The sequence below is a fragment of the Enterococcus sp. DIV0574 genome (genome assembly GCF_051711125.1).
GTDB classification, from domain to species: domain Bacteria; phylum Bacillota; class Bacilli; order Lactobacillales; family Enterococcaceae; genus Enterococcus_D; species Enterococcus_D gallinarum.
Genome location: NZ_JBIOMA010000001.1, coordinates 1,125,001 through 1,355,686, shown reverse-complemented (window position 1 = coordinate 1,355,686; position 230,686 = coordinate 1,125,001). Strand labels below are relative to the sequence as shown.

Below are 230,686 nucleotides of genomic sequence, written 5' to 3'. Positions count from 1 at the left end.
AGGCAATGGTGCAGAAAATTTTTCTGGATGAATCAAATCTGTCGTCATTTGTTTGAATCCTTGACTAAAAGTTGCTTGGTCAGCTAGTTCTTCTTGCAAATACAATCCTTGATTCAACGGAACTTGTAACGTACCTGACTGAGATACAAAGGCTGTCCGTAATTTTTTCAGCGCGGCGCTTGCTTCTTGAAAGGCTTCTGTTTCCAGTGAAAGAACTTGCCCATTTTCTGTCGTGTAAAAACGATCAGCCTGCAACAAACTCCGCAAGACAGCATCGATCTCCGATTCAGCGATCCCGCTGACATCAAAGTGAATATCCAGCCAGGAACCATTTTCTTCAATTTCGATCGTTGGACGGTGCTGCTGTGCATCTAAGTAAAGTTCCCGCAATTTTTTGCCGATACGTACTTCTCCTAGTTGGCGCAGTAAAGGAATTTCACGAGTGAAAAAGGCAAACAATTCTTCCCCTTCCGGTAGCGCTTTGAACCAATTTTTGGTACTTTTTTGATACTTCATTCTTTCAACTACTTGTTCGATCCGCTTTTCCTGAGGGTAATCCCTTAAAATCTCTGGATGGGCCTCAGGAATCACTTGATGCTTTTCGTCAGTCGAAAAAGTCACTTCGCCATAATTGAAATCAATTTGCAAATCGATCTGACCTTTGATTTTACGCAGTGAAAAAACAACGGCTAACGGACTCTCTTGGATCTCCGCTCCGACCTCTTTTGTGATCTCTACCGTGCCGATCTTGCGTAAATGAGGCAAAACTTGCATAAACAAGTTGGACAGTTCCGCTTTTGGATAAATGATCGTTGGTTCTTCAAAGCGTTTGAATAATTGCTGCATCGTCAAATAGACTTCTTTTTGGTCCATCGTCAATTCAACGATCGTATCGCCTTGAAGGCCCCAATTGTAATAGCTCAGCAAGTGATCAAAATCCCTCGTCAAAGATAACGGAAATTGACCGTGTTCTTTTTGAACACGAAAATGCAGCGGCTTGCCTTCAGAAAAAGTCACTTGACGAAGTTTAGCGTTGCCAATCGTTAACTGCATATAAGCAGCGTTCATTTTCTCTAATAGTTCTTTCCCGTATTCAACTGGCAATAGCAAATACTTTTTGTCTAGTTTGCCTTTCACTTGGATGCCAGCTTGTCCAATCAGCTGCTGTGTCTGAGCAATGCCTAGTAAGCGGATCAGAATATCATTGTTGGTTTGGTCAAATGCTTCACTCGTTAAAAGAAACTCTGTTTGTTTGTTCGCCAGATAGCTCTTTTTTTCTTGATAGACTTGCAAAAATTTATAGATATTTTTGACGACATATGTCTTTGAAGTTCCCCGTTGACCGACTTTTAGTGAAATCCCTAGAACATCCATCTCCTGGTGGTAAGGGTTCGTGGTCAGATTTTCGACACGATATTCAATTTGCAAAGGAGTGATCGTCCGCTGTCCAGACTGCAATCGATTGAATCCCTGAGAAAACATCTCCGAAGCCGAAAATGCGGCTTTTGCTGGCTTTTTTTCTTCTGTGATTTGTCTTGTTTTACCTTGCTTTCGTAAATAAAGTTCAACAGCTATAGTGTGTTTACAATAGTGATGTTCTTCCCAATAGGGGCATTGGCAATAATCGATCTCTTTAGCCGTCGCATCAAGATCGACTAAATATAGCTCACTTCCCAAGACTTCCGCATGCCATACCTTTCTCTCTGGATCTGGAATAACCGATAGGACGCGACCTTCATTTAGATAGGTCCGACCTCTTTCAATGACTTTTTCTGGAATACTCCATTTCATATGCTTCTGATTCCTCCTTTCTCTAAAGTTTTGTACGAATTTTGCTTTGTCCGCTGCCATCTGTTTGAACAACGACTTGCTGCAAGATTCGCTCTCTTAATTCTCTTACATGACTAATGATCCCAATCATCCGCCCTTCATTTTCAATCATTTCTAATGCTTCCATCGCCATTTCCAACGATTCTTCATCTAATGAGCCAAATCCTTCGTCAATAAACAACGCCTCGATCTCGATGCCTCCCGAACGATTTTGGATCACATCAGCTAATGAGATAGCCAATGCCAGTGCGGCAATAAAACTTTCACCACCCGATAAGGTATGTGCTCGCCGCAGACTGCCAGCATTATCATCATAGATATCGATCTCCAACCCTGTCGAGCTTCGATAGCTCCCCACTTTGTCTGCCAACTCGAATTGATAACGTCCTCTTGTCAACCGAGCTAGGCGAACATTCGCCACTTCTAAGATCTCTGTTAAAAATCGTTGCAGAACATAGCGTTCCAAACTGGTCTTCTTTTCATTTTCTCCATTGATGACTTCTGATAGTTGCTGTAAATGGCTGATTTTTTCTAATTGCTTGGTGTTTTGTTGATAGATTATCTGCAATTCTTCAAGTAATCGCTGATTTTGCTTGATTTGTTCTTTTCCTCGGATTACTTGTTCTTGTAATTGTTCTACCGCTGTTTCAGACTGGTCTACTTGTTCTTGCAAGACTTCCAAGTCAGGCACAGCTTTGTTTTGCAAAAATTGTGCCAGTTCAAGCTGTCGCTGTTGAACAAAACGTTGTTGTTGTTCATAGGTTTTTATCGTACTGCGTAGCTCCTGGCGTTCCTCAAGATCATTGAGCAGACTGCGCATCTGTTGTTCGGTACATGCCGCAGGCAAGACTTCTTCCAAGCGTTCTTGGGCTAGCTGAGCAGCTTGTTGCTTGTCGGCTAGAAACTGTTGCAGATTTCGTTGCTGCTCTGTCAGGATCGTATACTGTTCCTTCAAACGTTGCTCTTCCAACTGATCCGCTTCAATCAGAGCTGCTAAACGAGACGATTGTGCTGCTAGTTGCTCCTGTTCCTCGTTCAACTGCTCCAGAGATACTCCCTCCGTTTGCTCTTTTAGTGAGGACAGTTTTCCTTCTTCCAAACGTAAAGCGTCACTAGCAGTCTTGAGACTTGCTTCAAGTGCTGTCAATTCTTCTGTAAGATGTTGGCTGTTTGCTTGGACCTCTGTCAATTTCTGTCTGTCTAGAGCAAATTGCTCTTTCAACTGCTGATTGATTTGTTGGCATTTGAAATAGGTAGTGGCAATTTCCTTTTCAGTCAATCCTTCTACCAGCAATGGGTCAGCTGGTTCCTTGCCAGCTCCTTCTTTCAGGACTGTTTGACCTAGCATATTTTCCATCAACGGCTGGAGGATTTCTCGCAGTGTCTGATACGTTGTCTGTTGTTTTTCCTTCAACGCGCTCATTTTTTGTTTAATTGTTTGAAACTGGTCATTGACTTGTTCTAGCAGCAGCAAGTTCGTCGAACGGTCTTCACCAACTTGTTGCAGCTGATTCTCCAAAGATTCAAGTTGCTGCTCGCTATCAATGATTTCTTCATTACTATACTCTGTATGTTTTTGAGCAGCGGGGTGTTCAAAAGAGCCACAGACCGGACAAGGTTCCCCCTCCACCAATAAGAGACTCAAACGAGCAATCTGCATCTTGGCATTTCGACTTTTTTCTTGCACCAATTCTTCAGTTAACTCATCATATTTACTTACTAACTGCTGCTGCTCCTCTTGCAATTTTCGCTGCTGGTCTGTTAGTTGCTGTTGGGTATCAGTCAGCTGCTGCTCCTCTTTTTTCAACATCTGCCATTGGTACAATAGATTTTCTCCACGAACCAGTTGGACTTCCTGTACTTGGTAGATCGAATGCTTTTGGATTTCTTCTTTTAATCCTTGCTCCTGGTTCATAGCAAGATTTTGCTGTTCTTTCAGATGCTGCGCTTGTTTTTCCTGTTGAGTCACCGTTTCCTGCAAAGAAGCGACCTGTTTTTCTTGTTGCTGAACTTGCTCGGCTAATGGTTTTAACTGTGCCAGTATTTGTAAACGTTGCTTAGCTGCCGTATGTTCGTCCTTTCGATCTACCTGAACTTCTCGGCTTTTGTCCCATATCTCTTGAGACTCTTGCCATTGTTCTAATGATTGCTGATTGAATGTAAGTTGTTGAATAGCCTGTGCTACTTCAGCTGTCCGCTCATCTTTTTGGCGTAAGATTTCTTGATGCTCACTCGCCCAGTCTAGCTGCTGCAGCCGCAGTTTATCGTCTAAAATTTGACTTTCTTTCGCAGCTAGATTCGCTGCCTGTTGGCTGAGTTCCTGTTGCTCGGCAAGTGCTTTATGGATTTCTTTTGCCAAATAAAAAGCTTCCTGTGCGGTCTTTTTCTCTTGCTCCGCTTGGGATTTTTTTGCTTCAATTGTTTGCTGATGACTTCGTTGTTTCTCAAGATCTGTCTGCCAGTACGCTAATGTCTCAACCAACGAAACCGGAGTTGCCGGTTCGGTCCACTCAAAGCGTGTGACCAAATGATCCGCTGCCGTTTGTTGTTTTTCAATTTGTTTGGTTTGCTTTTTGACCTGTTCTTTCAGCCATTCATTGAAGCGCTGATACATTTCCGTTCCAAAAATATTCCGCAAAACTTTTTCTTTCTCATTACTGCTGGCAATCAAAAAATTGCGAAATTCTCCTTGAGGCAGCAAAATGATTTGGAAGAATTGTTTGGCATCCAATTGCAGCAGATCTTTGATGAAGATATCTACTTCATTTTTTTTGCTGATTTGTTTGCGCTCTTTTCCTTGCTGATCATAGATCGTCAACCGTACCTTAGCTGCTTGATTCGTGACTCCATCGCCGCGTTTTTTGGCTAAGACTTGTTCGGGACGTCGTTCGATCTCATAGTGCAAATGTTGATGGTCAAAGGAAAAACGGACACTCGTCTCTTCTGTGGGGGAAGCGAATGTCGAACGCATTTCTTTACCGGACCGCAAATTTCCGGAAGTTTCTCCAAATAATGCAAATGTCATTCCATCAAAGATCGTCGTCTTGCCAGCCCCGGTTTTCCCGCTGACTAGAAACAAACCACCTTCTTGAAAGTCGCCAAAATCCAGTTCCTCATGAATGTAGGGACCAAAGTTTTTCATGATTAATTTTCTTGGCTGCATGACTGCTCTCGCTCCTTCTCTCCACCCGCTGTCAAACCTGTGAGCCATTTTTGCTGCTGCTCATTTAACGGTTCTCCAGTCATTTCTTTATAAAAATGGGCGATCACCCGTTGCGGATCCTCCTCATCGGCTAATGTCAAATTTTTCTTGCTGACGGTTCGCCCACTTTGCCGCTCCACAGATAAAATTCGAGGATAGACCCGCCGTAATTGATTCATCATATTAGGAATTACGGCTCGATCCGTTAACGTGAAGTGTAAGAAGGCCTCTCGATCCACTTGCCGATAAAAGGCAGGATCAAGCAATGTTTCAAAAGAAGCAGTGTATTGCTGAAGATCTCTTTTCGGCCGCAACGGATAAAAATGCCGCTGGTCCTTTTGAGTATCTACGATATAAACACCTTTCTCATTGGTTATTTCAGACAATGAAAATTTCAACGGAGACCCGCTATAACGGATTCGTTCATGATTTAGCGCAGTATTTGCATGCAGATGTCCTAAGGCGACATAGTCAAACCCTTCAAAAGCCGTTGTCGGTACACTATCCAATCCGCCTACTTGAATTTTGGTTTCCGAATCCGTCTGGCTTGAACCAGCTACAAAAAAGTGAGTCACCAGGACTTGTTTTTTCGTAGAATCAAAATACTGCTTCATCTCTTGAAGGACCCGAGTCACCCCTTCTGCGATCGTTGTGATTTTTTCATCAAAAAACAAACGCGCTTCGATCGGTTCAAAATAAGGTAACAAGAAAAACTGGGTGTCAGAAAATTCAATCGGCTCAATACTTTCTTCAATGGAGGTCGTTAGGTAAAATTGCGTATTTTTGAACCATGGACTGCCAGTTTCAAGTCGTGTCGGACTATCATGATTACCAGAAATCGCTAGTAAAGGAAACTTTTTTTCTAAATTGATTTTCGCTATTTTCTCATTTAAACATTTCACTGCGTCAACGGCTGGCACCGTGCGATCATAAAGATCCCCAGCAATGATAATTGCATCTACTGATTGTTCTTCCGCCAGATCAATTATCTGGTCAATAATGTAACTTTGATCTTCGAGAAGATCATAGCCGTGTAATTTTTTACCTATGTGCCAATCTGCTGTATGTAAAAAACGCATATACCCACCCTCTTAAAAATATCCTTCCCATCATTATACCACTTTACGATTATGAATTGAATGTATCAACGTGATCTTCTCGTTCCCAGACAGTTGAGTCCTTCTTTTTCCAAACGGGTTCTCACACTGATTTGTCAAATTAATGAAATTAAATTTCCTTTTACAAAAAAATCATTGAAATGCAATTACACATACACTACAATAAAGACGAGGTTGAAACCGAATACATTTCTGCCCAAGTTCATCTAATTTGGTTTCGACAAACACAAAAGAAAGGAGGAGAAACAATGCTTGGAATTGGACTCATGTCTGGAACTAGTTTAGATGGTGTTGATGCCGCATTAGTAGAAATCGATAATCATTCACAGCCATCTATTCGTCTGTTGCATCTGACGACTACTGCTTTTTCCCCCGAGCTGCGCCAAAGAATAAAACAAGCCTGTGACCCGGAGGACTCTTCTGTTTCCTTGATCTGTCAGTTAAATGTTGAGCTAGGCTATGCCTTTCTCGCTGCTTGTCGTCAGGTCTGCCAAGAAACAGCAGTAACCGAAACTAGCATTGACTTTGTTGCTAGCCACGGACAAACTATTTGGCATGCACCCTCGGAAAACCCGCTTGTTTCCAGTACGTTTCAAATTGGAGAGCCGTCAATCATTGCCTACGGACTCGGAACAACTGTGGTTGCCGATTTCCGCGCGATGGATATGGCTGCTGGTGGACAAGGAGCACCGCTTGTACCTTATACTGATTATCTCTTGTATCGTTCCCCTGATAAAACCCGCTTATTGCAAAATATCGGTGGGATTGGAAATGTGACGGTCCTGCCGAAAAATGGCACATTAAGTGATCTTGTCGCCTTCGATACTGGTCCTGGAAATATGATCATCGATGAACTGATGCATCAATTATTCCAACTTCCTTACGATGCTGAAGGAAGGATTGCTCAACAGGGAACCATTATTCCTAAATTGCAAACACAATTAAGAAATCATTCCTATTTCGATCAAGCACCCCCTAAGAGCACTGGACGGGAACTATTTGGTCAAGCATTCAGTGATCAACTATTAGCAGATTTTTCTGCAGAAAAACCAGCAGACTTAATAGCAACAGTGACCGATTTTACTGCCTACTCGATTGCCGAGAGCTATCGGCGCTTCGTTTTCCCACTTGTTGAAAGCGGACCCATTGAAGTGATTTTAGCAGGCGGCGGCGCGCATAATTCAACACTAAAAAAAATGCTGGTCAACTACTTACCCGTTGAGATTACAGTGATTACCCAAAATGATTTAGGTTGGTCCAATGATGCGAAAGAAGCTATGGCATTTGCCCTTTTAGGATACGAGACCTTACAGGGACATAAAAATAATGCTCCTGCCGCGACTGGTGCCAAACAATCCGTGATTCTGGGAAAGATCATCCCAAATCCATTTGGTCCCATAGGAGAGCGGAATCACTCAACATAACTTTATCAATTCAACCATACGAACGTTTTCACAGGAGGTTAAAAAATGTTAGATAAATTTACACAGTTCATTGAACGTCATCTGGCTGGACCAATGGAAAAACTGGGGAGTCAACGGCATTTACGGGCGGTCCGCGATGGGATTGTCTCTACTTTGCCACTGATTATCGTCAGCTCATTTTTTATGATTTTGGCTTTTCCTCCCCTGCCACAAGACTGGGGAATCTATCAATTTCTTTCGAGCCATGCGACCACGATCTTGCTTCCTTACCGCATGACGATGTACATTATGAGTTTATATGCCGCATTCGGGATCGGCTTTAGCTTAGCCCGTTCCTATAAACTCGATGGTCTCTCTGGTGGTATCTTAGCCACCACAGCTTTTTTATTGACTTTCACGCCAATAAATATCCCCCCCGAAGCTTTGGAGGCTGCTGGAACAGCCGGATTTGTTTTACCAATGGCAAACTTGGGCAGTGCCGGGATGTTCGTAGCGATCATTACATCGATTTTAGCTGTCGAGATTTATCGTTTGACGGATAAATCTAAATTTAAAATCACGATGCCGGAACAAGTCCCTCCTGCTGTTGCTCGATCTTTTGAAGCATTAACGCCAACATTGATCATTATTTTAGGTATGGGGGCAATCACCTATTACATTGGCTTTGACTGGCATACCATCGTAGCAAAAGTTGTTGATCCTCTAGTTAGCGCAGCCGATAGCTTGCCAAGTGTCTTATTGATCACTTTCTTAACGACATTCTTTTGGTCCTTTGGGATCCATGGTGCCTCGATCGTTGGTTCACTGGCACGGCCGTTATGGCTGCAATTATTGGAAGGCAACACCACTGCGTTAGCTTCTGGCGATGTGATTCCCAACATTGCTGCTGAGCCATTCTACCAATGGTTCATTTGGATCGGCGGCGCAGGATCAACCATCGGTCTGGCGATCTTGCTTGCTTTTCGTACAAAATCCGAATTCGGATCAAAACTAGGAAAAACCGCATTGATCCCTGCTATTTTCAATATCAATGAGCCGCTGATTTTTGGGACGCCTATCGTCTTAAATCCAATTTTGATTCCGCCATTTATCATTGCACCATTAGTCAATGGTGTAATTGCCTGGGTAGCCACCTCGGCTGGTTTAGTCAACAAAGTGACCGTCAATGCCCCTTGGACATTGCCAGGACCAATTGGTGCCTTTCTTGCAACAGGCGGTGACTGGCGAGCAATCGTCTTAAACATTCTTTTGATTGTACTTTCCATCCTCATTTATTATCCATTTGTAAAAATCTATGACAAAAATGAATTGGAAAAGGAAAATCAACCAGTCACTGAATAACTCTTGATGAGCAAAAAAAGGAGCCTCTGTCTAACAGAGACTCCTTTTTAAAATTTTTTTGAGCATACCAATAAGGAGCTGCTTTTCCTAAGTAAGAAGCACGAAGCAACCTTACTTTAGAAATTAGAAATAAGACTATGTTTTAACGCAGTGTTACTATTCTAACAATCATTAAGGGAAATTATTATCCTTCCCTTAATGCACCTTTTAAGAAATTCACAAACTATTTATATAAGATATCTATTCATTTTATTCAATAGGCAAATTGTGCTGTTTCAAGAAAGATAGCTTATCCCAGTAGCCTCTTTGAAATAAAATTTTATTATTTACTATTTGAAAAAAACCGCAACCTCTCAAACCTAATGGGTCACGCCACTCTAAAATTGCCCATTGTCCATCTTCGAAAATGTTTTCAACGATACAAACCATTTCTGCGTTAGAGAAGTCTTGTTCAAACATTTTCTTTATAGCCTCTTTTCCAATAACTGGCTCATTGGCAACCTGATGGTTTATTGCATTGTCATCATATAATTCTGAAATAATTTCTACATCCGCATGATTAAATGCGTCAACCCATTGGCAAAGTATTTCTTTTGGCTTCATATCATTTTACCTCCTCGATGTGTAAAAATCTTCATTTTAATTTGCACTATAAAACAAGTATCTAATTGTATTTATATATTCTACTTTCACAAATAATTTTTGAACATCTGAAATCAAAAAATTACTATTTGCCCTAATAGGCCCTCTAAACCTGTAACTAAACCCTTGTTATTGATTATCTCATAGCATATCCTTAAAAAATTATCAAGTTCAATATTTATTTAAAACACAGTCAAAAATAAAAGAAGAAACGCATCAACGTTTCTTCTCTTCTACTTCATAAACAAAATTCGGATCTATTTCTTGGTCGAGCTTTGTAAAAGCACCTTGAATGCGGCGTTCCACTTCTGCTAACCCTTCTTTATCCATTTTCTTGATATCACTGATATCGATCGCCTCCCCAAAACGAACGGTTACTCGTCGACGTTTAAATAAATCTTTTAGCGTTAAGGGACCTTGATAAACAGAAGGAACGATTTTTACCTTCGCCATTTTGGCAATCAGTGCCATGCCACCCTTCAGCGCGGTCGAATGTCTTGTTCCGCTAGGAAACATAATGAGACTCAGATCTGTATCTTTTAAGATTTTCACCGGTGTTTTGACAGCACTCGGCCCTGGTTTGTCACGCTTTACCGGAAAAGCATTCGCATGAATCAAAATAAAGCGCAAGATTGGATTCTTAAACAATTCTTCTTTTGCCATAAAGCTGAACTTTTTGGGACGAGCAGCCACCGCCAGATACAACGGATCCCACCAGGTACGGTGAGGTGCAACCAATATGTAATTTTCATTTTGCGGCAAAGCCTCTTTGTTTTGATATCGGGCGTTCCCGTTGATCAAAAACAAAATGACCCGAACCACGCCTCGCATAAAGCTAAAAAACATACTCACTTTCCTTTCCAGTTTCTTTTATAAGTATGCAAAAAAACGCTTCAAATGACAAGCCTTTTTTGTCGTTTCCGATTATTCTTAATCGTAGTATAATACAAAGGAAATGAATTAGAACAGGAGTATGCTTTCATGTTGCAATCAAACGAACGCATAGATCAATTATATGCGGAAGATATCAAAATCATCCAAAGCAGCGAGGTCTTTTCTTTCTCCCTCGATGCCGTTTTGCTAGCTAACTTCCCAACGATTCCCAAACGGGGACGAATCGTTGATCTGTGTGCTGGAAATGGTGCAGTCGGCTTGTTTATTAGCCGTAAAACTTCGGCTCATATTTACCAGATCGAGCTGCAGGACCGGCTGGCTGATATGGCTCAACGCAGTGTAAGCTTGAATGGGCTTGAGGAACAAATAACGGTTTACCCAATGGATTTAAAAAACATCTTTACCAAAATCAAACCGGATTCGGTGGATCTTTTGGTCTGTAATCCGCCCTATTTCAAAAATGTTCCCACTGCTGTTAAAAATCCCAATCCTTATCTGGCGATTGCTCGCCATGAAATCGAGACCACATTAGACGAGGTGGTCCACACAGCCAGTAAAGCGCTGAAAATGACTGGGCGCTTTGCTATGGTTCACCGACCTGATCGTTTTTTGGATATTTTAGACTGCATGAGAAAATATCGGATCGCCCCCAAACGTGTCCGTTTCGTCTATCCCAAAGCAGGGAAAGACGCGAATATCCTATTGATCGAGGGCATCAAGGATGGTAAAGCTGATGGTTTCAAGATTGCCTCACCGCTGATCACTTATCATGCGGATGGGAGCTACAGTGAGGAAGTGAGTCGGATGCTTTATGGCAGCTGATACGCATTACTTCTATGTATTGCTCTGTAAAGACAATACCTTTTACGGTGGTTATACCACAGATTTGATACGCCGCCTGCATCAACACAATCAAGGCATTGGAGCAAAGTACACTCATCCAGCTAGTCGTCGCCCCTTACAAATGATCCATGCGGAAAGTTTTGCTACCCGTAGTGAAGCCACAAAAGCGGAAGCTGCCTTTAAAAAACTGGTGCGCAAACACAAAGAACGTTATTTGACTGAACAGAAAGAAAAAAATGTTTTGAATGCTCAATCTTCAAAGGGAAGTAAAGACATCACAAAAGGATAGATGAATCGGATGATTCACCTATCCTTTTGTCTCATGTAATGACATTTTTTATTGGTTTCCAGGGACTGCCCAAGCTGTTTGACTTTTACCAAACTCTTTTGGCAAGATCCCATCAATGGATTCATAGACTAACTCTTTTTTGCTCTCAGGCAAAACGATGGCTGTTAAATAATTGTTTGTTTCTGTAAAAAAACCGATGTCTGCAAAAGCGGACTCAATCAGATGGTATTGGACACCTTGCAGCTCAGCTTGTTCTTGTTTCGCAAAGATTGGCTCTTGGCGCAAATAGTAATACTGTTCTCCTAGTTTGAAATACACAGAGTTGTGCGCAATACCCAGAAATTGGATTTCTCGGCTAACCGGTTCTGCTTGATAGATCCCCAGAGAAGGAATGGCTTCACTTTGGATTCGCTGATAAGCCGCCAACGTGCTCTGATCATAATATTTATATCCGATAAAGCGTTTTTCCCGATCGCGGATATTTGGCGTAATTTGTGCATTGTCATTTTTAAAGTCGTGAAAAAAATGATCTCCTAACAAGAAACCGCCGCCGCAAAGCAACAAAACTACGACAGGCAGCCAGATCAAACCCTGCCGCCGGTTCTCCCGATACAACAAAAGGATCAGCAAAAGTAAAAGCGCCACTAATCCAACGACTAATAAAACCGGAACGATTGAATAATAAAAAAACTCACTTTTAAGCCACATTTCTGCTGACATGAATGCAATCATCGTCTACTCCTTTTCAGTTCAAATAAGCACCTATCATCAACCCAATAAAACTAGCCGTCAATCCTACAATGTACGTACTGAAAAAATAAAGATAAAAGTACTGGCGATTGGTCTTTAGCAATGTAAATAATTCAATCGTCATTGTTGAAAAAGTAGTATAACCGCCCATGATCCCTGTTCCAAGCAAAAGATACAAGTGTTGATCAATCTGAAGACCGGCAAGAATCCCTAGTATCAACGCACCAGATAAATTAATCAGCAAAGTGGCTTTGGGAAAAGGATGTGGTCTTCGTTCAAAATAACGATTGATACCATAACGCAGGACAGCGCCCATGGCTGCACCAATTCCTACAACGATATATGCCATACTTACACCTGCTTTCTAACGAGGGCTTCGCCTAACCAGACAAAAAATAACCCGCCGCAAATCGACAGGATCAAATACCCCGTCGCTAATCCATAGGCTTGCTTTTGCAGCAACTGCACCGTGTCAAGTGCAAAGGATGAAAAAGTCGTCAAAGCACCGCAAAATCCGGTCCCCATGCCCAAGATCAAACGTCCATTCAAGTGTCTTTTCGTCATGATCTGCTTGACTAAAAAGCTAAAAATAAAACAGCCAATAAAATTAGCCAGTAATGTGCCTAAAGGGAAGATGCCCCAAGACGGCAATTCCGAAGCAAGAAAATAACGTGCCATGCCGCCAAAAAATGCAAAAAATGCCACAACAAGTACATTCATGTTGATCCTTCTTTCTAAAAGAAAAAGAACCAAGTTCATAAAACCTTGGCTCTTCTAGAAAATGATTATTTCGCGCGTTTGATGTACGTACCTTCAGAAGTATTGATTTCTAGAGATTCGCCTTCTTCGATAAAGTCAGGTACGTTGACGACCAAACCTGTTTCCATCGTTGCTGGTTTACCTGAGCCAGTCACAGTCGCACCTTTGATCGACGGTTGTGTTTCAACAACTTTCAAGATGACTGATGATGGTAATTGAACCCCAATCACTTCACTGCCGAAGAATTGGATCTTCACTTCCATGTTTTCCAGAATGTATTTCATTTCTTCTTCTACAACTTCAACCGGAATTTCATATTGTTCATAGGTTTCCAAGTCCATGAAGAACGCTGTATCGTCCATTGTATACAAATATTGAACAGCTTTCGTATCAATATGAGCTTTTTCAAATTTTTCTTCTGGACGGAATGTTGTATCATAGGTTGAACCTGAACGAACATCGCGCAATTTCATACGCATGACTGTATTCCCTTTACCAGGTTTGTGATGGCTGGCTTCTAATACCTTGATTAGTTTGCCGTCTTGCACGAATGTCATTCCTGCTCTTAAATCACTTGCATTGATCATAATGGTTTATTCTCCTTCGTCTTAGATAATCCTTGTCTATTGTATCAAAAAAACTGGCTTTGTTCTACAAAAATCAGTCTTGTGATCGGACAAGTTTTCGCCGTTTCTCCATATAATGAGGATCATACTCATCCGTTTCAATATAAATATACATTTTTTTATCCGGCATGAAGCTGCGGATCTTTGCTTCGATCTCGTTAATGATTTGATAACCGATCTCCTCTTGTTTTGCTGTGATATCAATTTTGGCAGCGACTAAGATTTCCGCAGGACCTAAATGAACGGTTTTGATATCCAATAATCGATCGACATCTGGACGATCAAAGGCTTCTTTGATCAGTACAAGATCTCTTTTCGTCACGCTTTCGCCAATCAATAAACTGTAAAATTCTCGTGCCAAAAAGATAGCAGCAATCATCAACAAAATACCGATCAGCAAACCACTGAAAGCATCAAAAAACGCATTGCCAGTGACCATTGTCAAGATCGTTCCACCCATTGCCAAAATCAAGCCAATCACTGCACAAAAGTCTTCGGTAAAGATAATCAAGATCTCACTATGGCGACTTTCTTTCAAAAACCGATAAATAGGCTGCTTTTCTACGTTCAAGGTCCGAATTTCTTTGATCGCGATCCACAAAGAACTACCTTCTACAACTAAACCGAAAAGCAAAATACCAATCACTAGCCAAGTATTACCAACTTCATGAGCAGGATGCAGCAGCTTTTCAAAAGCTTCCATTACACCTAGAGCGCCCCCACCAAAAAACAGCATCATCGCTACGATCGTACTAAAGAAGTATTTCGCGCGTCCTTCGCCAAATTGGTGAAGTTCACTTTGCCCTTTCGTTGCTCGTTTATCACCGATCAACAGAAAGATTTGATTGCTGCAATCGACCACGCTGTGAATACTTTCATTCAACATCGCCGCACTGCCGCTCAATGCGTAGCCGACAAACTTGCTGATGGCAACTAAAATATTCGAGATGAGTGCTGCTATCACCGCCATCATGCCGTTTGCTTGTTTTTCCATTCAAATTCGCTTCCTTCCAAACCAAATTCTTGCCTATTATATCTCAAAAAAGGACCCTCGCACAGGAGAGAAAAAGAGCTATTCCTTTTTTTGTTCTTTTTTGACCCGAGCTTCTCTCCGACTGATTTTCTTCGTCCAAAAGCCGCCAGAAATATATTTGGGCTCATAGCTAATGATAAAGGCCCGTTCTTCGATTTGTTTGATTTTTTGAAACAGTTTCTTCTCGCTTTTGCGTTGTGAGAGAATTTCAAGGATCAATCGCGGACCTTCTAATCCTTCTCCGTAACTTTGAGTAACACCATATCCTTCTTGGCGTAAAATTTTTGGCAAATTCTTTTCTTCATCTGTATTCGTCGGTAAAATCACCGTGACCATCGTATAGCCTAAAGCTAGCTGATCTTCGATTTTGATTCCAACACTAACTCCTGCGGCGTAACCTAATGCATAAAACAGTAGGTTCAATGGATTGTCTAAGCGATCCAATACCATCGACAATCCTAATATATAAATCGTGATCTCGACCATACTGACCAGCGGTGCAATCAGCCGATACCCTTTCATCGTCAATAAAAAACGAATTGTATTCAATGTGACATAAGCCATATTGATAAAGAAGATCATCGCTAACATTTGCAAATCAATTTCCATCCCGTATCCCTCCTCTTTTAAGAATAGCAAATGCTTCTCAAAAGTGAAAATAATTGAGAAGTTGCCATCTGTTAGTCACCGTTTTCTTTCAACAAATAAAAACAAGGAGGACAGCTGCCGCTTCTTTAACGGAAATTGTCGCTTCAGCTTTCTTGATATTTTTTGAAAAGACTAGCGGTATTCTGAAGCACAAAACAACTATCCAAATCACAGATGATAGCGACTGGTTTTGTCAGCTTACTTCATCCAGCAAGCTAGCGCCACAGCTTCATCTACAATTCAGATAGTTGCTTTCTTTGTTGTTTAAATCATTATCCTTGTTTTATTAACGAATAACTCCCAACTGCTTGTTGAGCGAGAGATTCTCACGAGTGCCTTTGCTTATTTCAGTTGTCCTACTCATCAAGAGCGAAAGTAGCCATTTTTATTGCTTTCTGACTGCCCCTCTTCGATCATTCCTTCTAAGGAACGATCCAGAACAGCTCGCTTATCGCCGTTTTTTTTGTTCATGCCGCGAAATTCCCGCCGTGTCATGCCTACAGATTGCGGTCGATTGAACTTTCTGACCGTGGGATCATCGCCTTCTTTTACTTGGTAGGCTGCTGGCTCAGTATCAAAGAGCAAATAGGATTCGCGGGGTTTCTCCATTGAATCCATCAGTTCTTGTGAAGTGATCTCTTCTTTTTCTTGCTCAGGGATGATCGATGCAGGAATGTATTTGGGAACAAAATAAGATCGCCCAGAATACTCTTTCTTGGTCGGTGTTGGCGTTTCAGCCCGTTCTGCTTTACTCGTCACTTTATAAGAAGCACGTCGTTGATCATTGCCAAAAAGATTTGTTTTGCCGGTAGGTGTACTTTCCTGCAAAGGTCGTTTTCCATAGCTTGGTAAATTTGCCCGATGTTGCGCTAATTCTTCTTTTTGCCGCACACTATGACCGTAATTGGGGTGACTGGAAGGAACTTTCCGACGCAATGAGTGAGCAGAATCCTTTTCTTTGCTGCTCGTGCTAGGTTGATCCTTGATTTCTGTCAAAATCCAATCATCAGACTGACTGAAAACTTCCTTGTGTTCGGACTGCAGCTTTACACCTTCTTGATCATCATATGCTGGAAAACGGAAATGTTTGCGTTTCACATCTAAATAATTTGCCAATTCACTCATCCTCTGGTTGCGATTTTTTATAATCATATCATATTTCAGTGAATAATTCACGAAAGCTGTGGTGCCTTTTGGGAATATTCAATGACCAAATGCAATAGATTATTACGTCAGACTAGCTGAATTTGGCTCTTTGACATGTGCATACAATGGTTCGATCTGCCAAATGTCATCAGCATAATTTTGAACCGTATAATCTGCGGAAAATTTGCCGGCATTCGCAATATTCATCAAGCTGATCGCTTGCCAGCGCTGTTGGTCTTTATAAGCTAAATCCACGCGATATTGGGCATCGCAATAAGATTTGAAGTCTTTCAACAAGAAGTATTCATCATTATATTTTAATAGTGAATCAAACACTTCCCGACCTTCTCTTTCTATATTTGGGATCGTTCCGTCAATAAATGCATTCACAACTCGTTGCAGCACAGGATCTTCTTCATAAAACGCATACGCAGAATAGTTTTGTTGGGCATAATAAGCATAGACCTCTTCTTCTGTTAATCCAAAAATGGCAATGTTCTCATCTCCGATTGCATCTCGAATCTCAATGTTCGCGCCATCCAATGTCGCGATCGTGACTGCCCCATTCAACATCAGCTTCATGTTGCTAGTACCGGAAGCTTCTTTTGATGCTAAGGAAATTTGCTCACTGACATCTGCTGCGGGAATGATCCGCTCAGCCAATGTGACATTGTAGTTTTCCAAAAAGACGACTTTCAGCTTATCATTGATTGTCGGATCATGATTGATCAGGTTAGCTACTTCATTGATCACTTTAATAATGGCTTTCGCATAATGATAACTAGGTGCGGCCTTCGCTCCAAAAATAAATACCCGCGGATGAATCGGTGCCTGAGGGTCATCTTTCAAGTCAAAGTAAAGTTTCAAAATATGCATCACATTCAGCAATTGTCGTTTATACGCATGGAGCCGCTTGATTTGGACATCAAATATCGCGGTTGGATCAACTTCGATCCCGGTTGTCTGCTGAATATATTCAGCTAACGCTTGTTTGTTGGTCAGTTTTGCATCTGCTAGACGTTGCAATACTGTTGGATCTTCTTGGTAATTTTTCAATAATTGCAAGTCTTGCGGGTTATGGCGCCAACTTTTGCCGATAGTCATATCAAGCACCTTTGATAAAGGTTGGTTGGCTAACTGCATCCAACGACGTTGTGCGATCCCATTGGTTTTATTATTGAACCGTTCTGGGAATATCAAATAAAAATCATGTAGGACAACGGATTTCAACAGATCAGAATGGAGCTTTGCGACACCATTGACACTATGGCTGCCAATAATCGCTAAATGCGCCATATGGACTTGGCCATCAATAATAATACGCGTCCGATTAAGAAGGGCAGCTTCGTGAACCTCTGCATACTCTTCAAGATAACGACGATCGATTTCTTCAATGATTTGGTAATTCCGAGGAATAACTTCTTTGAATAGATCAATCGGCCATTTTTCTAAAGCTTCAGCCATAATCGTATGGTTGGTATAGCTCATGACTTTCACTGTGATTGACCATGCTTGTTCCCATGGCAAATCATGATCATCTAACAATAACCGCATCAATTCGGATACACATAATGCAGGGTGGGTATCATTGATATGGATAGCAATTTTTTCACTCATCATCGTTAGCGGATGATTCAATTTTAAATAGTAGCGAACAATACTTTGAATGCCTGCTGAGACAAAGAAATATTCTTGCATAAGTCGAGTCTTCTTGCCTCGTTCATTAGAATCATCTGGATACAAGACAGCGGTCAGATCTTCTAGAGAACGACGAGATTCAATGGTTGCATAGTTGGCTTCTTCCGCTGCAGGAACCTCAACGCTCCACAAACGTAATGTATTGATCATATCATTTTGATAGCCAACCATTCCGGTATCATAAGGAACCGCACGCCAGACATACCCACCATGCCGTTCAGGACGCAGCCTCCCATTCTCGTCTTCAATCAAGTACACTTCGCCGCCATATTGGATATCCACGGCTTTACTCTCCTTTCGAACCTCCCAGACATTTCCGGCACGTAACCAGTCGTCAGGCAGCTCTACTTGATGCCCATCTACAAACTTTTGTTTAAAAAGGCCATAATTATAACGGATGCCGTTCCCATTTCCTGGCAACCCTAATGAAGCCAAAGAATCCATGAAACAAGAAGCTAATCGTCCCAGTCCACCATTTCCTAATGCCATATCTTTTTCAACTTCAGCAACTTCATCTAATGAAAAGGATAACTCTTCGAAGAGCTCTTCCGCAGTATCCAGCAACCCTAAATTCAGTAGATTACTTTTCAACAGTTTTCCAGGTAAAAATTCGATTGAGAAATAATACGCCTGTTTCTGCTGTTCAACGAGCAGATTTTTTCGTGTCTGGCTCCAATCATTCGCGTAGCAGCTCTTGACCACGTTAGCTAAAGCTAAAAACAATTCTTGCGGTGAAGCTTCTGCGATCTCGATCGAAAAAATATCTTTCAACCGGGTTTCTAATAATTCTTGCAAGGTAGCTTTCTCCATTACAATTCACTCCTTTATGACTATCAATTTGTATGAAAAAGGACAGAAGCACCAATCGCCCTTGTCGCTAGGTCGTTCTGTCAAACCCGCTCTACTTTCAGACTAATGAATACTTCTGTCTTATACTTGATTATACTTTGATCGCTTGGTAGAGATCAATATATTGATTGGAACTAATGTCCCAGCTAAAATCTTTATTCATGGCTTGTGCTTGCAAAGATTTCCACGTCTGCTGGTCGTCTTGATAAAGCAGGATTCCTTGTTTCACTGCATTCATCAAATAAAATGACGTGAACTCTTGGAAACCAAATCCGGTGCCTTGATGAGTGATTGGATTGTATGAATCTACCGTATCTTTTAGTCCGCCAATCTCATGCACGACTGGCAATGTCCCGTAACGCATGGCGATCATTTGTGAAAGCCCGCAAGGTTCAAAAGCAGAAGGCATCAAGAACAGATCCGCTCCGGCATACATTTTTTGCGCCAGTCCAATATCAAAAGAAATCACCGCAGCACATTTTTCTGGATATTTTGCAGCAAAGTAACGGAATCCTTCTTCAAATTCCGGTTCTCCCGTTCCTAACAGCGCAAATTGAACATCAAATTGCAATAAGTTTTCCATTTCTGGCATTACAAGATGAAAACCTTTTTGTGTAGTCAAGCGGCTGACCACTGTGATAAGAGGAACATCACGCGCTGGCAGCCCCAGCATCTTTTGCAATTCTTGCTTGTTTGCAGCTTTACCGGACATTTCATCGGAAGTAAAATGATAGGGCAGCAATGGATCTGTTGCGGGATCGTTGGTTTCATAATCGATTCCGTTCAATATTCCTTGCAGTTTCCCAGATTCCATTCTTAGAATGACTTCAAGTCCGCAACCAAATTCTGGTGTTTTGATTTCCTCACTATAAGAAGGACTGACTGTTGTGATACGATCTGCGTATAAAATACCTGCTTTCATGAAATTCAAACAGTCATTTAATCGTAATGTCCCGTCATCGTAACGCTCTGTCCCCATGCCAAACAAGTCCGGTAAAATATCTTTGCTATACCATCCTTGAAAGCCAATGTTATGAATCGTCAAAACGGTGCGGATATTCTGATAAGCATTGATCCAATGATATTTTTCTTTCAGAAGAAAAGGAATCATTGCTGTATGGTAATCATTCACATGAATCACGTCAGGAATAAAATCGATTCTCTCCATCATTTCGATAGTTGCTAGTTGAAAGAAGGCAAAACGTTCGCCATCATCATAATAATCGTATAAATTATCACGACCAAAATAGTACAGATTATCGATAAAATAGTAGGTAACACGATTGAGAACTAGTTTCTTCAACCCACAATATTGCTTACGCCAACCCACATTGACTTCAAATGAAAAACAATCTTCCAGCTGTTCTTGATAGTCGGCTGACATTTTAGTAAAGAATGGCAGAACCACGACTGTTTCTACCCCTTTTTTGACAAGTTCTTTGGGCAATGCACCCACGACATCCCCTAGTCCACCTGTCTTGAAAAATGGCGCGCATTCTGCTGCGGCAAATAGTACCTTCATGCCGTTGCTCCTCCAATTAGATCTTCAGTGACATGGGTATTTTTTTTGACGACGATCGGTGCGTCACTGGTTCCTCTAACTTTGACACCTTCTGCGATCACAACATTTTTATCGAGAATAGCATAGGAAACTTCAGCACCTTCCTTGATTTCATTATTCCCAAAAATGATCGTGTCTTTGACATGGGCATTCGGATGAATCGTTGTTCTGCGGGCAACAAGTGACCGTTCGACAGATCCTTCTACGATACAACCAGAAGCAAAGTGACTATTTTTGACATCCGAAGTCTCAGCGTAATAGGTTGGCACTTCATTCTTCAGCTTGGTGTAGATCTTTTGATTTGAGTAAAGCAATGAGGTAAATTTGTGGACATCTAACATATCCATGTTGGTTTGGTAATAGGATTGAATATCATAAATATTGCTTAAATAACCAGTATATTCATACAAGCTAGTATTTTCGATAGAGATTCGTTCCCGCAAGAAACGACCTAGGTCTGGAGTAGCACCTACAGCTTGTCCTTCTTTTAAAGCTTGGATCAGGCGGTCTGTTTTGATGATGAAGATATCAGTGCAAAGATTGACCATACTTTCTGTCTCGCATTTCTTCGCTTGGACAGCTTCATTCAAATGGCCTTCTTCGTCAACTGAAAAGATTAAGTCGTTGTCACTTACGTTATCGCTGCTGATTCGTTTATAAACGACCGTCATTTCTTTATTCTGTAACTGGTGGATTTTCAGCAACGCCCGCAAATCGATGTTGCACAAAATATTGCTGCCCATATAAACCGTATGCTCTGATTTAGATTTTTCCAAATAATCGATCACGTTATAGTAATACTCTTGACCAGCAGCTTGCTGTTTTAATGAGTCTTGGAACAAATGAATGAAGAAACGGTTTTGAACACCATCTAGATTCCATTCTTTCCCGCCACCGATATGGTCAAATACGGATTGTGTTTCTCCTTCATTAAAAATCATATACACTTGTTTGATATTTGCATTTTCAATACTTGACAAGTTGAAATCAAGCAAACGATATTTACAATCAAACAATAGCGTCGACAACGGACGACTTTCCGTTAAGGGCATCAGTTCTTTGTAGCGGTGCAGATTGCCTAAAATGGCACACATTTTATTAGTTCTCATCAATCGTCACTCCTATCACTTCAGAATAACCAACAACAGCAATTTCATCTGTTCCGTCTATGACTGCATCATCACCGATCACTGCATTTTCTCCAATGATCGCGCGTTTTAGTGTTACATTTTTCCCAATGACTGCTCCAGGCATGACCACACTATCTGTGATCTTGGTTCCTTCTTTGACTTGAACATTTTCTGATAAAATACTATGTTCAATATCTCCAGCAACATAGCAACCATCCATGATCAACGAATTTTTTGCAGAACCTGTTTCTGTAATGAAATGAGGAGGAGCAATCGGATTTTTTGAGAAGACTTGCCAATTTTTATCACGGATTCCCAGTTCCATCTGTGGATCGATAAATTCCATATTAGCTTCCCAAAGAGAATCAATGGTACCCACGTCTTTCCAATAGCCTGAAAAACGATAAGCAAATACATTGTCGCCACTTTCCAAGTAAGATGGAATCACGTGTTTCCCAAAGTCGACCATTTCGCCGTCTTTTGTATAATTGCTTAACAGTACGCTGCGTAAGCGAGCCCAGTCAAAGATATAGATTCCCATTGAAGCTAAGTTACTTTTTGGCTCTGCTGGTTTTTCATCAAATTCAATGATCCGGTCATTTTTATCTGTGTTCATGATACCAAAGCGGGAAGCGTCTTTCATTGGCACTTCTAGCACTGCAACAGTAAGAGACGCATCGTTTTCTTTGTGTTTTTCCAGCATTTCTTCGTAATCCATCTTGTAGATATGGTCACCGGATAATACTAATACATATTGAGGGTCCATTTCATCAATGTAGGCAATGTTTTGATAGATCGCATGAGCTGTTCCTTCAAACCATTTTCCACCTTCAGAATTTGAGTAGGGTTGTAAAATCGTCACTCCGGTATTGATACCATCTAACCCCCAACTTGATCCGTTTCCAATGTGACTGTTCAATGCCAAAGGTTGATACTGTGTCACCACACCAACATTCTTAATCCCTGAATTGACACAATTACTTAATGTAAAATCGATAATACGATACCGACCACCAAAAGGTACTGCAGGTTTCGCAATATTTTTGGTCAACTTCCCTAAACGTGTGCCTTGTCCTCCTGCGAGGATCATCGCTAACATCTCTGTTTTCATTTTCTTGAGCCGCTAAAAAGCCAATCTCTTTCACGATGCCGGTGTTATTTTCGATATGAATGTTTTTCTTTCAAAAAGCCTTCTTTTCGATATCACCTTTCACGTTGTCACTTCGATTGGACTTTCGAGCCAGCTCCTCCCCCCTTTCATTTTTTCCTGCGTTTGATTTGAATCTTTTCTGGTTTTATAATCAATGCCCCAAGTGCTGGCAAAATTGTTTTGATTTGATAAGGATATTCTTTGAATGGAATCGCTTCTGTTTGTTGGTCTTGATTATTCTGAGTCCAAGTCCCGCCAAAACTATCGCGTTCGGTATTCAATACTTCACGGTAGGTCCCTTCATACGGAACGCCAATGGCGAAATCGTGGCGTTCAACAGGTGTCAAATTCAATACAACGATCACGAAATCTTTTTTGGTTTTACCTTGTCGCAAATAGGTCAATGTTGTTTCCGCTAAGTTATCAGCATCAATGACTACCAGCGATTCTTCTTTATCTTCGATTTCCCACAATGAGCGCTCCTGTTTATACAGTTCATTTAGTGTCTTTGTAAATTGCTGCATACGCTGATTTAGTTCATCTGATAAATCGACCCATTCAAGCCCGTGATCATATTTCCATTCCAAAAATTGTCCCCACTCACTGCCCATAAACAGCAGTTTCTTCCCTGGATGGGTCATCATGTAGGTATACAAATTTCTTAATTGTGAAAATTGCTTGTAACGATCTCCCCACATTTTGTGCATTAAGCTACGTTTGCCATGGACGACTTCGTCATGGGAAAGGGGTAATATATAGTTTTCATTCATGCGGTACATGAATGAAAACGACAACAAACTCAAATGGTCCTTACGGAAGATTGGATCCATTTGGTAAAAACGCAGGACATCGTTCATCCAGCCCAGATTCCATTTGTAATCAAATCCAAGAGCCCCTTCTTCAATCAGGCCTGTAACTTTCGTTTCTGAGGTACTTTCCTCAGCGATCATCATCACTTCTGGATGCGCCAGTTTCACGACTGCATTTAGTTTCTGCAAGAAGTAATAACCTTCATAATTTCGATTGCCCCCCTCATGATTTGGTTGCCAAACACCCTGGTCGTAGTCTCGGTAGATCATGTTCGAAACCGCATCCACGCGAATCCCATCGATGTGATAAAATTCGATCCAAAAAAGGGCACTGGATAGCAAGAAACTTTGTACTTGTGGTTTGCCTAAATCAAAATTGATTGCTCCCCAACGAACATTTTTTGCACGATCGGCATCTTGATATTCAAATGTCGGCGTTCCATCATAGTAAGCCAAACAATCATCATTGACACAAAAATGGCCCGGCACCCAGTCAACTAGGACACCGATATTTTCCAAGTGACAGGCTTCAACAAAATCTTGAAATTCTTCTGGTGTGCCGTAATAAGCGCTGAGCGCAAAATAGCCAATCAATTGATAACCCCACGATGTGCCTAATGGATGTTCCATCAATGGCATAAATTCAATATGGGTGTAGCCCATTTGTTTGAGGTAAGGAATGAGTTCATCTTTTAATTCAGAAAAACGATAAGGGGTTCCATCTGCGTGGTGTTTCCAAGAACTTGCATGGACTTCATAAATATTAAGTGGTCGTTTAAATTGATTTTGACGCTTTTTGCGGCCTTGCCACAAACCATCACGCCATTTTTTTGCCGGCACGGTGTACAAGACAGCAGCCGTTCCAGGACGTTCTTCGAAATAAATTGCATATGGATCAATTTTCATGATTTCACGGCCGTCGGCTTGCTTGATCTTGAATTTATAATGCTGTCCTTCTTGAGGCTGATTGGTGGTAATTTCCCAAATCCCCGATTCGGAGCGTTTCGTCATCGGCAAAGAGTCATCCCATTGATTGAAGTCACCTACTAGCCAGACATTTTGCGCATTTGGCGCCCAGACACGAAAAACATAGCCTGCTTTCATACGATGTGCACCTAAAAGATGCTGTGAATAAAAATTTTCACCGGTCGTAAACTGCTTCTCTGCTGTAATCATTTGCTCATTTTCCACTCGTATGTCAAACCTCCTCTTAGATCAACCCTATTTTTTCAGCCAATCAATCTTCCATCTAAAAACAGAATATTAGGAAGATCACTGGGAAAATAGTTCAGGGTAGATGGCTATAATTTAGCATTGCTGCTCCTATATGTAGAATAGCATAAATTAAAGATCTCGTAACGTAAAAGCCTTGGCGATTGCCGGAATAGAACAATTCCTATTCCTGATTCGTTGTATTTCGATCCTCTGCTTATAATCAAAAGATTTAAGGCAGAAAAAAAACAGCTTGAACACGATTGGTTCAACCTGTTTCAGTGCTGCTTCTTTTTTTGGAAACAAAAGCGACATAAGAAGCGACACTTACTTGAAACAAACCGACGATCAAAAATAAAGCAAACAAAAATGGATGGAATTGAACTTTCATCTGGAAAGCCGTTATGACCGCAGCGATCCCAATTCCGGCTGAAAGATAAGGCCAAGAACGAAAAGACCAGAAGCTGGCAACTGTTGTATATAAACTACAGATGCCCAATAAAAAAAGCCTTGTGACCACATCAAAGACTGTGTCTGAAAAATGTATATTCTCTGAAAAAATTTGATTTGCATTAAATGTGTTAGGAACTTTTAAAATAAATAAAAGTGCCGACACCATACTAAGAATAAAAATAAACACATGGCTACTTGCAAAGACGATTCTTTGATTTGATTTCACCTGAGACTCACAACCTTTGATTAATCCATTCAGAGACAGGCATGACCTTTCTCTCGATCCTAAAAAGGATCATGCCCGCCAAAGTTCTTTCACTTGTCCATCTGTATATACTTTATACACTTTTTCATATTGCTTATTCATTGATTGACAGGCAATCAAAAAGTATTTTCCATCCCCGTCAAACTCAAGATCTCCTAATGCTTTCAAAGATACTGATTCTGTCTGTCCTAATTTATTCGTCAAAAAACGAACAGCTTGGGCCGGAGTCAATAAATAGTTTTTCATTAACAACCAGTCGATCACGATTGGTACGATTGTATTTGCTTGACATTCATTTTTTTGTTTAAGTGCAAAAATTAATTCTCCATCAGAAAAGCGGCTTTCTTCAATACCGGCTTCGCAAAGTTCTTTTCGTGCATGCTCAATTTCCGCCATCGAAACAAAAGTGATCATCTCTGCTTTGCTTCTTGTTTCTTCAATCACTTCTGTATGAAATGTTTTGATTCCTTCCAATTTTTACGCCCCCTTTCAAAATTCTAAAGTTATCATACCACCTCAAATGAGAACAATCAATTAATACGCTCGTTATTTTCTAATCATTTTCAAATAATAAAAAATGCAAAAAAAGAAAGAAAACGTTATCCCAAAGAGGGTTTTAACGAATTCTTTCTTTTTTATCTTTTGTGTTTCTGAACGTTTATTAAAATTTTATCATTTCCGTGATGAGAATTGTTTGCGGATTAGATGTTTTTCCAAGATAATCTGCTAAAAATGTACGCCGATCAAATTCGGACAATCCTTCCATCGATGACCCATTCTGCTCAGTGAGAAACGCAGGATCAACAACAGGAAGATCAAAACCCTGTTCTGACTGAAGAATATTTCCTTCTATGAGTGATGTCAGAAAAATACTTGGCCGGATTTTTCGCTGTTTTGCCACCCGTTCAAAGATGACACTGATTTGATCCAAGTAATAGGTCTCATCAACATCCCCTAGCAAATACAAAAGCTTCTGATAGATTGGCAATGACAGTAGTTGTCGATTTGCTGCAAAAAAAGCGGGAATCGTTGCCGGCCATTTTTCTTGGGAAAGAGAAATAAGCTGGAAAGACTCATGGATTAGCCGATAAATGAATCCTTGTACCACCCCTTCCTCACAAGCATAGAAAAAGCGTTGGTCACTCATGAGTTCCGCTTGTAAAATGAACGCCAACTGTTCTGAAATTATCGTATTAGGTAGTTGCCAACGTTCACGACTCTTCTGCTGATCTTGTGTGGAATAGATAGAAAATGCCATTTGATAGCGACGATCCTTTCGGTTAATGATCCCAGCATCGATCAACTGATCAAGTATTTTTTCAAAATTTTTCTCTGGAAAATTTTGTTTTAATTCTCTTAAGATTGGTGGTTTTTGTTGTTTTTTCAAGAAAAGAATCAGTTTTAAGAACAACTCTGAATCAATAATTTTCTGAATTCCTTGATAATGACTACTATAAAAAAATTCCATGTCTTTCGCTCTCTTTCCATTCCCACTAGAAGGGCCGTCTTCCCATTCAAAAATAGCCGGACAATCTTAAGCTTCCCTGCTAGCCAAAAACCTTTCATTATTACAGTGAAAGGACTGCAGTTGCTGATTGTCCGACAAATTCAAATGTTCATCTTTTTTGCCCGTATTATCCTGTCAGCTATTAGTTATTAAAGCTTTCAGTTAATTGCGGCACAACTTGTTTTTTACGAGAAACAACCCCAGGTAAGAATGCACGATTTGCTGTCAAGACAACGTTAAACGCCGCTTCAACCGGTGCAGTTGGCTCTCCAATCACTAGCAATTCAGAATTGCTGTTCAAAATATCAGTAACGACTAATAAGTACAAGTCATAGCCTTTTGCCTGATTTTCGGCCTTCATTGCTGTTTCTAGCTCTTCTTGGCGGCTAAACACTTCATTCAAATCCACTGTATTTACTTGACCGATACGAATGTTTTTTCCACCCATCGGAAAACTTTTTGCATCTAGATCCAACAACTCAGCAGCCGTTTTGGTTGTTAAATTTGTTCCAGCTTTCAACATATCCAGACCGTACGCATCTAAATCCACATTAGCAATTGCTGCTAACTCTTTTGCAGCGGCGATATCTTCCTCAGTACATGTAGGTGATTTGAACAACAATGTATCTGAAACGATCGCTGACAACATGATTCCGGCAATAGCTGCGGGAATCTCTACATTTGCCTCACGGTATAATTTCAACACGATCGTACTCGTACAGCCAACAGGTTCTGCACGGTAGTAGAGAGGGTTTGCAGTTTCAAAATTGGCGATACGATGATGGTCAACTACAGCTAAAATGGCAGCTTCTGCTATCCCTTCTGCACTTTGTTGAAACTCATTATGATCCACAAGCATCACTTCTGAACCAGCCTCAATCTGCTCAATCACACGCGGGGCTTCAAGTTCAAAATGAGACAAAGCAAATTGCGTTTCTTCGTTTGGTGTTCCCAGAGCAACTGCTTCAGTATCTTTTCCTAATTCCTTTTGCAAGTGCGCAAAAGCAATCGCTGCTCCAATAGCATCTGTATCAGGATTTTGGTGTCCAAATACTAATATTTTCGACATAATGATCGCTCCTAATTCATTCATTTTCCACTTTCTAATGATAGCAAAAAATAGGAAAGAATCAATAGTTATCTTCTCTACGCTTGTAAACGGGTAAGATAACCTTTATAGTCATCGACATGAAGCAACTCTTTTGCATTTTTCACGCGATCTTGTGTTGGCGGCTCAATTCCTTCCAGTGGATACTTCAGTCCTAATTCATCCCATTTATATTTACCCATTGTGTGATAAGGTAAAATCTCTACTTTATCTACATTATTCAACGTCTTGATAAACGCATCTAAACGGATCAAAAACTCATCATAATCACTTCTGAATGGCACCAGCACGTGGCGGATCCAGACTGGCTTATTGATTTCTGAAAGGTATTTTGCCATTTCTAAGATGTTGTCGTTGGATTGTGTGGTCAGCTTCTTATGAGCATCATTATCAATATGCTTGATATCAAATAATAGCAAATCAGTGACAGTCATCAACTCTTGAAATTTGCTAAAAAAAGGTTCTTCCCGAGTAAAAGGTTTTCCGCACGTATCTAAGGTGGTGTTCACCCCTGCAGCTTTGGCTTTCCGGAAAAGATCGATCAAGAAGTCCAACTGAAGCAATGGTTCTCCGCCACTCACAGTCAGCCCACCTTTTTCTCCCCAAAATTCTCGATATTTGAGTGCTTCTTCCAGTACGTCATCTGTCGTCCGTTCGATACCGGCACCGATTTTCCAAGTATCTGGATTATGACAAAACTCACAACGCATCCGGCATCCTTGCATAAAGACAATAAAGCGAATACCTGGTCCGTCCACTGATCCGAAACTTTCTGTTGAATGAATATGTCCTGTTACTGACATGTTGCTCTTCCTTTCTTGAAGAAACTAAAAATAAAGTTGCATCGTTTTATTCCATTGATTCCTCGCCCATACTCGCAGTGAGGCAATAGTTTGATGAACAAACTACGCTTGTCATCATCTGCTCTGCTTCGCAGTCGCAGTGATTCCCTTCGGCTTTGTTACTACGGTCTCTTCGTTCTCCGTATTCATCATCTGCTCTGCTTCGCAATCGCAGTGATTCCCTTCGGACTTCGGTTACTACGGTCTCTTCGTTCCCCGTATTCATCATCTGCTCTGCTTCGCAGTCGCAGTGATTCCCTTCGGACTTCGGTTACTACGGTCTCTTCGTTCCCCGTATTCATCATCTGCTCTGCTTCGCAGTCGCAGTGATTCCCTTCGGACTTTGGTTACTACGGTCTCTTCGTTCCCCTAGTATTATTCATCATCTGCTCTGCTTCGCAGTCGCAGTGATTCATAACAATAGCGGCGGAATGTTCCATCCGCCGCCTTTTTTTTGCTATTACATTGCTTCGTGCATAGTACGAGCGATAACGTCATCTTGTTGTTCTTTTGTCAACTTGATGAAGTTAACTGCATAACCTGATACACGAATTGTTAATTGTGGGTATTTTTCTGGATGCGCTTGTGCATCAAGCAATGTGTCGCGGTTGAATACGTTGATATTCAAGTGGTGACCACCTTTTGCTGCATAACCATCCAACATAGTTGCTAGGTTTTCTTGCTGTGTTTCGTCGTCACGTCCTAATGCTTTAGGTACGATTGAGAATGTATTTGAAATACCATCTAATGAATAGTCATATGGCAATTTCGCAACAGATGAAAGACTAGCCAACGCACCGTGTGTATCGCGGCCGTGCATTGGGTTCGCACCTGGGGCAAATGGCGCACCAGCGCGGCGTCCGTCAGGAGTGTTCCCTGTTTTCTTACCATAAACGACGTTTGAAGTGATCGTTAAGATCGATGTTGTATGTTTTGAGTTACGGTAAGTTTTTGTGCGTTTTACTTTCTTCATGAAAGTTTTCAATAGGTTAACAGCAATATCGTCTACGCGATCATCGTTGTTTCCATATTTAGGATAGTCGCCTTCGATTTCGTAATCTTCAACGATGCCGTTTTCGTCACGAATTGTGCGGACTTTCGCATATTTGATAGCAGATAATGAGTCAACTGCTACAGAGAATCCAGCGATACCAGTAGCCATCGTACGCAAGATATCTGTATCTTGTAAGGCCATTTCAATTCGTTCATAAGAATATTTATCATGCATGTAGTGGATAATGTTCAATGTATTGACATACAAATCACAAATCCAGTCCATCATTGTGTCATATTTTTCCATTACTTCATTGTAATCAAGATATTCTGAAGTGATTGGTTGGAATTTAGGTCCCACTTGCGCTTTTGATTTTTCGTCGACCCCGCCATTGATTGCATACAACAACGTTTTCGCCAAGTTCGCACGAGCCCCGAAGAATTGCATTTGTTTACCAATGCGCATAGCAGATACACAACATGCGATTCCATAGTCATCGCCCCAATGTCCACGCATTACATCATCGTTTTCATATTGGATTGCTGATGTTTGGATAGACATTTTCGCACAGAATGTTTTGAAGTTGTGTGGCAAGCGTGTTGACCACAAAACAGTCAAGTTTGGTTCTGGAGCTGGTCCCAAGTTTGCTAGTGTGTGCAAGAAACGGAAGCTGTTTTTAGTTACCATGTGGCGTCCGTCTTCACCCATCCCGGCGATTGATTCTGTAACCCATGTTGGGTCACCAGAGAATAATGCATTGTATTCAGGTGTACGAGCAAATTTCACTAGACGAAGTTTCATTACGAAATGGTCAACGATTTCTTGTGCTTCTTCTTCTGTGATCACGCCATTTTTAAGGTCGCGTTCTACATAGATATCCAAGAAAGTTGACGTACGTCCTAGAGACATTGCTGCTCCGTTTTGTTCTTTGATGGCTGCTAGATAGCCTAAATATAACCATTGGAATGCTTCTCTTGCAGTTTGTGCAGGTTGAGAAATATCAAACCCGTAGATTGTACCAAGTTCTTTCAATTCGCTTAATGCACGAATTTGTTCACTTAATTCTTCACGTTGGCGAATGATATCGTCTGACATCGTGCCATTGCCGCAATACAACAAGTCTTGTTGTTTTTCTTTGATCAAGTAATCCACACCATACAATGCTACGCGACGGTAGTCACCGATGATACGACCACGACCATAAGCATCAGGAAGTCCAGTGATAACACCAGAACGGCGTGCAGCTCTGATTTCAGGAGTGTACGCATCAAATACACCTTGGTTGTGTGTTTTACGGTAGTCACGGAAGATGTGAGAAACTTCAGAATCAATTTCATACCCATAAGATTCTGCTGATTGTTCTGACATTCTGATACCGCCGAACGGTTGCAAGCTGCGTTTGAAAGGTTTGTCTGTTTGGAACCCGACAACTGTTTCTAACTCTTTGTTTAAATAGCCCGGGCCGTGAGAAGTAATCGTTGAAACGATTTTAGTATCCATGTCTAAAACGCCGCCAGCGTCACGTTCTTGCTTGTTCAAGTCCATAACTTGATCCCAAAGCTTTGTAGTTGCTTCAGTTGGGCCAGCTAAAAATTCGTCTGTTCCGTCATAAGGTGTGTAGTTTTCTTGGATGAAGTCGCGTACGTTAACTTCTTCTTTCCAAGTTTTTCCTTTAAATCCATTCCATTGTTCCATTTGATGGACCTCCTTAAATTTTCTGTTCACTAAGTGTAACAGCTTTACGTGAATAGTATAACACAAAGCGTTTGCATTGCAAGCATTTACAAGAATTATTTTTAACAAAATTAGCTATTAAAACATAAAATGCAACGAAACAGCTTTTAAATCAACGTTTTTTAAATGTGAATTTTTTATTAAAGTCCATTTTTTGAAAATGTGAAAAATTAATTATATAGAAAAAAACACGCGTCTGTATTGGTACAGATACGTGTTTTACATTTAACTTATAGTACAGAATCTTCTTGAATCGCAGGATCAATCACTCGAGCAACTTCATGGATCAAGCCGCCGGATTTTTCATCGGTAACAAAGGACCCATTCGATGTCCGGTCATTGATTGGGATTTGATTCGTCTCGATCTCGATCATTTGCCCCTTTTGAGTAGTCAAAATCAGGGATTGGTTTTCACCGCTTCCCATATAAACAATCCGATGAGGATTTTTCTTTAACTCTCTGAGAACCATCAGTCCTCGTTTCGCTCGTCCTAACTGACTGATTTCTTGAGCCAGCATTCGTTTGACCGCCCCTCGCTGAGTGACCATGATTACAGGCGTATCTCCTTCCGAGTAAACCAATAATCCATTGACGATCTGATCATCTTCTTTAAGATTCATCGCTTTGACTCCAGCAGCTTTTGGTCCTACAACAGGCACTTCGGCTAATGGATAGCGTAGGCCAAAAGCACGATAACTAACTAGAAAGACATCCAACGGCTCATTTTGATCCGCTAAATACACGTTGACAAGTTCATCGGCCTCATCTTTTAGTTTCATCATAGTCAATGGCCGACTCTTGTACGTACGCCAAGGTTCAAATTCTGTCATTCTTGTTTGTTTAATCATACCGTTTTTGCTAATCAGCACGAAATTCTTTTGCGGATCAAGTTCTTGATAGGTGAATACAGCTAAAATGGTTTCTTCAGTCGCTAGATTCATTACCGTTTGCGAAATATGTTCCCCTAGATCTTTCCATTTGAGATCCGGCAACTCATGAATGGGGCGATAAATGACGTTCCCTTTATTGGTCACCAGCAACAAATGATCCAATGTGCTTGCTTGCCCGCTATAAAGCAGTGCATCGCCTTCTTTCATGCCTAACTCTTCTGGCTTAGAAGCGCCATAAGACCGCAAGCTGCTGCGTTTGACATAGCCATCTGTCGTAACAGTTACCACAACATCTTCTTGGGCGACAAGTACTTGGGTCTCGATTTTGATTTCTTGGATCTCTGCTTCAATCTCGGTCATCCGATCAGAGTGATATTTCTTCTTGATTTCTCTTAGCTCTTTTTTGATGACTTTTAATAATTCCGTTTCTTCATTCAAAATTTTCGTCAATTCGCGAATCGTTTCAGCTAATTCTTGGGCTTCTGCCTGTAATTGCGTGATATCTGTATTAGTCAAGCGATACAATTGCAATGTTACAATGGCTTCTGCCTGTTCTTCTGTAAACCCATGCTGAACGACCAGATTATTTTTTGCATCTTTTTTGTCTTTACTGCTGCGGATTGTCGCGATCACTTCATCGAGGATCGAAAGAGCCTTCATCAACCCATCAACGATGTGCTGACGTTTCTGCGCTTTCTTCAGCTCATAGCGGCTCCGCTTAGCAATGACTTCCCGACGGTGTTTCACATAACTTTCTAAGATATGTTTCAACCCGACTTGCTGCGGCCGCATTTCATCGATGGCTACCATGTTGAAATTGTAGTTGATTTGCAGTTCCGTATTTTTAAATAGATAGTTCAAAATTCCTTGAGCATTGGCATCTTTTTTCAGCTCAACCACAATTTGCAAACCGGTACGGTCCGTTTCGTCCCGGACCTCGGCAATCCCATCGATTTTTTTGTTTAAACGAATCTCATCCATTTTTTTGACCAGATTCGCTTTATTGACTTCGTAAGGAATCTCATTGATGACAATTTGCTGTTTGCCGCCTTTGATATCTTCGATTCTAGTCTTTGAACGTAAGATCACTTTCCCACGACCTGTTTCATATGCCTTCTTGATTTCTTCTTTTCCTTGTAAGATGCCGCCAGTTGGGAAATCTGGACCTGGAATGAATTCCATCAATTTATCCAATGAGGCGTTCGGGTGATCAATCAAATAAATCGTTCCGTCAATGACTTCACTTAAATTGTGTGTGGGAATTTCAGTTGCATAACCGGCAGAGATCCCTGTCGACCCGTTGACCAGCAGATTGGGATATTTTGCTGGCAAAACAGTTGGTTCCTTTTCGGTATCGTCAAAATTCCAAACTAACTCAACGGTATCTTTTTCAATATCCTTCAATAATTCTCCGCTTAATTCAGACAAACGGGCTTCTGTATAACGCATAGCTGCTGGCGGATCACCATCCATACTCCCGTTATTCCCGTGCATTTCGATCAGGATTTGTCTTAATTTCCAGTCTTGACTCATACGGACCATGGCTTCATAAATACTGGAATCTCCATGGGGATGAAAATTCCCCATGATATTCCCTACAGATTTTGCGGACTTACGAAATCCTTTGTCATAAGTATTTCCATCTTGATTCATGGCAAACAAAATTCGTCGCTGAACGGGCTTTAGGCCATCTCGAATATCCGGTAATGCCCGTTCTTGGATAATATATTTAGAGTATCTGCCGAAACGGTCCCCCATCACTTCTTCTAATGTTAATTCTTGTATATTGTTTTTATGTTCCAAGAGATCCCCTCCTAATCCTCAGACAAGCTGATTGCTGAAATTTGCTCAGCTTCTTGTAATTTTTCTTCGACCAATCCAGGGATCGTCTCTTCTTTTTTCTCTAAAATACTGCCGTCTTCTTCCAAGCTGAATTGGACATGGCTTTCGATCCACTTCCGCCGCGGTTCTACTTTATCACCCATCAATGTAGTAACCCGTCGTTCCGCTTGTGCCGCATCATCGATTCGAACACGGATCAATGTTCTTGTTTCTGGGTCCATCGTAGTCTCCCAAAGTTGATCTGCATTCATCTCACCTAACCCTTTGTACCGTTGCAGCATATAGCCTTTACCAATTTTTTTGGTCACCGCGTTTAATTCGTCATCTGTCCAGGCATATTCAACTACGGCTTTTTTGCCTAGGCCTTTTGAAACTTTGTACAAAGGCGGCAATGCAATATAAACTTTGCCAGCTTCGATCAATGGTTTCATATAGCGATAAAAGAAGGTCAGCAACAAGACTTGGATATGAGCACCATCTGTATCTGCATCGGTCATGATGATCACTTTGTCATAATTGCAGTCTTCGATCGAAAATTCTGGACCAACACCTGCGCCGATCGTGTAGATCATAGTATTGATTTCTTCATTTTTCAAAATGTCTTGCATTTTGGCTTTCTCGGTATTGATGACTTTTCCACGTAACGGAAGAATTGCTTGAAACTTACGGTCTCGGCCTTGTTTGGCTGATCCACCAGCCGAGTCTCCTTCGACTAAGTACAACTCATTTTTTTTCGGATTACGAGACTGGGCTGGTGTCAATTTTCCAGATAACAACGATTCGCCCTTTTTGCGTTTTTTCCCACTGCGGCTTTCTTCTCGTGCTTTCCGAGCAGCTTCCCGCGCTTCCCGAGCCTTGATGGCTTTACGGACAAGCATTTGGCTCATCTCGCTATTTTCTTGCAAGTAATAACCCAGTTGTTCACCAATCACATTGTCTACCGCATTTCGTGCGATCGGCGTTCCTAGTTTTTCTTTTGTTTGACCTTCAAATTGAAGCAGATTCTCTGGTACCCGAATCGACAGAACTGCCGCTAAACCTTCCCGAAAATCACTGCCTTCCAGATTTTTGTCCTTTTCTTTCAGCAGGCCGACCTTTCGAGCATATTCATTGAAAGCTTTAGTCATAGAGATCTTCATTCCCACTTCATGGGTACCGCCGTCTTTCGTACGCACGTTATTTACAAATGATAGGACATTTTCGGAATACCCATCATTATATTGGAAAGCAACTTCCACTTCGATTGCTTCTTTTGTGCCAGAAAAATACACAACAGGCGTCAATGTATCTTTTTCTTCGTTTAAATAATCAACAAACTCTTTGATTCCTTCTTCAAATAAAAAGACCTCTTGCTGCAATTCAGCCCGCTCATCTGTTAGGGTGATTTTCACTCCTCTTAATAAGAAAGCTGATTCTCGCAATCGTTCTGCTAACGTGTCATAAGAAAATTTCGTTGTTGTAAAAATCGTGTCATCCGGCTTGAAACGTACGGTTGTTCCAGTTGCTTTCCGCGTCTTTCCGATTTTTTTCAATGTACCGTCAGGTTTGCCACCATCTTTGAATTTCTCTTGGTATTCGATACCATCTCGTACGATAGAAACTTCTAGCCAGCTTGATAGCGCATTTACGACACTGGCACCCACTCCGTGGAGTCCGCCTGATGTCTTATAGCCCCCTTGGCCGAATTTGCCGCCAGCATGCAGTACAGTAAAGATGACTTCGACTGTTGGGATTCCTGAAGCATGCATTCCCACCGGCATTCCACGACCATTGTCTCGCACACTGATACTATTGTCTTTGTGGATAGTGACATCAATTTCATTCCCGAATCCTGATAGTGCTTCGTCGACCGCATTATCAACGATTTCGTAGACCAAATGGTGCAAGCCTCGGCCGTCAGTCGATCCGATATACATACCAGGTCGCTTTCTCACTGCCTCCAAGCCTTCTAGGACTTGTATCGAGGCATCATTATACTCTGTGGTTTTCTTTGCCAAAGCCACCGCTCCTTTAACTAAATTAAGTGGGTTTCCGCGGAAACCCAACATGAATGATTCGCAAAAAAAATCTTAACATAAAATCGGCTTTTTTCAAGCGAACATTTTTCTAAACTATCTTATCCTTTTTCCTACCGTTCGACAAGGCAAAGTCACTTTTAGCTTTTGGATGATCCATCTATCATTGCTCGTTTATCCATAGCTTCAGTATTTTCTTATTGTTGCTGCGACGGTTTCATGCTAAAATTGCTCTAGACTTTCAAGGAAAGTGGGTTATCATGAAGACGATTCTGTTACTATTTATTGCTTATTTGCTCGGTTCGATTCCCTCTGGTGTCTGGATCGGTCAGCTATTCTTCAAAAAAGACATTCGCCAATTTGGCAGCGGGAATACAGGAACTACGAATACCTTTCGTGTTCTTGGCAAATCAGCTGGCGTCATTGTTTTATTGATGGATATTCTGAAAGGTACCTTGGCTACTTGTTTGCCGGCGATCTTTTCAGTCACAACAATCAATCCTCTTTGGTTTGGTGTTTGTGCTATTCTAGGTCACACGTTTCCAATTTTTGCCAAGTTCAAAGGCGGGAAAGCGGTGGCGACCAGCGCAGGCATGCTTTTAGGCTACAATCCAATTTTCTTCATTTATTCAGCGCTTATTTTTGTGATTTGTTTGTTCATAACCAGCATGGTCAGCCTGACAAGTATGATTGCAGCCTGCTTGATCACTTTGTCGACAATCCTATTGCCTTATGTCGCACCAATGATTTTACCAAAACAAAATTGGTTATTGACGTGTATCGCAATTGGTGTCACCTGTTTTATTTTTATCCGTCATCGTGAAAATATCAAGCGGATCAAAGACGGCACAGAGAGCCGTATCTCTTTTGGTCTTAATAAAAAAGAATAGGAGAAGCTGGGAAAAGTCATTCATGACTTTCGTCCCAGCTTCTTTTTTTCTTATTCACATAGGCTTACTTAACTGTGATCGAATATTTCGTTTCAAATTGCTCGTTGGCTGCCAAGCGTTGGATTCCTGTTTTTTCATGTAGTTCGCCACTAGTCTCTAAGGTATCTGCAATACCTACCCATGGCTCAATACATAAAAAAGGAGATTCTACTGGATAAGTCGTCCAAAAGCCAACGTAAGGCATATTATTATAGCTCAATGTCACACTGTGAGGAGATTTTTCACTGCGGATCGAAAATGAATTCAACCCTTTCGTTTCATAAATCAAGGCATCGTTCTTAAACATCTCATGAGTCAACCGTAGATCAGTGTTCGTTTGTCCCAATGTCCGCTGCTCCAGATCGATATAATTGCCTACCAACGGCAATTTTACACGAGATTTCTTAGGTGAGAATGTGAGATAAAAATCTTCAAATACATTATCCTCTCCTAACGGTACATTGAATGCAGGATGACCACCGATAGAGAAGAACATGTCTTCCTGACTATCATTTACGACTTGATACTTGACTACAAGACCGTCTCCACCTAATTCGTAACTAACAAACAACTGAAAATCAAAGGGATAGTTGCTCTTTGTCTCCTCACTGCTAGCTAGTAGTAAACGAACATAATCTACTTTGTGCTCCACGACTTCAAACATCATGTCTCGAGCAAAACCATGCCGTGGCAGATGATACGTTTCACCTTTGTAGCGGTATTGATTGTCCTTCAACGCACCCACTATCGGAAATAAGATTGGTGCATGCTTTCCCCAATGTGCAGGATCAGCTTGCCAAATATATTCTAAGTTGGTATTCACATCAATCAAACTTTGCAGTTCGGCTCCTTTTTCGGCAATTGTTGCCTGCAAATGCCCTGCGCTGATCGTAACTGTCATATCGCCATCTCCTAATATTGATGTTTGTTCAATTCCTCTTTGAAACGACTATTCAACACTTTTAAATAAGTTCCTTTCATTCCCAAGGAACGTGACTCAATAATACCTGCTGATTCCAGTTTGCGCAATGCATTTACAATAACAGAACGTGTAATACCGATTCGATCCGCAATACTAGAAGCGGTCAAACGTCCTTCATCCCCTTCTAATGCTTCAAAAATCGCTTGGACAGCTTTCAATTCGCTGTATGACAGTGTATTGATCGCCATTTGTACGGCAGTCGCACTACGAACGTCTTCTTCGATATTGCGGGATTTTTGATAAAGAAACTGCATGCCAACTACAGTTGCACTGTATTCTGCTAAGACAAGATCATCGTCATCGAACGTTTTTTCAATCCGAGACAAAATGATCGTGCCCAACCGTTCGCCTGCACCATAAATGGGCACGATTGTTGTTAAACCATTCGGATATAACTCCCGCATCTCAATAGGAAAAGCAGTCATATCGTTGCTGATGGGAACATTTGCTTCTGTCGAAGATAAATTATCTACTAAACTTGTATAATTTTTAGGAAACTGTTTTTCTACAAACATCTTTTTGATACGTTCATTGTTGACATCATGCGTCTCAACGAATCCCAACACACTACCGTCACTACTGATAATATAAGCATTGCTATCGAGTATGTCACCTAAAATAACCGCCATTTTATCATAAGGCAAATCAGATGCCAGATTGAAGGTATTTTTTTGTTGCAGTAATTCATTGATTTGTCGTGTCTTTTCTAAAAGTGTTTTCATTGGTTCTCTCCCTTTATAAAATATACCGGCTTAGGTCTTCATCTTTGGCAATAGAAGCAAGTTTGTCTTCAACGTACGCTTCTGTAATAGTGATTTCTCCCATTTGCATGTCGGATGCTTCAAACAATAAGTCTTCAAGTAACTTTTCTAGAATTGTGTGTAAGCGACGGGCGCCAATGTTATCTGTATCGCGATTCACTTGAAAGGCAATTTCCGCAATTTTTTGGATTGCTTCCAGCGTAAAAGTGACTGTCACATTCTCTGTCCCCAACAAGGCAATATACTGCTTGATCAAAGCATTGTTTGGCTCCGTCAGGATCTTGACAAAGTCTTCTTTCGTTAAATCATCAAGTTCTACACGAATCGGGAAGCGTCCTTGTAATTCAGGGATCAAATCACTTGGTTTTGACAAATGAAAGGCACCTGAAGCAATGAATAGGATATGGTCAGTTTGTAAAGGGCCGTATTTCGTGTTGACTTGTGATCCTTCTACGATCGGTAAAATATCCCGTTGCACACCTTCACGAGAAACTTCGCCTGATTGTTGCGATTTTGATGTGATCTTATCGATTTCATCAAGGAAGATGATCCCGCTAGATTCGGCTAAACGCAATGCCGCACTATGGATATCCGCATCATTCACTAATTTTGAAGATTCCTCTTGGATCAATAATTCTCGAGCTTCTTTTACCGTTACTGTCCGTTCGATTTTCTTTTGCGGTTTCAATGCACCTAATGTTTCATTCAAATCGATCCCCATTTGTTCCAATCCATTGTTCATCATTGGTGACTGTGTTTTTGGTTCATCCACCTGGATCGTTACTTCACGATTGTCCAATAAGCCTTTTTCTAATTGCTCATAAATGGCTTGACGGTTGCTGCGGATTTCGTCCGTCAGTTCTTCTTTTGGTTCTTCTGCCTGCTGACCAGGATTGAACATATTCATCATTTGTTCATATGGATTCGTGGATTTCTTTTGCTCTTTTTTGATTCCAGGTACCAGTACTTTAACCAGTCGACGATTGGCTTTCTTTTCTGCCTGCAGCCGAACGTTTTTGTATTGCTCTTTTTTTACGATCTGGATGGCATTTTCCACAAGATCCCGAATCATTGATTCCACGTCACGTCCGACATAACCGACTTCGGTGAACTTAGTTGCTTCTAATTTAACGAAAGGCGCATCAACGATCTTCGCTAATCGGCGAGCAATTTCTGTTTTTCCGACACCAGTCGGTCCGATCATTAAAATATTCTTCGGCGTCACATCTTGCTGCATTTTCTCATCCAACTGGAGACGACGGTAGCGATTACGTAAAGCTACTGCAACAGATTTCTTGGCACTAGTTTGGCCAACAATGTATTGATCTAATTCTTTGACGATTTCTTTTGGTGATATATTTTGATTTGTCATAGCTTCATCCCTCTTTAAAACTCTTCAACAATAATGTTGTGATTGGTAAAGACACAAATATCAGCGGCGATATTCAATGCTCCTTCAGCAATTTCTTTTGCAGAAAGATCACCGCCGTAACGTTTCATCGCTCTAGCTGCAGCGAGTGCATAATTGCCGCCAGAACCGATAGCCAAAATCCCTTCATCTGGTGAAATGACTTCTCCTGTCCCAGAAACCAAGAGCATTTCTTCCTGATTCATCACGATCAGCATTGCTTCTAGTTTCTGCATCGATTGCTGTGTCCGCCATTCTTGCGCTAACTCAACAGCAGCACGTTGTAAGTTGCCGTTGTATTCATTGAGTTTTCCTTCAAATTTTTCTTCCAGTGTGAAAGCATCTGCCACACTTCCAGCAAATCCAACTACGACTTCACCGTTATAGATTCGGCGTACTTTGCGTGCCGTCCCCTTCATGACGACTTGTTCTCCCATTGTTACTTGACCATCTCCGGCCATTGCGAATTTGCCATCTTTTTCAACAGCACAAATCGTTGTTGAATGAAAAGGTGATTTCATAATTCTTTCCTCCTGTCGCCAATTTTTAAGCTCTTGGATGAAATTGGCGGTAATTTTTTTGCAAGCTGTCTTTTGTGACATGGGCATAGATCTGCGTCGTAGATAAGTTGGCATGGCCTAACAATTCTTGAACGGTCCGCATATCAGCCCCGTGATTTAATAAGTGAGTGGCAAATGTGTGCCTCAACATGTGGGGGTGGATCTTGCTGTCCAAACTACTTTTGCGAATGATTTGATTCAACACATACTCAATCCCCGTCGCTGTGATTCCGTCACCTAAATGATTGACGAAAACAATCTCATGCCGTTTGTGGTGTTTCTCCATCAACTGTTGGCGTCCAGCTGAGACATAGTCTCGCAACGCTTCTTGCGCATAGCTGCCAAAAGGAACATAACGATCCTTGTTTCCTTTCCCATGGATCAACAATACACCATTCTCCCAATCAACGTCTGACAAGGTTAGGTTGCTGCATTCGCTGACCCGCAGTCCGGATCCATACAGGATCTCCAACAAAGCTCGATTTCGTTGCTGCAAAGGTTCGTGCCCTTTTACACTTTCAAAAAGTGCCTCCATTTCTTTTTCATAAAAAAAACGCGGTAATTTTGCGTTCTTTTTCTTTAAGTGAATATAAGCGAATGGATTTTCTTTAATGACTTCGTGTTTCGTTAAAAAGTGATAGAACGACCGCAAACTGGCCATTTTACGGCTGATCGAATTGCGACTGTAATTGCGCTCATTCAAAAAACTAAGGTATACTCTGACGTCACGGTGATCAATGGCAAGAAAGTCTTCATTGCCAGACTCTTTTAAAAAACGAAAGAAATCCTCCATGTCTTCTTGGTAAGCAGACTTGGTCTTATCAGAATAGCCTCGTTCAACAATTAGATAACGAAAAAAATCATTTTGAAGTTCGTTCTCCGGCAAACTAATCCCCCATTTCATGACTCGAAATAACTGTATCATAGAGTTTTAAAAAAAACAAACGAATTGTCAGAATTTAACCAATATTTCAAAGTTTAGACATAATTATGAAAATTCTTTAAGGGAGAATTTAGAAAAGATCCGCAGGTTTCTCGAAGCTTTTTTTGATTGTTATGATTTACACGAAAACTTGCGAAGGACTTGCCCCAAATTCAACTTGGCATATGCTTTGCCTACAGTAGCTTCTCACTGTGAACTAAGTAGAACTTGCGTTCCACTCTTTCCAGAGTCAGCCGTAGAAAATTCTTTCAAGGTTGCTACCCTCGCTTTGCTCCCCGCTGCTCATCATCTGCTCTGCCGCTCTTTCGAGTGTCAGTCGCAGTGATTCATACGAAGGTTACTACGCTCGCTTTGCTCGCCGCTGCTCATCATCAACTCTGCCTTGCTTCGCAAGCCACTCGTTGTGATTCGCAGCAAAAACGCACTCGTTTGAGTGCGTTGTTTGGGTTATTCGATTGGTTGGGTGTCATTGTCTGTGTTTGGTTGATTTTCTACTGGCTTTTGGCTTTCGATGGCTGCTACTAACTCTTTGTTTCCTTGTTTAGTAGACATGGTTTGATTAATGAGATTGACTAAATCGAGGCCAGTTGTTTCTTTGATAGTATCAAATGTCCGTGCCAAGCCGGCTTCTCCCATGTCGTGGAGTCCGTCGTTGCCTCCAAAGCTGACCACTTTATCGATGTTGCTAAGTGGCGCATTAACTTCTTTGGCAATTTCAGGCAATACTTTGATGAATTCCATCAAAATACCTGCTTCATTCAGTTTAGTTAAAGCAATCGCCATTTTTTCGCGACTTTCGGCTTCTGCTTGACCGACTTTAGCGATTCTTTCAGCATCTGCCGAACCGAGTTTTTCGATTCTCTCTGCTTCTGCTTGGGCAGCTAGTTTCACTTTTTCAGCCTCTGCTTGGGCACGAGCAATTTCTCTTGCTTTATCTGCCAAGGCATTTTGTTCTACAACATATTTATCGGCTTCTGCTTTTTTACGGACTGTAGCATTCAATTCTTTTTCCGTCAGTTCAGCTTGCTTTTCTTGGATCTCGATGTTCTTTTCTTGTTCGATCAATTGGACTTTCATTTTTTCGCCCACAGCAATCTGTTCTGCTTTAGCATCTGCTACTTCCCGTTCTTGTTTGTATTGTGCTTGTTTCAATGCCATATCTTTCGTTGCTTCTGCGATTTCCGTTTGGCGACGAATTTCCTCGTGCTGTGCCAACTGTTCATTTTCGGCTTGCTTGATTCGTGTTTCTCTTAATGCATTTGATTCTGCAACTTCTGCATTCTTCTTCACTTCAGCAATCTGCGGTCGTCCTAAGGCATCTAAGTAGCCGTTACTGTCACTAACATCTTTGATCGTAAATGAAACGATCTCTAATCCCATTTTTTTCAAGTCAGTAGATGCGACTTCTTGTACTTGTTCCGCAAAATCATCTCGATTTTTGTAAATTGCTTCAACGGTCATTGTCCCTAGAATCGCCCGCAAGTGGCCTTCCAGTACTTCTTGTGCTTCATCTTCCAACTCGCCGGTTGATTTGCCTAAGTATTGTTCTGCAGCTGTTTTGATCGATTCCGTACTGTTACCAACTTTAACTAAAACCGTCGCACTTGCTTTGATCGGTACCCCTTGTTCGGTATAAACTTCTGGTGTGCCAATTTCAAGTTTATGCGTCAGTAAACTCAATTTATGTGCTTTTTGAACAATTGGGATCACGAATGTTCCGCTATTTTTTAAAATCTTGATGCCTTCTTTACCTAAAAATGACCCCGTTACGATCAACGCTTCATCTGGCTTGCCGATTCGGTAACGAATCATTAAAAATGCGATCAATAACACGACTAAAACGATGATCCATAAAATTGGATTACTTAAAAAATCTAATGCATTCCCTGTATCTAACATTTTCCAACACTCCCTATTCAATAAAATTGTGGTTTTCTACCACTAAAGCAATACCTTTTTTGTCAAAATCAACAATAATCACTTTGGTTCCGACTGGTAATTCTCGCTTTTCCCGAATATCCTCTTCTTTATAGAACTTTGCCGGATAAACAGAACGCGCTGTCTTACTGCCAATCTCCATCACTTCACCGAGGGTATTTCCGACGATCTTTTCTGTCAATTCACCAATCAAAAAATCTTCATGACCAAGAACATTGCTACGATTTTTATCTGTCAAGCGATTGAAAAGCCACATAAACGGGCCTAGCAACAAACTGAAAAGCAGAAAAACGGCAAATATCAAAACAAATAGTACAATCAGCCAGCCCACTATTTGAATATAAGATGGAAACTGCTGCAGATACTCTTGAAGCAATGTGACCCATTCCCCAATCACGATCGTCACCACCTTCGCTATTGTTACTGTTAATCATATGATAACCGCTACCAAGTTTCAAGACAATTCAAAAAAAAACTTTCTCAACAATTTCTCGTGAGAAAGTTTTCGACAATTAATTTGCAACTGTTTCTTTGGCAGCCTCTAAAGCTGTAAGCGCACGATTAGCCAATGCCTCATAACGGGATTTTTTATCTTTGATTCGTTCGGGCAGTTCAGGAAGCAAGCCAAAATTGGCATTCATTGGTTGAAAATGTTTGCCTTCTGCATGCGTAATGTAATACGCCATGCTGCCGATTGTTGTTTCCTGCGGAAAGATGATTGGTTCTTCCCCTTTTGCAAGTTTTGCTGCATTGATTCCAGCTACTAGACCGCTAGCCGCACTTTCAACATACCCTTCTACTCCTGTCATTTGACCAGCAAAAAACAAGTCATCACGTTTGCGAGATTGATAGGTTTGTTGCAGAAGTTCTGGCGAGTTCATGAAACTATTCCGATGCATTACACCATAGCGGACAAATTCAGCTTGCTCTAATCCAGGGATCATCCGAAAGACCCGTTTTTGTTCTCCCCATTTTAGATGCGTTTGGAAACCTACAATGTTGTACAACGAGGCAGCAGCGTTATCTTGACGCAATTGGATCACTGCATAAGGCCGTTTGCCTGTCTTAGGATCTTCCAAACCAACAGGTTTCATTGGTCCAAACAACATCGTCTTTGGACCACGAGAGGCCATCACTTCAATTGGCATACAGCCTTCAAAGAATTTCTCTTTTTCAAACTCTTTCAAAGGAGCGACTTCGGCATTTACCAAGGCTTCACGAAAGGCATAAAATTCTTCTTCGTTCATCGGACAATTCAGGTATGCTGCTTCTCCTTTGTCGTATCGTGATTTCAAGTAAACTTTATCCATATCAATAGTTGATTTATCAATGATTGGCGCTGCGGCATCATAGAAATAGAAGCCTTCCGACCCATTGAATGCTTGAATCGCCTTGGATAACGGTTCTGAAGTCAATGGTCCAGTAGCGATTACCGTAATTCCTTCTGGGATTTCGGTGATCTCTTCTTCGATCACTGTTACCAACGGATGTTCTTTCACCCGCTTTGTAACTAATTCAGAAAAATCGTCCCGATCAACGGCTAGTGCACCACCAGCCGGAACCGCTGTCTGATCGGCCGAAGAGATAATAACCGAATTCAAGCGGCGCATTTCTTCTTTCAAAACACCTACTGCATTGGTTAAATTGTTTCCTCTAAGAGAATTTGTACAAACAAGTTCCGCAAAATTATTCGTATGATGGGCTTCTGTCGTTTTCTTAGGACGCATTTCATACAAATTGACAGCCACTCCTGCCTCAGCAGCTTGCCAAGCAGCTTCGCTTCCTGCTAATCCAGCACCAATTACATTGATTTTTTTCATACTTCGTCTCCTTTATAGTAAAAGAGTCTGTGCCAAAAGTCATCAAAACAAAAAATAACCCTTACATTGGCAGATGCTGATCTTCAGATCACCGTTTGTCTCTGCTTATTTTTTATTCTATTCCTTGTGTCACAGCTCTGTTTTTTGAAAAGGAACGCAGAAGTCTGCTGTCTCTCAGCAGATACTTCTTGCGCTCACTTCATTTTTTTTATTGAGAGGTCAAAAACGATCGATAGCTTACTTTTGAACATCTTCCTCATAATCACCTTTGATACAAACGACTTGCTTGCCGCCTTTGACTTTCTTTTCAACCAAATAGTTGTCACATTTTGGACAGTTTCTGCCTACTGGTTTATCCCATGACGTAAAGTCACATTCTGGATAGCGTGTGCAGCCAAAGAAAATTCGGTTCTTCTTGGATTTTCTTTCAACAACTTGTCCTTGGTGACAAACTGGACATTCCACTCCGATTTCTTTGACGATCGGTTTTGTATTTCGACAATCTGGAAAATTGCTACAAGCATAAAATTTTCCATAACGACCTAGCTTGATGACCATTGGATGACCGCAAATATCGCAATCGAAGCCAGCGGGTTCATCTTTTATCTGGATTTTCTCAATATTTTCTTCCGCATTGGATAATTCTTTTTCAAATGGTCGATAGAATTGGTCCACGACTTTGATCCATTCTTGTTTGCCCGCTTCAATACTATCTAAGCTGCTTTCCATCTCGGCTGTGAAATGGGTATCGACGATTTGAGGGAAGAATTCCTCGATCAACGAATTAACAATTTCTCCCAATTCAGTTGGTTCAAAACGTTTTTGAGTTAATTTAACGTAATAGCGCCGTTGGATCGTTTCTAAAGTTGGTGCATAAGTCGATGGACGCCCTACACCATTTTCTTCTAAAGTTTTGATCAACGTTGCTTCGCTAAAACGAGCAGGTGGTTGTGTGAAGTGTTGTTTTGGTTCGATAGAGATCGACTGAACAACGTCCCCTTCGTTTAATTCCGGCAAAATATTCTCTTTGTCTTCTTTGCCGTCATCTCGTCCCTCAACATACACTTGCATGAATCCTTTAAATTTGATTTTGGATCCGTTAGCTATGAATATGACGCCATTCTGCTGTAGCGTCACTTTCATTGTATCCAAAATCGCAGGGGTCATTTGGCTGGCTACAAAACGAGACCAAATCAAGCGATAGAGTTTCAACTGATCTTTGTCCAAGTACTTTTCCATTTCTTCTGGTGTACGCATGACGCTTGTAGGACGTACAGCCTCGTGGGCATCTTGCGCCCCTTGCGCATTCTTGATTTTCTTGCCACCATGAGCTGAAAAAGCTGAGCCATAGGTTGTTTCGATGAATTCCGCCGCTTCTCCTTTAGCTGTATCCGCGATCCGTGTAGAATCGGTACGCATATAGGTGATCAACCCCACCGTTCCTTGCTTGCCTAATGGGATTCCTTCATAAAGCTGTTGGGCTACCATCATTGTTTTACGTGTACGGAAATTCAGTTTGCGGGCTGCCTCTTGTTGAAGACTGCTGGTTGTAAAAGGAGCCGAAGGATTGCGTTTTCGTTCTTTCTTTTCTACCTTGGTCACTTGGTAATCTTTGCCATCTAAACGATCGGTCACTTCTTTGATGCTTTCAGCGTTTGGTAGTTTTTTCTTTTTACCATCTAGCCCCCAGAAAGCCGCCTTGAACTTTTTCGTTGCTTTTTTAAAGTTGCCATCGATACTCCAGTATTCTTCAGGTATAAACTCGCGGATTTCTTTTTCGCGATCAATGATGATTTTCAATGCTACTGACTGAACACGGCCCGCACTCAACCCTTTTTTGACTTTGCGCCATAAAATTGGACTAATCGAATAACCTACCAGACGGTCCAACACCCGACGAGCTTGCTGCGCATCTACTAAATCGACATCAATCGTACGAGGTTCTTTGAACGCAGCTTTAACTGCATCTTTTGTGATTTCATTAAAAACGACCCGGTTCTTTTCTTTTAAATCTAGTCCTAGCAAGAAAGCTAAATGCCAAGCAATAGCTTCCCCTTCTCTATCCGGGTCACTTGCGAGATAAACTTTTTCTGCTTTTTTAGCTGCAGAACGAAGGCTCTTGATGACATCGCCTTTGCCGCGAATCGAGATGTAATGAGGTTCATAGTCATTTTCGACGTCAATGCCCATTTTGCTTTTCGGCAAATCACGAATATGTCCAACACTCGCAACAACTTTATAGTTGCGCCCGAGGTATTTTTCAATGGTTTTCGCCTTTGCTGGCGACTCCACGATCACTAGATATTTATATGCCATATAAAAAATGGCTCCTTCCTTCATTTTTTCCTACTATAATATATTCGGCAAACAATCCACTTGCTTTCCAAACATCCAAATCGTAGCTTATCATAGCTTTCAGAAAAAGTTTTGTCAAGAAAGGATCATCATAAGTTCAAAAGCCTAAGGCAATTCTTCTAAGATATCTTCTGCTGTCAGCGTGCATTTTGCTCCATCTTGAATCAACTGATGACACCCCTTTGATCGATCGGTCAAAGCTTCTCCAGGCACGGCAAATACATCCTTCCCATTTTCTAAAGCCAACTGTGCAGTAATCAAAGAGCCACTCTTTTCTTTGGCTTCAATCACACAAACTGCCTGTGCGATTCCCGCAATCAGTCGATTCCGCATGGGAAAATGATGTTTATGCGGCAATGTTCCTCGCGAATATTCACTAACCAGCAAATGTTCCTGCTTGATCTGAGAATAAAGACGTTGCGAACTCTTAGGATAACACTGATCCAGTCCCGTTCCTATAACTGCAATGGTTTGTCCACCACTTTCAATCGCTGCTTCATGGGCGAAACTATCTAATCCCTGGGCAAGGCCGCTAACGATCAAGTACTTCTTTTTCACTAGTTCCGGAATGATTTTTCTACAAATCTGCTGACCGTAGCTTGTCGCTTGTCTAGCACCGACAACAGCCAGTGAAGGCTTTTGGAGTAATGCCAGATTCCCTTCGTAAAAGAGGATCAATGGTGGATCAGCGATTTTTCTCAGTGCAGGTGGGTAGTCTTTTGAAAAAAAGGTGATAAATGACTGGTCGGCCATTTTTTCCGCTAAGTCACTCTCTGTCAACTGATGCCACGACTGTTGAAAACGACGAATATTGCGTGTGATCCCTGTCATTTGAATAACTTCTTCAGCCGTTATAGTCCAATTTTCTTGTGCGAGGCAGCCTTTGACCACCTGCCACTGACTTTGAATACCGACTCCTTGTACAAATGACAAGCGAAGGAGGATTTTATCGAAGGGCGTACATTCCTGAAAGTACATAAAACAACCTCATTTCTAAAGAATCTCACTAATAAGATTCGTAAAAATGAGGCTGTTTGATGAATTATTTTACGTACTGTTTTACTGGTGCAAACGTTTTGCGATGGATAGGACAAATCCCATGGGCAGCTAATCCTTCTAAATGGGTTTTCGTACCGTAACCAGCATTTTGATCAAATCCATAATGAGGAAAAACACCATGATAATCTTTCATTAAATTATCCCGAAATACCTTAGCCATGATACTTGCAGCAGCGATAGAGATCGACCGCGCATCCCCTTTGATCAGACTGGTCTGAGGAATATCGGTATCAAGCGTCATAGCGTCCACCAATAAATGCTCTGGTGTAATCGATAAGTCAGCTAGCGCTCGTTTCATCGCATTCTTACTGGCTTGATAAATGTTCACACGATCAATTTCCTCATGATCTGCAATACCGATGCCAATCGCTACCGCTTTATTTTGGATCTCAATAAATAATTCTTCTCTTTTTTTCGCAGAAAGTTGTTTCGAATCATTCAAGCCAATGATCCCGCAATTCTTCGGTAAAACCACTGCCGCGGCAACTACGGGCCCAGCTAACGGTCCCCGGCCGACTTCATCTAAACCGGCAACAAACCGAAGCCCTTTCTGATAGAGTTCTTGTTCAAATACAGACATTTCTGCATATTTTTCTTGCATTTGTCGCTGTTTACACTGCTGATTTTGATACTTGGTAATCAGCTTTTGGACACCAGAGCGTTCGTCTGCCATCAGTTGAGCCACATAAGCCGGGTCAACCTCCTCGGCAAATAGTCGCTCTTTGATAGTTTTAATCGGCTCTTTCATCTTTTTCACCTAACTCCTCGTAACGATCTAATGTGTACCTTCCCAGCTTCCCTTGTCGAATATCAAAAACGACTAATTCACTACCGCGATCATAATTGTCTTTGTAGCCACGTTTTTCAGTGATCTTCATCAATAGTTCTGGTGCTAGACATTGTTCTTCTTCCGCAGAAAGTGAATAACGCTGAGCAATTCTTCCTTCATAGTAGCGAGCAAAAAAGTCTAACCCAAACAAAGCAATATCATCTAAATGGATGAGTTGATCTTTGATAGCGCCAGTCAAAGCTAATTTTTTGCCAATCTCAGGATCTTCAAATTTAGGCCAGAGAATTCCTGGTGTATCCAGCAATTCCAATTCTGTACCAAAACGCAACCATTGTTGCCCTTTGGTAACACCTGGTTTATTGCCAGTCTGAGCAATTTTTTTGCCGACTAAGCGATTCATCAATGTTGATTTTCCTACATTAGGAATCCCAATGACCATTGCTCTTATCGGACGTGGTTTGAGCCCACGAGCTTTGTCACGAGCAATTTTTTCTTGCAGAACTTCCTTTGCTTTAGGAACGATCATTTTAATTCCTTGACTATCCTGAGCATTGATCGCCATGGCTAAGAAACCTTGTTTTCTAAAATAGCCTTCCCAGAGTTTTGTTTGCTGAGGGTCAGCCAAGTCTGCTTTATTGATCAAGATCAAGCGTGGCTTTTGTTGTAAAATTTGATCCAGCATGGGGTTTCTTGAAGAAATGGGGAGACGAGCATCTACAAGTTCAAACACGATGTCGACAAATTTTAGTTTTTCGCTTACTTCACGTTTTGCTTTGGCCATGTGGCCTGGAAACCATTGAATGGTACTCATAATTAATTTCCTTTCATACCAGTCTTTTTCAGACATTGTTTTGGCTTTCTCTTAAAAGTATCGGACGAATCGAGAAAATTTCCTGATTGCCGAGTATCCTACGCATTTTAACACGAATTGGTTTAATTGGAAATACTACCTGCCAATCACCTGCAACTATACCTATGAGACGCGTATTGTAGTGGTGATTTGCTCATTCAACCTGCTCTTACAGTCCAGCAAATATCCAAAGAATGACCAAAAACTGCCCAACTACGCTGACTATTCTGTTATATGCCATTATTTGGCTGATTCCGCAGCCTTTCCTTGTTAATTCATTCACTAGAATCACTTGGCAGACTAATTTAAAAATGCCATAAGGGGATTTGGTCCACGGCTCAATTCATTCTGTCACTCAGTGTCAGTCCAAGAGAACTTGCTGGCTTGTGAAAGTAGCTAAAATTAGGAAAAAGTAGCCAAAAGTAGCTAAAAGTAGCTAAAAGTAGCTAGCTGAGTGTCAGGATGTAGGAAGCCAACTTTTTTTGAGAAAAAGACCAATTTTCAGCCTAGTTAAAATTATACTTCATTTTACGTCTTTTACTCAAATCATCTTATCAATTTTGAAGAAAAAATGCCAAAAGTCTGACAGAATTACAACACTGTAAAAAATTTTATCGTTATTTCTAGAACATTTTTTTCACATTTGCTCAAGCAAGCGGCTACCTCGTTTGAATATATAAGTAATAGAAATAAAACGAAATGCAGCTATGTATCGTAGCTAAGTACTAAGATCAACAAAATCGAAAAGATCAAACTTTTTTGAAACCAAGAGGTTCCCATCGCTCATACTGATTTATGAAAACAAAAAAATCTAGAAAGAATTTACTTCTTTCTAGATCGCCATCATTTCTTATTAAAGTGCGTATCGATACAAGTTTTGATGAAAAAAAATACAAATGAAATGAATAGAAAACTAATTTTTACTCATGATTCTCCCTTTTGATACTCTCACCGTTGGAGTTAATGACTTGCCGATACCACTCAAAGGAATCTTTTTTCTTACGCATATAGGACCCTGTTCCATCATCTTGTTTGTCGACATAGATAAATCCATAGCGTTTTTTCATCTCACCTGTCGTAGCACTGACTAAATCGATCGGCGCCCACGTTAGATAACCGATACAGTCTACCTGATCCTCTTCAACTGACAGCAACAATTGCTCGACATGTCTGTGCAAGTAATCAATGCGATACGCATCGTGAACATGCCCATCTTCTGCGATTTCATCCACTGCACCTAGTCCGTTTTCAGTAATCATGATTGGTAATCCGTATTTTCGATAAGTGTAATTTAACAAATACCGCATGCCAATCGGATCAATCGTCCATCCCCACTTACTGCTTTCCAAATAAGGATTTTGCAGACCGCCAAATAAAGCACTTTTTCCTTCCGATGCACCTTCATATTCTGCGACAGAAGACGCATAGTAATTCATGCCAATAAAATCAATTTTGCCCTCAGCAAACACTTTTTTATCTGACTCAGAGATCACGATTTTTATGCCTTGATCTGCATATTCTTCCAGTTTGTATTGGGGAAACAGACCATTGCACATTGCATCGATCTGATAGAAGTCACGATCCATTTGTTTATAGGCATTTAGAACATTGACGGGATCACAATTTGCTGGATAGACTGGCTCGATACCAAAAACACAGCCAATTTGGAAGTTTTCATCAATTTCATGTCCCATTTTGACAGCAGCACAACTTGCAAGCGTCATATTGTAGCCAATCATGGCTAATGTCTGGGCCTTAGCATCGATTTCAGAGTACTTTAATCCGGCAATGATATAGGTAAAGATATCACTAGCCTCACTTTGAGGATCGATATGGTTCATCTCATTAAATGTGGCCCAGTATCTGACTTTTCCTTTGAATGCTTCAAACATCGTGCGACAAAAGCGCAAATAGAAATCAACGACTTTGCGATTTGTCCATGAACCATATTCTGTCACTAGATGAATCGGCATTTCGAAGTGATAGAGCGTAATGATCGGTTCGATACCATGTTTTAATAGCGTGTCAACGACTCGATGATAAAAATCGATACCGGCTTGATTTGGTTCTGCTTCGTCCCCTTTAGGATAAATTCTTGACCAATCGATAGAAATCCGTAATGCCTTGAATCCCATTTCTGCAAACAAAGCAATATCTTCTTGATAACGATGATAAAAATCGATGCCTGTATGAGAAGGATAGACCTTGTTAGCAAGAAGTTCTTTATCGATCTCACGAGGCTGTTCATAGCTGCCTACTGTGACATAGTCCATAATAGCTGGGCCTTTGCCATCTTCCTGCCAAGCACCTTCACATTGATGAGCGGCAATGCTGCCGCCCCATAAAAAATCATTTCTTAACTTCATCTGCTCACCTTTTCTATCTTCTTTATTACGGTTTCTATTGCAAGACAATATTTAGTAAATCATCCGACTTTACCAACTGGTTATTGGATGTTGGGATCACATCAAGAAAATCATTCGTATTCGTAATGACCACAATAGTCGTTGGATCATACCCGGCTTCACGAACTTTTTCAAAATCTACTTCACCGATTGGTTGTCCTGTCCTCACACGATCACCTTGCTTCACATTCATCGTAAAATACTTGCCTTCTAACGAAACAGTGTCGATACCAATATGGATCAAGACCTCAACGCCTTGGTCACTGCGAAGACCAATCGCGTGTTTGGTAGGAAAGACTGTTAGCACTTCCCCATCGATTGGCGAATGAATCACATGACTTATAGGTTTGATACCGATTCCTTTCCCTAAAGCACCAGTTGAAAAAGCTTGGTCATTGATTTCATTGAGGGGAACCACTTCTCCTTCCACTACACTTTTTAAAGCAGTAGAACGAATCATTTCAGAAGATACAGGTTGTTCTTTCTCTTTAACCGCCGGTACTTCATCACTTTCTACTGGAATCCCTAACATATAGGCTGCGATAGTCGCACCAATAAAACTGATCGCAACCGCTGCCACCATTAACCAAAGATTCATGAAGTCGCCTTCGCCAATATAGGCAGGTAATCCAAATAATCCCCAAGCAATTGAATAAGCTTTGACACCTGTTAAACCGGCGAACAGTCCCCCTAAACCTCCACCGATCATCACAGCAATAAACGGACGACGGAATTTAACGAATACACCATAGATGGCTGGTTCGGTAACTCCTAAAATGGCGGATAAAGTCACGGTCCCAAATAGTTGTTTTTGTTTCAAGTTGCGAGCACGCAAGAAGTATCCAAGCATTGCTCCGCCGACAGCGATGTCAGAGATTGTACATGATGAGATAAACGCTGGATCATATCCATTCGCTGCAATCAATGAAGCCACAACAGGCATAATGAAATTGCCGGCGCCTAACATAATGATGAATGGCTGTAATGCAGAATAGAGCATCATCACAAACCAGCTACCTATCGTGTCCATCAATAGATTGAAGAAGCCAATGATGCCTTCCCCAATATAAAACCCTAATGGACCAAAAACCAGGAGTGTGGCTGGCAAAGTAATCAGCATGATCACTAAAGGAGACATAAAGTACTGCAAACTTTTAGGAATGACTTTTTTGGCAAACTTTGTTACATAGCCCATGAACCATACTGCTAATAAAATCGGGATAAAGCTATTTGAATAAGTGATCTGTGGTAACCCAATACCAAATAAACTCAATCCCGAAACATTGTTGATCGGTTCAGATAAAATGGTTGCTGCTAAAGCCACTGCTAGATAAGGGCTGGCGCCTAATCGTTTGGCACAGCTCATCGCCATTAAAATAGGTAAGAAATAAAAAACAGCCGACCGTAATGCATCAAAAATTTGATACGTTGAGCTATCTGTCGAAATCAAACCGGTTAATGAAATAATTGAAAGAAATGCGGCTAATAAACCTGCACAGATGATTGGTTCTAAAATGGGATTCATTGATTCCGAAATCACATCTAGCATCGCCTTGATCGGATTTTTCTTCGTTTTTGGCTGGTCTGCTTCGTCTCCTGACATTCCCAGTTGGTCAATTAAATCTTTGTAAACATCGTTTACATGGGTTCCTACGATAATTTGATAAGCAACATTATTGCTTACCACATCAATAACCCCTTCCAGCTCTTGCAATTTTTTTGTATCTGCTTTTGAGCGATCTTTTAAAGTAAAACGAAGACGAGTCATGCAGTGCACAACAGCTTGAATATTGGCTTTTCCGCCAACTAATTTGATGATTTGCTCGTTGAAATCATGGTATTGATTCATGTCATTCTCCTCTTTCTGTTACACGATTGATGTGGATCATTAAGTAGGTGTACTCTTCTTGTGTCAGGTAACTGTTGAACTTTCCTTTGACATAGATCTCAATTTTTTCAACCGCGGCAAATGCTTCCGGATACATTGCTTTCACTTGTTTATAAAGTTGAGACTCATTGTCGGAATAGGTCTGGTTGTTCCGCAATCGTTCGATGAAATACTGGAGATGGGTCACAAGACGCATATAATTCATGCTGTTTTCATCTAAAGTAATCGTAAAATGATATTTGATAATATTCAGCATATCCCGCAACGTTTCCATATCAGCTAATTGTTCATCAAACTTTGCTTTCGTTTCCTGCAAGTTAACAAAATGTAAGGCAATGGCAACGGCTTCATCTTCAGGAAAATCGACTTGAAAGGTTTGATTGATCCTTTCCAAGGCTTCTAACCCAATTTTGTAATAACTGGGATAGAATTTTTTTACCTCCCAAGTCAATGGACTCCTCAAATATTGATCTTTTTTTGCCCGTTTCAATGCAAAGGATAAATGATCTAACAAAGCTAAATAAAGATAATCATTGGCACTTTTGCCGATTTCTTTTTCTCCATATTGTACGAGCTCGTTTACAAGCAGGATCAATTGATCATCGGCGCGAGATAAGAGGTAGCTAAAATGCTCTAATCGATCTTGGCTATCTAAGACAAAGGTCTTCTCTACTTCAGAGTCAGAAATATGTTGGCCAACTTTTTTCTTGAATGCGACTCCTGTTAAGTAGATGATCGACTCATGCCCTCCTCTATCCACTAAGGCAACATTATTATTGATAATCTTTTTAACTTTCATTCGTTTCTCCTTTCCAGAAAAAAGAACTCAGAATAAATATCAAATAAACTTTACAAAAGAAAGTGTACTTGATATATATTCTGAGTTCTGCCTGATCGTCTCAGTAACATAACTCAAGAAACAGCTGCGGCGCTATTTCTCGTTCCTTTTTCTAACTTACAGCCAAAGTATATCAGCTTAAAATGGCACTGTCAACGCTTACTTATAAAATTATTTCTTGCTTGTTCGTTTCAATAGAATAACGAAAAACAACAAAGTAAGTGTTAAATAATTATGTAAAGGACATGACACAACAACAGCATTTTATTATCAAGCAAAGGATCCAACAATATTGATTTCTGCAGAAAAATACTAGCTGCTATTAAAAACATCATCTACTCATATATTTTGAAAGTAGCGATACCTACGCAAAAATATGAATAAATGATGTTTTTGTTTTTCATTATATAAAGCGCATATGGGTTAGTGGGTAATAAACAAAACGGGCATTTCCTAAAATCGCATCTCCAGAAATGGCACCAAATGATCGGCTGTCTTTAGAGGCACGACGATTGTCACCTATCACGAAATAGCTGTCTTTCCCCAGCTTTTCAACGCCCAACAATGACTGTAGATCAAAGTCATTCGTATAAGAGACATTTTCGTGATCATTCTTTCGATTTTTCACTAGGAAATTCTCATCTACCGGCTGATCATTAACATATAGTTGATCATTTTCGTAACGAATGGATTCACCAGGCAATCCAATCACTCGCTTAATATAGGTGGAACCATCCGGCATTTGAAAAACGACGACATCAAATCGCTTGATGGGTGAGATTTTTTCGATCAAAACCATATCCCCCTGTCTTAAGGTACCTTCCATTGAATTTCCGCCTACCGGTACAGGGATCAGCAAGAATGCACGAATCAGGAATGCAGAGGCCAATGCAATAATCGCGTATTTAATGATGAACCAAAAGCGATCGATCCAGATTTTTCTTCGCTGCATGATGTCCCTCCTCTTTTACTTTGTTACTACTTTGATAATAACTCGACAGCTTTCAAATAAGCATGATCTTCTTGTTTTAATTGATCCGTCACAGCTTTCTCAATTGCTTGTGCTGTTTCTGCATTCACTTTCCCTGTCACTTCCAGCTCAGCTTTTTGCTGAACGGCTTGAACGGCTGATACGGTGGTTTGGTCAAATGTATCTCCGGTGGTCCGATAACCTAGTGCAGAAAGAAACTGATTCAACTGATCAACTGCTTCTGAGCTTTGCCCTTCTTTCAATTCTTTGTCTCTTGGTAATGGAGCTAAATAGGCATACTCAGGAAAATCTGCTTGATGATCTGGCATTACACCTTGCTCATTGACCCATTCTTCATTTGGCGTCAGCCACTTCATGACCGTCATCTTTAACTCACTATTGTCTCCTAATTCTTTTACATTTTGTACAGTTCCTTTACCAAAGGTTTCTGTACCAACAACTGGTATATCTGCGGATTCTTGCAACGCAGCTGCAAAAATTTCTGCGGCCGATGCACTGCCGCCATCAACCAAAACGACAACCGGTTCTGTGACTTTGAATCCTTCATCAAGAGCAGCACTTGCCTTCGTTTCACTTATGACACCACTATCATCTGCAAACTTAACGATCGTTTTTCCATCTTCTAAAAACATGCTAGCCATGATCTGTACTTGATCTAAAAGTCCACCAGGATTTTGCCGGACATCCAGAATAAATGATTTTGCTCCTTTCTTTCTCAGTGACTCAATTCCTTCTTTTAATTCGGAGGCAGTACTTTCACCAAAAGTCGTAATTTCGATTTTCCCGATTTTTTTCTCACTATCAAGGTCTGTATGAACAGTATCCACTGGAATCGTATCTCGTGTAATCGATACGTCAAAGGTCTCTTTTTCCCGTTGGATCGTCAACTTGACTGTGGTCCCTTTTTTGCCACGAATGTTGTTTACGACCTCTGTTAATGACAGGCCTTTCGTTTCTTTCCCATCCACTTTCAAAATACGATCGTTTAGACGCAAACCGTTTTTCTCAGCTGGGGAGTTCTTGATAGGGGCTTGTGCCACTTCTGGATAGTCGTTGACAAGGGTAAGGGTGGCGCCAATTCCTTCAAAACTGCTTGATAAAGACTGATCCAATTCATTGGCTGCTGATTCACTAAGATACGTTGTATAAGGATCACCTAATGCATCGGTCATTCCTTTTAATGCCCCTTCGACCAAGACATCCTCATCTACTTCTTGGTAATAATTGGCACGAATTTGGTCAAAAAGCGTTTGAACTTTTTCCAGTTCATTTGATGTCGCCACTGTGGGCTGATTCTGTGGGGATTGTGTTGCAGCCGTACTTTTTTGCCAAATGTAGACACCGCCTCCCGAGAGGATCGCGACACAAATCAGTGAGATCACATAACGGTGAAAAGAAACATTTTTCATAGAAAGACACCTTTCTGTCCATTAATTTTTTAGCCTCTAGTGTAAAAAGAGAGGAAGTTTCCACTCCACTCTCTCTTATTTATTATCCTCCACATACTGTTCCCAAATACGATCAAAAATATCCATAGAAGGCAAATAATCGACGTTCAATTCTAAATAAGAAGAAACTTCATCATAATCGTCGGTATGTTTTGGGAATTGAATATCATGACTTGCATGTGTCGCAAAGATCTGTGCCTCATCAGTATGACTAGGCCCTTTGATGGCCATTAAATAAGTATAAAAACTTTTACGCATGCGTATTCTCCCAGTGATCCTCAAGAAAAGCTGCTCGTCTCGCATGATTGCGAGCAAAATTTTCAGGATGCTTTTTGTAGTATTCTTGATGCTCTTCTTCTGCCAAATAAAAAGGTTGTGCAGGTTCGATACTCGTTGCGATTGGGGCATTAAAGCGACCCGATGCTTGCAAAGCGGCTTTGCTTGCTTCTGCTTTTTGTTTTTGTTCCTCATTGAAATAGAAGATGACTGGTCGGTAATTGTCTCCTCGATCTTCAAACTGCCCAAAAGCATCCGTGGGATCCGTCTGTTGCCAATAAATAGTCAATAATTCCTCAAAACTGATTTTTTCTGGATCAAAAATGATCTCAACAGCCTCTGTATGACCGGTTTTATGACTTTTTACTTCCTCGTAGGTCGGGTCAACCGTGTGTCCAGCCGTATACCCGGAAAAGATGGACTGTACTCCTTCTAACTCATCAAAAGGCTGAATCATACACCAGAAACACCCTCCTGCAAAAATTGCTCGTTCCATTATTTGTCCTCCGTTTCTGCTGGCAGATAGAGACTCATTTGGATCTCATCATCTACTAGATTGATTTTATTCGCTTTGATAAACAAGCCGTTTTGCATGCGGAATTGATCCAAGCGAATCAAAATAATTTGTTCATCCGCATTGACCTCGATCCACTCTGGAAACTTGAAGCTGCGCTTGATCATTTTTAACACTTCACTGGTCGGCAGATCTAAAGTACCAATTGATAAACTTTTGGCTTTTAACTGAACATTGCCTTCTTCGGTGACATAAGGATCAAAGTATAAGTAAAATGTGATTGGAAAGTTCAGCACTTTAAATTGACCTGTCAGTAGTGCCTCATTTCTCAACTCGAAATTGTATTTTACTTCTTGATCTTTCTGAAAATCAGTTAAATAGAAATCGATCAATTGATTGACTTGACTCTTATTACTGTTGATGGTCAAAACAGGATTACCGTCTCGTTTGACTAGTTCTGCACTTTCTGAGATCCCAGATTCACGTTGTTGAAACACCCGTGAAGCAAAAAAGACAGTTGTTCCCAGCAGAATGCCTACTAAAACTAGAAAAGCAATTTTCCAGTAATTCATTTTTTTGATTGGACTTTTTTTATCCACATCATTAGTTTCTTGTTTCATTATTTTTCCTCCTTCATCAGCCAAACATTTTGGGTTTTGATTAATTCATCACGAACAGCATTCGCCATTAGCTGATACCCTAGATTGTTTGGATGGAAACGATCCCCATCATACAGTACATTGTTGGTCACTTTTGTTCCCCCAGTTTCTGAAGTACCGGTCATACCATTGGTGGTGGAAGTTGTGGTATCCGAAGTTTCTGCTGATCCTGAAGCGCCTGCTTCAGAAGAATCCGTATCTGCGATCCCAACTTCGTCACTTAGTCCTTGGTATAGCAAGTCATTGATTGGGATAAAATAAGCATTGTGCTGTTGTTTGACAAATGTTTCTGTTGCTTTGTTCCAATTATCAATAATCGTTTGCATATCAGTAATTTCTGGAAAATTTAAATAAAAAGGATTATATATCCCTAACACATAAATGGGTGCTGTTTCATTCAGTTGACGAATCTGCTCAAACATCTCTACTAATCGTTCTTGATAGTCGGCCATGGGTTTGGTAAAAGAATCGACACTCAAACCAAAAAAATTAGTTTGAATCACTTTTAATACATCATTCCCGCCGACGGTCAATGTAATCAAGTCAGCCTTCTTTAGATCACTGCGCAATTCTTTGTCTTTGTTCACTCGTTTCAAGATTTGATCGCTGCGCTCTCCAGCAATTCCATAGTTCGTCGTCACAACATTTGCTAAATGATACCGATCTTGCAAATCGGCTGCAACGATGGGCACAAATCCTCCTTGTTGCGTCTCATCACCGACTCCTTCAGTCAGCGAATCGCCTAAGGCCATGTAATTGATCACATTTTTGGTCTTTCCCTCTTCTGCCGTTCTCGCAACTGGTGTGAGCAATGGTTGCGCTTTTGGAATCAAAAAATGACCGAGCATTCCAGTACCTAAAGCTACGATCAATACAACTGAAAGATAAATTGCTACTTTTTTCCACTTCACGGATCTTCAATCTCCTAACCTATAATCTAAGCTATTTTATCAAAATTCTCATTAAATTCATAGTCGAAATGTTTTGATTGACGAGAAACTCAATCAACGAAGAGCAGCGAAGCATGAAGCAATTTCTACCCATCTGCTTGATTCGGGTCCCGCTTCATCAACTGCTCGGCTACTCATTGTACTCATTGTTTCGTCTGCAGTTGCTTCTAAACTTACATTAAAAAGAATGTAAAAGTCATTTTTCGAGTGACAACCATAATGATTCTTTTCAAGGTCGCGCTCGCTTGGCTCGCCGTTGCTCATCATCTGCTCTGTCACTCTTCGTGTGCCAGTCTTTGTGATTCTTTTCAAGGTCACGCTCGTTTGGCTCGCCGTTGCTCACCATCAATTCTGTCTTACTTCGCAAGCCAATCATTGTGATTCTTTTCAAGGTTACTACGCTCGCTCAGCTCGCCGTTGCTCACCATCAATTCTGTCTTGCTTCGCAAGCCAATCATTGTGATTCTTTTCAAGGTTACTACGCTCGCTCAGCTCGCCTAGTACTGCTCATCATCAATTCTGTCTTGCTTCGCAAGCCAATCATTGTGATTCGCAGCAAAAAGCGATTCGTGTTTACGAATCGCTTGGATACTGTCATTAAAATTATTCGGTGTAATACGTAATGGCGAATGCGCCTTTGCCGGTATGGGTAGCGATGATTGGGGTGGTATGAAGTAGTGGAATATTCATTTCTGGGAAGAGTTGTTGCAATTCTTTTTTGAATTGTTCTGTGATCTCTAACCCCTCTGCATGAGAGATCCCTATTTGTTTCACATTCGGCATGCGTTTCAATTCGTCTTTCAATTCTTCAAACCACTTATTAAATGTTTTTACACCGCGTCCTTTTACGATTGGAATCAATTCTGAATGGTCGAAATCCATAATCACTTTCATATTTAATAAACTGGATAATAACCCTTTGGCACGACTGATTCGACCGCCTTTTACCAGATTTTCTAATGTAGAGACACCAATAAATAATTTGGTATTTTCTCGAACTTTGTCAACTTCCGGCAAAACTTCAGCTAATGTCTTACCTTCTTGTGCTAATTGAGCTGCCCGAATCACTTGGAACGACAATGCTTGATCTGTCGTATCACTATCGATCACTGTCACATTTGCTTTCGACAAATTACTTGCTTGTCTGGCAGCTTCGACAGTTCCACTCAGACCCTTCGTCATATGTATCGATAAAACGTCACTACCATCTTTTCCTAATTCATCGAACAGTTCCACAAAATGGCCAATCGGTGGTTGGCTCGTTTTTGGAAGTTCTTTTGCTTGTGCCATCATTTGCATGAATCGTTCTCCGGGCAATGAATCATCATCCGGATAAACCATCCCATCGATCATTACAGATAACGGAACTACATGGATATTCAATTGGTCTCGAACGGTTGGCTCCATCGTACAGGAGGAATCCGTTACAACTTTAAGCTTTGCCATCATACATTCACTCTCTCTTTAAATCAAGTCTCTTTTCGTGGTAAAATAACCATAGACCATTTATAATCAGTATAACAGAGAGAAAAAATTTTTTCATCTTATTTAAATTCGAAGGGAAGGTGCTTGATGGATCATATGAAATTTACACGACGCTACTTGATTCTGAATGAGGTACTCAATGCGGTGACCCATGGTATCGGATTTGGATTAAGTATAGCTGGACTCGTTATTCTTTTGATTAAAGGGGCTCGATTAGATTCCCCTATTCACATCATTTCCTATGCGATTTATGGCTCTATGATGATTTTGTTATTCTTATTCTCTACGCTCTTCCATAGTTTGATGTTCACACGAGCAAAAAAAGTTTTCCAAGTCTTTGATCACGCCTCGATTTTTTTATTGATCGCAGGCAGTTATACGCCGTTTTGCTTGCTGAGTATTCAAGGTTGGTTGGGTTGGACACTTTTCATTTTGATTTGGTTGTTAGCCATCAGCGGGATCGTTTATAAGTCACTCACACTGCATAAAAAAGAGACGGTTTCAAAAATATCCACACTAATTTATATTATTATGGGCTGGCTCTGCGTGATTGCATTTAAACCATTGATTGCTTCGCTGGGTTTTTGGGGTACCTTTCTGTTAGCAAGCGGTGGTGTCTCTTATACCGTCGGCGCATTATTCTACAGTATCAAATCCGTACGCTTCATGCATGTGGTTTGGCATTTGTTTGTTATGCTCGGAGCTGGACTTATGTATTTTTCCGTTCTTTGGTTTACATGATCTAACCCACTTTTACTTAAATAAGGCAGCTGCTACAACCATATGTTGTAACAGCTGCCTTATTTATTTTTTCTGCTTACTATAAAACTCAAACCGGTGCGGATAGATGTTCTTTTCATCCACTACGCCTTCTATGACTTTATCCAAATGCCAGTTTGACCAATCGATCTCAGGAAAGTAGACATCTCCGGTAAATGTCTCGTCGATCACTGTTCGATACAACTGATCGCAATCTTCGATCATCGATTCGAAAACTCCAGAACCCCCAGTTAGAAACACAGGATGATCTTGCTGTGCAGTATAATCCAAGACTTCTTGTCGATCATGCATAACTAATACGCCTTCTGCTTCATATGCTGTGTCACTGGTCAAAACGATTGTTGTTCGATTTGGCAATGCTTTTTTCTTCATGCCCTCAAACGTTTTTCGCCCCATAATGAGCGAATTTCCAGTAGTTTGTTCTTTGAAGAATTTCAGATCGTTTGGCAAATGCCATGGCAATGTGCCGTTTTCTCCAATCAAACCATTTTTGTCTTGTGCCCAAAGTGCAATCAACATGTTTCAAAACTCCCTTTCTAGATAAAGTGAATCTGCAATAGCCGCTGCAATCTGCAGCCTTCTCATTAATTGATAAGCAGGCTGTGCTTGCAGATGATCGGTATTTCTTTCTTTATAACACAAGCCTTCGCACGCTTGATAAAAAATATGCCCTCCATGATGCTTCACTTTGGTTGGCCATTCGCCATCCGTCCATCTTGAAGAATCTGCGGATACTAGTAAAGGAATCAATTCCGCAGAAAACAAGACACTGCCGGCGGTAATATCAAGACCCTTGATATGAAAAACTTCCGCTGCAATTTCATTGACCAGCTTTTCTGTCCGCTGCCAAGCAGTTGGATGGCTTAGGAAGGCTTTCTTTGTACGTCCTAATATACAGAAAGTGTTCGTAGGAAATGGCTGACAGCTCAAAGCTGACAGTTCATCTGGGTATTCCTCACACCAAGTGATCAAACGATCAAAATCACATAATTGAAAGGAAGCGAGTTGCGGAAATGCCTTTCCAGCGCGTGCCACAGCTTGTCGACGTGCTGGACCAGCACCGACTGCTGGCAATTCAAAGAGATAGATCTGGGGCGGCAGCTGCCATAAATACCGCTTGATTTCAGGTTTCGTTACTTCAGAAACTGCTAAAATGACTTGCGAAAAATAAGAACGAAGGATCGTAATTGTTTTTTCTACATCTGATAATGAAATGGTATCTTTTGACGTAATATGCAGCGTTGCGACGATTCCCCGCTGTAAATCGTTTGTCATCTATCTTCTCACTCCCAACTGTAATAAGTTAGACAGCGATCGGTGCCTTGATCGTGGGATGCGGATCGTAGCCTTCAATCGTGATATCTCCCATCTCAAAGTCAAAAATCGATTGTTTCTCAGGATTTAAGTGCAACGTAGGTGCAGAACGAATTGTTCGGGAAAGCTGCTCTTTCATTTGTTCCATATGATTGCTATACAGATGGGCATCCCCTAAAGTATGGATAAATTCGCCGACTTGGAGTCCTGTCTCGTGAGCGATCAAGTGAGTCAATAACGCATAGCTAGCAATGTTGAAAGGCACCCCCAAAAAAACATCGGCACTTCGTTGATAAAGCTGACAACTTAGTCGACCTTCATGAACATAAAACTGAAACATGGTATGGCAAGGAGGCAGCGCCATCGACGGCACGTCTTCTGGATTCCATGCGGAAACAATCAAGCGCCGAGAATCTGGCGTTGTTTTGATCATTTCAATCACTTCTTTGATCTGATCAATAAATTCCCCTTTAGTAGTTTCCCAATGACGCCATTGATACCCGTAAACATGACCTAGATCACCAAATTTTTCTGCAAATGCTTCGTCATTTAAAATACGTTCGCAAAATTTTTGCAATTCCTCTTGATAGCTGGCATTGAATTCTTCATCAATTAATGAGCGACGGCCAAAATCAGTCATATCAGGACCTGTATAGTCCTCACTTTTAATATACCGCTCAAAAGCCCATTCATCCCAAATGTGATTCTTGTGTTGCAGTAAGAATCGAATATTGGTATCTCCTTTAAGAAACCAGAGTAACTCGCTTTTGATCAGACCAAAAGGTACGCGCTTGGTTGTCAATAATGGAAATCCTTGAGAGAGGTCAAATCGCATTTGATGACCAAAAATACTTTTGGTTCCAGTCCCTGTGCGATCCCCTTTGACATTTCCCGTTTCTAAAATTTTTTTCCCTAAATCAAGATATGCTTGTTCCATAATGGGCCTCCTTATTAGTCGTCTGAAAACTCGCTTAAATATTCCCAGCGTGTCATTTTTTCTTCTAACAATTGTTCTGTTTCTGTAACTTCTGCTTGGAGCTGCTGTAATTTCGTAAAGTCATCCCCCTGCTGATTCATCGCTTCAGTTAGTGCGTCGACTCGTTCTTCTAACAGAGCAATCTCATCTTCGATCGTTGCCCATTCTTTTTGTTCCATGTAGCTTAGTTTCTTTTTGACTGGCTTTTCGGAAACAAATTTGCTGTGTAGCCCTTTGTCAGGTTGTGAGGCTGCAGTTTTCTTTGTGCCCTGTTTCGTTGCTGTCTTTTGTAAATATTCGTTTATCGAACCATAAAAGCGAAGAATTTGCGCATTGCCTTCAAAAATAAGTAATTTTTCAGCAACTTTATCTAAAAAGTAACGGTCATGAGAAACTGTAATTACGGCACCAGGAAATGATTCAAGATAGTTCTCCAAAACAGTTAATGTATCAATATCCAAATCATTCGTTGGCTCATCCAACAATAGAACATTTGGTTGACCAATCAATAATTTCAATAAGAATAGGCGGCGTTTTTCACCACCAGATAATTTACCGATCTTTGTTCCGTGCATGAAACGGGGGAACAAAAATTGTTCCAGCATTTCCGCTACACTGACATGGGCACCATCTGTTTTTTCTACTTCTTCTGCTGCCTCTTGTAAATAAGCAATCATCCGCTGTTCCGGATCCATCGTCTCATTGGTTTGCGTATAATAAGCTAATTTGACGGTTGAGCCAATAATCCGTCTTCCTGAATCTAATGAGAGACGTCCCGCCAACACATTCAGCAAGGTTGATTTACCTGCACCATTCTCACCAGTAATGCCTAAACGTTCTCGCGACTGAATCAATAAATCAAATTGAGATAGAATTGGTTTGCCTTCAATTGCATAACTACCTTCTTTGATTTCCAACACTTGCTTACCTAAACGTGAGGTCGCAACATCAATCTGCACTTCTCCATTCCGTTTGACTTGGTTCATATTCTCTTTCAAATCGTCGAAACGATCGATTCGCGCTTGTTGCTTAGTCGTTCTCGCTTTGGCGCCTGTCCGAATCCATGCCAGCTCGTGCTTATATAACTGTTGCCGTTTTTCTTCTTGGGTTTCTTCAATACGTTCTCTTTCCGCTCTGGCTAATAAATAGTCCTCATAATTTCCTTGATATTCATAAAGTTTACCAAAAGAGAGTTCAAACACGCGATTGGCTACCCGGTCAAGAAAATAGCGATCATGAGTGACCATCATCAGTGCGCCGCGATAGTTTTTCAAATAGCCTTCTAGCCATTGGATAGCTTCATAGTCAAGATGGTTCGTCGGCTCATCCAACAATAGTAAATCCGGTTCATCGATCAACACTTGCGCTAACCCCACTCGTTTTTTTTGCCCACCTGAAAGTTCATTGACTGGTTGTTTTAAATCTGAAATCCCTAATTTCTGCAAAATGATTTTTGCCGTTGTATCCGTATTCCAAGCATCTGTTTTATTCATAGCTTCTTCTGCTCTGCTGTAGGCAGCTTGCACTGTAGGATCTGAGCCATTTTGTTCCAGCTGAATCAAAGCTTTCTCATAGTCACGAACGGTTTTGATTAATGGACTTGTTCCTTGGAAGACCGCATCAACAACCGATAATTCTTCTTTTAATTGACTTTCTTGCGCCAAAAAGCCGATTCGATAATCTTGTGGTTTAAAAACAGAGGGACGGTCGCCATCTCCGGCTTCAATTCCAGCCAAGATCGTCAGTAAACTTGATTTGCCTGTCCCATTGACACCAATCAAGCCAATCCGGTCTTTCTCATGTATCAGAAAAGAAAGCTGATCAAATAATGTTTTATCGCCGTAAGTTTTTGTAAGCTCACTTACTTTTAATTCTTTCACAGAATCCCTCCTGAGATCTATTTTTCTTCGCCCATTGTACCACATAAGCATGACAGGGTCTTTAAGAAAAAAGAAAAAAACAACCGCTCCATCTCAACCCTGAGACGAAGAAGTTGTTGTTTTATCTACGAAACATTCGCTGTTTCGGCTGTTCATCTGAGCGAGCCATCGCATAAGATTCCAAGAGATTTACGTTGCGTCGATATTCGTTTGCAGAGATCGTTGGAATTTTTTCGGCTACCTCATATTCATCGATCGTTTTTCGTTCTAAATAATAGCCTCGTAAAACTTTTTTGACAAAAATCGGTTCTTGTTCAATCATGATAGTCTCAATGAAGTTATTATGCTCAAAACGCTTTAAGCTCATTTCCCTTTGACGTATAAAGAAGTTGATCAAAGATGAATCGTAGACATCTTCTAAGTTGCTTAAACTATGAAAAATATAATCACTGTTTTTGATATAGATTTTTTGTACTTCTGATATATCTCTTTGTTTCAATGCATCCTTCAGCTGCTGCTGGCGCTGCCAAAACAGCTTGGGATGAAAAATGATCCGTACAAAACGTTGAATGATCAAAAGCCAAAAACTGAAAAAAGACAAGAACTGTTTTGCTAACGAATGCTGCTGCTGCGAAATGAACCGGGAATAAAAGCGATACCCATTGGAGCTAACCTCACCTTTTCGGTAGGCTTCATCCAAACCATCCTGTTCAATGGATAGAATCAATCCTTGAATTTCCTGTATCTCTTGCTTTTCAGAATCAGTTAAACTATTGCGATACAATTCCCAGCGTCGATTTTCATAAGTATTGATTACTGCATCTGTCGCTAAGCGCTCTTTGGCATCCGTAGTTTCTTTCTCTTCTTCTTCCAAGATCTGGATGACTTCTTCTAAAATCAGCAACTGATTGAAATCAACAGATTCGGCAGCTTCACCATCTGCCAAATAAGGCAAGACAAGTACACTGATCACTAAAGTCGCTAAGATGACACAAGCCGTCAAAAATAAGAGCAAACTGCGGGCTTCAAATTGGTCACCGTTGATCGTTACAGGCAAGATAAAAATTGCCGCTAAGCTGACCGTTCCTTTGACCCCTCCAAAGGTCAACAAAGCTACTTGCTTCAAGTCCACGATTTTTTTTGATTGTAAAAACTGATAATAAAAAAGAAGGAATAAGAAACGAATGAAGAAGATAACGAGTGTTACTACTACGATGGTCAAGACTAAATGACCATTTGCATAAGAATTGCTTTCCCAAATGGGTGAAAATACTTGCGAAAGTTCAATCCCTAAAAATAAAAAAACAAGGGCGTTCAACGTAAATACAATTGTTGACCACGTACTTTCAGAGATATTGGCTAGTTCCGCATCGAACAAAGAGACTCGTCGTCTTCTTTGTGCTTGCGCTACACCGGCAACAACTGCCGCAATGATACCAGATACTCCAACCATTTCTGCAATCAAGTAGGCTGCAAAAGGCAATAGTAGTTCGATCAACAGATAAACAGTGACATCTTGGGCAGATATTTTTTCAATAAAGCGAATGATCCGCCGTTTTAACCAAACGATCAAGTAACCAATCAAGCCGCCGCCAATACTCGAAAAAAGCAATTGAAAGCCAGCCCCCATAACAGAAAAGCTACCAGTGACTAAAGCAACGATAGCAAATTGGAGCGCTGTTACCCCGGAAGCATCATTCAAAAGACCTTCGCCTTCTAAAATATGCATGATGTTCTTGGAAATTTTTAAGCGTTTCGCTAAAGATGAGACGGCTACCGCATCTGTTGGTCCTAAGGCAGCGCCAAAAGCATAACAAGCAGCCAAAGGAATCGATGGCATCAGCCAATGCAGTGTCGTTCCCACTGCAAATAAGGTCAGCAAAACACCGCCAAAGGCCAGAAACAAAACGATCTTACTGTTCTTCAAGATTTCCGGAACATCGGCTCGTTCTCCTTCTCGAAACAATAGCGGTCCAATGATCATCACTAGAAACATCTCTGGTTCAAATGCGATTTCTTGTCCCATTTCAGTCAATCCTAGCAGAATGCCTAAGATAATCTGAATGAAGAAAATCGGTACTGATGGCAGTATTTTGCTGACAATATTTGAAAAGGTCACGAGGATCGCGATGATGATGATAAGTTCAATAAATTCCATCCATTATCCTCTTTTCTTTCGAATTGCGATTAATAACTCAAGAAAATGTTCTTTTTTCATGAGAATCTTATGATCGAGCTGATTCAACTCCTTTTCATTTTTTTCGATTTCACATTGAATCCGTCTTGATTCTAGACGAAATAATTCATGTTTCATGCGTTCAAATTTGCGAAACAGCAATGGATTCTTCCGTTGCAAATATTCGCGGATTTCTTTTTTTTCTGCTGGTGAGAACTCCCCTAGGCGTTCCATCAATTCTTGTTTCGTTAAACATTGCTTCGTCATGATAGCCCCCTGCAATTCTAGTCAATTATAATAGAAGTCAGTTAAAATGAAAAATGATTGAAACCAATCCTGCTTTTTCATTTCTTGTTGACCGAGAGTATTCTATGCCATTCAACCAAAAATAGCAAGACCCTCTTACTAAAAAAGAGGTTTCTCTCCGAATTATTGATAATCTCTTAATAATTCCGATAGAAAGTATTTTGCTATAAAAAAAGTTGATGAACCGTCCTTCACTGATTTGGAAAATCATCAGCGAACGAACCGTTCATCAACTCCCTCTTACTCATTCAACGATTATGCCTTGCTTATTTCATATATAAATCATAGTAAGCATCCATGATTTCTTTCACGATTTTTACGTTTGGATGCGAAGTAGTTGAAGATTTAACCTGTGGTAAAACCACTGCAACTGCTATATCTGCATCATCACTTGGTCCATAAGCAACAATATTTAGGTTGACCAGATTGATGGTTTTGCCATTTTCATCGACAATCGGTGTCTCCGCAGTACCCGTTTTCGCAGAAAGTTCCATTTTAGCAGAAGCTAGTCCTGTTGCTGTAGCCCAAGCATCTGTTCCATGAACGGCATCATAAAATCCATTTTGAATGATTTTCATCTGATCAGTAGTTAAACCAACTTCGTTCAAAACGGTAGGTTCTACCGCTGATTTCAAGCTTCCTAAACCACCGGTTTCATCATTCCCATAGATACCCGAAACGATATGTGGCTGCAATCGTTGGCCGCCATTGGCCACAGTTGCTGCATATTGAGCCAATTGTAATGTCGTATAGGTATCAAACTGTCCGAAGGCTAAGTCCAGGATCTTACCGCCATCACTGACCGTATCTAATTTGTCGACAGGTGTGCTGATCCCTGTTGCTTCGCCAGGAAGATCGATCCCTGTTTTCGTCCCCATCCCAAAAGAGGCAAAGGCTGTACGCAGCTTACTGTAGGCTTCTGTTTGACGATCAACTGTTGGAATTGAAATTCCAGGCTGATACTCAATGCCCATCAAGCGTAAAGCAACCTGCATCATGTAGGAGTTGGAAGAAACTTCTAAGGCTTGTTCAGCTGACAAATTGCGATTGTTTGCTCCTGTCGGGTTAAAGATCGAAGCTTTGACATCAGAGCCGATGCGGATTGGTTGGTCATATAAGACTTCATTCCCATTCAAGACACCATTTTCCCAACCAGCTGCTAACGTACCACCTTTGACTACAGACCCTGGAACAAAAGCATTGATGAAGGTTCCGATTGCATTCTCTTGCAATTTGCTTGATTCTGCCTCATGTTGATAACCTGACATTGCCAAAATCCCGCCAGTTTTAGGATTGATCGCAACAGCATAGACTCCAGGCGAGTATTCTGCAGCTCCTGAATCCATCAAAGACTTAAAGTTATCTTGTAAGATTTCATCAACTTCTTTTTGGAACTTGGCATCTAGCGTCAGTACAAGATTATCTCCCTTAGAGCCCGCATAGATTTCTTTTTGGCTTTCAATATTATTGCTATTGTCTAATGTGATTTGAGACTTTGATTTTGATCCTTGAAGGACTTCTTCATATTGCTTCTCTAAATAGCTTCGTCCTACACGATCATTACGAGCATACCCTTTCGCTAGATATTCATCCAAGTTTTCTTCAGGGATCCCTTGTTCTTCTGTTGTCACAGTTCCGATCAAACTTGCCAATGAACTGCCTTCAACAATTTTTCTAGTCCAGTCTGTGCCGGTCGAAACTCCGGGAAGTTCGGTCATATTCTCAGCCACAATTGCTAGTTCTTCATCAGATACATCAGAATTTTTTAAATAAACAGTGCTTAAAGATTGTGCACTATTCATTCGTTTAAAAATGGAAGCTACTTTTAACTGATCATCATTAAAGGCAATATCCTCATCCGTTACTTTATCGACAGTTGCCGCATACTGTTCAGAAGCCCCGAGCGCTTTTTGCTTGGAACTTAATTGATCTTGCGCTTTCTTCAAATTTTCAGGATCTGCTAACCAAAAATCTTTCAGGTCCCGCTCTGTCAGATTCTTATCGATTGGAATATCGATCAATGTAGCTAGTTTTTGTGCAGTCTTCAATAAATCTTCAGCTGTCATCTTATTTCCTCTTGTAAAGGTAATGGCTGCATTGGCTTGATTTTTGACAAGCGGTTTGCCAGATGCATCATAAATCATTCCTCGTGGAGAGCTGCCATTGACTTCTACCACGGATGAAGCTTTCAATTGCTTCTCAATATTATCACCATTCACGATTTGTAAATAACCTAATTGCACGATCAACGCAACAAAAAGACCAAAAATCACAAAAAAGAGAAAATTCAATCGAAAGGGAACATGGGATTTGCGATAAGATTTTGTCTTAGGCTCCTCAGGCCCTTTTCGTATATTCTTAATGACTTTATCTTTTAGATTCTTCATCTCTTCTATCCTCTCATTACAAACTGCTTACCATCTTATTTTACCAAAAATTTTCAATATAAACAGAAGAAATCAAAATTATCCAAGTATCCTTAGAGAAAATTATAAGAATTCGTTCTCATCCACTGTAATGTTTCACAGTTACGCAAAAAGATTTTTTTGTTGAGAAAAAATCTGCTACACTTTAAGCTTTCTTAATCTTTTCCAATTTTAATCCCGTGAAACACATTTTTCTAACTTCCATCTGTGGAAAAGTAAAAAGCAAACGATCAATGACCGTTTGCTTGGGTTTTCATTATTAATATCCAGAGTAATCGCCAGTATCTTCCTGATACCCGGCTCCATCATCATAAATGTCTGACGGTTCACCTGGATTCTCATTTGAGTTTTCTTCACTATTGTAATTCGTATCGTCGTACAATTGATAGTTTGTATAACCATCAGTATGTTCATCTCCTTGAGACAAAGTCTCGCTGGTAGGAAGATTCAGTTGTTCTTTCAATTTATTTTGCATTTCCAGCAATTGATTGATACCTAATAATTGGTAATAGACCCCATTCATCATTTGGCCTTCACCTTGCAATTGTTCTTGATCGATTGTCGTGAACGCAGGCAAATAATTGGTAGCGATATCCATCATGTCATCCCAAGTCAAATCTGTTTTTGAATTCTTTTCAACAGCTTTTAATATTTTTTGATAATTGCTGACGCCATCCAAGCTCATTACTTTTTTAACGATCTTAGTGACAACTTCTCTTTGCCGTTTTTGACGTCCAATGTCTCCTTCCGGATCTTGTTTTCGCATGCGTGCATAGGCAAGACCGGTTTTCCCATCTAAAGTAATGGTTCCTTTAGGCACATGCACCCCTTCCAGAGTAAAATCGATTTTATTAGTGACTTCGATACCTCCAACTGCATCGATCAAATCTCGCATACCTTGCATGTTAATCGTAACATAATGGTCAATAGGAATGTCTAACAGATTTTCAACGGAATCCATCGACATTGCTTCGCCACCAAAGGCATATGCATGGTTCAGCTTATCCAACGTGCCATACCCAACAATTTGAGTGTAGATATCACGGTCAAGACTAACGATCGTTGATTGTTTCTTGGCAGGATTAACCGTAACGACCATCATACTATCTGAACGCCCTTGTTCGGTTCTCCCCAACGCTCCAGTATCAATCCCAAGCAAAAGAATCGAAAAGGGTTCTCTATCTTCAATACTTACTGCCGTTTCACGTTTTTTCGTCTTACGATCCGCACTTTGCGTAATATTATTGAACGTTTTATTCGTATCATCGTATACTTTCATTCCATAGACAGTGACACCGACAATACTTACTGCCACCAAGCCCAACAATCCTAAAATTACTTTTTGATATAAACGCATCCTACACCTCTATCACAACATTATTAGGTAATCGTTTAAATTTTGCCACAATTTTACAAATTCAGCAATCTTGCTTCTGTTTTATTACAGAATCTTAACACGATTGCAACAAAAATGAAACGATAAAGAATTTGTTATTTTAACTTTTAACGGCGTACATCCCTATTCATTAACACATCTAAAAAAACTATCCTAAGGAAAGTAAGAGACTCGCTTTAACAGACCCCTTCATTCCTTCGGATAGTTTTTTGTATTAATTGAAAAATAGTTTTTTTATACTTAAATATAATCCACAAATCGCGCTCTAAACTTCATGTGTAGATGACTACCTATTATCAATAGTGTTAAAGTCATTCCCCAAAAAATTAAGGTGTAGGTCGTTTTTTCCCAAACCCAACCACGTGATAAAAAGGCATCTCTAAAGCCTTCAATCAAATAATAAAAGGGATTTAAACGTAATAGCTTAATTAACCATTCCGGCATATTTCGATTATTGATATCCCAAATTGGTCCTGAAACATAAAACAACAAACGTAATACTGATTGTAAGAAAATATGATAGTCACGTATCAATACTGTAATGGTCGCATTTAATAATCCGAAAGCAAATAAGAAAATAACCATCGCAATAAAGTAATAAATAAATTGCAACCAATAAACGGACGGTGTTACTCCCGCCCATAAGAGCGAGCCAATCACAATAGCTACCATAGGGATATAAGATGACAAGTTACTGATAATATTGATTGACGGCAAGATACTTACTGGAAATTTCATTTTGGCTACCATACCAACTTGTCGGTGAATACTATTGGACGCTCCAAGTACCGAAGAATTGATATAAAACCAAGCTGTGATCCCAATCAACATCCAAATAATAAATGGTACGCCATCTACTTTCCGATTACCATTGACTCCTAGCCCAAAGACTAAATAATAGATACCAATTTGAATCGCAGGGTTCAAGATTTGCCATGCAAGACCAAGATAGTGGCTTTGATAGGTTGCTTTGTCCTCGTATCGAGACATACGGAAAATAATTCCCGCATGATTAAATTGTTCTTTTATTACTGCAGCAATTTCTTTCACTAAACTCTTCCTTTTCTATCTAAACTAAATAAAGAAATAGTTATCTTTACTTGAAAACTTGTACAATTGCATCAACTGGATGCTTTAGCGCATAGCTAATGGATCTGCCACTGAAAGAAACAAGAGAGCAAAACAGTGTTCCTACTATCGCAAGAGTCAAAAGTCCTTTAGTTGGAATCGTCATCTTCTCACCTAAAGGAGTTCGTTTAAGGTTCTTCTGAATCATTTGTTCAGATAGATGCTGCTCTTTCAGCAAGCTATCATCTTGGCTTTTTTCAGCTAATTTTTCTAGATTAAATGCCTTTTGATTTTCTTTGTATTTATCTTGGTAAGCTTTTTGTTCTTTTTTCGGTTGCTTCTTGAACCAGTCGATAAACTTGCGATATTCCGCCATTACTTCCTCAGTCGGACCAAACATGCGCAAATCGCCGTAATGCATCCAGATTGTACGGTCACATAATTTTTCAACTTGTCCTAAAGCATGGCTGACAAAGAAAATAGTCTTGCCGGACTCTTTGAATTCCATGATTTTATCCACACATTTTTGATAAAAAGTTTCGTCTCCAACAGATAAAGCTTCATCAATGATCAAAATATCTGGATCATTATGAACAGCAATGGCAAACCCTAAACGTGACTTCATCCCACTGGAATAGCTTTTTACAGGTTGATTAATAAAATCACCTAAATCGGCAAATGCTACGATTTCATCCATTTTTTTATCGATTTCTTTATTGGTCATTCCAGACATCAATGCTTTTAGACGAATATTTTCTAAACCTGTCAATTGATATTTTAATCCGGCTCCAATTGCGATAATCGACGTATCGCCATTGACTTCCATTGTGCCTGATGTTGGAGGAATAATGCCACTGATCACATTTGAAAGCGTTGATTTTCCAGAACCATTTATCCCAATGATCCCTACAGACTCTCCTGCACGCACTTCAAAACTAACGCCTTTTAATGCCCAAAAACGCGGAACATTTCGATGATAAAATTTGAATAATGCTTTCACTTTGTCTGATTTCTTTTTGTATAGGTCATATTCCTTTGTAACCAAAGTACTACGAACTTTTATTTCTTTTTCCACTTTCTTCATCCATTCTCAAAGAAATTCTATTCATTTGCTACAACTCAAGCTACATCATATCATATTTTCCTCTAAGACAAAATAAACAACGAAAAACATCTAATAAATTTTAAGAAAAAAACGGAAATAGTGTACAAAAAAAGGCACCATTTAAAGATACCTTTTATGCTTTAAGTATTAATTATTTAATTTTAAGTCTTTTTTGATCTGTGTCGTTGATATTTCAGGCGTTCTAGCTAAATAAACAACTTCGGCATCTGTTTCTTCTTGAATGAAATCAAATTTACCAGCCCAATCATCACCCATGACAAAAGTATCCACGTGGTACTCTTTGACGTCAGAAACTTTTTGTTCCCAGTTTTTTTCAGGAATAACTAAATCAACATAGCGAATAGCCTCTAATAACTGTTTACGTTTTTCATAAGAAAAGTAGCATTTCTTCTGTTTTTCATCCCAATTGAACTTGTCCGTAGACAATGCCACGATCAAATAGTCTCCTTGTTCTTTTGCTCGGCGCAATAAATTGATATGACCATAATGGAGCAAATCAAATGTCCCATACGTAATTACTCGTTTCATCAAATATCCCTCATTTTTAATCTATTTATAATACACTGAAGATAACAAATTTGGCCGAAAATAGCAAATTAAAAAAAGCTGAGGTCCCCCTCAGCTTGTTCTAGTTTAGATTTTCGTGACTTCTGCCGCTTGCGGTCCTCGGGCGCCTTCGACAATCGAAAACTCGACTTCTTGACCTTCTTCTAAAGACTTAAAGCCATCTCCTTGGATCGCAGAAAAATGAACAAAGACATCATCTCCGCCATCAACTGTAATAAACCCAAAACCTTTTTCATTATTGAACCATTTTACTTTTCCATGTTCCATGCGTGTAAATCCTCCAGTAATTAAAATAAGACGCTTCCGTCTTCAATATTATAGCTGAAAATGAAAGCGTTAGCAATATGTTTCAAAAAATAAAACTACCCCCAACGAATCAAAGGTAGCAGTGAGAACTTATGGTTAACACGAAGCTGATGCTAAGATGCAACGTGCTTTCTTTTATCGTTGGGATAGTTTTATTCTGATTAAAAATAATTCCCTTACTTAATGATTATTTTGCTTTCGCATAAAAATCATTTACTTTATCCCAATTAACAACACTCCAGAAAGCATTGATATAATCAGGGCGTACATTTTTGTATTTCAAGTAGTAGGCATGTTCCCAAACATCTAAGCCTAAAACTGGCGTTTGACCGTCCATTAATGGTGAATCTTGGTTCGCAGTTGAAGTGATCGCTAATTTACCATCTTTGATGACTAACCAAGCCCAGCCAGAACCAAAGCGGCCAGTTGCTGCTGTTTTGAATTCTTCTTTGAAATCAGCAAAGCTGCCAAATGTTTCTTCGATGGCTTCTTTGATGGCTCCTGTTGGTTCACCACCAGCATTTGGTGCCAAGATTTCCCAGAAAAAGCTGTGATTTGCATGACCACCACCGTTATTACGGACAGCTGTTTTGATGTCTTCAGGCACCGAATCAAAATCAGCAAGTAATTCTTCAACTGATTTTTCACCTAATTCAGGATGTTTTTCAATTGCTGCATTCAAATTTGTGACGTAAGTATTGTGATGCTTGTCATGATGCAAATGCATCGTTTCTTCATCAATGTAAGGTTCTAATGCATCATAAGCATAAGGTAAATCTGGTAATGTGTAAGACATAAAAAATTCCTCCTCAGTGATAGTGATTACATAAGTAACATTATCAGATAAAAAGTGGTTCATCAAAACATATGCTTACTTTTTATCAACTTTTTTTGGTGCAAAAATCAGAAACTTGCTGAAAACATAGTTTGCTAGGACGACAACGATTTGTGTAACAAGCTTAGCGATAAAATCGCCGGTTCCTAGTACGCTGATCAATAGATACATACAAGCCATATCCAATCCCAGCGAAAGGACCCTAAAGAAAAGAAACTTCCAAAAGGCAAGCCATGATTCTTTTTTTGTTTCACTTTTTGCTTCAAAGACCCAAATCTTATTCGTGAAGAATGCGAACAACACAGAAGCTGCCCAAGAAATCACATTGGCAATCATATAATGAAAATCAAAGATTTCTCTAAAGAGAAAATAAACAACTAAATTGACCAAAGTAGTTAATCCACCAAAAATTAAATACGTTAACGGCTCCCATAATTTTTTTTCTTGTAGTTTATTTTTCACATTTTTTAAACTTTCCATACTCGATCTCCAATTCTACTCATTAATCAGCAAAGAACACTTTAGAGATAATCGGACTTTTCTGTCATAAGTCCTTGTGTTCTGTTGCTGCCTTCGTTACAATTATTTTTAGTTACATAAAAGGAGTTAAACAAATGACAATCATACAAATGCTAAAAAGTGCATTTATTCGAATCCCAAATCTCAAATATGTAAAAGACGCTGCTTTTTCAAAAGTGATTCTTTTTCTACTTGGAGCTACCGTTATTTTAGCCGTACCAATCACTTTGCAAGTCAATGATATCTTTCAGGATTTCCAGCGAGATAGTCAAAAAATTGCGCAAAAAATCCCCAATTTTTCGATTGAAAATGGGCAATTAACAACGAAAGGACAAGGAGAAGGGTTTATCTATCAAACCGACTCTATCATTTTTACTTTCGACCCTGAAGGAAAGCGCAACGCTACCGATATTGCTTCAGATGCCACTGCAAATGTGTTGAGTGTGGGACTATTAAAAAAAGAAATTGTTGTCAGTTTCCCTGGAACAGGACTTTCCACATCATTCTTAGATACAAATCAATTAAAATTTTCTTATAATGAACCAGCATTTAAAAATTTAGATGGCAAAAAGATTCGGGAAACTCTGAGCAGCAATCAAATTCCTTGGTGGCTACAACTTATTGTTTTCTTAGTAGCGCTCTACCCTACATTTTTAAATTTATTAATCACATTGATCGTGGGTACATTTATTGCAACTATCTATACAAAACTAAAACTTTTTTCTTACAGCTTTTTTGAAAACCTTAAGATACTAATCGTTAGTGCTGCTTTACCAACAATTTTGAGTGTGCTGATCCAACTATTCGTACCAAATTTTGATGGGACAACATTTATCTTATTCGCAGCACTGTTTCTATTCACTCAAGGCGTCAAAGGTTCGCCTAAAATCCAATTAAAAAGCTAGTAACTATCCAACCATGCATAGATCTTTGCGCATGGTTTTTTCTTCGTTCTTTGATACACTAAAATAAAGGAGGAACAAATATGACTAAATATATTTTATCTAGCAGAGAATTTCGTGATGAATTTATCACACAAATTCATGAAATCAGTGATGAATATCAGTTTATCCACTATGATGAAGCAACTTCCATCGACTGGTCAAATGTTGCAATCACGATTGGTTGGAAAGAAGAATGGGCCGGAAAGTTACTGGCTAATGCTTCTCTTGAATGGGTCCAAGCCATTTCAGCCGGTGTGGATACGCTACCTCTAGCACAGTTTGCCCAAAAGAACATCTTACTTTCTAATGGTAGCGGCATTCATGCACAATCGATCACTGATCATTTAATTGCTTTATTATTCATGGAATCCAGAGGAATTTTTACCGCCATCAAAAAACAGGCTGAAAGACAATGGCAGCCCAATGGTATTCCTTATTCATTATTATCTGATAAAGAAATACTGATCGCAGGTACAGGTAAAATTGGGCAGGCTTTAGCAAAGGCCTTAAATTTTTTTGGCACCCAACCTGTCGGCATAAATACAACGGGGCATGCCGTTGATGGTTTCAAGGAAACTTATCCACTTGAAGAGTTGATTGAACAAAGTCAGAAAGCTGATTGTGTGATTAATATCTTACCATTGACACCTGAAACTACAAGAATCTATAATAGCCATTTTTTTAATAGTATGAAATCATCCGCTTCTTTTTATAATGTTGGGCGTGGACCTAGTGTAGATACTGTAGCGTTGACAGAAGCCCTCCGCCAAAAAGAAATCGCATTTGCGGCTCTTGATGTTTTTGAAGAAGAACCTTTACCCGCAAATGATCCGCTATGGACACTGGAAAATGTGTTGATCACCCCGCATATTTCCGGGTTGACCCCACATTTTCAAAAAGCATTCATGGCCATCTTTATGGATAACTTCCGCAATTTTATCCACGAGAAAAAATTGGTTCGAAATCAAGTCAATGTAACAAAAGGGTATTGATCATCAACCAGCGCTGCTTTTTTATTCCCAAAAATTATTTTTGATCTTTTTCTGTCTCCTTTAAAATGTAAAGGGGACGTTTTTTTGTTTCCAGAAAAATTTTTCCAATATATTTTCCAATAATACCTAGACAAAGCAATTGCAAACCACCAACAAACAATACGATACAAACTAAAGAAGGCCAGCCTGAGGTAGGATCACCAAAAATAAAAGTACGAATAATTATGAATAGCAGTGCAATTCCAGAAGCTAGACAAGACAACGCGCCAACAAAAGAAGCAATATTTAATGGCGTATCAGAAAAATTGACGATGCCATCAATCGAGTACTTGAATAAGCTCCAGAATGACCAAGAAGTTTCTCCAGCTACTCTTTCACGATTTTCGTAGGCAATGTATTCTGTATCAAAACCTACCCAACTAAAGATTCCTTTGGAGAACCGATTGTATTCAGAAAGTTCTAAAACTGCATCCACCATATTCCGACGCATTAAACGGAAATCTCGTGCGCCATTGACCATATGTGCCTCACCAATTTTGTTGATCAATGCATAAAAGGCTTCTGAAAAGAAACTACGAACTTTAGGCTCTCCTTTGCGATCGGCTCTGCGCGTTCCAACACAGTCTAATTGTTTTGTGTTGAGCAAGTCAAACATCTGAGGCAAAAGGCTTGGAGGATCTTGTAAATCTGCATCCATTACGGTAACAAAATCCCCTTTTGCTGCTTTTAAGCCAGCATACAAGGCTGCTTCTTTTCCAAAATTACGTGAAAACGAAAGGTACCGCACACTTTCTGGATGCTCTTGATGCAGCTTGCGCATCACTGCGAGTGTTTGATCGGATGACCCATCATTGATAAACAAATATTCAAAAGGCATGCCTACCTGATCTTTTACTTTTTCAGTCTCTTCAAAAAAAAGTGGTAAGCTACTCTCTTCATTAAAGCAAGGTACGATAATTGATAACATGGTTTCATCTCCTAACGAACAGGTCTATGATCAAAGCTAGCGATATGGAATCCACTAAACTTCAGTCATAGACTCATACTGTTGCATTGTATCTTTATTTTAGTTAATTGTTTTCAGTAAAACTATATTTAGGTTCATCTAGCTTTTCATCGTAGTCGACTTGCAGATCATACCCTTTGAAGAACCACTCGTCGGCCTCCTCAATAAAAAAAAGCATGTCTGAAACTGTCTTTTGAACGATAGGATTTTCAGGTTTATCTACTGACATTCCTACTGAAAAACCATCATGGATCTGAGTTTTCCCATAGATTTTACCAAAAAAGCGAACGCCGCTTCCTTGGTCGACTGTCAGTTCTTTTTTGAACCAATCAATTGCGGCTTCTGTAATAGTTATATTCATCATTTTTCACTCCTAATCATTCATATGTTCATCAAGAATATCCACATCATCCGTGTTCCCAATCACGAGTAGATTATCATTCTCACGCACAATCGAATCAGCTGCGGGAGACACGATCACTTGTCCAGGTCCTCGACGAATAGCAACAACGGTCAATCCATATTTTTGACGAAAATTCAAATCAAGTAAGGACCTATTAAAGAAACGCGGATTTGAGACACGAATCTCCGCCAGAGAAAATTCATCTGAAAGCTCAATATAATCCAAGATATTTTTTGATACTAGATTGTGAGCGATACGAATCCCCATATCCCGTTCTGGGTGGACAACTCGATCAGCACCAAGCTTCTCAAGAACCCGAGCATGATATTCATTTTGCGCCTTTGCTAAAACGTTCGGTACCCCCATCTCTTTGACCATCAAAGTCACAAGAATACTTGCTTGGATATCTTCACCGATTGCTACGATCACATGGTCGAAATTACGAATTCCTAATGAGCGCAACGTCATTTCATCCTGTGCATTGCCCACCACCGCATGGGTAGCAATATTCATATACTCATTGACCCGATCCTCATTGCTATCAATGGCTAATACTTCTTGTCCGGATTCTATCAATGTTCGACAAATACTGCCGCCGAACCTTCCAAGACCAATAATCGCGTAATTCTGCTTCACATTAAACGCTCCTTTACCTTACAAATCCTACTCTAGTATATCAAAAACCTCCTCAACTGACTATGAGGAGGTACCCTTATGATGAGATTCTTATTTTGTCAAGCCATGCTTAAAGGCATAAATGGTTGCTTGTGTTCGATCTTCCACTTCTAGTTTCGACAATATATTTGATACATGAGTTTTAACTGTTTTGAGTGTAATAAACAACTCATCCGCAATCTCCTGATTACTTTTCCCTTCAGCAATCAAAAGCAGCACTTCTTTTTCTCGATTTGTCAGATCATCATGTAAAATCGGCGTGCGATTTGTTAAACGATCCATCATTTTCGTTGTTACTTCCGGTTCCAACACCCGCTCGCCTCTTTGAGTCGCACGAATGGCATCCGCAATTTCATGTGCAGTGGATGTTTTTAACAAATAACCGGCAGCACCAGCTTCAATTGCAGGATATACTTTCTCGTCATCAATAAAACTAGTAACTATGATGATTTTTGCTTCCGGCCAATCTGCTAGAATGGCTTTGGTTGCCTCAATGCCATCCATTTCATCCATCACTAAATCCATCAAGATGACATCGGGACATAAAGACAATGCCTTTTCGTAGCCGATTTTGCCGTTTTCAGCTTCTCCAATCACCTCTATATCTTCTTGAATGGATAAGTAGGAAGAAACCCCCAAACGTACCATTTCGTGGTCATCTACTAACAAAACGTTGATCATTTTTATGCCTCCTTAAGCAGCGGGATTTTTATTTCAATACTTGTTCCTTGATTTTTAAAACTGATAATCTTTAATGTGCCGCCAACGGCACTGATTCGCTCACGGATATTCATCAGTCCATAACTGCCAGCTTTTTGATTGTCGACATCGAATCCTACACCATCGTCGATCACGCGCAACAGCACGTTGTGTTCAATATGATTCAAGTAGACTTCAAGTTCATCCGCTTTGGCATGACGCAGTGTATTCGATAGTAATTCTTGAATCACTCGAAATAATTGATCTTCTATAGAGCTTGGCATAGTAAACTCTTCGATATCCCATTTCAAGGATATCTTGATTTTTGTTTCCAATTCTTTTAATAATTGCTCGATTCCTTGTTTGAGGCTTTTCCCTTCCAATGTGACCGGACGCAGATGTAACAATAACGCTCGCATCTCAGACTGCGAAGCATTGATGATGTCCGTTACCATAGCCAACTGCTTCTTTTGCATTTCCGGGGCATCGTCCCGGATGGCTTGTTCGTTCAATGCGGACATCATCATCATTGCGGCAAATAATTGTTGTGAAACTGAATCATGCAATTCTCGGGCCAAACGATGTCGTTCGGCTTCAAGGATTTCTTCTTTTGTACTGCCATCCACTAGCTGCGGCCGAGCATTTAATTGTTGAAGCTCACTTGACATATCTTTCATTTTGACCTGTAATTTCCTGATGTCTCGATCGACATCTTCAATCAACCGATTTTCTTGCGCATGAGGGATAGGTGTGTCAAGTAGTGGACTATCAATATCTCCATTTGAAAGCAATCGCAGCTTCTCTTCGATTGGCCCATATTGGCGGTTTCTGAAAAGAGAAATCAATAGAAAGACAGCCAGGCCCACCATCAGCGAAACAACTAATAAATGAAAAATGATCGGTATAAAGAATAGTTTGATCTGAAAGACTTCTAGCAGCCAATTCTTCTTTCCACTAGCATAAAGATACGAAAAAAGAATCAAGATCATCATCAAAAAACTAGTGACCGCACTATAAAAAGCGATCATTCCTCGAGAAAATTTAGCAATCATACCCGAATCACCTCGATATCCCCAATCAAAGTGTTCGTTAAAATTTTTAGTCGGCGGGTGTTTTCCTCATAATCCGGACTGTAGATCGTAACTTTCTCATTCTTCAGACCTGTTGCCTCGCCTTCGAAAATCACTGTCCCGATAAAGGTGCTATGTTCCATTTTGATAGCAACTCCAGCAGGAACTAAAATTCTCGTACGGCCGAATCCCTTACGAACAATCACGACATTCTCTTTTTTCGGCAATAATGTATTTCCCAAATCAATGATCGTATCTCCAGAAAAGATATCGATATTGATATCATCCCATTCATACACTTGATTCCCGATCCGCTCATTGCCGATCCATTGTTGTTTCGTTTTATGAGGATGAAACTGCTTTGGTTCTTCTGTTTCTAAAATGATCATTTGTTTTTTGCGCCAAAACGTGTTTTTTGTAAAATCTACACCAGTGATTTCCACACCTTTCAATCCAATAAAAAGGATCGCAAAAATCAACATCAGCCACAAAGCCGGACTATTTAAAAGACTGATAAAGATGGCGATACCACCGGTAACCATCAAAAAATTATTAAAATTTGTTTTACGTTCTCTGCGAGAAACAAAGTAGATCGTCACAACACCTAAAATCAATAAAATCAATAACGGTGGATTCGATAAAATTTGCCAGACCGCAAATAGAAATAATAATGCTTCTACGACAAAGAAAAAACGCCAAGGGCTTTTCATGTAAGCTCCTCCTCCCAATGATTCTATTTTATCATAACGGATTCTTCGATGGCATACATCCGTCGCGAGTCCGAAAAAAGATCCTGATTGGTCCTTTTCTCTTTGAGAAAGTGATCATCAGGATCTTCTGCTTATACTTTTACGAAAAAATCAGCTTTTTTTCACTTCTGTGATTTTCACCAGCATATCTCCGCCTGGTGTTGAAATTGTTACTTCATCATTGATTTTTTTACCAATCAATGCACGAGCGATCGGTGAATCGTTTGAGATTTTACCAGAAAATGGATCCGCTTCTGCACTCCCAACTATTGTATATTCTTCTTCATCTCCATCAGGTAATTCAATGAACGTGACGGTTTTTCCGATCGATACTTCATCATTGTCTACGCCTTCATTATCAATGATCTCAGCAAAACGGATCATATTTTCTAATGTGGTGATACGACCTTCTACAAAGGCTTGTTCATCTTTTGCGGATTCGTATTCAGAGTTCTCAGAAAGATCTCCAAAGCTGCGGGCAACTTTGATTCTTTCAATGATTTCTCCACGTTTGACTGTCTTTAATTCTTCTAATTCCTGCTCTAATTTTTCTTTTCCTTCTAATGTCATTGGGTATACTTTTTCTACCATTTTAATTTCTCCTTTTAACTTCGTATCAACTGCAAAAGGTAATCTTTTGCGAATAGTCCACAAAAGATTACCATGGTTTTTTTTAAATGTAAACTAATATCCTAATAAAAATTAATTCGAAGTATTGTTTACATATTTTTCAACTAAACGCATATGTTCATCATAGGTTTCTGCAAAATAGACTTCTTGCGTATTGATGTCTGCCACAAAATAATAGTAATTATTTGGTGTTGGTTCCAACACTGCTTTGATAGATTGCTCACTTGGATTATTGAATGGTCCTGGACCATATCCTGTGTTGACATACAAATTGTATGGTGAGTCTACTTGAGTATCTTCGTAAGTTACCAACTCTTTATGCTCGCCTAACGCATAGAGAATAGAAATATCTGACTGCAATGGCATATCCACTGCCAGACGGTTAAAGAAGACTTGGGCAATGTTCTTACGGTCATCTTCTTTACTACCTTCTTTTTCGACAAGAGAAGCCAAGGTCAACACTTCTTGCACTGTCATTTCTTTTTCTGCGATCTGATCGTAATATTTAGACATAACAGTATTTGTTTTATCAATCATTTGGGTCACAACTTCTTCTAAAGTGTTTCCTTTATAATAGTCATAAGTTGCCGGGAAGAGATATCCTTCTAACTTGTATCGAACGCCTTCTGCTTTTGCTGCGCTATCCAACAACTCTGGATATGCTTCATGCATTTTATTAAAGAAGGTGTCATCTTTCATTAAAGCTAAGAAATCATCTTTCGAGATACTTGTTGCTTTGGCAAGCGCATCTCCGATTTGGTCTATATCATACCCTTCAGGAATCGTCACTTTCGCATCTGATGTCACTGACCCTTCTCCTTGCTGTAACTGGGCACTAATTTCATCCAGAGTCATACTTGGAGAAAACTGATAATTACCAGCTTGGAAACCAGTCAGATTATTAAATTTCGTATAATAATTAAAGATCATACCACTTTTGATGATCTTATCTTTTTCTAAAATCTCGCCAATCATTTTATTTGATGATCCGCTTGGAATCTCAACAGCAACTTTTTCTGTTTTTTCTGGATCTAACGGCTGCAATCCTGAAGTGACATATCGATAGACTGAAAAACCAAGGACGCCGCCAATAACGATTAATGCGATTACAACAATTGTGACGATGCGATTGACGATACGGTCTTCTCTTTTCCGCTGTAACTTACGAACGGTATCTGACTTTTCATCTAAACCAGCTTCTTCCCTTTTAGGAGCTGAGCGCTTCGCTTTTTGAGCGTTTTTTTGAACAGTTTTATTTTTGGCTTGGCCCTTTTGGGTACTGCTCTGCTTTTTTGTACTGCGGGTCGCAGAGCGACTTTCTATAGGTTCCTCAACAGATGATCGTTTTTGTTCAGACGATTCGTTGGTTTGAGGTTTTTTCAAAGCACCTAAAACTTCGTCTTTGAAGGACTTCTCTTCTGGATGTTGTTTACTCAAAACAACTCCTCCTAACTTTCGTAATACTGACTTGTACCATTATACACGAAAGTTAGGAGGAGTGGAATAAAATAAATATTTTTCGTACTCTAGTTTAACATTATTGTAAGCTGTATTGATGAAAATCTCACCGATTTTAAGCTACTGTTTTTCAAAAACATAGTAGCTCTTATCGAATGCGTCTACTTTGTGATAATCTTGTTTGATTTTTTCAATTAAAATCTTATTTAGTTTTCTATCGTTTGGATGCTCCTCTAAGAATGAATTTTTTGAAATAACAATAAACTTTGGAGGATTTTTTTGTAAAGAATTTGTAAATTGATTTTTTAACTTTGGAAATTCTTCATAATTCAGCGAAGGAAGCACAAAAAATTTGGAATTAGAGAATCTATTAGAATGTAAGTATATATTTGCATCAATTGCATGAACATAAATTTGTTCATCCTCGTTCGAATGATTTTTTATATATCTGGCAATATCTAATTGTTCCGATTGATATGAAGGCGTTTCTTTTCTATTAACATTATTAATACGTTCACCTACGGTTGGCAAGAATATAGGTAGCATGGAAAAAAGAAATACAAACATAACTATAAGATTTTTCTTCCTACTAAATTTTTTTGAGTAAAATCCCATTGCGATGCACTGTAAAACAATCAGAAAAGGAATTTCCGTGATTCCGTAATGACGATAATTTCTACCAGAGACAACAATCGTAAATAGATTTAAAATCAGTGCTATTAGGATTAAAACAATAACAGACCGCTTCTCCACCTCTATTTCTCTATATTTAATAACAATTTTTGAAAACAAAACTGTAAACCAAATAGGCAGACCATATACTGAAAATAAACCGAAGAAGAATATAAACGCTGCCACTCGTTCTTTTAGAGATGTTGAAGAGTACTGCATGTTCAATGTGAATGTTTGAAAAATCATTTCCTCAACTGAATTTGTCATTATAGAGAATACAATAATGAGCAAAACAATAGACATTCCACCAAGAAAAATGTAAAAAGCTTTTCTAAAAAGAGAAACAAAACTTTTTTTTATAATTTCTCTTACGGCTATTCCTATGCAAAAGACTACCCAAAGAGAAATCATGTTTAGACGTATAAAAAATACTAAACCACCCATTAGACCTAAAAGAAAGTAATGGTAACTTTTTAATGAATCACCGATTATCTCTTTCAGAAAGTAGTACATTGAGATAGAGATAAAAGTTAATGCATATTCTTCAGAAAGATTTCCACCTTCGTATAATTCAGAAAATAATCCAGAAGAAATCAATATTACAACTCCACATATCAAATGATTTCTTGAAACAAGATAACTTGTTTTGTAAAGAAAAATTAAAGCAATTAATAAAAAAACTGCCTCCACTAAAAATATTCCCAAAAATATATTGCCCAATCCAACAATATTAGCTATATATTGAATAAAAAATAATACTATCCCTTTATGATCAAACATATCTTTATAAGGTATTAATCCTTCCGATATTCCTTTTCCGAAATAAAGAAACATGGAAGAATCATGAGCGTCTATCCTATTTGAAAAAACATTTGAATTCAAAGTTAGTAAAATTAAAACAAATGAAAGAAGTACTAGCATAAAGGAGAATATCTTTTCCGTATTGAGAGATTTCGAACTATTGGACCTTGTCACTTTCATTGAGATTTACTCCATTCCACAACTATTTAACATTTATCAATATTGTATTTCTTCTTTTAAATACTCAGCTATTCCTTCATCTAAACTATAATTAGGTGAAAACCCAATTTTCTTAAGTTTTGATATATCTGCAACCGAATCCTTAATATCACCTTTTCTAGACTCTTCAAACTGAATTATAGGCTTGATGTTCATTTCGGATTCATATATACCAAGTACATCGTTAATCGAACTAGGAGCGCCAGTCCCTACATTAAACACTTCTCCTAGTGCTTCTTCTTTTTCTGATACCAATTTTAGAGCTTGCAAAACATCCTCAACATAGACAAAGTCTCTAGTTTGACTCCCATCTCCAAAAATTGTAAACACATCTTTTTCATTATTTCTTATTTTTTTGAAATGATTCGTTATAATAGACAACACTCCTGAGTATGGAGAAGAAGGATTTTGATTTGGACCATAAACATTAAAAAATCGTACAGCACTTGTCGGTAACCCATATAGAGTATTATAAAGTAATACATATTGTTCCGACGAGTATTTGTCAATTGCATACGGAGACAACGGCTTTATTCTCGAAATCTCTGATTTAGGTAAGACTTGATCGTCTCCATAAACAGCCGCAGAAGAAGCAAAAACAAACCTTTTTAGATTTTTCTGGGTCTCTTTTGCTAATTCCAGTAAGTCAAGTGTAGCCTCCATATTAACTTGGTGTGTTTCAAATGGTCTCTCTATCGAATCGGCAACACTTGCAACTGCAGCTAGATGGAAAATATAATCAAACTGATATTCAGCAAATAATTTATTTACAAAATCTCGGTTTCTTACATCTTTTTCAAAGAACGTGATTTTAGGACTGCTATTAAGATTTTCTCTTTTTCCCATCGATAAGTTATCAACGACCACTATTTCATTGTTATTTTTTTCTAAATTATTTACTAATGTTGAGCCTATAAAGCCGGCACCGCCTGTAACAAGATATCTCATTGCTTATACCTCCTCAATTTGTTTATAAAACATCTTGATCGCATTTTTATTATATTCTTGTGCATTGAAAGTAGCTGGTTGGACTTTTTCATTATATGCCTTTATAAGCATATTTTCTATGCCTTCAACGTTATTACTTTGGGCCAAAATTCCTAATCTACCATTTTGTAATACAAATTGTGTAGCCGGTATATTTGTAGCTCCTACTGGAACTCCCAAGGCCATTGCTTCTAGCAAAACCATAGGTTGTCCTTCATATTCCGAAGTTAGAATAAAAAATTGAGCTTCAGATAGTAACTGAAAAGGATTTTTCTCATGCCCCATTAAAAAAACTTTGTCAGCTATATTTAAAGATTTTATTTGATCAATTAGCTCTTGTCTTAAAGGTCCATCACCTAAAATATAAAGTCGAGCATTGTCAACGGAAGTGACAAATCGATTAAAGGCTTCAATTAACTCAGCTTGTCTTTTTTCTGGAGATAGCCGCCCCATGGTAACGATATTAAAATTTTCTTGTTGAGGATACAGCACAAAATTTCCTAATAAATCAACTTTTCCGAAGCTTTTAATCACTTTAATCTTAGACTCTTCCACAAAAATATCTGTATTCGTTTTGAAATATATGCCTAGTGTTGTAATGCACTTCTCTGTTAATAAAACTTCTTTTGTCGTTACTTCAATAGTTTTTTGTTCCTCTAATGAAGAAAACGCATAGTCTGATATTATTTGTGCTTTCAATAATATATTTTCAGTTGAAACAATGTGAAATCCATCAATTATTAATAAATTTTTCTCATTTACCCAACCGATAAACTTATTTCGATCCCAAAGACGATAGTACCAACCGTTCTGATTTTGAATTTTCATAGTATACTTCAAAATTTTTCCGTTGATTATATTGATGTCTTCTTTTTCATAATCCTTTGTTAAGGCGCTTTTCCATGGATCATTACTTGGAAGTGCAATGATTCTAGCAAACCCTTCTTCATAGACAGTTTCAAGAGTTCTGTTATTTAAAGTTCTTATACGGTTTCTATTCGATAAATGATTCTTCATTTTTCTAAGCATTAAGTTACTGTTGATAGGATTTAGAACAGATTTCTCAATCCAGCCCAAATCCTTAGAATCTATTTGTATGTGAACATATACTTGATCTGTACTCAAATAAGCTTCTTTAGTAACTTTAACAATCAAGTAGCGATAATCCCATATTTTCCCGACTACTCTTGCTTCCTCAATCGTGGGAAGGTCTTTCCATAGGATTCTACGTTTATTTCGTTTTACGTAGCAAAAATAATCGACGTTCTCTATACTCACTATTTCTGGCAACCGTATATTGACATCTTTTGAAGAAGTCCATCCAACAAAAATATTATTAATCAAAATCTTATATCTGATTTCATCTGCGAACTTAACCTGAGCTACTGATCTTAACAAATCAGTCGACTTAATTATCTGACTTTTACTTTCTAAATCAAAAGGAGATTTAAATATTTCTATTGATTCTCTTATATTAACTAAATCTGTATTACTTTCAAGAATATTAATTTCTTCATTCAGCTCTTTGCTTGTTGAAAAAAGTTTTTCCGTATCTAGAGTATTTAATGCGTAAGTAAACTTATCTTTGTCTACAAATTTTGATAATTTAGCCTGATTTACTTCTTGCATAATAGGTGACACAGTGATTAACTTATCAAAATTTTTGTATTGATAAAACAACCTTAATAGGTTCATCTCATGAATGCGTACTCCATTAACTGTACGATTTTTATCTTCTAGCATATCACTATGGAGATAACAAAGTTTTTTATCTGAATCAGCCGCCAAAATGTACTTTGACCAAAAGAAACTATACCCGCTGAAATCGATTGCTACATCAAATTTTTGATTAGAGAAAATTCGAGAAGCCTCTCTCTTGAGCCCATCCCACGGAAGTAAGCTTGAGTTTTTTTCAGATGGCTTTTCATTATACCTTGCTACTAATTTCTGTTCTTTGTTACTTAGCATAGCATATCCTGGCTTGAACAAAAATCTTGCCTCATCAGGAATAGCGTGGATATTAGAAATACTTTCTGAAGAATGAGGATAGCCTGAGAAACAAGTAACATCATATTCTGAATAATCGATATTTTTTAGTAAATTGATTAAACTTGATGTTATTCCATTATTTTTCATTCCTCCCACATAAAACAACAATTTCTTTTTATTATTTCTTGAAACTATGCTTTCACCCAAATTTAGCTCATGTTTATCAAAAATATATGAAATAATTCTGTGTGTTACATTTCCATCCTCGTATTTTAGAAATTCGCTTTTGAGAGCTTCATAATTTTGTCTATATTCTTTCTGCACTCTATCAATACTTTTTATATAATTAATAATTTCGAAAATTGTCGTAGCAACCGGACCAGGTAATTTATCTTCACTAATATATAGCCCTCTATCATTTTCATAAAGATCCTTATCCCAACAATAAAATAGAATTGGTTTATCAGTCAGCATAAAGTCAAAAAATATACTAGAATAGTCTGTCACCAATAGATCAATAGCCACCATTAATTCATTTGGATCATAAGAATCTGGTACTAAAAACCCACGAAACTCATCAATTTCTTTCGCTGCATCATAAATAAACGGATGTACCTTAACAAGTAAGTTATATTCACTTCCAATGTGACTTTGTAAAAACTTAGATTCACTAATTATTTGATTCAACTCAGAAGTAGGGTTATTTACGTCTTTTCCCTTCCAAGTAGGACAATATAGAACTGTTTTTTTGTCAAGGTTAACATTCAATGATAGCTCTTTTAATTTCTTTACTTCTGATTCGAGTGTAGTTTTATGCATTAAGTCAATTCTTGGATAGCCTGCTTCTAAAATCTCACCTTGATACAATCCGTCCAATTTAAAGCTGTTCAAATACATATTAGTTGTATGTCTATTTGGACTAATTAAGTAATTTGAAAAAAGAAAATTTCTGATAACATTTTGCGGACCGGCTGGATTAGAATCTTTGATATCAAATCCCATTTTTTTTAGTGGAGTACCATGCCAAGTATTAATTACTACCTGATCTTTCCTAGGTATAAAAAAAGATTGAAAAGTAGCGTTTGTAATTAAAAATTTACTCTCATAAAGATATTTTACGTATTCTTGTGTGTTTCTCTCCACAAAAAGCACATTTGTTTGTTCTTGATAGAAATCGATTATATTCTCCCAATTATCTACTGCTGGATCAAAGCTCCAAACATGAGTATATTCTTTATATCTTTCATGATTCATCATATATTCAAAGATTGCTTTTGGGGAGTCAACCATATTTTTTCCATCTCTGGATTCATAAAAAATCATTTTTGAGTATTGTTCACAAAATTCATAATACTCCGCTGCCCAGGTGGCTAGCTGAAAAGATAAATTATTTTTTTTTCTAACCTTAGCTAATATATTCAATCCAAACACCTTTCTCTTTAAAAACAATTTCTCTCTACAAGTGCAATATTCGGCTACTAAAAGGATTTTTTTTCTTCATGTAAATGTTGCAAATTTTGAAAAACTCTTTGACAAGCTCTTCTATCACGAAATTGGTAAATATCATTTTTAACAATTTTTTTGAATTCTTTTTCCATTTTATAATGTTCAATCTTTTTGAATAATTCATTCAATAGCTCTTCTTCTTTATTGACTATCTTTCCAGGTAAAAAATCTGGCTCTAATGGATCAAAATTTCTCTGTTCAACAAGTTGATTATCAAACTGATAATACAATACTGGTTTATATAAAATTGAGAAATCAAGCCCTACACTTGAATAATCAGTTATTAATATTCCATGATTTTTTAACATGTTTTGGACGGTATGTTCTCCAGCTTCAACAACTTGAACAAATCTAGATTCAAACAAATGATTATACTTCTGAAAATTATTATGCAAGTATAAATTAACAGTCAAATCCCGTTTATTAACTTCATTTTCAAAAAACAAATTATTTATTAACGAATTAAAGGCTTTGAAGAAAGATGTCTTTTTAAATTCTTCATCCGATAAATTCTCCTGCCCCTTTCTCCAAGAAGGCATGATTAAGATCTTTTTTTTATTAATAATAGTTTTGACCTGATTAAAAGGTTCAAGTAAATAATCAAACCTTGGAAGACCAGTTAAGATAATATCTCCCTCAGGATAATACAATTCATCCCTAACTATATTAAATTCTCTTTTTGATGAAACAACAAATTTATTAATTAGTTCGGGATTTGTTTTTTTCCCATACATATATTCTAAATTTCGCACACCTATAATACCATGTTGTAGAAATATATTATAAAAACTCTTTATCTTTCTCTCAATAGTACTTGTCAATACTGGGGCTGCATTATTTGGGGTATGCGTATGAGCGAGATAACTGGCTTGAAAGAGTTTTTCGATATGTTCCTTACTTTTATAAAACAAGACATTGGACATATATTTATTTAATTCCAGTAAATCTTTCGAGTCTTTAGTAATGATATAGTACGGAATAAACTCTTTCTGTTTATCCATCAGATATTTAAAAAACGCCAAACCATTTTCCTGTGCTTTATGTGGATACTCCATAATTAAAATAATATTGTTTTTATCGGATGATTTAGATAACATATGATCGTTTTCAAGGCTCTTCAAGAAAGTGAATTCTTCTTTTTTTAATATACCAAATCTAGCAGAAACTTTATTTTTTGCATTTTCAAAAAATCTTATCATTATCTTTTTGCTCTCTGAAAAGTTTAGCCATATCTCATTATTCTTTATTGAAGGAATACTTATTTGTGCCATATATGACGTTAAAGGAATAATTTTTGATTGAATAGTAAATCCAAAATCAATAATATCATAATTGTACTGGTCATAATGAATAGTTCCAGTAACTTTTTTTATTGCTTCTACAATATCATAAGTCACAGAGAAACTATTAATAAAGGTACTGTTTTCTCCTTTTCTACTATTTATATACTTGGTTTCTATCGTATGAGTAGCTTGCTTCTGTCTATTGATAGTTACAATATTTAATTTATCGATTGGTATACACTTTGTAACAACTTGAAAATTTAATATCAAGTTCTGTTTTTTTTGCATCCTGATATCAGTTATTTGAGCATTCTGGATGTAACTCTTAGCTGAAGGAAATTGATTCCATATAAATCTTATTTTGTTGTCTAAAGTGAGGTATATATAAATTTCAGTATTATAAATTTTCATTTTTGGAGAATTTATAAATGAAATATCAAAATCATCTACTGAAATTTGCTCCTTTTTTATTCCGTAATAAATAAAAACCCTATCCTCTTGTTTTTCTTTCATCAAACTAGCAATATCTTTACCTGTGATTTTCCAAGTAAAATCGTCTACTTTTATGAATCTAATCTCATTTTTTCCTTTTGCAATAACTAGTTTAACAAAATTAAACGTTCTAGAGATAAAATAGCATTCGTCTTTTTCTGTTCTTATTTCAATTTTATGCATAATAGTACTCACCTAACTTTATCCATCAATTTCCATATAAAAATTTGTAATTGCCTTCGTATTGTAATCATTAGGATCAAATTTTATTATCTGTTCTATCATTGGTATTTCTCTTTGTATAGCTTGTGCAATATCCTCTGCAGAAAATCCTTCAATGTAGGTCGTAGAATACTCTCCCAAAACTGAAACATTTGCAGGGATATTTGTAGCTAGAACAGGAAGTTTTAACGTTAAAGCCTCTAATAAGACCATAGGTTGCCCTTCATAGATTGAAGGAAAAACAAACAAATCACATTGTTTCATAATCGAAAAAGGATCTTCTTGATGTCCTAACAGAAAGACATGTTCTTCAAGCTCAAGTTTTTTGATTAGCTGCTTCATCTCAAGTTTTAAAGGACCTTCTCCTAAAATATACAAACGTACATTTTTTTGATCTTCAATAATTTGCTTGATAGCCTTGATTAAATTGATTTGATTTTTTTCTGGTGATAATCTGCCCATATTAACTAAATTGATAGAGTCAGATGAGATGGTAGGACCGCTTATCCACTTCTGATTCTTGGCTCTTTCATCAATTAAGTTACTTTGAATTTCCATTGAGTTGACTCTTGCTTCCTCAATGTTTTTTGCTTCAATCCATATTTTATTTCCTTCTGCTGAATTAGTACAATAGTAATCCTTCTGATTAATTGTTGCTTTTTTTGTAAATAAAGCTACATCGTCTTTTTCAAACATAATGGCTACTTGTTCGCTTCCAGCAATTGGCTCTGGTTCAGTCCATCCAATTGTTGTTTTATTTTTGAATTGACCTTGAATAAATATAGACTGAAACTTATCTAACACAATTGTTTTTTCTTTGACATTTTTATTCAAAAAATAATTTATTAAAGCCCTTAGATGAAACGTTTGATGAAAATTTGAAAGACAATTTTTGTTAATCCAGCCGATTTCTCCATTGCTGTTTTCAATGTAGCAGTAGCTGGTGTCATTAATTTTCTGCTCTTTACTAATATAAGCATACGTATTATTTAAATATTTAAGTGGTGAGCGAATACTATTCAAATCACTCATTGAATAATAAATCATTTCATCATTGCTGCAGTTAATTGTAGCAATCATTGAGCGGTTTTCTATTATTGTTTCTTCCTTTTGGATACCTTTGTTAGAAGCCTGAATAAATCTTTTTTCAATCCAACCTGTATAAATGCCATTAACTGTAATTTTTGCATACTCTTTCATATTATAAAAAGTTGATGCAAGTACATAAATTTCGTCATCTTCTGTAATTGTTTTGGAAAAATATACTCCTTTTTCCAGCAGTGATAGGCTTGTATATACTTGATAGGTTTTAGCGGCAATGATGTTTCCTGTAAATCTAAAATTAGATATTTCTTGATTATTGGCGTTTGGATTACTACTATCTACAGATCCACTTGTCATGATCTTAGATATATCAATTGTATTTGTCGTGTAACCAATTTGTCCATCCGTGATAAATTCTTTTAAATTCTTTCTGTTAATTTCCATGGTCTCTTTTGAAACACTAAGAATACGATCGAACAAGTAATAAATGGAAAAGACTGCAGGTAGATTTTTTTTATGCGGAGCCTTTCCATTAATGATTTTTTTTGAATCACTTAATAAATCATTATGTTGAAAAATAATTCTCTTATTACTGTTCATGAATGCAATCAATTTTGCCCAGAAAAAGCTATACCCACTAAAATCAATTGCAACATCAAACGCAATATTTCCTACAATCCTCGCAGCCTCTCTTTTATAAGCTTTCTCTGGTAGCAAGAAGCGCCACCCTTTCTTCAATGAAAAGAGCTGAATAAAATAATCTCTGATTAATTCATTTCTAGTAAAAAGTGAATTTCCTGGACGAAATAGCATTCGAACATTTTTATTGATCTTATTTAAGTTTTTTATTTCTTCACTGGAAACAGGTTTATTCAGAATAATAGAAATATCATACTTGCTATAATCTATATTGTTACTTAGATTAATAAAACTTGTTGTGATTCCATTATTTTTCATGCCACCAGGATAAATAATAAGTTTTTTCAGATCATTTCTAAGAAGTATCTCCTTAATTTTTTTTGATTTCCTTTTTTTGAAAATCCTTTCAACATAACGCTTAGTTACATTACCATCTTGGTAATTGCAAATTTTCTCTTTCATTAAACGATAATTTTGTCTATATTGATCCACAAAAATATCTTTTTTTTCTATCAGGTCAATAAGCTCATCGACTGTCTCAGCAACAGGTCCGGGTAATACACTTTCTGGGAGATACATTCCTCTATCCGCTTCATACAAATCTCTGTCCCAAACATAAAAAATAATAGGTTTGTCTGTAACCAAAAAATCAAAAAAGATGCTAGAGTAGTCAGTGATCAATAAATCAACAATTGATAATACCTCATTTGGATCCAAACTATCTGGAATCAAAATATGTTTGATTCGCTCATTTCTGCTTAATGTCTTGTAAATATAAGGATGTACCTTGACCAATACATTATATTTTCCCTTAAAATAGTCTTTTAAAAGATAGGTTTCTCTTATAATTTGTTCTTCATCATTTGAGGGATTTAATATAGAAGATCCTTTCCATGTTGGCGTATATAAAATAGTTGGCAAATTATCATCAAAAACGAGGTTTAACTCATCTAATTCTTCTTTGATGACTTCTCGTTGAATAGAATTAGTGCAATCTATTCGAGGGTAGCCTCCTTCTAAAATCACTCCAGGAAAAATTCCGTCTAATCGATAGCTTTTTGAAAAAATTTCAGTTGTGTGAGCATTCGGCGATAGAATATAATCAGCCATTAAAAAATTTCTTACAACATTTTGCGAATGAGCAGGATTTCCTGGGATATCAAATCCCATATATTTTAAAGGTGTCCCATGCCAAGTATTTATGTAAATTTGCTCTTTTTTCTTAACAAAGAAAGATTGAAAAGTAGCATTGTTCACTAAATATTCTGCAGACGCAAGCCATTTCAAATATTCTTTTGAGTTTCTCACTACAAAATCAACATTCTTATAAGAAGCTTTTATTTTATTAACAGTAGGATAATCTAAATCATTGATTACCCACACATGGTGATAATGAGCGAAGTCGGGATCATTCACTAAATACTTAAAAATTGCAAAAGGAGAGTCTACAATTGATTGACCATCCCTGACTTCATATAGTATCGTATTTTTCTTTATATCGATTGTACTTAATTTTGCATAAAACGACGCTATACTACCATTTTTTGAAACAAAACTGTTTAATACTTTGTTAATCAGCAACTTAATATTCCCTACTGCACTCATATAGTATCCCCTTAATTACTTGCCTTGATCAATTCTGCCACTTTTAGAGAAGCTTCTCCATTTTCCCAAGAGCAAAATTTATTATAAAATTCTAGATATTTTTTATCATTGAGATTTTTTTTACTGGTTTCTGTATAAAAGTTTTTTATCGCATTATAGAATGATGTTTCATCTTTACAAATTGGTCCAGGTAAACTATCATAATCAAAATAAAATCCACGAACCTCATTCTCATAATGAACCAAATCATAAGCATAAAATATCATTGGTTTCTTTAATATCGCAAAGTCAAACATAACTGATGAATAATCTGTTATTAAGCAATCAGCAATCAGAAACAAATCATTTATATCCTCATCAACACAGACCCTAACTTGATTTTCATACCCATCTATATCTATTGAATCTTTTACTAAATAATGCGGTCTGATAATTAGCAAATCTTCTTTATCAAGAAGTTGTATCATTTTTTCTAATTTGAAAGGCATGTTAAACTTGTAATTCCCCTGGGAAATAAAATAATCATCTCGCCAAGTTGGTGCATATAGAAAAACGTTGCCTCGTTTTTCTCCTAGGAGTTCTTTTTTCAGTTGGTTGACTATAAACTCATTATTTGCTTGCACTAAACGATCGTTCCTAGGATATCCGATATCTAAAAAATTATTTTCGAAAGCAAATGCATGTTTAAATATCTCTTTTGAGTATTCATTAGGTGCGACTAAATAATCCCAACGCTTACTTTCTTTGATAAAGCTATCTTGATAGGATTTAGTATTTGTACCAGGCATGACAACATTTTTGATATCTAATCCTAATTTTTTCAAAGGGGTCCCATGCCATGTTTGAAAATAGACTGTTTGCTTATTTTTTTTAAACCAGTTTGACATTCGTGCATTAAAAATCCAAAAACCCGCCCTTGAAGCTACCCATAACCATTTCATTGAATAGCGAGAAAGAAAATTCATTTCTGGATACATAGCTTTTGCTTCTAATAGATTTGCTTTTTTTATTCCCCAATAAAGATTCCAGTTTGCAAACTCTTCGTCTTGAACCATAGCATTATAAATCGCTAAAGGATTATCTGAAGGGATATTCCCGTTAAAACTTTCAAATAAAACTATTTTTTTATTTACTGGAAAGATTGCTGTGACTATATTGAATAACGTTCGATAAATAAAACTAATAATTTGTTTTATCATTTCTATGCACCATCTTCCAATAAATACTTTTCGCCATAAATACTGGCAACTGTAGAATTCTTCCAATCCTCTTTGGATTGCTCAAAGAACGGTACAACCATTCTAAATGACAATTAATAAAAAAAGCAGGAGCTCTTTTTACGTGACCGCTTAAAACATCAAAACTCCCTCCAACATCTTGAAAAACTGATGCTTCAAGCGCATTTGTATTTTTAGCCAACCATTTCTCTTGCCGAGGAAACCCCAACGCTACAAAAAGAAAATCAGGTTGAGCAGCATTTATTTGATCAACTAAGATTCCATCGTCCATCTTAGTATATCCGTCCACTGCGCCTGCAACAATCAAATCTGGGTATTGCTGATTGATGTTCTTAACTGCATCAGAAAGGACTTCTGGCTTTGCTCCATAAAAAAAAGCACTTTTCTTATGAGTATTTGCGTAATCCAATAATTTCAACATTAAATCGTAACCAGTGACTCTTTCCTTGATTTTTCCACCAGTTAATTTCGAAACTAAGACTACGCCAATCCCGTCAGGTATGCGATGTGTACTATGATTGATAAATCGCACGATTTCAGGAAATTTATTGCTTTCAGTGATGATTTGCGGGTTTACACTTACAATAGTCATTTTACGATTACTATTGATATAATTTGGTAAATCATTGATTACATCCTCATAGGTAATTTGATCCACAAAAATTCCCATTATCTCTTCAGTTTTCATATTGTTCATCAATCCATTCAAATAAATAGTTCATTGCATTTCCAGAAACAAACGTATTCCACTTCGCATTAAAATCCACTAAGTCCTGTTTTTCGGAGGACATTATTTCTTCAAATAATCCAGCTGGCGTTTTCACGATTGAAGAATCCAGAGTATCTTTGAAGGCCTCTTGTATCCCCACAAGATCATCATATAATTCATAGTCATAACAAAAATAAATTATTTTTCCATTTGGATTCGCTAATGAAAATTCAAATGGAACTGAGGAATAATCCGTGATCAGACAATCTGCAACAATAAGTAAATTTTTTAGATCATGTTGCATTTCATCAATAAAATAAGATGGATATTTCTTAGCCAAGCTTTTTAATTTTTTATCATGGGGATGGGCATGGATATAGAATACCCATTCATCACCAATTTGTTCTTCAATTTGCTCGAGGTCCAACGGAAGCTCATAGTCGTTTTCTCTATAGGTTGGAACATAGAGAGCAATTTTTTTATTAGTCCCTTTTGATAAAATATTCTTTTCTTTAAGAATGTTTTTTTCGTTCCGATTGAAATAATAATCCGTCATGGGATAACCGAATTTTAAAAAGATAGGATCGATATTGTAACTTTCAGCAAAAATTTCAGCCATTGTCGGAGAACTTACTACAAAATGCGTAAACGTATCATATACTTTTTGATAACGTTGTTGATCCTTAGCAGTTGCTTTCTTAGCATATTGGGCTTGCAAACCAAATTTTTTGATTGCCCCATTTGCATGCCATATTTGAACAACTTTTGTTTGTTCATCAAAAGACATCCCACCCAGAAAGGCGAAATAATTATCACATATAATCATTTGCGACGCTTTAATAATCGGGATGATTCTAGTACACAAGATATAAAATGACTGCAGAGGATAGCAGTCTATTCTTTCTTGATTAAATCGTTTAATCGTTTCTTGCGCATTGCTGGTATAACAAATAACCAAACGATTACCATATCTTTCAACTAAAGCATCCAAAACATAGGTACTTGTGGATGGAAAACTTAACAAAAAGACGATTTTATTGTTTTTAGGACGTCTCCTTAGTGAAAAAAGTTTAACTAAGGACAAGTAAACGATTTTTGAAAACGAAATTGCAATTTGTTTAATCATAAATAACCTCTATTTATTTACATTAGTTCTTATTTTACCTGATAATAAGCAAAAAGAAAATAAATGTAACAAAACCGTTATATTTCAATAAAAGTTACACCTTCCGGCATATGGTGATCTTTTGATAAATCCAAAAACTCGCACCTTCATTCCCCTAAGATTCCTTGCTTCCTTTTACCAAAAAAAGCCAGCTTCCTACCCAGAAGCTGGCTTTTAATATCCTCTATGGATAAATACGATTCAATAAGCGTGGGAATGGAATGGCTTCACGCACGTGTTCGATACCTGATAGCCATGTAACGGTCCGTTCAAGACCTAGACCAAAACCGGTATGTGGAACTGAGCCATACTTGCGAAGATCTAAATACCAAGAGTATTCATTTTCATCTAATCCGTGGTTACGGATTTGTTCTAGCAAGAATTCATAATCTGTAGCCCGTTCTGAGCCACCGATGATCTCCCCATAGCCTTCTGGTGCAATCATATCTGCACAGATCACGACATCATCTCTTGTTGGATGTGGTTTCATATAGAAAGGTTTGATGGCTTTTGGATAGTTAAGAATAAAGACTGGTTGATCAAATGAGTTTGCAATAAATGTTTCGTGTGGCGAACCAAAATCGTCACCCCATTGAATGTCCTCAAAGCCATTTTTTTGCAATAGTTCTACGGCATCATCATAAGAAATACGAGGGAATGGTAATTTCGTATACTTTTCAAGAATGGCACGATCTCTGCCTAAAACATCTAATGCATAATCACAGTTGTCCAAAACGCTTTGTACAAGGAAAGCAACGTATTGTTCTTGTACTTCCAAGCTTTCTTCTTGATGCATGAAAGCCATTTCTGGCTCGATCATCCAGAATTCGATTAGATGACGACGCGTTTTAGACTTTTCTGCACGGAAAGTCGGTCCGAATGAAAAGACTTTACCAAATGCCATCGCTGCAGCTTCCATATATAATTGACCAGATTGAGATAGATATGCTTTTTGATCAAAATAGTTGGTTTCAAAAAGATCCGTTGTTCCTTCCGGTGCAGACCCTGTCAAAATTGGTGGATCAATTTTGATAAAGCCATTATTATTGAAAAATTCATAGGTAGCACGAATCACTTCGTTACGGATCTGCATGATGGCATGTTGTTTTGAAGAACGTAGCCATAAATGGCGATGATCCATCAAGAAGTCGGTGCCGTGCTCTTTCGGTGTGATTGGGTATTCATGGCTTTCGCCCACTACTTCAATGCCGCTGATGCCGATTTCGTAGCCAAATTTCGAACGGCTATCTTCACGAATCTCACCAGTTACTAGAACTGCCGTTTCTTGATTTAAATTTTTGGCAAGCTGAAAGACTTCTTCGCCCACTTCAGTTTTTACCACGATACCTTGAAAATATGCGGTGCCGTCACGTAATTGCAGAAAGGCAATTTTTCCACTTGATCGTTTGTTTGCGACCCAAGCACCAATCTGTACTGTTTCGCCAACATGTTTTTTTGCATCTAAAATTTGAATAGATTCCACACGTTTCTCTCCAATCTGATAATAAGGGTTCCATAAAGCATTTTAAGCTTTTCGGCTTTTCTTTTCAACAAAATCCTGCAAACGTTTTGCGGCTTCTTCCAAGGTTGCCCAATCGGTTGCATAGCTGATCCGTAAATTGTCTGGTGCACCAAACCCAGCACCAGTAACGACTGCTACTCCGGTCTCTTCCAGAATTGCTTCCACAAAAGCATTGATGTCTTCATATCCGCACATATTCATTGCTTCCCTGACGTTTGGGAAAAGGTAAAAAGCGCCTTGCGGTTTTACTAATTGAAAACCTGGAATGGCTGCAACAATCGGATAGATTTTATTTAATCGGTCTTCGAATTGCTGACGCATGATTTCAATGGAGTCTTGATTCCCTGACAGTGCTTCAACAGCAGCATATTGACTGACAGCTGTAGGATTGCTAGTTGCTTGAGAAGCAATATCCGTCATCGCTTGAATGATTGTCTGATCGCCAACGGCAAATCCAATCCGCCAACCAGTCATGGCATATGTTTTTGAGACACCATTAATGATGATCGTTTGCTTACGAATAGCCTCAGACAAACTAGCAATCGGCGTAAAGGAGTGCCCATTGTAAATCAGACGACCATAGATATCATCAGAAACAATCAAGATATGATGTTCAACTGCCCACTCTCCGATAGCCTGTAGTTCTTCTTTCGAATAAATTGCCCCCGTTGGATTGGAGGGCGAATTCAAAATAATGGCTTTAGTCTTGGCTGTTCTAACAGCTTCTAGTTGAGAAACCGTTACTTTAAATTGCTCGGTTTCCGCAGCATAGACGAAGACTGGTTGCCCTCCTGCTAGTTTCACTTGCTCTGCATAGCTGACCCAATATGGCACAGGAATAATCACCTCATCTGCTGGATCGATCACTGCTTGAAACAACGCATAAAGCGCAAATTTAGCGCCATCTGTTACGATCACTTGGTTGGTGTCATACGTTACGCCATAAAACTCCTGCAGATAGCGTAGGATGGCTTCTTTTAGCTCAGGGATCCCAGCTGTCGGGGTATAAAAACTTGCCTTCCCATTTTCAATGGCTTGGATAGCGGCTTGACGAATATTCTCAGGAGTAATAAAGTCGGGTTCTCCTACCGTCAAACTCAATACGTCAACGCCTTGCGCTTTTAACGCCTTAGCCTTGGCAGCTGCAGCTAATGTAACTGAGGGCTCTACTTGATACGCTCGTTTGGAGAGTGTCATGTCAACCATCCTTTCTCTAAATCAAATATTATTGATGGCATTGATTTCCTTGCCGTCTTTAAAACCTAGCAAATAATAATGAAGTTCACCAGAAGCATCTTTCGTCATGATTTCCCAAGCAGCTTGCTCTTTAAACAATCCTAAAGTAGCTTTCTGGATCGTTTCTTCTGGATGTTTTTCGGCAACCAATTGACGAGCGGCTTCTTCCGTTAGACCATCTGATTGTTTAAAAACTGACACTTTTTCACCGCTTTTAGGAATAATGACGACGATTTTATTTTCTTTATCATCTGTACCAACTAAACTAAAAGAAGAGGCTTGACGATTAAACCAATAAAATTGATCGACCTCTTTCAAATCCGTATACTTTTGGGCAATTTCGATTGCTTCATTGCGTGCCTGTCGCATCGGACGAGTCGAACGGATGTAGAAAATCGATGAGAATATGATAACGATCAATAAAAAAACGATCGCACCCAGTAAAATCATCACACGGCGTTGTTCTTTGTCTTTCGTTTTCACTCGTTATCCTCCATAAAAATAATATGCTCTATTATAGCAGATTTCAGCTATCTTTTAAGAAAAATGTTTTTTTGGTGTTTCTTCTGCTCCAGAATCAAAAAACGCCCGTATGTCCTCGGTCATTTCTTGTGGTGTAGCTTCTTTGACCGGCAGATTTTTTGGCAAACCTTTAAGTATTCGCTTGCCATACTTCGTAGAAAGAATCCGACGATCAAGAACCACCATTACTCCTTGATCATTTTCCGACCGAATCAGACGTCCCAACGCCTGACGCATTCGGATAATTGCTTTTGGCAATGCATCCTCCTTGAAAGGATCAATACCTTCCGATGCTAAAAAAGCATGACGTGCTTGAACAAGCGGTCGTTTGGGGTTCTCAAATGGTAAGCGCGTCACAACCGCGATTTTGAGCGCTTGACCGGGTAAATCGATGCCTTCCCAAAAACTATCTGTTCCAAAAAGAATCCCATTTTCTGCCAGTAAAAAGCGCTTGATGATTTTCTCGCGACTACCGCCAGTCCCTTGTGCTACAAGTTCTCGTCCTTGTTCCAAGGCTTTTTTATGCAGTTTTTCATAGACCCGTTTCAATGTTTCATGAGCAGTGAATAATACAAGTGTTGGCTGCAAATTTTCAAATAGCAACGGTGTTAATGCATCGGCCAAATATTGCGCGTATTCTTCATTCGTTGCTTGCTGAATCGAGATTCCTTGTTTGACAATAAACAGGTGTGCTTGCTTTTCATAATCATAAAATGCCGGAATCGTTTTGACCGTCACTTCAGGAATGCCTAATCGGTGAGCAAAGTAAGATTTGTTACCAGGAATTTTCAATGTACCGCCTAAATAAAGAATATGTTTGTACCTTGAATACCATTTGCTTTCGATAATTTGATTTCCCTGCAGGTCTGCCACTTCAATGATCGCTGCAGCAGTCCCTGCTTTTTTCTTGATCCAATGGACATACCGAGGTTGCCAATTCATCAGCCACGATTGAACCGTCGCTGCCTGTACCTCCATATCATGGAAATAATCGAACAAGCGGGCAATCAGGATGCGCTCCCGAGCCAATCGCCGTTCTTCTGTCGCCATGAATGTTGTCTGCAATCGCTGTTGGATTTCTAAAATTTCTTTATAATACAAATGAATTTTTTGATGGAGACGATCTTGCTGCAAGCTGCCATCGTAAAGATCCTTGCGTTGGACAAGTGTCAGTTCTTCCCCATCGATCACGAGTGTTTCAAAATAGGCTTCTAGCGTATCGATAATCAATTTGATGGCATCGATATACAATGAAAATAAATGGGAAAGATCGAATTCTTCAGCGACGAGTTGCTTGATCTCTTCAAACAAACCTTCTTCATTCATTTGCAAAAATTGTCGTTTGAACTGTTGGGAATCAAAGGAATTTTGCGAATATCTTTCGGCAATCTCCGGCAAATGCTGGACTTCATCGATCAGCAGAAAGTCACTCGTTGGCAGTAGTGGATACTGACGCCGATTTTCCTGCATCAAAAATGCATGGTTGACAATCAGCACATTGCTTTGTGTCATCTTATTATAGAGATGGCGCACAAAATCCTGCTCATAAAAAGCTTGATTCTTTGCCAAAAAATCCACCCCTCGATGACGGATTTCCAAAAACAGCGGATGATCAAGACGCACAAGATTCAATTCATCAAAATCTCCGGTCTCAGTTTTGGTCAGCCAAACTAAAAGTCCCATCTGGTACTGGGCATACTGTTTTTGTTCAAGCGGTTGTTCTAATGTTGCTTTGAACCGCTGGAGATCAATGTAGTGTTGATGGCTTTTCACAACAGTTGCCTGCAACGGTTGTTCCAGTACTTGATTGACTAATGGGATGTCTTTAGCCAATATCTGATTCTGTAGCAAAATCGACGTGGTACTGACGATTAATGGATTTTTTGGAGTAGCTAAGTAGCTTGCAGGAAATAAGTACCCGATGGTTTTTCCCATGCCGGTTTCTGCCTCAATGATCAGATTTTTTTCTTCATGAGAAAAGTGATCATAAACAGCATTCATCAACCGCGCTTGTTGTTTTCGATAACTGAGGCGACCATCAAAACATTTGATCTTATCCGCTTTAACTTTAGGATACTCTCCTTGAAAATAGCTTGATTCAAACAATGGCACACTCTTTTTTCGCAGAACCAATCCATCGATTTCTTCCAAATGTTCAGGAAGCGGCTCTTCGGTACGTTCACTGACGATCCGCTGAATATATTGACTGGTCTGCATCCCCATTTGACCGCTCAACTGGGCGATTTGCTTTAAAGTCACCCATGGCAGTTCACGCATGATCGATTCGATGTACAGCAATAATGCCGCGGTCACTTCCGCATCGCTATCCGCCTGATGTGGATTCTCATGAACAAATCCGATACTTTCAGCCAGATCTCCCAAACGAAAGCTGCTTTCTGTCGGCAAAAAAACTTGCGCCAATTCCACGGTATCGATTCCTGGAATCTCAAGGGGCGGCATCCCGCATCGGATTAATTCTTGACTTAAGAAATGATAGTCAAAATAAATATTATGAGCCACAAAGACTGTTTGTGTTAACAAATTATAAATCGTATGAGCAACATCTTCGAAATACGGTGCTCGTTTCACTTGTTGATTGGTGATATGAGTCAAATTCTGGATCTGCTTTGATATTCTTCGATCCGGATTGATATCTGTTGCAAATCGATTAATGACCTGACCATCTTGGATCAAAACACAGCCAAATTGGATGATTCGATCAATGGCAGGATCAGTCCCCGTTGTTTCAAGGTCGACCACAGCGTATATGGGTTTCATTTCGCTTCCTCCTTACGCACTTCTTGCATTATACTACAAAATCTTTGCCTCTTACATCTGTTTTAGCCAATAACGAGGAAATCAAATTTTGAGATCAATCAGACGAGAAGCTTGATTTTAGGACTAAAGTCCTCATACGTTCATCCTATCAAAAATCAATGGACCATCCGTATCTTTCGACAAAGGTCAGGAACTTTTTTATAATTTAATTAAGAAGGAGGCGTTTAAATGAAACGGTTTGAAAATAAAAGGGTTATCGTGACGGGTGCAGCATCCGGCATTGGCAAAGCAGTTGCCCAGCAATTTCTGGATCAAGGAGCAGTCGTTGGTCTATTAGACATTGATGAAACAGAATTGAAGGCATTTGTAGAAGCTACTGAAGGTCAATCGATTTATCGTGTGGTTGATGTATCAAAAGGAGAAGAGCTCTTACAGGCAGTCACAGCGTTGGCACAAGAGTTGGGTGGTGTCGATATTCTCCACGTTAATGCAGGGATCAATGGAACCTGGACCCCTATCGAAGAGCTTTCACTAGATGATTGGGATACGACCATTACAACGAATCTTCGCAGTACTTTTGTCACAGTTAAAGCAGCAATTCCTTTTTTAAAAATCAACGGCGGCAGTATCGTGATCACAAGTTCGGTTAACGGCAACCGAATTTTCAAAAATTTCGGCGCTAGTGCCTACAGCACATCTAAGGCTGGTCAAGTTGCTTTCATGAAAATGGCGGCACTCGAGCTTTCCGGCTACAACATCCGAGTCAATGCGATTTGTCCAGGAGCGATTTCAACAAATATTGATGAGAATACGGCTATCGAAGAGGCTGTTGAAAAAATCAAAATCCCAATCGTCTTTCCGGAACGGGAACGTCCTTTGCGTCAGGAGACTGGTATTCCGGAACAAGTAGCTAACCTCGTGCTGTTTCTTTCCTCTGAAGATGCAGGAAACATTTCGGGTACAGAAGTCTATGTTGATGGAGCAGAATCATTGTTATAATAAAAATAGCCTGTGAAACAAGTCTTCAAAAACATACAAGATACTAAGAGCAGAGGAGGAACTAATCGACGGATGAGTTTCTCCTCTGCTCTTAGTATGTTTTTTTCATAGGTAAACTTGTTTCACAGACCATTTCAATTTTTGATTAGGTTTGCGATTTCTTCTAGAAAATTTTCTTTTCCATAGAAATCTGCATTCAATAGTTCTGGAAAGACCGCTTCAAAGAAGTAAGACACACTAGGACGGTGATTAAAATTTTTGACCGTCATTACTGCTTCGCGAAACATTTCTTTGTAGACTTTATCTGGATTGCTTTTTGAAATTTCTTCAAAAGATTCATAAAGCAAATCAATTTTATCTGCGATCGCCAACAATTGGCCTTCCAGGGAATCATCTTTACCATCCGCTAATCTACGACGATAAATCGGCTGAAATGATTCTGGAATCTCTTCTTCGATGAATGTATCTGTCATCTTTTCTTCTACTGTCGAAAGCATTTGCCGCAATTCTTTATTTGCATATTTGACAGGCGTTTTGATGTCTCCAATGAATCGTTCAGTATAATCATGATTTAATGCTTTTTCATAGAGAATCTGCCAATCGATCGTATTTCCCGCCTGCTCTTCAATATCAGCCAATGTCTGAGCAATCATTGCGACTCGAAAAGAATGCGCCGCGACGCTATGTTCTGTAAACTTAAAGAACCCCGGCGCCCGTTGAATCTTTTCCAAATTCGCCAGTCCCAAAATAAATTCATTCAGTCCCATCCTGAGTCCCCCTTTTTTCAAGTATAACAAATACAGAAAATGCAAACAAATTTAGACTCTACCTTCTTTTGAATGAAAGCACAAAAAAAAGAGCAGCTAGGCTGCTCTGATAGGCAATAATTAAGCTTTGTTTACGTTAGTAGCTTGTGGTCCACGTTGTCCGTCTTCGATATCGAAAGTAACAGCTTGACCTTCTTCTAAAGTTTTGAAGCCTTCACCTTGGATAGCTGAAAAGTGAACGAATACGTCGTTTCCGTTTTCTGCAGTGATGAAACCAAAACCTTTGTCTGAGTTAAACCATTTTACTGTACCTGTTTCCATAATAAAAATCCTCCTTGTGTTAAAACACATATTTTGCAATTACTTGTATATGGTGAAAATGTGGGAGATGTTTTAAAATGAAACAAGCTACCATAAATTACCGTAACAAAAACTACACTTCGTATTATAGCACAGTTTTTGCTTCTTGACTATCGCAAACTTAAAAAAAATGAAAACGCAATTATTTCTTAACTTTCTCCACAAAGAAGGCACTTTTTTAGAGAAAAAGCCTGTGACATATGTTCTACAACAAAGGGACTAATCCGAAAAATTCTACGATTGCTCCTACAGTTTGTAAGTTCTAGAAGCAACTATACAAGGGATACGCAATCCTGGTAAATCGTTCAGATTATTCTTCTTGTTGTTTATGTCACAGGCTAATTTATTCAACTGGTGCTTTACGGATATCTAGGAAACTAGTACCGCAAGATCGCAGTTAAACTTTTCTCATCCGGCGCATCTTTTTGCTCCAATATAGAGACTTCTCCACTGTTTTCCAACACATTTTTGGCCAATGTATTCAGCACTTGCCGACGATCATACTCAGTATCCGGGTCTTCTCCGAAGCCATCCACTAAATTTGAAGTGGCGATAAAGAGCTGCGCGATCCGTCCTTCTTTCGCTGCTGGTACGATGTCCACTAATTGATCCATAAATTTGCGGTCAAGCAGTTTGTTGTAAGAAGCTACTTCATTCTGCATCAGATCGTCCATCAATTTTTGCGCACACTCGGCAATTTGTTGTGGGGATAATGAAGCAGGCGATGACGCAATACAAGCATCTTTTTTGAAGTAACTTGTTTTTGCAATCTTCTTAAATAATGTTTGATTTTCAGGGAGTGCAAAAAGATAAAGCGGTAAATTTTCCTCATTTGGAAATTCATTTTTAAAATAATTGTCTACAGCTTGGTAGTAATTGACATGATCGATCTCAACCTCTTCGTCTTTAGCACTGAAGCCGTGGTAGGCAACGCCTTCACCAGAACTGTTTGGTGCACCTTGTGCACTGTAATTGAAATCTCCACCACCGCTGATTTCTTCACCAAGAGCAGTCTCAATGTCAACAGGAGCGTCTTCAGGCAATGCCACTTCAGTGACTTGCTTGTTTTCAACATGGTATACTTTCATGGAATCCCGATTCAATGCAAGTAAATAAAAGGCATAATTGAATTGGGCATTTTTGATGATCGCCAACAGGTAAGGTGTATCTCCGACATAGTATTGATCATCCACGGGAATACTCAAGCGATGGATCAATGTTTCTTCTGCTGTTAAGATCACTGCCACACTTTTGGTGCTGCTGCGCCAAAATGCCTGATCAGCAAGCAGAGTCTCAATTTTTTCCTGGAATTTGTTCCATGAGTGGTCGGGATATCTCTTCTCAAATCGGCGTTTTGCTTCTTTAGCAAAATTTTTGAATTTGATTTGATCTTTCTCAACATTTTGGTGACCTACGTGAGTATTTAGCATGATCGTGACAAATGGTCCATTGATTCCGTCAGTTGTTAATTGCGACAAAAAAGCTTTCCCAAATTTTACCATTCAACATTACCTCCTACTTGATCGGTTACACCTAAAGTGTACCATGCCTATTTTTATCCATAAAGCAAAACGATTGCATAAATCGGGTTTCTATTCCTCATCTTCCCTTATCCCGCAACAAAAATAACTATGACTTAGGGTTGCAGGAAGATGAATTTACAGGTAAAATGGGATTGTTGTGTTCCCTTAGTTAAATGGATATAACAAGTCCCTCCTAAGGATTAGTTGCTGGTTCGATTCCGGCAGGGAACGTTGAAAGAACCTGTTAAACTCTTGCTGGACAAGAGTTTTTTTGCTTATCAGATAAAAAAATCTTAGCTGCAACAGAACACTTGACTAAGAAGCAAGTTAAAACCAAAGATGATAAAACAGATCTGGTCCATCAGCTGTCCGTATCACTGCTCTCATTTCTTAAAGGATTCCTACTTAAACCGCGAGGGGACCATCAGGTATTTTGCTGGTTGGACGACTCGATAAATCAGAAATAGTCTTCTAATATTGGTTTTCCTATTGGAAGATTAGACTTGATGCAGTTTATTGCTGCATCATCTGCCACTAATTGTTCCAAGAAAACCATTGTATCAACTGTTTGGTATCCCATAAATAACTGGACAAAACGCTGCACGGTTGTTTTTACTATTGGTTGTTGCGTCTGCGTTACTTTTTCGATTGAATGCTGACCGTCCTTGATAGAGATTTCATAAATCCCATTGTTCCAAGGCGCATATTTATCTTCTTGGATCTCAATAGCAAAAGCTCCATTTAGCTGATAAGTAAAGGGATATTGCGTCAAAAAGCGATGAACATCGACTACTCGCGCCATCATATCCGGTCTCACCTGATAGTGTGCTATTGGTTTGGCAGCAATTGCCTGGCGAATATCATTGTCATAACCTGGTTGATAAATGATTCGGGCAACAGAATCGGCATGAGAGACAATCAATCGATTCAATCCGTGATAAGCCTCAATATTTAAGTAACCCCACTCTTCAATGATGAATTTGCCTTCTTGAATCGTATAAACTAGATAACCGGTATTATTCCCAGCTTCATCGCGGTAAATGGCAAATGTATACGGCTTACGATACGTGAATTTGATCGTTTCCCACCAATCTGCTCGCAGCAATCCGCCTTTTTTATGTCTTGGCATAGCATGATAAATATCGTGGATCACACTTTTAGCCTCTGACCATGGCAGACGCTGAATCGAACCTGTTACTTTGGGACTATCGGCCCATTCATGAGCAGCAACGTCATAGACCATACGTTCAAAGACGTATTCATACCCATAGCGACGATAAAAGGGAAAAGAAAAAGGTGCTAAATAGGAAAGGACAATTCCCTGCTCATAACAATCTTCCAAGATGCGGCGCATGATGCGGTCGATTCTTCCCTGACTTCGATATTCTGGATATGACGCAACAAAACCGATTCCTGCCATCGGATAGCTTGTTCCATGAAAATCAATGGCAAAAGGTGTGGCCATGATTTGACTAGCCAACTTTCCTTGATCATCATACGAACCATAGTTCCATGAATTCTCTGCTAGTAAGCGATAACGCTCCTTATTTTTCTCACTTAATTCCCATTGGAAAGCATAAGCCACTAAATCCAAAACTTCTTGTGGGCCTGCTTCATCCATTCTACGTACATCACTCATCCGATTTCCTCCTATTACCTACCTGGAAAACACAAAAAAGGCGTCACAGGACCCCTTTAATATGATTCTTCCATCATAACCAGCATTTTTTTGAATTGTTTTCGTTTAAAATAACCTAGAATCGTTCCAAGCAGCATATCATTCATTTGTTGCAAAATACCGAATGACTTCATCGTTTCCGTATAAATTACCTTTGTCTGCTTTTCATTTATCGTTTCCAGCTCATAGCGAACGACAAACTCATTTTTGGTTGTCTCTGTCCGAAACTGATAGACTTGATTCTCAATGACTTCTTCAATTTTGATTTTTGCACGGCTGGAAGCTGAAAATTCCTTGACGTACTCATATCCGGCTAACTGTTTGCGGGAAACCGTTTTGCCTGTTGCCTTGCGGATATCAAATATCACTGAGTCGATTATTTTATCGAAAAAGACTGGACTTGGAACGTTCAATGTTTTTTCAATTTTCATTTAGACTGTCCTCCATTTGATTGATCAGCTTTTTTCTTGCCTTTCATAAACAACAAACCGCCGCCTATCAGCAAAGCAATTCCAGTAGTAAAACTGAAAATGTCTAAACGCATATTGCTTGGGTTCATGCTATACAAAATCACAAGCAACCCGATACTGCACAAAAATAAGCCGTTTTTTATCATTTTGATTCATCCCTATCTATTTAATCGTCCCTGACATCAGTTGTATTACGACATCAAACAGCGGTTGCTTGAAAGTATAGCACAGATCCCCATGGTTGGGCCTTAATCAATTCTTTCGCTTTTTTAGCTGCTGCTTCTGCATCGTCAGCTGTGGTAGTAAAAATCAATTTGATCCCTTGTTTTTCTTTAAATGTGTAAGACACACCGTCTTCATTGTATCCTTCTAATAATTCTTTGATTGCATCTTGCTGCATAGCACTTGCGATTGAGATCATTTTTTATTCCTCCTTGAGCAGTTTTCTTGCTGCTGTTTTCTAACTGTATTCTTAATGAATGAAAAGAAGAACTGCTACCTCAACTATGAAGCGATAGCAGTTCCTCTCGATTAAAGGGCTATTCGCCTAATTTTGGATCAATTTTATTTGCTGAGATAACAAATGGCGCCCAGATGAAGAAGGTGACCACCATACATACTAAAGTGACGATTGGCGCACGCCAGTCTGCACCGGTTGCTAAGAATGATAATAACATTGGCGGCACAACCCAAGTTACTTGTTGAGAAACTGGTGAGACTAATCCCCAGTAAGTAGCTAACCAACCAATTGTTGTAGCAACAAGTGGTGCAATAATGAATGGAATGAACATGATCGCATTCAATACGATTGGCAAACCAAACATGACTGGTTCGTTGATATTGAAGATACCAGGTCCAATTGATAATTTGGCAACTGTCAGATAGTCTGCACGTTTAGAGAAAACTAAGATGGCGATCAAAAGAACGATCGTTCCACCTGAACCACCAAACCATGCAAATGCATCGAATGATCCACGAACCCACATATACGCTTTTCCATCTTCAATGGCTGCTAATACCGCGCTTGTTCCAGTTTTTCCATCATATCCTTTTTGGAAAATATCAATATTGATCAACTGTGCTTGTCCCCAGATACCTTCCAAAACTGGTGCCAATACGTTTGGACCATGGATACCAAAGAACCAGAAGATTTGCACAAAAACAGTAACGATCAAGACTGCACCTATTCCTTGAGAAAGACCCAAGAATGGTTCAGCAATATATTTCTGAACAAGGTCGATAATCAATTGTCCATCCGTCAATTGTCCAACAATAAAGTTAATAATAGCAATAACATACAAAGCGATCGTTGCCGGTAAGATTGCGGCAAAAGCTTTCGAAACTGCTGGTGGAACGGAATCCGGCATTTTGATTGTAATATTGGCTAACATTAATTTACAGAAAATGATGACTGAGATTGCTCCCATGATCATTACAGTAAAGTATGCATTCCCATTTAGATGGTTCAAATTCAACCAGCCCCAGCCGCCAGCTGTAATTCCTTCAGCTGTTGCTGACCAACCAGTTGTTGCTGTACCAGCATTGATTTCATCCATCAAATTTGCAGGAACTGTCGTCGCAACAGATGTGCTATATGAAAAAGCGATTCCTTGGATCAGTGTCGCCATTCCGACGATCCCACCGGCAAGGTCATTGACGCGGTATGCTCGGGCTAAGTTATACCCCCAAGAAAAAGCAAAAACCAATCCAGCTACAGCTAGTGTACCATTCCAAACAAACCCATTAATACTAATAATTTCACGTATAACTGGAATTGTACTTGCATCATAACTAGGCCAAAACTGTGGCGGCAGATCGCGAATGATCGCATTGATCATTACAGCGATCGAACCAGCCATTGTCGCGGGCATTGTTCCAATAAACGCATCACGCAACGCTACTAAGTGCTTTTGAGCACCGATCTTCGCTGCTACGGGGAGAATGTATTTCTCCATCCAACTCGTTAATCCATCCATTTTTATGTCCTCCTATAAGTTCTATTCGCCAAAGAAGATTTTTCTAAGAGATAAAATCAACAAATAACTACTTCTATCCGTTCAAAGATTATTCGTTACTCATACGTCGATAAATATCAATGATTTCTTTCGCTAGATCTGTAAATGCGATTGATGTCATTAGATGGTCTTGCGAATGAACCGTCAACAAGGTCACTGTCATATGGTTGCCTTGTGCTTCTTGTGTCAACAAACCAGTTTGTGAGTGGTGTGCTTCTACTAAAGATGCTTCAGCATCCGCAATCTTTTGGTCTGCCAATTCAAAATTTCCTTCTTTGGCTGCCGCAATTGCCTCCATTGCATCACTTTTCGCATTTCCGCCATACATGATCAAACCCATAATGGCTTCCAAATTTTGCTCGTCCATCAAAAAAATCCTCCTCTTACTTCACTACTTCATTAAGCTTTCTGCTTGTGCTAAAACTTTTTCGCCATTCATCATGCCATAATCAGCCATGTTGATGACTTCTAAAGGAATCCCTTTAGGTGCTAATTTTTGTTCAAACTGTGATTTCATAAAACGTACTTGTGGGCCTAACAATAGAACATCCACCGGTTTTGATTCTAAATGTTGGTCTGCTTCTGAAGCGGAAACTGCAAAAATATCTGCGTCCATTCCTTTTGCTTCAGCTGCTTTTTGCATTTTTGTTACCAACAAACTAGTACTCATGCCAGCAGAACATACGAGCATAATCGTTTTTTTCGCCATCATTGTCACTCCTTTCTAAATTATTATTTACACTTAACTATAAAGCAAAAAGCGTGCCAAAATAAAAAAAGTGCAAACCTTGATTTAACAATGGTCTGCACCAATTTAACGCTTACACACTTTTACTTTTTCTCATTACACACTAATATTGTGTGCGGATTCATGATGTTTTTTTATTTCATTTTCTAAGAACATCTGTGTGAGATACGCAATCTCATCTTCAGAGATCTTGATTTGATAATTTTTTTCGATTTGCAGCAAGTTCGTTCGCAACACATCGGTCTCGATTCGATACCGCTTTTGGAAGTTTGCTAAATCCTTAAATGCTCGGGAAGGTTCCTTTTTCAAATTGCTCTCCACAAGAAAAGCAAGGTGGATCACTAACCCGGCATCTACAGTCGGTTCTAGTGTCACATGCAGCTGATTCTGAACCTGATGGACGATTCGTTGCAAGCTCTCGATCAAATGGTAGACAGACCCGACATGCGTAAGGGTATTTTCAAGAGAGCGTACAATTTTCTCGATGGGAACTTCATCAGAAACGATTCGCTTCAGCACATTCAACCGTTCGTCATCAAAGACATCATAAGCCGAAAAGAAAGGAATATTTTGATAATCGATATCTACTGTGCCAGCGATGGCTTTGATCTCATATTCTTCTAGCAACCCATCGATGTGTTTCTTGAAGGTTTCTTTCTCAATAAATTGCATTTGAATAATTTCGACCTTCTCTTGGTCGACGACCGGATAGATGCGCTGATACAGCTTGGCAGCGACACCTTCTCCCGTAAAGCACGTAACGATTACTGCCTTTTTATTGCCTTTGGCTTCCCGAACCGTGCGGAATTGCTCTTGAACGATCGTCTCAAAGGAACGCTGGATGTTTTGATAGATATCCTCGAGACTGCGTCCACTCTCTGCCATGCGCAAAGCTTCCAGCACGATCATCGTACTGGACATGGAGATTGCTTTCGTCCGAATGCCCGTTTCTTCATAAATAAGTGTTGCAAAAGAGTTCAATGATCCCATATCAGTGAGAAGCAATAGACCATTACTTAATTTATCTTTATTCTTAGAAACATAGGCCAGTAACTTTTCGTACATTGCGCCCACTTCTGTATCCAATGACATATTCATTGCATAACCGCTAGTGGTTTCCAATAGCTCCTGTGCGGTTTCCAGCATGCTGCTAGCTGTTGCTCTTCCATGCATCAAGACGACGACTTCTACCTTCTCAAGCGGCATGATCTGTTTTTTCACCTGAATAGCTAGAAACATACTAATAAAGCCAATTTCATCGAAGGGAATCTCCACGTGTCGTTCCTCTTCAATAATAGTTGATAGATCCATCGCCACCTGAAACTCTGATTTCAGATTTTTCCGAATCGTATTTAAGTCTGGATGAACGATCATGTGGCCTTCTTTTACGCGTTCTAATGTACTTTGAAGATGAAGTGCAAAGGCAAAACGTGCTTTTTCATTGTATGTACGATCCAATTTTTGTTCAGCGATATCATAAAGGTGATTGGTCAGTTTCCAAATATCTTCTGGAATCAACTCTTTGTGAACGGGATTTTGCGTCAGCTCTTCTACATACATTTCAAAATAGGCATCCACATCCTTGGAAATCAGATTTTCCAGATCGATCGTTGCAACACCTGTCTCGATCAAGCTGCTGACTTTCTCTTCAATCTCATTGTAAACCTGCATATTTCTTTGAGGATCTTGTGACCAAACAACATCTTGATCCCCAGGCTCGAAACTCAAAAAATCGCCTTTGCCTTCTAAAAATCGATCGAGACGTTCCGACATTTCTTTGATTTTCAACAATCCTTTTTGGACTTGCAGTGAACAATCTTCTTTACGAATCAATAAATGCTTTTTGCCGTAGGTCCGATAATGGAGGAATGCTTTGGCACAGACTAATTTCAAATCACGTTTGATTTGACCGATATTGCCTTCTGCTTCATACAGCATAAAGGCCAAAATCGCATCTCGCTCAACGTCGATCCGTTGATTGAGCCGAGTTGCTTCTTGCTTGATAAATAAGGAGATGATTTCATATCGTTCATCCAGTGAACGACTCTCCACATTCGGCAAAGTGATGGCCATTGGAATCCTTCGGTTGAATGTCGTCAAAAATGTTTCTGAAGATTCTGTTGTAGCACCGATGATCTGCACAGAAGCTTCGTACACTTGATTGCTTTCACCTAGAGGACGATAGACTCCCTTGTCGATAAAGGTAAAGAGCATTTCCTGGCCTTCCGGCGGCAAACGATGAATCTCATCCAGAAACAAAATACCGCCATCGGCTTTCGCCATTAGTCCGGGACTATCTTCCGCAGCGCCAGTGTATGCGCCTTTGCGGATCCCAAAGATATGACCAAATAGCAATTGGGGATTTTGCGCATAGTCCGCACAATTAAACGCAACAAATGGGGCATCTTTTTTCAGCATTTTTGATTCCACAGCGAAATGATACATACACTCCGCAAATAATGATTTCCCGGTCCCGGTTTCGCCGAATATAATAGTATGCAGTCCACGGGGCGGATATAGAATGGCCGCTTTCGCCTGTTGGATACTGACTTTCAAAGAAGCTTGAACGCCCACCAGACTTTCAAAGCTAACCTCGGAGGACACATCCACATGAACTTCCTCATTCAATGGTTCATAGATTACTGGTCGACCAGCACGCTTGCTGATTTTATTTTCTTTAAATAATTCACTGAGATAACGGCTTGCATTACTGCGATCGATTTGTAAAATCTCCGCAACCTCTAAGGCTGTCAGACCTTGTTTGTGCAGTTCGATCGTCTGAAAGATTTCTTCTTTCCTTGAATTCACGAAAATGCCTCCTCAATATTACACACTAGTAATTAACCACCGTTAATGGTAACACAAAAAGACGCTCAATGGCGTCTTTTGCCTTTATCTTTTTGGTTTTTTTGCTTTTTCTTCGTTTTCTTTGGCATAGTGTGTAATTTTTCAGAAGTTTTTCTGGAATTTTTCTGCACACTCTGCTCTTTTTTAGGTTCACTTTTAACTTCCGGACGCTCTGTGTGAAGCGCACCTCCATGCAAGAAAACTTCTTGCAGCGTTACATCCAGCTGTGCGGCAATTTTCTTTAGATCCTTTAATGTATGGTCTTGGACGATCGTGATCACTGTGCCCTCATTTCCCATCCGTCCCACACGACCTGCTCGGTGAAGATAAGATTCTTTCTCTTGAGGAACCTCGGTGTTGACCACATACCCCAGCTGATCGACATCCAATCCTCTGGCAGCAACATCTGTCGTTAGTAATTCACAAATCTTTCCCTGACGGAACCCATCAAGCGAAGCACGGCGGGTCAGTTTGTTCTGGTCTGAAGCAAGGGAGGCGACTGGCAAACCATGAAAGAGCAGTTTTTCTTCAGCATTACCTAATGCACTTAATTCATTAAAAAAAATCAATCCCTGAAAATCTGGTAAGTAAGCCAACCGGCGCAAAGCATCCACTAGTTTACGACTCGGGTAATTCAAATAATAATGATGGATCACCCCTTTGCTCTGGTCTTCCTCTGTCACATCAATGACCTGTGGTGTTTCAAAAGCCAGTTCTTGAATTTCTTTTAGAACCTCATTGGCAGTTGCAGAGAAGAAACTGCGAGTCGCCTGTTTTGGAATAAGCGTCAAGATTTTGCTAGCGAGCCCAAAGGCCCCTTCTTTCAGTAATTGATCCACTTCATCCAAGACTACCCCGTGAATCTGTTGCGTTTTGACTTTTTTTAATTTGATCAATTCCAATACTCGTCCTGGTGTCCCCACCAAAACTTCTGGTTTGGCCTTCAACTTTTCAATTTGTCGCTTAGTATTTGCGCCGCCAATCAGTGGTAAAACCTGCAAATCTAAAAGCTGGGCCCAATCTCGTGCGACCTGTGTGACCTGCATGGCCAGTTCTTGGGAAGAGGTCAAAATCAGGAGCTGATTGCCTTCACCAACTTTTACAGTTTCCAATAAAGGTAGTAAATAGGCTAATGTTTTCCCTGAACCTGTCGGCGAAACGCCTACTACTGATTGTCCTGATTTCAAGAGGGGGTAAACCCGTTCTTGAATCAGTGATGGCGCAGAAAAGCCGCTGCTTTGCCATTTTTCTTGCCAAACTTCTGCTAAATAAGTTGCTGTCATACATTCCATTCCTTACTCTTTGTCTGCGTCAAAGGAGATTTCTGCGTGTTTTCTCATGAGATAGATCGCTTCATTGACATCACGAGCTAATTCGATCCATTCTTCATAGCGCGCACCCAATTGGGGATCTGCTTTATTTTCGATGACTTCTGCAAAATCTACAGCTTCTTCGACCATCGGATTTGCCTGCGCAGTCACCGGTAATACCGTTTCATTATTTGTACGGTCATAAAATACCGCTTGTTCAATGGCATTGACTGCATTTAGTTCCAGTGTTCCATTTTCAAAATATATTTCTGATTTCAAGTCAGAGTTGCCGATTTTTCCAGTTTGAATGGTTACGTCAAAAGTTTCATAACGTAAAATGATCGTACCGATCCCATCGACTCCTGTCACGATTTTCCGGGCAAAATAATAAACATTTTGTGGTCTGCCAAACCAAGCTAGTGCTGCATAAACGGGATAAACACCCAGATCTACCAATGCGCCGCCAGAAAAATGGGGAGAAAAAATATTTGGCTCCTCTCCTGCTAACACTGCATCATACCGTGAAGAGTATTTCATATAGGTAAAGTTTGCACCAATGATATTGCCATGTTCAGTTAAGACAGACGCAATGGTGTCAAAACTTTTCTCATGAATGTTGCGCGCTGCTTCAAAAAATAAAACTTGATTTTCATTGGCCAATTCAATGATCTCAGCCATTTCTGATGGTGTCGAAAAGGCAGGTTTTTCGACGATCACATTTTTTCCTGACAAAATCCCTTGTTTTGCTTGTTCAAAATGCAAACTGTTGGGAGATGCAATATATACCGTATCTAATTCTTCTAGTTGAAAGAAAGCCGTTAAATCATCTACACAAGTCACTTCTCCATATTTCTCTGCAAAAGACTGAGCAGTCGCCAGTTTTCTAGAATAGACAGCCGTTAGATGGTAGCGTCCCGTTTCATGTGCAGCTTGTACAAATTGATCCGTGATCCAATTTGTACCGATTATCCCTAAATGAATCATTCATATTCCCTCTTTTCTTATAAGTTTGGGTCTTCAAAAGCAGCCGTAAGATCAAAAGGTACTGCTTTATTAATGGAAATGCTGGTTTCATCCACAAGACAATTATACGCGAAAACTTGGATTCCGTCTGCAATTGCTTGTCCGATTTTTTTTGCTAGCTCTGGTTGCATGGCACGATGGATCGTCGCGACATCAATGTCTTCAAATTGGACGACAAACAATACCGCGGCATAGTACCCTTCTTTCTTAGCATCTATCAGTTCACTTACATGTTTCAATCCGCGACTGGTGGGCGCATCTGGAAAAGCACCCACTCGTTTGTTTTCCAAAGTCATCCCTTTGATTTCTATAAAGCCCTTTTCTCCGACATCTGTTTCAAAATAAAAATCAAACTTTGAACGGTGATACGTCACTTCTCTCTTTAGTAAAGTTAGATTGCCTGTGATCTGCGGTAAAAGAATCGTTCCGTCCAATAAGGATTCATAGGCCAAACGGTTTGGGACTTGACTGTCGATATTGATCCATTGGTCGCCCTTTTTTACTGCGATCAAATCATAATTAGTTTTTCTCTTTGGACTATTCCAGTATTGCAAAGTGACTAACGCACCAGCAACAAGTACCTCTTTTCCTCGACCAGTATTTTTGACGTGAACGATTACTTCCTCCCCTGACATCAATCGACAGCGGGCAATAAAGCGATTTTCCCGAATAATAAATATCGCTAAGTGACTATTTGGATATTCCATCTTTTTCCCTCTCCATTAATACCTCGGCCTTAAAACAGCCGGACTTCCTTAAATAAACGCTAAATCAGTTGATCTAGTAATTGATGATGTTCTGATTCTCAGTGAAAGACTCTCTTTCAATTAAAGTAGGAGAAAGCAGAAAACTTTCTATCTGATTTTACCATAAGCTATGGAACAATGCTTTGGGTCAGCATCATTGCTGCAGCTATCCGCTGCCGCTGCAATTTTCTGGTATTTTCTGAGAACTGCAAGATTTGATAAATGGATTATACGGTCAATTAAAAACTTTTAAAGTTCCGACCAAAGTAGGAGGATTTCTTTGTTCCCCATGGTATACTAGTTCCATCATAGGTAGGAATGGATGTGAAAATGTGAAAAAACGTTCACTGTTGATTGGTCTGTCACTTTTGACCGGTGTTGCCAGTTCGCTCATATTAAGAAAAGAAAAGCAAAAAACTGAGCCCCGCCAACAATTCGTGGGGAAATGGCAGTTCACTTCAAAAATGAAAGACACTGTATCCATTGAGATCACAGAGGAGCATTCACTGACAATTGATGGGAAACATTCACCTACTGTGATCGTTGAGCTGACCCCATCAAGATTGGTTTTACTAGATTCATTGGGTTACCATTTGATCATTGAACAAAAGGACCAGCGCTTCACCCTTTATGATGAAGCAGAAGATTGGCAATATCCTTTGACAAAGATCGAATGATTTCTTCAAAGTTTCTTCATTATTTATTCTTGATTTCCTCTGAAAATGCTCAGACTTTCTACCAGCATTTTTAGACAGTTCATGCTATGATAGTAATAAGAAGTGGTTGAACAAGGTGTTCCGTTGAGTGATAGATGATCGTTCATAGATTAAGGTGTAGGTTCGATTCCTACCTTCCACATTAATTAAAAACAGAAAGAAGGGATTTCTATGTTAGCGACGTTTGTTTCACTTTTTTCAATCTTTGGTTTAGCCGCATTACTTGGAGGAACGCTGTTTCTTGCCCGCCAATTGATGCAGCAAGAAACAAGAGCAGTGAAAGTACCTGTAAAAGTGCAAAGTGAGGATCCCCGAAATCATATTCGCCGATAGTTTTATTAGATAAAAAAACTGCTTTTCTTTGTTCGTTAAAGAAAAGCTTTTTTTATGTCTAAAAACAACTATTGTTTCAAGACAAAGCGATCACTGGTGTGATTCGGCAAGAAGAAAAAAGCTGGTTCTTACGAATTTTTGAACTTTCTGTTAGAGTATTGCAACTCAGGAAACTCTTTGTTAAACTTTTGATTTAGATACAGAAACGAAGGAGTTTACCTATGCAGAAATTATCCAAAATCTGGTATTCATTGATTGCGGGTCTAGCAACCCTCTTTTTTATTGCCGGAATACCAATGATCTCCCACGCTGAGGAGACTACATTTACCGCTGAAGAAATCAAAAACTTTTCTATCGATGCAAAAGCTGCTTTTTCAGTGGATTTCGATACAGGCAAGATTTTATATGACCAAGAGGGAGAAACCCCGATGGGCATCGCCTCAGTGACAAAAATCATTAGTCTGTATCTAGTAGCAGAACAAGTCAAGGAAGGCAAATTGACTTGGGAAGACCCTGTTGAAATCTCACAATATGCAGCCGACCTCAGTGTCACACCTGACTTGTCCAATGTTCCTTTGCATCGTGATGTTCAATACACCGTTAAAGACCTTTATGAAGCGAGCTACATTCAATCAGCTAATGCTGCGGTCGTTGCCCTAGCAGAGAAAATTGCCGGGTCGGAGCCAGCCTTTGTCGATCAAATGAAAGACAAACTCACTGAATGGGGAATCACAGATGCTAAGATTGTCAATGCTTCCGGACTGAATAACACCTATCTGGGAGAAAACCTTTACCCTGGTTCCACTTCCACTGATGAAAATGAATTATCTGCAAAAGATGTCGCTATCGTAGCGAGACATTTGCTCCAAGACTTCCCAGAAGTATTAGAAGTCACCAGCACGGTTACCAAAACATTTGGTGAAGGTTCCTACTCACCAGTTGAGATGGTCAACTGGAACTGGATGCTACCTGGTTTCATCAACGCCAAAGATGGTGTTGACGGTTTGAAAACCGGAACCACTGATTTAGCAGGTGCTTGCTTTGTTGGAACGGCTGTGCGAGATGGCCAGCGTATTATCACCGTAGTGTTGAACGTCAACGGTCATGCTGAGAATCCTAGTGTACGTTTCACCGAAACAGGCAAACTGATGGATTACTCATTTGATGCGTGGGAGCAAGTTCCTATTCTATCTGCTGGTGATCAGTTAGCAGATACAAAAACGGTCGCTGTTAAAAACGGCAAAGAACTTACTGTTCCCATAGCGGTAAAAAATGATCTTTCTGTTTGGGTACGTAAAGATATGGATCCAAAAGACTTCACCACAACAATCGATTATAACAAAACAATGAACGAAGAAACCGTCTCTGCACCAGTTGCCAAAGCAACGGATTTAGGAAAAGTAACAGCAACGATTCCTGCAGATACATTAGGTTATATGGATGGTAGTAAAGAAGTCCCTACTACTGAGCTGATCACTACTAAAGCCGTTGAAAAAGCAAATATTTTTGTTATCGGCTGGCGATCAGTTGCCAATTTCTTTACAAATCTCTTTTAATCAAAAATAAACTTCCAGTGTTTGGCGTTGCCGGTAAGACCGGTGATCACTGAAACACTGGAAGTTTTTTGTTAAGAGAGTAACTCTTCTTTGGTCACAACAGGCGCAATCGGTTCAATAGGAAAATACAGTTCTACTTCCCCTTCTTGAAAATTAGGCAGGTAGTGTTCCTGAATAGCTGCTGCCAGTTGAACATTATTTTCTGGAAGAACTTCTCTCAACATCTTCTCTGTCATCATGTTTAGATTGGATTCATTTGTTTTTACGACCATGTATTCCATCTCTGGCATTTGCCAACGGACCCAATCTACTGGTGGAAAATTATCCGTAGTGACTTGGACACCCGCAAGGTAACGTCCTGTCTCTTGCCATGGTTCCAGCCAGTTCTCTCCGTCACTCATCAATCCCCAGAACTGCAGATCTTCCGCTTCTTGATCGGCTAGCAAAAACTCGATTTCTTCAAAATCTTTCGTTGCAAGATCCCATAGTGCCGGTACCCATGAAGGGCCTTCTTCAGCAAGACCTTTTCCTTCTTTTCCGACAACATAAAACGCTGGGAGTGTTACTCGGATCACTTCACCTAATTCCATGCTAGTGCCTCCTTCTTTCTTCTCTATCCATTGTAGCGAATTCAAGAAAATTCAGCAACTTTGACCACATCTGCAAGCTTTTTCTTCGAAAATTAGGTATACTGTTCTTAGATTTAAAGGAGTGAAAAGAATGGATTTTACACAAATTGGGCTTTTCAGTATCGCTTATATCTTAGGAGCGATTTTTGTTTTTTGGTACCGCAAGAAAAAAGATGACCCAGATATCTTTTTCTTCGAGTGTTGTTGGACGATTGCCGCTTTATTGGCCTATTTGTCCATTTCGGAATTACGTACTGGCAGTTTTTTTATCTTAGCCCCGCTTAGTTTGGCCGGATTATTTTTATATTCCTATTTTAAAAACAAGCATCGTTTAGTGAATGGTTTGCTTTTTAATGTCTTCATCTTGACCTTTGGGATTTATTTGCTCGTTAATCTTTATCGGACAGAAGATATTTTAGTCGGCGGGATTTTAGCTGTTGCATTAGTTGGCTTTCTATTCGTTTTTCTTTTTGGTTTGTATGGATTGATTATTTTCCTCTATTGGAATTCAATCGTCGTTTTACGCCGAGAATCCCACTCATTGGCCAACCTGTTGACATTGGTTTTAGCTATCGTTTTAACGATCTTGTTGGTATCGGATTCCTTTTTACATGCCTTACCAAGTTGGGTCAGTGTTTTATTTACAATTTTTCCGGCATCGCTGCTTTATTTTTTTGTGGTTTTTCTTAACTTTTTGTCGATCTCGGTTATTTATCAATTCAATCATCCCCGCTATGACCAGGACTTCATTATAGTTTTAGGGGCAGGTCTCCTTAATGGCGAGAAAGTTTCTCCATTATTAGCCCAACGGATCGATAAAGCCATCGCATTTTATCATCTTCAATTTCGTGCGAAGAAAACAGCCCCTCGTCTTTTGATGTCCGGTGGTCAAGGCAGCGACGAAAAAATTCCTGAAGCAGTGGCCATGAAAGAATATGCCGTTTCTCAAGGAATCCCTGAAAGTGAAATCTTAGTGGAAGCCAATTCGACAACGACTTACGAAAATATGAAATTCTCCAAAGAAATCATGGATTCGTTACGTCCAGAAGGATATCACGCAATCTTTGCTTCCAATAACTATCATATTTTCCGGGCAGGGATGTACGCCGACCAAGCGCATGTCAAAGCAGATGGGATTGGCTCACACACAGCCTTCTATTACTTGCCGAATGCTTTTTTACGAGAATATATCGCCATTTTGTTCATGCACAAAAAAAGACATGCGTTAGCTATAGGCGGAATTGCAATCATCATCTTTTTGATGACTATTCTCGAATTTTTCTTTGGAAACTAGCGTAAGTATGCCCTTTGAATGGAATCATGAGCACCACGATCCAATTGTTTCACCACCATACAAAAAAAGCGCCTGGAATCTGATAAATCACTACAGATTCTAGGCGCTTGCCTGTTTTATTAGAGATGTGTTGGTCGTTGTTTATGCCAAAACCGTTGTTGCCATTTTGCTTTCATGGCTTGAGTCATTGGTTCTGATGCTTCCTTCACCGCACAATATTTATCCACCATGGTTACGATATAACTTTCTTTATATCGGGGTGGTGCAATGGTTGCTCCCCACATATGTTTCAAAATAATGTCCCGCTCGAGATCACTTAATTCAGTAATTTTCTCTGCGTTTTTAACGGCAATTCGCGGATGCATATAGGCATGTGTTCCTTCATCGAATTTGGTTGTACGCCAATCATAATAGAAAAGGTCATGCAATAATCCAGCCCGAGCTGTTGCACGAGCATTGCCGCCCCATTTTTTTGCCAATTTATAACTGTAATAAGAAACGCTGATCGAATGTTCTAAACGTGTGGAACTCATATGTTGAACATAATTGGCTAATTTTTTTACAGCTTCTGTCTCTAACAAATCTGCTACATAAGACATATACTCGCTATCTTCTTGCCATTTTTCTGTCATAGATTTATGCCTGCCACCTTTTTGATACTGCTTATTTCTTACAAATAGAAGTATAGCATCTGCTCAGACAGAATTCTAGGAGAATCCAAAGAGTTGCTTTGAGTTTAACAGTTCCTTAAAAAAGTCTAACTGACAAAAAAGTACATCAAAATACCGGCAGCAATAGCTACATTCAGTGATTCTGCTTGCCCATAGATAGGAATATAAACATTTTGATCGGTCAACGCTAAAATATCTGGATGGACGCCTTGTCCTTCGTTCCCTAAAATAAACGCAGCTGTTCCTTTCTTAGATAACTCCGTATAAGAAACCGCCTCTTTATTCAACTCAGTCCCGTAAATAGCAGTCCCTTGGACTTTTAATTTTTGGATGAATGCTGGCACATCCCCTTCAAGGATCGGTAAATGAAAGTTGCTGCCTTGCATACTACGCAAGACTTTTGTGCTGTAACGATCAGCTGTGCCTGTTCCTAAAAAGACCCCAGCAAAACCCGCAGCATCGGCTGTACGAATCATGGTCCCAACATTCCCTGGATCCTGCACATTATCTAAAATCAGCCAATTTCCATGAATCGTTTCTTGAACCGTCTCTTTTTCGATCACTGCAAAGATCCCTTGGGGTGTCGGTAAATCTGATAGAAAAGCAGCTACTTCATCGGAGATACGAAATACTTTGTCTTGATAGTCTTTTAACTGATTGCCGGTTTCTTGGATTCCTTTATCAGTAACAAATAGATAATTGATCGGTGCCGATGCTGCAATGGCTTCTTGTACCAAATGCCAACCGTCGATTATATACGTATTGGTTTGATTGCGGTATTTTTTTTGTGTGAGTTTTTTGACCTCTTTGATCAATGTATTTTTTTTTGAAAGAATTTCCCTCATCCTGTTCACCTCGCCTCATTATAGCATGAGTCAAAGGATGAAACTTGTTCTTTCGTTAGAAAAACGCTATCATATACCATAGAGGTTGACTGAAACGAGGGGTGATTTGATGAAAAAAATACGCATTCAAGTTCAAGGCCGAGTCCAAGGAGTCGGTTTTCGTTACACGACAAAATTGTTAGCGGACCGGATGGGGATCCAAGGATCCGTCAAAAATGAATCTGATGGTTCAGTAACGATCGAAGCTATCGGCGAAGAGAAACAGGTAGACGCTTTTGTTGAAGCAGTCAAAGATTCACCGTCTCCTTCTGGTAAAGTGACAAGTACAAAGATCCAAGAAGATCCTTCTATCAAGGAAAGAACAAGTTTTGATGTTGAATATGGTTACTAAATCTACGACGAAAGATTGATTTTTCAATGAATTTCCTTTTGTACATTGAAATAGTCGGTCTTTTTTAGTATAGTTATTTTTGTCTAAATTTATAGTGAAGAGGAAGAAAAGAATGTCAAAAATGAATAAATGGCTGCTCTCGTCTGGATTGTTAGGACTTTTACTGACTTTATCCGGATGTGTCAGCACAAACTCTGATGGAACACCGAATGAAAACGGCATGATCTATCGTTTCTTAGTGAAACCATTAGGTAATTTGATCACCATGCTGGTAGAAAACTTCGATTGGTCTTATGGTTGGGCAATTATCGCTGTGACAATCGTTGTACGCCTTATTATCTTACCGCTTGGGATCCATCAATCGAAGAAAACGATGATCCAAAGTGAAAAAATGCAGTTCTTGAAACCGCAGGTAGATATCGCACAAGCCAACTTGAAAAAAGCGACCACTCGTGAAGAACAAATGCAAGCACAAGCAGACATGCAAAAAATTTATTCTGAAAATAATGTCAGCATGTTTGGCGGAATCGGTTGCTTGCCGCTGCTGATTCAGATGCCAATATTTTCAGCTTTATATTTTACTGCTCGTTACACACAAGGGATTCAAAATTCGGAATTCTTTGGGATTTCCTTAGGACAACCAAGTTTCCTATTTGTAGCCATTGCTGGTATTTCGTATCTCATACAAGGATATATTTCAACCATTGGAATCCCAGAAGAACAGAAAAAAACGATGAAAACAATGTTGATCGTTTCGCCATTGATGATTGTCTTCATGTCATTAAGTGCACCTGCTGGTGTAACGTTGTACTGGGTTGTCGGCGGGGTCTTCAGCTGCCTGCAAACCTTTATTACAAATGTCATCATGAAACCTAAGATTCGTGCGCAAGTTGAAGCAGAAATGAAAGCCAATCCGCCTAAAACGGTCGTGACGCCTCGGAAAGATGTCACTCCTACGCAGCAGACGCAGCCTACAACGCCAAAAAACTTGAATCATAAAAATGCAAAAGGCCGTAATGCCGGCAAACAACAACGAAAATAAATTTAGAACTATGACCGACTCTTCTCGGTCATAGTTTTTTTGATTGCTTTTTTGGGGTATTCTTTTCTGATTGAATTGATTATGGAATCAAGATTCGCTATAGTGAAAGAGAGGTGAGTTCATGTTCCAAGCATATAGCAATATTTTTGTGATTTTTAGTTTGATGTTTATTGGCTACTGGTTGTCTTTTAAGCAATGGTTCTCAAATCGTACAGCAGATACCTTTTCAAAACTTGTTTTGAATCTCTCACTGCCGGCAAGTATGTTTTTGAATATCATCAAGAATTTTACCCGCGATGAATTCCTTTCACTGTTTTCTGGAATGATCATTCCATTATTATCCATTGTCATTACTTATGGGATCAGTAAACTTTGGCAGCGTTTCTTTCAAGTAGCTCCCACTCATCATGGATCCTTCTCCACCATGTTTACTTTTTCCAATACAATTTTTATTGGATTACCGATCAACCTGGCTATTTTTGGCGAAAAGGCTGTTCCTTATGTCTTGCTTTATTATATTGTCAACACTAGTTTGTTTTGGACGGTTGGGATCTATGAAATCGCTCGAGACAGCCCTAGTTTCGAAGAAGCAAAAGTCTCCTTTCACCCTTTAGTTGTGTTGAAAAAAATCTTCTCTCCTGCATTGATTGGGTTTATTATTGGATTGATCTGGATGCTCTTCGATTTTCCTTTACCGAAATTTATTGCAGGCCTAGGAGGCTATCTTTCTGAGTTAACCACGCCTCTATCCATGTTCATCATTGGGATCATCGTTTACTATAGTGGTATCAAGAATTTACGTATGACCAAGGATCTTGCCGGCGTCCTCGCAGGTCGTTTTCTCCTCTCTCCATTGATCGTGTGGCTGATTGGTCAATGGATACAGGTTCCTTCATTGATGCTGCAAGTCTTTATCATCCAAGCATCGATGCCTGTTCAAAATTCTGTGCCGATCCTGGTTAGAAATTACCAGGGAGATGAAGAGTTTGCTGCTTCTTCATTAGGCTACTCCGTTTTGATTTATATGATTTACATTCCATTATTGTTGATGGTTTTATTATGACATGCAGCAAAAGTGTCGATGTATAAAAACAAAAAAACGATTCGAGGACCTATCATTTCTGAGAAAGATAGTGCCTGCGAATCGTTTTTATAGTTGATAATAAATTTCTTCCTTATAGCATATCAAACAACGACAATTGATTTTCATCCGGTAAATCTTTCAAGACACCATTGTCTGTCATATATTCGATTAATGTTTTGGAAACTTTTCCTCGGTTGGCCAGATCTTCTTTGGACAAGAACGGACCATCTTTCCGGGCCTCACAGATTTGTTTGGCTACGTTTAGACCTAAACTTGGTACAGCTCGAAATGGTGCGATCAGCTTGTTGCCATCGATCACAAAATTCTCAGCATCCGATTTATATAAATCGATCATGCCAAATTCATAGCCTCTTTCCAACATTTCATTGGCCAATTCTAAAACAGTCAGCAAGTTTTTTTCTTTTGTCGATGCATCCATGCCTTTGTCATTGATTTCTTGCATCCGCTCTTTTACCGCTTCTTTGCCTTTTGACATGGCGATCAAATCAAAGTCGTCCGCACGAACAGAGAAATAGGCACAGTAATACAGAATTGGGAAATATACTTTGAAGTAAGCGACCCGCAATGCCATCAATACATAGGCTGCCGCATGGGCTTTGGGGAACATATACTTGATCTTAGAACAAGAATCAATATACCATTCAGGGACATTATTTTCCCGCATCGCTTGCAGATACGTATCTCGCAAATCATCCGGGATCTTGTTCCATTGTCCTTTACGAACCGTCTCCATGATTTTGAAAGCCATACCGTCATCTAATCCTGCATGAATCAGATAGACCATGATGTCATCCCGACAACCAATGACTTCTGCCAAGTTGGCATCACCGCGCCGAATCAGTTCCTCGGCATTTCCCAGCCAAACATCCGTTCCGTGGGAAAGCCCTGAAATCTGCAACAGCTCTGCGAAGGTGGACGGATGGGTCTGTTCCAACATCCCCCGTACGAAACGGGTCCCAAATTCAGGAATCCCTAAGGTACCAGTTTTAGAATAAATTTGCTCTTCTGTTACACCTAAAACATCCGTTCCGCCAAAAATACGCATAACTTCTGGATCATCGGTAGGGATCGTTTTTGGATCAATTCCAGATAAGTCCTGTAACATCCGAATCACTGTCGGATCATCATGTCCTAAAATATCCAGTTTCAAAATATTGTCATGGATCGAGTGGAAATCAAAGTGTGTCGTCTTCCATTCAGAATTCATATCATCGGCTGGGTATTGAATCGGTGTGAAATCATAGACATCCATATAATCGGGGATTACAATGATCCCCCCTGGATGCTGTCCGGTGGTGCGCTTCACTCCGGTAGCCCCTTTGGCCAATCGGTCCACTTCTGCTGCACGATAATGAAGATTGTGATCCCGCTCAAACCCTTTTACAAAACCGAATGCGGTTTTGTCTGCTACCGTACCGATCGTTCCTGCACGGTAAACATAATCTTCTCCGAAAAGAACCTTTGTATAATTGTGCGCTTCGGGCTGGTATTCCCCAGAGAAGTTCAAATCGATATCGGGGACTTTATCTCCATGGAAACCTAAGAAGGTTTCAAACGGAATGTCATGACCGTCCTTGTTTAGTCGGGTGCCGCATTTCGGACATTTTTTTTCTGGCATATCATAGCCGGAGCCATAAGACCCGTCCTCATAAAACTCCGAGTACTGACAGTCTGGGCAATAATAATGAGGAGCTAATGGATTCACTTCAGTGATCCCGGTCATCGTTGCGACAAAACTGGAACCGACAGATCCCCGCGAGCCCACCAAGTAGCCATCTTCATTGCTCTTGTGTACCAGTTTTTGGGAGATCAGGTAAATCACGGAGAAGCCATTTCCGATAATGGAATCTAATTCTTTTTTCAATCGCTTTTCAACGATCTCAGGCAAAGGATCCCCATATAATTCTTTGGCACGATTGTAGCTTAGATCTGTGATTTCTTGTTCGGAACCTGGGATTTTTGGCGTATACAAATCATCCTTAACTGGAATGACCTTTTCACACATATCCGAAATTTTGTTGGGGTTCGTCACGACGATTTCTTTGGCTGTATCTGGGCCTAAAAATTGAAAAGCGGTCAGCATCTCATCTGTCGTCCGAAAGTGAACAGCTGGGAGACTATGGCGATTCAGAGGATTGGCTCCCCCCATTGAATTGATCAAAATCTTACGATAGATCGCATCTTCTTCATTCAAATAATGAACATTCCCTGTAGCTACCACCACTTTGCCTAATTCGTTGCCAATCTCGATCAGGTTGCGAATAATGTCTTCTAGGTCTGATTCATTCTTAACAAGTTCGGTCTCAATCAAATGAGCGTAAACTTCTTTGGGCATGACTTCAATATAATCGTAGAACTCTGCTAATTTACGGGCAGCATCCACCCCTTTTTGCATCATGGCGACAAAGACTTCTCCCTTGTCACAGGCGGTTCCTACAAGTAATCCTTCCCGCAGCTTCACCAATTCCGAGCGAGGAATTCTTGGGACTTTGTCATGGAAATATTTCACGTTCGACATCGAGATCAATTTAAATAAATTTTTTAATCCGGCTTGCGTCTTCGCCAAGATCGTCGCATGGAATGATCGCGCCGCTTTGAAGGAGTTCTCTCCTCCCACATGGCGGTTCAAGTCTTCATGCAGCAGCATGCCATGCTTTTCCATCGCTTCTTTGACAAAGATCCAAGCTAAATGGCCCGTGGCTTCCGCATCATAGATCGCTCGGTGATGCTGTTCTAAGCTGACGCCGAATTTTTTAGATAAGACGCCTAGACCAAAACGTTTGAACTCAGGATATAAGTAACGTGCCAGTTCTAATGTATCAATAACTGGATTTTCGGCTTCTGGAATCCCATATTTTCGATAACTCGTATTTAAAAAGCCCATATCGAAAGAAGCATTGTGGGCAACCAAGATTGCTCCTTCAGAAAACTCTCTAAAGAGTCGCAATACTTCTTCTTCTGATTTAGAACCGCGAACCATTTCATCCGTGATCCCTGTAAGCTCTACGGTGGTTCGAGACAATGGGTGTCCTGGATCAATGAATTCATCAAATGAGCCTTCCACATTGCCTTTATGCATGCGGACAGCCGCTAATTCGATAATTGTATCATAAACGGCAGATAGCCCCGTCGTTTCCACGTCAAACACAATATACGTGGCATCCGTCAAAGGAACTGGTTTAGGGTTATAAGCCACTGCAACGCCATCATCAACGATATTGGCTTCAACCCCATATAAAATCTTAACGCCAGCTTTTTCACCCGCATGATGGGCATCTGGGAAAGCTTGCGCGCCACCATGGTCCGTAATAGCGATCGCCTTATGTCCCCATTTTCCAGCTTGTGCAACTAAATCACTGATATTATTCGTGGCATCCATCGTACTCATATTTGAATGAAGATGGAGTTCCACCCGTTTTTCTCCTTCAGGTGCATAGTCTTTCCGAATCTCGTGTTTTACCTCAATCAAGTCTTGAGCATTCATAACAAGATCTCGCATAAAGGTATCTTCCTGCACGCTTCCGCGAACTTTTACCCAGCTGCCTTTGGCGATTGCCTCAAAGATTTGTTCATCTTTTTCATTATTGGAGAACTTTTTGACACTGAAAGATGACGTATAATCCGTGATTTTCAGAATCAAGATCTTCCGCTTTGAACGTAATTCCCGAACTTCTTTATCAAAGACATATCCTTGGATCGTCACACGGCGTTCTTCCTCAATGATATTAATCATTGGGGTAACGGGTTCATCGGCTGGAATATTCCTTCCCAATGCAATCGGACCGTCAAATTCAACAGCTTTCACTTCTTTTTTCCGCTGTTCATGGGCGATCAAGTTCTCAGCAGCCTGTAATTGGAAAGCAGCAGTCTGTTCTTCTTTACGAGCTTCCAATTCTTTTAAAGCTTCTTCTGCTTGTTCGGCATCCATTTCAGGAATGATACGAAATTTTTGAAAACCAAATGTTTGATAGTTTTCTTCAATGATTGGTAAATATTGTTGCTGCAAAATCGCGATTACCGCTTCATTGGTAACAGGCAGGATCACTTTTTTCTCATTCACTACCGGTAGCTGATTCTTAATGACTTGCTGTACTAGTGGACGATCACAGTTTTGATTTGCGAGTGCTAATGGCCAGTACTCTTGGATCAGTTGTTGATCGAAGGCATTATCCTTGGCTTCAATGATCATTCGCACCGCAGCGATTTCCTTAAAGGCCAGTTCCAAATGTTGTTTGAACGATTGATACACCATAACGGGTAGCAATGTATCAAACTGCAAGTAAAATGTCCAAGCTTTTGACTGGCGATGGACCACGACTTGTTTGATTTGAGCGGTCTGTATCAAAGGATGTTGGCGTAAATTAGGACCAGCATTGATTTGCTCTAATAAGATCTCAAAGGTCTCTCTTTCTTTTGACAATTGACCATCCTCCTTTTTCTCAGTATTAATTAGTATACCTCTTTTTCTTTTGTCTTTCATTAAAAAATCGAGAAAGGGCTCCCCCTTCCTCGATTTTTGTCACGGATCATTCAGATGCAGTCAACAAGATCGTTAATGTCGTAGCCACTTCCTCTTTACGAACTTCAACGGTTGCATTTGTGTGTTTGATTTTTATTTCGACAATCCCTTCTGTCGCTTTGTTGCCAATGGTCAATCGAATCGGACAGCCTATCAAATCCGCATCCGCAAATTTGACACCAGCACGTTCGTTGCGATCATCTACTAAAACTTCATAACCGACAGCAAGCATCGCTTGCTCTACTTCCTCGCACAAAGCAGTTTGATACGAGTCTTCCATTGTGGTTTGAATAATATGGATATCATAGGGTGCAATCTCTTTCGGCCAATCGATTCCCTCTTCATTGCCGTGCTGTTCAACGATTGTTGATAGAAGACGAGATACACCGATGCCATAACACCCCATCATGACTGGCGTCTCCTGACCGTTCTCATCGACAACTGTCGCACCAAGTCTTTCACTGTATTTGGTTCCTAGCTTGAAAATGTGGCCAACTTCGATTCCTCGTGTGAAAGTTAGGACCCCTTTGCCATCTGGAGAAGGATCACCTTCTTGCACCAATCGAAAATCAGCAAATGCCAATGGGGAAAAATCTCGTCCTACATTTGCGTTTTGATAGTAATGGCCCGGTTGATTTCCAAAGACGATCACATTTGCTAAATCTTGTACATGCTGATCAGCATATAAGCGGACATTTTCCGGCAGCGCAATGGGACTGATTGCTTCAGTTTGCAGATGACAACGTAATTCTTCTGGTGTAGCTATTTTCAATTGATCGGCTTCTAGAAAATTTTTGACTTTTGCTTCGTTCAATTGATGATCGCCACGTAGAAGAATCATGACCGGTTCTCCATCAGCAAACAAAAGAAAGGACTGAACGATCTTAGTCAAGTCACTCTCACAAGCTGCAGCTACTTCTTCCAGAGAATAAGATGGATCAACCTGCAACTCTGCGCGCTCAAGAAAGGTTTCGTGAGATTTCTTTGATACATACAAACTTGTGGCCATTTTCCAATTCGCCACGTAGTCGCTTTCCGTTGAGTAGCAAATTAGTTCTTCACCAATCTGCGACAGTGCCATGAATTCTTTGGAATCATGCCCTCCCATCAGACCGTTATCACCAATCACTGCGCGATACTCCAGACCACAACGCTGCAAAATCGCGTGATAGGCTGCTTCATACCGACGATAAGTCGTATCTAAACTTGACTCATCGGCATGAAATGAGTAGCCGTCTTGCATGATGAATTCGCGACTGCGAATCAAACCGAAGCGCGGACGTTGTTCGTCTCGGTATTTTGACTGAATCTGATACAAACTGATCGGCAGACGTTTGTAGGAAGAGATCTCACTTTTGATCAATTCCGTAAAAGGCTCTTCATGGGTTGGCCCCAAGACATACTCCCGCTCGTTTCGATCTGTTAACTGATACAGTGAGCGCCCATAAAGCCCATCTCGCCCAGTACTTTGCCATAGTTCCAAGGGCAATAAAACTGGCATCGTCATTTCTACTGCATCAATTTTGGCTAATTCTTCCCGCATCAATTTTTTGATTTTCTCCAACACCCGCTGGGCTAAAGGCAAATACATGTAGATGCCTGCTGCCACTTGCCGAATATAACCGGCTCTAACTAAAAGTTGATGACTCAATGTTTCCGCATCACTTGGTATTTCCCGCAATGTCGGAATAAACAGTTTCGACTGCTTCATTTTTTTCTCCTTTGCTGCAAACACTTTGCTATACCATACACCCTGCTTGGCCCGTATCAGCTGCTTCCTCTAATCAAAAGAAAAAGCGCTGAATATCATTCCAAGTCACTAACACCATCAGCAACATCAAAAAACCAAACCCAATTAACGTGATGATTCCTTCTTTTTCTTGACTGATCGGTTTACCTCGGACACCTTCAAGAATGTTCAAAACGAGTTTGCCGCCATCCAATCCTGGAATAGGCAACAAATTGAAGATTCCTAAGTTGATGGAGATCGCCGCCATCATCATGACGACAGAGGCTACCCCTTGTGAGGCTGCTTGTGAGGACAATTGGAAAATGGCCACCGGACCACCTAATTTGTCCAGATCTGGTTGTACGATCAAATTACCGACAGCTCGGAAAATCAGTAAAGCATTGTTGAAGGTCAATTTCAAGCCACCTAATAGCTTGTCACCAAGACTTGTTTTCAAGCCAGGACTGATTCCCATAAATCCTACTTTTTCTCCTTCAGCAGATTTCCCTTCTGGCGTTGCTTCAATCGTTAATGTATCACTTCCCCGCTTCACTTCAAGGGGGATCTTCGTGTCAGGATAATTTTGGATCTCACTGCTCAATTCCTGCCAGTTGGATACTGTCTTGCCATTGACTGCTAAGATCTCATCGCCATCTTTCAAGCCTGCCTCAGCGGCTGGTGAACCATTTTGGATACCAGAGATGCTGGTCGTATTCACATCTTGTACACCACCCTGTGCAAACACTAACCCTGTGAATAAAACAAAAGCTAAGATGAAGTTATTCATCGGTCCAGCAAAATTGGTCAACATTCGCTGCCAAAGTTTCGCTGACTGAAATTGAACATCTTTCGGTGCAATCCTTACTTCAACACCGTCTTCATGAATAATGGTTGCATCATGATCGACCGCATAAGCGACTTTTTCTTGTTCATTTCCATTGATGTACCCTGCAATCGTCAACTTTTCTTCGAGATCAAAGTCTACCACTTCCATCGGAATCGCATGAGGCAACTGCACCTTTTTGCTAGTATTGATCTTGATGACTTTTCCATCCTTGTCTTGCACAAGTGAGATCGGCATACCTGGTGTCAGCTCTGTCTCATCTTCGCCCCAGCCTGCCATTTGAACATAGCCACCTAATGGTAACATTCGAATCGTGTAAGTCGTTCCATCTTTTCCTTGATGGGCAAAAAGCTTTGGACCCATTCCAATGGCAAATTCCCGAACTAAAATCCCTGCACGTTTGGCAAAGAAGTAGTGTCCAAATTCGTGGATTACGACCACAACAGAAAATATGATAATAAACACAAGAATCGTTTTCATTCTGTTTCCTCGCTTTCACTGTTCCCTCTTGCTAAAGGGGAAACCTTTCTTTATTTTATCACACCCACACCTAATGAGGAACTTCCGGCGTTATTGTAACAAGAATTTAAAGAACCAAGCTCTAACACGCATAAAAAGACTGTGGCTCTTTCTCACAACACATTCCTTAACAGGAAGAGTGTTCTTTTTTCCTTATCCTCGCATTCTTCACAGTGGTCCGTCAAAAAAGCTTCAACCGCCAAATAGTCGAGAACTAAAAAACCTCTAAATGTCTGGTCCCGTGAAAACAGGCTTCATTTAGAGGTTGAAATAAGGTTAAAATGAGGTTAAAAAGTGTCTTCTTTCTGCGGAGCTGATCAAACAAATTAATGACCTAGCACTTATCTAGTCAAGCAAGTGATTATTGCTCGTTTATCTAGACTAACTAAATGATTGCTTTAGAAAACACCTAATAAGTACATGATTGGAAAAACAAACAGCATACTATCAAAACGATCAAGAATCCCGCCGTGGCCAGGCAAAATATTGCCTGAATCTTTTACTCCGTAGTGTCGCTTGATAGCTGATTCGACAAGGTCACCAAACTGACCAGCAATCGAAAAAATAATCGTCAATACGATCATGATCAGACTTCCATGGCCAAAGTAATCGTTGCCTGGGAATGCCAACAAATAAAGAGCTGCCACAACGACTGCCGAAACAATTCCGCCCAATGCCCCTTCAATGGTCTTGTTCGGTGAGATCTCCGGCCATAGCTTATGTGCGCCGAATCGGCGGCCAACCATATAAGCACCAATATCTGTCGCCCAAACAATAAACAAGCCAAAAATCAGCACAACTAATCCGTTTGGTACTAATCTAGCCGTCAAGAAACGTTCAAAGCCGACACCCACATACAGACTGACTAAAACGGGGAAACCTGCTTCATCAATGGTGTACATATTTTTGGAAACGACAGCGATCCCTAGCAACAACAAGACAATCAGATAAAACAAGGCACTTTTATCTGTATTTGCTGGTAAGAAAGCAAACCAAGGATCTTTAGGTAAGACTAAGATCACAGCCCCAAGAATCGATAACACCCCTTCAAAACTGAGAACCGCTAATCCTTTCATCCGAAATAATTCAAACACACCAATTCCGGCAAGTAAAGCTGCCGTCAACTCGATGGCTATTCCCCCGACATAAATAACTGGTAAAAAAAATGCTAATGCCACCACTGCGGTGATCACACGTTGTTTCACTTTTTGTCCTCCTTCTTGTTCAACCCGCCAAAACGCCGATTTCGCTGTTGAAAACTGCCGATGGCAGCTTCTAACAATTGGGCATCAAAGTCAGGCCATAATGCTTTAGTGAAAAAGAGCTCGCTATAAGCAATTTGCCAAAGAAGAAAATTACTGATCCGTTCTTCACCACTCGTTCGAATCACCAATTCAGGATCGCGAAGTGCAGCAGGCAAGAAGCCAGTCATGAGATGCTGGTCCATCATTTCTTCGGTGATTTCTACCGTCTCCTGTGTGTGGTCTAGTTCTTCATACAGCTTTTGGATCGCCTGCAGCATTTCAGCACGACTGCCATAGTTCAAAGCGAAATTCAGGACCATTCCTGTATTCTCCTTGGTCTGTTCGATGGCACGATTGACAGCATCTTGAGTGTGAGCAGGCAAATATTCGGTAAAGCCCATCACATGGACCTTCACATTTTCTTTGATCAGCTCTGGTACAAACGTGTCAAAAAAATCAACTGGCAATTGCATCAAGTAATCGACTTCTTCATTTGGTCGTTTCCAATTTTCCGTTGAGAATGCGTACAATGTCAAGACTTTGACTCCAAGCCGCGAGGCATGGGTCGTGATCGTCTTCACTGTCTCCATCCCTTCTTTGTGCCCTGCCACCCGTGGTAGACGCCGATTCTGAGCCCAGCGGCCATTTCCGTCCATAATGATCGCGATATGCTGAGGCACAGGTAATGCCGGATCAAGTTCGTATTCAGTTTCTTCCTTAACATATTTGTCTTTTTGTGGAAAAAAACGCAACATATGATTCGCTCCTCTTCCATTTCGTAAAATTCATCTTTTTCATTATAACAATAATCATATTTCTTGCCTATGAAAAGTAAAAAAAGAAATCTATATTAAAGAAAAACAAAAACATTTTCTCTTTGTTAGGAATAAAAAAAGGGCGCTTGTGCGCCCCTGCTTCTTATACTTCTAATAATTCTTGTTCTTTTTCAGCTGCGATCTGATCGATTTCTTTAATACTGTTGTCTGTCAATGTTTGAACTTCTTTTTCTGATTCTCTTAAATCATCGACCGTGATATCGCCAGATTTTTCTTGCTTCTTGTAAGCATCCATCGCATCACGACGGATATTACGGACAGCAATTTTCGCATTCTCCGCTTCTTTTTTCACATCTTTTGCCAATTCTTTCCGGCGCTCTTCCGTCAATTGCGGAATGACTAAACGGATTACTGTACCATCGTTAGCAGGTGTGATACCGATGTCGCTTTGCATGATCGCTTTTTCGACTTCTTGGATCATTGTTTTGTCGAAAGGCGTAATCATCAAAATACGCGCTTCAGGAATCGTGATTGATGCCATTTGATTTAGTGGTGTTGGAACACCATAGTAGGTTACCATCACACGGTCTAAAATACTTGCGTTCGCACGACCAGCACGAATTTGTCCTAACTCGCGCTGCAAGTTTTCTGCTGCTTTTTTCATTTTATCTTTTGCTTCTGTTAAAATTTTGTCAGCCATTCTATTTCCCCCTTACTGTCGTTCCAATATGTTCTCCTAAGATTGCACGGCGAATATTTCCTTGTTCATTTAAATTAAAGACAACTAACGGAATATCATTATCCATGCTTAATGAGCTTGCAGTGGAATCCATGACTTGCAATCCTTTCGAAATCACTTCTAGATGCGTAAGCTCTTCAAACTTCACTGCACTTTGATCGATTTTTGGATCTGCTGAGTAGACACCATCGACGTTATTTTTTGCCATCAAGATCACATCTGCATTGATTTCAGCTGCTCTTAAGGCAGCCGTAGTATCTGTTGAGAAATAAGGATTCCCTGTGCCGCCAGCAAAGATCACTACACGCCCTTTTTCTAGATGACGTTCTGCCCGACGGCGAATATAAGGTTCTGCGATTTGGCGCATTTCGATCGATGTTTGGACGCGAGTCGGTACGCCAGCGTTCTCAAGAGTGTCTTGCAACGCCAATGCATTCATGACAGTTGCCAACATTCCCATATAGTCTGCTTGCGCTCGTTCCATGCCCATTTGTGCACCAATCTGACCACGCCAAATGTTACCACCGCCTACTACGATCGCCATTTCAACACCAAGTTCATGGACTTCTTTGATCTCTTTGACGATTTCTTGGATCGTTGGCGGTTTGATACCAAATCCTTCATCCCCTGCCAATGCTTCGCCGCTCAATTTTAACACAACACGTTGATATTTTGGTTTACCCATGATGATTCCTCCGTACATTCTCCAATACTATTGTAGCATATTGGCGCCATTCTGTTTGAATTTGTGCAATTTTTTTGAAAATCGGTTTTTGCTTAAAAAAAGGGAGCGCACTTCCATGCGTTCCCATCTGTTCGAGGAACAGAATTATTTTTTGACTTGGCTCATAACTTCTTCTACAAAGTTATCTTCGCGTTTTTCGATACCTTCGCCGACTTCAAAACGAACAAATGATTTCACTGTTGCGCCTTTTGAAGCAACAAATTTTTCAACAGTCATGTCAGGATCTTTAACGAATGGTTGGTCAACCAAAGCGATTTCTGCTTTGAATTTTTTCAAACGGCCTTCAACCATTTTTTCAACGATGTTAGCTGGTTTGCCTTCGTTCAATGCTTGTTCAGTCAAAACTTGTTTTTCGTGATCCAATTCTTCTTGTGAGATTTGAGATTCATTCACATAGCGAGGATTGATTGCAGCAACGTGCATAGCGACATCTTTTGCAACTGATTCGTCTGTTGTTCCTTCAAGAACAGTCAAGACAGCGATACGTCCGCCCATGTGCAAGTAGCCACCGAAAGCAGAGTTGTCATCTTTTTCAACAACTTCAAAACGACGGAAGCTGATTTTTTCACCGATAACTTGAGTTGCTTCGATCAATGCTGCTTCCATTTTACCTTTTGATGTTTCCAACTGCAAAGCAGCTTCCATGTCAGCAGGTTTGTTTGCAGCGATTACTTCTGCGATTTCTTTAACTAAATCTTGGAACATTTCGTTTTTAGAAACGAAGTCTGTTTCAGAGTTTACTTCAACGATTGCAGCAGCATTCCCGTTGATAGCAACAGATGCCAATCCTTCAGCAGCAATCCGATCATTTTTCTTTGCAGCTTTAGCCATTCCTTTTTCACGTAATAGATCAACGGCTTTTTCGATATCTCCTTCGACTTCAACTAAGGCACGTTTTGCATCCATCATACCTACACCAGTCATGTCGCGCAATTCTTTTACTAATTTAGCTGTTACTTCTGCCATTTTTTGTTTTCCTCCTAAATGTCATTTAACAAGCCTGAACTTGCCTTTTAAAAAAGCTGTTTCAAAGGAGAGTGAGGCTTGGCGCCTAGCCTTTGAAACAGCTCCATCATTTCTTATTCAGCTGATACATTGTCGCCTTCGACAACATCAACGATTTCTTCGATTGAAGTAGCATTTTCTGTTGATTCAACAGAAAAATCTTCTTCAACTACTTGGTCTTCGCCTTGGTTGCCTTCGATAAATGCATCTGCCATTTTAGCAGTGATCAATTTAACGGCACGAATCGCATCGTCGTTTGATGGGATAACTACGTCGATCTCATCTGGATCACAGTTTGTATCAACCATCGCTACGATTGGGATATTTAATTTACGTGCTTCTTGGATCGCAATGCGTTCTTTGCGTGGGTCAACAACGTACATTACATCTGGAATTCTTGGCATATCAGCGATACCGCCTAAGAATTTTTCAAGACGTTCGCGTTCTTTGTTCAAACCAACGACTTCTTTTTTAGGAAGGACATCAAATGTGCCATCTTCTTCCATTTTGTTGATTTGTTTCAAGCGAGCAACACGTTTTTGGATAGTTTCCCAGTTCGTCAATGTTCCACCTAACCAACGATGGTTTACGTAGTATTGACCTGAACGGATTGCTTCTTCTTTGATTGCTTCTTGGGCTTGTTTTTTTGTTCCTACGAACAAAGCAACTCCGCCTTCTTCAGCAACGTTTTTCATGTAGTCGTATGCTGCATCTACTAACTTAACAGTTTTTTGTAAGTCGATGATGTAGATACCGTTTCTTTCTGTGAAGATATATTTCTTCATTTTTGGGTTCCAGCGACGTGTTTGGTGTCCAAAGTGTACGCCGGCTTCTAGCAATTGTTTCATTGAGATTACTGCCATGATGTGTTTCCTCCAATTTGGTTTTTGATTTCCTCTCTTGCTCTTTAGCTCTTCGAAGAACTGATTATCAGCACCGCTTCGCAGATGGAACAAGATGTGGATTTGCGGAGTCAAAAAACTCACGCCTTAAACAGTATACAGTAGCTACTAAAGAATTGCAACTGCTTTTCCTCATAAACCTAGCTGTTTACTTTTACATTTTTTTCTTACAAACAACGGGTGTTCAGTCTGACTAAAGCCTAGGTTTTTAATCCTTTTTCTGCTATGATAATGCTGAAGAATTCAATTAAAGGAGTCTATTTATGCGTAAATCCGACCGGCATTTATTGATCAAACAGATTATTGCAGAACATAGTGTGGGAACTCAAGAAGAACTGTTGCAGTTGCTCGAAGCACAAGGAGTAACCGCTACGCAGGCAACGATCTCCCGCGATATCCGTGATCTAAAAATTGTCAAACAGCCTGATGAGACTGGACAAACAAAATTTGTTCTCTTTCAAGGAATGAATACTCAAGAAAATGAAAAAGCGGAAGAACAACGGCTGATTCACATGCTGGAAGATGTCGTCACCAAAGTGGATCGTGTTCAATTTATGACGCTAATCAATACGATCCCTGACAATGCACCTTTATTGGCAGCGGCTTTAGATGAAGTTTCGATGCCTGAGAAAGTTTGTTCTCTCGCCGGCTTTGATACAGTAGCCGTTATTTCCCGTACAAATGAAGATGCCATCAAGCTGACTGAATATATCAAGTCCCATGCTATTCTCTAAAGAATCGAAAAAAAGATACCAGTGGCAAGCATATAGGCTGCCGTTGGTATCTTTTTTTTTATTTACATTTTATCAGGTGCATGTAATCCTAACAGACGCAAATCTTCTTTTAACAAGACTGTTACAGCGTAAACCAATGCCAATCGAGCATCTTTTTGCGCATCTTCTGCTAAAATCTTGACATTTGCATAGTATTTATTGAAGGCTTGCGCTAATTTGATCGCATGTTTAGCAATCACTGATGGCTCATATTTATCTGCAGCCTGTAAGATAGTTTCTGGGTAGCGTTGGATCAACTTGATCACTTCCCAGCTCTCTGCATCATTCAAAGCAAGAGCTTGCGCATTGGCAGGATCAAATTGTGCTTTTTCTAAAATGCTCATCGCCCGTGCATGAGAATATTGGACGTAAGGTCCGGTTTCTCCTTCAAAACGAACGACTTCTTCCAATGTGAAATCGAAGTTGTTCAGGCGATCATTTTTTAAATCATGAAAGACGACCGCACCGACACCCACTTGTTTTGCCACTTCATCTTTGTTCGCTAAGCCTGGATTTTTTTCTGTGATTTGTTCTTTCGCAGATTCGATGGCTTCATTCAATACTTCTTCTAATAAAACGATTTTTCCTTTACGAGTAGACAGCTTCTTACCATCTTTGGTGATCAAACCAAATGGGATGTGGTGCATATCATCTGACCAATCGAAGCCCATTTCTTTAAGAACTGCTTTCAATTGCTTAAAATGATAGCTTTGTTCGTTACCGACAACATACAGAGACTTAGCAAAGTTATAAGTCCGTTTGCGGTACAATGCTGCCGCCATATCCCGAGTGATATATAATGTTGCGCCGTCAGATTTGCGGATCAACGCTGGATTGAGATCATAGGCAGTCAAATCAACGATTTCTGCGCCTTGATCTTCTTGTAATAAATGTTTTTCTTCCAAAAGTTCAACGACTTCCATCATTTTATCATTGTAGAAGGCTTCCCCATTCAATGAATCAAAACTTACTTCCAGCATGTCATAGATTTTGTTGAACTCTTGCAATGACTCATCGCGGAACCATTGCCATAATTCGGTTGCTTCTTGATCACCGTCTTCTAGCTTCTTGAACCATGCCCGAGCTTCATCTTCCAACGCTTTATCATTTTCTGCTTGTTCATGGAATTCAACATATAAACGCAAGAGTTCATTGATTGGTTCTTTTTTAACTGCTTCTTCAGAACCCCATTTTTTATAGGCAACGATCAATTTCCCAAATTGAGTTCCCCAGTCTCCTAAATGATTGATCCGAATTGGCTGATAACCGATTTTTTCAAGAATAAAGCCAATCGAATTACCGATCACCGTCGAACGCAAATGGCCCATGGAGATTGGTTTCGCAATATTTGGTGAAGACATATCAATCGGAACCGCCTGCTGATTGCCAATTGATTGATCTCCATAATGATTTTTTTCCTTCAAGACGGTTTGTAAGACGTGTTCGCTGATCACTTCTTTATTCATAAAAAAGTTCAAGTATGGACCCACGACTTCGATTTTTTCAAAAGAAGCTGGATCAATTTTTTCCGCCAGTTCGCTAGCGATCTGTTGCGGTGCTTTGCGATAGACTTTGGCTAAAGCAAAGGCAGGAAAAGCAACGTCTCCGTGTTCAGCAGTTTTAGGATTTTCTAACAATTGACTGACTTGTTCTAAAGTCAAATCTTCTTTGACAGCGGCATAAATAGCTTGTGCAACGATTTGTTTATTATTCATTTTCTTTCCCTCCATTTGTTTCGATACGAAAGCAATGCCCAGCGAATGTACATGCGGAACAACTAAAAAAAGCCTCTAGTGCATCACATGCACTAGAGACGAGATTTCCCGCGGTACCACTCTATTTGTCCTTTAAGGAATGATTCTTAAAAGACCTACTTATTTCTGATAACGGCAGAATTCCGTTTGCTAGGCAAAATCTCACAAGTGCGCTTCACTTTCTTGATTGTTCGGCTCACACCTTCCCGAACTCGCTGAAAAACAAAAGCTACTCTTCTTGCTCATCGATTATCTACTATTTTGTTCCCAGAAAGTATAACAAAAAATAATCGGTTTGGCTAGCCGGTTTTTCGCCTTTGTATGGATTTCGCTAGTTAAACCTTTGGAATAAAAAGATCTCCTAGGGTGACAGCCATAATGGCTTTGATAGAGTGAAGGCGATTTTCTGCTTGATCGAACTGGCGCGCTTGCTTGCTGTGAAAAACGTCATTCGTCACTTCCATCTCCTTCAAGCCAAAATCAGCAGCGATTTTGGCCCCATATTTGGTTTGTGTATCATGAAAAGCTGGTAAACAATGAAGGAAAATAGCTTGTTCATTATTGGTTTTTTTCATTAATTCGGCATTTACTTGGTAAGGCATCAGCAAGTCGATTCGTTCTTTAAATTTTGCTTCTTCTCCCATTGAAACCCATACATCGGTATAAACGACGTCTGCTCCTGCTACAGATGCCACATCATCTGTAATCAAAATTTCGGCTTGTGATGCTTGGGCAAATTGCTCTGCCAGCTCGATGACTTGCTGTTCCGGCTGTAATTCTTTTGGTGCGATGATTCGAATAGCAACACCGAGAATCCCGCTAGTCACAAGTAAGGATTGCGCAACGTTATTTCTTCCATCGCCGCAGTAAGCGATCGTCAGACCTTCAAGACTGCCAAAATTTTCTTGAATCGTCATAAAGTCTGCGATCATCTGTGTCGGGTGCCACATGTCAGACAATCCATTCCAGACAGGTACACCAGAATATTTCGCCAAGTCTTCAACGATTCTTTGGCTAAATCCTCGATATTCGATCCCATCAAACATCCGACCAAATACTTTTGCAGAGTCCTCAACAGATTCTTTTGATCCCATCTGGATATCGTTTGCTCCTAAAAATTCCGGATGCGCTCCTAGATCAACGGCAGCAACGGTAAAGGCAGCTCGTGTCCGAGTAGAATTTTTTTCAAACAAAAGAGCGACATTTTTTCCTTCCAAATAACGATGCGGGATATTCTTTTGCTTTAATTCTTTTACATGTAATGAAAAATCGATCAGATACTGCAATTCATCTCTGGTAAAATCTTTTTCTGCTAAAAAACTGCGACCTTTAAAAACGGATTTCATTTCTTTTGCACCCTTTCTTGCCTATGTTTTTTAGCCAGTATACATCTTTTCTAATTTTTATTCAATATATACAAGTTTTACGTATTTTTAATCAATTTTATCCAAATAATTAAACAAAAGACCGTGGGCTGCCATTCGGATTCGTATCCCGATGACGCCACGGTCTTCTCTGTAATGTTGAGCAGCAAATGCTTGATTATTTCATTTCATGACCAAAACTTAGGCTTGGCACAGCATTCAAAGATAGTGGGGCAAACTGTTTTTTTTCTAACAAAATATGCCCAAAGGCCCCGATCATTGCCGCATTATCGCCACATAAACGCAAAGGTGGGATAATCAAGTCAATCTCAGGCAGGTCACTCATTGCTTCATCTAGTGCCTGACGCAGGCCTTGGTTTGCAGCAACGCCACCTGCAACAATCAATTGGTTGACAGGATAAGTCTTGCAGGCGCGAATCGTCTTAGTGACCAAAACCTCTACGACACTTGCTTGAAAACTAGCAGCAAGGTTGGCTTCGTCCAATGTTTCTCCTCGTTGCTGCGCATTATGGACAAAATTAATAAAGGCACTCTTTAATCCGCTAAAACTAAAATCAAAATTGTCTTCATGAATCATTGCTCTGGGAAAATGGTACGTGTCCTCACCTAAATGCGCCAAACGATCGATTTCTTTTCCGCTAGGATAAGAAAGTCCTAAGACTCGTCCTACCTTGTCATATGCTTCTCCTGCAGCATCGTCACGTGTCTCGCCAATAATCTCAAAGGAACCATCTTCTGTCATATAAACTAACTCCGTATGACCACCGCTCACTAGCAAGGCAAGCAATGGAAAGGTCAGAGGTTTGACAAAACGGGCCGCATAGATATGCCCCGCCATATGATTGACTGGCAACAAGGGTAATCCATGCGCCCAGGCAAACGCTTTGGCTGCCGAAAGACCGATCAGCAACGCCCCTACTAAACCTGGACCGTACGTGACCGCTACAGCGGATAAGTCTTCTGGTGTCACTTCTGCTTGTTTCAGTGCCTCTTCTAAACAAAGAGTAATCTGCTCCACATGATGTCGACTAGCTACTTCTGGGACAACGCCACCAAAACGTTGATGACTTTTAATTTGAGAAGCCACGATATTGCTTAAAATCGTGTCCCCGTTCTTTATGACAGCGACACTTGTTTCGTCGCAGCTGCTTTCAATGGCTAAAATCAATTCATTCATTTGATTGATGCTGGCCTCACTTTCTTTTCCATGATCAATGCATCCTCTTGAGGATGACTATAATAATTTTTGCGCCGCCCAATGATTTCAAAACCCATTCGCAGGTATAAGGCTTGTGCTGGAAAATTACGGACCCGCACTTCTAGAAAAATCCTTTCAACGCCAGCAGATTGACAAGACTGAATAACAGCTTGCAGCAAGAGTTTCCCCAATCCCTGTCCTTTTTTTTCCGGTAAGACTGCGAGATTAAAGATTTCAGCTTCGTCTAAAACCCGACGGTAACTAACAAATGCCTCCATTGGCTGGAGTACTAAATAGTGACTGTCAACAGCAGCCAAATCCTGCTTGAATTGTTCACAAGTCCAGGGAGAGCCATCTTGGTAACTCGCTTCTGCCAATTGCCATAACAGCTCTTCGCTTTTTGCAGGCAACTCTTCTTTATTCAACAGTTTATTCATTTAAAAATTTCACCATATCCAATGCATCTTCATTTCCTTCTGTATAGTAGGCAGTTTTGATCGCTCGTGAGACAAAGCCCAGCTGTCGATAAAGCCGCTGAGCGTCACGATTACTTAAACGCACTTCTAACGAAATTCGGTCACATTTGTTTTTTCGCGCATACTGTTCGATTTCAGTCAACAAAAAAGAGCCGACACCTCGGCCTTGATATTCAGGTATAACAGCGATATTGGTAATATGAGCATCTTCTCCCAACAAACGAACGCCCGCAAAACCGATCATGCGCTCATTTTGTAAGATACACAAGTACAAATGCTTAAATCGCGAATAAATCTCTGAAAGAAACGCGCTCTTGGTCCAAGGCAGCTCCCCGGCATACACCAATCGTTCCACTTGCAGTAACTCTTTGATATCTTCGCCGACGATTTCACGAATCACATACGTTTCATCCTGAATCGTTTTCGTCTGTTCCGGGTATTGAACTTTACGAAAAAGGGTCAGCTTTCCTTTGAAAGATTTAAATTTTTTCAACATACGTATCCGCTCCTGGAGTATGAGATGCCAACCACTTTTCTTCCGCTTCAACAAGTTTCAAATACTCTGGCACAAAATCATGGATCGACGAAACGGGTTCCTCTGTTTCACTTAATTCTGCCAACACGACGCCATTCGGATAATTCCACAAAGAAACGTGATTGATCTGTGCAGACGGCATTGCTTCAGTGATTTGCGGGGCAAATTTTGCAGCATCAGCGCCAACAAAAAGTACCTCTGTGTGCAACTCAGCTAATGCATGCAACAATGTCGGTAATGCCACATGCTGGTCAGGGATCACTGACTGCAGCTTCCCTTCCTGCCAACGATAGCCACCAGCATAGACATTGTTGCGACGTGCGTCAAATAATGGTACGATCACTTTCAAAACCCCAACACAATTCGCAGCTATGTTCTTCAAACTCGACACGCCCACCAATGGGATATGTAATGTATCGGCTAATGTTTTAGCGGTCGTGACACCGATCCGCAATCCTGTATAAGATCCCGGACCTTGGGCAACTGCGATTCGCTCTAACTGCTGCGGCAATACCCCCACAGATTGCATCAATAAATCGATTGCTGGCATCAATGCACTGCTGTGATTTTTGATAGCCATCGTCTGACTTTGTCCTAGGATCTCCTGACCATCCATGACTGCAATGGCCAATGTTTGATTTGATGTATCGATCGCTAATGTTTTCATTGCTTTTTCTCCCCAATCAAAAAACTCACTCATATTTTACCATATTCTGATAAAATGCCAAACTTTGCTTATTTGCTTTCATAGGTGCATGGTTACTGGTGAACTAAAAAAATGGCCAAAGAATCTATGGCAGCCGCGACAGTTTCTAACTGCGACGGAAAACTGTTCCATTACTGGAGACTTTTTCCCATAGATTCTCAGGACATTTCTATTTGTTGCAGATGAACTTTCCCATCATTGATTCGTAGATTGACGTTTAATCAACTCCGTTGCGATAGTGACCTTTCGCGGAACAGGAGCTGGATTCTTGATGATCTCAAGTAGTGTGGTTACAGCCAACTCTCCCATCCACTCCGTATGAACTTTGATTGTCGAAAGGGTTGGAAAAACATACTTGGCAACACTGACATCGTTAAAGCCGATCAAGGAGATATCTTCTGGCACACGAATCTTTTCTTCCTGCAGTGCCCGCAGTGCTCCGATGGCTAAAGCATCGCTGGAAGCAAATAACGCAGTAGGCAGTGGCAAGGCGTCTTGCAAGAACTGTTTCATTGCCTGATATCCATCTTCGACAGTAAACGCTGCTGCAATGTGATACCCTTCGTCATAAAGACGCAAGCGTGTCAGTCGTTCCTTGAATAGCGTCAGCCGCGGATCTTCAATTTCTTGTCGACTTCCTTTTGTAAATTCAATACCAGATAAGATACCGATTTTTTGATGTCCTTTAGCAACAAAATGATCAATGACCAAATCCACTGCTTGCTGAAAATCGACTACCAATGAATCCACTCCAGCCGACAGCCCGTCAAAATCAACGAGTAGCAGATGAGGCTGCGTCTTTTTTAATTGTGCGATCTGCTGGGCATCAAATTTTCCTAAAGCAATCGTTCCATCTACTTGGGTCTCACTGATAGAAGCAAACGATTCTTTTAACAAGCGAATCCCCAATTCTTCCGTCTTGTTCTCAATCCCAAGCCGAATAGCTAAATAGTAAAGATCGGCCAGTTCTTCTTCGGTATCAAACCACTGAATCAAACGAATCCGACCGTTTTCGACTTGGCTTTTCTTTTTATGTTTTGTATAGTTCAGTGCTTCGGCGGTTTTGAATATTTTTTCTTTGGTTTCTGAACTGACGGCTAACTCACTGTCATAATTGAGGACACGAGAAACAGTCGCTGGTGAAACGCCTGCCTGTTCAGCAATATCTTTAATTGTAGCCATTCCCGCGCCTCCATTCTTTCAAATTCATCTCAATAACTTCAAAGTTTATTGATAAAACGCATGAATGCAGCCTGACCGGATGCATCTCGCTTGAAAACTCCTGCGTATTCCAAAACTTTTGCAAAAATCCCACCAACTTCTTGATAAACAATCTCTGTTACATTCTCCTCAGTGATGGTGTAGGTTTCCTTCATCTCTTGTGCCCACGGAATATGATAAGCAGCAATTTGATTTGGCTGATCAAGAAGATAGGCCCTCACTTCTTCTAACTCCGTTGCTAAACGTGGAGGCAAGACCGCTAATCCCATCACCTCGATTAACCCAATGTTTTCTTTTTTGATATGCTGAACATCTTTATGAGGATGAAAAATACCATCAGGATGTTCGTCAGAAACATTGTTATCCCGAAGAACAAGATCCATTTCAAAGTATTCGCCCTGTTTTCGAGCAATTGGTGTGATGGTGTGGTGCGGTGTGCCATCTTCTGAATAAGCATTGATCGAAACGGAAGGATCTGAGTACTCTTTCCATTGTGCCAAAATATAATCAGAAGCAGCAGCCACTTTTTGCTTGTCTCGACCTTGAATCCGAATAACCGAAAGCGGCCATTTAACGATTCCCACCGTTAGCTCGTCAAAACCAGTTAGTTTGAATGTTTTCTCAATGGGTGCTTTTGCCATCGCAAATGTATGCCGTCCACCTTGATAATGATCGTGGGACAAGATCGATCCGCCTACGATTGGCAAATCAGCATTTGAACCGACAAAATAGTGAGGCAGAACCTCAATGATTTGCAATAGACGATCAAAGGTTTTGCGCGTGATCTTCATCGGACGATGCTCTAAAGACAAAAAGATGGAATGCTCATTGTAATAAGCGTACGGAGAGTACTGAAGCCCCCACGCTTCGCCGTCCAGATTCATCCGAATAATGCGATGATTTGTTCGAGCCGGGTAATTCAGCCGCCCTTTATAACCTTCATTTTCCAAACAAAGGAGACATTTAGGATAATCGATCGCTGCTGCTGCTCGCTGCGCAGCGATTTCTTTCGGATCTTTTTCGGGTTTGGATAGATTGATCGTGATCTCTAATTCTCCATACTCGGTCATTACCGGAAAAACAATATTTTTCTTGATGGCTCGAGTCTTGATGTAATCATTTTGCTGACATAAATGGTAAAAATAATCCGTTGCCTCTTGTGGGTCTTTTGCATAGTGCTGGGCAAAGAAAGCATTGACCACAGAAGGCGGTGGCGTCAAGAAATCCATCAATTGCGCTTCAAGGATTTCGGTTTCAGCAAGTGCCTCGCCGATTACCTGATTTTTTTTTGCTTGAGTGACCAATTGATCCATCAATACCACGGCTGATTCTTCGACCGGTCGTACAGTAGCTGATTCAAAGGCTTCTTCACCAATCATACCAAGGATCCTATTTTGTAAATAAATACGATCCATTTCCATCCATCCACCAGCCTGGATCGCTAATGTCACGAAATCACAGGTTGTTTGACTGAGCGTCATTTTGTTGCCTCCTAGTCTTGATAACCTTCTGGATGGCTAACGTGCCAATTCCAAGCTGTTTCAATTATTTGTTTCACATCGGTGTAACTAGGTTCCCAACCTAACACCGCTTTTGCTTTATCACTAGAAGCGACCAATGTTCCCGGATCTCCGGCACGTCGCGGTGCTACTTTCGCTGGAATATCTTTTTGCGTAACAGTACGCGCGGCATCCAACATTTCTTTGACTGAGTAGCCATTGTTGCTGCCAAGATTGAAAACATTGCTAGGATTGCCTTTTTTCAAATATTCTAATGCTAAAATGTGGGCGTTGCATAGATCTTCTACGTGTACGTAGTCTCTGATACAAGTTCCATCTGGCGTATCATAGTCATCACCGAAAATTGCTAGCTCCTGACGCTGACCTAAAGCGACTTGCAAGATGATTGGAACTAAGTGAGTCTCAGGATCATGGTCTTCCCCGATTGAAGCATCTGATTTAGCTCCTGCAACATTAAAGTAGCGTAAAGCGACGTATTTCATGCCGTAAGCTTCATCACACCAACGCATCATTTTTTCCATCATGAGTTTGCTTTCCCCATAAGGATTTTTGGGATTTGTAGGTGTTTCTTCTGTGATTGGGCTTTGTTCTGGCTCGCCATAAGTCGCTGCAGTAGAAGAAAAGACAATATGATCAACGTTGTTGTCTTTCATTACTTCTAATAATACCTGCATCCCATACACATTGTTGTTGAAGTATTTCAACGGTTTCTCAACTGATTCACCGACAAGAGAGCTTGCGGCAAAATGGATCACGCCATCAATCGTTTCTTTCTCAAAAACGCTTTGCAAAAATGCTTTGTCTCGAATATCTCCTTCGTAGAAAACAGCCTCTGGATGGATTGCTTGACGATGACCTGTTAAAAGGTTATCCACGACAACGGCTTGGTATCCTTTCGTAATCAATTGATCAACTGCATGAGAGCCGATATATCCGGCGCCCCCTAATACTAAAATAGCCATTCTTAATCATCCTTTTCTTTCATTTATTCAATGAATCCGTCTTACATTCTACAGTTTTCGCGCGCCATCATCAATGCTTGCTTGGTAAATATCTGTCTCATAGCCGATTTTTTCACGATAGCTTTCTTTGACAGCCGTTGCAAAAGCTTCCCACTCGCTTTTTTTCACCAAAGCGATTGCACAACCACCAAATCCAGCCCCTGTCATTCGGGCTCCCAAAACTGCTGGCTGTTCTTGTGCCGCTGCCACCAAAGTGTCTAACTCGATACCCGTAACTTCATAATCATCTCTTAAAGAAGCATGAGAAGCATCTAACAGATGACCAAAAGATTCTAAATCTCCCGCTTCCAATGCCGCTTTAGCTTTTAAGGTACGCTGATTCTCAGTTACAGCATGTTTTGCGCGCTTGATCAAGGTTGGATCTTCAATCAGTGAAGTATGTGCAAAGAACGTTGCTTCGTCCAATTCACCAAGCGATTGGATTTTCAGTTTCGTTTGAAGTCGTTTTAATACTTCTTCACACTCCCCACGGCGCTCGTTGTATTTTGAATCTGCCAATTCCCGCCGCTTGTTTGTATTCATGATAGCTACGACATAGTCCCCAAATTCTGCAGGTACAAGGTCATAAGCTAAAGTGTTGGTATCTAGCAATAATGCATGATCTTTTTTCCCCATTCCTATAGCAAATTGATCCATGATACCTGAATTAACCCCAATAAATTCATTCTCAACTTTTTTCCCTGTCAAAATCAACTCTAAACGTTCGATCGCCAATCCGAACAAATCATCAAGAATCACTCCTGTCAATAATTCAATGGAGGCTGAAGAAGACAAGCCGGCACCATTAGGAATATTGCCATAAAAAGCGATTTCAATACCAGAGTCGATTGCATGACCCGCTGCTTTCAAATAGCGAATCACACCTTTAGGGTAATTGGTCCAGTCGTCTTCTTTGCGGTACTCCAAATCGTCTAAGGAAAAAGTGATGATCCCCTTTTCAGGGAAGTTTTCCGAATAAAGACGTATTTGCTTATCTGCCCGTTTTCGTGCTACACCATACGTTCCTATCGTGATAGAGGCTGGAAAGACATACCCGCCATTATAATCTGTATGTTCCCCGATCAAGTTGATTCGTCCTGGTGCAAAATACGATCCTGTGCCTTTTTCACCGAATTTTTCTGCAAAAATTTGTTGTAGCTGTTCCATCTTTTTCGCTCCTTCATTTCATTTAGTAAATTTATTATAAAATATTTACTAAATTTTATCAATCCTTTACTCTCGATACAAGGGCTTATTTTTGATATTTTTGTACTTTTGTTTCATAATAGAAATAAATAGATAAAGGCGAGGTGGAGAAGAATGAAACGATTTCTTTCAGGTTTCTTAGTTGGTACAGTAGCAACTATCGCAGCAGCTGCTAGCGTAGTCATGACTGTCAAAAAACAAGTGATCGATCCAATTGACGAACAACAAGCACTAAATGAAGAAAAAAGAAAACGAGCTATGCGTAAAAGTGTCTCTCGTTAATACAAAAACTGCCATTGAAGCTTTTACTTCAATGGCAGTTTTTTCAATTCTTCAGCTAATACAACCGCTTGATTATGTGTTTCATCTTTTGCACCATAAACCAATGTCACGGTTTTATGGTCTTTTACTATTTGCTGCAATGCACTAAAGGCATCATCGGCTGGCTTCTTTTTTAGTTCTGCTAGGTATCTTTGACAAAACGCATCAAAGCGCTCTGGATCATGACCAAACCATTTACGCAATTCCGTACTAGGTGCAACCTCTTTCAACCAAGAATCAATCGCCGCCACTTCTTTTTTGACGCCTCTTGGCCAGATTCGATCAACAAGGACCCGATAACCATCTGTGGGTGCTGCAGCCTCGTATACACGTTTTACTTTAATCATTTCCTTCCACTCCTTTGAATCTACCTTAACACATTCTTTCAAAAAAAAAAGACCGAGTCCATGATGACAAGATTCTCAGTTACAGCTGCTGAATGGTTTCTAACGATTCATTCTCGCGCCTCTTAGGAACATCTTGTTTAATCATTGATCTCAGTCTTTTGATTGATTAACTAGTTTTCTTTTTCGTTTTTCCGCTCCAGCCTTCATAGCCTTCTTTTAGAATGTAAATTTCTTTAAACCCTTCTTTGCGAAGTTTATTCGCAGCACGGATACTTAGAGATTTACGGGTATCATATAAGTAGATGGGCTGATCTTTCCGAAATGCGCTAAACGAATTGGTTAATACCGTAAATGGGATATTTCGTGCACCTAAGATATGACCGGCATCGAACTCGTTTTTCTCCCGCACATCAATCACTTGTGCTTTTTTCATGCCATTTTTAAATTCTTCTTCGGAAATGATTTTGGCTGATCGTCTTCCCATAATTTGGAAGTACGCCCAATTCAATGCGATTGCCAATAAAATCAATCCTAAAATAATATTAATCCAGTTCCAAACAGACATCTTACCTATTCCTCTCTACTTTGCAAATTGTAATGCTAATGACGCAGCGCCGATCACACCAGCATCATTCCCTAACTCAGCTAATTTGATTACCGTGCTTTCCGTTACTTGCGGGAATGTGAATTCTGCAAAGTAAGCTGCTACACGACTACGTAAAAATTCACCTGCTGCTGAGACACCGCCACCCAGTACAATACTTGAAGGATTCAGTGTATTGCCCAAGTTTCCACAAGCAAGGCCTAAATAGAAGCAGACTTTATCTACTACCATCAATGCAAACGGATCTTTCGCTTGGGCCGCTTCAAAAATATCTTTGCTGGAAATATCTTCGCCATTATCCAGATTTTTTTTCAATTCAGAATCGCCAGCATACTCTTCCGCCAAATGCCTTGCTACCCGAACGACACCCGTCGCACTTGACACGGTCTCTAAACAACCACGCTTCCCACAAGTACATTCAAATCCTTCTGGATCTACAGTAATATGCCCGATTTCTCCTGCACAGCCTGCTACACCATGCAAAAGTTGTCCTTCCATGATGATTCCACCGCCAACACCTGTACCGAGGGTGATAAAGATCACATCGGGATTGTTGTCACCTGCGCCTTTCCAGCGTTCGCCTAACGCAGCAACATTGGCATCGTTATCGATAGCAAAAGGAATCCCTGTCCCTTTTTCAATCGCTTCTTTGACAGGTTGCAACGTTTTCCAATTCAAATTGTAAGCACCGATAACTGTTCCTTTTTTGCGATCGACACTTCCTGGAGTCCCCATACCGATCCCAATGAAGTCTTCTGCTTTCATGCCATACAAATCCAGACGATGATTGATTGATGCAATGATCTCTGGTACGATGTGAGAACCCTCATCAAGAATATTGGTATCGATGCTCCATTTTTGTTGAATCTCTCCTTCAGAAGTCAACACAGCAAACTTGACTGTTGTTCCTCCTAGATCAATCCCGATGATTTTTTTGTCCATCACTTATTTTCCTCCCGGCTTTCTTCAATCCGATGTTCACGCTTTAAAATGCGCCAAGCGGTCAAATAGGTATCTCGATCGATCAAACGGCTGTCATAAAGATTTTTGACTTCCATCTGGATCAACTCGATATCATAGATTCGCTTGCCAACATAAATATAGACACCAAATTGTTTCAATAGTTGTTGTACGTCATATAACGTTTCCATAAACACACTTCCTGCTTATTATACAAGTATTTGATACTTTTTTAAACCATATATCACAAAAACTGCCAGTAAAAAAAGAAAAACAATGGCGGAAAGAATGCGGGTATGAATCGAATATTTCCCGAAGTTCTTTGGTAAAGCCAATGCATTGCCTAAGATGAATCCTCCTAAGATTCCTCCGACATGTCCCCAAATATCAATCGATTGATCAAATAGACCAAATACGAAATTCAAGACAACGAACAATGCAAATTGACGAACCATCGCTTGGATCTGGTAATCATTCTTAAAGTGGAGTCCCAAAATCAGAAAAGCACCAAACAGACCAAACAATGACGTGCTCGCACCTGCAGATTGGACACCGGCCTGATTAAAGGCAAAACTCATCGCGTTCCCCATAACCCCACTCATCAAATACAAAATGAAGAAACGAGCATGACCGTAGATCGCTTCCACCTGTTGACCCATAAAATAAAGAATAACAGAATTCACTGCAAAATGAGCGAGACCAAAGTGAATGAAAATCGGCGTTACAAAACGCCAATACTCGTTCATATAAGCAACATAAGGGCCAAACATCACCCCCATCACTTGAGTCATCGGACTAATATAGCCGATAATAAAGACTAACGTCTGGATGGCTAAAAACGTATAAGTAAAGATTGGACGATTAAGCCAGCGTTTCATTTGTTTATTCATTGTCTACTCCTTTTTCTCCGAAAGAAACTTTATCAGTGATTATTTTCTGGACCGGAATATCAAAAGAATCAGGTTGCCACCGGACATCAAATTGTTCTGCAAAAACCAATGACACAGTTTTCCCTTGGAAATCTGCCAGAAACCGATCATAATAACCGCCGCCAAAACCAATCCGATATCCCTCATGAGAAAAAATCAAACCAGGAACGATCAAAAGATCCAGGTCCAATGCATCGATTTTTTTTTGAGAAAGAGGCTCTTCTACCCCAAAACTGGAAAGCTGATATTCAGTCTGTGGTTCCACTTGATAAAAGTGAAGTTTCTTTCTCACAGAACGTGGCACGGCAATTTGTTTGCCAGAGTGAAATCCGCGCTCAAAAATCGGCTTTGTATCAAATTCAAACGGCAATGACCGAATCACGCCAATGGATTCTGCTTCGAGCCACTCTTCGGAAGCAAACAACAAAGACTGAATGATCTGCTCTTTGGTTTGCTTTGTTCGTGGATCCAGTTGCTTGAGTCGGGTTAGCCCTTGTTCACGCAAAATTTTTTTATCCATAATTAACCAACTCCTACTCCGAATAGTACCAAAAACCGGACTCAAATAGCAAACGCAATCGTGAAAAAATTCTCACGACTGCGTTTTTTGACGAATCAGCAAAAACAAAAAGTACGGAGCACCAATGATCGCAATCACGATACCAGCAGGAATTTCGCCACTTTGAAGTAAAAGACGGCCGACTGTGTCGCTGACTAGCACCAAAATAGCACCAATCATTCCCGCTGCTATCAATGCCCAACGAGATTCTTTGCCAATCAATCGTTTAGCGATATGGGGCGCCAATAAACCAATAAAAGATAAGTTTCCAGTATAGCCAACACTGCTTGCGGCCAGGCCAATCGCTACGAACAACAAACCGGTGCGCAAAAGATTTAGGGGAACACCTAAACTGATCGCCTGTTCTTCTCCAAAACCCAGTAAATTGATCAAAGGTGTAATCATGAATGCCAACAATCCTAGAATCAAGAACCAAGGCAACAAACTTAGTACTTGCGTCCACGAAGTTCCCCAGATAGTCCCCGAAAGCCATGCCGTAACAAAACTATATCGTTCTTTTGACAATTGAACAGTCAATAATAACGACGCAGAAGCAAGTCCAGCATTAACAGCAATTCCAGATAATAAAATTCGCTCCATTGAAAGCAGCTGTCGCTGTTTATAAGCGATAGCATAGACTAGCAGTGCAGCTAATAGTCCGCCAATCATACCAATTAGTGGTAACAGCTGGGAGCCCTGGGCATAAAAGCCTAAGTAGAGCATGACACATAAGCCAGCTCCATTATTGATTCCTAAAATACTTGCATCCGCCAACTCATTTCTGGTTACTCCCTGTAACAAAAAACCTGAGAAGCCAAACGCACTTCCAGCAATCAGTGCCAGTACTGCTCGAGGAAGTCGGAAATCGAAGAATATCAATGACTGGCTAGCTGTTAGAGTTTGCTGCCAAAGAGCGAGCCAGAGATCAAAAGAAAAGAACGTCTTTCCCACCATGATACTGCCACAAAACGCCAGAAGAACCAAAACAAAAAGGAAACCGATTTTTTTCTTCATAGCTGTTCCCTCCGAATCTTCACTAATAAGAAAGGAACCCCAATCAAAGCCATCATGATTCCAAAAGGCGTTTCAAAAGGTGGCTGAATGATTCGTCCTACCCAATCTGCCAAGATTACCAATATTCCCCCCGCCACTATCGTCAAAGGTAAGATCATATGATAATTTTTGCCAATCAGTCCGCGAATCACATGAGGGACCATCAATCCAATAAAGCTGACCGGTCCCACCAGTGAAACAGCCATCCCAGCTAATAGAACAACTACGGCTAAAGAAACAAGTCGAATCCGTTCAGGATGTTTGCCTAAAGAGATTGCCGTCTCATCTCCCATAGCCAGCAAATTCAAAGATTTTCCGAGTCCTAGGATGATGAAGAGCGCCACCAGATAAATAGGGGTGATCACTTGTAATTGTGTCCACGTTACATTTGCTGCACCGCCAATAAACCAAAAGGCCAAGTCTTGATTCAAATCAAATTGTAAAGATAATACTTGACTAATCGCAGAAAAAAAAGAACTCAATGCAACACCTGCTAGAATCAATCCAGTCGGCGTCATACCGATCCTTGAATACTTCGTCAACAAAAATAAAAAAGAAGTAGCTAGAAAAGCGCCTAAGAAAGAAAACAACGCTGCCTGATTCGGTTGTAGTGAGGGAAACAAGATAAATGCAACGGCTAATCCGACTGCAGCCCCACTATTGATTCCTAGTAAACCGCTATCTGCTAGCGAATTTTTGGTGACTCCTTGCATGATGGCACCAGTTACAGCAAAACTGCTGCCAACAATAAACGAAGCACAGATCCGCGGCAAACGGATATTTCTAAGCACTTGATGGGTTTGATTTTCTGGATCAAATGCGTAAAAGGCCTCTTTAATAGTTATTAAGGGAATATCAGCTGCCCCTTGCGTCAATGCCAGAAAAAACACAGCGACCAATAATCCGCTTAGAACAAGCAAAAGAATCGTAAATTTTTTCATGTGTTGGCTCCTAATTCATAGGTCAAAAGCAACGGTTTCGAACTATTGGGAAACGTACCTAAAACAGCTTCGATAGCGAACAATTGTTGGAGCCATGAATGGGTCAAAACTTTTTCTGGTGTCCCCCAAGTCATTAATTGACCTTCTTTTAAGGCAAAAATATAATCAGAAAATCGAGATGCATGATTCAGATCGTGAATCGACATAATGATCGTTTTCCCATATTTTTCATTGATTCGTTTTAACAATAACAGCACTTCTAGTTGATGTGCCGGATCTAAAAAAGTCGTCGGTTCATCTAAGATAACAATCTCTGTATCTTGTGCCAAAGCCATAGCGATCCAAACCCGCTGTTTCTGACCTCCTGAAAGCGTATGGATACTAGCATCCGCTAGTTCGGTCAAATCTGTCGCAGCTAATGCCCATTCAATGGCTTGATAATCTTTTGCGGTCAACCGACCTAGCCCTTTTTGATAAGGAAAACGACCATAAGAAACGATCTCTCGAATGGTTAATCCGATGGAAGAATCACTGACTTGTGACAACAAAGCAATCTGGCTTGCGACTTCCTTCGTTTTGATCGTTTGTAGATTCTGTTCATTTAGATAAACTTCCCCTTCCATAGGTAGCAGGATTCGGGCTAATGCTTTTAGAAAAGTCGACTTGCCACTCCCATTAGGTCCAATCAAACCAATGATCTTCCCTTCTGGGATGTCGATTGTTATCTTTTGCACAATTTTTTGTTTTTGATAGCCGACAGTCAAATCGACCGTGCGTAAGTTTGCCATATCTTTCCCTCAAAATTCTATTGATAATGATTATCAATTATGACGGTTTTCCTTCTATCCGTCAATGCTTCAAAGCAAAAAACCAGGGATTGACAAATCACTTTTTCTTCGTGATAATGACAAAAAGAAAGTGAGAATGATTCTCATTTATCCTATAAGGAGGAACCTAATGAAAAAACGAACCATAAAAACACTTTTTTGGCTGTCTTGTACCCTAGTCAGCTTAACAGCATTGAGTGCTTGTTCAGCTAATTCCAATAATACCAAGTCATCTTCCTCAGCTGAGACGGCAACGCTGAAAGATGCGGCTGGACATGAAGTAACAATCCCCGATAATCCAAAGCGAATCATCGGCAGTTATTTAGAAGATTACTTAGTAGCCTTGAACGTCACACCAGTAGCACAATGGACTGTTGGTAATAACAGTGATCAAGGCTATTTGCAAGAGAAACTAAGTGATGTACCAAGGATCAGCTACGACTTGCCCTATGAGGACGTCTTAAGTTATGAACCAGACTTGTTGCTGATCGACAGCAATACGATGGTTGAAGGGGATAAATATGCACAATACAGCAAAATCGCCCCTACTTATGTAGTCAAAAATGGTGAAAATGTCTCTTGGCGAGACCGTTTGACAGATATCGCAAAAGTTCTTCATAAAGAAGATCAAGCAAAAACAGTAGAAAAAGACTATGATGACTTAGTAAAAACAACTAAGCAAGAATTTTCAGGTAAAATCAATGGGAAGTCGGTGGCTGTTCTCTGGGTCACCAACAATTCCGCTTTTATGGTTGCTGACGATCGTTCCAGCGGTCAGCTCCTCTATCATGAACTAGGATTCTCCGTACCGCCACTTGTTTCTGAGATCAGCAAAACAGCGACAGCTGACTGGTCTGCCGTTTCTTTGGAGAAATTAGCTGAATTAGATGCTGATTACCTGATTCTAGTAAACAGCGATCAAGGAGCCGACTTTTTTAAAGACCAAGTTTGGCAAAATCTTAAAGCGGTCAAAGAAGGAAATCTTTGGGAGTTTGGACCTGAATCCAGCTGGCTGTATAACGGACCGATTGCTTATACAAAAATGATCGAAGACGTGAAAAATAAATTGGATGAAAATGGTTGATTTCATTCAAAAAATCGTCAAGTAAAATTACTTAACAAATTTCATTAAACTACTAGCATTCCTTTGCCAAACATGCTATTATATTTTAGTCTGAGAGAAATCTTAGAGGATTCTTGAATATATGGGAGGGAAAAACATGCGCGTAAACATCACATTAGAGTGCACTTCTTGTAAAGAACGCAACTACTTAACAAACAAAAACAAACGTAACAATCCTGATCGTTTGGAAAAGAAAAAATATTGCCCACGTGAAAGAAAAGTTACTTTACACCGTGAAACAAAATAATTCATTTTAAGCCGACTGCATTTGCTGATAAACAAGCATTGCAGTCGGCTTTTTATTTTTGTGCTATACCCATATGTTCACTTTAAAATAGATAGATGACAAAATCGTAACTTGTTTTTAATTGTTACTAATGCTATTTTTTAACTACAGACTAAATATGCGTATAAATAATAATACAGCAAGGGAAAGTATAGAATCAAAGAAAGTTTTGCTTACCCCAATATTCCCTTTGATTACCTAGAAAATTAAGATCCCCTTTTTTTATCTCTCAAAAGATGACCTTATTCTTTACGTGACAAGTATTTTTCCCAATTCCAACAATCATTCTGCGAAAATCGTTTTTTCCGCTAGAACTTCTTCTTTGAACCAAGTCATTTGGTCTTGAAAATTAATCGTCCCATCTCGAATATAATCTGCTTGTGGAGAAACAATTTCTTCGTGCATCAAAAAAAGCGGTCGCGCTTCCTCTAGATACCCCGTGACCCAATTAATAATTTTCTCTGGCTGTTGTTGAAAGTCTCTAATGATTAGTCTACCCAAGGCAATATCCAGAGGTGTTCTTAAATAAATGACCTTGTCGATAGCAGGTGCGAGTTGCTGATGGACATACCCAAACGAAAAATCGATCAAGATCAGCGCACAGTGGTGAATGATTTGTTTTAGGTCATTTATCAATGGTTGAATATCAAATTGATTGATTGCTTCGTAGGGTTCTTTTAACAGAGCCTCAGAGGATGGTGCAGAAGGCAATGCATCGATACTATAATCATCAAAAGATAAAACTGCTGTACCGGGACATAGATTGGCGACCTTTTGGATAAAGGTGGTTTTCCCTGAAGCAGTCACTCCACTAACAACGATAACTCTTGCTTTTTTCATCTGTTTCTCCTTTGTTTTCATTTTCTGTTTAAGTCTTGCGACACATCTAGCTGTTTCTTCTAAGCGTAAAGTAGTTTTGATGCAATACCAAACAGGTGTTTAAAAATTTACTAATTCATATAGATTTTTTTTACATTACTCCGGAAATAAGGTAACTTATCATATAAAGGAGCGTGATCGTGTGAAGGTAGACAAAATCGAATACAAACGAGTAATCAATGATGCCGGACATCTTGAATATGATCTTTTGCAGTATCTTGAAAAAAATCGCGAGAGTGCTTCTCCGGAAATCAAACGTACTGAGATCGATTACTTGATCGATCATGATATTCAACACCGCATCATCCAAAATGCTCGTAAAAGCTTGCTTGGAGACAAAATCATACTTAAAGATGCCATCAGTCAAGACTATCTTTTATTAAAAAAATATACCGACTTTTTTCGCACTTATCAGTGATTGTAATGAAAAAGCAGAACCAGAGAGAAGCTCTCAGTTCTGCTTTTTTTTATTCTTCAAAATGTTCTTGGTAAACGTCTTCGACTGTTTGGTTTGGATCAATCACAATATAAAGGCTTTTTGTTTTTTCACTGATTTTTGTTGATTGATAAACGTTATCTAATCCTTCAGTATCTTTGTCTTTGTATGGGAAGTACACAAGATCAGGTGTTCCATTACGGTAAAGAATTTCCATTCGTTCAATATCTTCGTATTTCAAAGCGCGGGCGAACATGCCTAATTCCAATCCACCTAAATTGATATCATGTGTTGCAACATGATCCCCTTCTTGGAAGATTTCAATTTTGAATCCTGCACATGGATGGATCTCAACAAATTCGCTTCCGTGGATGCGGCCAAAACTAGTAGTGATTTGCTTGATCCACAAATCTCCAATATAACGGCGCTCAATCGTCCATGTTTCTCCATTACGGAAATAAAATTTCAATGCTTTCATTTCTCTTGCCATGACATAACGCTCCTTTTTTTTAATAATACATTTCAATTTTAACACATTGTCTGCTAAGGAGCACAAATTAACTTTCTTTCTCGCTCACTTTTTTTAAAAAACCTTCGATATCGACCGCCGCTCGATGATGCGTACCTGTCGCTAGCAGTTGATCGTTTTCATAGACACGAAAAGTAAACTCATACGTCTTTTCATTCGAGATCTCTTCACAGCATACCTGAACGGTTGCACCGATTCCTGAAGCCGCCCGGTGCTCGATCGTAAATTGTGTTCCTACTGTTGTCTTACCAGACGCTATACGCGATTCCAATGCTTCAAAACAGACAGCTTCTACCATGGCAGCCAAACGAGGGGTCGCTAAGACAGGCAGTCCTCCCGATCCAACTGCAAGAGCTGTATCTTCCTCGGTAACCAAAAATTCTTTTTCGATCATTGTTTTCTCACCTGCTTATTTATAGGTTATTTAATACGATTGTTTTGGCAAAAGCCAATAATGCTTTCTCTTCATTTGCGACTCGTTTCTCAATCACCGCTTTTTCGGCAGCTGCTAGCACTTCTTTCATCCAAGGACCGCCGGATTGATCAAAGTGGCTCAGCAAGTCGCGCCCATTGATGGCCAAGTCTTTAAGTGAATGGATTGGCAACGCCTGGTAGCGAGCTTGACTAACAGAGGGATCTACCTCTTGTCCGTAATAGTATAGCAATTCTTCTGATAGTCGAGCGGCCTCGCTGCCCAGATGGTACAATGCTTCATCACTAAACGGCCCTGCTTTCCGCAGCAATACTCCCTCGAATAACGATTGGACCATCCGAATCAATTCATTGGAACACTTCCATTGCTTCAAAAAAGGACGAACTTCTGCTGTAGAAAGTCCAATCTGGTCAATCAATAGTGTCCAGGCAGAAGCTTCATTGTTCAATGGTCTCTCCGGTAAATCAGCCATTCGCAACAGAGCTTCACCGGCTTGTTTCAGTCCTGGACAATAGAGATAACATTCAGTCGCTACAAAAGCCTTTAAAGCTGAATTGCGATGTGCCCCTAACAGCAATTTGACGAACTCAATGGTGATTCTCTCCACGGATATTTTTGCCAATAGCTGATGATTGTCATAAATTGCCTCAAATGTTCGTGGTTCCAATGTAAAGCCCAGTTGACTGACAAAGCGTAAGCCCCGCATCATACGTAGTGCATCTTCATGAAATCGTTCGTGCGGCTGACCCACTGCTCGCAGAATTTTCTGTTGCAAGTCTGCCAGTCCATCAAACAAATCAATGATTTCACCATCTTTTTTCAGAGCAAAAGCGTTGATTGTAAAATCTCTGCGCTTCAAATCTTCAGCCAAAGAGCGCACAAAAGCAACTTTGTCTGGCCGACGGAAATCTTGATAGGCTTCTTCTGTCCGAAAAGTCGTGATCTCATATTGTTCATTTTCCCATAAAACAAGGACTGTTCCGTGCTCGATACCCAAATCGATGGTACGAGGAAAAAGTTCTTTGATCTCAGCTGGAAAGGCACTTGTTGCAATATCTACATCATGGATTGGCTGTCCTAAGATTGTATCTCTGACACTTCCTCCCACAAAGTAGGCATCAAACCCGGCTGCTTCGATTCTTTGCAATACAGGGATTGCTTGTTCAAATTCTTGTGGTAACTTAGTCAGCTTCATTCATTTTCCCATCTTTTCTTTCAAAGCGATACGCATCTCTGCGGTTGAACTTTTTCATATTGGATTCAAAAACTTCCGTCAAATCGATACCCATGGAATTTGCCATGATCATGGTGACAAAAAGGACATCACCTAGTTCTTCAGCAACTGTTTTCTCGACTTCCGTCTTCTTCTTGGCCTTTTCCCCATAGTGATGATTGACTTCCCTTGCCAACTCGCCAACTTCTTCAGTAAGTCGGGCCATCTGTGCTAAAGGGCTGAAATACCCCGCCTTGAATTGTTGGATATAGGCATCGACTTCTTCTTGCATCTCATATAGTGAACGTTTTTCTGTCATCCTCTTCACCCTTTCTTTCACATTTTAGCAAAAGAAAACGCACCTGCCTAGATAGAGGATCGACTTGCTCATATTGTTTAATGCCAAATTTCGTGCTAAATTGGTACTTGTGAGATATAGAAATGGGGGAAACAGGATGCGATCTTTTTTTTCGTGGCGGACAGTCCGCGATATTGCCTTAATTGTTCTAGGAACGAGTGTCTATGGTTTTGGTCTCGTCTATTTAAATATACCTAATGATTTAGCTGAAGGCGGCGTCACCGGAATCACGTTGATCATGCGCGCATTGTGGGGCATCAATCCCGCTTACAGTACACTGATTTTGAATATCCCAATCATTTTGCTAGGAGGTAAGATTCTTGGCAGACGTTCGCTAGTCTATACAGTGATTGGAACCTTTGGTCTTTCATTTTGGTTAGGTTTCTGGCAGACGGTTCCATTATTGATCGATCTGCAGCATGACTTACTGATCGTTGCGTTACTCGCAGGACTAATTGCAGGGATCGGCAGTGGTGTTGTTTATAAAGTTGGTGGGACAACAGGTGGCGTGGATGTATTAGCCCGGATCCTAGAAAAGAACTTTGGGATCACGATTGGTCGTTCTCTCTTGATCTTTGATGTTTTCGTTCTATTGCTTTCCTTAACCTATATCGATTTGAAACGCATGATGTACACGCTAATCTTTTCCTATGTTTTCGCTCGCGTGATTGATTCGATCCTAGATGGCGGCTATTCAGCAAAAGGGATCATTGTTATCAGTAATCATAGTGAAGAAATTGCCCCTGTCTTAATGAATGAATTGGAACGAGGCGTCACTTTTTTAAATGGGGAAGGAGCCTATTCCGGTGGTAACAAACGGATCATTTATATGGTAGTAAGTGGCCGGGAAATTTCAGAGGTCAAACGGATCGTTGCCGACTTCGATCAACAAGCGTTCGTGTCGGTGATCAATGTCCATGAAGTCGAAGGGGAAGGATTCACTTATTTACGTCCTAAATCACGATTTTTGCAACGCAAGGCAGCAAAATCAAAAGGATAACCCCATTCTTCCATCCTATCTAATTATAAAGAAAAAACCGCAAGAAACTTGATTTCTCCCGCACACTGTTGCAAACGACGAACGCTCGGTGCTGGGAGTCCTCTTCTTTCTTGCGGTTCTTTTCTGTTCCACTAGTTTTTATTACTTCACATCGCGCTTCTTAATAGCTTTATTAATGACTTTTTTCTTTTTGATCGAGTTTGAAGCGGTTGACTTCATCCGATAATTCCAAAAAAGCATCCCGATCCCCATTTTCCAAAGCAAGATCGATTTGGCGGTATAATTTCTCAATTTTTAGCTGCATAGCTTCTTTATCAAGATATTCTGTCACATTTTTTTGTACTTCTTCGTCAACATGGTCATTCCACCGTTCAAAAGGATTGTCCTCCAGAACAGCTAAATAAAGTGGTTTTTCCCAAGGATTTGGAAAGATACATTCTAAATAAAGCGGCTGTTTCCAATTCATCCTGATTTCGTGAAAAATTTGATCAATATCATAAAAGGTTTGATTCTGGATCGTCAACACAAATGGCTCGCCGCCAATCTCTGTACTGCGAACACTCAACCCCCGATCTGTCTGCATCGCCCCTTCAACAATATGAACATTTGTCAAAATGGCTTCATGATTTGCTAGGTAGTTCAGAACCCAAGAAACTTCTCGTCGGCTGAATGATACAGTAGAAACTAACCAATTGAGAAATTTTTTCTTTTCTTGTACATTGATGTTCATTTCCCTCACCTATCTTTCTAATAGATCCTCCACGATCGATTGCACTTCCAGATCACCAGGTTCGTGAGCCAGATAATGCCTCAGTAAAGGTAGAGCTTCTGATAATCGTCCTTCTTCTCTTAAGAACAATCCATATTCTTTCATAAAAGCTGGTTCATGCTGCAATCCTTCATTCGCTTGTTCATAGAACCTCGCTGCTTGGTCAAACTCTTCTAACGCGTTATAAGCCTGTGCTAAATTCCATAGAGCATGGGGTTGTTCATTGTCTTCCATCTTCTCGATAGCCAACACAGCTTCTTGCCAACGCTCTTCATTCAAATAAAGATTACTCAGTGTAAGCAGGGTTTCATCTTCTTTTTCCCCCGTCTCAAGGGCTTTTAATAAGAAGGATTCGGCTGCTTCGCTGTCATGCAACCGATACGCATTTTCTGATGCAAAATGATAAAAATCCACTTGAAATGGATCTTCATGGATTCCTTCTTCAATGACAGTTTGTGCCTCTTCCAGTTGCTCTTCTTCTTGTAATGCTTCTGCTAAATAGAGATACAAGGAACGGTATTGCGGATTCAGTGCCCGCAACTGCTGCAAATATCGAATCGCATGCTCATTTTCTTTTAATTGTAAGTAAACTAAAGCGGTTTGGAATAGACGGTCATCTGTTTGATCCTCAGCTAGACTTGCTTCCAGATATTCGATGGCTTCTTCAAATTTCCCAGCCATACTCAATGCGGCTCCGGTCCGTTCCAATAAGGAAATACCTGTGATTTCCTGGATATTTTCCTTTAGTAATCCTTGATAAAACACTGCCGCTTCTTGATAACGGTCGGTTGAAAAATACAATTCCGCTAGTGCAAAACGAATCAGCGATTCTTTGGGCAGCAGCTTTTGGGCTTCCAATAATTTTGCTTCACTGACTTCGGGGATCCCAATCAATTGATAGAGATCAGCACTGATCAATAACGCTCGTGGATAAAAAGAGCTTTGCGGTGTGATCCGATCTAGATAATCAAAAGCTTCGTCGATTTGATCATTTTCCATAGCAATTTCTGCTAACGATAGCAACCATTCTTCATTTTCGGGGTCACGTTCTTGCAGTGTATCAAATACTTCTCTTGCTTCTTCTAAAAAGCCGATTTGGATCAATTCTTCTCCTAATTCGGCTAAGACTTCATTTTGATCTGATTGCAGGGCTTTTGCAAAATTCAATTGCGCATCAGCTAAATTCTCGGCTGCTAATGCCTGTAACATTTTTTCACTGTATGTTTCCATCTAAGTTCCTCTTATCTGATTGATTATTGTTTGGTAAGCGCTCATTGTCTGGACGAGATCCTCTTCTAATGCGCTGGTTCTGCCCCCTATTGTACCAATTTCTGATAAAAAAAGCAGTTTTTTCTCTTTTTTCTGTAACAGCAGAACTTGCTGAAAATAGTCGCTTAAAGATAGTTGGTCAGGCAATACTAAAGGAAACCCTAGTTGGTCAAGCCACAAGCAAAGCTTATCTAATTTGACTGCTAACTGCTGTTGTTGAACATTCCAGATTAAGTGAAAGAGTAGGCCATAAAAAAGTTTCATTGCATCAGACAGCAAATGTCCATTTTCAGTCTTATAAAAAGCATCTGTAAAGACTTGTCCATATTCTTCAAGTGCTGCACCGTTTGCTTGATAGGCTTGGATCACCCGATCTGTATACGCTGCAAACGAACGATTGTTTACTTGTTTTTCTGTCAGAAACGTGCGAAAGAGTTCCCGCAGAAAAGCTTGATCCGTGAGCAGTCCGCAACGAATCAATACAAGTAAGTCCACCAACTTCCCATCTTTTTGTTTTTCAGCAATCGTTTGATCGTATACGACCACTTGCGGTACATTGGGACTTTGCAAAACAGGAATATCTGGTTTCTTAACAATGATCGCAGATTCTTTGACACTTTTAGCTAACGCCCGTAAAGACACCGGGATCAACCAAAGATCGCTAGTCAGAATCGACGTGTAGTGAATAAAACTGCTTAACGCCAGCACACCTTCATTGCCGAAACCCACGATCAAATAGTTCTCCTGTTTCGAAAAGCGGCTTAGGAAGGACATAAAGGCCTGAAATTCCGTAAAATTATTGCAATACATTTGATTGGTACAAATATACCAGCTGACTTCTTTGGGTAAAAACAAACGGGTCAGTTTTTCAGAGAAACGATCATAATACCGCTGGTTTGTGAGAATGATGACTTGATCATTGGAAATTTCCTGCGTCCGTAAAACAGCATTCAATGTTTCCCCATACAAGATTTGCGTCTGCTGTTCTTTTCTAGAAAAGACAAATTCCATACATCCGCCCCCCATCTACGATTTGTTACTTCTATTATAACAAGAATCAACCATTTCACCTACTAACTAGCGAAAGGATGAGGGAAAGTCATGGATTTGAAATCAAAAAACAAACGACCTCTTTTTTTTAAAAAGGTCGTTTGTTTCGTAACGCTTGGTTCATAAAATCAAACAAGAAGAGTATAGAGAGATTGATTGTCCCGCAAATCAATATATTGTGGATCAAATCTTGACATTCGCGCCAGTAGTGGGGGCAGATCTTCCTGCCTTTTTAGCAGAATCCCTAACAGTACTGGTCCTGTTCCGCGATTGATTTTTTTGGTGTATTCAAATCGAGTGATATCATCCGTAGGACCCAAAATATTGCTAACAAATTCTTTCAACGCCCCAGGTCTTTGAGGAAAATTGACCACAAAATAATGTTTTAAGCCTTGATAAATCAAGGACTTTTCCTCAATCTCTGCCATTCGAGTACTATCGTTATTGCCGCCGCTGATAATACAAACAACGGTTTTCCCTTTAATCTCTTCTTTGATCAATTCCAGAGCGGCGACACTCAGTGCTCCCGCTGGTTCTGCCACAACTGCTTGTTTACTGTATAAGTCCAAGATAGTTTGGCAAATTAAACCCTCATCTACCGCTACTAATCGATCGACGTACTGGGATGCATGCTGGTAAGTCAATTGACCGACTTTTTTGACAGCTGCTCCATCTACAAATTTATCGATCTGCTCTAATGTGGTCGGACCATGATTATCAAAAGCCGCCTGCATCGAAGCGGCGCCTAGAGGTTCAGCACCAACCATTGAGATTGTAGGCTGTTTTGCTTTCAAATAAGTTGCAACACCACTGATCAACCCGCCACCGCCAATTGCTGTCACAACATAATCGATAGAATAATTGCGCTGCTTTGCTTCTGCCATCAGTTCAACTGCCAATGTTCCTTGGCCTGCAATAATGGCGGGATCATCAAAGGGATCAATAAACGCCATTTGATGGTCTTCGGCATAGTGTTGGGCTGCCTCGGCGGAAGCATCGAAGGTATCACCGACAAGTTCGATACGGACAAAATCACCGCCAAAAAACAAAACTTGCGCTACTTTTTGTTGCGGTGTCGTCGTCGGCATAAAGATAACCGCCGACACTTTCAATTCATGACAGGTATAGGCGACCCCTTGGGCATGATTGCCGGCACTTGCACAGACAACCCCCCGCTTCAGTATAGCCGGATCTTGCTGTGCGATTGCATAATATGCCCCCCGCAATTTAAACGATCGGACCTTCTGAAGATCCTCCCGTTTCAGTAAGACAGTCGCTTGATACTTCTCGGATAAAAACCGATCATGCTGTAAAGGAGTCTTTGAAACGACTGATTGCAAGCTTTCATGTGCTTGTTCTATTTGATCGACAGATACCAGCAATCACTGTTCCTCCTTAATCTTTCGTAACAAAAGGCATCATTTTTCTTAATTCTGACCCAACTTTTTCGATTGGATGATTCCCGTTTTGTTCCCGCATTTTTTTGAATTCCGGAAAACCAGCTTGATTATCCGCAATAAAACCTTTGGCAAACGTGCCGTTTTGAATATCTTTCAAGACATTCTTCATATTGGCTTTTGTTTGTTCGGTAATGATTCGTGAACCAGAGACATAATCCCCATATTCTGCTGTATTGGAGATTGAATCACGCATCTTGGCGAATCCTCCTTCATAAATCAAGTCAACAATCAGTTTCATTTCGTGACAAACTTCAAAATAGGCTAGTTCTGGCTGATAGCCGGCTTCTACCAGCGTTTCAAACCCAGCCTCGATCATACTTGTCAGTCCGCCACATAATACGGCTTGTTCCCCAAACAAGTCTGTTTCCGTCTCTTCCTTGAACGTTGTTTCTAGTACACCGACTCTTGTAGCCCCGATTCCTTTGGCATAGGACAAGGCTGTCTCTTGTGCATTGCCAGTAGCATCTTGATAAACAGCAAACAACGCAGGGACAGCAAATCCTTCGCTAAAGGTCCGGCGCACCAAATGGCCTGGTCCTTTAGGTGCCACCAGGAAGACATCCACCTCTTTTGGAGGCGTGATGACCTCAAAATGAATATTAAAGCCATGAGCAAAGGCTAATGCATCCCCTGCAGAAAGATTAGGCGCAATTTCCTTCTCGTAAAGTTCTCCTTGGATCTCATCAGGAGCTAAGATCATCACAACATTTGCTTGTTGTACAGCTTCAGAAACTGGAAGCACGGTAAATCCATCATTCTTTGCGTTCTCAGCTGATTTTCCTGCACGAATCCCGATCACGACGTCGTGCCCTGTATCCCGTAAATTCTGTGCATGGGCATGTCCTTGAGAACCGTAACCAATGATTGCAATAGTCTTATCTCCTAAATTGTCTGTCACTTCGTTATAATATACTTTTACCATGTATGCTTCCCTCCGAAATCTTTTTTTATTAAAAGCAACTGTTCTTGCATTTAACCTCTAGTGAAACCTGTCACACCGGTACGAGCCATTTGCTTGATTCCATAAGGCCGCAACACGTCAATACAGGCTGCTACTTTCTCTGAGTCTCCCGCTACTTGAACCACGATAGTCTTCAATGCAACATCAACGATGTGGGCTCGAAATGGTTCGATCACAGCTTGGATCTCCGAACGTGTAGTCGTTGGCGCGTTCACTTTGATCAGCACTAATTCCCGTTCAATATGGGGGTCTTCTGTAATATCTGAAACTTTTAAGACATCGATTTGCTTATTCAATTGCTTTATCACTTGTTCTGTCTCCAGTGGGTTTTCTGCGTTGATAATGATCGTCATTCGCGAAAATTCCGGCTGTTCGGTGGTCCCAACTGAAATACTTTCGATATTCACCTGACGACGATTCAACACACTGGTGACGCGGCTTAAAACACCAGCTTCGTTATGCACGATGGCAGCAAGGATACGTTTCATAGTCTTTTAAACTCCTATCATCTCATGATTGGCTTTTCCTGGTGGAATCATTGGCAGCACATGTTCCGTTGGCGAGATCAGTACCTCGATTAGTCGTGCACCAGGTTCTAGCAATGCATTGGCCAAATCGTTGGTCAATTGATCTGGGGTTTCGATCCGCACACTATTGATGCCATATGCTTCTGCTAATTGGCCAAAATTTGGCTGTTTAGCAAATACAGAAGCAGAACGGCGTTCATTATGAAACGTTTCTTGCCATTGCCGTACCATCCCGAGAGAGCGGTTATTCATCAAAATGAATTTGACATCCAGACCATAATCATTTAGCAGAGCAAACTCTTGATTGGTCATTTGGAAACCGCCATCGCCTACAAAAACGACTATCGTTTTTTCAGGACAAGCAAATTTTGCCCCTATGCCTGCGGGGATGCCATACCCCATTGTCCCTAAACCTCCGCTAGTGATCAGCTGTTTGGGAAATCGGAAAGGATAATATTGAGCGACCCACATTTGGTGTTGACCAACATCGGTAACAATAACGGCTTCCCCTTTCGTCAAGCGTCCCACTTCTTCAATCAATTTTTGCGGCTTGATTTCCTTTGTTTCCTCGCGGTCATACCGATAAGGATGTTCTTTTTTCCGTTTTTGACAACGATTGAGCCATTCCTTGCAATCTAATTCCTCCGCAGGATAGCGCAGCAACTGGGTCAAAGCTGCTTTCGCATCCGCCACGATCGGAATGGCTGTTTGAACGACTTTTCCGATTTCTGCAGGATCAATATCGATATGAGCAATGATTGCCTGTTGTCCAAATTGACTGCCGGCTGTTGCTAATCGGTCATCAAAACGTGAGCCAATATTGATGATCAAATCCGCTTCAGATAATGCCATATTCGCAGCATACGTGCCATGCATGCCCCCCATTCCTAAGAATAAGGGATGATCTGCTGGCACCAATCCAAGACCTAAGAGCGTGGTTACGATCGGCAAATGATGGGTTTCGACAAACAGACGCAATTCTTCGGCTGCATTGGCGGCACATACCCCTGCTCCCGCCAAGACAACTGGACGTTTTGCTTGTTTTAAACAATTCTTCAATTTCTCGATTTGCAAAATAGATGGAAAGACGGTGGGTTGATAGCTTTTTCGCTCAATTGGCAGTTCAATGACTGCGGCTGTCCGCTGAAACGTGACATCTTTTGGCAAGTCGATCACCACTGGACCTTTTCTACCCGTGGTAGCGATATGAAAAGCTTCTGCGATCACTCGCGGCAAATCATCGACATGTCTAACTTGGTAATTATGTTTAGTGATCGGTAATGTGATCCCTAGAATATCCGCCTCTTGAAAAGCATCTTTGCCAATACCGGCTGTTGCTACTTGACCGGTGATCACCACTAATGGAACGGAATCACTCATGGCATCAGCGATGCCTGTTACCACATTGGTTGCTCCTGGTCCACTAGTCACTAGGACAACGCCGGCTTTCCCGGTGGCTTTGGCATACCCTTCTGCAGCGTGGACAGCACCTTGTTCGTGACGCGCTAAAATATTCGGAATCGCAGCATCGTAGAGTTGGTCATATAAAGGCAAGACAGCACCGCCAGGGTATCCGAAAATCAGTTCTACTGCTTGTTTCTGCAAACTATCGACTAACACTTCTGCACCGGTCCTAGTTACTTCATTCAACTGGATATTCTCCATTAAACTTCCTCCTCGCTGATTTTCATGATCGCCCCGGTATTTGCTGATGTGACTAATGCCGTATAACGTGCCAGCCAGCCTTTCTTCACTTTAGCCCGAAACTTCGGACGTGTTTGTGCGCGCAGCATTAATTCTTCCTCTGAGACTAATACTTCCAATGAGCGATTTTGCAGATCAATCACGATGTCATCTCCATCACGGATCAAAGAGATCGGTCCACCGGCTGCCGCCTCAGGAGAGATATGCCCAACTGCGATCCCTCTCGTGGCTCCTGAAAAGCGTCCATCTGTGATCAGTGCAACCTCTTTGCCTAACCCTCGTCCAACAATACTCGAAGTCGGCGCCAACATTTCCGGCATCCCGGGACCTCCTTTAGGTCCTTCATAGCGGATCACCACGACATGCCCTTTTTGGACCGTATGATTGTCGATCGCGGCTACTGCCTCATCATGAGAATCGAAACAAATTGCTTTTCCTTTAAAAAGCTGAATGCTTGGGTCAACACCCCCCACTTTGATGACACTTCCCTGAGGCGCAAGATTGCCGTAAAGGATCGATAAGCCGCCGACAGGGCTGTACGGATTCTCCTTTGGATGAATCACTTCTTCATTTTTGATTGTCGCCTGAGCGACATTTTCCCGCAAAGTTCTGCCTGTGACTGTCAGCCGATCTGGATGGATCGCCCCCTTGATATCGACCAATTGCCGTATAATGGCAGAGACGCCGCCAGCCGTATGGACATCGTGCATGGAATAAGCGGAAGATGGCGCAATTTTTGAGAGATAAGGAACTCGTTCGGCAATCTCATTGACCCGCCTCAAGTCATAATCGATCTCCCCTTCGTTCGCAATAGCTAATGTATGCAAGACGGTATTGGTAGAGCCCCCCATAGCCATATCAAGAGCAAACGCATCATCGATGGCTTCTTCTGTTACGATATCCCGGGGCTTGACTTGATTCTTCACTAGATCCATCAGATGGAATGCCGCTTTGCGAACAAGTTCCCGTCGTTCTTGCGAAACTGCCAGAATCGTCCCATTTCCTGGTAATGCCAACCCTAAAATCTCCAAAAGACAGTTCATGGAATTGGCTGTGAACATGCCGGCACAGGAACCACAGGTGGGACAGGCATTTTTTTCCATGAATTCAAAATCTGCCTGTGACATTTCGCCCTCTTTAAAGGCGCCTACTGCTTCGAACATGGAAGATAATGTCGTCTGATGGCCCCTAGGATCAATCCCGGCTTTCATAGGTCCCCCAGAGCAGAAAATTGCTGGCACATTGGTACGCATAGCTGCCAAGATCATCCCAGGCGTAATTTTATCGCAGTTGGGGATGTAAAAAACACCATCGAACCAATGGGCATTGATGACTGTTTCAGCTGAGTCAGCAATCAGTTCACGACTTGGCAATGAGTAACGCATCCCGATATGTCCCATGGCGATTCCATCATCTACCCCAATTGTATTGAATTCAAAAGGGATCCCCCCGGCTTCTCGAATGGCTTCTTTGGCAATATCTGCCAGTTCTCGCAGATGGACGTGACCAGGTACGATATCGATATACGAGTTGCAAATGGCAATAAAAGGCTTATTCATATCTTGGATATTTTTTACTTGTCCTGTTGCATAAAGCAAACTCCTTGCTGGAGCTGCTTCAATGCCTTTTTTTATCTGATCACTTCTCAATTCCATCATCTCCCGCCTATTTCATAAAAAAAAGCACCCCGGTTTATAATAAACTGGGATGCTTTGCCAGAATCCCATTTTACTTACGCAAATAGGACTCAAACAAACGGATAAATTTTGCTTCCGTGTTCTAAGTCCTGGTCTCAATAATAATGACTAATAAATATTGATTAAAATTGCGCATAAAAAATGGCTCCTTCATTAAAATATTTGCTGTTTTCTTGTAATTGTTTAATAATATAGCGCGAAAAAAAATTCTTGTCAATGAATTTTCTGAATTTTTTTGCAATTGATCCGATAAATGTACTTTTAGTAGACGGATCTACATTGGATTTTGATGAAAATAGGGATAAGTAAATTTATGTACAAAAAAACCCTTGATTACTCAAGGGTTTGGAAGACTCAATTATTTCACTGCGTCTTTAAGAGCTTTACCTGGTTTGAATGCAGGTACTTTGCTAGCAGGGATCTTGATTTCTTCACCAGTTTGTGGGTTGCGTCCTTTGCGTTCTGCACGAGAACGAACTTCAAAGTTACCAAAGCCGATCAATTGAACTTTTTCACCGTTAGCTAAAGCGTCTTGAATTGTTGAGAAGACAGCGTCTACTGCTGCTGTAGCGTCTTTCTTTGTCAAGTCAGTAGCTGCTGCAACTTTTTCGATTAATTCTGCTTTATTTGCCATGGATGGTTTCACCTCCTGATTATTTTTTTGATGTCATACATCAACAAAAATCTTGAGTGGTCCAAGTTTTTTGTCAAATATTGATATCCATCAATATTCTGATATAACGTTATCATAAGAACGTTGTAATATCAAGGATTTTAACGTTTTTACTACTGTTTTTTTTAGGATTTATCGTTTTTCTGTCAAAAGAATAGAATTCTTTGTCAAAAGCAGCAAAGTATGATAAAATCGCTACTTTCGTCTTCTTGGAATGATTCGAATCGGAGTTCCTTCAAAAGTAAATGCTTTCCGGATCTGATTCTCTAAAAAGCGCGCATAAGAAAAATGCATCAACTCTTCTTCATTAACAAAAATAACAAATGTTGGTGGCTTGACCGCAACTTGTGTCGCATAAAAAATCTTCAATCGTTTTCCTTTATCCGTTGGCGTTGGATTGATGGCTACTGCATCCATGATCACATCATTCAATAATGCAGAAGGGATACGCATGTTTTGATTCATGCTGACTTCTTCGATCAAAGCTGGCAACTGATTCAACCGCTGTTTCGTTGCCGCTGATACAAAGATGATCGGGGCATAATCTAAGTATTGAAACTCATCACGAATCTCCGCTTCAAAGTCTCGCATGGTATTGGTTTCTTTTTTTAGCAGATCCCATTTATTGACAACTAGGATGATCCCACGGCCAGCTTCATGAGCATAGCCAGCGATTCGTTTGTCCTGTTCACGAATTCCTTCTTCCGCATTCAAGACCATTAGAACCACATCGGAACGTTCGATGGCACGCATCGCTCGCATGACACTGTATTTCTCTGTTGATTCGTAAACTTTTCCTTTTTTACGCATTCCTGCAGTATCAATCATAGTGAACTCTTGCCCATTTTCACTTGTAAAATGAGTATCGATCGCATCCCGGGTCGTTCCTTCGATATCCGAAACGATGACACGTTCTTCACCTAAAATCGCATTGATTAACGAAGATTTCCCGACATTTGGTCGCCCAATCAAACTAAATTTGATGATCGATTCGTCCTCTTCCTCTGCTTCTTCTGTAAAATGCTTAACGGCTTCATCAAGTACATCTCCGATCCCTAATCCATGACTGCCGGATATTGGATACGGATCACCTAATCCTAATGTATAGAATTCATAAATATCTGCACGCATTTCTGGATTGTCGACTTTATTGACCGCTAGAATCACAGGCTTATTGCTCTTATACAAAAGGCGAGCAACAAGTTCATCTGCATCCGTCACACCTTCTCTGGCACTCGTAATGAAGACGATCACATCTGCTTCATCGATCGCAATTTCTGCTTGATGTTTGATTTGATCCATAAACGGCTCATCGCCTAAGTCGATTCCACCTGTATCGATAATACTGAACTCTCGACCTAACCATTCACCTGTTGCATAAATTCGGTCTCTCGTCACACCCGGAGTATCCTCAACGATCGAGATTCGTTCTCCGGCAATCCGGTTGAAAATAGTCGATTTCCCGACATTCGGACGTCCGACGATCGCAATTGTTGGATTTGACATTTTTTACCCTCCATTTATAAGAAGCGAACTGCTGAATACAGCTGCTTCTGCTTTTCAATCTTTCTTAGTTTACCTAATGCATCACTAACTTGCAAGTCTTGATGACAAACAAAAAAGCAGCTTATAACAAATTCAAAAAACGAATCGTTATAAGCTGCTAGGCTAGATTATTCTTCGTCGTTATCTTTCAACGCATCGCCCAAGATATCACCCATGGTAAAACCAGTGGATTCTTCTGGTAATTCATAGTCATCTTCTGCAGGCGCTTCTTCCGCTTCCTCGGCTTTTTCTAGTGCTTTGATGCTCAAAGCAATCCGATGATCGGTTGGATTCACTTCAAGAACTTTCACTTGCACTTGATCACCTTCATGCAACACTTCATGAGGCGTTGCAATATGTTTATGTGAGATTTGCGAAATGTGGATCAATCCTTCTACACCAGGGAAGACTTCCACAAAAGCACCAAAACTAGTTAGTCGTTTTACTACACCATCTAAAACACTACCAATGGGTGCTTGTTCTTCGATATTGCTCCAAGGTCCAGGCAATGTATCTTTGATCGATAACGATACGCGTTCTTTATTTGGATCAACGGATAAGACACGGACATTGACAGTATCACCAACAGATAAAACATCACTCGGTTTGCCTACATGGGCATGAGAAATTTCTGAAACGTGTACTAAACCATCAATTCCACCCAAGTCAACGAAAGCCCCAAAATCGGTCAATCGTGCAACTTTCCCTTCGATTTCTTGACCTTCATAAAGATCAGCTAGCAAGGCTTCTTTTTGTTTCTCTTTTTCAGCCTCAACCACTGCTTTATGGGATAAAATCAAGCGGTTCTCAGAAGGTTCGATCTCAACAATCTTAAAGGTGAGTGTCTTGCCTTTATAATCTTCAAAATCAGCTACAAAGTGGTCCTCAACCATCGAAGCTGGCACAAATCCGCGTACGCCAACATCAACAACTAAGCCACCTTTGACTACATTTGTTACAGGCGCTTCAATGATCTTACCTGCTTGGAAATCTTTTTCGATATCTTCCCAAACTTTCTTCGCGTCTAAACGACGTTTTGAAAGTAGATAGCTGCCGTTTTCTTTATCTTTACCGATTGCAGAAATAACAACTAACTCTAAAACATCGCCCACTTTGACTACTTCATTGATATCCTCAACAGGCAATGTAGACAATTCTTTTGCTGGAACGACTCCTTCTACACCTGCTCCTTCGATGCCAACGATCGCTTGTTTGTCTTCGATGGCTAAAACTTCACCTTTGACAATATCGCCAACGTTCACTTCTTGGAAGTTATCCAAAGCAGCTTCCATTGATTCATTCCCATTTTCCACTTGATTATTTTCAAATTCTGTCATGTCTTGTGTCCTCCTAACCAACAATTGTACGTAAATGCACTACATCCCTTAGTTTAAATTAGAATGCCAAAAAAATAAAGCGATTTCGCTTATTTTCACAAAAAACTGTCAATAATTGTTCTCAAAAAACGTTTCCTTCACTATTTTGCTTCAAAATCACTGTTTCATACAAAAAAAACTGGCCCCTCCGACCTAAAAACCCCAGAGTTCGAACAATATTTCTACGCGAAAATTCCGATATTTAATGAAATTTCTCATGAGAATCGTTCGGTTCTGTTTTTTTAGGTCGACTAGCGCCAGTGGTTGATTATTCCATTTTTTGATCAACGATTTGCTGAATCGCTGCAACGACTTCTGTAATGGACATTCCTGTCGTATCAATGCGAACTGCATCATCGGCTTGTTTCAAGGGAGAGATTTCTCGATGAGAATCTAAATAATCCCTTTGCTCGATTTCTTTTTTTAATGTGTCAAAGGAGGTGGTGATTCCTTTTTGCTGGTTCTCTTTGTATCTTCTTTCTGCTCGTTCTTCTACACTCGCCACGAGAAAAACCTTTACTTCCGCTTGAGGTAAGACTGCGGTGCCAATGTCGCGGCCGTCCATTACAACACCGCCATTTTCAGCAATTTTTTGTTGCTGTTGGACCAGTTTTTCCCGAACTTTTTGATAAGCAGAAACTTTGGAAACAGCGTTGGTTACCTCGGGCTGGCGAATCTCTTCTGTCACTTTTGTTCCATCTACAAAAACATCTTGTCCTGTCTCAGTTGGCGCAAAAGTGATTGGATAAGTATCGATCAATGCCACAAGCCCGCTTTCATCTTCTAATGAACACCCTGTTTTAAGAGCTAAATAAGTGATACTACGGTACATTGCCCCTGTATCCGTATAAACATATCCATAATGCTGAGCTAAAATTTTTGCCACTGTACTTTTGCCCGATGAAGCTGGACCATCGATGGCAATATTGATTTTTTTCATTTGTTACTCCTTCTCAACAACTACCGATCAACGGCCTTTTAACTTTCAAGAAAAAAAACCGCCAAAGCGGTTTTTTATTTAATTCGTAATGTATCGCCTGGGTAAAGCATGAAATTACTTGGATCGATCCCGTTTAATTGATACAAAGTCTCGACAGAAATACCTGTACGTGCTGCTACTTGTTCTGGACCTTCACCAGCTTGAACAGTCGTATATTGCTCTGTTCCTTGGTTGGTTTCTCCCTGATTCGCTGCACCTTGATTCGTCGTTCCTTGGTCTGCATTTCCCTGATTGTTCTGGGTGTTGTTTCCTTCTGCTTCACTGTTCGCTGGCTCTTCAGACTCACTGCTTTCAGATGAGGAAGAAGATGATGATGACGATGACGAACTACTGCTGGAAGTAGATGATTCACTGACTTTTGTCGATGACTCAACAGTCGATGATTCTGTGCTGGCAACTGTACTGCTACTTGTTGATGAGGCAACAGTCGCTGTATCATTTGAGCGGTTTAAGACCCAAATCCCCGCGCCAACAGGAATTGCAACGATCAAGAAAAGTAAAACTAAGACGATCGTCAAAAAGAGTGAATTCCCGCGTTTTTGTTTCCGCTGTTGTGATCGTGAGGCAGAATCTTCATATTCTGTATCATAAATTGGTTGTTCCCACGGCTCTTGATTTTCTGAATTATAGTTTTTGTCTTTCTTGCTCACTCGTATTACCTCCTAATATCCTTCCGATGTATTATAACATAGCTTGAATCGAACTGTCTTTTAAAAAACGATTCAATTTGTTTCTTTAAAAATTTTTAGTAAACGTTCCTGCCACGAGTTCTTTCTTTGCGGCTTGAATTCCTTTTGGTCAAGCCGAATTTCAATACCATCGATATCACAACACTGGTCAAGCGGTTGTTTTTCTTCGTCAAAATGAGCCAATAAAAAACACCGTCGACAACTAGTACAGTGAATGTATTCGAGCATCGTTTTTAGCTGCTGCTTTTTTTCCCACTCATTTTGCTTTAAAATAGCAAACCATTTGTTGGCACCATACTCATTGATTTTTGCTTGCCATTTTTCCTGCAATGGGGAAAGCATCAAAGATTGCGGCGTCATTTCCAGCTGTTCTCTTTCTGCACTTAGTTCCTTTTGAAAGAAATAATGGATGGTTTCGTCTCCAGGACGATAGAGTAAGATCGCATAGCTTTGCTTGCCATCTCGACCTGCTCGGCCAATTTCTTGACTATAGTTTTCTAACGAATCCGGCAGATCATAATGGATCACAAAGCGAATATCTTGTTTATTGATCCCCATTCCAAAAGCATTTGTGGCGATCAATAACTGCAGCTCGTTCCGACTAAACTGCTGCTGAAGGACTTTACGCTGATCACTGGCTAATCCACCGTGATAATACCCCACAGAATACTTGCCGCGTAATTTTTGATAAAGTTCTTCCACCTTGTTTCTAGTGGCACAATAAATAATTCCCGCACCTGACAATTGCTGCAAGTAATGCATTAAAAGCGTGTCTTTTTCTTCGCCGCTTTTATCAACGATCAGTCCAATATTTTTGCGATCCATTCCATAGCGAAAAACTTGATGCGTTTTTCCTAAAAGGTTTTGTTGAATATCTCGTGCCACCTGTTCGGTTGCCGTGGCAGTCAAAGCCAGAGTCGTTGGTGCTTTTAATTGTTGTTTGACCGCAGCTAGCTGAAGGTATTCTGGTCGAAAATCGATCCCCCACTGAGAAACACAGTGTGCCTCATCTACGACCAGCATTGCGATTCTACTATTTGCCAATGCTTGGAGAATCGTCTTTTGAACAAGCATCTCGGGACTAATAAATAGAAATTTATACTGCTGTAGATGGCTAAGAACAAATTTTCGTTCAGCGAATGATAAGAGACTGTTAAAAGCGATCGCTCGTCTCTCACCATTTTTTTGCAAACTATACACTTGATCTTCCATCAAAGAAAGCAATGGTGATACGATTACTACCAACCCTTCCAGCAAATAACCCGGCAGTTGATAGCATAAGCTTTTGCCGTTACCAGTGGGCATGATTGCTAATGTATCCTGATGATTCAGAACCGATTGGATCACTTCTTTTTGACCTGTCCGAAAATGGGAATGACCAAAATAGTGTTTGAGCGCCTGTTCTAACATAGGATCCCTCGCTTTTGTGCAATTTGATTGATTCGGATACTTAAAAAATCCAGCGGCACTTCTTTTTGAAGAATGTGATAAGGCAATTTCCATGACAATGGAGGGAACTGCTGCTTTGTGGCAAAATAGTGATAAGGAAACTGATCATCGATGATCGCCCATTCGATCAAGTGATCGTTGACTGTTCCTCGCTTGATCTGTCTAAGTGCCATGATTTCCTCAATCGACTTCCCGCTGAGAAATAAGCGACGGGTCTTCAGCATGCTTTGGTTGAGGTTTTCTTGATAAAACGGGTTTAACCCTGCTGCTAAAAGAGGAGATTGCTTCTTTGCCACTGATAAAAAGCAGTGGATCGCTGCCGCTGGAAAAAACTGATTCCAAGGCATTTTTTGGTAGTTATCTGGTAACAGCTGAAAAAAAGTCTGACCAATTTGCTCAGGTCCTGTCAACGTCCCTGCCAAAAAGTCGGCAAATTCTCCCGGAATCTGCTCGAAGACTGTCCAAAGCTCAGTAAACAACGCCTGCTTCAATTTTGGATGCTGCCGAATCAGCTGCCGAACCGGTTCTGTGAACATAGGAGTGTTCTCCACAGGAATATATCGATTACTGATTTCTTGAAAAGCAGCCGCTTGAACAAGCAGCTGTACCAAGCGCCACATCTGTTCCCCCCGGCGACCGAATTGAAAATAATTTAAATGACGGCAGAGTGTCTCTACTTCAGTAAGCGTTGCAGGTGCAACTGTCTGGAGAAACCCTTTTTCATCTGCTACAAGTTGTTTGGCAGCAATCAGCGCCGTGATTCTTTTATTAAATTCATCCTCTTCAAGATTCGGCATTGCTTGAAAGTAACCTAAGCGATCATAAAAAAAAGCATAACTCAATACTGAACTCGTTCGTTTGCCGTAAAGTATTTGATAAATGGTTGACGGACGCAACTTGTCAGAATGATGAAACAACGCTAAAATAAAAGCATCCATATGTCTATACTTACCTCCAGAAAGGAAACAATTCCATGTCTCAACGCTGCAAAATCATTCCTGAGCGCTGTATCGCTTGTGGACTATGCGCGGTCTGTGCCCCTGATATTTTTGATTATGATGAAGATGGTATCGTCTTATTTGCTCAAGAACCAGCCGCTCGGCAACAGTTTATCATAGAAGATCAGCAAGAAAAAGTCTTAGCTGCATATAAAAAGTGTCCTACTCGGGCGATACTGTTAGAAAAATAAAAAGATCGCGTTTGCTCAAAAGCAACACACGATCTTTTTTATTATTTTCCAACTGGTGAATGTTGCGGTTGTTTACGAGCCAACCAAGGCAACAACTTCGCATGAAGGATCAAGAAGACCCCACTGACGATAACTCCTTTGATCAAGTTAAAAGGAATAATACCGATGCTGACATAACGCGCTAATGACATGCCAAGGAATTGATCTGCTGTAACACCAAAGAAGCGCAGGTACAATGGTGTGATGACATATAGATTGGCAATACTCATAAAAGCAGTTAATGCGAGGATTCCTGTGACCACTCCCACGAATTTATTTTTCGCATGGATCCCTTTACGGAAAAAGTAGTACATTGGCAAAGTGAAGACACAGGATGCCAAGAAACTTGCCGTGTCTCCCACGAGATCTGCTGGTGAAAAACCAGATAGAAACAAGTGTAAGAGAGAACGTAGAAACGCGGTTGCCACGCCAGCAAAAGGACCGAATAAAAACATGACGATCATTACTGGAATATCGCTAAAATCGATTTTCAAAAAGCTAAACGCCGGGATGATGGGAAACGCAATAAACTGTAAGACTGTTCCCATTGCTGCACACATTGCTATTGTTACCATTTTTCTTGTTTTGTTGTTCATTAATACAAATCCTCCTAAGTTCAGGATTCCTCTTCAAACGAACCTATTAAATTTCCTTGATTCCTTACTTGTCGGCGCCAGACAAAGTAAAAAATGCCCTCTTTTCCACAGGGAAAAAGAGGGCATTTGAAAAACCATAGGCAAATCAAATACGCTCTATCTTCTTTATCCAGACTTTACTGTCGGTATCGGAATTTCACCGATTCAGCTACTTCAAAAGAAGTAGGTCGTGGACTATCACCACCGGTCGGGAATTGCACCCTGCCCCTGAAGACGAACCTTTTATTTATAATACATGTTTCATTATACACAAAAATTCTCGATTGACAAATTTTTTAAGCATCTTTTGCTGTGTACTGGTTATTTCACTTGGTTTTTTAATTCATTGACTTCTTTTTTCGTCAACTCCCGATACTCTCCAGGGCGCAACCCAGCTAATGTCAACGAACCATACATTTCCCGTTTCAATTTTTGGACCGGTAAACCAACTGCTTTAAGCATATTTTTCACTTGATGATTACGGCCTTCATGAATCGTCAATTGGACGATACTTGTTTGAGTAGCAGCGTCTGTCGACAAAATCTCAAAGCGAGCAGGTGCGGTTTTCTTGCCTTCGATCCGAATTCCTCTAGACAAGGGCAATAGTTGTTTTTTATCAGCGATTCCTTTCACTTTTGCCACATAGACTTTATCCACTTCATGTTTTGGATGCATCAGTTTTTGTGAAAGATCGCCGTCATTGGTCAGCAATAATAAACCTGAAGTATCATAATCCAACCGTCCGATTGGGTAGAGACGTTCTGGAACTTCAGTAAAAAAGTCTAAAACAACTTTCCTTTTTTTATCGTCAGTTACTGCTGAGATTACGCCACGTGGTTTATAGAGCATATAGTAGACGGGCGATTCTTGTTCAATTGGGACACCGTCAACTTCCACGCGATCTTTGGCACTCACCTGTACTCCTAGTTCCTTAACAATTTGACCATTGACACTGACACGACCTGCCACAATCAACTCTTCTGCTTTTCTGCGAGAAGTGATTCCAGCATGTGCGATTACTTTTTGCAAACGTTCCATTATGAGTCTCCTTCTTGTTTGTAACGATCATAAAAAAGATCCACTGGTCCATCTTCTTCGAGTTCGTCTTCCATTGCTTGAATATCAGGTAATTCGGCTAATGATTTCAAGCCAAAGTAATCCATGAAGTATTCAGTGGTTCCATATAAAATTGCTCGACCTGGTCCATCAACACGGCCTTTTTCCTCGATCAATCGTTTTGCGACTAATTTCTGTACGGAGCCGCTGGACTGGACCCCACGAATCTCTTCTACTTCGATTCGTGTGATCGGTTGCTTGTAGGCAATGATCGACAATGTCTCTAACGCAGCTTGCGAAAGAGAGTTGCCCATTGGCGATTCTGCGTATTTCTTTAATAACGGTGCGACTTCTTTCTTTGTGGACAAAACAAAATGATTCCCAACTTCTAAAATATGCAAGGCTGAATCTTCATTTTCTTCATAACGCTGATTCAATTCTTGCAAGTACTGATAGACAGCCGCAGTTTTGCTATTGACTAAGTAGCTTAATTCTTCTAATCCGATCCCTTCATCTCCTACGACAAAGAGAATCGCTTCTATTTCACTATATTTACTCATCTGTTTTACCTGCTGGGTAAAGCAAGATCGATTCATAGTTTCCTTCTTGCTCTACTCGAATATATCCTTTTTTCATTAATTCTAATAATGCCATGAAAGTGGTAACGACTTCTGTTTTGCTGTAATTGGTGAAAAAAGAATCAAAACGTCGTCCCTTTTTGGCATTTCGTTGCTGCATTTCCAATTGGATCGTCGCCATTTTTTCATCAATGGTACTTTCATCTGGTGTGATCTTTGTCTCCAGTACTTTCCGACTCTTTTTCTTTTCAAGCATTTTATGAAAAGCCAAGAATAAATCGATCGTGTTGAACCGGTTGGCTGCCAATTCATCACTTTTTTCTTTATAGGCATCGACATCCATCGGATCTTTCGTAAAGTATAAACTTCGTTCTTCCGCTTTTTCGGATAATTGTTCGGCTGCGTATTTGTATTTACGGTATTCCAATAGCTGAGCAACCAGCATATCCCTTGGATCTTCTTCATAAGGATCGTTTTCTTCAATCAAGATCTCTTGTTTTGGCAGCAGCATCTGGCTTTTGATTGCCATCAGTGTAGCAGCCATCACCAAGTATTCTCCGGCAACCTCTAACTCTAAACTTTTCATTGCATGAATATATTGCATATATTGTTCGGTGATCGCTGCAATTGGAATATCATAGACATCGATCTCCAATTTTTGGATCAGATGCAGCAACAGATCCAACGGTCCCTCAAAGACATCTAGTTTGATATTGATTTCTTCCATGTCTTCCTCTATTTCTAGGCACGAGGAAAGTGCTGCTTATACACTTCCGTCATCCTTTTTTTCGTAATATGAGTATAGATCTGTGTCGTGGATATATCTGCATGCCCTAATAATTCTTGAACGGTACGCAAATCGGCACCATTTTCCAATAAATGGGTGGCAAAACTATGCCTTAGCGTATGTGGCGTCACATTTTTTGTAATGCCTGCCTTGCGCACGAGGGCCTTTAAGTTTTTCCAGATTCCTTGACGAGAAAGTTGTTTTCCATGATTATTGACAAAAAGATGACTCTCTTCTGGATGTTTCCGAGTCAAAAAAGGGCGTGCTTCTTCCAAGTAAGTTTCGATCCACTGAATCGCCAGATCTCCTAAAGGAACGATTCGTTCCTTGTCACCTTTCCCTGTCGTCTGCAACAGACCCATGCTTAAATGAAGGTCTTTCAGTTGCAACCCGATCAGTTCACTGACCCGAAGGCCGGTAGCATACATCACTTCTAAAATCGCACGATCGCGGATTCCCAACACTTCTTTGGTATCCGGTGTCTCGATCAAGCGCTCAACCTCAGAAAGGCTCAATGTATCAGGCAGTTTCTGTTGTTTTTTTGGGGAATCGATGTGCTGCATAGGATCATGATCCGTAAAGCGTTCTTGACGGAGAAATTGATGAAACCTTCTCAAGCTTGATACCATTCGAATAATGGTCGCCGAGGATTTCCCTGATTGCTGCAATTGCTGCAAAAAAGAGAGGATCAAGACACGATCCACCGCCTGCCAATCTTTGATGTGCTGTTCCGTCAAAAATGTAAGGTACTGCTCTAGGTCGCGCTCATAACTTTTACGGGTATTTTGGGATAGCCCCCGCTCAATCGTCAGATAATGCAAATAATCGATGATCTGTTCTTTCATACACGTCCCCCCTACTTTCAACCTCTTTATCATAACAAATTAAAGCTTGATATGATAGTAGTTCAACCACAAAAAAAGCTGAGGAGCAATTACGCTTCACTCAACTTCGCTGCATTTTTTGTCTGACACTTCTGACACACTCCATGAAAAGTCAATCGGTGGTCTTTTACTAGAAAATGGTATTTTTTCTCTACGATGTCTTCGACACCTGTCAGCAGATCTTCTTCTACTTCTTCGATACTGCCACACTCTAAACAAAGCAGATGGTGATGGAAATGCTTTGCTCCTTCTTTGCGCAGATCGTAACGAGAAACACCGTCATTGAAACTCACCTTGTCCACGATTTTTAGATCAGTTAAGATTTCTAATGTACGATACACTGTAGCTAGTCCGATTTCTGGACTTTTTTTGCGCACAAAAAAGAAAATTTCTTCTGCAGATAAATGATCTTTCTCATTCTCCAAAAGAACCAACAAGGTAGCTTCTCGTTGTGGAGTCAATTTAAATCCTGATTCATGAAGTTGTTTTTTTGTCTTCTTTAAAGCAGCAGTTGTATTCATACAGGCCTCCATACATCGCTAATTTATAACGATTCTAATCTAAGAGACGTCAACTCTTAGATAATATTGTAATCATTATAAATTAGAATGAGAAAAGATACAAGCATTCTCAATTGGATTTTTCGACTTTGATGGTGAAGCCGTCTTTTTGTTCCACTAAACGCTGTTTCATCAAGGTACCGATCGCCCGCTTGAATTGGCCTTTACTGATACCGAATGTCTGCAGAATCTCTTCTGGTGTCGATTTATCAGTAAAAGGAATACGATGATCTGCAGCTCGATCCAAGAATGTCATGATCATAGCGGCATCATTTGAAATTGCTTCATAAGCACGAGGCTTCAATGATAAATTCAGAACACCATCCGGGCGAACACCAATTACTCGTCCTGAGACAACTTCTCCTAAACGTGGTTCTTGGTATCTTTCGGAAGGATGGATAAAGCCAATGTAGAAATCATCTGTGAGCAAGTAAGTTCCCGCAAGTTTCAAGCGATAGACTGTCCCTGTAATGTCAGCATTCTTCAACGTCTCTGAACCACGTTTACTCAATGCTTTAAAAATCTTTTCATCCGCTAAAGAAGCCCAGATTCGATCCTTTTCATCCACTGTCAAGCTGACCATCAAGCGATCGCCTTTCTTTGGCCAAAGTTCCCGCATTGTTGGTAATTCATCTAATGATACCACCATATCTTTATCTTTGAGACCAATATCGACAAAGACGCCTAGATCTCGACGACTGTCCGTGACAGTTCCGAAAGCATAATGTCCTTGGCGGCTTTTAGGAATCTCCGTAGTGATTACGAGTTCTTGTTTTTGATTCTGATAACCAAAACCCTCCACAGCTTCTCCAAGATGGTGCTCTCCTTCTGCTTTTGATAAGCGAAAAGTCAGACCATTTTTTTGTACAAAGTAATTTTGATCATTCTCATCAATGATCAATCCGCTAAAAACGGATGCCAATAAGTCTTTCATTTTTTCTCTCCTTAGAAATGATTTACTAGAAAAAGAATCGAATCGCCGCCATCGTGATAACGCCTGTAACAACGATCTTCATCAAATCTTTTGTATAATAACCGACCACTAGCGCTGGTAAACAAGCAACGGTTTCTTTGACTTTAAGCAATGGAAATTGTCCTTCACGAAAAACCAACAGATTTTGAACAAGCAGCGCCCCAAGAATACAAAGGGGCAAGTAGCTTAGAAAGATCGTGAATCTTTCAGGAAAAACTAATTTCTTCGAAAATAAAAAGGGCAGCACCCGAGGTATCCAAGTAACGACACCACAAGCTATCATCAGTATAACAAAATCAATCATGATGTGTCACCGTCCCTATCAAACATCCAATCAAAGTGGCAGCAATCACGGCTACTTCAGCTGTTGAAATTCGCATAAAAAGGACCAATGAAATTACCACAGCGGCTAGCACCAGCACCGTCTGCTTGGTCTTCTTTTTTAAAGGCAACTCTACTTGAAAAAGGAATAAGCCAACAAACATAGCCACTAGTGCAAAGTCCAGTCCTAATGCTTCAGGATCAGGAATATATGACCCTAACAACGCTCCTAAGAAAGTGGCAAAGATCCAACTTAAATAGGCCATGACATTCAATCCGTGAGTCCATCGGGTAGTGATTGGTTTGTTTTGTTGCAAAGCTGTCGTTAAAACTCCATAGGATTCGTCTGTCAGCAATGTGCCGATGCCAATTCCTGACACTAATGAAGCAGAACGGAAATAAGGTGCTACCGATAAACTCATCAAAAAGTGGCGTAAGTTTACTAAGAAAACTGTCGCAACGATCGAAGTAAACGGTGCTTGAATAGCCAAAAGGGCACAGATGATAAACTGGGCACTTCCAGCATAGACAATGATCGACATCAAGAGGACTTCAATGACCGTCAAGCCGATTCCTTTCCCCACGACTCCCATTGCAAAACCAATGCCTAGATAACCCAGAATCGTTGGAATACAGGCAATAACTCCATCACTGAACTGTTCATATCTTTCAATTTTCTGCAACAAAAAAACCTCCGTTTCCGATTGATTATCATCCATCATATCGAAAAGCCGGAGGAGAAACAAGCTGTTTTTTGATTCAATAATGTAATTATGCTGAAAATTTTCTAAGTGTCACCCATCACCGAATCGTATGATCATTTCCATTTCCACGGAAATACCCGGTTTTGGCATTCACTGTAAAGAGATACATTGGAAAAGCGGAATCACCGGTTCCTTTCAACAAGGAGCCTTGGTTGTTGGTCGCATAAAAATTATAGTAACCTTCTCCATTCACGATTCGTACGCGCTCAAAGGTATAACCCCCTTCAACGACATAGCCGCGAGCAATTGCGGTTGCAATGATCTTTTCTTGGACACCAGGCGCCCAATTCCAAGCCGGATTGCTAGAGTCTGCCAAATCACTTTCACGTGCTGGAATGATTGGTTGATTATTGGTATTCGTTGGTGTATTCGGCGATAATACATAATCAGCTTCAGAAGACTGGCTATTGTTAGCCGTAGTTGTTTCTTGAGCTGCGGCGGCTTTTTCCGCTTGTGCCTGAGCTGCTTCTTGGGCCGCCTTCTCTTTAGCAGCCTTCTCGGCAGCTTCTTTTTTCTTCAGTGCAGAATCAATCGGTGCTATCTCAGCAGTCAATTGCTCTTTTAAAGAAGCAATCGGCAATGCATCGATCTTCTTCACTAAATCATTGTAGCTTTTTCGCGTGACTTTGTCAGAAAGTTCACCCTCTTTATTCAAAGCAACCATGCTTTTGACTGCATTTCGTACTTCTTCGATCTGGGCATACTCTTTTTGCCCTTGATCAATCGCCCGATTTACTAATTGATCGAATGGTGTTTCAGATGTTCTTTTTGACATAGTCACTGCCGAAGGCTCTTTTAAGGAAACCTTCTGCAATTGATCTTCAATGATCACTGGACTAGTGAAATACCCATTGATTTCCGAAAGAGTCGCCATCTTTTCTTTGATTGTTTCAGACTGAGCCAACAAGTCCGGGTAACGGCTTTCCGTTTTATACTTGGCTAGTCGATCAGTCAATGCCGTCAATTGCGTAGTTGTTTTGTCTGCTTTGATAAATTCTTGGTTATCGTCGGTATAAAAATCGGCTAGATCCGCTTCGATCTGGTCCAGCTCACTTGCTGTCGCAATTTGTTCTTGACGAGCGGTCTCTTCGTAATAATACCAGCCACCTGCAGAAACAAGTACCAACGCCGCAGCCGCTACATAGAATTTTTTGCGTGACTTTTTATTTTTGGGCAGTGGATCGGTTTTACTCTTCGTATTTTCAGATACCGCTGTTTTTTCTGGAATTTCGGCAAGCTTTGTTTCTTCTGCTTCAATTTCCGGTTGCGGACTCTCTGTTGATTGAGGGCTTTCTGAAGATTCAGTAATCGCTGCAGTATCAGTTTGTTCATCTTCTAATCCAGATTGAGATTGTTCCTCCGTTAGAGGAAGAGCCTCTTTATCGTCCGTGACTTCCGGTATCACTGGAACATCTGTCGCATCTTCATCCATCTCTGAATTTTTATGTTGACGAATATAAGCAGATAAAATAGCCGAATCGTGATCTTCAGGGACCTCGGCTGAATCTACTAAATCATTGGGCTCTGCGGAACTTTCTGCGATCGATTGGATTCCTTTGTCTGATCCAGACACTTCATTGCTTTCATTTCCACTGTGCATCGATTGTTCTGCTGACTGATATTCAAGTGACTGTGATTCGATCGTTTCGGACGCATCTGATAGCGTTTCTTTTGAAACGGGTGTCTGTTCTATATTTGGGTTCGTTATCAGCTCTTGCACGTTTACGTCGTCTTCTGACTGATTGTTCTTTGACTCATCAGTTTCATTCTTGTCTTCGAAATGTTCAATTAATTCACCTAAGGGAACATCCTTAAAATCAGACCAGCGGATATCATCATTTTGCTGCGGATTCTTTTCGGATACCGTCTCATTCGTATGAGGGGCTTCTTTTTCATTTGCCTCATCCGCTTTAACAAACTCAAAGCCGCAGTTTGGACATTTCTTTTGTGCATCAATTGATTCAAATCCACATTGAGGACATGTTTTCATCATTTGTTCGAATTTGCTCCTTTTATTTTGAACCTGCTTCGGCAGTTATCTGTTCATCGTTGAAAGGTTTCATTTTACTACAGAATATCACACTTATAGACTTGCCCTTTATTCACTGGCTTTGGTGAAAAAACTCTCTGTACCAAAATGATTCACCTTCGTGTAAATGATTCACAAAATTAAATTTATCATATTCAAAGCAATTAGCCAACACTTGCTTCGTTACGTTTTTATTAAGTTCATTACTTTTCCTACGAAAGTTGGCTAAACCACAAGAAAAAGACTTCTCCAAGGATACTTCTTGGAAAAGTCTTTGTGGTCTCAGTTTTATTCTAGAAAATCTTTTAATTGTTTTGAGCGGGAAGGATGGCGTAATTTACGTAACGCTTTTGCTTCGATCTGACGAATCCGTTCTCTCGTTACACCAAAAACTTTTCCGACTTCTTCTAAAGTACGTGTCCGACCATCATCGATACCAAAACGCAATCGCAAAACATTTTCTTCACGATCGGTCAACGTATCTAGTACGTCTTCCAGTTGTTCTTTCAACAATTCGTAGGCTGCATGTTCGGCGGGACTTGTCGCATCTTGATCTTCGATAAAATCGCCTAGATGGGAATCATCCTCTTCACCGATCGGTGTTTCCAATGAAACTGGCTCTTGTGCGATTTTCAAGATTTCACGTACTTTTTCAGTTGGCAGATCCATTTCTGCTCCGATTTCTTCCGGTGTCGGTTCGCGACCTAGATCTTGCAGTAATTGCCGTTGGATTCGAATCAATTTATTGATTGTTTCCACCATATGGACTGGAATCCGAATCGTCCGTGCTTGGTCGGCAATAGCACGAGTGATTGCTTGACGAATCCACCAAGTGGCATAAGTCGAGAACTTGAATCCTTTGCGGTAATCGAATTTTTCAACAGCTTTCATCAAGCCCATGTTTCCTTCTTGGATCAAGTCCAAAAACTGCATCCCCCGACCAACGTAACGTTTCGCAATACTTACAACGAGACGTAAGTTGGCTTCAGCTAACCGTTGTTTCGCTTCTTGGTCGCCTTCTTCGATTTTTAAAGCAAGGGCTACTTCTTCTTCGGCAGTCAATAAGGGTACGCGTCCGATTTCTTTCAGATACATCCGTACCGGATCATTGATCTTGACACCCGTAGGAGCGGAAAGATCTTCTTGTGGTTGCGTTGCTTGCTGCTTTTCATTGCTCTTCAAACTATGAACGGAAGGCTCCCCATTCTCATCTACTACACTGATCCCTGAGTCTTCCAGTTTTTGGATCAGCTTGTCCATTGCGTCTGCATCTAAAGAATAAGGGGTCGCTAAATGATTGGTTAGTTCGTCATAAACGACTTGTCCTTTTGGTTTGTTTTCTTTGATAAATTCGGCAACAGCTTTGTCATATGTTTTCTTTGTTTCTTCTGCCATGAAAGAAAGCCCCTTTCAGTTCGCTATTTAGCTTGTTTCAACCGTTTGGTCAAATCAATGATCGCAATTGCTAATTCCAACTCTAATTGCTGGTTTCCTTTTTGTCGTGCTTCTTGCTGCTGGATTCGTTTTTGATTGATTTCTTCAGCAATGCCCGACTTACGAAATACCTGCAGAAGGTCTTGGAATTCTTGTTCCGTCCCCTCTTCAGAAGCCTTGATATCAGCGATCTCGATCACTTGTTGTTTCATTTGTTCATCTTTCAAAAAATCCAAGAATTTTGCTAGGATAAATTGCTCTTCGGTTTCCATATACGCATCGTATAAAAAATAGATTTGTTGGTATTTATCATGAATAAACGCAACACCGGTACTTTTAAAACGAGGATTCAGCGTATTGTCATGGAACAGACGATATAACAGTAATTCCTCCGCCTTTTCTACCTGAGTTTTCCGTTGCTGTCGTGGTGGCGGTGGTGCTACACTCACTGCTTCACGAACTGGCGGTGAAGGCGTTGGGGTCGGCTGCGTCTGTTTTAACTGACGCAATTGCGTCTGTAGTGTTTCTCGACTAATATGAAATTCAGTTGAAAGTTGTGTCAAGTATCGGTCCTGTTCTAGCAAAGAATCTACATGCTGTAATTCTTGCAAGACCTCTTGGACATAATCGATCTGTTCTTTTTCATTGGCCAAATTGCGATTGGCACGATGAAAGTCCATTTTGAATGCAAACACCGTTTCTCTGCCATGCATGGCCAGTTTGAAAAAGGCCTCTGTACCATACTTTCGCACATAATCATCCGGGTCCAGACGTTCAGGGACTCGAACGACGGAGAGATTCACGCGGCTATGTTCTTGTAAAAGATCAATCCCGCGATTCGTTGCATTGATTCCTGCCTGGTCACCATCATAGCAAAGGATGACTTCTGTAGCGACACGTTCAATATTGGCAATCTGCTGGTTCGTCAAACTAGTTCCCATTGAAGCGATCCCGTTCTCAATTCCTGATTGCCACGCTGCGATTACATCCATAAAGCCTTCAAATAGAAAGACTTGGCCTTCTTTTCGGATTGATCGCCGGGCTTTATCAAAGTTGAAAAGTACTTCACGCTTATTGAAAAGCATTGTTTCCGGACTGTTCAAATACTTGGGCTGGTCTTTGCTATCATCCTGTTCCGTTTGAAACCAGCGTCCAGAAAAACCGATGGTCTTTCCTTGAGGGTTCCGAATCGGAAACATGATTCTTTGATAAAAACGGTCAGCAAGTTGCCCATCGTTCCTTTGTACAAAGAGACCTGTATCCGCAAAAAATGCCGCATTTGCTTTTTCATTCAAAAAAACTTTTTCCAAAAAGGCACGCTCGTTAGGCGCAAAACCAATCTGAAATTCGTCAATCAGTGCCATCGTCAATCCGCGTTCCAGCAAATAATCCAATGCGTCTTGCCCGGCAGCCGTATTGACTAACATGTGATGATAGACTTCAGCAGCTTTTTCATGCAACGCGATCAATTGATTTTGCTGAGAAGAGGTTGCATCAATTGCTTCGGTTTGCTTGTATTGCTCATCTAAAGGGATATCACTGATTTCTGCAACTTTCAAAACAGATTCTGGAAAACTTAATCCTTCTAACTCTTGCAAAAAACCAAAGACATTGCCTCCGCGGCCACAGCCAAAACAATGGTAGATCTGCTTGTCTTCTGCCACAGAAAAAGAAGGTGACTTTTCGTTGTGGAAGGGACATAATCCAAAATAGTTTTTCCCAGATTTCTTCAACTGGACGTACTGACCAACGATATCAACGATATTGCTTCGTTCTCGAATATCATCAATGACCGTTTGAGGTATTCGTGCCATCCACTCACCTCCATTCGGTAAGTATTCCCGTATTCATTAGGTAAAAAATCGCACCAATCAGAATCAGTGCGACGAATAATTAGACAGAATCACTCATATTGATTCTATCATATTTTATTGTTTTTTCAAGTCTTTTACCTGCTTGATTTCAGAGACTTTCAAGAAAACAAAATACTACCCATTTTTATCTTCCATTGATTGAATTTTACCACATCTGCATAAAATAAATTGCCACCATTGTGATACAAATAACCGCCATTATAAGTGATCGACTGCCACCCCCAGTAACGATAGGTTTGCTCATTATCATTTCCTAACAAAGGAGAAAGCACTTCTTTTGAATAGGACTCTGCCAGTTCTAGCGTATTTTCGCCACCATTCTTGGCTACATAATCAATATAGTCTGTCCCAAAATTATAGGCTTGAACGGCGGTCCACAGATCACAGTCCATGTCAGCAGATTTTTTGATCAGTTTAGCCAGATAAGCCACTCCCTGCTCGATACTGTCTTGGGCATTTTCAAATTGATTTTGTTTTCCGTAAGCACTCTCTGAGCTTTGCATCGGGTCGTTTCCTTCCCCTTTTGATTCAGTCAACATAATACTCATCGCTAATTCCTGATAGTCGCTGATGCCATATTTTTCTGTTTGCTCAGCGATTGTTTCTTCATAAGAATACACTTTCTTTAGAGCTGTATAATTTTTATAGCCTAAAAACAGCCCGCCGATAAGCAACAGGACTCCAGCTATTTTTGCTATAAAAATAAAAAATCGTCGCAGTTTTCTCATGGAAAAACATCCTATCTTTTTAGTGTCAGCTTCTATCCTACTATGAAACTTATTTGCTGACTAGGTTTGTTTTCCATCATCTAAAATCCTTAATAAAATCACAAAGAAATTTAGAAAAAGAAACAGTGACTGTCCTAAAAGGCTCTAGTCACTGCTTCATTTTTGTTGAAACACTGATTTATTTTTCGATTTCAGTAACGATACCGGAACCAACTGTGCGGCCACCTTCACGAATAGAGAACGTCGTTCCATTTTCAACGGCGATTGGATGAATCAATTCCACATCGATGGTCACGTTGTCACCTGGCATCACCATTTCTGTTCCTTCAGGCAATGTAATGTTCCCTGTCACATCCGTTGTACGGAAATAAAATTGTGGACGATAGTTGTTGAAGAATGGTGTATGACGACCACCTTCTTCTTTCGTCAATACATAAACTTCTGCTTGGAATTTTGTATGTGGTGTGATCGAACCTGGTTTAGCCAACACTTGTCCGCGTTCGATTTCGTCACGAGTGATCCCTCTTAGCAAGACACCTACATTGTCGCCGGCTTCCCCAAAGTCCATCGTCTTGCGGAACATTTCGACGCCTGTCACTACAGCTTTTTGGGTTTCAGGTTTGATACCGACGATTTCTACTTCATCGCCTACCCGAACTGTTCCCCGATCGATCCGTCCGGAAGCAACTGTTCCTCGTCCAGTAATCGAAAAGACATCTTCAACTGGTAAGAGTAATGGTTTGTCTGTATCCCGCTCTGGTGTTGGGATATAGCTATCTACTGTATCCATTAATTCCATGATGGCAGCTTCTGCATCAGGGTCTCCTTCCAACGCTTTTAATGCCGAACCTTTGATAACAGGAATGTCATCACCTGGAAAATTATATTCAGATAGTAGTTCTCTTACTTCCATTTCCACTAAATCGATCAATTCTTCGTCATCGACTAAATCGATTTTGTTCAAGAAAACAATCAGATGTTTCACACCAACTTGTCTCGAAAGCAAGATATGTTCCCGAGTTTGAGGCATTGGACCATCTGTTGCGGATACAACTAAAATCGCACCATCCATTTGGGCAGCACCGGTAATCATATTTTTAACATAATCCGCGTGTCCTGGAGCATCAATGTGAGCATAATGACGTTTTTCTGTTTCATATTCAACGTGAGCGGTATTGATCGTGATACCACGTTCCCGTTCTTCAGGAGCCGCATCAATACTTGCGTAATCTTGCGGATTAGCGAGTCCTTTTTTACCAAGAACTGTCGTAATGGCAGCAGTCAGTGTCGTTTTCCCATGATCCACGTGTCCAATTGTACCAATGTTTACATGTGGTTTACTACGATCATAATGTTGTTTTGCCATAATAATTTCCCTCCTAAATGAGATGTAGCGCCGTTGGATCGGCTCTACTATCAATTATAGACTTTTCCTTACAAAAGTAAAAAATTCTTTCTTACTTATTTTTTGTAAGTTTAAATCTATCTCTATTATAGGTCAAATTTAGTCAAAGTCAAGAATATTGTCTCCTTCATTGTTTGCCGTTTTTATTCAAAATTTCTAAGATTTGCTTTGATTTTGATAAAATAGTTGGACGGGTCTGCTTTTTTATAGAATAATAGATATGAGGTGAACAGGAATGAAAAAAATCATTGCGAGTTTGATCGTCTTTGGCGTTTTCTTAGGCGGCTGTTTCTTTGCCTACCGTTATTACTATGGCGGCACTGCTTACTACACCGAAATCACTACCAGCGGTACCCACTCAACATCAATTGCCAGTGATGGTGTGGCTCAAGATATTTATAAATATGAACAAGCGGCTTATAATGAATCAGGTGAAGAGAAGATCGTTAAAATGAATGAACACCGCTCCAAGCCCCTACGAGAAGGAGCTTATCTGAAACTGTTAGTCAATCCCCGCAAAGGTGTCCTCAGTTGGGAAGAAGTCTCACAAGAAGATGTACCCAAACCCGCTTTGGATCAACTCAACAATAAATAAAAATAGCTGCCAGAGACTCCTTGAGAAGAGCCTGGCAGCTATTTTTATATGCGATTGATGACTTCTTCCACATTTTTGATGGTTACAGAAATCGTGCCATCGGGATTGTTGATGAATTCGATCAAATTCGGATCTCGATAGACATCCAATGGAACGATCAACTCGATACCATTGGAAAGTTTTAGCTTTTGTTTGCCATATTTTTTTTCTGAAATTTCTCTGACCTCTCGCAGCATAGGGGCTTGATCGATATACCCTTTTTCTGCTACTTCTTCTTGAAAGGCCATCTGAGCCGTAATATTATCTTTGAATACTTTTTGGGCAATCGAATCTACATGCAGCTGACCATTTTCTTCTATTGTATCGTAAACAGCCTCTTTGACATCGGCGATGACATCATAAGAAGGGGTCTCAAACTTTTGACCAATTTTTTCAGCTACCTTTTTGATGACTTTGACATTTTCTTCTAGAGAAGGCAGCGGTTCAGAATCAATCACTTTCGTGGAGAAATAGAAATATTTTTCTCCGGAGAAGGTATATTTTTTCTCTACTAATTCGTAAGTCAGCTGCTCGACATCGATCGTTATTCCTTCATCTGCTTTTTGGGTTTTGCCAGCTAAAAGTGCTCGATGCAAAATCAGATTATTGGCGATACCTGTTTCAGTACTGTCGATAAAGTGCGTGTAGCCATCTGTATAGTTAACCTTCAAAAATGCTAATTGCAGTTTGGTATCTAATTCATACAAAACAATGAAAGCATCCGCACTTGGTGCATCTTCACTTTGATGGTAAACTTCATACCAGCGTCGCAGGATTGCTTCACTGCTTTCTACAAATGCTTCCGGCGCTTGTTTGACGAATCTAGCCATCTCAGAGTCCTCCAGCAAGCGGCCGGTCTTTGTCTGAGGTGTCGCTAATTTTTGAATTTTTTTCGTTAAATAATCTCGGATGTATTCCGTTGTCAGATCCAATTCCACTTGCGAGTATACGGGATCACCCGTTTGTCGATCCACAATGTGCATGATCGCACGCTTTAAATAGATATCCATATTCTCTCTCCTTATCCATTTCTCAAGTGTACAAAAAAACTGGTTCAAAACACAAGTTTTTTTACATCTTTTTTGTGCATTATTTTGATCAGAAGTATCTTCCATTGGAAAAAAATCCCTTCTCTGCTAAACTAAAAACAAAGAAATGGAGGAATGAAAATGAACAGTTATACTTTATCGAACAATGTATCGATTCCTGAACTTGGCTTTGGCACTTGGCAAACACCAAATGGTGACGTTGCTGTTTCTGCTGTCAAAAAAGCATTGGAAGTTGGTTACCGTCATATCGATACCGCGCAAGGTTACAAAAATGAAGACAGTGTTGGACAAGCAATTAAAGAAAGTGACATTCCTAGAGAAGAAATCTTTTTGACAACAAAATTATGGAATGAAAATCACTCTTACGACTTGGTCCTTTCTTCCTTTGAAGAATCGTTGAAGAAATTACAAACCGACTATATCGATCTTTTCTTGATTCATTGGCCAAATCCAGTGAAATTCCGTGACAATTGGCAGTCAGCAAATGCAGAGACATGGCGCGCGATGGAAGAGCTTTATCAAGCTGGTAAGATCAAAGCCATCGGCGTCAGCAATTTCTTGCCTCATCATTTCGAAGAACTGAAAAAAACAGCCACTATTTTCCCAATGGTCAACCAGATTTTCTTAGCGCCTGGTGAATTACAAAAAGAAGTAGTGTCTTATTGCCAAGAGCACAATGTCTTATTGGAAGCTTACAGTCCTTTAGGCACAGGAAAGATCTTTGACGTTCCTGAAATGCAGGAACTCTCTGACAAGTACGGCAAAACGATTGCTCAAATCGCGATTCGCTGGTCTTTACAACATGGTTTCTTGCCGCTGCCTAAATCTGTTACACCAAGTCGTATCGAGGAAAACTTAGCAGTCTTTGATTTTGAGCTTTCTGATGAAGATATGCAGCGAATCGACCAACTAGATGGAGTCGTTGGGAAAGCAACTAATCCGGATACAACAGGATTCTAATGAGGGAAAACCCGATGGATTCTACACGTTTGGATCAACTGCCCACTGCCGTCAAGCGAGCCTTGCATCCTGATTTTGTATTTCTGATTTTTCCCGACTACGTTCAACATTTTCCCGCACGTCAATGGGATCAGTCAGACTATCAGCAAATGCTTGCTGAAAAAGCGAAGATGCCGCTAAGCTTTTTTCTATGGGAAAATTGCTTGGTCGCCTACGGTAAAAATGATTCGTTTATTTTGATGCCTAAATATCAGCAAATCGACGCTTTGAGCACTATGCGATGAACCTGGTATATCTTTAGAAGTAAGTTGTTGCCCTCAGAAACAGTCAAAGTCATCCCCTACTCATTGGGTATGATCTTGGCTGTTTCTTTTATTTCATTTAAGGAAAAGCCATTTTTTCTGATAATCAAAAGAAATTCCTCATTTTTTCATGAAAACCCCTGTTCATTTTCGTCATTATTCCTTATAATCGAGATTGATTGAGAGGAGAAGAATATGAAAAAGAAACAATTAGCCAAGTTAAAACAACAATTTCGGCCATCTTATGAAATGGCACGTCAACAATTATTTTCAGCGATCCAACACAAGACAGCTGCAAATTTTGGACTAGAGACCACCGTTTATATCAACCCTAAAAACCGTGAGGAAATGTTGATTGAACTGCAAACGGCAACGACCAAAGAACAAAAAATCGCAGTTCCTTTAGACGAGAATTTCAAAATCGTTGTGAAACGAATCCAAAAACAAGAAAAAGGTCTATTAGATCGTTTTAGTGATAATCTAGTGGAAGAAATCGCCGCTTATTGGTTACCAGCAACATCAGCTGTCAATCAACCAGAAGCCTCTGCTACCGAACCAGTCTCAGAATCTCAGACGGAAGCAGCGGAAACAACGGATGGTTTTGCCGCTTTTGAAGAAAAAATGACTGCATTTCCTAAATTCTCTGTTGAAAGAAATGCCGAGAATGTGCAGATTTTTGAAGATACAGCGAAAGAAAAACGCCTATTGGCAACTATATCAGCGACTGAAGTTGGCGAATTCACTGTTGAACCTGCCTTAGCTCGTAAGTACAAACTGAAGCTGGATGTGATTCCATTGATCGAAGAGTATGCGAATACCCCACTAACTGAACGTTAAGCTAAAGAGACGATGATAGAAAAAAAACGAACAGCTCAACTGTTGGGGTTTGGCTGTTTCATTTGTTGGAATCCTTCTATCATCGTCTCTTTCTTTTAAAGACGTCTTTGCCCATTACCAAAAAGCCATCTGCTAAAGGGTATTGATCAAATTCCCTAGGACTAAACAACTCTACTCTGTATCAAGGAGGACCATGATGAACGATTCTAAATATCTCCTAAAACATACAGTTCCTGAAGTAGCTGAATACCTAACTCTACGAAAAGCCTGCGGTCTTTCTCTTCGTGGAACAGCTGCGAGTAAGATTGGTTTAAGCAATAGTCTTTTTGCAGTGACTGTTCGAAGAACCAGCGATCAAACCTTAGTCGGCATGGGCCGATTGATTGGTGACGGAGGTACTGCCTATCAAATCCTAGACATCGCTGTCCTTCCTGAAGATCAAGGCAATGGATTGGCAAAATCAATCATGAGCGCCATAATGAACCATATACATAATGAAGTAGATCCCCAAGCTTACGTGAACCTGATTGCTGATTGTCCAGCTGAAAATCTTTATCAGCAGTTTGGTTTTGTGGAGACAGCCCCCAAAAGTATTGGGATGTACTTAAAAAGATGAGCTTTAGCAGCTTCTAGAAACACTCATCAATTTGTCTATGACAAAAAAACTTGTTTCAACAGTAGCATTTGCTACCGTTGAAACAAGTTTTTTATTGTTCCCGAATTTCTCCTAAAAACCGTAACGCTTGTTGTTGATTCATTGGAGGATTTTGCCGTAGTTTTTCAGCTACTTGCTCGATTTCCGCTTTCTCCGCTCCAACAGCGATCGCTAGTGAACGAGCTTGCATACTCATATGTCCCTTCTGAATCCCTTCTGAGACAAGCGCCCGCAAAGCTGCCAAATTTTGGACAAGTCCCACACTTGCAGCTAGCGCAGCTAACTCTTGAGAAGAGTGAACATCACTGATTTCCAATGCTGCTTGTGCTTTTGGTAGGACCTTTGTGGCACCACCAACAGTAGCGATAGCTAACGGCAACGTGATTTCCCCTACTAATCGATCTGATTCGATGGTCCAATTAGTCAGTCCTTGATAGCTGCCAGTACGTGCTGCATAGCCGTGGCAGGCAGCAGAAACTGCCCGGGTATCATTTCCAGTGGCCAGCATCACTGCCTCCACCCCATTCATGATGCCTTTATTATGAGTGACGGCTCGATAAGGATCCGTTTTGGCAAACAAAGAAGCTTGAACAATTTTTTGTGCAACCGTGGCGCCACCTCTTTTGCTCAAAGCGGAAAACGGTACTTCACAAACAGCCGTGACTAATGACTCAGTAGCAAGATTGCTTAAAATACTAAATAAGATTTCTTCATTAGGAAACCATTCTCTGAAAAGTGCGGCAACGCCTTCTAAGATCGCATTGATGATATTGGCTCCCATCGCATCCTTGACATCCACGAAAAGATCCACCGATAAAAACGTCGACTGATCAGCAGATTCCTGCTGAGAATCTACTGGAAAGTGCCGCAGAGCGATGCGCCGCAATCCTCCTTCTCGTTTGACGATCGAAGGATAGCTTTGTTCTGCCCGTTCAAAAATCACAGCTTGGTTTTCCGCAATCCGTTGCTCGATCTCATTTGGATTCTTTGCAGAAAAAACAATCTGTCCCCGCAACAATCGTTCTTTGCTTTGCGTATGGATCTCACCAGCCATTTTGGCTCCATTACTCATTGCTGCAATCACAGAAGGTTCTTCTGTAGCCATTGGCACGACATATGCTTTGCCGTCCACCTTCAGATTCATGCCTACACCCATTGGCAGCTCGATCTCACTGATTTGGTTCTCAATCAAATGGTTCGCCGTGTCTTCCGCTAACATCATTTGTGACAGTTGTTGTTTTGTTTCACTAGAAATTTTTTGTTGATTCTCAAGCTCTTGTAACCGCTCAGCGGGGGACAACTCATAAAATTTCTTATCCGTCGGCTTTGCTTTTTCAATTGTTGGCCGCTCCAACAGCATAGCCAGCCCTAGCCCGCCACCAACACATAAAGAAGCAATCCCATAACGGGCTTGGATCTCTTGCATTTGGTAGACCAAAGAAGTTGCTAAGCGGGCTCCTGTAGCACCAATCGCATGTCCAAGAGAAATTCCGCCACCATAGCGATTGACTTTTGCTGGATCCAATCCCAATTCAGACTCCACCACGATCGAAGATGCAGCAAATGCTTCGTTGATCTCAAACACACCGATGTCTTCTAATGAAACTTTTTGATTTTGAAGAAGTGTTTGAATTGCCTTGATAGGCGAGATCCCCATGATTTCAGGATCGATCCCTACTTCAACGATCTCTTTGATCGTCGCTAAATACGGAATATCATTTGTTTCACAGTAGGTTTTTGATGCTAACAACACCAATGCTGCACCATCATTGATCGTAGAAGCATTTCCTGCAGTTACGGTACCGTCAGTTTTAAAAACTGGTTTTAAAGAAGCCAGTTTTTCCATTGTGGTCTGACTGCGGATCCCTTCATCTGCGGTGATCGTTTCTGTTTCGCCAGCCAGCGGAACGATCTCTTTCGCAAATTTATTCTCTGCTTGCGCTTTAGCAGCTTTCATTTGTGACTGATAGGCAAACTGGTCCTGAGCCTCTCGTGAGATGTCATAGCGTTGCGCCACATTTTCAGCTGTCAAGCCCATTGGCTTACTACTAAAAGCATCTGTTAAGCCATCTAATGTCATACTTGAGACTGGGACACTGTAAGTATCTTCTGCTTTATTGTAATGACTGAGGGACGGAGCATTCGTCATGCTTTCGATCCCCCCGGCTAAAACAACTTGCGCTTTGCCCAACTGGATTTGCTCCATTCCCATTAAAATGGCTTTCAATCCAGACCCACAAACTTCATTGATCGTTGATGCCGGGATGTCCACTGAGAGACCACTTTGTAGGGCCACTTGTCGGGCAGGGTTTTGGCCATTGCCTGCTTGTAGGACATTGCCGATGATCACTTGCGCGATTTCTTCCTTGATCTTTTGATTTCGTTCAAACATATCTTTCGCTACAGCAGTACCTAAGGCAACTGCTGAAAATTTCTTTAATGACCCATGGTATTTACCGATGGGAGTTCTTCGTGCATCGATAATAACAACTTCTTCCACCATGCCACCTCCAACAGAAATATATCATTATTTCCACAAAAAAAGAATACCCCACGAGTTTGCATTCTGTTCCAATCAGCCATTCTTAAATAAAGTTTAAATTCTAATAGAATTTTTTTCATTTTTAAACAAAAATATGATACCGTATAAACGATAGTTATAACATAAGTTAAACCCAAAGGAGCGTCATAATGAACGTTGGTATTGATAAAATAAATTTTTTTGTTCCGCCTTACTATATAGACATGGTTGATCTCGCTCACGCTCGTGAGGTAGATCCTAATAAATTTACCATTGGTATCGGTCAAGACCAAATGGCAGTCAGCAAAAAAACACACGATATCGTTACATTTGCGGCTAGTGCAGCAAAAGAAATCTTAGAACCTGAAGATTTGCAGGCAATCGACATGGTGATTGTCGGTACAGAATCTGGAATCGATGAGTCGAAAGCTTCTGCTGTAGTCTTACACAGATTGCTTGGCGTCCAACCTTTCGCCCGCTCTTTCGAAATCAAAGAGGCTTGTTACGGAGCAACCGCAGGGATTCAATTTGCGAAAACCCATATTCAAGCCAATCCAGAAAGCAAGGTTCTAGTCATTGCGTCCGATATTGCTCGTTATGGTTTACGTTCCGGTGGTGAACCAACACAAGGAGCAGGTGCTGTTGCCATGTTGCTTACAGCTAACCCACGAATTCTAACTTTTGAAAATGACAATTTGATGTTGACTCAAGATATTTATGATTTTTGGCGTCCTCTCGGCCACGCTTATCCAATGGTCGATGGGCATCTATCTAACCAAGTTTACATCGATTCTTTCAAAAAAGTGTGGCAAGCTCATTGTGAACGCAATCAAGCCAGCATCAGCGATTATGCTGCAATCAGTTTCCATATTCCTTATACAAAAATGGGGAAAAAAGCATTGTTAGCAGTCTTTGCCGATGAAGTAGAAACGGAGCAGGAACGAGTGATGGCTCGCTATGAAGAATCCATCGTCTATAGTCGCAGAATCGGCAATCTCTATACCGGCTCTCTGTATTTGGGACTGATTTCGTTATTAGAAAATTCGTCTCATTTAAGCGCAGGAGATCGCATTGGTCTTTTTAGTTATGGTTCTGGGGCTGTTTCTGAATTTTTCAGTGGTCGTTTGGTAGCTGGTTATGAAAATCAATTAAACAAAGAAGCCCACACTCAGCTATTGGATCAGCGACAAAAATTAAGTATTGAGGAATATGAAGCCATCTTTACTGATTCATTGGAAATCGATGAAGATGCCGCTTTTTCTGATGATCTTCCTTATAGTATTCGAGAAATTAAAAATACGATCCGTTATTATAAAGAAAGCTAAACCTATTTAATAAAAGCAGCTTAGTTAATCTGGCTGCTTTTTTATTTTATTTTACTATTTGCATACATCTCTTTATCTGTTATAAAAAAAATTTTCAGAATATTGCGTTTTTCAATTGACAGATGGCAGAACTTTCGTCTATACTGAAAACAATTCAAGTTTGGAGGAAGAATCATGAAATTATTGCTATCCCCACAACTGAATATTGCTTACTTTAGCTATTTTAGATAGTTTGTATTCATAACATTGTGGATACAAACCTCACAACACTTTGTTTGTATCTATAATGGCTAGAGCAGTTTAACGTGAACAGCAGCCATGTAGAGAATCTTCTAAATGGCCGCACTGAATTTCTGAATTTTGGTAAGTTCAAATCCATTTAGACGATTGTCTGAATGGATTTTTTTGTTCCGTTGGGTTTAAATCAAGACTTTTTAGGAGGAATATTTGATGAAAATGAAAAAATGGATCACAACTGGCCTATTGGCAACTACCTTAGGACTTGGACTTGCGGCATGCGGGAATACCAACAATGCCACTGAAGATGGCAAAAAAACGGTTGGTATCTTGCAGCTGGTGGAACATGGTTCGTTAGATGCTGCCTATGAAGGATTCAAAGAAGGTTTGGCGGAAGGCGGCTATAAAGAAGGCGAAAACCTTACTTTAGAATACCAAAATGCCCAAAACAGCCAAGACAATCTGAAGAGTATGAGCGAAAAACTTGTAAAAAATTCTCCTGATCTTCTCTTAGGGATCGCGACACCAGCTGCTGTCTCATTGGCGAATGAAACAACAGATATTCCGATCGTTGTAACTGCAGTCACTGATTTAGTTGAAGCAAAATTAGCGGAGTCCAATGAAGCTCCTGGACGCAATATCACTGGTACATCTGACATGGTCCCTATCGATAAACAGATTCAATTGTTATTGAGTATTGTCCCTGACGCTAAAACAATCGGTATTATGTATAATGCTGGAGAAGCAAATTCAAAAATCCAAGCAGATTTGGCAGAAAAAGCATTGAAAGATGCAGGTGTAGACGTCAAAGTCTTGACAGCAAACACGACAAATGATGTCCAACAAGTAACTACTAGTTTAGCTAAAGATGTGGATGGTATCTATGTGCCAACAGATAATACCTTTGCTTCTGCTGCGGCAGTCGTTGGTGAAGTAGCCAAAGAAACCAAAACACCGATCGTTGCTGGTTCTGTCGAGCAAGTGGAAGATGGCGCTTTAGCTACATTCGGGATCGATTACAAGTCACTAGGCAAACAAACGGGTGAATTGGCTGCAAAAATTCTTGATGGAGATGAAAAGCCCGCTACAACACCTGTAGAAACAGCGAATAAACTAGAGCTAGTTGTGAACCAGGAAATGGCAACTGCATTAGGAATTGATCCAGAAAGCATCGTGGCTCCTGAGTAATTTTGCTACTATCTACTATCTACTATAATTTTGCTGCTATATGATGAAATGATGAAAACTAACTTGAAACTAAAAACCTAAAAATGATTTGAGGAAACCTTATGAATTTAATCAATACATTTTTCATACTTATTCAATCAGCTGCCTCTCAAGGTATGTTGTGGGCATTATTAGCGATCGGGGTTTATTTGACCTTCCGAATCTTAGATATTGCCGATTTGACAGCTGAGGGAAGCTTTCCATTAGGAGCCGGCATTGCTGCTGTCAGCATCACCAATGGCCTTTCCCCTTTTACGGCAAGTCTGTTGGGCTTTTGCGGCGGTTTAGCTGCCGGATTTGTCTCAGGGATCTTGCATACCAAATTTAAAATTCCCGCATTATTAGCGGGAATCATTACCATGACTGGATTGTATTCTATTACAAATCGGATCATGGGGGCACCCAATATTGCCTTGTTAGGGGAAGATACTGTTTTTACTTGGTTTCAAACACTAGGCTTAACGAAAAATACCGCAGTCATTTGTACAGGCCTCCTGTTTGCTGCTGTCGTGATTTTGTTGCTGTTTCTCTTCTTCCGCACAGAGATTGGACTAGCAGTGCGAGCAACGGGAGACAATCTCGCGATGAGTGAAGCCAACGGAATTAATACGGACAATATGAAACTAATTGGCTATATGATTTCCAATGGCTGTATTGCTCTTTCTGGTTCCCTCTTAGCTCAAAACAATGGTTTTGCTGATCTTAACTCAGGTGTAGGAACGATCGTGATCGGATTAGCATCGATCATTATCGCGGAAGTCCTTTTCAGCAATAAATCTTTGTGGGTTCGTTTGATCACGATTGTGATTGGTGCGATCTTGTATCGTCTAATCCTGGCCATCGTCTTTGAATTCAACGTGGAAGCTTCAGATTCAAAACTTGCCTCTGCCATCGTTTTAGTTATCTGTCTTTCATTGCCGCAAATTCGAACGAAACTTGGATTGCAAAAATTTCTTCCGAAAACCAAAGGAGGTCAATCATGACGACACCTGTTTTAACGATCAGTGATTTACACCAAACATTTGAAAAAGGAACCATCAACGAAAATCATGTCCTTCGCGGGATCGATCTCACCATGAACAGCGGTGATTTCATTACGATTATCGGTGGAAACGGTGCAGGAAAATCAACATTACTCAATAGTATTGCTGGAACGATCCCAACAGAACAAGGTAAGATCATCTTAGGTGACAAAGAAATCACACGTCATTCAGTCACACGACGCTCCAAAGAAATCAGTCGTGTCTTCCAAGACCCGCGGATGGGGACAGCCGTTCGTTTGACAGTCGAAGAAAACTTAGCCCTTGCTTATAAAAGAGGCCAGGTTCGCGGGTTTTCCTCCGGTGTCAAAGGAAAGCATCGGGCCTTCTTCAAAGAAAAGTTAGCTCGCTTGAATCTTGGTCTTGAAAATCGACTGACGACTGAGATTGGGCTGCTTTCCGGAGGACAGCGGCAAGCGATCACACTATTGATGGCGACCTTGCAACAGCCTAAACTGATCCTGCTAGACGAACATACTGCAGCTTTAGATCCGAAAACCTCCATGACTGTGATGGCACTGACTGATCAGTTGATTCAAGAACAGCAGTTGACGGCCTTTATGGTCACTCATGATATGGAAGATGCCATCCGTTACGGCAATCGCTTGATCATGCTCCATCAAGGCAAAATCGTTGTCGATATCGTAGGTGAGGAAAAACAATCCTTAACGGTACCGGATTTGATGGCACTCTTCCATCAAAATAGTGGGACTGAGCTAAAAGATGATCAGCTATTGTTGCACACTTAACTGTATCTTCTTTGGCTATAGCTGCCTCAATTGGGCACATCACACTACGCCAAAGAACTAACGTATGAATACAGAGGAACTAAGTTGAAAATAGTTCAGCTCGGTTCCTTTTTTGTACGCTTTCCTGCATGCGTGAGCTCTTCCTTCAACGCACTTCTGTACCAAGAGTTGTTGTCCATTTGATCACTAACAATAGCTTCCCTTGCTTTCTTCAAGCCCTTTGTCATAAAATCGTTAGATTTTCATCATAAAAATACGAGAAAGACAACAGGAAGACCGCAAATTTTCTTTTCTTTTCCTAGGTACACTGAATGTAACCTTAAAAGAAAAAAGGAAAGGAAGAAAATGATGAAAAAAATTGCCGTTTTATTTGGAGGGAATTCTCCAGAATACTCAGTGTCACTAGCCTCAGCAGCAAGTGTGATCCAAGCTATTGACCCGCTGAAATATGAAGTAATGACCATTGGCATCGCGCCAACAATGGATTGGTATTTGTATCAAGGAAACCTCGCGAATGTTCGCAATGATACTTGGCTAGAAGATCACAAAAACTGTCACCAGCTGACTTTTTCTAGCCAAGGATTTATATTAGGAGAAAAACGAATCGTCCCTGATGTCCTCTTTCCAGTCTTGCATGGGAAGTATGGCGAGGATGGCTGTATTCAAGGACTGCTTGAACTAATGAACCTGCCTTATGTTGGTTGCCATGTCGCTGCCTCCGCATTATGTATGAACAAATGGCTCTTGCATCAACTTGCTGATACCATGGGAATCGCTAGTGCTCCCACTTTGCTTTTATCCCGCTATGAAAACGATCCTGCCACAATCGATCGTTTTATTCAAGACCATGGATTCCCGATCTTTATCAAGCCGAATGAAGCCGGTTCTTCAAAAGGGATCACAAAAGTAACTGACAAAACAGCGCTCCAATCTGCATTAACGACTGCTTTTGCTTACGGTTCTACTGTGTTGATCCAAAAGGCGATAGCGGGTATTGAAATTGGCTGCGGCATCTTAGGAAATGAGCAATTGACGATTGGTGCTTGTGATGCGATTTCTCTTGTCGACGGTTTTTTTGATTTTGAAGAGAAATACCAATTAATCAGCGCCACGATCACTGTCCCAGCACCATTGCCTCTCGCGCTTGAATCACAGATCAAGGAGCAGGCACAGCTGCTTTATCGAAACTTGGGGTTGACGGGTCTGGCTCGAATCGATTTTTTCGTCACCAATCAAGGAGCGGTCTATTTAAACGAAATCAACACCATGCCGGGATTTACTGGGCACTCCCGCTACCCAGCTATGATGGCGGAAGTCGGGTTATCCTACGAAATATTAGTAGAGCAATTGATTGCACTGGCAGAGGAGGACAAACGATGAACACATTACAATTGATCAATAAAAACCATCCATTGAAAAAAAATCAAGAGCCCCCGCACTTAGTGCTAGCTCCTTTTAGCGATCACGATGTTTACCTGCAGCCAGAAGTGGCAAAACAATGGGAACGACTCGTACGAGCAACCGGACTAGAAAAGGACATTCGTCTGGTAGATGGGTATCGTACGGAAAAAGAACAGCGACGCTTGTGGGAGTATTCTCTAAAAGAAAACGGGTTAGCTTATACCAAACAATTCGTTGCTTTGCCAGGTTGCAGTGAACATCAAATCGGTCTGGCCATTGATGTAGGACTAAAGAAACAAGAAGATGATGATCTTATCTGCCCTCATTTTCGAGATAGTGCTGCTGCTGATTTATTTATGCAGCAGATGATGAATTATGGCTTTATTCTACGCTATCCGGAAGATAAACAAGAGATCACCGGTATCAGTTATGAACCTTGGCATTTTCGTTATGTCGGGCTTCCCCATAGCCAAGTCATCACTGCCCAAAAATGGACTCTGGAAGAATACCATGATTACTTGGCTCAGACAGTGAGGCAGTTCGCATGAAAAATAAAGGAATCGATCAATTTCGTGTGATTGCAGCCATGATGGTGGTTGCGATCCATTGTCTTCCCCTTCACTATTTATGGCCAGAAGGCGATATCCTAATCACATTGACGATTTTTCGAGTAGCTGTTCCTTTCTTTTTTATGATCAGTGGTTACTATGTGTTTGCAGAACTTGCTGTGGCCAATAGTTATCCTTCGCGACAACGAGTATTCAACTTTATCAAAAAACAGCTAAAAGTCTATCTATTAGCCACACTAATGTTTTTACCATTAGCACTCTACAGTCAAACGATCGGCTTCGATCTACCAGTTGGAACATTAGTACAATCACTTTTGGTCAATGGCATTCTTTATCATCTTTGGTACTTTCCGGCTTTGATTACTGGGAGCCTGCTCCTAACAAGTTTGCTGATACATGTCTCCTTCAAAAAAGTGTTCTGGCTTGCGGCTGGATTGTACCTGATTGGATTAGGTGGTGATAGTTGGTTTGGACTGATCCAACAGACACCAATCGAACCATTCTATACTGCTGTGTTCCACCTATTAGATGGTACCCGCAACGGTATTTTCTTTACACCATTGTTTTTGTGCTTAGGTGTGCTGGTCAGAAAACAATCAGTGAAAAGAAGTTTATCCAAAACAGCTCTCTTCTTTTTGATCAGTCTTATCGGATTGCTTATTGAGAGTGCGTACTTGCATGGGTTTTCTATACCTAAACATGACAGTATGTATCTCTTCTTGCCTGTTGTACTCTTTTTCTTATTTCCACTGATCTTGCGCTGGCATCCCCACAGGACTTGGAAGCATCCGGGACAGCTATCTTTGTGGCTTTACCTTTTGCATCCTTATACAATTGCCGGCACACACTTTTTGAGCCAAAAAATCAGCATTCTGCAAAACAATCTAATCAACTATTTGGTTGTTTTGATCTTGACGATTGGATTCATTTGCCTCTTTTTAAGACAACAACACTCATGGTTTAGACACAAACAAACAACGCCCGTTAAAAGGGCCGTAAAAGAATTCTCAAAGACAGCCCTTTTGCATAATCTACAGGAGATCCAGCGGATCATCTCACCGAAAACAAAAGTGATGGCAGTCGTTAAAGCCGATGCCTACGGCTGTGGTGCCAAGGAAGTTGCTCCTGTTTTAGAACAAGCCGGAATTGATTTTTTTGCGGTGGCTACGATTGATGAAGGTATTCAATTGCGGAAAAATGCTGTCAAAAGCCCCATCTTGGTCTTGGGATATACCTCTCCAAAACGCATAAAAGAACTTCGTCGCTACTCATTGACCCAATCGATCATCAGCGAAGGTCATGCTGTAGCATTGTCACAAAGAAAAGTAGCGATTGACTGTCATTTAGCCATCGATACTGGGATGCATCGGTTAGGTGTAACACCGACTATCGATTCGATTCTTTCGATTTTCGATTTGCCCTTCTTGACGATCAGTGGTGTTTATTCTCATCTTGGTTCGGCAGATCGCTTAAATCCTGATAGTATGATTCGCACTCAGAAGCAGATTGCCTGCTTCGATCAGATTCTCCTAGAGTTGGATCAGAGACAGATTTCTTATGGTATCACACACTTACAAAGCAGTTATGGTATTTTGAATTATCCAGACTTAAACTATGATTATGTGCGTCCGGGGATTTTATTGACAGGATCCCTCAGTGATACGAACGAGCCTACAAAACAACGAGTAAGCTTACAGCCTATTCTGACCCTCAAAGCACAGTTGATCACTAAGCGAGTCGTTGCCAAAGGGGAAGCGATCGGTTATGGGCAAACCGCCGTCGCGAATCAAGAAACAACTGTTGGTGTTGTGAGCATCGGCTATTGTGACGGACTGCCCCGTTCTCTATCAAATCAAGAGTTTTGTCTTTCCTATCGCGGTCAGTCCTTGCCGCAGATCGGCTTGATCTGCATGGACATGCTTTTGATAGACTTGAGCCATTGTCCTACGATCCCAATTGAAAGTGAAATTGAAATTCTGACAGATTGGAGCGATACTGCCGAGCAAGTACAAACTATAACCAATGAGTTGATTTGTCGGATCGGTCCACGAGTCAGTGCTAGGATCAAATAGAAAACGATGCATAAGTTTACCAGGTAAGGTATGATGGGGGTATGGAAACGTGAGAATCCGAAACTATGTTTAGGTGGAGTGAGAGAGTATGTCAGAAAAAATAGTCGTTGTTGATGATGAAAAAGAAATTGCGGACTTAGTCACGACCTTTTTGCAAAACGAAGGATTTAGTGTGCAGCCGTTTTATGATGGTACTAGTGCCATCGCCTATATTGAAAAAGAAGCCATTGATTTGGCCGTTTTAGATGTCATGTTGCCGGACATTGATGGTTTTCAACTGTTACAGCAGATCCGCAAGACCCATTTTTTCCCAGTGTTGATGCTGACTGCCAAGGGAGAGGATCTAGACAAAATCACTGGATTGAGTTTGGGAGCGGATGACTATGTCACCAAACCTTTTAATCCTTTAGAAGTTGTGGCTCGGGTAAAAACCCAATTGCGGCGCTACCAGCGATACAATCATTCCACTGCTTCTCCAACAGTAGAAGAATATGAAAAAGACGGCTTGATACTCAAAATCAACAGTCATCAATGCATTCTCTACGGCAAAGAAGTTTTCCTGACTCCCATTGAGTTCAAAATATTGCTTTATTTATTTGAGCACCAAGGATCCGTCGTCTCTTCCGAAACACTTTTCGAAGCGGTTTGGAAAGAAAAATATTTAGATAACAATAATACTGTCATGGCACACATTGCTCGTTTAAGAGAAAAATTGCATGAAGAACCTCGTAAACCTAAATTAATCAAAACCGTATGGGGGGTCGGCTATATCATTGAAAAATAGAAATCCTTTGATCCGAAAGCTCTTGACCCAATACTTCGTCACCACTGGAATCTTGCTGGCATTCCTTGTAATGATTCCATTAGTCATTCGCTTTATTGCCGGAACCCGGACTTGGTATGGAACGGAACCTATCTACTATATTTTACGTTTTTTTGCGGATCGCTGGTTGTTTTGTGTTGCGATAGGCGCTTTACTGATATGGTTTGGTACCACCATTTACTATATGACCAAAGCCATCGGTTATTTGAATGAAACGATCCAAGCCACGACTCAACTGATAGAAGAACCAACCAAACGCATCACTTTGTCGAGCCACCTGATTGATGTTCAAGAGGAAATGAATCAACTGCGGGAGAAAAGTCTGCAAGATCAACGTGCCGCTAAAGAAGCGGAACAGCGGAAAAATGATTTGATCGTTTATCTCGCCCATGATTTGCGGACGCCTCTGACAAGTGTCATAGGTTATCTGACTCTTCTAAAAGAAGAACCACAATTATCCAATGCGATGCGGAATCGTTACACGGAGATTGCTTTACAAAAAGCCCAACGGCTGGAACTATTGATCAGTGAATTCTTCGAGATCACACGCTTCAATTTGACCACGATCGTTTTGCAGACAGAAACGACTGATTTAAGTTTAATGCTTGAACAGCTGACCTTTGAGTTTTTACCTCTCTTGGAAGAAAAGAATCTAAATTGGCAACTCAACTTACAAAAAAATGTTCTTGCAACAGTAGACACCGAAAAAATAGCTCGTGTCTTTGATAATCTCATTCGCAATGCCATCAACTACAGCTATCCAGATTCGTCTTTACTTCTTGAATTGGTCGAATCAGACAGTATTCACATTCGTCTGACGAATCGTGGAAAAACAATTCCAGAAGAGATGATCGGACGTCTCTTTGAACCTTTCTATCGCATGGATTCTTCCCGAGCTACAGCCACAGGCGGAACTGGTCTTGGTCTTCCGATTGCAAAAGAGATTCTGTTAGCATCTGGCGGGGATATCTCGGCAGAAAGCAAAGACGAAACCATCATTTTTAACGTTCGCTTGCCAAAACCTGCCAACAGCTGACGTCTCTTGATTTAAAAAATCTCTAGTATCAACTTTCATATAAAAAACTGTGATATCACTCTTTCAACAAACGAATAACACAAACACGGCAGCTATTTTCAGATTTATACTGAAAATAGCTGCCGTAAGCTTATGTTGTTCCCAAAGAAAAAATAAACCAGTTTTACTGACTTCTCAACTAAAAAATCTTTCTGTTTATGACAGAAAATAGTTGAAAAAAAGGGTGAATTCTCATTGCGTCTAGCGCGTTTCATTTTCGGCAATGATATCCGTCACTTTCATCAAGCGTGTCAATGTTGCTCGTTCATCCTCTGCTAAGTTGCTCTCAATGTATTGGATGGTTTCTGTCAACTTCGGAATTGTCATGTATTCTAGTGCATTGACTCGCCGACGAGTCCGTTCGATTTCATTTGCCATCAGCTGACAAGTTTTTTCAATTTCAGCTAATTGCAGCATGACTGGCAAAATCTGATCCAGATGGGACAGAGAAAGATCCAACTCACTTGTCGTACTAACAAAACCATATGAAAAATCATCATCCGAACTTTCTTCTTCATAAACAGGATTGAGTACCGGTACCTCCATGTTCATCACCGTGCGGCTTTGAACATCTAACGTCACTTTGTTCAAAGGAATCATAAAAGCTTCTTGCAAGATCACATCAGGAATACTACTAGATGCCAAAACATACTCTTCCATTCCAGCTTGTAACGCTGATTCCATTTGTTGGCGCAATTTTTGATTTTTTTTGACTAACTGAATAAATTGGCGAACCAACTCATCTTGTTTATCTTTCAATAACTTATGCCCCCGAGTTGCCGTCGTCAAGCGTTTGCGAAGCCGACTCAATTCCATCCGAGTCGGATTGACATTCATTATTGCCATGAAGGATTCACATCCTCCCCAGTAGGAAGATAGGCTTCAATAAATTCTTCTTTGATTCGGCTCAATTCTTGCTTCGGTAATGTAGCGAGCAATTTCCAGCCAATGTCCAATGTTTCTTCAATCGTTCGGTTGGTATCAAATCCCTGATTTACGTATTCTTTTTCAAAAAGATCCGCAAAACGAGCAAATTTCTTATCAATATCTGAAAGTGCGGATTCCCCTAATACGATCGACAGTTCTTTGGCAGCCTTCCCATCAGAATATGCCGCGTAGATTTGGTTCATCGTCGCCGCATGATCCCGCCGAGTCTTGCCTTCTCCGGTTCCTTTATCTTTCAGTCGGGACAAACTAGGTAGAATATCCACTGGCGGATTGATGTTTCTCTTGTAAAGATCACGGGAAAGGATAATCTGTCCCTCCGTGATATAGCCGGTCAGATCGGGTATTGGGTGGGTCTTATCTCCATCCGGCATCGTCAAGATCGGAATTTGAGTGACGGATCCTTCTTTATCCATCAAACGTCCTGCCCGTTCATAAAGAGTCGCTAAGTTGGTGTACAAATAACCAGGGTAACCGCGTCTGCCAGGAACTTCTCGGCGAGCAGCTGAAATTTCCCGCAACGCTTCACAATAGTTTGTCATGTCGGTCATGATAACTAATACATGCATTCCTTTTTCAAAAGCTAAGTACTCGGCTGCTGTTAATGCCATTTTCGGTGTAGCAATCCGCTCAATGGCTGGATCATTGGCTAAGTTCATGAACAATACCGAGCGATCCAATGCACCGGTTTTGCAAAACTCTTCTACAAAGAATTCAGCTTCTTCGAAAGGAATGCCGATCGCCGCAAAAACGATGGCAAAGTTACCTTCTTGACTTGGCACAGTCGCTTGACGGGCGATCTGTGCTGCAATTTCCTTATGAGGCAATCCTGACGCAGAAAAGATCGGCAGTTTTTGACCACGGACCAACGTATTCAAGTGATCGATCGTTGAGATCCCCGTTTGAATGAACTCATCTGGAAAATCTCTGGCCATTGGATTGATGGCTTCGCCATTGACGTCAATTCGTTTTTCTGGAATGATCTGCGGTCCATCATCTTTAGGCTTACCTAGTCCATCAAAGACACGCCCCATCATATCTGGCGATACACCAAGCGTTAAACCCGTTCCTAAAAAGCGGGCTTTACTCTCTTCTGCACTCAGGTTACTAGTGCCTTCAAAAACCTGTACAACGGCATAATCATCGCTGACTTCTAAAACCTGCCCTTGACGAACCTCGCCACTGTCCATTCGCACTTGGACAAGTTCGTCAAATTTGACGCCTTTGACATTTTCTACCACCATCAAAGGACCAGCGATTTCCGAGACTGTTCGATATTCTTTTAGCATTAATGAATTCCTCCAGTCTCTACGATTTTTTGTAATAATGCTTTCGTGTCCTGCTTGATTGCATCTAAACGTGTTAGTTCTTCTTCAGGAATATATTTACTGCGGGCAATCCGTTCTCGCAGATCGGTGGTACCTTTGGTTATATCATCCAGATACGCCCCTAGCTGCAAGGCCCGTTTTGCTTGTTCATCAAAATATAAAATATTTTCTAGCATTTTAAATTGCTTATTTCTTGACGTATAGGTATCCACGTCATCAAAAGCATTCTGCTGCAGATAATCTTGACGTAAAGAACGAGCCGTCATCATCGTCAAACGATCTTTCTGAGAGAGAGAATCCATTCCCACTAGCTGAACGATCTCTTCTAAGCGGCTTTCTTCTTGCAAGATCGCCATTGCTTCATTGACCATCTCCGACCAGCGAGGTCCCATCAACTGATCTAAATAAGAATTGATTTGATCTTCATACAAAGAATAGGAGTTCAGCCAATTAATAGAAGGAAAATGCCGCTTTTGTGCCAACATACTGTCTAATGCCCAGAAAACTTTCACGATCCGCAACGTGTTTTGAGTAACTGGTTCTGAGATATCCCCTCCAGCTGGCGAAACAGCACCAATAGCTGTAATACTGCCCTCTCGAGGCTCCGATCCCAACGAACGGAACCGACCAGCACGCTCATAGTATTCCGCGATCCGGCTGCCTAAATAGGCTGGATATCCTTCATCTCCAGGAATTTCTTGTAAACGACCGCTCATTTCTCGTAATGCTTCGGCCCATCGTGAAGTCGAATCTGCCATGATCGCTACACTGTATCCCATATCCCGATAATATTCAGCAATAGTGATTCCTGTATAGATCGAAGCTTCACGAGCTGCAACTGGCATATTTGAAGTATTGGCAATCAAAACGGTTCGTTCCATGATCGATTCACCCGTGTGAGGATCGATCAATTCTGGAAATTCATTGATAACATCTTTCATTTCATTGCCGCGTTCGCCACAACCAACATACACAACGATGTCGACATCCGACCATTTCGCGATTTGATGCTGAACAACGGTTTTTCCTGCACCAAAAGGTCCCGGCACAGCTGCCGATCCACCTTTAGCTACCGGAAAGAAGGTATCGATCACCCGTTGACCAGTGACTAATGGTTCACCCGGATTTAACTTTGCTGCAGTCGGTCTAGGCTTACGGACAGGCCATTTTTGCATCATAGTCAAGCGCTGTTCGCCTTCTGCCGTTTCTAAAAGACAAATCGGTTCAGTAATAGCATAATTACCTACCATGATTTCCTTTACAGTGCCTTTCACACCTGGCGGAACCATCACTTTGTGTTCAATGGCTGTTGTTTCTTGAACAAGTCCTAGAATGTCTCCAGCATGTACGTTGTCCCCTACTTTTACTTGCGGCATGAACGTCCATTTTTTTTGACGATTTAGCGGGTCAATGGTCACCCCCCGTTCCAAAAAATCACTCTCTGTTTGATTCATAAAGGTATCTAATGGACGTTGAATACCATCAAACATTTCTGTCAACAAGCCAGGGGCTAATTCAACCGATAACGGAGCCCCTGTTGATTCAACGGGTTCGCCCGGTCCAATTCCTGCTGTTTCTTCATATACCTGGATCGACACGAGACCTTTCTTGATCTCGATGATTTCTCCAATCAAGCCTTTTTCACTGACTTTACAGATTTCATGGATCTTAGCTCCTGATAAACCTGAGGCCGTGACCAAGGGACCAGATACTTTTTCTATTGTGCCAAATGCCACATGCATTCCTCCTAGTTGCCGTACTTCTCTTTTAAGAATCTAATATATTCATTCCAACAGCTTTCTCGACATTCTGCTGGATCCGTGCCATTCCGATCCCTAGACTCCCTGTACTGCTGGGGATGGGGATGATGGCTGGCGTGGGTAGTTCTTCGTATTGTCGAATGATTGACTCCAACTGTTCAATCAATCGCTCGGTCAAGAAGATCACCCCATAGTCTTCTGCCATTTCCTGCAGCTGTTGTGCGGCTTCTTCAAGATCATCTACAGGATAGATATCAATTCCTAGACCTTTGAAGGGCAAAATTGAGTTTTTGCCACCCATCATTGCTATTTTTTTATTCATACGTATCACGCACCCGACTTCTTAATATCTCTTCCGGTACTTTATTGATTTTTCCAATCAAAATAATCCGTAAATTTTTACTTTCGATTTCTTTTGCATACAAGTAACCGATCATCGCAGCTGGACCGAATGGTACGATTTTTTGTTCTTTCAATTTTGCCATCAAAAAGTTATCTTTTCGCAGATCAAACGTATTGAGGGTCTTCTTCTCAAGCAGTTCTTCATAGCTGTGATTAATCAAATGTTTGTAAGGTGTATTTTGCAGATACTGGACAAAAACTTCCAAAGACGTCGTGATTGCTTCCAACAGCTCTTTTGCAGGGAGAGTCCCATTATCTGCTAGAACAGCGCTGATAAAGCCTCGATGACGCTTCATGGCGTAACTACGTAGTGCTGTCGAAATATTAAAAATATCTACTTGCCGTTGAATGATCCTTTGTAAAAACGGATCATCATATCGCTTACCGATTGACCAAAGATGTTCCCAAAAATGATTGTCAAAAATGATATCTACGGATTGAATCTCATGATAATTTTCGATATAGGAAAATACTTCATCGATACAAGCAATCATTGGCTTCTCTGCGTGTGCACTTTTTCTTGTGTTGACCAAATCTTTCAATTCATTTAAAGGCATGGTTCCGATCGGTACCAAAAATTCAGAAAAGTCTTGTTTCATGAATTTAGCTTTTACTAACACCTTCAGATTTTGATAATCATAGCGAAGGGCAAAATAATCCACCACAGAACGATCAGGTGTTAGCTGATACAAGTTTTCATATACTCTTTTTAATTCTGCGGTCAATACTTGTTCAAAATCATGGACTCGATCTTCTTCATTGATAAAATCACCATAAACGGTTTCTCGCAAAAGAGCATAAACTTCTTCGGCACTGTTGGCAGAAAGCATACGTTCATAACGGCTGCGACTGATCAATTCCGCTTCATAGGTTCGTATTCGTGTATTCAGCGTGTTGTATTTGATATCTTCCATTTTTACACCCTCTTACTGTTCAAAAATCAATTGCAGTAATGTATGGCTCAACTCTTCTTTGCTGGCATCCAACAACGCATCAAACGTAAAGTTCAGCTCAATATCGCCTTGGCGCAGTAAAAATCCGCCTTTTCGCGGCAAAACTTGTTTTGCAACTGTTAGTCGACATTCAGGAATCGTTTGTTGAATCTCTTTCAATGAACCTTCTGTCAGCAGATGCGCACTTTTTTCTCCCAATACCAATTCAACTTCACCAAAAACCTGTGCTTCTTGTACTCCTTTTGTGACGAATGCTTGAAAATCAGCGGCTTCCATTTGGTTCAAGCGCTCAAGTGCCTCACTAAACAATTCTTCCAAAACGGATTGTTTCGCGGCAAGCACTTTATTGCGAGACTGAATGTGAATATCGGAAATCTGCAAATACATTTCTGCCCGTTTTTCTTTTTCAAATTGGGCCAAACGATCAGAAAGTTGTTCTTCTAGTTGAGAACGTTTGAGACGCTCCTGTTTTTCAATTTCTACTTGTGCATCATTAAGGACCAACTGATACTTCTTTTCAGCATCTGCTGTGATTTTTTCGGTTAATCGCGTAATATCAGACATCTTTCTCCCCCTCTTAATTTAAAACTAGCAAGAAGGAAATAACGAAACCTAAGATACAATACGTTTCCATCATCGCTACATAAATGATCCCTTTTGTTACGTGCTCCGGTTTCTTGGCTAAAATCTGCATAGCGGCACTTGCAGCACGTCCTTGCCATCTTCCGGCAACGATTGCTGTCAACGCAATAGGTAAAGAAGCGATAAATAGGTACATTCCTCTATCAAGGGAGATCGTTCCGCTCATTTGACCAAAAATCATGAATGATATAACGAAACCGTATAGTCCTTGGGTACTTGACAACAGTTCCAAGATCAAGGCCTGTCCAAATTTTTCTGGTTGCTCTGCAGTCAATCCTGCAGCGGCTTCACTGGTCATACCGACCCCGATCGTTGAGCCGATCCCACCACAAATTGTCGCTGTAGCTACACCTAATGCGGCAAAAACTAACCCGCCATTTTCATAAAAGAAACTAATCCAATTTTCCATTCTTTTCCTCCTGCATTTTCTCTTCTGAGATAACCTCTACGTATTTTTCATCGGTTTTGAAAGGTACAAATGCTCGTCCCCCACCGGTGAAAAATTTTCCGAAATATTCTAAATACTGTAAACGAATACCATGAACATACGCACTTAAATAGCTTAAAAAGATATTTAATGCATGCAGCGCCACAAAAAGCAAAATACCGACTGTGAAACGCGCAGCTATTGGTAAATAACTGATGATCAAATTGAATGCGGATGCGATACTGCCCCCTGCGACTCCTAACGCCATGAGTCGTGTGAAGCTGATCATATCCCCTACGTAATTCGTAACATCCATTAATCCATATAGTCCTGAGCCGATTTTACCAGCTAGTGTTTTGCCTTCTAAACTACCGCCAAATACAACTGCCACTAAGCTAGCGATAATCATGATCAAACCAATGGTTTGTAAAGGCGAATCAGGCAACAGCAACATTCCTGCTGCCAATAGAACAACACTGATCAAAAAGACCATCCAAGATCCAGCCTGAAAAATAGCCTGTAGCTTCTGATCTTTTCGTTTCCAAAGGACATAAAACTTCAAAGCTAATCCAAACATGATTTGGATATATCCGAAAATGATCGACAAGACCAAAATCTGATTGACATCTTCTTGGGCTGATAACAATTGGAATGACAATTCAAAGCCAAAGAAATTACCATAAATCAAGCCCCAAATAATCGTGGGAATCGAACAAAGCTGAAACAGCGTCAAATTTTGTTCCAATCCTTTACTTAAATGAAAGAATTTTTTGCCCAAGAATGTTGCCAAAAACAGTAATAATCCATAGCCAAAATCTGCAACCATCATTCCAAATGCAACCATATAAAATGGCGCCATAAACGGTGTAGGATCTAATTCATCATACTGGGGCAAACTATACATCCGCACTAACCCTTCAAAGGGTTGTATCCACCGCGAATTATTCAACAAAATCGGAACATCCTCGATTTCTTGTTCTTTCACTTGTTGGTATTCAAGATAAAAAGCATCTTTGCTGGCCTGTTGGATCCTTTTCTCCAGTTCTGCTGCTTGCTCAACAGGGATCCAGCCTGAAATAGCTACGGCATGAGCCGAACGAAGCAACTTTTCATTACTCTGAGCTCGTTTGATCGCGCCATCTAAATACTCTGCTACGAGACGCAATTGTCCCTGCTCTTCGCTCATTGCACGTAAGGAGTGTTTGATTGTTTTTTCTTCCTCAATCAATGCGTGGGATTTTTCTTTTACATGTTGCAGGTCATCTTTTGGCAGACCTGAATAGGGATAGGTATACTGCTCGAATGCAGTCTTTTTTAAAAGGGAACTTACTTTATCTTTAACATCTTTATGGAAAAGAACGAATAAGTATGTAGTCGTTTGTGATTGATAAACTGTTTCAAAATAAACGAGGGGCAGTTTTTCGCACCCCTTTGTGAAAGCCGCAAATTCTGAATTTGGGAGCGAACCTAATAGGCCACCTGATTTTTTTAATTCATTCAAAATCTGAGGACGGTCTTCAAAGTATTTCCATCTATTCAGTTCTGCTTCTTGAGCCAAAAGCTCTCGTTTTTCTTGTTCGATCAATCGTAAACGTTTGTCTTGTTTTCGAAGTGTTTGACAAACTTCTTGCCAAGGATAAGTATGAGCGGCTTGCGCTAATTCGTGAAGTGTGTAGCGCTTGATTGGTTGCCGAAGTTTTTCCAGCATTCCTTTTTTTGGAACATATTCCTCTAATAATTGCAGGCCCCAATTTACTTGATCAAATTGGTTTTCTACTTCTTCAGTCTGTTTCTGTTCATCACGAACGGGTGTTAACACGCCTGTGGTTTCCTCTGACTCGTAATACATTTCAGAAGAAAGCAATTCGACAACTTGAAAGTCTTGCAACTGCTGTAAAACGGCATCTTTTTGTTCGTAAAAGGTCAACAGGCTGAATTTTTGCATTTTTGCAATCGCCATCTATGTCACAACCTTATTTATTATTATTGCCAATGCTTGTTCTTTCAACTCAGCTGAAATCGTGCGCAATGTCTCAACTTCCTCTTTTGTTTTTGCCACAAGGGGTTGTTTTGATTGCTCAAATTCCGTTGCAACTTTTTCTTCAATCATTCGTTGTGCTTCACGTTCTTTTTGTACCAATTCTTTCTGGAATGCTGAAATTCTTGTTTGACTTTCATGGATCAGTTGTTTTTTTTCAGCTTCCGCTTTCGTGTTTTTTTGTTCTGCAAACTCTTCTGCTTCTTGCAGCAAACGAATGGCATCTACAGACATTCTCTCACCTACTTTCTACTTTTTTTCGCGAAAAAAAACCATTACGAATCAAGCGATCGCTGTTCGTATGGTGTTAAAATTTAATAAGTGTCATCTACTCACACTTACCCGCGTCACTAATATAACCGTAACATATATTTTGTAGTATAACAAGGTTTCATCTGTTTTTTTATAATCATTACATATAAAATTTAAATTTTTTGCACAATTTCACGAAAAGTAATCCCTTTCATTATAATGGAGGTTTTTTAATCAAATAAAAAAAAGATGAAAGAAAAATGACTTCCTCTCATCTTTTTTAAACGTTCTAATTTGTGATGCCACCTGTTTTTTGCTGATAAAAAAACACTTAAATCAGCTAGTCATTCTATCAATCAGCTGTACGAATAAACGGCATGCTCATGCAGCGGGGGCCGCCACGGCCCCTTACTAATTCACTACCTGGAATTTGATGTAATTTAATACCGGCCTCTGCTAAAAGTTGGTTCGTAATAGTATTCCGGTCATAGACGATCACTTCGCCAGGCGCGATGGCTAATGTGTTTGATCCATCGTTCCATTGCTCTCTGGCAGCTGCCGTGATATCGTCGCCGCCACAACGAATCAACTCGACTGCCGGCAAGTCCAAATAACGGCATAAAATGTGATCTAACGTATCTTTTTCTTCAACTACTTTGATTTCTTGTCCTTGCTTTGTAATAGAGAACAAGGTTAGTTCACCTTCTATTTCAGGGTGAATCGTAAACTTGTCTTTATCAATCATGGTAAAGACTGTGTCCAGATGCATAAATTTCCGTTCAGAACCAATATCAAATGCTAAAATATGTTCAAATGACGGTTCCATTGAAAAAATGTTTTCAGCAATTTTTTCGATAGAGTGCACTTCTGTACGCTGAGAAATACCGATCGCTAATACATGCTGGGACAAAACAAGCTGATCCCCACCTTCGATACGTGCAGGTTCTTCTCGATCATACAAGAAATTGACCGATGGCTTGGCGAACTGCGGATGGTGCTTGAAAATGTACTGTCCATAAAGCGTTTCTCTTCGACGAGTTTCCGAAAACATCCGGTTAAGAGAAATGCTATGTCCTATAATAGCAAACGGATCTCTTGTAAAATAAAGGTTTGGCATCGGATCAATAATAAATGGATAATCATTTTCCCGCATTGCTGACAAACTTGCAGTCTTCGATATGGAAAGATCCTGTTTTTTTAACCCCGCCATCGTTTGATCAATAAACGCTCGTTCGTCTTTAATCGAAAGAAAATAGTCTCTGACTTCATTTAATACATCTTGATCTTGAATTTTCGTCTCTTGCAAATAATCATCCAAGAAAGCTTCCTTACACCCTGAAAGCTGTAATGTTTCAGCAGCCAGGTCTTCTAAATAAACCACTTCACAGCCATTCTCCACTAAAACTTTTGCAAAAAAATCATGTTCTTGTTGGGCTTGTGCCAAAAATGGAATATCGTCAAACAACAAGTCTTCTAAATAATCCGGCATCAAGTTTTCAAGTTCTGCACCAGGACGATGGAGCATCACCCGTTTTAACGGTTCAATTTCTGAAAATATTTGTATAGATTTTGACATATCCAACCATTCCTTTCGCTCATTTCAAAAATGCTGAAGATGTGCATAAATATAAAAAAACATCTAATAATAATACATCTTCATTAAGAATTGAGTGTTATCAATTATATTTAATTGTAGGTTGAAAATAAAAAAACAGCAAGTAATATGGTTCTCGTGTATTGAGATCGGTTTGAACATTTTACAGATATTTGTATTATTTCATGCACCTTTTTTGCTAACGCTTTCAGCTTTTACGTTTTTTGTTATGATTGAAACAAATATGTCTTACTACGAGAAAGGAAGTTTAACAGATGGTTGATCAAAAACAAATTTATTACGGCGCAGATTACAATCCTGAACAGTGGTCACAAGAAACGATAAAGGAAGACATGCGCTTAATGAGAGAAGTTGGAGTCAATTATGTCAGCATCAATATTTTTGGTTGGGTAAACATTCAACCAAATGAATCAACATTTGATTTCACTTTTTTGGATTGGCTGATGGATCTCCTTTATGAAAACAATATTGCCATCGATTTAGCCAATGGAACAGCTTCGCCCCCTGCATGGTTAGTCAAAAAATATCCTGAAATGATGCCGATGACCATTCATGGCAATCGGTTGGTACATGGTTCTCGCCAACACTATTGCCCGACTTCACCGATTTATCGGGAATATGCCCGTCGGCTCAGTGAAGCTGTTGCCAAACGATACAGCCAACATCCGGGAGTTGTGATGTGGCATATCAATAATGAATATACTTGTCACATCCATGAATGTTATTGCCCGAACTGTCGTGCCAGTTTCCAAAATTGGCTAGAAAAAAAATACCAAACAATTGAAGCATTGAATACGGCTTGGTCAACAAAATTTTGGAGCCAAACCTATCAAGAATGGGATGAGATTTTCCTACCAGAAGAAATGCCGACTTTTAAGAATCCTTGTCAACAGCTTGATTATCGTCGCTTCATTTCTGATATGAATCTGGAAATTTATCAGATCGAGAAAAAGGCAATTCAAACATTCTCGTCAAACATCCCATTCATGACGAATTTGATGGGTCTTCATAAATATGTCGATGGCTTCAAATGGGCTTCTGAAATGGATGTCGTTAGCTGGAATGCCTATCCTAATCCGTTTGAATCTCTGCCCTATCCCCAATTCTTAGCCAATGATCTCATGCGAAGTTTAAAAAAGAAACCTTTTTTGATTATGGAACAAGCCCCAAGTGCGGTCAACTGGCGCCAAGTAAACGGCGTCAAAAAACCCGGTCAAATGCGCTTATGGAGTTATGAGGCACTTGCTCATGGCTCCGATGGCATGATGTTCTTTCAATGGCGCCAATCACAAGGAGGGGCAGAGAAATTCCATAGTGCAATAGTCCCTCATGGTGATCCACACACAAGTCGCACCTTTCGAGAATGTGCTGCTCTGGGAAATGAATTAAAACAGTTGAATGACATCGTTGCCAGCCGGTTTGTTGCCGATATTGCTATCGTATTTGATTGGGAAAATTGGTGGGCCCTTGAGCTAGATGCGAAGCCGAATACCAATATTCGCTATATTCACCAAATGAGGGCGTTATATGCCGCTCTAAGAGCGTTGAACATTGCTGTTGATTTCATTCATCCATCTGAATCACTAGACGGCTATCCCCTTGTGATTGCGTATAATTTGTACTCTGCATCAGAAGGATTCGGCAATAAAGTCAAAGAATTTGTAGCAAATGGTGGAACATTCTTGACAAATTTCTTCAGCGGAATCGTCAACGAAAACGATCAAGTCTATCTTGGCGGCTATCCAGGACTTTTTAAAGAAGTATTGGGAATCACAGTTGAAGAATTTCAGCCTTTAAAACCGGAAATCCAGCAACAAGTGCATTTTAAAAATAAATTTTATGAAAATCGTCGGTGGGAAGAACTGATCCATTTACAAGGCGCTATCCCATTGGCTACCTTCACGAGTGATTTCCTTAAAGATTCACCAGCCATCACTAAACATCGGTTTGGCAAAGGACTGGCTTATTATTTAGGAACCGAGTTAGACCAAGATGGGTTGACCGACTTATTGAACGACATTTTTAGTGATGCAAAACTAAAAAAAGTTGCTGAGAGGTATTTGCAAGAAAACAGCGAGTTGTCTGTCACTGTTCGACAAGGACCAACCCATATCTTCTTATTCCTACTTAATCATACAAACGATTCACAACAAGTACAATTTCTATCGGAAGGTACAGCATTATTATCAAAAAGAAAAGTTTGTGAACTCACCCTCGCCCCCATGGAAGTTGAAATCATCAAATTTGCCAAGGGCTAAAGAATTGCTTTATCTTTTGTTCTATTCTTTGTGATAACTCCATTCTTAGACTTTTTCGATCGTTCCTTCGTATACAGATGAATGACCCGATTAGAATCTATCTAATCGGGTCATTCATTCGATGATTTGCATGAAACAGCAAATTACATAACTACTATCATTTAGTTTTTCTTACAGTAACAATTGAACAAGAAAATGCCACTATTTTGGTGAGTTTCAATCAACTGAAAACCTGCGGGACTATCCGAACGCCCAATCCTAGATCAACAACTTATTGATTACTGGAACTGCATTCCGCCATCCACAATGATTGTTTGTCCAGTTATATAGTTGGCATCATCACTGGCCAAAAATGAAACGACTGCCGAAACATCTTCGGGTTCAGATAAACGTTTCAATGCGATATCTTTACTAAAAGTTTGCATCCCCCATTCATCATCTTTACCAGCATTAGCACCTACTTGATGCGCAATATCCATCATCATCGGTGTTTTAACAATACCTGGTGCATAAGCATTTACAGTAATACCATAGTCAGCTAAATCTCGCGCAGCGATTTGGGTCATACCACGAACAGCGAACTTTGAGCTACTGTACAACATGAGATTAGGATTACCCACAACACCTGCCTGTGAACAAGCATTGATGATTTTTCCACCATGATTCAACTTTTGAAATGCTTCAGAAGCCGCTTGTGTTCCCCATAATACGCCCCCGGCATTCACGGAATAAACTTTTTCAAACTGTTCTGGAGTAATAGACTCTATCGGTGTAGTCGGTGCTACCCCAGCATTATTTACAATCACTGATAAGTCACCATAGACATCTATTACTTTATCAACTGCTGAAAAAATCTCATCCCGTTTCGAAACATCTGCTTTGATAGCAATCGCATGTTCACCAAGCTCTTTCGCTGCCGCTCTTACAGAGTTTTCATTGTAATCCACCATTGCCACGTCAAAGCCATCTTTGTACAAACGCTTAGCTATGGCAAAGCCAATACCTTGACCAGCACCGGTAACTAATGCAACTTTTTTCATTCATTTCCACTCCTTCTTATGAATACTCTTTACAGTTTTATGTTACTGCTTATGAATACTCTCAGCTAGTGAAAATAAA

General features: G+C 40.3%; 212 protein-coding genes, 1 tRNA gene, 1 pseudogene, 1 riboswitch and 1 other annotated feature (1 of these 216 cut by a window edge). Of the genes and pseudogenes, 39 read left to right on the top strand and 175 right to left on the bottom strand.

Annotated features, from left to right (window positions below; genetic code table 11):
• The 3 genes in view from IGJ45_RS06645 to IGJ45_RS06635 are tightly spaced (at most 22 nt apart) and all read right to left on the bottom strand, a layout consistent with a single transcriptional unit that may run on beyond the window.
• Window positions 1-1,791, bottom strand: the 5' portion of a protein-coding gene (locus IGJ45_RS06645; protein WP_409531242.1) for a DEAD/DEAH box helicase. It extends 1,374 nt beyond the left edge of the window; 1,791 of the gene's 3,165 nt are visible here — the first part of the coding sequence; its start codon is at window positions 1,789-1,791; its stop codon lies off the left edge, out of view.
• 22 nt (window positions 1,792-1,813) lie between these two features.
• On the bottom strand, window positions 1,814-4,993 hold the full coding sequence (locus IGJ45_RS06640; protein WP_409531241.1) for an AAA family ATPase: 3,180 nt from the start codon (window positions 4,991-4,993) through the stop codon (window positions 1,814-1,816).
• Window positions 4,975-6,111 (bottom strand): exonuclease SbcCD subunit D, encoded by a 1,137-nt coding sequence (locus tag IGJ45_RS06635; protein WP_113849884.1) that lies wholly within the window; start codon window positions 6,109-6,111, stop codon window positions 4,975-4,977. Before IGJ45_RS06635 ends, IGJ45_RS06640 begins: the two co-directional genes overlap by 19 nt.
• A gap of 287 nt (window positions 6,112-6,398) precedes the next feature.
• Between IGJ45_RS06635 and anmK the strand changes: the two genes are divergently transcribed.
• Complete coding sequence (gene anmK, locus IGJ45_RS06630) at window positions 6,399-7,574, top strand: anhydro-N-acetylmuramic acid kinase AnmK (RefSeq protein ID WP_156247309.1); 1,176 nt, start codon at window positions 6,399-6,401, stop codon at window positions 7,572-7,574.
• A gap of 45 nt (window positions 7,575-7,619) precedes the next feature.
• Window positions 7,620-8,915, top strand: coding sequence for a PTS sugar transporter subunit IIC (locus IGJ45_RS06625; protein WP_003127022.1), 1,296 nt, complete (start codon window positions 7,620-7,622; stop codon window positions 8,913-8,915).
• 249 nt (window positions 8,916-9,164) lie between these two features.
• Here the strand turns inward: IGJ45_RS06625 and IGJ45_RS06620 are convergent, their stop codons facing one another.
• Together IGJ45_RS06620 and IGJ45_RS06615 are read right to left on the bottom strand one after the other, a co-directional pair.
• Window positions 9,165-9,518: a nuclear transport factor 2 family protein gene (locus IGJ45_RS06620; RefSeq protein ID WP_003127021.1), complete on the bottom strand. Its 354-nt coding sequence runs from the start codon at window positions 9,516-9,518 to the stop codon at window positions 9,165-9,167.
• Window positions 9,519-9,773: 255 nt separating this feature from the next.
• A complete protein-coding gene (locus IGJ45_RS06615; protein ID WP_003127020.1) occupies window positions 9,774-10,403 on the bottom strand; it encodes a lysophospholipid acyltransferase family protein in 630 nt (209 codons plus the stop codon).
• A 135-nt stretch (window positions 10,404-10,538) separates the two neighbouring features.
• Between IGJ45_RS06615 and IGJ45_RS06610 the strand changes: the two genes are divergently transcribed.
• The gene (locus IGJ45_RS06610; RefSeq protein ID WP_409531240.1) at window positions 10,539-11,273 is read left to right on the top strand and encodes a tRNA1(Val) (adenine(37)-N6)-methyltransferase; all 735 of its coding nucleotides are present in this window, start codon (window positions 10,539-10,541) and stop codon (window positions 11,271-11,273) included.
• Window positions 11,263-11,583 (top strand): GIY-YIG nuclease family protein, encoded by a 321-nt coding sequence (locus IGJ45_RS06605; RefSeq protein ID WP_021151100.1) that lies wholly within the window; start codon window positions 11,263-11,265, stop codon window positions 11,581-11,583. The genes IGJ45_RS06610 and IGJ45_RS06605 overlap by 11 nt, the downstream gene beginning before the upstream one ends.
• Before the next feature lie 48 nt (window positions 11,584-11,631).
• On the opposite strand, the gene IGJ45_RS06600 is transcribed toward IGJ45_RS06605, so the two are convergent.
• The 21 genes from IGJ45_RS06600 to parE all read right to left on the bottom strand — a co-directional run bounded on the left by IGJ45_RS06600 (window position 11,632) and on the right by parE (window position 36,586).
• Window positions 11,632-12,315, bottom strand: a complete 684-nt coding sequence (locus IGJ45_RS06600) for a hypothetical protein (protein WP_005472327.1) — start codon at window positions 12,313-12,315, stop codon at window positions 11,632-11,634.
• Between the two features lie 13 nt (window positions 12,316-12,328).
• On the bottom strand, window positions 12,329-12,682 hold the full coding sequence (locus tag IGJ45_RS06595; protein WP_005472325.1) for a fluoride efflux transporter FluC: 354 nt from the start codon (window positions 12,680-12,682) through the stop codon (window positions 12,329-12,331).
• A gap of 2 nt (window positions 12,683-12,684) precedes the next feature.
• Window positions 12,685-13,053, bottom strand: a complete 369-nt coding sequence (crcB, locus tag IGJ45_RS06590; protein ID WP_005472323.1) for a fluoride efflux transporter CrcB — start codon at window positions 13,051-13,053, stop codon at window positions 12,685-12,687.
• A 65-nt stretch (window positions 13,054-13,118) separates the two neighbouring features.
• Window positions 13,119-13,679: an elongation factor P gene (gene efp, locus IGJ45_RS06585; protein WP_003127013.1), complete on the bottom strand. Its 561-nt coding sequence runs from the start codon at window positions 13,677-13,679 to the stop codon at window positions 13,119-13,121.
• 73 nt (window positions 13,680-13,752) lie between these two features.
• Window positions 13,753-14,712 carry a cation diffusion facilitator family transporter gene (locus tag IGJ45_RS06580; RefSeq protein WP_113849890.1) on the bottom strand — a complete coding sequence of 320 codons (960 nt, stop codon included), beginning with the start codon at window positions 14,710-14,712 and terminating at the stop codon, window positions 13,753-13,755.
• Window positions 14,713-14,790: 78 nt separating this feature from the next.
• The gene (locus IGJ45_RS06575) at window positions 14,791-15,360 is read right to left on the bottom strand and encodes a DUF2179 domain-containing protein (protein WP_003127011.1); all 570 of its coding nucleotides are present in this window, start codon (window positions 15,358-15,360) and stop codon (window positions 14,791-14,793) included.
• 402 nt (window positions 15,361-15,762) lie between these two features.
• Window positions 15,763-16,524 carry a hypothetical protein gene (locus IGJ45_RS06570; protein WP_029486949.1) on the bottom strand — a complete coding sequence of 254 codons (762 nt, stop codon included), beginning with the start codon at window positions 16,522-16,524 and terminating at the stop codon, window positions 15,763-15,765.
• 102 nt (window positions 16,525-16,626) lie between these two features.
• Window positions 16,627-19,053 (bottom strand): glycogen/starch/alpha-glucan phosphorylase, encoded by a 2,427-nt coding sequence (locus IGJ45_RS06565; protein WP_138371750.1) that lies wholly within the window; start codon window positions 19,051-19,053, stop codon window positions 16,627-16,629.
• 130 nt (window positions 19,054-19,183) lie between these two features.
• On the bottom strand, window positions 19,184-20,614 hold the full coding sequence (gene glgA, locus IGJ45_RS06560) for a glycogen synthase GlgA (protein ID WP_005472317.1): 1,431 nt from the start codon (window positions 20,612-20,614) through the stop codon (window positions 19,184-19,186).
• Window positions 20,611-21,762, bottom strand: a complete 1,152-nt coding sequence (gene glgD / locus IGJ45_RS06555) for a glucose-1-phosphate adenylyltransferase subunit GlgD (RefSeq protein WP_005472316.1) — start codon at window positions 21,760-21,762, stop codon at window positions 20,611-20,613. Before glgD ends, glgA begins: the two co-directional genes overlap by 4 nt.
• On the bottom strand, window positions 21,752-22,894 hold the full coding sequence (locus IGJ45_RS06550; RefSeq protein ID WP_003127006.1) for a glucose-1-phosphate adenylyltransferase: 1,143 nt from the start codon (window positions 22,892-22,894) through the stop codon (window positions 21,752-21,754). Before IGJ45_RS06550 ends, glgD begins: the two co-directional genes overlap by 11 nt.
• Window positions 22,895-23,040: 146 nt before the next feature.
• The gene (gene glgB, locus IGJ45_RS06545; RefSeq protein ID WP_409531311.1) at window positions 23,041-24,918 is read right to left on the bottom strand and encodes a 1,4-alpha-glucan branching protein GlgB; all 1,878 of its coding nucleotides are present in this window, start codon (window positions 24,916-24,918) and stop codon (window positions 23,041-23,043) included.
• A gap of 304 nt (window positions 24,919-25,222) precedes the next feature.
• A complete protein-coding gene (locus tag IGJ45_RS06540) occupies window positions 25,223-25,633 on the bottom strand; it encodes a hypothetical protein (protein WP_005472313.1) in 411 nt (136 codons plus the stop codon).
• 69 nt (window positions 25,634-25,702) lie between these two features.
• Window positions 25,703-26,146 (bottom strand): hypothetical protein, encoded by a 444-nt coding sequence (locus IGJ45_RS06535; RefSeq protein WP_409531239.1) that lies wholly within the window; start codon window positions 26,144-26,146, stop codon window positions 25,703-25,705.
• 187 nt (window positions 26,147-26,333) lie between these two features.
• Entirely contained in the window at window positions 26,334-27,140 is an 807-nt protein-coding gene (locus tag IGJ45_RS06530; RefSeq protein WP_409531838.1) for a DUF1803 domain-containing protein, read from the bottom strand.
• A gap of 181 nt (window positions 27,141-27,321) precedes the next feature.
• Window positions 27,322-28,248: a manganese-dependent inorganic pyrophosphatase gene (locus tag IGJ45_RS06525; protein ID WP_103299920.1), complete on the bottom strand. Its 927-nt coding sequence runs from the start codon at window positions 28,246-28,248 to the stop codon at window positions 27,322-27,324.
• A gap of 77 nt (window positions 28,249-28,325) precedes the next feature.
• A complete protein-coding gene (gene pflA, locus IGJ45_RS06520; RefSeq protein ID WP_409531837.1) occupies window positions 28,326-29,090 on the bottom strand; it encodes a pyruvate formate-lyase-activating protein in 765 nt (254 codons plus the stop codon).
• Window positions 29,091-29,136: 46 nt separating this feature from the next.
• Window positions 29,137-29,358: a hypothetical protein gene (locus IGJ45_RS06515; protein ID WP_409540809.1), complete on the bottom strand. Its 222-nt coding sequence runs from the start codon at window positions 29,356-29,358 to the stop codon at window positions 29,137-29,139.
• Window positions 29,359-29,589: 231 nt separating this feature from the next.
• Complete coding sequence (gene pflB / locus IGJ45_RS06510) at window positions 29,590-31,818, bottom strand: formate C-acetyltransferase (protein WP_003126991.1); 2,229 nt, start codon at window positions 31,816-31,818, stop codon at window positions 29,590-29,592.
• A gap of 269 nt (window positions 31,819-32,087) precedes the next feature.
• A complete protein-coding gene (parC, locus tag IGJ45_RS06505; protein ID WP_003126989.1) occupies window positions 32,088-34,550 on the bottom strand; it encodes a DNA topoisomerase IV subunit A in 2,463 nt (820 codons plus the stop codon).
• A gap of 11 nt (window positions 34,551-34,561) precedes the next feature.
• Window positions 34,562-36,586: a DNA topoisomerase IV subunit B gene (parE, locus tag IGJ45_RS06500; protein ID WP_003126988.1), complete on the bottom strand. Its 2,025-nt coding sequence runs from the start codon at window positions 36,584-36,586 to the stop codon at window positions 34,562-34,564.
• 278 nt (window positions 36,587-36,864) lie between these two features.
• Here parE and plsY point away from each other — a divergent pair, with 278 nt between their 5' ends.
• Window positions 36,865-37,494, top strand: coding sequence for a glycerol-3-phosphate 1-O-acyltransferase PlsY (gene plsY, locus IGJ45_RS06495; protein WP_003126987.1), 630 nt, complete (start codon window positions 36,865-36,867; stop codon window positions 37,492-37,494).
• Window positions 37,495-37,558: 64 nt separating this feature from the next.
• On the opposite strand, the gene IGJ45_RS06490 is transcribed toward plsY, so the two are convergent.
• The 23 genes from IGJ45_RS06490 to IGJ45_RS06380 form a co-directional block, all read right to left on the bottom strand.
• Window positions 37,559-38,434 (bottom strand): aldose 1-epimerase family protein, encoded by an 876-nt coding sequence (locus IGJ45_RS06490; RefSeq protein WP_113849898.1) that lies wholly within the window; start codon window positions 38,432-38,434, stop codon window positions 37,559-37,561.
• An 11-nt stretch (window positions 38,435-38,445) separates the two neighbouring features.
• Window positions 38,446-39,237 carry a GTP-sensing pleiotropic transcriptional regulator CodY gene (gene codY / locus IGJ45_RS06485; RefSeq protein WP_003126985.1) on the bottom strand — a complete coding sequence of 264 codons (792 nt, stop codon included), beginning with the start codon at window positions 39,235-39,237 and terminating at the stop codon, window positions 38,446-38,448.
• A 13-nt stretch (window positions 39,238-39,250) separates the two neighbouring features.
• A complete protein-coding gene (gene hslU / locus IGJ45_RS06480; RefSeq protein WP_103299918.1) occupies window positions 39,251-40,648 on the bottom strand; it encodes an ATP-dependent protease ATPase subunit HslU in 1,398 nt (465 codons plus the stop codon).
• Between the two features lie 14 nt (window positions 40,649-40,662).
• A complete protein-coding gene (gene hslV, locus IGJ45_RS06475; protein WP_003126982.1) occupies window positions 40,663-41,205 on the bottom strand; it encodes an ATP-dependent protease subunit HslV in 543 nt (180 codons plus the stop codon).
• Between the two features lie 25 nt (window positions 41,206-41,230).
• A complete protein-coding gene (xerC, locus tag IGJ45_RS06470) occupies window positions 41,231-42,148 on the bottom strand; it encodes a tyrosine recombinase XerC (protein WP_005472287.1) in 918 nt (305 codons plus the stop codon).
• A 486-nt stretch (window positions 42,149-42,634) separates the two neighbouring features.
• Entirely contained in the window at window positions 42,635-44,086 is a 1,452-nt protein-coding gene (locus IGJ45_RS06465) for a flotillin family protein (RefSeq protein ID WP_113849899.1), read from the bottom strand.
• 13 nt (window positions 44,087-44,099) lie between these two features.
• Window positions 44,100-44,525: a hypothetical protein gene (locus tag IGJ45_RS06460; RefSeq protein WP_029486957.1), complete on the bottom strand. Its 426-nt coding sequence runs from the start codon at window positions 44,523-44,525 to the stop codon at window positions 44,100-44,102.
• 112 nt (window positions 44,526-44,637) lie between these two features.
• Window positions 44,638-45,945 carry an FADH(2)-oxidizing methylenetetrahydrofolate--tRNA-(uracil(54)-C(5))-methyltransferase TrmFO gene (gene trmFO, locus IGJ45_RS06455; RefSeq protein WP_003126978.1) on the bottom strand — a complete coding sequence of 436 codons (1,308 nt, stop codon included), beginning with the start codon at window positions 45,943-45,945 and terminating at the stop codon, window positions 44,638-44,640.
• A 237-nt stretch (window positions 45,946-46,182) separates the two neighbouring features.
• A complete protein-coding gene (topA, locus tag IGJ45_RS06450) occupies window positions 46,183-48,261 on the bottom strand; it encodes a type I DNA topoisomerase (RefSeq protein ID WP_103299915.1) in 2,079 nt (692 codons plus the stop codon).
• Window positions 48,262-48,405: 144 nt separating this feature from the next.
• Complete coding sequence (dprA, locus tag IGJ45_RS06445) at window positions 48,406-49,278, bottom strand: DNA-processing protein DprA (protein WP_113849900.1); 873 nt, start codon at window positions 49,276-49,278, stop codon at window positions 48,406-48,408.
• 64 nt (window positions 49,279-49,342) lie between these two features.
• Window positions 49,343-50,107: a ribonuclease HII gene (locus IGJ45_RS06440; RefSeq protein ID WP_409531866.1), complete on the bottom strand. Its 765-nt coding sequence runs from the start codon at window positions 50,105-50,107 to the stop codon at window positions 49,343-49,345.
• The gene (ylqF, locus tag IGJ45_RS06435; protein WP_003126974.1) at window positions 50,091-50,960 is read right to left on the bottom strand and encodes a ribosome biogenesis GTPase YlqF; all 870 of its coding nucleotides are present in this window, start codon (window positions 50,958-50,960) and stop codon (window positions 50,091-50,093) included. Before ylqF ends, IGJ45_RS06440 begins: the two co-directional genes overlap by 17 nt.
• Window positions 50,961-51,919: 959 nt before the next feature.
• Window positions 51,920-53,365 carry a family 1 glycosylhydrolase gene (locus IGJ45_RS06430; RefSeq protein ID WP_103299913.1) on the bottom strand — a complete coding sequence of 482 codons (1,446 nt, stop codon included), beginning with the start codon at window positions 53,363-53,365 and terminating at the stop codon, window positions 51,920-51,922.
• Between the two features lie 34 nt (window positions 53,366-53,399).
• The gene (locus IGJ45_RS06425; RefSeq protein ID WP_005472277.1) at window positions 53,400-55,253 is read right to left on the bottom strand and encodes a PTS beta-glucoside transporter subunit IIBCA; all 1,854 of its coding nucleotides are present in this window, start codon (window positions 55,251-55,253) and stop codon (window positions 53,400-53,402) included.
• 1 nt (window position 55,254) lies between these two features.
• Complete coding sequence (locus IGJ45_RS06420) at window positions 55,255-56,091, bottom strand: PRD domain-containing protein (protein WP_003126971.1); 837 nt, start codon at window positions 56,089-56,091, stop codon at window positions 55,255-55,257.
• A gap of 442 nt (window positions 56,092-56,533) precedes the next feature.
• Window positions 56,534-57,082, bottom strand: a complete 549-nt coding sequence (lepB, locus tag IGJ45_RS06415; protein WP_003126969.1) for a signal peptidase I — start codon at window positions 57,080-57,082, stop codon at window positions 56,534-56,536.
• 26 nt (window positions 57,083-57,108) lie between these two features.
• Window positions 57,109-58,530: a S41 family peptidase gene (locus IGJ45_RS06410; RefSeq protein WP_409531832.1), complete on the bottom strand. Its 1,422-nt coding sequence runs from the start codon at window positions 58,528-58,530 to the stop codon at window positions 57,109-57,111.
• A 75-nt stretch (window positions 58,531-58,605) separates the two neighbouring features.
• Window positions 58,606-58,827, bottom strand: a complete 222-nt coding sequence (locus IGJ45_RS06405; RefSeq protein WP_003126967.1) for a YozE family protein — start codon at window positions 58,825-58,827, stop codon at window positions 58,606-58,608.
• Window positions 58,820-59,341 (bottom strand): peptide-methionine (S)-S-oxide reductase MsrA, encoded by a 522-nt coding sequence (msrA, locus tag IGJ45_RS06400; RefSeq protein ID WP_409531831.1) that lies wholly within the window; start codon window positions 59,339-59,341, stop codon window positions 58,820-58,822. The genes IGJ45_RS06405 and msrA overlap by 8 nt, the downstream gene beginning before the upstream one ends.
• Entirely contained in the window at window positions 59,341-59,979 is a 639-nt protein-coding gene (locus tag IGJ45_RS06395) for a YpmS family protein (RefSeq protein WP_005472266.1), read from the bottom strand. The genes msrA and IGJ45_RS06395 overlap by 1 nt, the downstream gene beginning before the upstream one ends.
• Complete coding sequence (locus tag IGJ45_RS06390; protein WP_285905856.1) at window positions 59,979-60,908, bottom strand: SGNH/GDSL hydrolase family protein; 930 nt, start codon at window positions 60,906-60,908, stop codon at window positions 59,979-59,981. Before IGJ45_RS06390 ends, IGJ45_RS06395 begins: the two co-directional genes overlap by 1 nt.
• A 114-nt stretch (window positions 60,909-61,022) precedes the next feature.
• Window positions 61,023-61,280 (bottom strand): hypothetical protein, encoded by a 258-nt coding sequence (locus IGJ45_RS06385; RefSeq protein WP_409531829.1) that lies wholly within the window; start codon window positions 61,278-61,280, stop codon window positions 61,023-61,025.
• 291 nt (window positions 61,281-61,571) lie between these two features.
• Window positions 61,572-62,414 carry a DegV family protein gene (locus tag IGJ45_RS06380; protein ID WP_034704768.1) on the bottom strand — a complete coding sequence of 281 codons (843 nt, stop codon included), beginning with the start codon at window positions 62,412-62,414 and terminating at the stop codon, window positions 61,572-61,574.
• A gap of 126 nt (window positions 62,415-62,540) precedes the next feature.
• On the opposite strand from IGJ45_RS06380, the gene trhA reads away from it, so the two are divergent.
• Window positions 62,541-63,194, top strand: a complete 654-nt coding sequence (trhA, locus tag IGJ45_RS06375; protein ID WP_113849906.1) for a PAQR family membrane homeostasis protein TrhA — start codon at window positions 62,541-62,543, stop codon at window positions 63,192-63,194.
• Window positions 63,195-63,257: 63 nt separating this feature from the next.
• Here the strand turns inward: trhA and IGJ45_RS06370 are convergent, their stop codons facing one another.
• The 14 genes from IGJ45_RS06370 to IGJ45_RS06305 form a co-directional block, all read right to left on the bottom strand.
• Entirely contained in the window at window positions 63,258-63,752 is a 495-nt protein-coding gene (locus IGJ45_RS06370; RefSeq protein WP_003126959.1) for a dihydrofolate reductase, read from the bottom strand.
• Between the two features lie 3 nt (window positions 63,753-63,755).
• Window positions 63,756-64,508, bottom strand: coding sequence for a hypothetical protein (locus IGJ45_RS06365; protein WP_029486969.1), 753 nt, complete (start codon window positions 64,506-64,508; stop codon window positions 63,756-63,758).
• Window positions 64,509-64,536: 28 nt separating this feature from the next.
• On the bottom strand, window positions 64,537-65,484 hold the full coding sequence (locus IGJ45_RS06360; RefSeq protein ID WP_086269260.1) for a thymidylate synthase: 948 nt from the start codon (window positions 65,482-65,484) through the stop codon (window positions 64,537-64,539).
• A gap of 14 nt (window positions 65,485-65,498) precedes the next feature.
• Window positions 65,499-67,403 carry an ABC-F family ATP-binding cassette domain-containing protein gene (locus IGJ45_RS06355; RefSeq protein WP_409531828.1) on the bottom strand — a complete coding sequence of 635 codons (1,905 nt, stop codon included), beginning with the start codon at window positions 67,401-67,403 and terminating at the stop codon, window positions 65,499-65,501.
• A gap of 121 nt (window positions 67,404-67,524) precedes the next feature.
• Window positions 67,525-69,561 carry a cation:proton antiporter gene (locus tag IGJ45_RS06350; RefSeq protein ID WP_409531827.1) on the bottom strand — a complete coding sequence of 679 codons (2,037 nt, stop codon included), beginning with the start codon at window positions 69,559-69,561 and terminating at the stop codon, window positions 67,525-67,527.
• 3 nt (window positions 69,562-69,564) lie between these two features.
• Window positions 69,565-69,846 (bottom strand): hypothetical protein, encoded by a 282-nt coding sequence (locus IGJ45_RS06345; RefSeq protein ID WP_003126954.1) that lies wholly within the window; start codon window positions 69,844-69,846, stop codon window positions 69,565-69,567.
• 305 nt (window positions 69,847-70,151) lie between these two features.
• Window positions 70,152-72,272, bottom strand: coding sequence for a peptidoglycan D,D-transpeptidase FtsI family protein (locus IGJ45_RS06340; protein WP_081131318.1), 2,121 nt, complete (start codon window positions 72,270-72,272; stop codon window positions 70,152-70,154).
• Window positions 72,273-72,570: 298 nt separating this feature from the next.
• Complete coding sequence (locus tag IGJ45_RS06335; protein ID WP_003126952.1) at window positions 72,571-73,668, bottom strand: LCP family glycopolymer transferase; 1,098 nt, start codon at window positions 73,666-73,668, stop codon at window positions 72,571-72,573.
• Window positions 73,669-73,947: 279 nt separating this feature from the next.
• Window positions 73,948-74,757, bottom strand: coding sequence for an ABC transporter permease (locus IGJ45_RS06330; protein ID WP_003126950.1), 810 nt, complete (start codon window positions 74,755-74,757; stop codon window positions 73,948-73,950).
• A gap of 46 nt (window positions 74,758-74,803) precedes the next feature.
• A complete protein-coding gene (locus IGJ45_RS06325; protein WP_003126949.1) occupies window positions 74,804-75,859 on the bottom strand; it encodes an ABC transporter ATP-binding protein in 1,056 nt (351 codons plus the stop codon).
• 168 nt (window positions 75,860-76,027) lie between these two features.
• Window positions 76,028-76,429 carry a glycerol-3-phosphate cytidylyltransferase gene (gene tagD, locus IGJ45_RS06320; protein WP_409531826.1) on the bottom strand — a complete coding sequence of 134 codons (402 nt, stop codon included), beginning with the start codon at window positions 76,427-76,429 and terminating at the stop codon, window positions 76,028-76,030.
• 105 nt (window positions 76,430-76,534) lie between these two features.
• A complete protein-coding gene (locus tag IGJ45_RS06315; RefSeq protein WP_003126947.1) occupies window positions 76,535-76,735 on the bottom strand; it encodes a cold-shock protein in 201 nt (66 codons plus the stop codon).
• A gap of 226 nt (window positions 76,736-76,961) precedes the next feature.
• Window positions 76,962-77,570, bottom strand: coding sequence for a superoxide dismutase (locus tag IGJ45_RS06310; protein WP_003126946.1), 609 nt, complete (start codon window positions 77,568-77,570; stop codon window positions 76,962-76,964).
• A gap of 75 nt (window positions 77,571-77,645) precedes the next feature.
• Window positions 77,646-78,089 carry a GtrA family protein gene (locus tag IGJ45_RS06305; protein WP_081131315.1) on the bottom strand — a complete coding sequence of 148 codons (444 nt, stop codon included), beginning with the start codon at window positions 78,087-78,089 and terminating at the stop codon, window positions 77,646-77,648.
• A gap of 134 nt (window positions 78,090-78,223) precedes the next feature.
• On the opposite strand from IGJ45_RS06305, the gene IGJ45_RS06300 reads away from it, so the two are divergent.
• Both IGJ45_RS06300 and IGJ45_RS06295 read left to right on the top strand, forming a co-directional pair.
• Window positions 78,224-79,033, top strand: coding sequence for a DUF1189 domain-containing protein (locus IGJ45_RS06300; RefSeq protein ID WP_409531825.1), 810 nt, complete (start codon window positions 78,224-78,226; stop codon window positions 79,031-79,033).
• Window positions 79,034-79,113: 80 nt separating this feature from the next.
• Window positions 79,114-80,064 carry a phosphoglycerate dehydrogenase gene (locus IGJ45_RS06295; protein WP_409531824.1) on the top strand — a complete coding sequence of 317 codons (951 nt, stop codon included), beginning with the start codon at window positions 79,114-79,116 and terminating at the stop codon, window positions 80,062-80,064.
• Window positions 80,065-80,098: 34 nt separating this feature from the next.
• On the opposite strand, the gene IGJ45_RS06290 is transcribed toward IGJ45_RS06295, so the two are convergent.
• From IGJ45_RS06290 to IGJ45_RS06195, 20 genes are all read right to left on the bottom strand, one after another.
• Complete coding sequence (locus IGJ45_RS06290; RefSeq protein ID WP_003126941.1) at window positions 80,099-81,031, bottom strand: glycosyltransferase family 2 protein; 933 nt, start codon at window positions 81,029-81,031, stop codon at window positions 80,099-80,101.
• A gap of 103 nt (window positions 81,032-81,134) precedes the next feature.
• On the bottom strand, window positions 81,135-81,431 hold the full coding sequence (locus tag IGJ45_RS06285) for a HesB/YadR/YfhF family protein (RefSeq protein WP_029486982.1): 297 nt from the start codon (window positions 81,429-81,431) through the stop codon (window positions 81,135-81,137).
• A 12-nt stretch (window positions 81,432-81,443) separates the two neighbouring features.
• On the bottom strand, window positions 81,444-82,109 hold the full coding sequence (locus IGJ45_RS06280; RefSeq protein WP_003126939.1) for a potassium channel family protein: 666 nt from the start codon (window positions 82,107-82,109) through the stop codon (window positions 81,444-81,446).
• 90 nt (window positions 82,110-82,199) lie between these two features.
• Window positions 82,200-82,829 (bottom strand): response regulator, encoded by a 630-nt coding sequence (locus IGJ45_RS06275; protein ID WP_409531823.1) that lies wholly within the window; start codon window positions 82,827-82,829, stop codon window positions 82,200-82,202.
• 2 nt (window positions 82,830-82,831) lie between these two features.
• Window positions 82,832-83,899: a sensor histidine kinase gene (locus tag IGJ45_RS06270; RefSeq protein WP_003126937.1), complete on the bottom strand. Its 1,068-nt coding sequence runs from the start codon at window positions 83,897-83,899 to the stop codon at window positions 82,832-82,834.
• Entirely contained in the window at window positions 83,896-84,627 is a 732-nt protein-coding gene (gene liaF, locus IGJ45_RS06265; RefSeq protein ID WP_103299900.1) for a cell wall-active antibiotics response protein LiaF, read from the bottom strand. The genes IGJ45_RS06270 and liaF overlap by 4 nt, the downstream gene beginning before the upstream one ends.
• A 150-nt stretch (window positions 84,628-84,777) precedes the next feature.
• A complete protein-coding gene (gene greA / locus IGJ45_RS06260) occupies window positions 84,778-85,257 on the bottom strand; it encodes a transcription elongation factor GreA (RefSeq protein WP_003126935.1) in 480 nt (159 codons plus the stop codon).
• Window positions 85,258-85,368: 111 nt separating this feature from the next.
• Window positions 85,369-86,733 (bottom strand): endolytic transglycosylase MltG, encoded by a 1,365-nt coding sequence (gene mltG, locus IGJ45_RS06255; RefSeq protein WP_138371733.1) that lies wholly within the window; start codon window positions 86,731-86,733, stop codon window positions 85,369-85,371.
• Between the two features lie 141 nt (window positions 86,734-86,874).
• Entirely contained in the window at window positions 86,875-88,407 is a 1,533-nt protein-coding gene (locus tag IGJ45_RS06250; protein ID WP_086269262.1) for a prepilin-type cleavage/methylation protein, read from the bottom strand.
• A 36-nt stretch (window positions 88,408-88,443) separates the two neighbouring features.
• Window positions 88,444-89,394: an NAD-dependent epimerase/dehydratase family protein gene (locus IGJ45_RS06245; protein ID WP_252711818.1), complete on the bottom strand. Its 951-nt coding sequence runs from the start codon at window positions 89,392-89,394 to the stop codon at window positions 88,444-88,446.
• Between the two features lie 3 nt (window positions 89,395-89,397).
• Window positions 89,398-92,844: a CDP-glycerol glycerophosphotransferase family protein gene (locus IGJ45_RS06240; RefSeq protein ID WP_409531821.1), complete on the bottom strand. Its 3,447-nt coding sequence runs from the start codon at window positions 92,842-92,844 to the stop codon at window positions 89,398-89,400.
• A 56-nt stretch (window positions 92,845-92,900) separates the two neighbouring features.
• Window positions 92,901-94,886: a CDP-glycerol glycerophosphotransferase family protein gene (locus IGJ45_RS06235; protein ID WP_409531820.1), complete on the bottom strand. Its 1,986-nt coding sequence runs from the start codon at window positions 94,884-94,886 to the stop codon at window positions 92,901-92,903.
• An 18-nt stretch (window positions 94,887-94,904) separates the two neighbouring features.
• Complete coding sequence (locus IGJ45_RS06230) at window positions 94,905-98,213, bottom strand: CDP-glycerol glycerophosphotransferase family protein (protein ID WP_409531819.1); 3,309 nt, start codon at window positions 98,211-98,213, stop codon at window positions 94,905-94,907.
• An 11-nt stretch (window positions 98,214-98,224) separates the two neighbouring features.
• Window positions 98,225-99,412, bottom strand: a complete 1,188-nt coding sequence (locus tag IGJ45_RS06225; RefSeq protein ID WP_219645283.1) for a CDP-glycerol glycerophosphotransferase family protein — start codon at window positions 99,410-99,412, stop codon at window positions 98,225-98,227.
• Complete coding sequence (locus tag IGJ45_RS06220) at window positions 99,393-100,139, bottom strand: WecB/TagA/CpsF family glycosyltransferase (protein ID WP_219645284.1); 747 nt, start codon at window positions 100,137-100,139, stop codon at window positions 99,393-99,395. Before IGJ45_RS06220 ends, IGJ45_RS06225 begins: the two co-directional genes overlap by 20 nt.
• Window positions 100,129-101,286: a CDP-glycerol glycerophosphotransferase family protein gene (locus IGJ45_RS06215; RefSeq protein ID WP_219645285.1), complete on the bottom strand. Its 1,158-nt coding sequence runs from the start codon at window positions 101,284-101,286 to the stop codon at window positions 100,129-100,131. The genes IGJ45_RS06220 and IGJ45_RS06215 overlap by 11 nt, the downstream gene beginning before the upstream one ends.
• Window positions 101,287-101,509: 223 nt before the next feature.
• Window positions 101,510-102,808, bottom strand: coding sequence for an asparagine--tRNA ligase (gene asnS / locus IGJ45_RS06210; protein WP_005472233.1), 1,299 nt, complete (start codon window positions 102,806-102,808; stop codon window positions 101,510-101,512).
• 42 nt (window positions 102,809-102,850) lie between these two features.
• Window positions 102,851-104,044, bottom strand: a complete 1,194-nt coding sequence (locus IGJ45_RS06205; protein ID WP_409531816.1) for a pyridoxal phosphate-dependent aminotransferase — start codon at window positions 104,042-104,044, stop codon at window positions 102,851-102,853.
• Window positions 104,045-104,065: 21 nt separating this feature from the next.
• On the bottom strand, window positions 104,066-104,566 hold the full coding sequence (locus IGJ45_RS06200; RefSeq protein WP_003126923.1) for a cell wall elongation regulator TseB-like domain-containing protein: 501 nt from the start codon (window positions 104,564-104,566) through the stop codon (window positions 104,066-104,068).
• A 54-nt stretch (window positions 104,567-104,620) separates the two neighbouring features.
• Window positions 104,621-107,383 (bottom strand): helicase C-terminal domain-containing protein, encoded by a 2,763-nt coding sequence (locus IGJ45_RS06195; protein ID WP_409531815.1) that lies wholly within the window; start codon window positions 107,381-107,383, stop codon window positions 104,621-104,623.
• A 228-nt stretch (window positions 107,384-107,611) separates the two neighbouring features.
• Between IGJ45_RS06195 and IGJ45_RS06190 the strand changes: the two genes are divergently transcribed.
• Window positions 107,612-108,382, top strand: coding sequence for an SDR family oxidoreductase (locus tag IGJ45_RS06190; RefSeq protein WP_003126921.1), 771 nt, complete (start codon window positions 107,612-107,614; stop codon window positions 108,380-108,382).
• A gap of 134 nt (window positions 108,383-108,516) precedes the next feature.
• Here the strand turns inward: IGJ45_RS06190 and IGJ45_RS06185 are convergent, their stop codons facing one another.
• The 3 genes from IGJ45_RS06185 to IGJ45_RS06175 all read right to left on the bottom strand — a co-directional run bounded on the left by IGJ45_RS06185 (window position 108,517) and on the right by IGJ45_RS06175 (window position 111,011).
• The gene (locus IGJ45_RS06185) at window positions 108,517-109,149 is read right to left on the bottom strand and encodes an HD domain-containing protein (protein WP_005472230.1); all 633 of its coding nucleotides are present in this window, start codon (window positions 109,147-109,149) and stop codon (window positions 108,517-108,519) included.
• 120 nt (window positions 109,150-109,269) lie between these two features.
• Window positions 109,270-109,470, bottom strand: coding sequence for a cold-shock protein (locus IGJ45_RS06180; protein ID WP_003126918.1), 201 nt, complete (start codon window positions 109,468-109,470; stop codon window positions 109,270-109,272).
• A gap of 416 nt (window positions 109,471-109,886) precedes the next feature.
• Window positions 109,887-111,011 carry a baeRF6 domain-containing protein gene (locus tag IGJ45_RS06175; protein ID WP_138371726.1) on the bottom strand — a complete coding sequence of 375 codons (1,125 nt, stop codon included), beginning with the start codon at window positions 111,009-111,011 and terminating at the stop codon, window positions 109,887-109,889.
• Window positions 111,012-111,191: 180 nt separating this feature from the next.
• Here IGJ45_RS06175 and IGJ45_RS06170 point away from each other — a divergent pair.
• Window positions 111,192-111,263 (top strand) — tRNA-Arg (locus tag IGJ45_RS06170).
• A 226-nt stretch (window positions 111,264-111,489) separates the two neighbouring features.
• Here IGJ45_RS06170 and IGJ45_RS06165 read toward each other — a convergent pair.
• The 11 genes from IGJ45_RS06165 to sfsA all read right to left on the bottom strand — a co-directional run bounded on the left by IGJ45_RS06165 (window position 111,490) and on the right by sfsA (window position 121,830).
• Window positions 111,490-112,671 carry a GNAT family N-acetyltransferase gene (locus IGJ45_RS06165; protein ID WP_113849920.1) on the bottom strand — a complete coding sequence of 394 codons (1,182 nt, stop codon included), beginning with the start codon at window positions 112,669-112,671 and terminating at the stop codon, window positions 111,490-111,492.
• 56 nt (window positions 112,672-112,727) lie between these two features.
• Complete coding sequence (locus IGJ45_RS06160; protein ID WP_003126911.1) at window positions 112,728-113,141, bottom strand: DUF3284 domain-containing protein; 414 nt, start codon at window positions 113,139-113,141, stop codon at window positions 112,728-112,730.
• On the bottom strand, window positions 113,138-113,326 hold the full coding sequence (locus IGJ45_RS06155) for a DUF3188 domain-containing protein (RefSeq protein ID WP_003126909.1): 189 nt from the start codon (window positions 113,324-113,326) through the stop codon (window positions 113,138-113,140). The genes IGJ45_RS06160 and IGJ45_RS06155 overlap by 4 nt, the downstream gene beginning before the upstream one ends.
• 53 nt (window positions 113,327-113,379) lie before the next feature.
• Window positions 113,380-113,601: a hypothetical protein gene (locus IGJ45_RS06150; RefSeq protein ID WP_003126906.1), complete on the bottom strand. Its 222-nt coding sequence runs from the start codon at window positions 113,599-113,601 to the stop codon at window positions 113,380-113,382.
• A 118-nt stretch (window positions 113,602-113,719) separates the two neighbouring features.
• Window positions 113,720-115,156, bottom strand: coding sequence for a PTS sugar transporter subunit IIC (locus IGJ45_RS06145; protein WP_003126904.1), 1,437 nt, complete (start codon window positions 115,154-115,156; stop codon window positions 113,720-113,722).
• An 88-nt stretch (window positions 115,157-115,244) separates the two neighbouring features.
• A complete protein-coding gene (locus IGJ45_RS06140; protein ID WP_003126901.1) occupies window positions 115,245-115,562 on the bottom strand; it encodes a PTS lactose/cellobiose transporter subunit IIA in 318 nt (105 codons plus the stop codon).
• Window positions 115,563-115,586: 24 nt separating this feature from the next.
• Window positions 115,587-115,904 (bottom strand): PTS sugar transporter subunit IIB, encoded by a 318-nt coding sequence (locus IGJ45_RS06135; protein ID WP_003126900.1) that lies wholly within the window; start codon window positions 115,902-115,904, stop codon window positions 115,587-115,589.
• 135 nt (window positions 115,905-116,039) lie between these two features.
• Window positions 116,040-118,751: a sigma 54-interacting transcriptional regulator gene (locus tag IGJ45_RS06130; protein ID WP_081131691.1), complete on the bottom strand. Its 2,712-nt coding sequence runs from the start codon at window positions 118,749-118,751 to the stop codon at window positions 116,040-116,042.
• A 65-nt stretch (window positions 118,752-118,816) separates the two neighbouring features.
• Window positions 118,817-120,073 (bottom strand): DEAD/DEAH box helicase, encoded by a 1,257-nt coding sequence (locus tag IGJ45_RS06125; protein ID WP_252711808.1) that lies wholly within the window; start codon window positions 120,071-120,073, stop codon window positions 118,817-118,819.
• A 12-nt stretch (window positions 120,074-120,085) separates the two neighbouring features.
• Complete coding sequence (locus IGJ45_RS06120; protein ID WP_409531813.1) at window positions 120,086-121,084, bottom strand: Gfo/Idh/MocA family protein; 999 nt, start codon at window positions 121,082-121,084, stop codon at window positions 120,086-120,088.
• 17 nt (window positions 121,085-121,101) lie between these two features.
• Window positions 121,102-121,830 carry a DNA/RNA nuclease SfsA gene (gene sfsA / locus IGJ45_RS06115; protein ID WP_005472220.1) on the bottom strand — a complete coding sequence of 243 codons (729 nt, stop codon included), beginning with the start codon at window positions 121,828-121,830 and terminating at the stop codon, window positions 121,102-121,104.
• Between the two features lie 371 nt (window positions 121,831-122,201).
• On the opposite strand from sfsA, the gene IGJ45_RS06110 reads away from it, so the two are divergent.
• The 3 genes from IGJ45_RS06110 (at window position 122,202) to IGJ45_RS06100 (ending at window position 124,474) form a co-directional block, all read left to right on the top strand.
• Window positions 122,202-122,546: a DUF4828 domain-containing protein gene (locus IGJ45_RS06110; RefSeq protein WP_003126895.1), complete on the top strand. Its 345-nt coding sequence runs from the start codon at window positions 122,202-122,204 to the stop codon at window positions 122,544-122,546.
• A 210-nt stretch (window positions 122,547-122,756) separates the two neighbouring features.
• On the top strand, window positions 122,757-122,918 hold the full coding sequence (locus tag IGJ45_RS06105) for a hypothetical protein (RefSeq protein WP_003126893.1): 162 nt from the start codon (window positions 122,757-122,759) through the stop codon (window positions 122,916-122,918).
• A 221-nt stretch (window positions 122,919-123,139) separates the two neighbouring features.
• The gene (locus IGJ45_RS06100; protein WP_156247269.1) at window positions 123,140-124,474 is read left to right on the top strand and encodes a serine hydrolase; all 1,335 of its coding nucleotides are present in this window, start codon (window positions 123,140-123,142) and stop codon (window positions 124,472-124,474) included.
• Window positions 124,475-124,545: 71 nt separating this feature from the next.
• Here IGJ45_RS06100 and IGJ45_RS06095 read toward each other — a convergent pair whose 3' ends face one another.
• Window positions 124,546-125,064 (bottom strand): GyrI-like domain-containing protein, encoded by a 519-nt coding sequence (locus tag IGJ45_RS06095; protein WP_103299887.1) that lies wholly within the window; start codon window positions 125,062-125,064, stop codon window positions 124,546-124,548.
• Window positions 125,065-125,194: 130 nt separating this feature from the next.
• On the opposite strand from IGJ45_RS06095, the gene IGJ45_RS06090 reads away from it, so the two are divergent.
• Window positions 125,195-126,397, top strand: a complete 1,203-nt coding sequence (locus tag IGJ45_RS06090) for a YdcF family protein (RefSeq protein ID WP_029487014.1) — start codon at window positions 125,195-125,197, stop codon at window positions 126,395-126,397.
• Between the two features lie 119 nt (window positions 126,398-126,516).
• On the opposite strand, the gene IGJ45_RS06085 is transcribed toward IGJ45_RS06090, so the two are convergent.
• Both IGJ45_RS06085 and IGJ45_RS06080 read right to left on the bottom strand, forming a co-directional pair.
• Window positions 126,517-127,029, bottom strand: a complete 513-nt coding sequence (locus IGJ45_RS06085; protein WP_003126881.1) for an HD domain-containing protein — start codon at window positions 127,027-127,029, stop codon at window positions 126,517-126,519.
• Between the two features lie 125 nt (window positions 127,030-127,154).
• Window positions 127,155-127,913: a TrmH family RNA methyltransferase gene (locus IGJ45_RS06080; protein WP_252711805.1), complete on the bottom strand. Its 759-nt coding sequence runs from the start codon at window positions 127,911-127,913 to the stop codon at window positions 127,155-127,157.
• A gap of 109 nt (window positions 127,914-128,022) precedes the next feature.
• On the opposite strand from IGJ45_RS06080, the gene IGJ45_RS06075 reads away from it, so the two are divergent.
• The 3 genes from IGJ45_RS06075 (at window position 128,023) to IGJ45_RS06065 (ending at window position 130,409) form a co-directional block, all read left to right on the top strand.
• Window positions 128,023-128,304, top strand: coding sequence for an acylphosphatase (locus IGJ45_RS06075; RefSeq protein WP_005472207.1), 282 nt, complete (start codon window positions 128,023-128,025; stop codon window positions 128,302-128,304).
• A gap of 112 nt (window positions 128,305-128,416) precedes the next feature.
• Window positions 128,417-129,346, top strand: a complete 930-nt coding sequence (gene yidC, locus IGJ45_RS06070) for a membrane protein insertase YidC (protein WP_005472205.1) — start codon at window positions 128,417-128,419, stop codon at window positions 129,344-129,346.
• Window positions 129,347-129,467: 121 nt separating this feature from the next.
• Entirely contained in the window at window positions 129,468-130,409 is a 942-nt protein-coding gene (locus tag IGJ45_RS06065; protein ID WP_060814671.1) for an AEC family transporter, read from the top strand.
• A gap of 112 nt (window positions 130,410-130,521) precedes the next feature.
• Here IGJ45_RS06065 and IGJ45_RS06060 read toward each other — a convergent pair whose 3' ends face one another.
• The 9 genes from IGJ45_RS06060 to rpsB all read right to left on the bottom strand — a co-directional run bounded on the left by IGJ45_RS06060 (window position 130,522) and on the right by rpsB (window position 143,434).
• On the bottom strand, window positions 130,522-134,871 hold the full coding sequence (locus IGJ45_RS06060) for a PolC-type DNA polymerase III (protein ID WP_438768661.1): 4,350 nt from the start codon (window positions 134,869-134,871) through the stop codon (window positions 130,522-130,524).
• 106 nt (window positions 134,872-134,977) lie between these two features.
• Window positions 134,978-136,681: a proline--tRNA ligase gene (locus tag IGJ45_RS06055; RefSeq protein ID WP_113849923.1), complete on the bottom strand. Its 1,704-nt coding sequence runs from the start codon at window positions 136,679-136,681 to the stop codon at window positions 134,978-134,980.
• 73 nt (window positions 136,682-136,754) lie between these two features.
• Window positions 136,755-138,023 carry an RIP metalloprotease RseP gene (gene rseP / locus IGJ45_RS06050; RefSeq protein WP_081131699.1) on the bottom strand — a complete coding sequence of 423 codons (1,269 nt, stop codon included), beginning with the start codon at window positions 138,021-138,023 and terminating at the stop codon, window positions 136,755-136,757.
• 437 nt (window positions 138,024-138,460) lie between these two features.
• Window positions 138,461-139,267: a phosphatidate cytidylyltransferase gene (locus IGJ45_RS06045; protein ID WP_060814675.1), complete on the bottom strand. Its 807-nt coding sequence runs from the start codon at window positions 139,265-139,267 to the stop codon at window positions 138,461-138,463.
• A complete protein-coding gene (locus IGJ45_RS06040) occupies window positions 139,264-140,061 on the bottom strand; it encodes an isoprenyl transferase (RefSeq protein WP_003126871.1) in 798 nt (265 codons plus the stop codon). Before IGJ45_RS06040 ends, IGJ45_RS06045 begins: the two co-directional genes overlap by 4 nt.
• A 163-nt stretch (window positions 140,062-140,224) precedes the next feature.
• On the bottom strand, window positions 140,225-140,782 hold the full coding sequence (gene frr, locus IGJ45_RS06035) for a ribosome recycling factor (RefSeq protein WP_003126870.1): 558 nt from the start codon (window positions 140,780-140,782) through the stop codon (window positions 140,225-140,227).
• A 1-nt stretch (window position 140,783) separates the two neighbouring features.
• The gene (gene pyrH, locus IGJ45_RS06030; protein ID WP_003126869.1) at window positions 140,784-141,506 is read right to left on the bottom strand and encodes a UMP kinase; all 723 of its coding nucleotides are present in this window, start codon (window positions 141,504-141,506) and stop codon (window positions 140,784-140,786) included.
• A gap of 144 nt (window positions 141,507-141,650) precedes the next feature.
• Complete coding sequence (gene tsf, locus IGJ45_RS06025; RefSeq protein WP_005472197.1) at window positions 141,651-142,532, bottom strand: translation elongation factor Ts; 882 nt, start codon at window positions 142,530-142,532, stop codon at window positions 141,651-141,653.
• A 113-nt stretch (window positions 142,533-142,645) separates the two neighbouring features.
• A complete protein-coding gene (gene rpsB, locus IGJ45_RS06020) occupies window positions 142,646-143,434 on the bottom strand; it encodes a 30S ribosomal protein S2 (protein WP_257602765.1) in 789 nt (262 codons plus the stop codon).
• Between the two features lie 302 nt (window positions 143,435-143,736).
• Between rpsB and IGJ45_RS06015 the strand changes: the two genes are divergently transcribed.
• Window positions 143,737-144,207, top strand: coding sequence for an arginine repressor (locus IGJ45_RS06015; RefSeq protein ID WP_003126866.1), 471 nt, complete (start codon window positions 143,737-143,739; stop codon window positions 144,205-144,207).
• Between the two features lie 62 nt (window positions 144,208-144,269).
• Here IGJ45_RS06015 and argS read toward each other — a convergent pair whose 3' ends face one another.
• The 10 genes from argS to IGJ45_RS05965 all read right to left on the bottom strand — a co-directional run bounded on the left by argS (window position 144,270) and on the right by IGJ45_RS05965 (window position 155,209).
• On the bottom strand, window positions 144,270-145,961 hold the full coding sequence (gene argS / locus IGJ45_RS06010; protein ID WP_155852702.1) for an arginine--tRNA ligase: 1,692 nt from the start codon (window positions 145,959-145,961) through the stop codon (window positions 144,270-144,272).
• Window positions 145,962-146,052: 91 nt separating this feature from the next.
• Window positions 146,053-146,255 (bottom strand) — a binding site (T-box leader).
• Window positions 146,256-146,335: 80 nt separating this feature from the next.
• Complete coding sequence (gene argF, locus IGJ45_RS06005; RefSeq protein ID WP_409531811.1) at window positions 146,336-147,346, bottom strand: ornithine carbamoyltransferase; 1,011 nt, start codon at window positions 147,344-147,346, stop codon at window positions 146,336-146,338.
• A gap of 196 nt (window positions 147,347-147,542) precedes the next feature.
• On the bottom strand, window positions 147,543-148,562 hold the full coding sequence (tsaD, locus tag IGJ45_RS06000; protein ID WP_003126863.1) for a tRNA (adenosine(37)-N6)-threonylcarbamoyltransferase complex transferase subunit TsaD: 1,020 nt from the start codon (window positions 148,560-148,562) through the stop codon (window positions 147,543-147,545).
• Window positions 148,559-149,020: a ribosomal protein S18-alanine N-acetyltransferase gene (rimI, locus tag IGJ45_RS05995; protein WP_003126862.1), complete on the bottom strand. Its 462-nt coding sequence runs from the start codon at window positions 149,018-149,020 to the stop codon at window positions 148,559-148,561. Before rimI (IGJ45_RS05995) ends, tsaD begins: the two co-directional genes overlap by 4 nt.
• Window positions 149,013-149,555, bottom strand: coding sequence for a ribosomal protein S18-alanine N-acetyltransferase (gene rimI / locus IGJ45_RS05990; protein ID WP_021151217.1), 543 nt, complete (start codon window positions 149,553-149,555; stop codon window positions 149,013-149,015). The genes rimI (IGJ45_RS05995) and rimI (IGJ45_RS05990) overlap by 8 nt, the downstream gene beginning before the upstream one ends.
• Window positions 149,539-150,261 carry a tRNA (adenosine(37)-N6)-threonylcarbamoyltransferase complex dimerization subunit type 1 TsaB gene (tsaB, locus tag IGJ45_RS05985; RefSeq protein ID WP_081131704.1) on the bottom strand — a complete coding sequence of 241 codons (723 nt, stop codon included), beginning with the start codon at window positions 150,259-150,261 and terminating at the stop codon, window positions 149,539-149,541. The genes rimI (IGJ45_RS05990) and tsaB overlap by 17 nt, the downstream gene beginning before the upstream one ends.
• Before the next feature lie 234 nt (window positions 150,262-150,495).
• The gene (locus tag IGJ45_RS05980) at window positions 150,496-151,482 is read right to left on the bottom strand and encodes a LacI family DNA-binding transcriptional regulator (RefSeq protein WP_003126857.1); all 987 of its coding nucleotides are present in this window, start codon (window positions 151,480-151,482) and stop codon (window positions 150,496-150,498) included.
• A gap of 38 nt (window positions 151,483-151,520) precedes the next feature.
• Window positions 151,521-153,002 (bottom strand): UDP-glucose--hexose-1-phosphate uridylyltransferase, encoded by a 1,482-nt coding sequence (gene galT, locus IGJ45_RS05975; protein WP_423121542.1) that lies wholly within the window; start codon window positions 153,000-153,002, stop codon window positions 151,521-151,523.
• Window positions 153,003-153,013: 11 nt separating this feature from the next.
• Window positions 153,014-154,003 (bottom strand): UDP-glucose 4-epimerase GalE, encoded by a 990-nt coding sequence (gene galE, locus IGJ45_RS05970; protein WP_021151224.1) that lies wholly within the window; start codon window positions 154,001-154,003, stop codon window positions 153,014-153,016.
• Window positions 154,004-154,051: 48 nt separating this feature from the next.
• The gene (locus tag IGJ45_RS05965) at window positions 154,052-155,209 is read right to left on the bottom strand and encodes a galactokinase (RefSeq protein WP_409531810.1); all 1,158 of its coding nucleotides are present in this window, start codon (window positions 155,207-155,209) and stop codon (window positions 154,052-154,054) included.
• 153 nt (window positions 155,210-155,362) lie between these two features.
• On the opposite strand from IGJ45_RS05965, the gene IGJ45_RS05960 reads away from it, so the two are divergent.
• Window positions 155,363-155,530 carry a DUF3042 family protein gene (locus tag IGJ45_RS05960; protein ID WP_003126853.1) on the top strand — a complete coding sequence of 56 codons (168 nt, stop codon included), beginning with the start codon at window positions 155,363-155,365 and terminating at the stop codon, window positions 155,528-155,530.
• A 23-nt stretch (window positions 155,531-155,553) separates the two neighbouring features.
• On the opposite strand, the gene IGJ45_RS05955 is transcribed toward IGJ45_RS05960, so the two are convergent.
• The 9 genes from IGJ45_RS05955 to IGJ45_RS05915 form a co-directional block, all read right to left on the bottom strand.
• Entirely contained in the window at window positions 155,554-155,916 is a 363-nt protein-coding gene (locus IGJ45_RS05955) for a DUF488 domain-containing protein (RefSeq protein ID WP_005472185.1), read from the bottom strand.
• Between the two features lie 166 nt (window positions 155,917-156,082).
• A complete protein-coding gene (locus tag IGJ45_RS05950; RefSeq protein WP_005472184.1) occupies window positions 156,083-156,481 on the bottom strand; it encodes a rhodanese-like domain-containing protein in 399 nt (132 codons plus the stop codon).
• A gap of 15 nt (window positions 156,482-156,496) precedes the next feature.
• The gene (locus IGJ45_RS05945) at window positions 156,497-157,462 is read right to left on the bottom strand and encodes an ROK family glucokinase (RefSeq protein WP_103299881.1); all 966 of its coding nucleotides are present in this window, start codon (window positions 157,460-157,462) and stop codon (window positions 156,497-156,499) included.
• Window positions 157,462-157,671 (bottom strand): YqgQ family protein, encoded by a 210-nt coding sequence (locus IGJ45_RS05940; RefSeq protein WP_005472182.1) that lies wholly within the window; start codon window positions 157,669-157,671, stop codon window positions 157,462-157,464. Before IGJ45_RS05940 ends, IGJ45_RS05945 begins: the two co-directional genes overlap by 1 nt.
• Window positions 157,672-157,689: 18 nt before the next feature.
• Window positions 157,690-158,370, bottom strand: coding sequence for a rhomboid family intramembrane serine protease (locus tag IGJ45_RS05935; RefSeq protein WP_003126848.1), 681 nt, complete (start codon window positions 158,368-158,370; stop codon window positions 157,690-157,692).
• The gene (locus tag IGJ45_RS05930) at window positions 158,363-158,929 is read right to left on the bottom strand and encodes a 5-formyltetrahydrofolate cyclo-ligase (RefSeq protein ID WP_005472181.1); all 567 of its coding nucleotides are present in this window, start codon (window positions 158,927-158,929) and stop codon (window positions 158,363-158,365) included. Before IGJ45_RS05930 ends, IGJ45_RS05935 begins: the two co-directional genes overlap by 8 nt.
• 72 nt (window positions 158,930-159,001) lie before the next feature.
• Window positions 159,002-159,982: a FecCD family ABC transporter permease gene (locus IGJ45_RS05925; RefSeq protein ID WP_103299879.1), complete on the bottom strand. Its 981-nt coding sequence runs from the start codon at window positions 159,980-159,982 to the stop codon at window positions 159,002-159,004.
• A complete protein-coding gene (locus tag IGJ45_RS05920) occupies window positions 159,979-160,962 on the bottom strand; it encodes a FecCD family ABC transporter permease (RefSeq protein ID WP_113849928.1) in 984 nt (327 codons plus the stop codon). Before IGJ45_RS05920 ends, IGJ45_RS05925 begins: the two co-directional genes overlap by 4 nt.
• The gene (locus IGJ45_RS05915; protein WP_409531808.1) at window positions 160,959-161,750 is read right to left on the bottom strand and encodes an ABC transporter ATP-binding protein; all 792 of its coding nucleotides are present in this window, start codon (window positions 161,748-161,750) and stop codon (window positions 160,959-160,961) included. Before IGJ45_RS05915 ends, IGJ45_RS05920 begins: the two co-directional genes overlap by 4 nt.
• 169 nt (window positions 161,751-161,919) lie before the next feature.
• Between IGJ45_RS05915 and IGJ45_RS05910 the strand changes: the two genes are divergently transcribed.
• Window positions 161,920-162,873 (top strand): ABC transporter substrate-binding protein, encoded by a 954-nt coding sequence (locus tag IGJ45_RS05910; RefSeq protein ID WP_103299876.1) that lies wholly within the window; start codon window positions 161,920-161,922, stop codon window positions 162,871-162,873.
• A gap of 121 nt (window positions 162,874-162,994) precedes the next feature.
• The gene (gene rpmG, locus IGJ45_RS05905) at window positions 162,995-163,159 is read left to right on the top strand and encodes a 50S ribosomal protein L33 (RefSeq protein WP_369914469.1); all 165 of its coding nucleotides are present in this window, start codon (window positions 162,995-162,997) and stop codon (window positions 163,157-163,159) included.
• A 321-nt stretch (window positions 163,160-163,480) separates the two neighbouring features.
• On the opposite strand, the gene IGJ45_RS05900 is transcribed toward rpmG, so the two are convergent.
• On the bottom strand, window positions 163,481-164,038 hold the full coding sequence (locus tag IGJ45_RS05900) for an adenylyl-sulfate kinase (RefSeq protein ID WP_208774127.1): 558 nt from the start codon (window positions 164,036-164,038) through the stop codon (window positions 163,481-163,483).
• A gap of 181 nt (window positions 164,039-164,219) precedes the next feature.
• Here IGJ45_RS05900 and IGJ45_RS05895 point away from each other — a divergent pair, with 181 nt between their 5' ends.
• Window positions 164,220-164,495: a hypothetical protein gene (locus IGJ45_RS05895; protein ID WP_081131714.1), complete on the top strand. Its 276-nt coding sequence runs from the start codon at window positions 164,220-164,222 to the stop codon at window positions 164,493-164,495.
• Window positions 164,496-164,544: 49 nt separating this feature from the next.
• On the opposite strand, the gene IGJ45_RS05890 is transcribed toward IGJ45_RS05895, so the two are convergent.
• The 4 genes from IGJ45_RS05890 to IGJ45_RS05875 all read right to left on the bottom strand — a co-directional run bounded on the left by IGJ45_RS05890 (window position 164,545) and on the right by IGJ45_RS05875 (window position 167,007).
• Complete coding sequence (locus tag IGJ45_RS05890; protein WP_003126837.1) at window positions 164,545-165,003, bottom strand: hypothetical protein; 459 nt, start codon at window positions 165,001-165,003, stop codon at window positions 164,545-164,547.
• 67 nt (window positions 165,004-165,070) lie between these two features.
• The gene (locus IGJ45_RS05885) at window positions 165,071-165,436 is read right to left on the bottom strand and encodes a thioesterase family protein (protein WP_003126836.1); all 366 of its coding nucleotides are present in this window, start codon (window positions 165,434-165,436) and stop codon (window positions 165,071-165,073) included.
• Window positions 165,437-165,455: 19 nt separating this feature from the next.
• Window positions 165,456-166,670 carry a CCA tRNA nucleotidyltransferase gene (locus IGJ45_RS05880; protein WP_103299871.1) on the bottom strand — a complete coding sequence of 405 codons (1,215 nt, stop codon included), beginning with the start codon at window positions 166,668-166,670 and terminating at the stop codon, window positions 165,456-165,458.
• On the bottom strand, window positions 166,657-167,007 hold the full coding sequence (locus IGJ45_RS05875) for a nucleotide pyrophosphohydrolase (RefSeq protein WP_003126834.1): 351 nt from the start codon (window positions 167,005-167,007) through the stop codon (window positions 166,657-166,659). Before IGJ45_RS05875 ends, IGJ45_RS05880 begins: the two co-directional genes overlap by 14 nt.
• Window positions 167,008-167,143: 136 nt before the next feature.
• Between IGJ45_RS05875 and IGJ45_RS05870 the strand changes: the two genes are divergently transcribed.
• Window positions 167,144-168,046, top strand: a complete 903-nt coding sequence (locus IGJ45_RS05870; protein WP_081131716.1) for a YitT family protein — start codon at window positions 167,144-167,146, stop codon at window positions 168,044-168,046.
• A gap of 172 nt (window positions 168,047-168,218) precedes the next feature.
• Here IGJ45_RS05870 and IGJ45_RS05865 read toward each other — a convergent pair whose 3' ends face one another.
• The 15 genes and pseudogenes from IGJ45_RS05865 to IGJ45_RS05795 form a co-directional block, all read right to left on the bottom strand.
• Window positions 168,219-168,776 (bottom strand): YpiB family protein, encoded by a 558-nt coding sequence (locus IGJ45_RS05865; RefSeq protein ID WP_003126831.1) that lies wholly within the window; start codon window positions 168,774-168,776, stop codon window positions 168,219-168,221.
• Between the two features lie 9 nt (window positions 168,777-168,785).
• Window positions 168,786-170,045 (bottom strand): tetratricopeptide repeat protein, encoded by a 1,260-nt coding sequence (locus IGJ45_RS05860; protein WP_409531806.1) that lies wholly within the window; start codon window positions 170,043-170,045, stop codon window positions 168,786-168,788.
• Window positions 170,046-171,095, bottom strand: a complete 1,050-nt coding sequence (locus IGJ45_RS05855; protein ID WP_005472178.1) for a hypothetical protein — start codon at window positions 171,093-171,095, stop codon at window positions 170,046-170,048.
• A gap of 167 nt (window positions 171,096-171,262) precedes the next feature.
• The gene (gene ilvA, locus IGJ45_RS05850; protein WP_103299868.1) at window positions 171,263-172,516 is read right to left on the bottom strand and encodes a threonine ammonia-lyase IlvA; all 1,254 of its coding nucleotides are present in this window, start codon (window positions 172,514-172,516) and stop codon (window positions 171,263-171,265) included.
• A gap of 13 nt (window positions 172,517-172,529) precedes the next feature.
• Window positions 172,530-173,528, bottom strand: a pseudogene (gene ilvC / locus IGJ45_RS05845) (ketol-acid reductoisomerase); the annotation flags it as partial.
• Between the two features lie 38 nt (window positions 173,529-173,566).
• On the bottom strand, window positions 173,567-174,043 hold the full coding sequence (gene ilvN, locus IGJ45_RS05840) for an acetolactate synthase small subunit (RefSeq protein ID WP_081131721.1): 477 nt from the start codon (window positions 174,041-174,043) through the stop codon (window positions 173,567-173,569).
• A gap of 6 nt (window positions 174,044-174,049) precedes the next feature.
• Window positions 174,050-175,747 carry a biosynthetic-type acetolactate synthase large subunit gene (gene ilvB / locus IGJ45_RS05835; RefSeq protein ID WP_423121540.1) on the bottom strand — a complete coding sequence of 566 codons (1,698 nt, stop codon included), beginning with the start codon at window positions 175,745-175,747 and terminating at the stop codon, window positions 174,050-174,052.
• Window positions 175,747-177,435 (bottom strand): dihydroxy-acid dehydratase, encoded by a 1,689-nt coding sequence (ilvD, locus tag IGJ45_RS05830; RefSeq protein WP_423121548.1) that lies wholly within the window; start codon window positions 177,433-177,435, stop codon window positions 175,747-175,749. The genes ilvB and ilvD overlap by 1 nt, the downstream gene beginning before the upstream one ends.
• Before the next feature lie 406 nt (window positions 177,436-177,841).
• Complete coding sequence (locus IGJ45_RS05825) at window positions 177,842-178,117, bottom strand: HU family DNA-binding protein (RefSeq protein WP_003126821.1); 276 nt, start codon at window positions 178,115-178,117, stop codon at window positions 177,842-177,844.
• A 234-nt stretch (window positions 178,118-178,351) separates the two neighbouring features.
• Entirely contained in the window at window positions 178,352-179,662 is a 1,311-nt protein-coding gene (der, locus tag IGJ45_RS05820) for a ribosome biogenesis GTPase Der (protein ID WP_003126818.1), read from the bottom strand.
• Window positions 179,663-179,829: 167 nt separating this feature from the next.
• Window positions 179,830-181,038: a 30S ribosomal protein S1 gene (rpsA, locus tag IGJ45_RS05815; RefSeq protein WP_252712457.1), complete on the bottom strand. Its 1,209-nt coding sequence runs from the start codon at window positions 181,036-181,038 to the stop codon at window positions 179,830-179,832.
• Between the two features lie 307 nt (window positions 181,039-181,345).
• On the bottom strand, window positions 181,346-182,017 hold the full coding sequence (gene cmk, locus IGJ45_RS05810) for a (d)CMP kinase (RefSeq protein WP_003126814.1): 672 nt from the start codon (window positions 182,015-182,017) through the stop codon (window positions 181,346-181,348).
• A gap of 74 nt (window positions 182,018-182,091) precedes the next feature.
• Window positions 182,092-182,727: an SAG1386/EF1546 family surface-associated protein gene (locus IGJ45_RS05805; protein ID WP_003126813.1), complete on the bottom strand. Its 636-nt coding sequence runs from the start codon at window positions 182,725-182,727 to the stop codon at window positions 182,092-182,094.
• A gap of 72 nt (window positions 182,728-182,799) precedes the next feature.
• Window positions 182,800-184,176: a RecQ family ATP-dependent DNA helicase gene (locus tag IGJ45_RS05800; protein ID WP_423121539.1), complete on the bottom strand. Its 1,377-nt coding sequence runs from the start codon at window positions 184,174-184,176 to the stop codon at window positions 182,800-182,802.
• A complete protein-coding gene (locus IGJ45_RS05795; protein ID WP_003126811.1) occupies window positions 184,170-185,153 on the bottom strand; it encodes a helix-turn-helix domain-containing protein in 984 nt (327 codons plus the stop codon). Before IGJ45_RS05795 ends, IGJ45_RS05800 begins: the two co-directional genes overlap by 7 nt.
• A 35-nt stretch (window positions 185,154-185,188) precedes the next feature.
• On the opposite strand from IGJ45_RS05795, the gene IGJ45_RS05790 reads away from it, so the two are divergent.
• Entirely contained in the window at window positions 185,189-185,404 is a 216-nt protein-coding gene (locus IGJ45_RS05790) for a ferredoxin (RefSeq protein WP_003126810.1), read from the top strand.
• A gap of 41 nt (window positions 185,405-185,445) precedes the next feature.
• Here the strand turns inward: IGJ45_RS05790 and IGJ45_RS05785 are convergent, their stop codons facing one another.
• The 14 genes from IGJ45_RS05785 to tuf all read right to left on the bottom strand — a co-directional run bounded on the left by IGJ45_RS05785 (window position 185,446) and on the right by tuf (window position 199,432).
• Entirely contained in the window at window positions 185,446-186,039 is a 594-nt protein-coding gene (locus IGJ45_RS05785) for an ECF transporter S component (RefSeq protein WP_003126809.1), read from the bottom strand.
• Between the two features lie 154 nt (window positions 186,040-186,193).
• A riboswitch (FMN riboswitch) is annotated at window positions 186,194-186,318 on the bottom strand.
• Between the two features lie 81 nt (window positions 186,319-186,399).
• The gene (locus tag IGJ45_RS05780; protein ID WP_081131786.1) at window positions 186,400-187,116 is read right to left on the bottom strand and encodes a pseudouridine synthase; all 717 of its coding nucleotides are present in this window, start codon (window positions 187,114-187,116) and stop codon (window positions 186,400-186,402) included.
• Complete coding sequence (gene scpB / locus IGJ45_RS05775) at window positions 187,116-187,694, bottom strand: SMC-Scp complex subunit ScpB (protein WP_003126807.1); 579 nt, start codon at window positions 187,692-187,694, stop codon at window positions 187,116-187,118. Before scpB ends, IGJ45_RS05780 begins: the two co-directional genes overlap by 1 nt.
• Complete coding sequence (locus IGJ45_RS05770; protein ID WP_003126805.1) at window positions 187,687-188,439, bottom strand: segregation/condensation protein A; 753 nt, start codon at window positions 188,437-188,439, stop codon at window positions 187,687-187,689. The genes scpB and IGJ45_RS05770 overlap by 8 nt, the downstream gene beginning before the upstream one ends.
• A 14-nt stretch (window positions 188,440-188,453) precedes the next feature.
• Entirely contained in the window at window positions 188,454-189,344 is an 891-nt protein-coding gene (gene xerD, locus IGJ45_RS05765; RefSeq protein ID WP_003126804.1) for a site-specific tyrosine recombinase XerD, read from the bottom strand.
• An 89-nt stretch (window positions 189,345-189,433) separates the two neighbouring features.
• Window positions 189,434-189,904 (bottom strand): ferric iron uptake transcriptional regulator, encoded by a 471-nt coding sequence (gene fur, locus IGJ45_RS05760; RefSeq protein WP_003126803.1) that lies wholly within the window; start codon window positions 189,902-189,904, stop codon window positions 189,434-189,436.
• Between the two features lie 109 nt (window positions 189,905-190,013).
• The gene (locus IGJ45_RS05755; RefSeq protein ID WP_081131788.1) at window positions 190,014-190,877 is read right to left on the bottom strand and encodes a CvfB family protein; all 864 of its coding nucleotides are present in this window, start codon (window positions 190,875-190,877) and stop codon (window positions 190,014-190,016) included.
• Between the two features lie 25 nt (window positions 190,878-190,902).
• Complete coding sequence (locus IGJ45_RS05750) at window positions 190,903-191,220, bottom strand: AzlD domain-containing protein (protein WP_147735539.1); 318 nt, start codon at window positions 191,218-191,220, stop codon at window positions 190,903-190,905.
• A complete protein-coding gene (locus IGJ45_RS05745; RefSeq protein WP_003126799.1) occupies window positions 191,213-191,920 on the bottom strand; it encodes an AzlC family ABC transporter permease in 708 nt (235 codons plus the stop codon). The genes IGJ45_RS05750 and IGJ45_RS05745 overlap by 8 nt, the downstream gene beginning before the upstream one ends.
• A 118-nt stretch (window positions 191,921-192,038) precedes the next feature.
• Window positions 192,039-193,994, bottom strand: coding sequence for a cell division site-positioning protein MapZ family protein (locus tag IGJ45_RS05740; protein WP_171918022.1), 1,956 nt, complete (start codon window positions 193,992-193,994; stop codon window positions 192,039-192,041).
• Between the two features lie 324 nt (window positions 193,995-194,318).
• On the bottom strand, window positions 194,319-195,425 hold the full coding sequence (rpoD, locus tag IGJ45_RS05735; RefSeq protein WP_003126797.1) for an RNA polymerase sigma factor RpoD: 1,107 nt from the start codon (window positions 195,423-195,425) through the stop codon (window positions 194,319-194,321).
• A 23-nt stretch (window positions 195,426-195,448) separates the two neighbouring features.
• Window positions 195,449-197,278, bottom strand: a complete 1,830-nt coding sequence (gene dnaG, locus IGJ45_RS05730) for a DNA primase (protein WP_219645296.1) — start codon at window positions 197,276-197,278, stop codon at window positions 195,449-195,451.
• Between the two features lie 158 nt (window positions 197,279-197,436).
• Window positions 197,437-198,066 (bottom strand): lysozyme family protein, encoded by a 630-nt coding sequence (locus IGJ45_RS05725; RefSeq protein ID WP_103299860.1) that lies wholly within the window; start codon window positions 198,064-198,066, stop codon window positions 197,437-197,439.
• A 178-nt stretch (window positions 198,067-198,244) separates the two neighbouring features.
• Window positions 198,245-199,432 carry an elongation factor Tu gene (gene tuf / locus IGJ45_RS05720; protein ID WP_003126794.1) on the bottom strand — a complete coding sequence of 396 codons (1,188 nt, stop codon included), beginning with the start codon at window positions 199,430-199,432 and terminating at the stop codon, window positions 198,245-198,247.
• Window positions 199,433-199,706: 274 nt separating this feature from the next.
• On the opposite strand from tuf, the gene IGJ45_RS05715 reads away from it, so the two are divergent.
• Window positions 199,707-200,066 carry a YxeA family protein gene (locus IGJ45_RS05715; RefSeq protein WP_003126793.1) on the top strand — a complete coding sequence of 120 codons (360 nt, stop codon included), beginning with the start codon at window positions 199,707-199,709 and terminating at the stop codon, window positions 200,064-200,066.
• Window positions 200,067-200,110: 44 nt separating this feature from the next.
• Here the strand turns inward: IGJ45_RS05715 and IGJ45_RS05710 are convergent, their stop codons facing one another.
• Window positions 200,111-201,115, bottom strand: coding sequence for a nucleoid-associated protein (locus IGJ45_RS05710; protein WP_219645297.1), 1,005 nt, complete (start codon window positions 201,113-201,115; stop codon window positions 200,111-200,113).
• Window positions 201,116-201,268: 153 nt separating this feature from the next.
• Between IGJ45_RS05710 and IGJ45_RS05705 the strand changes: the two genes are divergently transcribed.
• The 4 genes from IGJ45_RS05705 to IGJ45_RS05690 all read left to right on the top strand — a co-directional run bounded on the left by IGJ45_RS05705 (window position 201,269) and on the right by IGJ45_RS05690 (window position 203,869).
• Window positions 201,269-202,114 (top strand): aldo/keto reductase, encoded by an 846-nt coding sequence (locus IGJ45_RS05705; RefSeq protein ID WP_373368160.1) that lies wholly within the window; start codon window positions 201,269-201,271, stop codon window positions 202,112-202,114.
• 14 nt (window positions 202,115-202,128) lie between these two features.
• Entirely contained in the window at window positions 202,129-202,398 is a 270-nt protein-coding gene (locus tag IGJ45_RS05700; RefSeq protein WP_005472161.1) for a hypothetical protein, read from the top strand.
• Window positions 202,399-202,611: 213 nt separating this feature from the next.
• Window positions 202,612-203,253, top strand: a complete 642-nt coding sequence (locus tag IGJ45_RS05695; RefSeq protein WP_003126789.1) for a hypothetical protein — start codon at window positions 202,612-202,614, stop codon at window positions 203,251-203,253.
• A gap of 193 nt (window positions 203,254-203,446) precedes the next feature.
• Window positions 203,447-203,869, top strand: coding sequence for a GNAT family N-acetyltransferase (locus tag IGJ45_RS05690; protein WP_372339116.1), 423 nt, complete (start codon window positions 203,447-203,449; stop codon window positions 203,867-203,869).
• A 91-nt stretch (window positions 203,870-203,960) separates the two neighbouring features.
• Here the strand turns inward: IGJ45_RS05690 and IGJ45_RS05685 are convergent, their stop codons facing one another.
• Window positions 203,961-206,408 (bottom strand): hydroxymethylglutaryl-CoA reductase, degradative, encoded by a 2,448-nt coding sequence (locus tag IGJ45_RS05685; protein WP_219645298.1) that lies wholly within the window; start codon window positions 206,406-206,408, stop codon window positions 203,961-203,963.
• Window positions 206,409-206,599: 191 nt separating this feature from the next.
• On the opposite strand from IGJ45_RS05685, the gene IGJ45_RS05680 reads away from it, so the two are divergent.
• From IGJ45_RS05680 to vanS, 9 genes are all read left to right on the top strand, one after another.
• Window positions 206,600-207,754 carry a hydroxymethylglutaryl-CoA synthase gene (locus IGJ45_RS05680; RefSeq protein WP_176333432.1) on the top strand — a complete coding sequence of 385 codons (1,155 nt, stop codon included), beginning with the start codon at window positions 206,600-206,602 and terminating at the stop codon, window positions 207,752-207,754.
• A gap of 450 nt (window positions 207,755-208,204) precedes the next feature.
• Window positions 208,205-209,179, top strand: coding sequence for an ABC transporter substrate-binding protein (locus tag IGJ45_RS05675; RefSeq protein WP_021151267.1), 975 nt, complete (start codon window positions 208,205-208,207; stop codon window positions 209,177-209,179).
• 101 nt (window positions 209,180-209,280) lie between these two features.
• Entirely contained in the window at window positions 209,281-210,201 is a 921-nt protein-coding gene (locus IGJ45_RS05670) for an ABC transporter permease (RefSeq protein WP_005472153.1), read from the top strand.
• The gene (locus IGJ45_RS05665; RefSeq protein WP_081131797.1) at window positions 210,198-211,007 is read left to right on the top strand and encodes an ABC transporter ATP-binding protein; all 810 of its coding nucleotides are present in this window, start codon (window positions 210,198-210,200) and stop codon (window positions 211,005-211,007) included. The genes IGJ45_RS05670 and IGJ45_RS05665 overlap by 4 nt, the downstream gene beginning before the upstream one ends.
• Before the next feature lie 348 nt (window positions 211,008-211,355).
• Window positions 211,356-212,387, top strand: a complete 1,032-nt coding sequence (gene vanC1, locus IGJ45_RS05660) for a D-alanine--D-serine ligase VanC1 (protein WP_423121537.1) — start codon at window positions 211,356-211,358, stop codon at window positions 212,385-212,387.
• Window positions 212,384-212,956 (top strand): D-Ala-D-Ala dipeptidase/D-Ala-D-Ala carboxypeptidase VanXY-C, encoded by a 573-nt coding sequence (locus tag IGJ45_RS05655; RefSeq protein ID WP_003126779.1) that lies wholly within the window; start codon window positions 212,384-212,386, stop codon window positions 212,954-212,956. Before vanC1 ends, IGJ45_RS05655 begins: the two co-directional genes overlap by 4 nt.
• A complete protein-coding gene (gene vanT / locus IGJ45_RS05650; protein WP_423121536.1) occupies window positions 212,953-215,049 on the top strand; it encodes a membrane-bound serine racemase VanT in 2,097 nt (698 codons plus the stop codon). The genes IGJ45_RS05655 and vanT overlap by 4 nt, the downstream gene beginning before the upstream one ends.
• An 88-nt stretch (window positions 215,050-215,137) precedes the next feature.
• Entirely contained in the window at window positions 215,138-215,833 is a 696-nt protein-coding gene (vanR-C, locus tag IGJ45_RS05645; RefSeq protein WP_003126775.1) for a vancomycin resistance response regulator transcription factor VanR-C, read from the top strand.
• Entirely contained in the window at window positions 215,823-216,908 is a 1,086-nt protein-coding gene (gene vanS / locus IGJ45_RS05640) for a vancomycin resistance histidine kinase VanS (protein WP_306556733.1), read from the top strand. Before vanR-C ends, vanS begins: the two co-directional genes overlap by 11 nt.
• A gap of 240 nt (window positions 216,909-217,148) precedes the next feature.
• Here the strand turns inward: vanS and IGJ45_RS05635 are convergent, their stop codons facing one another.
• The 10 genes from IGJ45_RS05635 to arcA all read right to left on the bottom strand — a co-directional run bounded on the left by IGJ45_RS05635 (window position 217,149) and on the right by arcA (window position 227,270).
• Window positions 217,149-217,793: a V-type ATP synthase subunit D gene (locus tag IGJ45_RS05635; RefSeq protein WP_029487033.1), complete on the bottom strand. Its 645-nt coding sequence runs from the start codon at window positions 217,791-217,793 to the stop codon at window positions 217,149-217,151.
• Entirely contained in the window at window positions 217,784-219,181 is a 1,398-nt protein-coding gene (locus IGJ45_RS05630; RefSeq protein ID WP_423121535.1) for a V-type ATP synthase subunit B, read from the bottom strand. Before IGJ45_RS05630 ends, IGJ45_RS05635 begins: the two co-directional genes overlap by 10 nt.
• The gene (locus tag IGJ45_RS05625) at window positions 219,181-220,956 is read right to left on the bottom strand and encodes a V-type ATP synthase subunit A (RefSeq protein ID WP_423121534.1); all 1,776 of its coding nucleotides are present in this window, start codon (window positions 220,954-220,956) and stop codon (window positions 219,181-219,183) included. The genes IGJ45_RS05630 and IGJ45_RS05625 overlap by 1 nt, the downstream gene beginning before the upstream one ends.
• A 31-nt stretch (window positions 220,957-220,987) precedes the next feature.
• Window positions 220,988-221,302 (bottom strand): V-type ATP synthase subunit F, encoded by a 315-nt coding sequence (locus IGJ45_RS05620; RefSeq protein ID WP_005472140.1) that lies wholly within the window; start codon window positions 221,300-221,302, stop codon window positions 220,988-220,990.
• Complete coding sequence (locus IGJ45_RS05615) at window positions 221,295-222,296, bottom strand: V-type ATP synthase subunit C (RefSeq protein WP_423121533.1); 1,002 nt, start codon at window positions 222,294-222,296, stop codon at window positions 221,295-221,297. The genes IGJ45_RS05620 and IGJ45_RS05615 overlap by 8 nt, the downstream gene beginning before the upstream one ends.
• Window positions 222,297-222,308: 12 nt before the next feature.
• Complete coding sequence (locus tag IGJ45_RS05610) at window positions 222,309-222,899, bottom strand: V-type ATP synthase subunit E (RefSeq protein WP_003126766.1); 591 nt, start codon at window positions 222,897-222,899, stop codon at window positions 222,309-222,311.
• A gap of 13 nt (window positions 222,900-222,912) precedes the next feature.
• Window positions 222,913-223,386: a V-type ATP synthase subunit K gene (locus IGJ45_RS05605; protein ID WP_003126765.1), complete on the bottom strand. Its 474-nt coding sequence runs from the start codon at window positions 223,384-223,386 to the stop codon at window positions 222,913-222,915.
• Complete coding sequence (locus tag IGJ45_RS05600; RefSeq protein ID WP_041118997.1) at window positions 223,370-225,364, bottom strand: V-type ATP synthase subunit I; 1,995 nt, start codon at window positions 225,362-225,364, stop codon at window positions 223,370-223,372. Before IGJ45_RS05600 ends, IGJ45_RS05605 begins: the two co-directional genes overlap by 17 nt.
• Window positions 225,365-225,676, bottom strand: a complete 312-nt coding sequence (locus IGJ45_RS05595; RefSeq protein WP_003126763.1) for a hypothetical protein — start codon at window positions 225,674-225,676, stop codon at window positions 225,365-225,367. It abuts the gene before it with no gap.
• A 370-nt stretch (window positions 225,677-226,046) separates the two neighbouring features.
• Window positions 226,047-227,270 (bottom strand): arginine deiminase, encoded by a 1,224-nt coding sequence (arcA, locus tag IGJ45_RS05590; RefSeq protein WP_423121532.1) that lies wholly within the window; start codon window positions 227,268-227,270, stop codon window positions 226,047-226,049.
• A gap of 293 nt (window positions 227,271-227,563) precedes the next feature.
• On the opposite strand from arcA, the gene IGJ45_RS05585 reads away from it, so the two are divergent.
• The gene (locus IGJ45_RS05585) at window positions 227,564-229,567 is read left to right on the top strand and encodes a beta-galactosidase (RefSeq protein ID WP_423121531.1); all 2,004 of its coding nucleotides are present in this window, start codon (window positions 227,564-227,566) and stop codon (window positions 229,565-229,567) included.
• 278 nt (window positions 229,568-229,845) lie between these two features.
• Here IGJ45_RS05585 and IGJ45_RS05580 read toward each other — a convergent pair whose 3' ends face one another.
• Window positions 229,846-230,607 (bottom strand): (S)-acetoin forming diacetyl reductase, encoded by a 762-nt coding sequence (locus IGJ45_RS05580; protein WP_005472124.1) that lies wholly within the window; start codon window positions 230,605-230,607, stop codon window positions 229,846-229,848.
• Window positions 230,608-230,686: the final 79 nt, after the last annotated feature.

Excerpts from the sequence above, each read along its gene's own strand:
- IGJ45_RS06410 (WP_409531832.1), bottom strand. The coding sequence starts at position 58,530 with ATGAAAAATGTTTCTTTTCACCGTTATGTGATCTCACTGATTTGTGTC.
- IGJ45_RS05855 (WP_005472178.1), bottom strand. The coding sequence starts at position 171,095 with ATGGAATTTGTCTTTTCTAGAAAAGAACAGCAGACGCAAATCTTGTAT.
- IGJ45_RS06160 (WP_003126911.1), bottom strand. The coding sequence starts at position 113,141 with ATGAAAATTGAAAAAACATTGAACGTTCCAAGTCCAGTCTTTTTCGAT.
- scpB (WP_003126807.1), bottom strand. The coding sequence starts at position 187,694 with ATGAGTAAATATAGTGAAATAGAAGCGATTCTCTTTGTCGTAGGAGAT.
- dprA (WP_113849900.1), bottom strand. The coding sequence starts at position 49,278 with ATGTACTTTCAGGAATGTACGCCCTTCGATAAAATCCTCCTTCGCTTG.
- topA (WP_103299915.1), bottom strand. The coding sequence starts at position 48,261 with ATGGCATATAAATATCTAGTGATCGTGGAGTCGCCAGCAAAGGCGAAA.
- IGJ45_RS06180 (WP_003126918.1), bottom strand. The coding sequence starts at position 109,470 with ATGGAAACAGGTACAGTAAAATGGTTTAACTCAGACAAAGGTTTTGGT.
- rseP (WP_081131699.1), bottom strand. The coding sequence starts at position 138,023 with ATGAAAACGATTCTTGTGTTTATTATCATATTTTCTGTTGTGGTCGTA.
- IGJ45_RS06165 (WP_113849920.1), bottom strand. The coding sequence starts at position 112,671 with ATGAGTGATGTACGTAGAATGGATGAAGCAGGCCCACAAGAAGTTTTG.
- IGJ45_RS06465 (WP_113849899.1), bottom strand. The coding sequence starts at position 44,086 with ATGTTAGATACAGGGAATGCATTAGATTTTTTAAGTAATCCAATTTTA.
- IGJ45_RS06325 (WP_003126949.1), bottom strand. The coding sequence starts at position 75,859 with ATGAAGAAAGTGGAAAAAGAAATAAAAGTTCGTAGTACTTTGGTTACA.
- IGJ45_RS06640 (WP_409531241.1), bottom strand. The coding sequence starts at position 4,993 with ATGCAGCCAAGAAAATTAATCATGAAAAACTTTGGTCCCTACATTCAT.
- IGJ45_RS06245 (WP_252711818.1), bottom strand. The coding sequence starts at position 89,394 with ATGAGATATCTTGTTACAGGCGGTGCCGGCTTTATAGGCTCAACATTA.
- hslV (WP_003126982.1), bottom strand. The coding sequence starts at position 41,205 with ATGAAATCACCTTTTCATTCAACAACGATTTGTGCTGTTGAAAAAGAT.
- IGJ45_RS05860 (WP_409531806.1), bottom strand. The coding sequence starts at position 170,045 with ATGGAAACATACAGTGAAAAAATGTTACAGGCATTAGCAGCCGAGAAT.
- IGJ45_RS05710 (WP_219645297.1), bottom strand. The coding sequence starts at position 201,115 with ATGGATATCTATTTAAAGCGTGCGATCATGCACATTGTGGATCGACAA.
- IGJ45_RS06090 (WP_029487014.1), top strand. The coding sequence starts at position 125,195 with ATGGATTTTACACAAATTGGGCTTTTCAGTATCGCTTATATCTTAGGA.
- IGJ45_RS06220 (WP_219645284.1), bottom strand. The coding sequence starts at position 100,139 with ATGAAAACTGAAGAGATAATGGGAATTTTTGTGGATCAAATTACCTAT.
- glgB (WP_409531311.1), bottom strand. The coding sequence starts at position 24,918 with ATGATTACAGCAGAGAAGCAGTTTACGACCGGTGAAAATTTTTATTCA.
- rpsA (WP_252712457.1), bottom strand. The coding sequence starts at position 181,038 with ATGACAGAATTTGAAAATAATCAAGTGGAAAATGGGAATGAATCAATG.
- ilvB (WP_423121540.1), bottom strand. The coding sequence starts at position 175,747 with ATGGAGAATATCCAGTTGAATGAAGTAACTAGGACCGGTGCAGAAGTG.
- IGJ45_RS06080 (WP_252711805.1), bottom strand. The coding sequence starts at position 127,913 with ATGAGGGAAATTCTTTCAAAAAAAAATACATTGATCAAAGAGGTCAAA.
- rpmG (WP_369914469.1), top strand. The coding sequence starts at position 162,995 with ATGGGAGGGAAAAACATGCGCGTAAACATCACATTAGAGTGCACTTCT.
- IGJ45_RS05865 (WP_003126831.1), bottom strand. The coding sequence starts at position 168,776 with ATGAACATCAATGTACAAGAAAAGAAAAAATTTCTCAATTGGTTAGTT.
- vanC1 (WP_423121537.1), top strand. The coding sequence starts at position 211,356 with ATGAAAAAAATTGCCGTTTTATTTGGAGGGAATTCTCCAGAATACTCA.
- IGJ45_RS05755 (WP_081131788.1), bottom strand. The coding sequence starts at position 190,877 with ATGAAAGACTTATTGGCATCCGTTTTTAGCGGATTGATCATTGATGAG.
- IGJ45_RS05875 (WP_003126834.1), bottom strand. The coding sequence starts at position 167,007 with ATGACAGAAAAACGTTCACTATATGAGATGCAAGAAGAAGTCGATGCC.
- vanR-C (WP_003126775.1), top strand. The coding sequence starts at position 215,138 with ATGTCAGAAAAAATAGTCGTTGTTGATGATGAAAAAGAAATTGCGGAC.
- IGJ45_RS05910 (WP_103299876.1), top strand. The coding sequence starts at position 161,920 with ATGAAAAAACGAACCATAAAAACACTTTTTTGGCTGTCTTGTACCCTA.
- IGJ45_RS05585 (WP_423121531.1), top strand. The coding sequence starts at position 227,564 with ATGGTTGATCAAAAACAAATTTATTACGGCGCAGATTACAATCCTGAA.
- lepB (WP_003126969.1), bottom strand. The coding sequence starts at position 57,082 with ATGCAGCGAAGAAAAATCTGGATCGATCGCTTTTGGTTCATCATTAAA.
- IGJ45_RS06075 (WP_005472207.1), top strand. The coding sequence starts at position 128,023 with ATGAAAAAAATACGCATTCAAGTTCAAGGCCGAGTCCAAGGAGTCGGT.
- IGJ45_RS05630 (WP_423121535.1), bottom strand. The coding sequence starts at position 219,181 with ATGCTAAAAGAATATCGAACAGTCTCGGAAATCGCTGGTCCTTTGATG.
- IGJ45_RS05675 (WP_021151267.1), top strand. The coding sequence starts at position 208,205 with ATGAAAATGAAAAAATGGATCACAACTGGCCTATTGGCAACTACCTTA.
- IGJ45_RS06350 (WP_409531827.1), bottom strand. The coding sequence starts at position 69,561 with ATGGAATTTATTGAACTTATCATCATCATCGCGATCCTCGTGACCTTT.
- dnaG (WP_219645296.1), bottom strand. The coding sequence starts at position 197,278 with ATGGCACGAATACCTCAAACGGTCATTGATGATATTCGAGAACGAAGC.
- frr (WP_003126870.1), bottom strand. The coding sequence starts at position 140,782 with ATGGCTGACAAAATTTTAACAGAAGCAAAAGATAAAATGAAAAAAGCA.
- IGJ45_RS06570 (WP_029486949.1), bottom strand. The coding sequence starts at position 16,524 with ATGAGTGAATTGGCAAATTATTTAGATGTGAAACGCAAACATTTCCGT.
- IGJ45_RS06040 (WP_003126871.1), bottom strand. The coding sequence starts at position 140,061 with ATGTTGCGTTTTTTTCCACAAAAAGACAAATATGTTAAGGAAGAAACT.
- IGJ45_RS06100 (WP_156247269.1), top strand. The coding sequence starts at position 123,140 with ATGCAGAAATTATCCAAAATCTGGTATTCATTGATTGCGGGTCTAGCA.
- IGJ45_RS06275 (WP_409531823.1), bottom strand. The coding sequence starts at position 82,829 with ATGATCAACGTTTTGTTAGTAGATGACCACGAAATGGTACGTTTGGGG.
- hslU (WP_103299918.1), bottom strand. The coding sequence starts at position 40,648 with ATGACAAATCAAAATATATCACCAAAAGAAATCGTCAAAGAATTAGAT.
- IGJ45_RS05700 (WP_005472161.1), top strand. The coding sequence starts at position 202,129 with ATGGATTCTACACGTTTGGATCAACTGCCCACTGCCGTCAAGCGAGCC.
- IGJ45_RS05665 (WP_081131797.1), top strand. The coding sequence starts at position 210,198 with ATGACGACACCTGTTTTAACGATCAGTGATTTACACCAAACATTTGAA.
- IGJ45_RS06310 (WP_003126946.1), bottom strand. The coding sequence starts at position 77,570 with ATGTCTTACACATTACCAGATTTACCTTATGCTTATGATGCATTAGAA.
- IGJ45_RS05915 (WP_409531808.1), bottom strand. The coding sequence starts at position 161,750 with ATGGCAAACTTACGCACGGTCGATTTGACTGTCGGCTATCAAAAACAA.
- liaF (WP_103299900.1), bottom strand. The coding sequence starts at position 84,627 with ATGAAAAGCCCTTGGCGTTTTTTCTTTGTCGTAGAAGCATTATTATTT.
- IGJ45_RS06185 (WP_005472230.1), bottom strand. The coding sequence starts at position 109,149 with ATGGGACTGAATGAATTTATTTTGGGACTGGCGAATTTGGAAAAGATT.
- IGJ45_RS05960 (WP_003126853.1), top strand. The coding sequence starts at position 155,363 with ATGAAACGATTTCTTTCAGGTTTCTTAGTTGGTACAGTAGCAACTATC.
- tuf (WP_003126794.1), bottom strand. The coding sequence starts at position 199,432 with ATGGCAAAACAACATTATGATCGTAGTAAACCACATGTAAACATTGGT.
- IGJ45_RS05680 (WP_176333432.1), top strand. The coding sequence starts at position 206,600 with ATGAACGTTGGTATTGATAAAATAAATTTTTTTGTTCCGCCTTACTAT.
- IGJ45_RS05785 (WP_003126809.1), bottom strand. The coding sequence starts at position 186,039 with ATGAACAACAAAACAAGAAAAATGGTAACAATAGCAATGTGTGCAGCA.
- IGJ45_RS06135 (WP_003126900.1), bottom strand. The coding sequence starts at position 115,904 with ATGGCGAAAAAAACGATTATGCTCGTATGTTCTGCTGGCATGAGTACT.
- IGJ45_RS05605 (WP_003126765.1), bottom strand. The coding sequence starts at position 223,386 with ATGGAAAATTGGATTAGTTTCTTTTATGAAAATGGCGGGTTAGTTTTT.
- der (WP_003126818.1), bottom strand. The coding sequence starts at position 179,662 with ATGTCAAATCCAACAATTGCGATCGTCGGACGTCCGAATGTCGGGAAA.
- IGJ45_RS06150 (WP_003126906.1), bottom strand. The coding sequence starts at position 113,601 with ATGATCTCAATCGCAAGTGCTATGCAGCAAGATGCAATCAAAGAATTA.
- IGJ45_RS06565 (WP_138371750.1), bottom strand. The coding sequence starts at position 19,053 with ATGGAGAAAGCTACCTTGCAAGAATTATTAGAAACCCGGTTGAAAGAT.
- vanT (WP_423121536.1), top strand. The coding sequence starts at position 212,953 with ATGAAAAATAAAGGAATCGATCAATTTCGTGTGATTGCAGCCATGATG.
- IGJ45_RS05690 (WP_372339116.1), top strand. The coding sequence starts at position 203,447 with ATGATGAACGATTCTAAATATCTCCTAAAACATACAGTTCCTGAAGTA.
- IGJ45_RS06225 (WP_219645283.1), bottom strand. The coding sequence starts at position 99,412 with ATGATAAAACAAATTATTAGTTTTATTTATCGAACGTTATTCAATATA.
- IGJ45_RS06015 (WP_003126866.1), top strand. The coding sequence starts at position 143,737 with ATGCGTAAATCCGACCGGCATTTATTGATCAAACAGATTATTGCAGAA.
- IGJ45_RS06205 (WP_409531816.1), bottom strand. The coding sequence starts at position 104,044 with ATGACACTCTCCAAACGAGCGTATCAAGTAGAGCCCTCAGTTACATTA.
- IGJ45_RS06315 (WP_003126947.1), bottom strand. The coding sequence starts at position 76,735 with ATGGAACATGGAAAAGTAAAATGGTTCAATAATGAAAAAGGTTTTGGG.
- IGJ45_RS05890 (WP_003126837.1), bottom strand. The coding sequence starts at position 165,003 with ATGGCAAGAGAAATGAAAGCATTGAAATTTTATTTCCGTAATGGAGAA.
- sfsA (WP_005472220.1), bottom strand. The coding sequence starts at position 121,830 with ATGGAATATCCAAATAGTCACTTAGCGATATTTATTATTCGGGAAAAT.
- IGJ45_RS06335 (WP_003126952.1), bottom strand. The coding sequence starts at position 73,668 with ATGCGTTTATATCAAAAAGTAATTTTAGGATTGTTGGGCTTGGTGGCA.
- IGJ45_RS06580 (WP_113849890.1), bottom strand. The coding sequence starts at position 14,712 with ATGGAAAAACAAGCAAACGGCATGATGGCGGTGATAGCAGCACTCATC.
- IGJ45_RS05790 (WP_003126810.1), top strand. The coding sequence starts at position 185,189 with ATGTCTCAACGCTGCAAAATCATTCCTGAGCGCTGTATCGCTTGTGGA.
- IGJ45_RS05940 (WP_005472182.1), bottom strand. The coding sequence starts at position 157,671 with ATGGAAACGTTATATGACGTACAACAACTATTGAAACAATTTGGTGTC.
- rimI (WP_003126862.1), bottom strand. The coding sequence starts at position 149,020 with ATGAATAAACTGTTGAATAAAGAAGAGTTGCCTGCAAAAAGCGAAGAG.
- IGJ45_RS05750 (WP_147735539.1), bottom strand. The coding sequence starts at position 191,220 with ATGATTGATTTTGTTATACTGATGATAGCTTGTGGTGTCGTTACTTGG.
- IGJ45_RS06635 (WP_113849884.1), bottom strand. The coding sequence starts at position 6,111 with ATGCGTTTTTTACATACAGCAGATTGGCACATAGGTAAAAAATTACAC.
- tagD (WP_409531826.1), bottom strand. The coding sequence starts at position 76,429 with ATGAAACGAGTAATTACGTATGGGACATTTGATTTGCTCCATTATGGT.
- IGJ45_RS05655 (WP_003126779.1), top strand. The coding sequence starts at position 212,384 with ATGAACACATTACAATTGATCAATAAAAACCATCCATTGAAAAAAAAT.
- IGJ45_RS06525 (WP_103299920.1), bottom strand. The coding sequence starts at position 28,248 with ATGTCGAAAATATTAGTATTTGGACACCAAAATCCTGATACAGATGCT.
- IGJ45_RS06270 (WP_003126937.1), bottom strand. The coding sequence starts at position 83,899 with ATGATTGCTAAATTTTCTCGAGGAATGATCGCTTTTTATAGTGCGGTC.
- IGJ45_RS06360 (WP_086269260.1), bottom strand. The coding sequence starts at position 65,484 with ATGGAACAAGCATATCTTGATTTAGGGAAAAAAATTTTAGAAACGGGA.
- IGJ45_RS06235 (WP_409531820.1), bottom strand. The coding sequence starts at position 94,886 with ATGCATAAAATTGAAATAAGAACAGAAAAAGACGAATGCTATTTTATC.
- IGJ45_RS06490 (WP_113849898.1), bottom strand. The coding sequence starts at position 38,434 with ATGACAGTTACGATCAGCGCAGGGCATTTGCAGGCAACAATTGCCGAA.
- IGJ45_RS06530 (WP_409531838.1), bottom strand. The coding sequence starts at position 27,140 with ATGGAATTTTTTTATAGTAGTCATTATCAAGGAATTCAGAAAATTATT.
- IGJ45_RS05725 (WP_103299860.1), bottom strand. The coding sequence starts at position 198,066 with ATGAGAAAACTGCGACGATTTTTTATTTTTATAGCAAAAATAGCTGGA.
- IGJ45_RS06380 (WP_034704768.1), bottom strand. The coding sequence starts at position 62,414 with ATGGCAAAGCTTAAAGTTGTAACGGATTCCTCCTGTACGATGGAGCCA.
- trhA (WP_113849906.1), top strand. The coding sequence starts at position 62,541 with ATGGATCATATGAAATTTACACGACGCTACTTGATTCTGAATGAGGTA.
- trmFO (WP_003126978.1), bottom strand. The coding sequence starts at position 45,945 with ATGAAAAAAATCAATGTAATTGGTGCTGGATTAGCAGGAAGCGAAGCT.
- IGJ45_RS05900 (WP_208774127.1), bottom strand. The coding sequence starts at position 164,038 with ATGAAAAAAGCAAGAGTTATCGTTGTTAGTGGAGTGACTGCTTCAGGG.
- tsaD (WP_003126863.1), bottom strand. The coding sequence starts at position 148,562 with ATGAATGAATTGATTTTAGCCATTGAAAGCAGCTGCGACGAAACAAGT.
- IGJ45_RS06175 (WP_138371726.1), bottom strand. The coding sequence starts at position 111,011 with ATGGTAAAATTTGGGAAAGCTTTTTTGTCGCAATTAACAACTGACGGA.
- galT (WP_423121542.1), bottom strand. The coding sequence starts at position 153,002 with ATGACGCTCAGTCAAACAACCTGTGATTTCGTGACATTAGCGATCCAG.
- ilvN (WP_081131721.1), bottom strand. The coding sequence starts at position 174,043 with ATGAAACGTATCCTTGCTGCCATCGTGCATAACGAAGCTGGTGTTTTA.
- IGJ45_RS06575 (WP_003127011.1), bottom strand. The coding sequence starts at position 15,360 with ATGGAAATTGATTTGCAAATGTTAGCGATGATCTTCTTTATCAATATG.
- IGJ45_RS05800 (WP_423121539.1), bottom strand. The coding sequence starts at position 184,176 with ATGTTAGAACAGGCGCTCAAACACTATTTTGGTCATTCCCATTTTCGG.
- IGJ45_RS05580 (WP_005472124.1), bottom strand. The coding sequence starts at position 230,607 with ATGAAAAAAGTTGCATTAGTTACCGGTGCTGGTCAAGGTATTGGCTTT.
- pyrH (WP_003126869.1), bottom strand. The coding sequence starts at position 141,506 with ATGGGTAAACCAAAATATCAACGTGTTGTGTTAAAATTGAGCGGCGAA.
- efp (WP_003127013.1), bottom strand. The coding sequence starts at position 13,679 with ATGATCAATGCAAGTGATTTAAGAGCAGGAATGACATTCGTGCAAGAC.
- IGJ45_RS06600 (WP_005472327.1), bottom strand. The coding sequence starts at position 12,315 with ATGATTGCATTCATGTCAGCAGAAATGTGGCTTAAAAGTGAGTTTTTT.
- IGJ45_RS06140 (WP_003126901.1), bottom strand. The coding sequence starts at position 115,562 with ATGGACGAGCAAAATTTGGAAGCCATTATGGGTTTGATCATGTATGGC.
- IGJ45_RS06195 (WP_409531815.1), bottom strand. The coding sequence starts at position 107,383 with ATGAAACCCATATACGCTGTGGTCGACCTTGAAACAACGGGGACTGAT.
- IGJ45_RS05695 (WP_003126789.1), top strand. The coding sequence starts at position 202,612 with ATGAAAAAGAAACAATTAGCCAAGTTAAAACAACAATTTCGGCCATCT.
- pflA (WP_409531837.1), bottom strand. The coding sequence starts at position 29,090 with ATGTCAGTAACAGGACATATTCATTCAACAGAAAGTTTCGGATCAGTG.
- IGJ45_RS06085 (WP_003126881.1), bottom strand. The coding sequence starts at position 127,029 with ATGACAGAAAAATGGCAAGAAGATAGCGAGTATATGTCTTATGTAGCA.
- codY (WP_003126985.1), bottom strand. The coding sequence starts at position 39,237 with ATGAAAACACTTTTAGAAAAGACACGACAAATCAATGAATTACTGCAA.
- IGJ45_RS05925 (WP_103299879.1), bottom strand. The coding sequence starts at position 159,982 with ATGAAGAAAAAAATCGGTTTCCTTTTTGTTTTGGTTCTTCTGGCGTTT.
- IGJ45_RS06420 (WP_003126971.1), bottom strand. The coding sequence starts at position 56,091 with ATGAAAGTTAAAAAGATTATCAATAATAATGTTGCCTTAGTGGATAGA.
- IGJ45_RS05885 (WP_003126836.1), bottom strand. The coding sequence starts at position 165,436 with ATGATCGAAAAAGAATTTTTGGTTACCGAGGAAGATACAGCTCTTGCA.
- greA (WP_003126935.1), bottom strand. The coding sequence starts at position 85,257 with ATGGTAGAAAAAGTATACCCAATGACATTAGAAGGAAAAGAAAAATTA.
- IGJ45_RS05705 (WP_373368160.1), top strand. The coding sequence starts at position 201,269 with ATGAAAATGAACAGTTATACTTTATCGAACAATGTATCGATTCCTGAA.
- IGJ45_RS06425 (WP_005472277.1), bottom strand. The coding sequence starts at position 55,253 with ATGAATCAATACCATGATTTCAACGAGCAAATCATCAAATTAGTTGGC.
- IGJ45_RS06285 (WP_029486982.1), bottom strand. The coding sequence starts at position 81,431 with ATGAATATAACTATTACAGAAGCCGCAATTGATTGGTTCAAAAAAGAA.
- IGJ45_RS06065 (WP_060814671.1), top strand. The coding sequence starts at position 129,468 with ATGTTCCAAGCATATAGCAATATTTTTGTGATTTTTAGTTTGATGTTT.
- IGJ45_RS05715 (WP_003126793.1), top strand. The coding sequence starts at position 199,707 with ATGAAAAAAATCATTGCGAGTTTGATCGTCTTTGGCGTTTTCTTAGGC.
- IGJ45_RS06370 (WP_003126959.1), bottom strand. The coding sequence starts at position 63,752 with ATGTTGATTGCACTTTGGGCACAAGACAAAAATGGTTTGATTGGAGAA.
- msrA (WP_409531831.1), bottom strand. The coding sequence starts at position 59,341 with ATGGAACGAGCAATTTTTGCAGGAGGGTGTTTCTGGTGTATGATTCAG.
- IGJ45_RS05795 (WP_003126811.1), bottom strand. The coding sequence starts at position 185,153 with ATGGATGCTTTTATTTTAGCGTTGTTTCATCATTCTGACAAGTTGCGT.
- yidC (WP_005472205.1), top strand. The coding sequence starts at position 128,417 with ATGTCAAAAATGAATAAATGGCTGCTCTCGTCTGGATTGTTAGGACTT.
- IGJ45_RS06620 (WP_003127021.1), bottom strand. The coding sequence starts at position 9,518 with ATGAAGCCAAAAGAAATACTTTGCCAATGGGTTGACGCATTTAATCAT.
- IGJ45_RS06615 (WP_003127020.1), bottom strand. The coding sequence starts at position 10,403 with ATGTTTTTTAGCTTTATGCGAGGCGTGGTTCGGGTCATTTTGTTTTTG.
- IGJ45_RS06250 (WP_086269262.1), bottom strand. The coding sequence starts at position 88,407 with ATGAAAGTGACAAGGTCCAATAGTTCGAAATCTCTCAATACGGAAAAG.
- IGJ45_RS05930 (WP_005472181.1), bottom strand. The coding sequence starts at position 158,929 with ATGGATAAAAAAATTTTGCGTGAACAAGGGCTAACCCGACTCAAGCAA.
- rpoD (WP_003126797.1), bottom strand. The coding sequence starts at position 195,425 with ATGGCAGAAGAAACAAAGAAAACATATGACAAAGCTGTTGCCGAATTT.
- crcB (WP_005472323.1), bottom strand. The coding sequence starts at position 13,053 with ATGAATGTACTTGTTGTGGCATTTTTTGCATTTTTTGGCGGCATGGCA.
- tsaB (WP_081131704.1), bottom strand. The coding sequence starts at position 150,261 with ATGAAAACATTAGCGATCGATACATCAAATCAAACATTGGCCATTGCA.
- rimI (WP_021151217.1), bottom strand. The coding sequence starts at position 149,555 with ATGTTGAAAAAATTTAAATCTTTCAAAGGAAAGCTGACCCTTTTTCGT.
- IGJ45_RS06515 (WP_409540809.1), bottom strand. The coding sequence starts at position 29,358 with ATGATGAATACGGGGAACGAAGAGACCGTAGTAACCGAAGTCCGAAGG.
- IGJ45_RS05825 (WP_003126821.1), bottom strand. The coding sequence starts at position 178,117 with ATGGCAAATAAAGCAGAATTAATCGAAAAAGTTGCAGCAGCTACTGAC.
- cmk (WP_003126814.1), bottom strand. The coding sequence starts at position 182,017 with ATGAAAAAAATCAATATTGCCATCGATGGTCCAGCTTCATCGGGCAAA.
- IGJ45_RS05770 (WP_003126805.1), bottom strand. The coding sequence starts at position 188,439 with ATGGAAGAAATCAATATCAAACTAGATGTCTTTGAGGGACCGTTGGAT.
- IGJ45_RS06365 (WP_029486969.1), bottom strand. The coding sequence starts at position 64,508 with ATGACAAACGATTTACAGCGGGGAATCGTCGCAACGCTGCATATTACG.
- IGJ45_RS06595 (WP_005472325.1), bottom strand. The coding sequence starts at position 12,682 with ATGGCATATATCGTTGTAGGAATTGGTGCAGCCATGGGCGCTGTCCTG.
- IGJ45_RS05600 (WP_041118997.1), bottom strand. The coding sequence starts at position 225,364 with ATGGCGATTGCAAAAATGCAAAAATTCAGCCTGTTGACCTTTTACGAA.
- rpsB (WP_257602765.1), bottom strand. The coding sequence starts at position 143,434 with ATGGCAGTAATCTCAATGAAACAATTGCTAGAAGCCGGCGTACACTTT.
- ylqF (WP_003126974.1), bottom strand. The coding sequence starts at position 50,960 with ATGAGTACCATTCAATGGTTTCCAGGCCACATGGCCAAAGCAAAACGT.
- tsf (WP_005472197.1), bottom strand. The coding sequence starts at position 142,532 with ATGGCAGAAGTAACAGCTAAATTAGTAAAAGAATTGCGCGACATGACT.
- IGJ45_RS06290 (WP_003126941.1), bottom strand. The coding sequence starts at position 81,031 with ATGTTATCAATTATCGTACCTTGCTTTAATGAAGAGAGTAGCTTACCA.
- xerD (WP_003126804.1), bottom strand. The coding sequence starts at position 189,344 with ATGAAAGAACAGATCATCGATTATTTGCATTATCTGACGATTGAGCGG.
- IGJ45_RS06230 (WP_409531819.1), bottom strand. The coding sequence starts at position 98,213 with ATGAGTGCAGTAGGGAATATTAAGTTGCTGATTAACAAAGTATTAAAC.
- IGJ45_RS06305 (WP_081131315.1), bottom strand. The coding sequence starts at position 78,089 with ATGGAAAGTTTAAAAAATGTGAAAAATAAACTACAAGAAAAAAAATTA.
- IGJ45_RS06095 (WP_103299887.1), bottom strand. The coding sequence starts at position 125,064 with ATGGAATTAGGTGAAGTGATCCGAGTAACACTCCCAGCGTTTTATGTT.
- IGJ45_RS06345 (WP_003126954.1), bottom strand. The coding sequence starts at position 69,846 with ATGACGAAGCAATGTTTAACGAAACAAGAATTGATGGAACGCCTAGGG.
- IGJ45_RS05980 (WP_003126857.1), bottom strand. The coding sequence starts at position 151,482 with ATGGCTACAATTAAAGATATTGCTGAACAGGCAGGCGTTTCACCAGCG.
- plsY (WP_003126987.1), top strand. The coding sequence starts at position 36,865 with ATGAAGACGATTCTGTTACTATTTATTGCTTATTTGCTCGGTTCGATT.
- IGJ45_RS05920 (WP_113849928.1), bottom strand. The coding sequence starts at position 160,962 with ATGAAAAAATTTACGATTCTTTTGCTTGTTCTAAGCGGATTATTGGTC.
- glgD (WP_005472316.1), bottom strand. The coding sequence starts at position 21,762 with ATGAGAACTAATAAAATGTGTGCCATTTTAGGCAATCTGCACCGCTAC.
- IGJ45_RS05935 (WP_003126848.1), bottom strand. The coding sequence starts at position 158,370 with ATGAATAAACAAATGAAACGCTGGCTTAATCGTCCAATCTTTACTTAT.
- IGJ45_RS06440 (WP_409531866.1), bottom strand. The coding sequence starts at position 50,107 with ATGAAAGAGCCGATTAAAACTATCAAAGAGCGACTATTTGCCGAGGAG.
- pflB (WP_003126991.1), bottom strand. The coding sequence starts at position 31,818 with ATGGAACAATGGAATGGATTTAAAGGAAAAACTTGGAAAGAAGAAGTT.
- IGJ45_RS06145 (WP_003126904.1), bottom strand. The coding sequence starts at position 115,156 with ATGGATGGATTAACGAGTTGGATGGAGAAATACATTCTCCCCGTAGCA.
- IGJ45_RS06055 (WP_113849923.1), bottom strand. The coding sequence starts at position 136,681 with ATGAAGCAGTCGAAACTGTTTATTCCGACATTGCGGGAAATACCAAGT.
- IGJ45_RS06125 (WP_252711808.1), bottom strand. The coding sequence starts at position 120,073 with ATGACAGCAACTTATTTAGCAGAAGTTTGGCAAGAAAAATGGCAAAGC.
- IGJ45_RS06300 (WP_409531825.1), top strand. The coding sequence starts at position 78,224 with ATGACAATCATACAAATGCTAAAAAGTGCATTTATTCGAATCCCAAAT.
- IGJ45_RS06340 (WP_081131318.1), bottom strand. The coding sequence starts at position 72,272 with ATGAAGAATCTAAAAGATAAAGTCATTAAGAATATACGAAAAGGGCCT.
- IGJ45_RS05945 (WP_103299881.1), bottom strand. The coding sequence starts at position 157,462 with ATGGACAAAAAAATCATCGGGATTGATCTAGGAGGAACAACAGTCAAG.
- IGJ45_RS06215 (WP_219645285.1), bottom strand. The coding sequence starts at position 101,286 with ATGATTAAACAAATTGCAATTTCGTTTTCAAAAATCGTTTACTTGTCC.
- IGJ45_RS05955 (WP_005472185.1), bottom strand. The coding sequence starts at position 155,916 with ATGATTAAAGTAAAACGTGTATACGAGGCTGCAGCACCCACAGATGGT.
- IGJ45_RS05595 (WP_003126763.1), bottom strand. The coding sequence starts at position 225,676 with ATGTCTGTAGATGCCATTCGTTTGCTGCAAGAAGCAGAAGAGTTTGCA.
- galE (WP_021151224.1), bottom strand. The coding sequence starts at position 154,003 with ATGGCTATTTTAGTATTAGGGGGCGCCGGATATATCGGCTCTCATGCA.
- IGJ45_RS05965 (WP_409531810.1), bottom strand. The coding sequence starts at position 155,209 with ATGGAACAGCTACAACAAATTTTTGCAGAAAAATTCGGTGAAAAAGGC.
- IGJ45_RS05670 (WP_005472153.1), top strand. The coding sequence starts at position 209,281 with ATGAATTTAATCAATACATTTTTCATACTTATTCAATCAGCTGCCTCT.
- IGJ45_RS06155 (WP_003126909.1), bottom strand. The coding sequence starts at position 113,326 with ATGATAAAAAACGGCTTATTTTTGTGCAGTATCGGGTTGCTTGTGATT.
- IGJ45_RS05740 (WP_171918022.1), bottom strand. The coding sequence starts at position 193,994 with ATGATGAAAACATGTCCTCAATGTGGATTTGAATCAATTGATGCACAA.
- IGJ45_RS06395 (WP_005472266.1), bottom strand. The coding sequence starts at position 59,979 with ATGAAACAAGAAACTAATGATGTGGATAAAAAAAGTCCAATCAAAAAA.
- IGJ45_RS05635 (WP_029487033.1), bottom strand. The coding sequence starts at position 217,793 with ATGGCAATAATGAATGTCAATCCGACTCGGATGGAATTGAGTCGGCTT.
- IGJ45_RS06120 (WP_409531813.1), bottom strand. The coding sequence starts at position 121,084 with ATGATTCATTTAGGGATAATCGGTACAAATTGGATCACGGATCAATTT.
- IGJ45_RS05615 (WP_423121533.1), bottom strand. The coding sequence starts at position 222,296 with ATGGAAGATATCAAATACAACACGCTGAATACACGAATACGAACCTAT.
- IGJ45_RS05880 (WP_103299871.1), bottom strand. The coding sequence starts at position 166,670 with ATGAAGCTGACTAAGTTACCACAAGAATTTGAACAAGCAATCCCTGTA.
- anmK (WP_156247309.1), top strand. The coding sequence starts at position 6,399 with ATGCTTGGAATTGGACTCATGTCTGGAACTAGTTTAGATGGTGTTGAT.
- IGJ45_RS06190 (WP_003126921.1), top strand. The coding sequence starts at position 107,612 with ATGAAACGGTTTGAAAATAAAAGGGTTATCGTGACGGGTGCAGCATCC.
- argF (WP_409531811.1), bottom strand. The coding sequence starts at position 147,346 with ATGAAATCCGTTTTTAAAGGTCGCAGTTTTTTAGCAGAAAAAGATTTT.
- IGJ45_RS06550 (WP_003127006.1), bottom strand. The coding sequence starts at position 22,894 with ATGAAAACAGAGATGTTAGCGATGATCCTCGCAGGAGGACAAGGCACA.
- IGJ45_RS06605 (WP_021151100.1), top strand. The coding sequence starts at position 11,263 with ATGGCAGCTGATACGCATTACTTCTATGTATTGCTCTGTAAAGACAAT.
- IGJ45_RS05620 (WP_005472140.1), bottom strand. The coding sequence starts at position 221,302 with ATGAATAAAAAAATAGCAATGATGGGTGGCAAAAACTCAATTTTGCCC.
- IGJ45_RS06430 (WP_103299913.1), bottom strand. The coding sequence starts at position 53,365 with ATGAAGTTAAGAAATGATTTTTTATGGGGCGGCAGCATTGCCGCTCAT.
- IGJ45_RS06295 (WP_409531824.1), top strand. The coding sequence starts at position 79,114 with ATGACTAAATATATTTTATCTAGCAGAGAATTTCGTGATGAATTTATC.
- arcA (WP_423121532.1), bottom strand. The coding sequence starts at position 227,270 with ATGTCAAAATCTATACAAATATTTTCAGAAATTGAACCGTTAAAACGG.
- argS (WP_155852702.1), bottom strand. The coding sequence starts at position 145,961 with ATGAATAATAAACAAATCGTTGCACAAGCTATTTATGCCGCTGTCAAA.
- fur (WP_003126803.1), bottom strand. The coding sequence starts at position 189,904 with ATGAATACAACTGCTGCTTTAAAGAAGACAAAAAAACAACTTCATGAA.
- IGJ45_RS06610 (WP_409531240.1), top strand. The coding sequence starts at position 10,539 with ATGTTGCAATCAAACGAACGCATAGATCAATTATATGCGGAAGATATC.
- IGJ45_RS05780 (WP_081131786.1), bottom strand. The coding sequence starts at position 187,116 with ATGGAACGTTTGCAAAAAGTAATCGCACATGCTGGAATCACTTCTCGC.
- IGJ45_RS05870 (WP_081131716.1), top strand. The coding sequence starts at position 167,144 with ATGCGATCTTTTTTTTCGTGGCGGACAGTCCGCGATATTGCCTTAATT.
- IGJ45_RS06625 (WP_003127022.1), top strand. The coding sequence starts at position 7,620 with ATGTTAGATAAATTTACACAGTTCATTGAACGTCATCTGGCTGGACCA.
- xerC (WP_005472287.1), bottom strand. The coding sequence starts at position 42,148 with ATGAAATGGGGGATTAGTTTGCCGGAGAACGAACTTCAAAATGATTTT.
- IGJ45_RS05610 (WP_003126766.1), bottom strand. The coding sequence starts at position 222,899 with ATGTCTGATATTACGCGATTAACCGAAAAAATCACAGCAGATGCTGAA.
- IGJ45_RS05950 (WP_005472184.1), bottom strand. The coding sequence starts at position 156,481 with ATGTCTGTTTGGAACTGGATTAATATTATTTTAGGATTGATTTTATTG.
- glgA (WP_005472317.1), bottom strand. The coding sequence starts at position 20,614 with ATGAAGGTACTATTTGCCGCAGCAGAATGCGCGCCATTTTTCAAGACA.
- IGJ45_RS06105 (WP_003126893.1), top strand. The coding sequence starts at position 122,757 with ATGTTAGCGACGTTTGTTTCACTTTTTTCAATCTTTGGTTTAGCCGCA.
- IGJ45_RS06405 (WP_003126967.1), bottom strand. The coding sequence starts at position 58,827 with ATGCGTAAAAGTTTTTATACTTATTTAATGGCCATCAAAGGGCCTAGT.